Annotated in this window: 210 protein-coding genes, 1 other RNA gene and 2 riboswitches (1 of these 213 running past the window's edge); of the genes, 93 read left to right on the forward strand and 118 right to left on the reverse strand. The window is 66.2% G+C overall.

Going from position 1 to position 225,412, the window contains the following annotated elements; all coding sequences use genetic code 11:
* The 5 genes in view from ACSFB7_RS07370 to mtgA are tightly spaced (at most 49 nt apart) and all read left to right on the forward strand, a layout consistent with a single transcriptional unit that may run on beyond the window.
* On the forward strand, positions 1–475 hold the 3' portion of the coding sequence (locus tag ACSFB7_RS07370; RefSeq protein ID WP_435468562.1) for a YqiA/YcfP family alpha/beta fold hydrolase. Its footprint begins 119 nt before the window's first position; the window shows 475 of its 594 coding nt (coding positions 120–594); the start codon falls outside the window, past its left edge; the stop codon is at positions 473–475.
* A gap of 47 nt (positions 476–522) precedes the next feature.
* Entirely contained in the window at positions 523–2,583 is a 2,061-nt protein-coding gene (locus tag ACSFB7_RS07375) for a ribonuclease catalytic domain-containing protein (protein WP_435468564.1), read from the forward strand.
* 49 nt (positions 2,584–2,632) lie between these two features.
* Positions 2,633–3,484 (forward strand): energy transducer TonB, encoded by an 852-nt coding sequence (locus ACSFB7_RS07380; RefSeq protein WP_435468566.1) that lies wholly within the window; start codon positions 2,633–2,635, stop codon positions 3,482–3,484.
* A gap of 33 nt (positions 3,485–3,517) precedes the next feature.
* The gene (gene aroE, locus ACSFB7_RS07385) at positions 3,518–4,366 is read left to right on the forward strand and encodes a shikimate dehydrogenase (protein ID WP_435468568.1); all 849 of its coding nucleotides are present in this window, start codon (positions 3,518–3,520) and stop codon (positions 4,364–4,366) included.
* The gene (gene mtgA, locus ACSFB7_RS07390) at positions 4,363–5,106 is read left to right on the forward strand and encodes a monofunctional biosynthetic peptidoglycan transglycosylase (protein WP_435468570.1); all 744 of its coding nucleotides are present in this window, start codon (positions 4,363–4,365) and stop codon (positions 5,104–5,106) included. Before aroE ends, mtgA begins: the two co-directional genes overlap by 4 nt.
* On the opposite strand, the gene ACSFB7_RS07395 is transcribed toward mtgA, so the two are convergent.
* On the reverse strand, positions 5,072–5,488 hold the full coding sequence (locus tag ACSFB7_RS07395; protein ID WP_435469941.1) for a ribosomal maturation YjgA family protein: 417 nt from the start codon (positions 5,486–5,488) through the stop codon (positions 5,072–5,074). The genes mtgA and ACSFB7_RS07395 overlap by 35 nt on opposite strands.
* Positions 5,489–5,497: 9 nt before the next feature.
* Between ACSFB7_RS07395 and ACSFB7_RS07400 the strand changes: the two genes are divergently transcribed.
* The 3 genes from ACSFB7_RS07400 to ruvC are packed head-to-tail and all read left to right on the forward strand — an operon-like array spanning position 5,498 to position 7,938.
* Positions 5,498–6,397 (forward strand): 1-acyl-sn-glycerol-3-phosphate acyltransferase, encoded by a 900-nt coding sequence (locus ACSFB7_RS07400; RefSeq protein WP_435468572.1) that lies wholly within the window; start codon positions 5,498–5,500, stop codon positions 6,395–6,397.
* Position 6,398: 1 nt separating this feature from the next.
* A complete protein-coding gene (locus ACSFB7_RS07405) occupies positions 6,399–7,388 on the forward strand; it encodes a phosphatidate cytidylyltransferase (protein ID WP_435468574.1) in 990 nt (329 codons plus the stop codon).
* Between the two features lies 1 nt (position 7,389).
* On the forward strand, positions 7,390–7,938 hold the full coding sequence (gene ruvC, locus ACSFB7_RS07410) for a crossover junction endodeoxyribonuclease RuvC (RefSeq protein WP_435468576.1): 549 nt from the start codon (positions 7,390–7,392) through the stop codon (positions 7,936–7,938).
* 19 nt (positions 7,939–7,957) lie between these two features.
* Here ruvC and ACSFB7_RS07415 read toward each other — a convergent pair whose 3' ends face one another.
* From ACSFB7_RS07415 to dksA, 22 genes are all read right to left on the reverse strand, one after another.
* Positions 7,958–8,449 (reverse strand): hypothetical protein, encoded by a 492-nt coding sequence (locus ACSFB7_RS07415; RefSeq protein ID WP_435468578.1) that lies wholly within the window; start codon positions 8,447–8,449, stop codon positions 7,958–7,960.
* Between the two features lie 69 nt (positions 8,450–8,518).
* Complete coding sequence (locus ACSFB7_RS07420) at positions 8,519–8,695, reverse strand: hypothetical protein (protein WP_187113953.1); 177 nt, start codon at positions 8,693–8,695, stop codon at positions 8,519–8,521.
* Positions 8,696–8,720: 25 nt separating this feature from the next.
* On the reverse strand, positions 8,721–9,644 hold the full coding sequence (gene lpxC, locus ACSFB7_RS07425; protein ID WP_435468580.1) for a UDP-3-O-acyl-N-acetylglucosamine deacetylase: 924 nt from the start codon (positions 9,642–9,644) through the stop codon (positions 8,721–8,723).
* A 245-nt stretch (positions 9,645–9,889) separates the two neighbouring features.
* Positions 9,890–11,107, reverse strand: coding sequence for a cell division protein FtsZ (ftsZ, locus tag ACSFB7_RS07430; protein ID WP_435468582.1), 1,218 nt, complete (start codon positions 11,105–11,107; stop codon positions 9,890–9,892).
* Positions 11,108–11,277: 170 nt separating this feature from the next.
* Positions 11,278–12,507 (reverse strand): cell division protein FtsA, encoded by a 1,230-nt coding sequence (gene ftsA, locus ACSFB7_RS07435; RefSeq protein ID WP_093126106.1) that lies wholly within the window; start codon positions 12,505–12,507, stop codon positions 11,278–11,280.
* Between the two features lie 30 nt (positions 12,508–12,537).
* Complete coding sequence (locus ACSFB7_RS07440) at positions 12,538–13,326, reverse strand: cell division protein FtsQ/DivIB (RefSeq protein ID WP_435468585.1); 789 nt, start codon at positions 13,324–13,326, stop codon at positions 12,538–12,540.
* 2 nt (positions 13,327–13,328) lie between these two features.
* Positions 13,329–14,300 (reverse strand): D-alanine--D-alanine ligase, encoded by a 972-nt coding sequence (locus ACSFB7_RS07445; RefSeq protein WP_435468587.1) that lies wholly within the window; start codon positions 14,298–14,300, stop codon positions 13,329–13,331.
* Positions 14,297–15,766, reverse strand: coding sequence for a UDP-N-acetylmuramate--L-alanine ligase (gene murC / locus ACSFB7_RS07450; RefSeq protein WP_435468589.1), 1,470 nt, complete (start codon positions 15,764–15,766; stop codon positions 14,297–14,299). Before murC ends, ACSFB7_RS07445 begins: the two co-directional genes overlap by 4 nt.
* Entirely contained in the window at positions 15,763–16,824 is a 1,062-nt protein-coding gene (murG, locus tag ACSFB7_RS07455; protein ID WP_435468591.1) for an undecaprenyldiphospho-muramoylpentapeptide beta-N-acetylglucosaminyltransferase, read from the reverse strand. Before murG ends, murC begins: the two co-directional genes overlap by 4 nt.
* Entirely contained in the window at positions 16,821–18,119 is a 1,299-nt protein-coding gene (ftsW, locus tag ACSFB7_RS07460; RefSeq protein WP_435468593.1) for a putative lipid II flippase FtsW, read from the reverse strand. Before ftsW ends, murG begins: the two co-directional genes overlap by 4 nt.
* Positions 18,116–20,350, reverse strand: a complete 2,235-nt coding sequence (gene murD / locus ACSFB7_RS07465; protein WP_435468595.1) for a UDP-N-acetylmuramoyl-L-alanine--D-glutamate ligase — start codon at positions 20,348–20,350, stop codon at positions 18,116–18,118. The genes ftsW and murD overlap by 4 nt, the downstream gene beginning before the upstream one ends.
* 18 nt (positions 20,351–20,368) lie before the next feature.
* Positions 20,369–21,547, reverse strand: a complete 1,179-nt coding sequence (gene mraY, locus ACSFB7_RS07470) for a phospho-N-acetylmuramoyl-pentapeptide-transferase (protein WP_187113944.1) — start codon at positions 21,545–21,547, stop codon at positions 20,369–20,371.
* A gap of 22 nt (positions 21,548–21,569) precedes the next feature.
* Positions 21,570–23,000, reverse strand: coding sequence for a UDP-N-acetylmuramoyl-tripeptide--D-alanyl-D-alanine ligase (locus ACSFB7_RS07475; protein WP_435468597.1), 1,431 nt, complete (start codon positions 22,998–23,000; stop codon positions 21,570–21,572).
* Positions 22,997–24,556, reverse strand: a complete 1,560-nt coding sequence (locus ACSFB7_RS07480) for a UDP-N-acetylmuramoyl-L-alanyl-D-glutamate--2,6-diaminopimelate ligase (RefSeq protein ID WP_435468599.1) — start codon at positions 24,554–24,556, stop codon at positions 22,997–22,999. The genes ACSFB7_RS07475 and ACSFB7_RS07480 overlap by 4 nt, the downstream gene beginning before the upstream one ends.
* A 2-nt stretch (positions 24,557–24,558) precedes the next feature.
* On the reverse strand, positions 24,559–26,313 hold the full coding sequence (locus tag ACSFB7_RS07485) for a peptidoglycan D,D-transpeptidase FtsI family protein (protein WP_435468601.1): 1,755 nt from the start codon (positions 26,311–26,313) through the stop codon (positions 24,559–24,561).
* Entirely contained in the window at positions 26,310–26,648 is a 339-nt protein-coding gene (ftsL, locus tag ACSFB7_RS07490) for a cell division protein FtsL (RefSeq protein ID WP_435468603.1), read from the reverse strand. The genes ACSFB7_RS07485 and ftsL overlap by 4 nt, the downstream gene beginning before the upstream one ends.
* A gap of 1 nt (position 26,649) precedes the next feature.
* A complete protein-coding gene (gene rsmH / locus ACSFB7_RS07495) occupies positions 26,650–27,573 on the reverse strand; it encodes a 16S rRNA (cytosine(1402)-N(4))-methyltransferase RsmH (RefSeq protein ID WP_187113939.1) in 924 nt (307 codons plus the stop codon).
* Positions 27,574–27,581: 8 nt separating this feature from the next.
* A complete protein-coding gene (gene mraZ, locus ACSFB7_RS07500) occupies positions 27,582–28,010 on the reverse strand; it encodes a division/cell wall cluster transcriptional repressor MraZ (protein ID WP_012746060.1) in 429 nt (142 codons plus the stop codon).
* 273 nt (positions 28,011–28,283) lie between these two features.
* Entirely contained in the window at positions 28,284–29,612 is a 1,329-nt protein-coding gene (gene hslU, locus ACSFB7_RS07505) for an ATP-dependent protease ATPase subunit HslU (protein ID WP_435468606.1), read from the reverse strand.
* A 2-nt stretch (positions 29,613–29,614) separates the two neighbouring features.
* The gene (gene hslV / locus ACSFB7_RS07510) at positions 29,615–30,160 is read right to left on the reverse strand and encodes an ATP-dependent protease subunit HslV (RefSeq protein WP_435468608.1); all 546 of its coding nucleotides are present in this window, start codon (positions 30,158–30,160) and stop codon (positions 29,615–29,617) included.
* A gap of 63 nt (positions 30,161–30,223) precedes the next feature.
* Positions 30,224–31,900, reverse strand: a complete 1,677-nt coding sequence (locus ACSFB7_RS07515; RefSeq protein WP_435468610.1) for an STAS domain-containing protein — start codon at positions 31,898–31,900, stop codon at positions 30,224–30,226.
* 48 nt (positions 31,901–31,948) lie between these two features.
* The gene (gene dksA / locus ACSFB7_RS07520) at positions 31,949–32,575 is read right to left on the reverse strand and encodes an RNA polymerase-binding protein DksA (RefSeq protein ID WP_435468612.1); all 627 of its coding nucleotides are present in this window, start codon (positions 32,573–32,575) and stop codon (positions 31,949–31,951) included.
* Positions 32,576–33,289: 714 nt separating this feature from the next.
* Here dksA and ACSFB7_RS07525 point away from each other — a divergent pair.
* The gene (locus tag ACSFB7_RS07525; protein WP_435468614.1) at positions 33,290–34,786 is read left to right on the forward strand and encodes a YdgA family protein; all 1,497 of its coding nucleotides are present in this window, start codon (positions 33,290–33,292) and stop codon (positions 34,784–34,786) included.
* 150 nt (positions 34,787–34,936) lie between these two features.
* Here ACSFB7_RS07525 and ACSFB7_RS07530 read toward each other — a convergent pair whose 3' ends face one another.
* From ACSFB7_RS07530 to ACSFB7_RS07590, 13 genes are all read right to left on the reverse strand, one after another.
* Positions 34,937–35,992 carry a CobW family GTP-binding protein gene (locus ACSFB7_RS07530; RefSeq protein WP_435468616.1) on the reverse strand — a complete coding sequence of 352 codons (1,056 nt, stop codon included), beginning with the start codon at positions 35,990–35,992 and terminating at the stop codon, positions 34,937–34,939.
* A 78-nt stretch (positions 35,993–36,070) separates the two neighbouring features.
* Entirely contained in the window at positions 36,071–36,862 is a 792-nt protein-coding gene (locus tag ACSFB7_RS07535; RefSeq protein ID WP_435468618.1) for a hypothetical protein, read from the reverse strand.
* Between the two features lie 25 nt (positions 36,863–36,887).
* Positions 36,888–38,108 carry a class I SAM-dependent rRNA methyltransferase gene (locus tag ACSFB7_RS07540; protein ID WP_435468620.1) on the reverse strand — a complete coding sequence of 407 codons (1,221 nt, stop codon included), beginning with the start codon at positions 38,106–38,108 and terminating at the stop codon, positions 36,888–36,890.
* On the reverse strand, positions 38,105–39,145 hold the full coding sequence (locus tag ACSFB7_RS07545; protein WP_435468622.1) for a tyrosine recombinase XerC: 1,041 nt from the start codon (positions 39,143–39,145) through the stop codon (positions 38,105–38,107). Before ACSFB7_RS07545 ends, ACSFB7_RS07540 begins: the two co-directional genes overlap by 4 nt.
* Positions 39,129–39,764, reverse strand: coding sequence for a YdcF family protein (locus ACSFB7_RS07550; RefSeq protein ID WP_435468624.1), 636 nt, complete (start codon positions 39,762–39,764; stop codon positions 39,129–39,131). Before ACSFB7_RS07550 ends, ACSFB7_RS07545 begins: the two co-directional genes overlap by 17 nt.
* Complete coding sequence (locus ACSFB7_RS07555) at positions 39,761–40,465, reverse strand: DUF484 family protein (RefSeq protein ID WP_435468626.1); 705 nt, start codon at positions 40,463–40,465, stop codon at positions 39,761–39,763. The genes ACSFB7_RS07550 and ACSFB7_RS07555 overlap by 4 nt, the downstream gene beginning before the upstream one ends.
* Entirely contained in the window at positions 40,462–41,337 is an 876-nt protein-coding gene (dapF, locus tag ACSFB7_RS07560) for a diaminopimelate epimerase (protein WP_435468628.1), read from the reverse strand. Before dapF ends, ACSFB7_RS07555 begins: the two co-directional genes overlap by 4 nt.
* 70 nt (positions 41,338–41,407) lie before the next feature.
* Entirely contained in the window at positions 41,408–42,229 is an 822-nt protein-coding gene (locus ACSFB7_RS07565; protein ID WP_435468630.1) for an alpha/beta fold hydrolase, read from the reverse strand.
* A gap of 55 nt (positions 42,230–42,284) precedes the next feature.
* Positions 42,285–43,886, reverse strand: coding sequence for an MFS transporter (locus tag ACSFB7_RS07570; protein ID WP_435468632.1), 1,602 nt, complete (start codon positions 43,884–43,886; stop codon positions 42,285–42,287).
* Positions 43,879–44,277: a DoxX family protein gene (locus ACSFB7_RS07575; protein ID WP_435468634.1), complete on the reverse strand. Its 399-nt coding sequence runs from the start codon at positions 44,275–44,277 to the stop codon at positions 43,879–43,881. Before ACSFB7_RS07575 ends, ACSFB7_RS07570 begins: the two co-directional genes overlap by 8 nt.
* 5 nt (positions 44,278–44,282) lie before the next feature.
* Complete coding sequence (locus tag ACSFB7_RS07580; protein ID WP_435468636.1) at positions 44,283–46,175, reverse strand: amidohydrolase; 1,893 nt, start codon at positions 46,173–46,175, stop codon at positions 44,283–44,285.
* Between the two features lie 95 nt (positions 46,176–46,270).
* Complete coding sequence (locus tag ACSFB7_RS07585) at positions 46,271–46,564, reverse strand: DUF1427 family protein (protein WP_435468638.1); 294 nt, start codon at positions 46,562–46,564, stop codon at positions 46,271–46,273.
* A gap of 18 nt (positions 46,565–46,582) precedes the next feature.
* Positions 46,583–47,236, reverse strand: coding sequence for a hydrolase (locus tag ACSFB7_RS07590; protein ID WP_435468639.1), 654 nt, complete (start codon positions 47,234–47,236; stop codon positions 46,583–46,585).
* A 191-nt stretch (positions 47,237–47,427) separates the two neighbouring features.
* On the opposite strand from ACSFB7_RS07590, the gene ACSFB7_RS07595 reads away from it, so the two are divergent.
* The gene (locus ACSFB7_RS07595; protein ID WP_435468640.1) at positions 47,428–48,339 is read left to right on the forward strand and encodes a LysR family transcriptional regulator; all 912 of its coding nucleotides are present in this window, start codon (positions 47,428–47,430) and stop codon (positions 48,337–48,339) included.
* A gap of 15 nt (positions 48,340–48,354) precedes the next feature.
* On the opposite strand, the gene ACSFB7_RS07600 is transcribed toward ACSFB7_RS07595, so the two are convergent.
* Complete coding sequence (locus ACSFB7_RS07600; RefSeq protein ID WP_435468642.1) at positions 48,355–48,984, reverse strand: 2-hydroxychromene-2-carboxylate isomerase; 630 nt, start codon at positions 48,982–48,984, stop codon at positions 48,355–48,357.
* An 85-nt stretch (positions 48,985–49,069) separates the two neighbouring features.
* On the opposite strand from ACSFB7_RS07600, the gene ACSFB7_RS07605 reads away from it, so the two are divergent.
* Positions 49,070–50,272: an MFS transporter gene (locus ACSFB7_RS07605; protein WP_435468644.1), complete on the forward strand. Its 1,203-nt coding sequence runs from the start codon at positions 49,070–49,072 to the stop codon at positions 50,270–50,272.
* Here ACSFB7_RS07605 and ACSFB7_RS07610 read toward each other — a convergent pair.
* The 4 genes from ACSFB7_RS07610 to ACSFB7_RS07625 all read right to left on the reverse strand — a co-directional run bounded on the left by ACSFB7_RS07610 (position 50,259) and on the right by ACSFB7_RS07625 (position 52,872).
* Positions 50,259–51,011, reverse strand: coding sequence for an anti-sigma factor (locus tag ACSFB7_RS07610; RefSeq protein ID WP_435468646.1), 753 nt, complete (start codon positions 51,009–51,011; stop codon positions 50,259–50,261). The genes ACSFB7_RS07605 and ACSFB7_RS07610 overlap by 14 nt on opposite strands.
* Positions 51,008–51,580 carry a sigma-70 family RNA polymerase sigma factor gene (locus ACSFB7_RS07615; protein ID WP_435469943.1) on the reverse strand — a complete coding sequence of 191 codons (573 nt, stop codon included), beginning with the start codon at positions 51,578–51,580 and terminating at the stop codon, positions 51,008–51,010. The genes ACSFB7_RS07610 and ACSFB7_RS07615 overlap by 4 nt, the downstream gene beginning before the upstream one ends.
* A gap of 74 nt (positions 51,581–51,654) precedes the next feature.
* On the reverse strand, positions 51,655–52,227 hold the full coding sequence (locus tag ACSFB7_RS07620) for a DUF3455 domain-containing protein (protein WP_435469945.1): 573 nt from the start codon (positions 52,225–52,227) through the stop codon (positions 51,655–51,657).
* A 315-nt stretch (positions 52,228–52,542) separates the two neighbouring features.
* Positions 52,543–52,872 (reverse strand): hypothetical protein, encoded by a 330-nt coding sequence (locus tag ACSFB7_RS07625; RefSeq protein ID WP_435468648.1) that lies wholly within the window; start codon positions 52,870–52,872, stop codon positions 52,543–52,545.
* Between the two features lie 697 nt (positions 52,873–53,569).
* On the opposite strand from ACSFB7_RS07625, the gene ACSFB7_RS07630 reads away from it, so the two are divergent.
* The 3 genes from ACSFB7_RS07630 (at position 53,570) to dkgB (ending at position 56,807) form a co-directional block, all read left to right on the forward strand.
* Positions 53,570–54,505, forward strand: a complete 936-nt coding sequence (locus ACSFB7_RS07630; RefSeq protein ID WP_435468650.1) for a toll/interleukin-1 receptor domain-containing protein — start codon at positions 53,570–53,572, stop codon at positions 54,503–54,505.
* Between the two features lie 212 nt (positions 54,506–54,717).
* Entirely contained in the window at positions 54,718–55,920 is a 1,203-nt protein-coding gene (locus tag ACSFB7_RS07635; RefSeq protein ID WP_435468652.1) for an MFS transporter, read from the forward strand.
* Between the two features lie 53 nt (positions 55,921–55,973).
* Entirely contained in the window at positions 55,974–56,807 is an 834-nt protein-coding gene (gene dkgB, locus ACSFB7_RS07640) for a 2,5-didehydrogluconate reductase DkgB (protein WP_435468654.1), read from the forward strand.
* A gap of 142 nt (positions 56,808–56,949) precedes the next feature.
* On the opposite strand, the gene ACSFB7_RS07645 is transcribed toward dkgB, so the two are convergent.
* Positions 56,950–57,327, reverse strand: a complete 378-nt coding sequence (locus ACSFB7_RS07645; protein WP_435468656.1) for a hypothetical protein — start codon at positions 57,325–57,327, stop codon at positions 56,950–56,952.
* A 27-nt stretch (positions 57,328–57,354) separates the two neighbouring features.
* Positions 57,355–58,587: a YbfB/YjiJ family MFS transporter gene (locus ACSFB7_RS07650; RefSeq protein ID WP_435468658.1), complete on the reverse strand. Its 1,233-nt coding sequence runs from the start codon at positions 58,585–58,587 to the stop codon at positions 57,355–57,357.
* Between the two features lie 103 nt (positions 58,588–58,690).
* Here ACSFB7_RS07650 and ACSFB7_RS07655 point away from each other — a divergent pair, with 103 nt between their 5' ends.
* The 4 genes from ACSFB7_RS07655 to ACSFB7_RS07670 all read left to right on the forward strand — a co-directional run bounded on the left by ACSFB7_RS07655 (position 58,691) and on the right by ACSFB7_RS07670 (position 61,271).
* The gene (locus ACSFB7_RS07655) at positions 58,691–59,668 is read left to right on the forward strand and encodes a LysR family transcriptional regulator (protein ID WP_435468660.1); all 978 of its coding nucleotides are present in this window, start codon (positions 58,691–58,693) and stop codon (positions 59,666–59,668) included.
* A gap of 125 nt (positions 59,669–59,793) precedes the next feature.
* Entirely contained in the window at positions 59,794–60,543 is a 750-nt protein-coding gene (locus tag ACSFB7_RS07660; RefSeq protein WP_435468662.1) for an SDR family NAD(P)-dependent oxidoreductase, read from the forward strand.
* A 23-nt stretch (positions 60,544–60,566) separates the two neighbouring features.
* Complete coding sequence (locus tag ACSFB7_RS07665) at positions 60,567–60,785, forward strand: tautomerase family protein (RefSeq protein WP_435468664.1); 219 nt, start codon at positions 60,567–60,569, stop codon at positions 60,783–60,785.
* A 63-nt stretch (positions 60,786–60,848) separates the two neighbouring features.
* Positions 60,849–61,271, forward strand: coding sequence for a PaaI family thioesterase (locus ACSFB7_RS07670; RefSeq protein WP_435468666.1), 423 nt, complete (start codon positions 60,849–60,851; stop codon positions 61,269–61,271).
* Positions 61,272–61,295: 24 nt separating this feature from the next.
* On the opposite strand, the gene ACSFB7_RS07675 is transcribed toward ACSFB7_RS07670, so the two are convergent.
* Together ACSFB7_RS07675 and ACSFB7_RS07680 are read right to left on the reverse strand one after the other, a co-directional pair.
* Positions 61,296–62,225: a protein NO VEIN domain-containing protein gene (locus tag ACSFB7_RS07675; protein WP_435468668.1), complete on the reverse strand. Its 930-nt coding sequence runs from the start codon at positions 62,223–62,225 to the stop codon at positions 61,296–61,298.
* Between the two features lie 105 nt (positions 62,226–62,330).
* A complete protein-coding gene (locus ACSFB7_RS07680) occupies positions 62,331–62,588 on the reverse strand; it encodes a hypothetical protein (RefSeq protein WP_435468670.1) in 258 nt (85 codons plus the stop codon).
* 190 nt (positions 62,589–62,778) lie between these two features.
* Here ACSFB7_RS07680 and ACSFB7_RS07685 point away from each other — a divergent pair, with 190 nt between their 5' ends.
* Complete coding sequence (locus ACSFB7_RS07685; protein WP_435468672.1) at positions 62,779–64,122, forward strand: serine hydrolase domain-containing protein; 1,344 nt, start codon at positions 62,779–62,781, stop codon at positions 64,120–64,122.
* On the opposite strand, the gene ACSFB7_RS07690 is transcribed toward ACSFB7_RS07685, so the two are convergent.
* The 5 genes from ACSFB7_RS07690 to ACSFB7_RS07710 are packed head-to-tail and all read right to left on the reverse strand — an operon-like array spanning position 64,112 to position 68,863.
* Positions 64,112–64,627: a nucleoside deaminase gene (locus ACSFB7_RS07690; protein ID WP_435468674.1), complete on the reverse strand. Its 516-nt coding sequence runs from the start codon at positions 64,625–64,627 to the stop codon at positions 64,112–64,114. The genes ACSFB7_RS07685 and ACSFB7_RS07690 overlap by 11 nt on opposite strands.
* 4 nt (positions 64,628–64,631) lie before the next feature.
* A complete protein-coding gene (locus tag ACSFB7_RS07695; RefSeq protein WP_435468676.1) occupies positions 64,632–65,948 on the reverse strand; it encodes a cyanate transporter in 1,317 nt (438 codons plus the stop codon).
* Positions 65,945–67,147 carry an amidohydrolase family protein gene (locus ACSFB7_RS07700; RefSeq protein WP_435468678.1) on the reverse strand — a complete coding sequence of 401 codons (1,203 nt, stop codon included), beginning with the start codon at positions 67,145–67,147 and terminating at the stop codon, positions 65,945–65,947. Before ACSFB7_RS07700 ends, ACSFB7_RS07695 begins: the two co-directional genes overlap by 4 nt.
* 28 nt (positions 67,148–67,175) lie before the next feature.
* A complete protein-coding gene (locus ACSFB7_RS07705; protein WP_435468680.1) occupies positions 67,176–68,651 on the reverse strand; it encodes a sodium:solute symporter family protein in 1,476 nt (491 codons plus the stop codon).
* Entirely contained in the window at positions 68,648–68,863 is a 216-nt protein-coding gene (locus tag ACSFB7_RS07710; RefSeq protein ID WP_435468682.1) for a DUF3311 domain-containing protein, read from the reverse strand. Before ACSFB7_RS07710 ends, ACSFB7_RS07705 begins: the two co-directional genes overlap by 4 nt.
* 213 nt (positions 68,864–69,076) lie before the next feature.
* Here ACSFB7_RS07710 and ACSFB7_RS07715 point away from each other — a divergent pair, with 213 nt between their 5' ends.
* From ACSFB7_RS07715 to ACSFB7_RS07725, 3 genes are all read left to right on the forward strand, one after another.
* Positions 69,077–69,865, forward strand: a complete 789-nt coding sequence (locus tag ACSFB7_RS07715) for a GntR family transcriptional regulator (protein ID WP_435468684.1) — start codon at positions 69,077–69,079, stop codon at positions 69,863–69,865.
* A gap of 64 nt (positions 69,866–69,929) precedes the next feature.
* Entirely contained in the window at positions 69,930–70,868 is a 939-nt protein-coding gene (locus ACSFB7_RS07720; protein ID WP_435468686.1) for a DMT family transporter, read from the forward strand.
* Positions 70,865–71,533 (forward strand): hypothetical protein, encoded by a 669-nt coding sequence (locus ACSFB7_RS07725; protein ID WP_435468688.1) that lies wholly within the window; start codon positions 70,865–70,867, stop codon positions 71,531–71,533. Before ACSFB7_RS07720 ends, ACSFB7_RS07725 begins: the two co-directional genes overlap by 4 nt.
* Here the strand turns inward: ACSFB7_RS07725 and ACSFB7_RS07730 are convergent.
* Positions 71,513–72,973, reverse strand: coding sequence for an MFS transporter (locus ACSFB7_RS07730; RefSeq protein WP_435468690.1), 1,461 nt, complete (start codon positions 72,971–72,973; stop codon positions 71,513–71,515). The genes ACSFB7_RS07725 and ACSFB7_RS07730 overlap by 21 nt on opposite strands.
* Before the next feature lie 137 nt (positions 72,974–73,110).
* Here ACSFB7_RS07730 and ACSFB7_RS07735 point away from each other — a divergent pair, with 137 nt between their 5' ends.
* Positions 73,111–73,941 (forward strand): TorF family putative porin, encoded by an 831-nt coding sequence (locus ACSFB7_RS07735; protein ID WP_435468692.1) that lies wholly within the window; start codon positions 73,111–73,113, stop codon positions 73,939–73,941.
* A 339-nt stretch (positions 73,942–74,280) separates the two neighbouring features.
* Here the strand turns inward: ACSFB7_RS07735 and ACSFB7_RS07740 are convergent, their stop codons facing one another.
* Positions 74,281–75,282: a Bug family tripartite tricarboxylate transporter substrate binding protein gene (locus ACSFB7_RS07740; RefSeq protein ID WP_435468694.1), complete on the reverse strand. Its 1,002-nt coding sequence runs from the start codon at positions 75,280–75,282 to the stop codon at positions 74,281–74,283.
* Positions 75,283–75,401: 119 nt separating this feature from the next.
* Here ACSFB7_RS07740 and ACSFB7_RS07745 point away from each other — a divergent pair, with 119 nt between their 5' ends.
* The 3 genes from ACSFB7_RS07745 (at position 75,402) to ACSFB7_RS07755 (ending at position 78,484) form a co-directional block, all read left to right on the forward strand.
* A complete protein-coding gene (locus tag ACSFB7_RS07745) occupies positions 75,402–77,081 on the forward strand; it encodes an MBL fold metallo-hydrolase (protein ID WP_435468696.1) in 1,680 nt (559 codons plus the stop codon).
* A complete protein-coding gene (locus ACSFB7_RS07750; protein ID WP_435468698.1) occupies positions 77,078–77,809 on the forward strand; it encodes an RNA pseudouridine synthase in 732 nt (243 codons plus the stop codon). Before ACSFB7_RS07745 ends, ACSFB7_RS07750 begins: the two co-directional genes overlap by 4 nt.
* 120 nt (positions 77,810–77,929) lie before the next feature.
* Positions 77,930–78,484 carry a hypothetical protein gene (locus tag ACSFB7_RS07755; RefSeq protein WP_435468700.1) on the forward strand — a complete coding sequence of 185 codons (555 nt, stop codon included), beginning with the start codon at positions 77,930–77,932 and terminating at the stop codon, positions 78,482–78,484.
* Here the strand turns inward: ACSFB7_RS07755 and ACSFB7_RS07760 are convergent.
* From ACSFB7_RS07760 to ACSFB7_RS07795, 8 genes are all read right to left on the reverse strand, one after another.
* A complete protein-coding gene (locus ACSFB7_RS07760) occupies positions 78,474–79,694 on the reverse strand; it encodes a multidrug effflux MFS transporter (protein WP_435468702.1) in 1,221 nt (406 codons plus the stop codon). The genes ACSFB7_RS07755 and ACSFB7_RS07760 overlap by 11 nt on opposite strands.
* Positions 79,691–81,172, reverse strand: coding sequence for an efflux transporter outer membrane subunit (locus ACSFB7_RS07765; protein ID WP_435468704.1), 1,482 nt, complete (start codon positions 81,170–81,172; stop codon positions 79,691–79,693). The genes ACSFB7_RS07760 and ACSFB7_RS07765 overlap by 4 nt, the downstream gene beginning before the upstream one ends.
* Entirely contained in the window at positions 81,169–82,116 is a 948-nt protein-coding gene (locus ACSFB7_RS07770; RefSeq protein ID WP_435468706.1) for an efflux RND transporter periplasmic adaptor subunit, read from the reverse strand. The genes ACSFB7_RS07765 and ACSFB7_RS07770 overlap by 4 nt, the downstream gene beginning before the upstream one ends.
* Positions 82,117–82,126: 10 nt before the next feature.
* Positions 82,127–82,333 carry a DUF1656 domain-containing protein gene (locus tag ACSFB7_RS07775; RefSeq protein WP_435468708.1) on the reverse strand — a complete coding sequence of 69 codons (207 nt, stop codon included), beginning with the start codon at positions 82,331–82,333 and terminating at the stop codon, positions 82,127–82,129.
* Positions 82,330–84,453, reverse strand: coding sequence for an FUSC family protein (locus tag ACSFB7_RS07780; RefSeq protein WP_435468710.1), 2,124 nt, complete (start codon positions 84,451–84,453; stop codon positions 82,330–82,332). Before ACSFB7_RS07780 ends, ACSFB7_RS07775 begins: the two co-directional genes overlap by 4 nt.
* Positions 84,454–84,951 (reverse strand): MarR family winged helix-turn-helix transcriptional regulator, encoded by a 498-nt coding sequence (locus ACSFB7_RS07785; protein ID WP_435468712.1) that lies wholly within the window; start codon positions 84,949–84,951, stop codon positions 84,454–84,456.
* 117 nt (positions 84,952–85,068) lie between these two features.
* Positions 85,069–85,397: RNase P RNA component class A (gene rnpB / locus ACSFB7_RS07790), an RNA gene on the reverse strand.
* Between the two features lie 38 nt (positions 85,398–85,435).
* The gene (locus ACSFB7_RS07795) at positions 85,436–86,233 is read right to left on the reverse strand and encodes an AraC family transcriptional regulator (protein ID WP_435468714.1); all 798 of its coding nucleotides are present in this window, start codon (positions 86,231–86,233) and stop codon (positions 85,436–85,438) included.
* A 118-nt stretch (positions 86,234–86,351) separates the two neighbouring features.
* Here ACSFB7_RS07795 and ACSFB7_RS07800 point away from each other — a divergent pair, with 118 nt between their 5' ends.
* Entirely contained in the window at positions 86,352–87,251 is a 900-nt protein-coding gene (locus ACSFB7_RS07800) for a DMT family transporter (RefSeq protein ID WP_435468716.1), read from the forward strand.
* A gap of 1 nt (position 87,252) precedes the next feature.
* Here ACSFB7_RS07800 and ACSFB7_RS07805 read toward each other — a convergent pair whose 3' ends face one another.
* Positions 87,253–88,290, reverse strand: a complete 1,038-nt coding sequence (locus tag ACSFB7_RS07805; RefSeq protein WP_435468718.1) for a molybdopterin-binding oxidoreductase — start codon at positions 88,288–88,290, stop codon at positions 87,253–87,255.
* A gap of 213 nt (positions 88,291–88,503) precedes the next feature.
* Between ACSFB7_RS07805 and msrB the strand changes: the two genes are divergently transcribed.
* Positions 88,504–89,016 carry a peptide-methionine (R)-S-oxide reductase MsrB gene (msrB, locus tag ACSFB7_RS07810; RefSeq protein ID WP_435468720.1) on the forward strand — a complete coding sequence of 171 codons (513 nt, stop codon included), beginning with the start codon at positions 88,504–88,506 and terminating at the stop codon, positions 89,014–89,016.
* Here the strand turns inward: msrB and ACSFB7_RS07815 are convergent, their stop codons facing one another.
* A complete protein-coding gene (locus ACSFB7_RS07815) occupies positions 89,017–89,958 on the reverse strand; it encodes an AraC family transcriptional regulator (RefSeq protein WP_435468722.1) in 942 nt (313 codons plus the stop codon).
* 119 nt (positions 89,959–90,077) lie between these two features.
* On the opposite strand from ACSFB7_RS07815, the gene tehA reads away from it, so the two are divergent.
* The 7 genes from tehA (at position 90,078) to ACSFB7_RS07850 (ending at position 96,708) form a co-directional block, all read left to right on the forward strand.
* Positions 90,078–91,043, forward strand: a complete 966-nt coding sequence (gene tehA, locus ACSFB7_RS07820; protein WP_435468724.1) for a dicarboxylate transporter/tellurite-resistance protein TehA — start codon at positions 90,078–90,080, stop codon at positions 91,041–91,043.
* Between the two features lie 123 nt (positions 91,044–91,166).
* Positions 91,167–92,087, forward strand: coding sequence for a cysteine synthase A (gene cysK / locus ACSFB7_RS07825; protein ID WP_435468726.1), 921 nt, complete (start codon positions 91,167–91,169; stop codon positions 92,085–92,087).
* 83 nt (positions 92,088–92,170) lie between these two features.
* Entirely contained in the window at positions 92,171–93,811 is a 1,641-nt protein-coding gene (locus tag ACSFB7_RS07830; RefSeq protein WP_435468727.1) for an NAD(P)/FAD-dependent oxidoreductase, read from the forward strand.
* 77 nt (positions 93,812–93,888) lie between these two features.
* The gene (locus ACSFB7_RS07835) at positions 93,889–94,389 is read left to right on the forward strand and encodes a VUT family protein (protein ID WP_435469947.1); all 501 of its coding nucleotides are present in this window, start codon (positions 93,889–93,891) and stop codon (positions 94,387–94,389) included.
* Positions 94,386–95,075 carry an FG-GAP repeat protein gene (locus ACSFB7_RS07840; protein ID WP_435468729.1) on the forward strand — a complete coding sequence of 230 codons (690 nt, stop codon included), beginning with the start codon at positions 94,386–94,388 and terminating at the stop codon, positions 95,073–95,075. The genes ACSFB7_RS07835 and ACSFB7_RS07840 overlap by 4 nt, the downstream gene beginning before the upstream one ends.
* 26 nt (positions 95,076–95,101) lie before the next feature.
* Positions 95,102–95,734, forward strand: a complete 633-nt coding sequence (locus ACSFB7_RS07845; RefSeq protein WP_435468731.1) for a flavin reductase family protein — start codon at positions 95,102–95,104, stop codon at positions 95,732–95,734.
* A 53-nt stretch (positions 95,735–95,787) separates the two neighbouring features.
* Complete coding sequence (locus tag ACSFB7_RS07850) at positions 95,788–96,708, forward strand: ProQ/FINO family protein (RefSeq protein ID WP_435468733.1); 921 nt, start codon at positions 95,788–95,790, stop codon at positions 96,706–96,708.
* Between the two features lie 82 nt (positions 96,709–96,790).
* Here ACSFB7_RS07850 and htpX read toward each other — a convergent pair whose 3' ends face one another.
* The 8 genes from htpX to ACSFB7_RS07890 form a co-directional block, all read right to left on the reverse strand.
* The gene (gene htpX, locus ACSFB7_RS07855) at positions 96,791–97,666 is read right to left on the reverse strand and encodes a protease HtpX (protein WP_435468735.1); all 876 of its coding nucleotides are present in this window, start codon (positions 97,664–97,666) and stop codon (positions 96,791–96,793) included.
* 179 nt (positions 97,667–97,845) lie between these two features.
* Positions 97,846–100,161, reverse strand: a complete 2,316-nt coding sequence (locus ACSFB7_RS07860) for an IgaA/UmoB family intracellular growth attenuator (protein WP_435468737.1) — start codon at positions 100,159–100,161, stop codon at positions 97,846–97,848.
* A gap of 399 nt (positions 100,162–100,560) precedes the next feature.
* Positions 100,561–101,298 (reverse strand): DUF3025 domain-containing protein, encoded by a 738-nt coding sequence (locus ACSFB7_RS07865; RefSeq protein ID WP_435468739.1) that lies wholly within the window; start codon positions 101,296–101,298, stop codon positions 100,561–100,563.
* Entirely contained in the window at positions 101,295–102,143 is an 849-nt protein-coding gene (locus ACSFB7_RS07870) for an NYN domain-containing protein (protein ID WP_435468741.1), read from the reverse strand. Before ACSFB7_RS07870 ends, ACSFB7_RS07865 begins: the two co-directional genes overlap by 4 nt.
* Complete coding sequence (pyrC, locus tag ACSFB7_RS07875; RefSeq protein WP_435468743.1) at positions 102,140–103,171, reverse strand: dihydroorotase; 1,032 nt, start codon at positions 103,169–103,171, stop codon at positions 102,140–102,142. Before pyrC ends, ACSFB7_RS07870 begins: the two co-directional genes overlap by 4 nt.
* Positions 103,168–103,713, reverse strand: coding sequence for an RNA polymerase sigma factor (locus ACSFB7_RS07880; protein WP_435468744.1), 546 nt, complete (start codon positions 103,711–103,713; stop codon positions 103,168–103,170). The genes pyrC and ACSFB7_RS07880 overlap by 4 nt, the downstream gene beginning before the upstream one ends.
* A 3-nt stretch (positions 103,714–103,716) precedes the next feature.
* A complete protein-coding gene (locus ACSFB7_RS07885; protein WP_435468745.1) occupies positions 103,717–103,926 on the reverse strand; it encodes a YgaP family membrane protein in 210 nt (69 codons plus the stop codon).
* Positions 103,927–104,024: 98 nt separating this feature from the next.
* The gene (locus tag ACSFB7_RS07890; protein ID WP_435468747.1) at positions 104,025–104,753 is read right to left on the reverse strand and encodes a papain-like cysteine protease family protein; all 729 of its coding nucleotides are present in this window, start codon (positions 104,751–104,753) and stop codon (positions 104,025–104,027) included.
* Positions 104,754–104,971: 218 nt separating this feature from the next.
* On the opposite strand from ACSFB7_RS07890, the gene ACSFB7_RS07895 reads away from it, so the two are divergent.
* From ACSFB7_RS07895 to ACSFB7_RS07935, 9 genes are all read left to right on the forward strand, one after another.
* Entirely contained in the window at positions 104,972–105,919 is a 948-nt protein-coding gene (locus ACSFB7_RS07895) for a LysR family transcriptional regulator (RefSeq protein ID WP_435468749.1), read from the forward strand.
* A gap of 55 nt (positions 105,920–105,974) precedes the next feature.
* A complete protein-coding gene (gene cnbZ, locus ACSFB7_RS07900; protein ID WP_435468751.1) occupies positions 105,975–106,754 on the forward strand; it encodes a 2-amino-5-chloromuconate deaminase CnbZ in 780 nt (259 codons plus the stop codon).
* 88 nt (positions 106,755–106,842) lie between these two features.
* A complete protein-coding gene (locus ACSFB7_RS07905) occupies positions 106,843–108,504 on the forward strand; it encodes an ABC transporter substrate-binding protein (protein WP_435468753.1) in 1,662 nt (553 codons plus the stop codon).
* 34 nt (positions 108,505–108,538) lie between these two features.
* Positions 108,539–109,492, forward strand: a complete 954-nt coding sequence (locus ACSFB7_RS07910) for an ABC transporter permease (RefSeq protein WP_435468755.1) — start codon at positions 108,539–108,541, stop codon at positions 109,490–109,492.
* Between the two features lie 6 nt (positions 109,493–109,498).
* Positions 109,499–110,416, forward strand: coding sequence for an ABC transporter permease (locus ACSFB7_RS07915; protein ID WP_435468757.1), 918 nt, complete (start codon positions 109,499–109,501; stop codon positions 110,414–110,416).
* A gap of 319 nt (positions 110,417–110,735) precedes the next feature.
* Entirely contained in the window at positions 110,736–111,776 is a 1,041-nt protein-coding gene (locus tag ACSFB7_RS07920) for an ABC transporter ATP-binding protein (protein WP_435468759.1), read from the forward strand.
* Positions 111,773–112,804 (forward strand): ABC transporter ATP-binding protein, encoded by a 1,032-nt coding sequence (locus tag ACSFB7_RS07925; RefSeq protein WP_435468761.1) that lies wholly within the window; start codon positions 111,773–111,775, stop codon positions 112,802–112,804. The genes ACSFB7_RS07920 and ACSFB7_RS07925 overlap by 4 nt, the downstream gene beginning before the upstream one ends.
* A 32-nt stretch (positions 112,805–112,836) precedes the next feature.
* Positions 112,837–114,024, forward strand: coding sequence for an amidase (locus tag ACSFB7_RS07930; RefSeq protein WP_435468763.1), 1,188 nt, complete (start codon positions 112,837–112,839; stop codon positions 114,022–114,024).
* Positions 114,025–114,092: 68 nt separating this feature from the next.
* Positions 114,093–114,839, forward strand: a complete 747-nt coding sequence (locus ACSFB7_RS07935) for a DUF7003 family protein (RefSeq protein WP_435468765.1) — start codon at positions 114,093–114,095, stop codon at positions 114,837–114,839.
* 19 nt (positions 114,840–114,858) lie between these two features.
* On the opposite strand, the gene ACSFB7_RS07940 is transcribed toward ACSFB7_RS07935, so the two are convergent.
* Positions 114,859–115,392 carry an ureidoglycolate lyase gene (locus ACSFB7_RS07940; protein WP_435468767.1) on the reverse strand — a complete coding sequence of 178 codons (534 nt, stop codon included), beginning with the start codon at positions 115,390–115,392 and terminating at the stop codon, positions 114,859–114,861.
* 103 nt (positions 115,393–115,495) lie between these two features.
* Between ACSFB7_RS07940 and ACSFB7_RS07945 the strand changes: the two genes are divergently transcribed.
* From ACSFB7_RS07945 to ACSFB7_RS07960, 4 genes are all read left to right on the forward strand, one after another.
* Positions 115,496–115,837, forward strand: coding sequence for a Rieske (2Fe-2S) protein (locus tag ACSFB7_RS07945; protein WP_435468769.1), 342 nt, complete (start codon positions 115,496–115,498; stop codon positions 115,835–115,837).
* 29 nt (positions 115,838–115,866) lie between these two features.
* Positions 115,867–116,460, forward strand: coding sequence for a YbhB/YbcL family Raf kinase inhibitor-like protein (locus ACSFB7_RS07950; RefSeq protein WP_435468771.1), 594 nt, complete (start codon positions 115,867–115,869; stop codon positions 116,458–116,460).
* Between the two features lie 107 nt (positions 116,461–116,567).
* Positions 116,568–118,055 carry a sensor domain-containing diguanylate cyclase gene (locus tag ACSFB7_RS07955; protein WP_435468773.1) on the forward strand — a complete coding sequence of 496 codons (1,488 nt, stop codon included), beginning with the start codon at positions 116,568–116,570 and terminating at the stop codon, positions 118,053–118,055.
* Positions 118,056–118,306: 251 nt separating this feature from the next.
* A complete protein-coding gene (locus ACSFB7_RS07960) occupies positions 118,307–119,659 on the forward strand; it encodes a DUF6242 domain-containing protein (RefSeq protein WP_435468775.1) in 1,353 nt (450 codons plus the stop codon).
* A 22-nt stretch (positions 119,660–119,681) separates the two neighbouring features.
* Here ACSFB7_RS07960 and ACSFB7_RS07965 read toward each other — a convergent pair whose 3' ends face one another.
* A complete protein-coding gene (locus ACSFB7_RS07965; protein ID WP_435468777.1) occupies positions 119,682–120,575 on the reverse strand; it encodes a LysR family transcriptional regulator in 894 nt (297 codons plus the stop codon).
* A gap of 158 nt (positions 120,576–120,733) precedes the next feature.
* Here ACSFB7_RS07965 and ACSFB7_RS07970 point away from each other — a divergent pair, with 158 nt between their 5' ends.
* The 14 genes from ACSFB7_RS07970 to ACSFB7_RS08035 all read left to right on the forward strand — a co-directional run bounded on the left by ACSFB7_RS07970 (position 120,734) and on the right by ACSFB7_RS08035 (position 137,236).
* Complete coding sequence (locus ACSFB7_RS07970; RefSeq protein ID WP_435468779.1) at positions 120,734–122,869, forward strand: 3-hydroxyacyl-CoA dehydrogenase NAD-binding domain-containing protein; 2,136 nt, start codon at positions 120,734–120,736, stop codon at positions 122,867–122,869.
* A gap of 51 nt (positions 122,870–122,920) precedes the next feature.
* The gene (locus ACSFB7_RS07975) at positions 122,921–124,111 is read left to right on the forward strand and encodes an acetyl-CoA C-acyltransferase (RefSeq protein WP_435468781.1); all 1,191 of its coding nucleotides are present in this window, start codon (positions 122,921–122,923) and stop codon (positions 124,109–124,111) included.
* A 9-nt stretch (positions 124,112–124,120) separates the two neighbouring features.
* Complete coding sequence (locus ACSFB7_RS07980; protein WP_435468783.1) at positions 124,121–125,329, forward strand: acyl-CoA dehydrogenase family protein; 1,209 nt, start codon at positions 124,121–124,123, stop codon at positions 125,327–125,329.
* An 11-nt stretch (positions 125,330–125,340) separates the two neighbouring features.
* Entirely contained in the window at positions 125,341–126,495 is a 1,155-nt protein-coding gene (locus ACSFB7_RS07985; RefSeq protein ID WP_435468785.1) for an acyl-CoA dehydrogenase family protein, read from the forward strand.
* Positions 126,492–127,307, forward strand: a complete 816-nt coding sequence (locus ACSFB7_RS07990) for an oxepin-CoA hydrolase, alternative type (RefSeq protein WP_435468787.1) — start codon at positions 126,492–126,494, stop codon at positions 127,305–127,307. The genes ACSFB7_RS07985 and ACSFB7_RS07990 overlap by 4 nt, the downstream gene beginning before the upstream one ends.
* A 73-nt stretch (positions 127,308–127,380) precedes the next feature.
* Entirely contained in the window at positions 127,381–128,589 is a 1,209-nt protein-coding gene (locus ACSFB7_RS07995) for a CaiB/BaiF CoA transferase family protein (RefSeq protein WP_435468789.1), read from the forward strand.
* Between the two features lie 61 nt (positions 128,590–128,650).
* On the forward strand, positions 128,651–129,649 hold the full coding sequence (locus ACSFB7_RS08000; protein ID WP_435468791.1) for a Bug family tripartite tricarboxylate transporter substrate binding protein: 999 nt from the start codon (positions 128,651–128,653) through the stop codon (positions 129,647–129,649).
* Between the two features lie 43 nt (positions 129,650–129,692).
* A complete protein-coding gene (locus tag ACSFB7_RS08005) occupies positions 129,693–131,648 on the forward strand; it encodes an acyl-CoA synthetase (protein WP_435468793.1) in 1,956 nt (651 codons plus the stop codon).
* 41 nt (positions 131,649–131,689) lie between these two features.
* Positions 131,690–132,694, forward strand: coding sequence for a Bug family tripartite tricarboxylate transporter substrate binding protein (locus ACSFB7_RS08010; protein WP_435468795.1), 1,005 nt, complete (start codon positions 131,690–131,692; stop codon positions 132,692–132,694).
* A 30-nt stretch (positions 132,695–132,724) separates the two neighbouring features.
* Positions 132,725–133,474: an electron transfer flavoprotein subunit beta/FixA family protein gene (locus ACSFB7_RS08015; RefSeq protein ID WP_435468797.1), complete on the forward strand. Its 750-nt coding sequence runs from the start codon at positions 132,725–132,727 to the stop codon at positions 133,472–133,474.
* A 2-nt stretch (positions 133,475–133,476) separates the two neighbouring features.
* Positions 133,477–134,409: an electron transfer flavoprotein subunit alpha/FixB family protein gene (locus tag ACSFB7_RS08020; protein ID WP_435468799.1), complete on the forward strand. Its 933-nt coding sequence runs from the start codon at positions 133,477–133,479 to the stop codon at positions 134,407–134,409.
* A gap of 15 nt (positions 134,410–134,424) precedes the next feature.
* Complete coding sequence (locus tag ACSFB7_RS08025; RefSeq protein ID WP_435468801.1) at positions 134,425–135,396, forward strand: NAD(P)H-dependent flavin oxidoreductase; 972 nt, start codon at positions 134,425–134,427, stop codon at positions 135,394–135,396.
* A 352-nt stretch (positions 135,397–135,748) separates the two neighbouring features.
* Positions 135,749–136,018 (forward strand): hypothetical protein, encoded by a 270-nt coding sequence (locus ACSFB7_RS08030; RefSeq protein ID WP_435468803.1) that lies wholly within the window; start codon positions 135,749–135,751, stop codon positions 136,016–136,018.
* 330 nt (positions 136,019–136,348) lie between these two features.
* On the forward strand, positions 136,349–137,236 hold the full coding sequence (locus ACSFB7_RS08035; RefSeq protein WP_435468805.1) for a hypothetical protein: 888 nt from the start codon (positions 136,349–136,351) through the stop codon (positions 137,234–137,236).
* A gap of 387 nt (positions 137,237–137,623) precedes the next feature.
* Here ACSFB7_RS08035 and ACSFB7_RS08040 read toward each other — a convergent pair whose 3' ends face one another.
* Complete coding sequence (locus ACSFB7_RS08040; protein ID WP_435468807.1) at positions 137,624–138,031, reverse strand: hypothetical protein; 408 nt, start codon at positions 138,029–138,031, stop codon at positions 137,624–137,626.
* 926 nt (positions 138,032–138,957) lie between these two features.
* Here ACSFB7_RS08040 and ACSFB7_RS08045 point away from each other — a divergent pair.
* From ACSFB7_RS08045 to ACSFB7_RS08055, 3 genes are all read left to right on the forward strand, one after another.
* The gene (locus ACSFB7_RS08045; RefSeq protein WP_435468808.1) at positions 138,958–139,581 is read left to right on the forward strand and encodes a TRAP transporter small permease; all 624 of its coding nucleotides are present in this window, start codon (positions 138,958–138,960) and stop codon (positions 139,579–139,581) included.
* Positions 139,578–140,876, forward strand: coding sequence for a TRAP transporter large permease (locus ACSFB7_RS08050; RefSeq protein ID WP_435468810.1), 1,299 nt, complete (start codon positions 139,578–139,580; stop codon positions 140,874–140,876). Before ACSFB7_RS08045 ends, ACSFB7_RS08050 begins: the two co-directional genes overlap by 4 nt.
* Before the next feature lie 94 nt (positions 140,877–140,970).
* Positions 140,971–142,008: a DctP family TRAP transporter solute-binding subunit gene (locus ACSFB7_RS08055; RefSeq protein WP_435468812.1), complete on the forward strand. Its 1,038-nt coding sequence runs from the start codon at positions 140,971–140,973 to the stop codon at positions 142,006–142,008.
* A 20-nt stretch (positions 142,009–142,028) separates the two neighbouring features.
* Here ACSFB7_RS08055 and ACSFB7_RS08060 read toward each other — a convergent pair whose 3' ends face one another.
* Positions 142,029–142,994 (reverse strand): GlxA family transcriptional regulator, encoded by a 966-nt coding sequence (locus tag ACSFB7_RS08060; protein ID WP_435468814.1) that lies wholly within the window; start codon positions 142,992–142,994, stop codon positions 142,029–142,031.
* A 90-nt stretch (positions 142,995–143,084) separates the two neighbouring features.
* Between ACSFB7_RS08060 and ACSFB7_RS08065 the strand changes: the two genes are divergently transcribed.
* The 3 genes from ACSFB7_RS08065 to ACSFB7_RS08075 all read left to right on the forward strand — a co-directional run bounded on the left by ACSFB7_RS08065 (position 143,085) and on the right by ACSFB7_RS08075 (position 145,650).
* The gene (locus ACSFB7_RS08065; RefSeq protein WP_435468815.1) at positions 143,085–143,546 is read left to right on the forward strand and encodes a tautomerase; all 462 of its coding nucleotides are present in this window, start codon (positions 143,085–143,087) and stop codon (positions 143,544–143,546) included.
* Complete coding sequence (locus ACSFB7_RS08070) at positions 143,543–144,361, forward strand: dienelactone hydrolase family protein (RefSeq protein WP_435468816.1); 819 nt, start codon at positions 143,543–143,545, stop codon at positions 144,359–144,361. Before ACSFB7_RS08065 ends, ACSFB7_RS08070 begins: the two co-directional genes overlap by 4 nt.
* Positions 144,362–144,552: 191 nt before the next feature.
* Positions 144,553–145,650 (forward strand): nucleoside hydrolase, encoded by a 1,098-nt coding sequence (locus tag ACSFB7_RS08075; protein ID WP_435468817.1) that lies wholly within the window; start codon positions 144,553–144,555, stop codon positions 145,648–145,650.
* An 80-nt stretch (positions 145,651–145,730) separates the two neighbouring features.
* Here the strand turns inward: ACSFB7_RS08075 and ACSFB7_RS08080 are convergent, their stop codons facing one another.
* The 6 genes from ACSFB7_RS08080 to ACSFB7_RS08105 all read right to left on the reverse strand — a co-directional run bounded on the left by ACSFB7_RS08080 (position 145,731) and on the right by ACSFB7_RS08105 (position 151,720).
* Positions 145,731–146,468 (reverse strand): amino acid ABC transporter ATP-binding protein, encoded by a 738-nt coding sequence (locus ACSFB7_RS08080; protein ID WP_435469949.1) that lies wholly within the window; start codon positions 146,466–146,468, stop codon positions 145,731–145,733.
* A gap of 39 nt (positions 146,469–146,507) precedes the next feature.
* On the reverse strand, positions 146,508–147,197 hold the full coding sequence (locus ACSFB7_RS08085; RefSeq protein ID WP_435468819.1) for an amino acid ABC transporter permease: 690 nt from the start codon (positions 147,195–147,197) through the stop codon (positions 146,508–146,510).
* A 1-nt stretch (position 147,198) separates the two neighbouring features.
* The gene (locus tag ACSFB7_RS08090) at positions 147,199–147,930 is read right to left on the reverse strand and encodes an amino acid ABC transporter permease (protein ID WP_187113833.1); all 732 of its coding nucleotides are present in this window, start codon (positions 147,928–147,930) and stop codon (positions 147,199–147,201) included.
* 92 nt (positions 147,931–148,022) lie between these two features.
* Entirely contained in the window at positions 148,023–148,922 is a 900-nt protein-coding gene (locus ACSFB7_RS08095) for an amino acid ABC transporter substrate-binding protein (RefSeq protein ID WP_435468821.1), read from the reverse strand.
* Positions 148,923–149,090: 168 nt separating this feature from the next.
* Complete coding sequence (locus tag ACSFB7_RS08100; protein WP_435468823.1) at positions 149,091–150,545, reverse strand: aspartate ammonia-lyase; 1,455 nt, start codon at positions 150,543–150,545, stop codon at positions 149,091–149,093.
* Positions 150,546–150,733: 188 nt separating this feature from the next.
* Entirely contained in the window at positions 150,734–151,720 is a 987-nt protein-coding gene (locus ACSFB7_RS08105) for a LysR substrate-binding domain-containing protein (protein ID WP_435468825.1), read from the reverse strand.
* 61 nt (positions 151,721–151,781) lie between these two features.
* On the opposite strand from ACSFB7_RS08105, the gene ACSFB7_RS08110 reads away from it, so the two are divergent.
* Positions 151,782–153,224, forward strand: coding sequence for an amidase (locus ACSFB7_RS08110; protein ID WP_435468826.1), 1,443 nt, complete (start codon positions 151,782–151,784; stop codon positions 153,222–153,224).
* 406 nt (positions 153,225–153,630) lie between these two features.
* On the opposite strand, the gene ACSFB7_RS08115 is transcribed toward ACSFB7_RS08110, so the two are convergent.
* Positions 153,631–154,569 carry a 2-hydroxyacid dehydrogenase gene (locus ACSFB7_RS08115; protein ID WP_435468828.1) on the reverse strand — a complete coding sequence of 313 codons (939 nt, stop codon included), beginning with the start codon at positions 154,567–154,569 and terminating at the stop codon, positions 153,631–153,633.
* 45 nt (positions 154,570–154,614) lie between these two features.
* Entirely contained in the window at positions 154,615–156,447 is a 1,833-nt protein-coding gene (locus ACSFB7_RS08120) for an ABCB family ABC transporter ATP-binding protein/permease (RefSeq protein ID WP_435469951.1), read from the reverse strand.
* 40 nt (positions 156,448–156,487) lie between these two features.
* Between ACSFB7_RS08120 and ACSFB7_RS08125 the strand changes: the two genes are divergently transcribed.
* Entirely contained in the window at positions 156,488–156,913 is a 426-nt protein-coding gene (locus tag ACSFB7_RS08125; RefSeq protein ID WP_007834091.1) for an acyl-CoA thioesterase, read from the forward strand.
* 15 nt (positions 156,914–156,928) lie between these two features.
* Here ACSFB7_RS08125 and ACSFB7_RS08130 read toward each other — a convergent pair whose 3' ends face one another.
* The 13 genes from ACSFB7_RS08130 to ACSFB7_RS08190 form a co-directional block, all read right to left on the reverse strand.
* Entirely contained in the window at positions 156,929–158,086 is a 1,158-nt protein-coding gene (locus ACSFB7_RS08130) for an ABC transporter substrate-binding protein (protein ID WP_435468830.1), read from the reverse strand.
* Between the two features lie 135 nt (positions 158,087–158,221).
* Positions 158,222–158,986, reverse strand: coding sequence for an enoyl-CoA hydratase (locus tag ACSFB7_RS08135; RefSeq protein WP_435468832.1), 765 nt, complete (start codon positions 158,984–158,986; stop codon positions 158,222–158,224).
* 35 nt (positions 158,987–159,021) lie between these two features.
* Positions 159,022–159,621, reverse strand: coding sequence for a 2-hydroxychromene-2-carboxylate isomerase (locus tag ACSFB7_RS08140; RefSeq protein ID WP_435468834.1), 600 nt, complete (start codon positions 159,619–159,621; stop codon positions 159,022–159,024).
* Between the two features lie 356 nt (positions 159,622–159,977).
* A complete protein-coding gene (locus ACSFB7_RS08145) occupies positions 159,978–160,724 on the reverse strand; it encodes an SDR family oxidoreductase (protein WP_435468836.1) in 747 nt (248 codons plus the stop codon).
* A gap of 4 nt (positions 160,725–160,728) precedes the next feature.
* Positions 160,729–161,565, reverse strand: a complete 837-nt coding sequence (locus ACSFB7_RS08150; protein WP_435468838.1) for an acyl-CoA thioesterase — start codon at positions 161,563–161,565, stop codon at positions 160,729–160,731.
* A gap of 32 nt (positions 161,566–161,597) precedes the next feature.
* Positions 161,598–162,497, reverse strand: coding sequence for an alpha/beta hydrolase family protein (locus ACSFB7_RS08155; RefSeq protein ID WP_435468840.1), 900 nt, complete (start codon positions 162,495–162,497; stop codon positions 161,598–161,600).
* 158 nt (positions 162,498–162,655) lie between these two features.
* The gene (locus ACSFB7_RS08160; RefSeq protein ID WP_435468842.1) at positions 162,656–163,852 is read right to left on the reverse strand and encodes an acetyl-CoA C-acyltransferase; all 1,197 of its coding nucleotides are present in this window, start codon (positions 163,850–163,852) and stop codon (positions 162,656–162,658) included.
* A complete protein-coding gene (locus ACSFB7_RS08165; protein WP_435468844.1) occupies positions 163,849–164,298 on the reverse strand; it encodes an endonuclease domain-containing protein in 450 nt (149 codons plus the stop codon). The genes ACSFB7_RS08160 and ACSFB7_RS08165 overlap by 4 nt, the downstream gene beginning before the upstream one ends.
* A 13-nt stretch (positions 164,299–164,311) precedes the next feature.
* Positions 164,312–166,735 carry a 3-hydroxyacyl-CoA dehydrogenase/enoyl-CoA hydratase family protein gene (locus tag ACSFB7_RS08170; RefSeq protein ID WP_435468846.1) on the reverse strand — a complete coding sequence of 808 codons (2,424 nt, stop codon included), beginning with the start codon at positions 166,733–166,735 and terminating at the stop codon, positions 164,312–164,314.
* A gap of 40 nt (positions 166,736–166,775) precedes the next feature.
* A complete protein-coding gene (locus tag ACSFB7_RS08175; protein WP_093244104.1) occupies positions 166,776–167,222 on the reverse strand; it encodes a DUF2147 domain-containing protein in 447 nt (148 codons plus the stop codon).
* A gap of 42 nt (positions 167,223–167,264) precedes the next feature.
* Positions 167,265–169,061 carry an acyl-CoA dehydrogenase C-terminal domain-containing protein gene (locus tag ACSFB7_RS08180; protein WP_435468848.1) on the reverse strand — a complete coding sequence of 599 codons (1,797 nt, stop codon included), beginning with the start codon at positions 169,059–169,061 and terminating at the stop codon, positions 167,265–167,267.
* Positions 169,062–169,130: 69 nt separating this feature from the next.
* Complete coding sequence (locus ACSFB7_RS08185; protein ID WP_435468850.1) at positions 169,131–169,817, reverse strand: TetR/AcrR family transcriptional regulator; 687 nt, start codon at positions 169,815–169,817, stop codon at positions 169,131–169,133.
* Positions 169,818–169,990: 173 nt separating this feature from the next.
* Positions 169,991–170,749 (reverse strand): SDR family oxidoreductase, encoded by a 759-nt coding sequence (locus tag ACSFB7_RS08190; protein WP_435468852.1) that lies wholly within the window; start codon positions 170,747–170,749, stop codon positions 169,991–169,993.
* Positions 170,750–170,881: 132 nt separating this feature from the next.
* Here ACSFB7_RS08190 and ACSFB7_RS08195 point away from each other — a divergent pair, with 132 nt between their 5' ends.
* Complete coding sequence (locus tag ACSFB7_RS08195) at positions 170,882–171,769, forward strand: LysR family transcriptional regulator (RefSeq protein ID WP_435468853.1); 888 nt, start codon at positions 170,882–170,884, stop codon at positions 171,767–171,769.
* Between the two features lie 14 nt (positions 171,770–171,783).
* Here the strand turns inward: ACSFB7_RS08195 and ACSFB7_RS08200 are convergent, their stop codons facing one another.
* From ACSFB7_RS08200 to ACSFB7_RS08215, 4 genes are read right to left on the reverse strand one after another with little or no spacing between them, the layout of a single operon-like run.
* Positions 171,784–172,620, reverse strand: a complete 837-nt coding sequence (locus ACSFB7_RS08200) for a helix-turn-helix domain-containing protein (RefSeq protein ID WP_435468855.1) — start codon at positions 172,618–172,620, stop codon at positions 171,784–171,786.
* Between the two features lie 58 nt (positions 172,621–172,678).
* Entirely contained in the window at positions 172,679–173,527 is an 849-nt protein-coding gene (locus ACSFB7_RS08205; protein WP_435468857.1) for a fumarylacetoacetate hydrolase family protein, read from the reverse strand.
* Positions 173,528–173,553: 26 nt separating this feature from the next.
* Entirely contained in the window at positions 173,554–174,300 is a 747-nt protein-coding gene (locus ACSFB7_RS08210; protein WP_435468859.1) for an SDR family NAD(P)-dependent oxidoreductase, read from the reverse strand.
* Positions 174,297–175,031: an SDR family oxidoreductase gene (locus ACSFB7_RS08215; RefSeq protein WP_435468861.1), complete on the reverse strand. Its 735-nt coding sequence runs from the start codon at positions 175,029–175,031 to the stop codon at positions 174,297–174,299. The genes ACSFB7_RS08210 and ACSFB7_RS08215 overlap by 4 nt, the downstream gene beginning before the upstream one ends.
* Positions 175,032–175,169: 138 nt before the next feature.
* Here ACSFB7_RS08215 and ACSFB7_RS08220 point away from each other — a divergent pair, with 138 nt between their 5' ends.
* Genes ACSFB7_RS08220 through ACSFB7_RS08235 form a run of 4 tightly spaced genes read left to right on the forward strand, consistent with a single transcriptional unit; the run spans position 175,170 to position 179,471 of the window.
* On the forward strand, positions 175,170–175,877 hold the full coding sequence (locus ACSFB7_RS08220) for a FadR/GntR family transcriptional regulator (RefSeq protein ID WP_435468863.1): 708 nt from the start codon (positions 175,170–175,172) through the stop codon (positions 175,875–175,877).
* Between the two features lie 36 nt (positions 175,878–175,913).
* Positions 175,914–177,440: a UxaA family hydrolase gene (locus tag ACSFB7_RS08225; RefSeq protein WP_435468865.1), complete on the forward strand. Its 1,527-nt coding sequence runs from the start codon at positions 175,914–175,916 to the stop codon at positions 177,438–177,440.
* 33 nt (positions 177,441–177,473) lie between these two features.
* Positions 177,474–178,406 carry an SMP-30/gluconolactonase/LRE family protein gene (locus tag ACSFB7_RS08230; protein WP_435468867.1) on the forward strand — a complete coding sequence of 311 codons (933 nt, stop codon included), beginning with the start codon at positions 177,474–177,476 and terminating at the stop codon, positions 178,404–178,406.
* A gap of 3 nt (positions 178,407–178,409) precedes the next feature.
* On the forward strand, positions 178,410–179,471 hold the full coding sequence (locus tag ACSFB7_RS08235) for a malate/lactate/ureidoglycolate dehydrogenase (protein WP_435468869.1): 1,062 nt from the start codon (positions 178,410–178,412) through the stop codon (positions 179,469–179,471).
* Between the two features lie 347 nt (positions 179,472–179,818).
* Here the strand turns inward: ACSFB7_RS08235 and ACSFB7_RS08240 are convergent, their stop codons facing one another.
* The 4 genes from ACSFB7_RS08240 to ACSFB7_RS08255 form a co-directional block, all read right to left on the reverse strand.
* Positions 179,819–181,342, reverse strand: a complete 1,524-nt coding sequence (locus ACSFB7_RS08240; protein ID WP_435468871.1) for a catalase — start codon at positions 181,340–181,342, stop codon at positions 179,819–179,821.
* 98 nt (positions 181,343–181,440) lie between these two features.
* Positions 181,441–182,088, reverse strand: a complete 648-nt coding sequence (gene slmA, locus ACSFB7_RS08245; protein WP_435468873.1) for a nucleoid occlusion factor SlmA — start codon at positions 182,086–182,088, stop codon at positions 181,441–181,443.
* 65 nt (positions 182,089–182,153) lie between these two features.
* Positions 182,154–183,047: an acetylglutamate kinase gene (gene argB / locus ACSFB7_RS08250; protein WP_093244075.1), complete on the reverse strand. Its 894-nt coding sequence runs from the start codon at positions 183,045–183,047 to the stop codon at positions 182,154–182,156.
* 58 nt (positions 183,048–183,105) lie between these two features.
* Positions 183,106–184,203: an MraY family glycosyltransferase gene (locus ACSFB7_RS08255; RefSeq protein WP_435468875.1), complete on the reverse strand. Its 1,098-nt coding sequence runs from the start codon at positions 184,201–184,203 to the stop codon at positions 183,106–183,108.
* Positions 184,204–184,248: 45 nt separating this feature from the next.
* Here ACSFB7_RS08255 and ACSFB7_RS08260 point away from each other — a divergent pair, with 45 nt between their 5' ends.
* Both ACSFB7_RS08260 and ACSFB7_RS08265 read left to right on the forward strand, forming a co-directional pair.
* Entirely contained in the window at positions 184,249–184,995 is a 747-nt protein-coding gene (locus ACSFB7_RS08260; protein ID WP_435468877.1) for a glycosyltransferase family 2 protein, read from the forward strand.
* Positions 184,992–187,037: an acyltransferase family protein gene (locus ACSFB7_RS08265; protein WP_435468879.1), complete on the forward strand. Its 2,046-nt coding sequence runs from the start codon at positions 184,992–184,994 to the stop codon at positions 187,035–187,037. Before ACSFB7_RS08260 ends, ACSFB7_RS08265 begins: the two co-directional genes overlap by 4 nt.
* Positions 187,038–187,039: 2 nt before the next feature.
* Here the strand turns inward: ACSFB7_RS08265 and ACSFB7_RS08270 are convergent, their stop codons facing one another.
* The 4 genes from ACSFB7_RS08270 to ACSFB7_RS08285 are packed head-to-tail and all read right to left on the reverse strand — an operon-like array spanning position 187,040 to position 192,982.
* Positions 187,040–188,071: a glycosyltransferase family 2 protein gene (locus ACSFB7_RS08270; protein WP_435468881.1), complete on the reverse strand. Its 1,032-nt coding sequence runs from the start codon at positions 188,069–188,071 to the stop codon at positions 187,040–187,042.
* 41 nt (positions 188,072–188,112) lie between these two features.
* The gene (locus ACSFB7_RS08275; protein ID WP_435468883.1) at positions 188,113–189,108 is read right to left on the reverse strand and encodes a glycosyltransferase family 2 protein; all 996 of its coding nucleotides are present in this window, start codon (positions 189,106–189,108) and stop codon (positions 188,113–188,115) included.
* The gene (locus ACSFB7_RS08280) at positions 189,105–191,021 is read right to left on the reverse strand and encodes a glycosyltransferase family 2 protein (RefSeq protein WP_435468885.1); all 1,917 of its coding nucleotides are present in this window, start codon (positions 191,019–191,021) and stop codon (positions 189,105–189,107) included. Before ACSFB7_RS08280 ends, ACSFB7_RS08275 begins: the two co-directional genes overlap by 4 nt.
* Positions 191,018–192,982 (reverse strand): glycosyltransferase family 2 protein, encoded by a 1,965-nt coding sequence (locus ACSFB7_RS08285; protein WP_435468887.1) that lies wholly within the window; start codon positions 192,980–192,982, stop codon positions 191,018–191,020. Before ACSFB7_RS08285 ends, ACSFB7_RS08280 begins: the two co-directional genes overlap by 4 nt.
* Positions 192,983–193,145: 163 nt before the next feature.
* Between ACSFB7_RS08285 and ACSFB7_RS08290 the strand changes: the two genes are divergently transcribed.
* The 3 genes from ACSFB7_RS08290 to ACSFB7_RS08300 are packed head-to-tail and all read left to right on the forward strand — an operon-like array spanning position 193,146 to position 196,072.
* Positions 193,146–194,564, forward strand: coding sequence for a mannose-1-phosphate guanylyltransferase/mannose-6-phosphate isomerase (locus ACSFB7_RS08290; protein ID WP_435468889.1), 1,419 nt, complete (start codon positions 193,146–193,148; stop codon positions 194,562–194,564).
* Positions 194,561–195,364, forward strand: coding sequence for an ABC transporter permease (locus ACSFB7_RS08295; protein WP_435468891.1), 804 nt, complete (start codon positions 194,561–194,563; stop codon positions 195,362–195,364). The genes ACSFB7_RS08290 and ACSFB7_RS08295 overlap by 4 nt, the downstream gene beginning before the upstream one ends.
* Before the next feature lie 3 nt (positions 195,365–195,367).
* Complete coding sequence (locus tag ACSFB7_RS08300) at positions 195,368–196,072, forward strand: ABC transporter ATP-binding protein (protein ID WP_435468893.1); 705 nt, start codon at positions 195,368–195,370, stop codon at positions 196,070–196,072.
* On the opposite strand, the gene ACSFB7_RS08305 is transcribed toward ACSFB7_RS08300, so the two are convergent.
* The 3 genes from ACSFB7_RS08305 to gmd all read right to left on the reverse strand — a co-directional run bounded on the left by ACSFB7_RS08305 (position 196,073) and on the right by gmd (position 203,761).
* A complete protein-coding gene (locus ACSFB7_RS08305) occupies positions 196,073–200,071 on the reverse strand; it encodes a glycosyltransferase (protein ID WP_435468895.1) in 3,999 nt (1,332 codons plus the stop codon).
* 38 nt (positions 200,072–200,109) lie between these two features.
* Positions 200,110–202,647, reverse strand: a complete 2,538-nt coding sequence (locus ACSFB7_RS08310) for a glycosyltransferase (RefSeq protein WP_435468897.1) — start codon at positions 202,645–202,647, stop codon at positions 200,110–200,112.
* 76 nt (positions 202,648–202,723) lie between these two features.
* On the reverse strand, positions 202,724–203,761 hold the full coding sequence (gmd, locus tag ACSFB7_RS08315) for a GDP-mannose 4,6-dehydratase (protein ID WP_435468898.1): 1,038 nt from the start codon (positions 203,759–203,761) through the stop codon (positions 202,724–202,726).
* A 428-nt stretch (positions 203,762–204,189) separates the two neighbouring features.
* Here gmd and ACSFB7_RS08320 point away from each other — a divergent pair, with 428 nt between their 5' ends.
* The 6 genes from ACSFB7_RS08320 (at position 204,190) to ACSFB7_RS08345 (ending at position 210,543) form a co-directional block, all read left to right on the forward strand.
* Positions 204,190–205,188: an NAD-dependent 4,6-dehydratase LegB gene (locus ACSFB7_RS08320; protein WP_435468900.1), complete on the forward strand. Its 999-nt coding sequence runs from the start codon at positions 204,190–204,192 to the stop codon at positions 205,186–205,188.
* Between the two features lie 11 nt (positions 205,189–205,199).
* A complete protein-coding gene (locus ACSFB7_RS08325) occupies positions 205,200–205,913 on the forward strand; it encodes a sugar phosphate nucleotidyltransferase (protein WP_435468902.1) in 714 nt (237 codons plus the stop codon).
* Complete coding sequence (locus ACSFB7_RS08330) at positions 205,910–206,764, forward strand: NAD-dependent epimerase/dehydratase family protein (protein ID WP_435468904.1); 855 nt, start codon at positions 205,910–205,912, stop codon at positions 206,762–206,764. The genes ACSFB7_RS08325 and ACSFB7_RS08330 overlap by 4 nt, the downstream gene beginning before the upstream one ends.
* On the forward strand, positions 206,761–207,714 hold the full coding sequence (locus ACSFB7_RS08335) for a glycosyltransferase family 2 protein (protein ID WP_435468906.1): 954 nt from the start codon (positions 206,761–206,763) through the stop codon (positions 207,712–207,714). The genes ACSFB7_RS08330 and ACSFB7_RS08335 overlap by 4 nt, the downstream gene beginning before the upstream one ends.
* 71 nt (positions 207,715–207,785) lie before the next feature.
* Positions 207,786–208,229: a GtrA family protein gene (locus tag ACSFB7_RS08340; protein WP_435468908.1), complete on the forward strand. Its 444-nt coding sequence runs from the start codon at positions 207,786–207,788 to the stop codon at positions 208,227–208,229.
* Positions 208,195–210,543, forward strand: a complete 2,349-nt coding sequence (locus ACSFB7_RS08345) for a YfhO family protein (protein ID WP_435468909.1) — start codon at positions 208,195–208,197, stop codon at positions 210,541–210,543. The genes ACSFB7_RS08340 and ACSFB7_RS08345 overlap by 35 nt, the downstream gene beginning before the upstream one ends.
* Here the strand turns inward: ACSFB7_RS08345 and ACSFB7_RS08350 are convergent, their stop codons facing one another.
* Genes ACSFB7_RS08350 through rfbB form a run of 5 tightly spaced genes read right to left on the reverse strand, consistent with a single transcriptional unit; the run spans position 210,544 to position 215,023 of the window.
* Positions 210,544–211,575 carry a class I SAM-dependent methyltransferase gene (locus ACSFB7_RS08350; RefSeq protein ID WP_435468911.1) on the reverse strand — a complete coding sequence of 344 codons (1,032 nt, stop codon included), beginning with the start codon at positions 211,573–211,575 and terminating at the stop codon, positions 210,544–210,546.
* Between the two features lie 30 nt (positions 211,576–211,605).
* Positions 211,606–212,154 carry a dTDP-4-dehydrorhamnose 3,5-epimerase gene (gene rfbC, locus ACSFB7_RS08355; RefSeq protein WP_435468913.1) on the reverse strand — a complete coding sequence of 183 codons (549 nt, stop codon included), beginning with the start codon at positions 212,152–212,154 and terminating at the stop codon, positions 211,606–211,608.
* The gene (gene rfbA / locus ACSFB7_RS08360; RefSeq protein ID WP_435468915.1) at positions 212,151–213,044 is read right to left on the reverse strand and encodes a glucose-1-phosphate thymidylyltransferase RfbA; all 894 of its coding nucleotides are present in this window, start codon (positions 213,042–213,044) and stop codon (positions 212,151–212,153) included. Before rfbA ends, rfbC begins: the two co-directional genes overlap by 4 nt.
* 21 nt (positions 213,045–213,065) lie before the next feature.
* Positions 213,066–213,956 (reverse strand): dTDP-4-dehydrorhamnose reductase, encoded by an 891-nt coding sequence (rfbD, locus tag ACSFB7_RS08365; RefSeq protein WP_435468917.1) that lies wholly within the window; start codon positions 213,954–213,956, stop codon positions 213,066–213,068.
* Positions 213,953–215,023, reverse strand: a complete 1,071-nt coding sequence (rfbB, locus tag ACSFB7_RS08370) for a dTDP-glucose 4,6-dehydratase (RefSeq protein WP_435468919.1) — start codon at positions 215,021–215,023, stop codon at positions 213,953–213,955. The genes rfbD and rfbB overlap by 4 nt, the downstream gene beginning before the upstream one ends.
* A gap of 117 nt (positions 215,024–215,140) precedes the next feature.
* A riboswitch (glycine riboswitch) is annotated at positions 215,141–215,241 on the forward strand.
* 4 nt (positions 215,242–215,245) lie between these two features.
* Positions 215,246–215,363, forward strand: a riboswitch (glycine riboswitch).
* A 91-nt stretch (positions 215,364–215,454) separates the two neighbouring features.
* On the opposite strand from rfbB, the gene ACSFB7_RS08375 reads away from it, so the two are divergent.
* Positions 215,455–216,756, forward strand: coding sequence for a D-amino acid dehydrogenase (locus ACSFB7_RS08375; RefSeq protein ID WP_435468921.1), 1,302 nt, complete (start codon positions 215,455–215,457; stop codon positions 216,754–216,756).
* 17 nt (positions 216,757–216,773) lie between these two features.
* On the opposite strand, the gene ACSFB7_RS08380 is transcribed toward ACSFB7_RS08375, so the two are convergent.
* The 3 genes from ACSFB7_RS08380 to ACSFB7_RS08390 form a co-directional block, all read right to left on the reverse strand.
* Positions 216,774–218,054: an FIST signal transduction protein gene (locus tag ACSFB7_RS08380; RefSeq protein ID WP_435468923.1), complete on the reverse strand. Its 1,281-nt coding sequence runs from the start codon at positions 218,052–218,054 to the stop codon at positions 216,774–216,776.
* Positions 218,055–218,099: 45 nt separating this feature from the next.
* Complete coding sequence (locus ACSFB7_RS08385) at positions 218,100–218,852, reverse strand: PhaM family polyhydroxyalkanoate granule multifunctional regulatory protein (protein ID WP_435468925.1); 753 nt, start codon at positions 218,850–218,852, stop codon at positions 218,100–218,102.
* Positions 218,853–218,951: 99 nt separating this feature from the next.
* Positions 218,952–220,370, reverse strand: a complete 1,419-nt coding sequence (locus ACSFB7_RS08390) for an aminotransferase-like domain-containing protein (RefSeq protein WP_435468927.1) — start codon at positions 220,368–220,370, stop codon at positions 218,952–218,954.
* A 110-nt stretch (positions 220,371–220,480) separates the two neighbouring features.
* Between ACSFB7_RS08390 and ACSFB7_RS08395 the strand changes: the two genes are divergently transcribed.
* From ACSFB7_RS08395 to ACSFB7_RS08420, 6 genes are all read left to right on the forward strand, one after another.
* The gene (locus ACSFB7_RS08395) at positions 220,481–221,080 is read left to right on the forward strand and encodes a LysE family translocator (protein WP_435468929.1); all 600 of its coding nucleotides are present in this window, start codon (positions 220,481–220,483) and stop codon (positions 221,078–221,080) included.
* Between the two features lie 61 nt (positions 221,081–221,141).
* On the forward strand, positions 221,142–222,119 hold the full coding sequence (locus ACSFB7_RS08400; RefSeq protein ID WP_435468931.1) for a DMT family transporter: 978 nt from the start codon (positions 221,142–221,144) through the stop codon (positions 222,117–222,119).
* On the forward strand, positions 222,119–222,526 hold the full coding sequence (locus ACSFB7_RS08405) for a VOC family protein (RefSeq protein WP_435468933.1): 408 nt from the start codon (positions 222,119–222,121) through the stop codon (positions 222,524–222,526). Before ACSFB7_RS08400 ends, ACSFB7_RS08405 begins: the two co-directional genes overlap by 1 nt.
* A 76-nt stretch (positions 222,527–222,602) precedes the next feature.
* Positions 222,603–223,805: an aminotransferase-like domain-containing protein gene (locus ACSFB7_RS08410; protein ID WP_435468935.1), complete on the forward strand. Its 1,203-nt coding sequence runs from the start codon at positions 222,603–222,605 to the stop codon at positions 223,803–223,805.
* Between the two features lie 69 nt (positions 223,806–223,874).
* Positions 223,875–224,513 carry a LysE family translocator gene (locus ACSFB7_RS08415; protein ID WP_435468937.1) on the forward strand — a complete coding sequence of 213 codons (639 nt, stop codon included), beginning with the start codon at positions 223,875–223,877 and terminating at the stop codon, positions 224,511–224,513.
* Positions 224,514–224,526: 13 nt separating this feature from the next.
* Entirely contained in the window at positions 224,527–225,360 is an 834-nt protein-coding gene (locus tag ACSFB7_RS08420; protein WP_435468939.1) for a PhzF family phenazine biosynthesis protein, read from the forward strand.
* The last annotated feature ends 52 nt before the right edge of the window (positions 225,361–225,412 follow it).

The following is a 225,412-nucleotide window of genomic DNA, read 5'->3' on the forward strand; positions in this document are numbered from 1 at the left end:
GTGCCCGCAACTGCCGCCTTCGCCGCACGATGCCATCGACATGGTGATGAAGGGCATCGCGGACTGGCCGCGCAAATCGATGGCCGTGGTCGGCTCGTCGCTGGGCGGTTTCTACGCCACCTACGTGGCCGGCATGACGCGCTGCCGCGCCGTGCTGCTCAACCCGGCCGTGCACCCGGCACGCGACCTCACCCGCTACATCGGCGACCAGACCGTGTGGCACGACCCGGCCGAGCATTTCTACTTTCGCCCCGAATACATCCACGAGCTGCGCGCCATGGAAGTGGGCCAGCTCACGCGCCCCGAGCGGGTATTCGCCATCATCGCCAAGGGCGACGAAGCCCTGGACTGGCATGAAATGTCGGCGCGCTACCCCGACAGCAACATCAAGCTGCTCGAAGGCAGCGACCACGCGCTGTCCGACTTCGAAAAAGCCCATCTCGACGACGTGATGGCGTTCATCAACCCGGTCTGAGCACCGCCGGGCCGGACGGCCCCAGCCTGCGTGGGACAATCCGCGCCATGTTTGTATTGTTTGAAGAAGCCGGCAAGTACCTCGGCGGCCGCGTGCTGTCGGAGGCTGAAGCATCGGCACAAGTCGAGCTCGAAACCGGCAAGCGCGTCAAGGTCAAGGGCGCCAACATTGTTCTGCGTTTCGAGAAACCGTCACCCGCCGAGTTGATCGCCGAGGCGCGCACGCTCGCCGCCGCGATGGACCTGGACCTGGCCTGGGAATTTGCGGCCGAGGGCGAGTTCGGTTTTGCCGATCTCGCGGCCGACTATTACAGCGACAAGCCATCGCTCGCGCAGCAAGCGGCCGCGCTGTTCGCGCTGTTCGAGGCACCGCACTACTTCCGCCGCGCGGGCAAGGGGCGCTTCAAGAAGGCGCCGGCCGAAATCGTGCAGCAGGCGCTGGCCGCCATCGAGAAGAAGAAAGCCGTCCAGGCGCAGATCGTCGAATGGGCCGGGCAACTGGCCGAGGGCGTGTGCCCGCCGCCGATCCGCGAACAGCTCTACAAGATCCTGTTCAAGCCCGACAAGAACGCGCCGGAATACAAGGCCGTGGTCGACGCCGCGCGCGCTACGCAGCGCCCGCCGCTCGACCTGCTGGAGCGCGCCGGTGCCATCGATTCGCCCTACCAGTTCCACTGGCGGCGCTTCCTGTTCGAGAACTTCCCCAAGGGCACCGGCTTTCCGGCGCTCGCGGCACCGGCCATCGTGGACGACCTGCCCGTGGCCGTTGGCGTTGCGGCCTTCTCGATCGACGATTCGCAGACCACCGAAATCGACGATGCGCTGTCGGTGCAAGGCCTGGGCAGCGGCACCGTCACGGTCGGTATCCACATCGCCGCGCCCGCCCTGGCGCTGACGCCGGGCAGCCCCATCGACAACGTGGCGCGTGCGCGCATGTCGACGGTCTACATGCCGGGCTACAAGATCACGATGCTGCCGGACGAGGTGGTCAACACCTACACGCTGCTCGAAGGCGGCGACCGCCCGGCGGTGTCGCTCTACGCGCGCTTCGACGAAGCCACGCTCGAGCTGCAAGGCACCGAGACCAAACTCGAACGCGTGCCCATCGTCGCCAACCTGCGGCACGACCAGCTCGATGCCGTCGTCACGCAGCCCTGGCTCGAAGACGCTGCATTCACGAGCGAGAACACGCCCGAAGCCGCGGCCAACCTGCGCGCCCCGCTCTCCTTCCTGTTCCGCCTCGCGAAACAGTTGAAGGCGCAGCGCGAAGTGGTGCGCGGCAAGCCGGAGAACTTCAACCGGCCCGACTACAACTTCCGCCTCGTCGGCAACGACGGCAACGAACCCACCGGCAACGAGCAGGTGCAGATCACAACGCGCCAGCGCGGCGCACCGCTCGACCTGATCGTGTCCGAAGCGATGATCCTGGCCAATAGCACCTGGGGCAGCTGGCTCGGCGAACTGGGCGTGCCCGGGCTCTACCGCAGCCAGGCCAGCCTGGCGCCCGGCATCAAGGTGCGCATGGGCACGCGCGCGTTGCCGCATGCCGGCCTGGGCGTGAAGAGCTATGCGTGGAGCACCTCGCCGCTGCGCCGCTACACCGACCTCGTGAACCAGTGGCAGATCATCGCGGCCGCGCGCCACGGCAAGACCGCCGCGTTGGCCGCGCCGTTCAAGCCGAAGGACGCCGACCTGTTCTCGATCCTCTCGGGCTTCGACGCCGCCTACGCAACGTACAACGGCTACCAGGGCGGCATGGAACGCTTCTGGACGCTCAAGTACCTGCAGCAGCAGGGCATCACCGAGCTGGAAGCCACGGTCATCAAGGACATTCCCAACGGCGCGCTGGTGCGTGCCGAGGCGCTGCCGCTGGTGTTCCCGGTAGCCGGCCAGCAGGAGCGCGGTGCGCGCCTGCGCGTGAAGCTCGGCGAGATCGACGAGATCGCGCTCGACGTGAGCGGCACCGTGCTGGAGCGCCTCGATGCGCCGAAGGCCGATGCCTCGGCGGAAGACGAGAGCGGTGAGGACGAAGAAGAAGTCGCCGGCCCGATCGCCATTGCCGTCGACCTGACCGACAGCGAGGCCGCGCCGGAAAACACACCTGCATGAACTTCGGCGAATCGTCCGAAGAAATGCGGCCCCTGGAGGAGTTTCGAGAATGAACTTCAAGGACCTCAGCACGCTGCAGATTGCTCTGGGCGTGTCGGTCATTGCGCATGCTGCGTTGCTCGCGGTGCGCTTCGTCGACCCCGAGTCGTTCAACCGCGTCTTCAGCGAAACCCCGCTCGAAGTGATCCTGGTCAACAGCAAGACCAACGACAAGCCGGACCCGGGCGCCAAGGTGATGGCGCAGACCTCGCTCGCGGGCGGCGGCGATCTTGAAAAAGGCCGCGCCACCAGCCCGCTGCCGCCATCGAGCTTCACCTCCGTCGGCGACTCGTTCGAGGATTCGCGGCGCCAGGTCGAGGCCATGCAGGCCCAGCAGATGCAGATGCTCGCGCAGCTCAAGCGCGACCTGGCCGCGATGCCCGTGCCCGACCCGCGCGCGGCGGGCGACCCGACCGAAGCCGTCGCGCGCGAGGAAAAGCGCCGCCAGATGGTCGAGCTGCTGGCCGAGATCGAGCGCCGCGTGAACGAGGAAAACGCGCGCCCCAAGAAGCGCTACCTGAGCCCGTCGACGCGCGAGGCCGCCTACGCGATCTACGTCGACACGCTGCGCCGCCGCATCGAGGTGCGCGGCACCGAGAACTTTCCCACCGCGGCCGGCAAGAAGCTCTATGGCGAGCTGAAGATGACCGTCACCATCAACAACGACGGCAAGGTGCTCGACACCGTCGTCGACGAAAGCTCGGGCGACCTGACGCTCGACCGCCGCGCCCAGGCCATCGTCCGCAGCGTCGGCAGCTTCGGCAAGTTCACCGACGCGATGCGCAAGCAGACCGACCAGATCGTGCTGCAGTCGCGCTTCAAGTTCACGCGCGACGAGACCATCGAACTCTCGTCGCAGTAAGTAGCCAGCCAGCCCTCAAGAAAGCAAGGCGCCATGGACCTGTACTGTGTAATGGGCAACCCCGTCGAGCACAGCCGCTCGCCTCGCATCCACGCCCGTTTTGCCGAACTCTGCAGCCAGCAGATGGACTACGGCCGGCGCCTGATTCCACTCGGCGCCTTTGGCGAAGGCATTGCCGCTTTCCGCCGCGAAGCCGCCGAACGCGGCGACAGCGCGCGCGGCTGCAACATCACCGTGCCCTTCAAGTTCGAAGCCGCCGCACTGGCGCAACACACCAGCGAACGTGCATTGCTCGCGCAGGCGGTCAACACGCTGCGCTTCGATGCCGATGGCGGCATTCACGCCGACAACACCGACGGCATCGGCCTGGTCAACGACATCGTGCGCAACGCGGGCGTACCGCTGGCCGGCAAGGAACTGCTGCTGATCGGCGCGGGTGGCGCCGCCGCCGGCGTGCTGGGCCCACTGCTCGATGCCGGCGCCTCGCGCGTGGTGGTGGCCAACCGCACCGTCGACAAGGCCGTGGCCGTGGTCCGCCGCCATGCCGCAATTGCACTGCGCCACGGCGCCACGCTCGAAGCCTGGGCGCTCGATGAAGTGTCGGGCGCCTTCGACGTGGTGGTCAACGCCACCGCCTCCAGCCTCACGGGCGACGCGGTACCGGTGAACGCATCCGTGCTGCGCGCCGGCGGGCTCGCGGTCGACATGATGTACGGCCCCGCCGCCGCCGGCTTCATGGCCTGGGCCGAGGCGCACGGCGCCGTCGCACGCGACGGGCTCGGCATGCTGGTCGAGCAGGCAGCCGAGTCCTTCGAGATCTGGCGCGGCGTGCGTCCGCCGTCCGCGCAGGTGCTGGCCGAACTGCGCGCCGAACTGAAATGAAAGCCGTGCTGCGCCTGATCGCCTGCCTCGTGGTGGCGGGCGTGGCACTCGAACTGTTCTTCGTGGTCCGCATCGCGACCATGGCGGTGGTCGATCCGACCAGCACGGCCTTCCAGCGCTCCGAGGCCTGGCAGATCGCAGTTCACCAAGGCACGGGCGGTGGTTGGCGGCAGCAGTGGGTGCCGTACGGGCAGATCAACGACACGCTCAAGCGCGCCGTCATTGCGAGCGAGGATGCCGGCTTCGTCGACCACAACGGCGTGGAGTGGGAAGCCATTGAACGCGCGCGCCAGCGCAACGCCAAGGCCGAAGAGTTGGCGGCCAAGCGCACAGCACGCGCCGTGGCGCGTGGCAAGCCGGTGCAGCCAGTGCGGCTGCGCGGCGGCTCGACCATCACGCAGCAACTGGCCAAGAACCTGCTGCTGTCCGGCGAGCGCACCATGCTGCGCAAGGGCCAGGAGCTGGTGCTCGCCACGCTGCTCGAAGTGCTGCTCGACAAGCGGCGCATCCTCGAGCTGTACCTCAACAATGTCGAATGGGGCGAAGGCGTGTTCGGCGCTGAAGCGGCATCGCAGTACTACTTCAAGAAGCCGGCATCGCGCCTGAGCACCAACGAGGCCGCGCGCCTCGCGGTGATGCTGCCGAGCCCCAAGTTCTTCGAGCGCCGGCCCGGCTCGCCCTACCTCAGCGGGCGGGCGTCGACGGTCATGGCGCGGATGTCTGCGGCCGAGCTGCCCTGAAGCTGCCGCGCAGGCCTTCGATGACCAGCACGCCGGCGAAGCCGATCACATAGGCCAGCACGTCCCACCAATCGGCCGTGCTGCCGAGCACGATGCGCAAGGCGCGGTTGGGAATATGCAAGTGCCACGCCGATGCCAGGTACTGCCCCAGCTCGACCGCAAGGCCCACGCCCAGCGCGGCCAGCGCCAGCGGCAACACGCGCGTGCCGATGACCGTCTTGAAGACGAAGTACACCCACACCACGGCCAGCACGTCGCCGAAGAAGCTGCGCACCCAGCCCCAGCGTGCGCCGACGGTGGCCAGCAGCACGAGCACCAGAAACAGGGCCACCGCCCACACCAGAGAAAGAGGATCGAAACGCCATCGCATGGCCCGTATCATCGCGCCCATATGCTGGCAAAGCTCACAGGTTGGTTGTTGTTGGGAATCGTCCGGTTGCTGACAGGCGCCCAGGCGCGCTGGTACGGTTGTCCGCCGAAGGCCGAGCAGCGCATCTATTTCGCCAATCACCAGAGCCACGCCGACCTCGTGATGATCTGGGCGGCCTTGCCCGAGGAGCTGCGCAGCATCACACGGCCGATCGCGGCGCGCGACTACTGGGCCAACACGCCGTTCAAGCGCTGGATCACGACCGAGGTGTTCAACGCGGTGTATGTGGAGCGTGCGGCGGCTGCGCCAGCAACGCCAGCGGCACCTGTCGCACCGGTCGAGGCCGAAGTCCCTCCGCCACCGATCGCACCGCCCGCACCGCGCGCTGCCGTGGCACCGCCAGCCGAGCGCATCGAGCCTTCGATGGAGCCGCTGCTGCCGATGTCGCTGCCCTTCGCCGATACGTCTGCCGAAGTCATGAACGAGGTGCAGAGGCAGCTCGACCTTCCTGCGCCGCCGCCTCCACCGCCACCCGCGCCTGAGCCGCCGCCCGTGGCAGCCGAGCCCGCGCCGCCGGTAGCCGACGCACCGCCCGTCGCCGACCCATTGGCTCCGCTCATCGAAGCCCTGCGCAGCGGCGACTCGATCATCATCTTTCCCGAAGGCACGCGCGGCCACACCGGCGAGCCGCAGAAGTTCAAGTCGGGCCTGTACGCGCTGGCGACGATGTTCCCCGATGTCGTGCTGGTGCCGGCGTGGATCGACAACGTGCAGCGCGTCATGCCCAAGGGCGAGATCGTGCCTGTGCCCATCCTTTGCTCGGTGACCTTCGGCGCGCCTGTTCGCGTCGAAGAAGGCGAAGAACGCCGCCCCTTCCTAGACCGTGCGCGTGCCGCCGTAATCGCCCTGCGCGACGTCTGACATGAACCAGTTCCTGCGCAGCCTCACCCCGACCCAGCAGGTCGCAGCCCTCTTCCTCATCGTCTTCGGCCTGCTCGTGATCGTGAGCACCACCGCTTTCTTCCTGACCTTCAGGGAAAAGCGCAACCCCGTGCACGACGCCGCCTGGCAGGCCGAACTGGCGCATTTCCGCGCGCTGCTCGGCACCACCTGGTTCATGGTGATCATCTTCTGGATCGGCTGGGCACTCGGCGAGACAGTCGCCACCGTGCTGTTCGCGCTGATCTCCTTCTTCGCACTGCGCGAGTTCATCACGCTCTCGCCCACACGGCGCGGCGACCACCGCAGCCTGATCCTCGCCTTCTTCGTGGTGCTGCCGATCCAGTTCTGGCTCGTGGCCACGGCGCGCTTCGACCTGTTCACCGTGTTCATTCCGGTCTACGTGTTCCTTGCGATGCCGGTGGCGAGTGCGCTGGCCAACGATCCGAGCCAGTTCCTGGAACGCAACGCCAAGCTGCAGTGGGGGATCATGGTCTGCGTCTACGGCATGAGCCACGTGCCGGCGCTGCTGTTGCTGAGCTTCCCGGGCTACGAAGGCAAGAGCGCCTTCCTCGTGTTCTTCCTGGTGTTCGTGGTGCAGACCTCGGTGCTGGTGCAGCACATCATCTCGCGCCGCACGCAGCGCCCGCCCTTTGCGCCCAACGTGAGCCGCAGCTTCAACTGGACCAGCTGGGGCATCGGCATCGTGGTGGCCAGCCTGGTGGGCGCGCTGTTCTCGTTCATCACGCCCTTCAAGTTCGGGCAGGCGCTCGCGGTGTCGGTCATCGCCTGCATCGCGGGCTCGATGGGCCACCTGGTGATGAAAGCGCTCAAGCGCGACCGCGGCATTCCCAACTGGGGCAAGAAGGGCGTGGGCGTGACGGGGGCCAATGGCCTGCTCGATCGCGTCGATGCGCTGTGCTTCGCCGCGCCCATCTTCTTCCATTCGATCCGTTGGTACTTCAACGCCTGACATGCGCATTCTCGGCATCGACCCCGGCTTGACGACCACCGGCTTCGGCGTGGTCGACGCGGACGGCCACGCGCTGCGCTACGTCGCCAGCGGCACCATCAGCACGCGGCACCTGGGCACCGGCAACCTGCCGGCGCGGCTGAAGGTGCTGTTCGACGGCATCGCGGAAGTCAATGCGCGCTACCAGCCGGATGCGTCGGCGGTCGAAATCATCTTCGTCAACGTCAATCCGCAATCAACGCTGCTGCTGGGGCAGGCACGCGGCGCCTGCGTGACCTCGCTGGTGAACTGCAATCTCTCGGTCGCCGAGTACACCGCGCTGCAGATGAAAAAAGCGGTGGCGGGCCACGGCCAGGCCGCCAAGGCGCAGGTGCAGGAGATGGTCAAGCGCCTGCTCGATTTGCCTGGCCTGCCGGGTGCCGACGCGGCGGACGCGCTGGGCATTGCCATCACGCACGCGCAGGTCGGCCGTTCGATGGCCCGGCTGGCGGAAGCGGCCGAGCTGTCGAAGTCGCATGCCGGCACCTACCGGCAGGGTCGTTCGCGCTGACCTGACAGAAGACAGCGGCCTATCGCCTGAAGTCCAGCCGCCCGCGGGTCCAGCGGCCATCGATCCGGTGGTTGTCGACGATCAGCCCCACCCACGGCTGCGTGATGGCCGGGTTGCCCAGGTTGATGTAGCGGCCCACGAGCTGGTGAAGGCCGACCTGGCGCACATCGAGCAGGGCCCGGCGCATGCCGTCGCTCCAGTCGAACAGGATGTAGATGCGGCCGATGGCCATCTTCACGCGGGCCTCGCCTTCCTTCCAGGCTGCGGCGGTGTCGCCGAGCACGGCCGGGTCCGCGCCACCGTTCCAGCGGCTCGACCAGTGGCCGCCGATCGATGAAACCTGTGCCCGGGAAGCCTGAGAAATGTGAGGGCCCCAGGCCTCGGCGTTCGCGTCGCTGGCCGCGCCATCGAGGCGCACGCTGGCGGCAAACAGGTCGATGTCTTCACCGTTCGGATCGGGTGCGTCCTGCACGCCGAACGGATTGCGGGGGACTTGAATGAAGGTGTTCATGGCGCCATCGTGCGCCGCTCGATCTCGCCCGGCATGCCGTTTCCGGACATGCGAACGAGAGCCGGAAAGCTACGCCACGCGCTCGGCGATCAGCACCGCGAAGAAGCCGAAGGCGGCCAGCAGCGTCCACTTGAGCACGATCCAGCCGAAGCGCCGGAACTTGACCTGCCCGGTGCCGGCATAGAACGCGAAAGACACGCCGGCCACCAGCAGAAGCAACAGGATGGCCCAGCGAAAAAGAAGCATGAGGTCGTGGGGTGGAAGCGGCGGCCTACCAGGCCCGCGCCACTTCGCTGAAACCGCGCGGTGCGCGCTTTTCGTCTTCGAAGGTCACGACTTCGTAGGCATCGCTGTTCGACAGCAGCTCGCGCAGCAGCTTGTTGTTGAGCGCATGGCCCGAGCGGAACGCGGTGTAGGCAGCCAGCAGCGGCTTGCCGATGATGTACAGGTCGCCCATGGCGTCGAGGATCTTGTGCTTCACGAACTCGTCGTCGTAGCGCAGCCCGCCCGCGTTGAGCACCTTGGTGTCGTCCATCACGATGGCGTTGTCCAGGCCACCACCGAGCGCCAGGCCCCTGCTGCGCATGTACTCGACCTCTTTGGTGAAGCCGAAGGTGCGCGCGCGTGCGATGTCGCGGCTGTATGAATCGGCGCCCAGGTCGAACTCCACGCGCTGGCCGGTGGAGTTGACGACGCGGTGATCGAAGTCGATCTCGAAGCTCAGCTTGAAGCCGTGGTACGGCTCCAGGCTCGCCCACTTCTCGTTGGCACCCTCGCCTTCGCGCACCTCGACCTTGCGCAGCACGCGGATGAAACGGCGCGGTGCCTTCTGCAGTTCGATGCCCGCGCTTTGCAGCAGGAACACGAAGGACGAGGCCGATCCGTCGAGGATCGGCACTTCGTCGGCCGTGATGTCGATGTAGAGGTTGTCGATGCCCAGGCCCGCGCAGGCGGACATGATGTGTTCGACAGTCTGCACCTTGGCACCGCCGGTGGAGACCGTGGACGCCAGGCGCGTGTCGGTGACCGCCTCGGCGGTCATGCGGATCTCGACCGGCTCGGGCAGGTCGACGCGGCGGAACACGATGCCCGTGTCGGCCGGGGCCGGCCGCAGGGTCAGTTCCACGCGTTGCCCGCTGTGAAGCCCCACGCCCACGGCGCGGCTGATCGACTTGAGGGTTCGTTGTTGCAGCACGCCGGGGATTTTAGGCGCGTGACGGGCGTGACGCCCCATTCCCCTCGCTATGGCACCGATAGACATGAATTCAATGGAGGCGCCCGACGATGGACGCAAGGGGCACGAAGCGTTCGCAGTGCGTAGAGCCGGCGCCAGTCCCTTTCAGGTCTTTGCCGAACCCCTTGCGAACCTTCGTGCCCTCTGCGTCCGGTCGAGTCCGCGGCCGGCGGCTTCCGAAGAAACCACCGGCAGCGTCCCTTTGATCAGTCAGCCTGGCGGCGCAGGAAAGCGGGAATCTCGAAGTCGTCCATGCCACCCGACGACAGCGCATCCACCTTGGCCGCAGCCATCGTGCGGTTGGTGCGCCACACGCTGGGAACCGCCATGCCGTCGTAGTTCGGCTGGCTGCCGCCACCGCTGCTGTGCGCATGGCCGGTGCCGCCGAGCGTGGGCACGGTGAAGCCGATGTTGTCGGTGCCGGTGCGGATCACTTCCAGCGTCGGGGCCTGGCGGCGGGCATCGGCACGCGACAGGCCCGTGGCCACCACGGTCACGCGCATTTCGTCGCCCAGGGCTTCGTCATAGGCCGCGCCGTAGATCACGTGGGCATCGGGCGAGGCGTAGGCGCGGATGGTGTTCATCGCGAGCTTCGACTCGTTCAGCTTCAGCGAACCCTTCGATGCCGTCACCAGCACCAGCACGCCCTTGGCGCCCGACAGGTCGATGCCTTCGAGCAGCGGGCAGGCCACGGCCTGTTCGGCTGCGATGCGCGCGCGGTCCGGACCCGCTGCGGCAGCGGTGCCCATCATGGCCTTGCCGGGCTCGCCCATCACGGTGCGCACGTCTTCGAAGTCGACGTTCACGCCGCCGTACTCGTTGATGATTTCCGAGATGCCGCCCACGGCGTTCTTCAGCACGTCGTTGGCGTGCGCGAAGGCTTCGTCCTGGGTGATGTCGTCGCCCAGCACGTCCAGCAGCTTCTCGTTGAGCACCACGATCAGCGAATCGACATTGGCTTCGAGCTCGGCCAGGCCGTCGTCCGCGTTCTTCATGCGGCGGCCGCCCTCCCAGTCGAAGGGCTTGGTCACCACACCCACGGTGAGGATGCCCATTTCCTTGGCGATGCGCGCGATCACCGGTGCGGCACCGGTGCCCGTGCCGCCGCCCATGCCGGCCGTGATGAACAGCATGTGCGCGCCGTCGATGGCCGCGCGGATTTCATCCACCGCGGCTTCGGCCGCGTCGCGGCCCTTGTCGGGCTTGCTGCCCGCGCCCAGTCCGCTGGTGCCCAGCTGGATGATCTTGTTCGCATTGCTGCGCGTGAGCGCTTGTGCGTCGGTGTTCGCGCAGACGAATTGAACGCCCTGCACACCGCGCTCCATCATGTGGGCGACCGCATTGCCGCCGCCACCGCCCACACCGATCACCTTGATCTGCGTGCCCTGATTGAACTCTTCGACTTCGATCATTTCGATGGTCATTTTTAACTCCTTGAATCTTGCAGTTGCCGTTATGTATCTATGAATATTTCTTGTGCTGTGACGAGATCAACGATGTGGTCGTCGTCGCGGTGGACCTGTTCGTCGCCATCGCTCATTGAAATGCAAAGGGGGACTGCTGCGCGCAAGCCAGAGTGGGGACTGGGTCATGGTCAGAAATTCCCCACGATGAAGTCCTTGAAGCGTCCGAACGCGGTCTTCACCGACCCGTTCTTCTGCGCGACCTTGAAGCCGCGCATGCGTGCGAAGCGGGCCTCTTCGAGCAGGCCCATGACTGTAGCGGCGCGCGGCTGCGCAACCATGTCGGACAGCGCGCTCGAATACTTCGGAATGCCACGGCGCACGGGCTTCAAAAAGATGTCTTCGCCCAGCTCGACCATGCCCGGCATCACCGCGCTGCCGCCCGTGAGCACCACGCCCGAAGACAGCACTTCTTCGTAGCCCGACTCGCGCACCACCTGCTGCACCAGCGAGAAGATTTCCTCGATGCGCGGCTCGATCACGCCGGCCAGTGCCTGCTTGCTCAGCATGCGCGGACCGCGATCGCCCAGCCCCGGCACTTCGACTTGCGATTCAGGGTCGGCCAGCAGTTGCTTGGCATAGCCATGCTCGACCTTGATGTCTTCCGCGTCCTTGGTGGGCGTGCGCAGCGCCATCGCGATGTCGCTGGTGATCAGGTCGCCCGCGATCGGAATCACGGCCGTGTGGCGGATCGCGCCGTTGGTGAAGATCGCCACGTCGGTGGTGCCCGCGCCGATGTCGACCAGCACCACGCCCAGTTCGCGTTCGTCTTCCGTCAGCACTGCCTGGCTCGATGCCAGCGGGTTCAGCATCAGCTGATCGACTTCGAGGCCGCAGCGGCGCACGCACTTGATGATGTTCTCGGCCGCGCTCTGCGCGCCGGTCACGATGTGCACCTTGGCTTCGAGCCGCATGCCGCTCATGCCGATCGGCTCCTTCACGTCCTGCCCGTCGATCACGAACTCCTGCGGCTCGACCAGCAGCAGACGCTGGTCGCTGGAGATGTTGATGGCGCGCGCCGTCTCGACCACGCGGGCCACGTCGGCGGGCGTGACTTCCTTGTCCTTCACCGCCACCATGCCGCTGGAATTGATGCCGCGGATGTGGCTGCCGGTGATGCCGGTGTAGACGCGGCTGATCTTGCAGTCGGCCATCAGCTCGGCCTCTTTCAGGGCCTGCTGGATGCTCTGCACCGTGGCGTCGATGTTCACCACCACGCCGCGCTTGAGCCCGTTGCTCGGCGCAATCCCGAGGCCGGCCAGCTTGAGTTCGCCGCCGGGCAGCACTTCGGCCACGACCACCATCACCTTGGCGGTGCCGATGTCGAGTCCTACGACCAGGTCTTTGTATTCTTTAGGCATTGAGATATGTCCTCGATTTCTCGATGAGCGCTACTTGATTCTTCTTGGGGCCTCGGATGAGACCGTGGTGACGCCGCGCAGCCGCAGTGCATACGCGTCGTTGTGGCGCAGATCGGCGCCTTCGACGTCGGCCACCGTTCGGTGGTACTGGCCCGCGACCTGGGTCACGGTCTTCAGGAAGCGCTGCAGGCGGGCCGTCACCTCCTCGCTCTGGCCCCGGCCCAGCTCGATCTCGGCACCGCTGTCCAGCACCACCTTCCAGCTTCCCCGGCTCGACAGCGAAAGCTCGTCGATGCTGAAGTCGTAGGGCTGGAACTGCGGCTGCAGCACGCGGTACATGCCGAGCACCTGCCCGGCCTGCTCGATCGGCCCGTCCAGGCGCGGCAGGTTGTCGTCCACCTCGGCCACGTTGGCCTCGAACACGTCGCCGAAGCCATTGATCAGCTTGGAGCCCGCTTCGTCGCCCCAGTTGGCCACCGGCACCTGCTCGGTCAGCGTCACGCGCAGCTTGTTCGGGAACTCGCGCCGCACCACCGCGCTGCGCACCCACGGCACCGACTCGAAGGCGGTGCGCGCACGCGCCAGGTCGATGGTGAAGAAGTTGCCGTTGAGCTGCGGCGCCACGTTGGCACGCAGCGTGACCGCGTTGTTGTGCGTGACCTCGCCGTCCACCTTGATGCCGCCGATGGGAAAGAAAGGCTGGCGCAGCACCCACCATGCGCCCGCCGCCAGCAGCATGAACGCCACCGCCGCGAATGCAAGATTCGCGACGATGTTCATGAGCTTGACGTCGAAGGGCGCGGGGATGCTGTCGGCCATGGCTATTGCGAACCTCCGGTGGCGTCGAGCGTGGCCGAAGCCAGCACCCGCAGGCACAGCTCTTCGTAGGCGATGCCCGCGGCGCGCGCCGACATCGGCACCAGCGAATGGCTGGTCATGCCGGGCGAGGTGTTCATCTCGAGCAGGAAGGGCTTGCGGTCGCTGGCGCGGATCATCACGTCGGCGCGGCCCCAGCCACGGCAGCCGAGCGTGCGGTAGGCGGCCAGCGTGATGTGCTGGATCTCGCGTTCCTCGGCTTCGGGCAGGCCGCTCGGGCAGTGGTACTTCACGTCGTCGGTGAAGTACTTGTTCTGGTAGTCGTAGGCGCCTTCGGGCGCGGCGATGCGCACCACCGGCAGCGCGCGCGCATCGAGCCCGTGGCCGAGCACGGCACAGGTCACTTCCTCGCCTTCGATGAACTCCTCGCACAGCACGTCGGCGTCGTACTTCGCCGACAGCGTGACGGCGTCCTGCATCTGCGAGTAGCCCTCGACCTTGGTCACGCCGATGGACGAGCCCTCGCGCGGCGGCTTCACGATCACGGGCAGGCCGAGCACGTCGGGCACGGCCATGATCTGTTCGCGGCTTTGCTGGTCGAAGGCCAGGCGCACGTACTTGGGCGTCGGCAGGCCGTCGGCCTGCCAGATGCGCTTGGTCATGACCTTGTCCATCGCCACGCTCGAAGCCATCACGCCCGAGCCGGTGTACGGAATGCCCAGCAGTTCGAGCGCGCCCTGCACGGTGCCGTCTTCGCCATGGCGGCCATGCAGCGCGACGAAGCAGCGCGCGAAGCCTTCGCGCTTGAGTTCGAACAGCTCGCGCTCGGACGGATCGAACGCATGCGCATCGACGCCGCGCGAACGCAGGGCTTCGAGCACGCCGTTGCCGGACATCAATGAAATCTCGCGTTCGGCGGAGCTTCCGCCGAACAGCACGGCCACCTTGCCGAAGAGTTTTGGATCCTGAAGGCTCATGCAGCCCTCCCCTTGCGCGCACTGCGCTCCGATGTTGATGAGGACGGCGCCGCAACGGCGGCCGTGCCGAGTTCGACCACCTTGGCCGGCACCGCGCCGATGGACCCGGCGCCCATGCAGAGCACCACGTCGCCGGCACGGGCGTTGTCGAGAATGGCTTGGGGCATGGCGCCGATGTCGTCGACGAACACCGGCTCCACCTTGCCGGCCACGCGCAGTGCACGCGCCAGCGTGCGGCCGTCCGCGGCCACGATGGGCGCTTCGCCGGCGGCATAGACCTCGCCCAGCAACACCGAATCGGCCGTGCCGATGACCTTGACGAAATCCTCGAAGCAGTCGCGCGTGCGGGTGTAGCGGTGCGGCTGGAAGGCCAGCACCAGCCGGCGGCCCGGGAACGCGCCACGTGCCGCAGCGATGGTGGCCGCCATCTCGACCGGGTGATGGCCGTAGTCGTCGATCACGGTGAAGTGGCCTGCGGCAGCATCGCCCGGCACGCTCACTTCGCCATAGCTCTGGAAGCGGCGGCCCACGCCCTTGAACCCTTCGAGGCCGCGCTGCACGGCTTCGTCCGGAATGCCAAGCTCGACCGCCACGGCGATCACCGACAGCGCATTGCGCACGTTGTGCTCGCCCGGCAGGTTCAGCACGATGGGCAGGTCGGGCAGCGTCACGCCGTTGCGGCGCTGCGCCGTGAAATGCATCTGGCCGCCGACGGCGCGCACGTTGATGGCGCGCACCTGGGCGTCTTCGCCGAAGCCGTAGCTGGTGACCGGGCAGGTGACGTCGGCCACGATGTCGCGCACGGCCGGATCGTCGGTGCAAAGAATGGCCACGCCATAGAACGGCATGCGGTGCAGGAAGTCGACAAAAGCCTTCTTGAGCTTCGCGAAGTCGTGCCCGTAGGTCTCCATGTGGTCGGCATCGATGTTCGTGACCACCGCCATCACCGGCAGCAGGTTCAGGAACGAGGCGTCGGACTCGTCGGCTTCGACCACGATGTAGTCGCCGCTGCCCAGTTGCGCATTGGCGCCGGCGCTGTTCAGGCGGCCACCGATCACAAAGGTCGGATCGAGCCCGGCGGCGTCGAGCACGCTCGCCACCAGGCTGGTGGTGGTGGTCTTGCCGTGCGTGCCGGCAATCGCAATGCCTTGCTTCAGGCGCATCAGCTCGGCCAGCATCAGCGCGCGCGGCACGACCGGAATGCGCTTCTCGCGCGCGGCCAGCACTTCGGGGTTGTCCGACTGCACGGCGGTGGACGTGACAACCGCATCCGCGCCGACGATGTGCGCTGCCGCGTGGCCGACGAAGGTGCCGATGCCCAGGCCCGCGAGCCGGCGCAGCGTGGCGCTGTCGGACAGGTCGGAGCCGGTGATTTTGTAGCCCAGGTTCAGCAGCACTTCGGCGATGCCGCTCATGCCGGAACCGCCGACGCCTACGAAGTGAATGTGGTGGATCGCGTGCTTCATTTGGCAAGCTCCTCGCAGGCGCGGACGACGGCCTCGACGGCCTCTGTCTTCTGCATGGTCTTGGCCTTGGTGGCCTTGTCGATCAGCGCGGTGCGCTCTGTGTTCTGTAGCAAATCAGCCAGCAATTCAGGAGTGAGGTCGGCCTGCTGCACCAGCCAGCCGCCGCCCGCATCCACGAGGAAGCGCGCGTTGGTGGTCTGGTGGTCGTCGACCGCCGAAGGGAAAGGCACGAACAGCGCTGCTGCGCCGACGGCCGCGATTTCTGTGACGGTGCTGGCACCGGCGCGCGCGACGACGACGTCGGCGTCCGCATAGGCCTGCGCCGTGTCTTCGATGAAGGGCGTGAGTTCGCCCTCGACACCGGCGGCCGTGTAGTTGGCGCGCAGTTCGTCGATCTGCTTGGCGCCGCTCTGGTGCAGCACCTGCGGGCGAATGGCCGCATCGATGCGCGCCAGTGCTTGCGGCACCACGGTGTTGAGGCCGCGCGCGCCAAGGCTGCCGCCGACCACCAGCAACTTGAGCGGACCCGAGCGGCCCGCGAAGCGCGTGGCCGGATCGGGCTGCGAGGTGAATGCGGCGCGCAACGGGTTACCGACCCACTGCGCCTTCTTGATCACGTTCGGGAAAGCCGTGAACACACGGTCGGCCACGCCCGCCAGCACCTTGTTGGCCAGACCCGCGACCGAGTTCTGCTCATGCAGCACCAGCGGCTTGTTGAGCAGCACGCCCATCATTCCGCCTGGAAAGGTGATGTAGCCGCCCAGGCCCACCAGCACGTCGGGCTTGACGCGGCGCACCACGCGAAAGCTCTGCCAGAAGGCGCGCAGCAGCTTCAGCGGCAGCAGCACCAGCGTGAGCGGGCCCTTGCCGCGCACGCCACCGAACTGCACGGGCTCGAAGGCAAAGCCGCGCGGGGGCACGAGTTTTTCTTCCATGCTGCCGGGCGCGCCCAGCCAGTGCACGCGCCAGCCGCGCTCGCGCAGCGCTTCAGCCACGGCGAGGCCCGGGAAGATGTGGCCGCCGGTTCCGCCAGCCATGACGAGTGCGGTGCGCGTCATACGCGACCTCCCCGCATGAGCACGCGGTTTTCATAATCGATGCGCAGCACAATGGCCAGCGCCACCATGTTCATCAGAATGGCCGAGCCGCCGAAGCTCATCAGCGGCAAGGTCAGGCCCTTGGTCGGCAATGCGCCCAGGTTCACACCCATGTTGATGAAAGTCTGGAAGCCGATCCACACGCCGACGCCCTGCGCGACGAGGCCCGAGAACACGCGGTCCAGCGCGATCGCCTGACGGCCGATGTGCATGATGCGGCGCGTGAGCCAGAGAAACAGGCCGATGATCAGCAGCACGCCGATCAGGCCGAATTCTTCGCCGATCACGGCCAGCAAGAAGTCGGTGTGCGCCTCGGGCAACCAGTGCAGCTTCTCGACGCTGCCGCCCAGGCCCACGCCGAAGATCTCGCCGCGCCCGATGGCGATCAGCGAGTGCGACAGCTGGTAGCCCTTGCCCAGCGCGTGTTCTTCGCTCCACGGATCGAGGTAGGCAAAGATCCGCTCGCGGCGCCACGGGCTGCTCGCGACGATGCTGCCGAAGGCCACCACCACCAGCGCGGCAATCACGAAGAACATGCGCGCGTTCACGCCGCCCAGGAACAGGATGCCCATGGCGATCACGGCGATCACCATGAACGCGCCCATGTCGGGCTCGGCCATCACCAGCATGCCGACCACCACCACCGCGATGCCCATCGGCAGCACGGCGCGGAAAAAGCGCTCCTTGATCTCCATCTTGCGCACCATGTAGCTGGCGGCGTAGAGCACCATCGCGAGCTTGGCAAGCTCGGACGGCTGGAAGCGCATGAAACCCATCGGCAACCAGCGGCGCGCGCCGTTGACGTTGATGCCGATGTGCGGAATGAGCACGGCCACCAGCAACAGCAGCGATGCCACGAAGAGCCAGGGCGCGGCGCGCTCCCAGGTCTTCATCGGAATCTGGAAGGCCAGCAGCGCGGCGATGAAGGCGATCACCACCGAGGCCGCATGCCGCGTGAGGAAGAACGAGGCGCCGTAGCCGGCGCGCGCAAAGCGTGGGTTGTCGGGCAGCGCGATCGAGGCCGAATACACCATGATCAGGCCCCAGGTCAGCAGCGCGACCGTGACCCAGACCAGCGCCTGGTCGAAGCCCAGCACGCGCATCGGCGTGGCCTTGGTCTGCGAGATGCCGGCGCCGCCCAGCCGCACCGGCAGGTGCATCGGCAAGGCGTCGATGCCGCTGCGGGCACGCCTGAACCAGCCACCGAAGCGGCTGGTGCGGGTCTCCGGCGTGGCGCCTGCGGCAGCGGGGTTCAAACCTGGTCCTCCATCGATCCCGAAGCGGAAGACGACGGTGCGTCTTCCTCGGGGGCGTCTTGCTCAAGAAGGCCGCGCGGGCTGTCCGCATAGGCCTGCACGACCTCGCGGAACACTTCGGCGCGGTGCTCGTAGTCCTTGAACATGTCGAAGCTCGCACAGGCCGGTGACAGCAGCACGGCATCGCCGGGGTTGGCACGGGCGGCGCAGAGCTTGACGGCCTCTTCCATCGAGCCGGCATGCATCAGCGAAACGCCGGTCGTGGCCAGCGCGGCTTCGATGATCGGCGCGTCGCGGCCGATGAGCACCACGGCGCGCGCGTACTTGCGCACGGGTTCCGCGAGCGGCTCGAAGTCCTGCCCCTTGCCTTCGCCGCCGAGGATCACGACCACGCGGCGCTCTTCGCCAAGGCCGATCAGCGCGGCGACCGTCGCGCCGACATTGGTGCCCTTGCTGTCGTCGAAGTACTCGACCTCGTCCACGATCGCGATCGGCTCCACGCGGTGCGGCTCGCCGCGGTACTCGCGCAGGCCATAGAGCATCGGGCCCAGCGCGCAATCGGCTGCGCTGGCGAGCGCGAGCGCGGCCAGTGCGTTCATGGCGTTGTGGCGGCCGCGAATGCGCAACGCATCGGCGGGCATCAGGCGCTGGAAGAAGATTTCTTCTTCCACCACCGCACCGCGCTTGCGCTTCTGTGTTTCGTCGGCCTCCAGCGCGCGCACCAGCCAGGCGATGCCGTTGATGCGCTCGATGCCGTAGTCGCCGGGGCGCAGCGGCATCCCGGCGCCGAAGGTGACGTGGGCGCGAATCTGCGGGCGCTGCAGCTTCGCGCGCAGGGGCGGCGGCAGCATGGCCATCACGCCCGCGTCGTCGCGGTTCAGCACCAGCAGGCCGCGCGCGCCGAAGATGCGCGCCTTGGCCGCCGCGTAGGCCGGCATGTCGCCGTGCCAGTCGAGGTGGTCCTGCGTGAGGTTGAGCACGGTGGCGGCCGTCGGCTCGAAGCCCTGCACGCCGTCGAGCTGGAAGCTGGAGAGTTCGAGCACCCAGACGTCGGGCAGCGTGTCGGCATCGATGTGCGCGGACAGGGTGTCGAGCAGCGTCGGGCCGATGTTGCCGGCCACGGCCACGGTCTTGCCCGCGCGTTCGACCAGTTGGCCGGTGAGCGCGGTCACGGTGGTCTTGCCGTTGGTGCCGGTGATGGCGAGCACCGACGGCGTGTAGCCCTTGGGCGCCTCGGGCTCGACCGGTGGCGCCAGTTCGAGCTGGGGCGATTCTTCTTCGGCGGCGGCAGAGGCCGGATTGGTTGCGGCGAACTCGGCGATCTTGGCGACGAACTCGGCGGCTTCCTTGGCGGCCGTGGGAACGTAGGGCTTGCCGGTGGTCGGCAGGCGGGAGCCGGTGTTGGAGGCCGGTGTGGCAGCAATCGGCGCGTCTGGTGCGGCTTCCGCAACTTCCACCGTGGCGTCAGCGGTTTGCGATGCGGCTTCAGGCGCTTCGGCATTCGAGGCTTCTGGCGGCGTCGGGACGGCAACGCTCATCGACGGATCGCGCGGCATGGCTTCGGCCATGGCGGGGATGACCGGCTCGGGGCTGGCTTCGGTGACTTCGGGTGTTTCGACGGCCTGTGCTGGTTCGGCCGGCTCGCTCTCGCTCGGTTCGGTCGGCGCAACCGGTTCAGCCACGGGTTCGACCGCCTCGACCGGCACTGCCTCTTGAACAGCTTCCGGCGTTTCGACGACGGGCAGCGCTTCTTCCAACGGCAGTTGCGCCTGGGCTTCCGCTTCCACGGTCTCGACGGGCACTTCTTCAGCCACCGGCTCTGCCAGCACTTCAGGCTCGGCCGCGACCTCAGGCACAGGCTCGGCTTCCACCACCGGCACTTCGACCGTCCGTAGATCCAGAAGTGCACGCGCGAACAGATCCAGTTCGCCACCGACCGGCAACCCGACCGCGCGCGCCGCATCGGCCACCGGCGCGATGGTCGCGGGCGAAAGGCCCGGCGAGCGGTACACCGCGCGAATCGGCGTGCCATCGATCAGCGCGGCCGAGAACGGCCCGCCGACAAAAACGACATCGGGCCATTCCGCCTTCAGCGTCGCGAGCAGCGCGGGCGCCTCGCGCGTGTCGGCCACGGTCACGACCGCACCGTGGCGCGCGCACCAGCGCGCCATCGCCAGCCCGGACGCACCGAGGCCGAGGACGAGAACGGGGAGGTCTTTCAGATGCCGCATGTGCTTTTTCTTTTCAGCTCAGCGCAGCTTCAGCGTTGAAAGGCCCACGAGGCACAGCAGCATCGTGATGATCCAGAAGCGCACCACGACCTGCGTCTCGCGCCAGCCGCTCTTTTCGAAGTGGTGGTGCAGCGGCGCCATCTTGAGCACGCGGCGGCCTTCGCCGTAGCGCTTCTTCGTGTACTTGAAGTACATGACCTGCGCCATCACCGAGAGCGCCTCGACCACGAAGATGCCGCCCATGATGAAGAACACGATTTCCTGGCGCACGATGACCGCGATGGTGCCCAGCGCGCCGCCCAGCGCGAGCGCGCCCACGTCGCCCATGAAGACCTGCGCCGGATGGGTGTTGAACCACAGGAAGGCCAGGCCTGCGCCGGCCATGGCCGAGCAGAACACCAGCAACTCGCCCGAGCCCGGGATGTTGGGAAACAGCAGGTACTTGGAATACACAGCGCTGCCCGTGACGTACGCGAACACGCCCAGTGCCGAGCCCACCATCACCACCGGCATGATCGCCAGGCCATCGAGCCCGTCGGTCAGGTTGACCGCGTTGCTCGCGCCGACGATCACGAGGTACGTGAGGATCACGAAGCCGATGCCGCCGAGCGGATAGCTCACTTCCTTGAAGAAGGGCACCAGCAGGTTGATCTTGGGCGGAAAGTCGAGATCGAAGCCCGACTGCACCCAGGCGAAGAACAACTGCAGCACGCGCCAGTTGGAGCTTTCGGAAATGCTGAAGAGCAGATAGAAACCGGCCATGAGGCCGACCACCGACTGCCAGAAGTACTTCTCGCGCGAGCGCATGCCTTCGGGGTCCTTGCTCACCACCTTGCGCCAGTCGTCCACCCAGCCGATGGCGCCGAAGCCCATCGTGACCCACAGCACGATCCACACGAACCGGTTCGAGATGTCGAACCACAGCAGCGTGGCGAAGGCGATCGAGAACAGCACCAGCACGCCGCCCATGGTGGGCGTGCCGCTCTTGGTCAGGTGCGTTTCCATGCCGTAGCCGCGGATCGGCTGGCCGATCTTCAGGGCGGTCAGGCGGCGGATGACGTACGGGCCGGCCACGAGGCCGACCACGAGCGCCGTCAGCGCGGCCATCAGCGCGCGGAACGTGAGGTACTGGAAAACGCGCAAAAACCCGAACTCGGGCGACAGCGTTTGCAGCCATTGGGCCAGGCTCATCAGCATGTTGTGTTGCGCGGCTCATGCGTCATGACCGGCCTCCTTTTTGTTGTGGTTCTGCGTAGGCAGCAATCGCCTGCACCAGCCGCTCCATCTTCATGAAGCGCGATCCCTTGACGAGCACGCTGCCGACCTGCGGCAAGCGCGCGAGCACGGCCGCGGCCAGCGCGTCGTAGTCGTCGAAATGGCGTCCGTCCGCGCCGCCCTGAAACGCCGTGACAGCGTGGGCCGCAACGGTGCCGAGCGTGTAGACGGCGCCGATGCCGCGCTGGCGTGCCCAGTCGCCGACTTCGGCGTGGAACTCTGGCGAGCGGTCGCCCACCTCGCCCATTTCGCCGAGCACCAGCAGGCGCGGGCCCGGCAGGCCGACGAGCACGTCGATGGCAGCGATCACGGAATCGGGGTTGGCGTTGTAGCTGTCGTCGACCAGCGTGAGCGCATGGCCGTTCGGCAGCACGATCTCGCTGGCCTTGGAGCGGCCCTTGACCGGCTCGAAGGCTGACAGGCCCGCCGCGATGGTCTCGATGGCAATGCCGGCCGCGAGCGCGCAGGCGGTGGCGGCCAGCGCGTTGCCCACGTTGTGGCGGCCCGCGATGTGCAGGCGCGCGTCGAAGGCGCCCTGCGGCGTGCGCACGCGCACGGCCCAGGCGCCTTTCGTCCATTCAGCGCTGTCGAGCGAAATGTCGGCGGCCCCGTCTTCGCCGAAGGTCACGCAGCGACGGTTGCCGCCTTCGCGGGCCATGTCGGTCCACAGCGAAGTGAAGGTGTCGCCATACGGAAACACGGCCGTGCCGTCGTCGGGCAGCACCGCGAACACGGCTGCGTTCTCGATGGCCACTGCTTCGACGGTGGCCATGAATTCCTGATGCTCGCGCTGGGCGTTGTTGACCAGTGCGATGGTCGGGCGCGAGATGGCGGCCAGCCGCGCGATCTCGCCCGGATGGTTCATGCCGAGTTCGAGCACGGCGCGCTGGTGCGATGCGCGCAGGCGCAGCAGCGTGAGCGGCACGCCGATCTCGTTGTTGAAGTTGCCGGCTGTCGCCAGCGCGCGTTGGGCGTGGCTGGCAAACAGGATCGCCGCGATCATCTGCGTGACGGTGGTCTTGCCGTTGCTGCCGGTGACGGCGATCAGCGGCAGCTCGAACTGCGCACGCCAGCCCGCGCCGAGCGCGCCAAGCGCGGCCAGCGAGTCGGGCACTTCCAGGCCGGCAAGGCCGGCGGCTTCGAGGCCGTGGTGGGCAATCGCGGCAATGGCGCCCTGCTTCTTCGCATCGGCCAGGAAGTCGTTGGCGTCGAAGCGCTCGCCCTTGAGCGCGACGAACAGGTCGCCCGCGGCCAGCGTGCGGGTGTCGGTGTGGACACGGGCGATGACCGTCGACGGGTCGCCCACCAGGCGCGAACCCGGAATCCATTGCTGCGCCTGCGCGAGCGTCATGTTCAGCGGCGTCGTATCGCTCATGCGGCACCTCGCTGGGTCAACGCCTGCAGTGCATGCGCCTTGTCGGAAAACTCGATGCGCTGGCCGGCAATTTCCTGCCAGGCCTCGTGGCCCTTGCCGGCGATCAGCACCACGTCTTGCGGCGCGGCCTGCGCGAGCACGTCGGCAATGGCGGCGGCGCGGTCGGGCTGCACCTGGGCCGCCTCGGGGCGCGAGAGGCCGCGCAGCACCTGGGCAATGATCGCGTCGGGCTTTTCGCTGCGCGGGTTGTCGCTGGTCACGACCACGCGGTCGGCCTGGCGCTCGGCGACGGCGGCCATCATCGGGCGCTTGATCGGGTCGCGATCGCCGCCGCAGCCGAACAGGCACCAGAGCGCGCCGCCCCGCTGTCTGGCGAGCGGGCGCAGGCCGATCAGGGCCTTGTCGAGCGCATCGGGCGTGTGGGCGTAGTCGACCACGGCGAGCGGTGCGCTGGCGCCGTCGCCCAGCGCCACGCGCTCCATGCGGCCAGGCACGCTGGTCAGGTTGGCGCAGGCGGCCACGGATTGTGCGAGCGTCAGCCCCAGTGCGCGCAGCGTGCCGAGCACGCCCAGCAGGTTGGCGACGTTGTACTGGCCGATCAGGCCGGTCGACAGCCGCTCGACTGTTGCAGTGCCATGCTCGGCCACCGAGAACTGCAGGCCCTGCGCGTCATAGCCGACGTCGCGTGCCATCAGCCGCGCCGGATGGCCTTCGGCCGACACGGTCCAGACGTCGAGCGCGCCAATGCCGGCATCGACCAGGTTCGCGCACAGGCTGGCGCCGTGCACGTCGTCGATGTTGATGACCGCCGCGCGCAGGCCGGGCCAGCGGAACAGCTCGGCCTTGGCCTGCCAGTAGGCGTCCATGCTGCCGTGGTAGTCGAGGTGGTCCTGCGTGAAATTGGTGAACACGGCCACGGCGATGCGCGTGCCGTCGAGCCGGCGTTCGGCAATGCCGATCGACGAAGCCTCGATGGCGCAGGCACCGAAGCCGCCCGTGACCAGCGCGCGCAGTTCGCGCTGCATCATCACGGGGTCTGGCGTGGTCAGGCCGGTGTAGGTCAGCGCGGGCGGCACGCCGATGCCCAGCGTGCCCATCACGGCGCAGGGCGACGGCGCGCCGCGCTCCACGGTGCCGTCGGGCCGCATGGCGCGAACGCCGCCAGCCGCGCGCAGCGTGCCAAGCGATTCGGCCAGCCACCATGCGGTGGAGGTCTTGCCGTTGGTGCCGGTCACGGCCAGCACATCGAGCAGGACCGAGGGGTTGTCGTAGAAGGCCGAGGCGATCGGGCCGGTGCAGGCCTTGAGGCCGGGGTAGCTCACGATGCGCTCATCGCCATCGAAGCCGAAGGCCTCGATGCCTTCGTGCTCGACCAGGCAAGCCACGGCACCCTGCGCCAGCGCGGCGGCCACATGCTTGCGCCCGTCGGTCGCGGCGCCGGGCCAGGCGATGAAGGCATCGCCCGCGCCCACGGCACGGCTGTCGGCATGCAGCGCACCCTTCACGCGTTCCTTGAGCCAGAACGCCGCCAGTTGGGGAGAAGTGAATGTCAGCATGGTCAGAAGCTCTCGTCGACGCCCTGCGTCATCACAAGCGGTTTGACAGCCAGATCGGGCGCAACGTTCATCATGCGCAGGGTCTGCTGCACGACTTCGCTGAACACGGGCGCAGCGGCAAGGCCACCGAAATACTGACCGTCGGTGGGCTCGTCGATCATCACGGCGACGATGATTCGCGTCTTCTCGATGGGCGCCATGCCGGTGAACCAGGCGCGGTACTTGTTGCTGGCGTAGCCCTTGCCGACCTGCTTGTGGGCCGTACCCGACTTGCCGCCGACCGAGTAGCCGACCGTCTGGGCGCGCGTGCCGGTACCGCCGGGGCCGGCGGCCATCTGCAGCATCTTGCGCACCGCCAGCGCGTTGGACGGCGAGAACACCCGCACGCCGACCGGCGTTTCAGTGCTCTTGAGAATGGTGACCGGAATGATCGAGCCGTCGTGCGCGAACGAGGTGTACGAATGCGCCATCTGGAACAGCGACGCCGACAGGCCGTAGCCGTAGGCCATGGTGGCCTGCTCGACCGGCTTCCAGGTCTTCCACGGACGCAGGCGCCCGGTGACCGCGCCGGGAAACTGGATCTGCGGCTTCTGGCCGTAGCCGAGCGCCGTGTAGGTGTCCCACATCTCGTGCGGGGTCATCTTCTGGGCGATCTTGAGCGCGCCGACGTTGCTCGACTTCTGGATCACGCCCTCGACCGTCAGCGTGCCGTAGTTGTGGGTGTCGCTGATGGTGAAGCCGCCGATCTGGAAACGGCCGGGGCCGGTTTCGATCAGCGTCGAAGGCTTCACGCGGCCGGCTTCGAGCGCCATGCCGACGGTGATGGGCTTCATGGTCGAGCCGGGCTCGAAGGTGTCGGTGAGCGCGCGATTGCGCAGTTGCTCGCCCGTCAGGTTCTGGCGCTTGTCGGGCACGTAGCTGGGGTAGTTGGCCAGCGCCAGCACTTCGCCGGTGACGGCATCGAGCACCACCACGCTGCCGGCCTTGGCCTTGCGCGCGGTGACCGCGTCGCGCAGCTTCTGGTAGGCGAAGAACTGCACCTTGCTGTCGACGCTGAGCTGGATGTCCTTGCCGTCGAGCGGTGGCACGGTCTCGCCCACGCCTTCGACCACGCGGCCCAGGCGGTCCTTGATGACGCGGCGCGAACCGGCCTTGCCGGCCAGGTCCTTGTTGAAGGCCAGCTCGATGCCTTCCTGGCCGTTGTCTTCCACGTTGGTGAAGCCCACCACGTGCGCGGCCGCCTCGCCCTCGGGGTACTGGCGCTTGTATTCCTTGCGCTGGTAGATGCCCTTGAGGTTGAGCGCGGCGATCTGCTTGGCGATGGGTTCGTCGACCTGGCGCTTGATCCAGACGAAGGTCTTGTCTTCGTCTTCGAGCTTCTTGTCGAAATCCTTCTGCGACATCTCCAGCAGCTTGGCCACCTGCTTGAGCTTGGCGCGCACTTCGGGGTCGTCGCGCTCGATGTCTTCGGGAATGGCCCAGATACTGGGCGCCACCACGCTGGACGCGAGGATGAGCCCGTTGCGGTCGAGGATGCGGCCGCGGTTGGCCGGCAGCTCCAGCGTGCGGGCAAAGCGCACTTCGCCCTGCCGCTGGAAGAAGCTGTTGTTGAAGACCTGCACGTACGCGGCCCGGCCCGCCAGCATGACGAAGCCCAGCGCGATGCCGGCCACGATGAACTTGCTGCGCCAGACCGGCGTCTTGCTCGCGAGCAAGGGGCTGGTGGTGTAGCGCACGCTGCGGTTGCCGCGGCTCATCGTGCGGCCCTCCCCGTGGCGGGCTTGGGCGGCGTCACCGGCGGCAGCGGCGCCACGGCCGGAATCACCGAGCCGTCAGGGCGTACGTACTGCGTGATGGCCGGCGTGGTCGTGCGCATCTGCAGTTGCTCCTTGGCGAGCTTCTCGACGCGCAGCGGCGTGGCCTGGGCGCGCTTTTCAACCTGCAAGCGGTCGCGGTCGGTTTCGAGCCGGCGCGCTTCCTGCTGCACGCGGTCCAGCTCGGTGTAGAGCTGGCGCGACTGGTACTGCGTGTGCACAAGGTACAGCGCCGTCGCAATGACGGCCAGCAGCAGGAGCAGGTTGATGCGGGCCATGTCAATTGGCCTCGGTGCGCTCGGCAACGCGCAGGATGGCGCTGCGCGAGCGCGGGTTGCCGCTGACCTCGGCTTGCGACGGCTTGATGCGTTCGAGCGCGTTCAGCTTCATCACCTTCGGCGCGGCAAAGGGCGCACGGCGGTCGTAGACCTCCTTCGAGTGCTTGGCAATGAATTGCTTGACGATGCGGTCTTCCAGCGAATGGAAGCTGATCACCGCGAGCCGTCCGCCGGGCTGCAGCACGGAAAGACTCGCCTCTAGCGCCTGTTGCAGCTCTTCAAGCTCGGCGTTGATGAAAATCCGAAAAGCCTGAAATGTGCGCGTTGCAGGGTTCTGGCCCTGCTCGCGGGTTTTGACCGTGCCAGCCACGAGCTCGGCCAGTTCGGTGGTGGTTGAAATTGGGCCCCGTTCTTGTCGGCGAGCAACAATCGCCTTTGCAACCTGAACAGCAAACCGTTCTTCGCCATAGTCACGGATCACCTCTGCAATCTGCTGAAGTTCGGCCGTTGCCAGCCATTCGGCCACGCTCTCGCCGCGCGTGGTGTCCATGCGCATGTCGAGCGGGCCGTCGAATCGAAAACTGAAACCGCGCACCGGGTTGTCGATCTGCGGCGAACTCACGCCCAGGTCCAGCAGCACGCCCGCCACACTCGCGTCGGGCAGTTCGCCCAGCGAGCGGAATCCCTGGTGGCGGATAGAAAAACGCGCATCCGAGATGCGCGCTGCTTCGGCCACTGCTTCCGCATCCTTGTCGAATGCGATCAGCCTGCCTTCCGGCGCCAGCCGCGCGAGGATTGCGCGCGCATGACCTCCCCGGCCGAAAGTTGCATCGACATAGGTGCCGGTTGCCGCCGCGCTGCCGGAAAGAAGGGCTTCCACCGCTTCGTTCAGCAAGACGGTCGTATGGGTCCATGGGGTGTTCACGTGGATCCTCAGAACGCGAAGTCCTGAAACACATCGGGCATCTCGCCCTGGGTGGCCTCGGCCTCCTTGGCCTCGTAGGTGGCCTTGTCCCAGAGTTCGAAGTGATTGCCCATGCCCAGCAGCAGCGTGTCGCGCACGATGCCCGTGGCGGCGCGCAGTTCGGGCGACACCAGGATGCGGCCGGTGCCGTCCATCTCCACGTCCATGGCGTTGCCAAGGAACACGCGCTTCCACCACTGCGCCGACATCGGCAGCGCGGCGATGCGCTCGCGGAATTTTTCCCATTCGGGACGAGGGAACACCATCAGGCATCCGTGCGGATGCTTGGTGATCGTGAGCTGGCCGCCTGCCGTGGCGCTCAGGACGTCGCGGTGCCGGGTCGGCACGGAGAGCCGCCCCTTGGCATCCAGACTGAGCGATGAAGCGCCTTGAAACACGACCACGAAACCCCTGTGTTGGGAGGTGCTGCAGCACCCGAAGGGGGCACTACCCGCACTATTTCCCACTTAACTGCACTTTTTTGCACTGTAGCAGGAAACACTTCGGACGCAACTGGCCGTTGGTGGTATTTTTTGTAATGGAATCAACGACTTAGCGCCGATTCCCAAACCTGGGAATCAGCGAATTTCGTTGAAAATGAAGCACTTAGCTCACGCAGTGAATGTGATGCGTGAAGGATTCCCCCGTTACAGGGGGAAGAAGAAGCGGCTTCAGAGAATGAAGCGCGAAAGGTCTTCGTCGTGACTTAGTGCCGCAAGGCGCTGGTCGACATAGGCGGCATCGATGCGGATCGATTGGCCTTCAAGGCGTGTCGCGTCGAAGCTTACCTCATCCAGCAAACGCTCCATCACGGTCGACAAACGGCGTGCGCCGATGTTCTCGGTGCGCTCGTTGACCTCGAAGGCAATGCTGGCCAACCGGGTCACGCCGTCGGGCTGGAAATCGAGCGTCACGCCTTCGGTGGCCAGCAGCGCCTGGTACTGCTTCACGAGCGAAGCGCGCGTTTGCGTGAGGATGCTTTCGAAGTCCGACACCGAGAGCGATTGCAGCTCGACGCGAATCGGAAAGCGCCCTTGCAGCTCGGGAATCAGGTCGCTCGGCTTGCTCAGGTGAAAGGCGCCGCTCGCGATGAACAGCATGTGGTCGGTGCGCACCACGCCGTACTTGGTGGTCACGGCCGTGCCCTCCACCAGCGGCAGCAGGTCGCGCTGCACGCCCTGGCGCGACACGTCGGAGCCCTGCGCTTCGCTGCGCGTGGCGACCTTGTCGATCTCGTCGATGAAGACGATGCCGTTCTGCTCGGCATTGGTGATGGCCTGCGCGCGGATCTCGTCCTCGTTGACCAGCTTGGCAGCCTCTTCGTCGATCAGCAGGCGCAGCGCCTCGGCGATCTTGAGCTTGCGGGTCTTGCGCTTGCCCTGCCCCATCTGGCCGAACATGCCGCGCAGTTGCTCGGTCATTTCTTCCATGCCGGCCGGGCCCATGATTTCGAGCGGTGTGCGGGTCTCGGCGAGGTCGAGTTCGATTTCCTTGTCGTCGAGCTGATGCTCGCGCAGCTTCTTGCGGAAGGCCTGGCGCGTGGGGTTCGGGCCTTCCAGCGCGGCGGCGCTGCCATCGGCACCGCGCGCGGGTGGCAGGAGCACATCGAGGATGCGGTCTTCGGCCGCGTCTTCGGCACGCGCGCGCACCTTGATGCTCTCGGCTTCGCGGGTCTGCTTGACAGCGATTTCCGCGAGGTCGCGAATGATCGAATCGACGTCCTTGCCGACATAGCCGACCTCGGTGAACTTGGTCGCCTCGACCTTGATGAACGGCGCATCCGCCAGGCGCGCGAGGCGGCGGGCGATCTCGGTCTTGCCCACGCCCGTGGGGCCGATCATGAGGATGTTCTTGGGCGTGATCTCGCCGCGCAGCTTGTCCTCGACCTGCTGGCGACGCCAGCGGTTGCGCAGGGCGATGGCCACGGCGCGCTTGGCGGCCGGCTGGCCGACGATGTGGTTGTCGAGCTCGGAGACGATTTCCTGGGGAGTCATGGACATGGTCAGAGCGCTTCCACCGTGTGGTTCATGTTCGTGTAAATGCAGATTTCGCCCGCGATCGCCAGCGATTTCCGGACAATCTGCTCGGCTGAAAGGTCGGTGTTCTCGATCAGCGCCTTGGCCGCCGACTGTGCATAGGCACCGCCCGAACCGATGGCGATGACGCCGTCTTCCGGCTCCAGCACGTCGCCGTTGCCGGTGATGATGAGCGAGGTGGTGGCGTCGGCCACGGCCAGCATGGCTTCGAGCTTGCGCAGCACGCGGTCGGTGCGCCAGTCTTTCGTGAGTTCGACAGCGGCGCGGGTCAGGTGCCCCTGGTGCTTTTCGAGCTTGGCCTCGAAACGCTCGAAGAGCGTGAAGGCATCGGCCGTGGCGCCGGCAAAGCCAGCGAGCACCTTGCCGTGATAGAGCCGTCGCACCTTGCGTGCCGTGCCCTTGATGATGATGGTGCCGAGAGTGACCTGCCCGTCCCCGCCAATGGCGACCTGATCGCCTTGGGGGGTCTTGCGGCGCACGCTCACGATGGTGGTGCCGTGAAACTGTTCCATCGAAGCCATCTGGGGATGCGCCGTGGCAATGCAACCCCCGGCAAAGCCGGGTTCCAGCCGGTTTCAGTTCTTGCGAATGGCTACGGTTGCGTGGTCTGCAATGCCGGTGAGATTGAACAGCGCGGCCATCAGGCGGTGTGCATCGACGAACTGCACGCGCTCGCCGTTGGCGTCGCGCGCACGCACCCAGCTCAGCAGTGTTCCGGCGGCGGTGAGGTCCATGCGCACCAGCGCCGCGCAGGAAATGACGGGCGCCGTGGTGTGGCGCAGGTCGTTGTCCAGCCGCTGCCAGCAGGAGAGCGAATCGCCCCGCAGGTCGCCCGCCAGCGCGGCGAAAGCGCTGTCGGTGGACGGAAAACTGTCGGAGTCGCCGCCAACGGACAGCAGCGACCACACCGAGCTGTGCCGGCTTGCCGGCGGCGCGGCCAGCGAGGTGTATTCGCCCTTGGGGTCCTGCCAGGAGGGCGGCGACACCTCGTAGGTGATGCAGTAATTGAGCGCCACCAGCTCGAAGTCGTCGGGCAGATGCATCATGCGCAGCGCTGCCAAGTGCAGTTGCCACCAGATGTCGCTGGTGCCACGGTCGTTGTTGGGCGCCGCCTCGGACAGCACCGCCAGCAACTGCGCGGTGCCCATGAAGCGCAGTTGCACCGGCGAGTCGGCCCAGTGGGCGAACAAGGCGCGCAGCGGCGCGGCGGCATCGGGCTCGATGGCGCTCAGGCCGCGCCAGTCGAGCGTCCAGACCGAACCCGCCTGCGAGAGTGCACGCGTGAGGCCCATGAGACCTTCGCGCGCCAGGCGTGCGGAGCTGGTCCAGTCGGCGCTGCCGCCTTCGGTCGTTGCACCGGCCTCTTCGCTGGCGGTGACCGCCTTCACGCTGCGGGCCAGCTCTTCGAGCGACACCCAGTCGGGCCCCATGCGCTTCATGCGCTGCGCATAGCGCATGCGGGCGGCCGCGAACTTGGCGGCATCGCCGGTTGCGCGGTACAGGTCGAACAGGGCACGCCAGCGGTTGTCGTCACGCTCGGCTGCGGGGTGGTCGCTCTCGCCATCCGCAGACGTGACGCTCTCAGAGGCCAGGGCCTGCAGCAGGATGGCTTCGGCGCCGGCATCGTCGCCATGCGCAAAGCGGATCACCGCCTCTTCGAGCGCGCCATCGTGCGCGAGCCGGGACGACATCAGCGGCCCGCTGCTGGCAGCGGGCGGAGCGGCGGCGGCCGTTACCGGCGCAACAGCGGCAGCGGCCGTCGGGGCAGGCACGCGCTCGGCCTGCTGCTGCTCTTCGAGCGGGGCATCGCCGGTCCGCACGGGCGGCAGCGTCTCGGCACCGGCATCGGGCGGCGGGTTGACCAGCGTCTCGCCGTTCGGCCCCCGCCCCTTCCACCACTGCTGCGACATCTGCTGCTCGATCTCGTCGATCTTCTTGAGCGTGAGCGCGCGGCCCTCCGGCTTTTCGGAAGAGCTGTTGAGATTGAACGAAGACGGCGTGACCGTCGCCTCGAAGGCATGGGCGGCGGCTTCGCGCTGGCGCAGCTTGCGAAGCATGTCGAACTCGCGCCGGCGCACGAAATCGTTGCGCTGGCGCCGCTCGATCATTTCCTTGAGCATTTCCCGGCTGTAGGCCTGGTCGGGCAGCGAGGAGTCCGAAGATGGCGTATCCAGCTCCGACCAATCCTTCAGAGGATTGCGGACAAACTTGGCCACCTTGGAAAAAAGGCGGCCCGACTCTTCCTTTGCCATGCGGTGAAAGACTGTCGAACGAGCAGGTTTCTCTCTACCTTCTCGTGATCAATCCCCAAACATCTTCTGCTTGAGTTCGCGGCGCTGTTGCGCTTCGAGCGACAGCGTGGCGGTCGGGCGGGCCAGCAGGCGGCCGACACCGATGGGTTCACCGGTTTCGTCGCAGTAGCCGTAGTCGCCAGCGTCGATGCGCTGGATCGATTGCTCGATCTTCTTGAGCAGCTTGCGCTCGCGGTCGCGCGTGCGCAGTTCGAGCGCGTGCTCTTCCTCGATGGTCGCGCGGTCAGCCGGATCAGGCACGACCACGGTGTCTTCACGCAGATGCTCGGTGGTTTCGCCGGCGTTTTCCAGGATGCCGCGCTTGAGTTCCACGAGCTTCAGGCGGAAGAACGCCATCTGCTTTTCGTTCATGTACTCGTCGTCGGGCATGGCGATGACTTCGGCATCGCTCAGCTCGGCGGCGGTCTTGGCCTTCCAGTTGTTGGCCAGCTTCGGGTCTTTCTTGACGGCCAGCGGCGGCGGCGGCACCAGCGCGTTGGACGGTGCTTGCGAGAAGCTGGACTTGGCGGCGGTCGATGCCACCGATTGCGGCATCGAAGGGACGGTCAGTTGCGACAGCCGGGACACACGGCCACCACGTGCAGCGGGTGCGGGCGTGATGGTTTGAACGGGCATCGAGGGTGTCGCCGGGGCGGAAGAGGAGGCGGCAGCCGTTTTTTTCATGGGGATCGGGGGGACAGAAGGAACGGCAGCAGGGCGGCCGACAGGTTTGGATGACGATGGACCCGCGCCTGCCGCGGTCTTGACCGCAGGCTTGACGGGCTTCTTTGCAGCGGTCGCGGCCTTGGCCGGTGGTGCTGCGGGCTTTTTGGATGGCGCGCTTTTCTCCTTCGCGGCAGGACCATGTGCGGTGGCGGAAACCTTTTTCGCCGCGGGTACAGCCTTCGCAGCCGGCGCCTTCTTTGCGGCGGGCTTGGTTGCTGGCGTGGCCTTTGCGGCGGGTTTCTTCACGGTGACTGGCTCCTTGAACGAACTGGAACGCGCTTTCACTGGGTGTCTCCTCCCATGGGAACCACTGCGGCTTTCAGACCGCGCGGGCTCCACGTTGTCGGGGTGCTCGCGGTTGGCGAACCCCGGGGTTATACCCCCGAAAGCCCATCAAAAACGTGCGGCGCCCCGTGCCGGAAGTCACATCTTGTCCATCGGGACGGACATGGCTGCCGGAACAGGCGCGCGATTGTATAGAGAACTCGAACGCGCGGGCGCGCCGTGGCGGTGCCGACCGACTCCGTTAGCATCGCGCGGCGTTGTCGGAGGAGGCAACGCAGGCCCGCCGATGCCCATATGCGGCGCGGGTCCATCCGATCATTCGACAAAAGAAAGCAAGCCTTGAGCAAGAAAGCAGTATTGGGAGTTCTGGCGGCCGCCATCGCCGTCGCCTATGGCGGCAGCACCTGGTGGGCGGGTTCGCAAGTCAAGTCGCGTTACGACACCGCCTTCGACGAGCTGCCGAAGCAGACGGCGATGGTGCGCGTGATCGAGCGCAGCTACGACCGCAGCTTCCTGGGTGCCGTCAGCACCGTGACACTGGAAATCGGCTGTGCCCCCGAGGCCGTCGCCTCCGCGCCGACGCCCGCCGCCAAGCCGGCGGAAGGCGAAGAAGCCGAAGCAGCCGACGAGGACAAGGACGCCGAAGCCGATGCCACGCCGTCCAAGCCTTTGCGCATCACCCTGCGCGACACCATCCACCACGGCCCGCTGGCCGGCGGATCGCTGGCCGCCGCCACCATCGACAGCGAACTGGTGCTCGACGCCAAGACGCAGGCCGAAGTCGAGAAGCTGTTCGGCAAGGCCAAGCCCCTGACGGCGCACACCAAGGTCGGCTTCAGCGGCGCCTTCACGACCGACGTGACGGTCGCACCCATCAAGCTCGTCGAAGACGGCAAGGGCCAGTTCAACTGGCAAGGCGCACAGGCCCGCGCGGAAGTGAACGCAGCGCGCACCCAGGTGCGTTACGACCTGACGATGCCGGGCATGGACCTCAACTCCATTCGCACTGGCGTGACCATGAAGATGGGCAAGCTCAGCCTCAAGGCCGACATGGACAGCAGCGCCGGCTGGATCCTGGCCACCGGCAAGACCGAAGGCCGGCTCGACACCCTGGAGTTCGCGGCCCCCAAGGGCCTGAGCAACGCCCCGGGCGGCGAGCACAAGGCGCTGCCGACCGTGCTGCTGCAAGGCCTCGACCTGCTCGGCGAAGCCACCATCAAGGACGGCCTGTATGCATCCGGCGGCACCCTCAAGGGCAGCGGCAAGATCGGCGAGACCAAGATCGACAAGTTCGAGATGAGCAGCAGCGCCCGCAACATCCACGCCGCCGGCTACAAGAAGCTGGCCGACGCCTGGATGCAGTCCAGCGCAGCCAACGGTTGCGGCAAGGGCGGCAGCAAGGCCTCGCAGGACGCCATCAAGGCGCTGACCGACCAGTTGGCACCCGACCTGAAGGCCATGGCCAAGTACAGCCCCGAATTCGGCGTCGACAAGGCCCTGGTCGAAATCGACGGCAAGCGCGGCGAGATCAGCTACACCGCCGGCCTGACCGGCGTGACCGATGAAGATCTGCAAGCGCCCGGCACCACCCTGCTGATGAAGCGCGGCGTGCTCAAGGCCAACGCGCGGCTGCCGATGAAGTGGCTCGAAAAGCTGGCCGAGACCGGCGCCGAAAGCGGCCAGACGCCGCCGCCCGAAATGGTGGCGGGCCTGGTCGAGCAAGGCGAGGAAAAGGGCTTCGTCAAGCGCAACGGCGACGACGTCACCGCGCAGGTGGAATACAGCGAAGGAAAGCTGAAGCTCAACGGCAAGCCGCTGGGCGCAGCGGGCAACTGAGCAAGCCCGGCGCTTCTTTTCTTTCTCCCTCCCCCTCTGGGGGAGGGCCGGGGTGGGGGCACGTCGGCCTACGAAAAGAGCATTGCGCCTGATCGGACGCCTGCCCCCATCCCAACCTTCCCCCAGCGGGGGAAGGAGTGAATCAGAGACTCAGACCAGGCACTGCTCCAGCCCCTGCACCAGGATCTCGCGCGGCAGCTCGATGCCGATGAACACCATGCGGCTCTGGCGCGCCTCGTCCTTGCCCCACTCCGGGCCCAGGTCGCTGCCCATCAACTGGTGCACGCCCTGGAAGATCACCTTGCGCTCGGTGCCCTTCATGTTCAGCACGCCCTTGTAGCGCAGCATGCGCGGGCCGTAGATATTGACGATCGCGCCCAGGAAGTCTTCGAGCTTGGCCGGATCGAAAGGCCGGTCGGCCTTGTAGACGAAGCTCTTCACGTCGTCGTCCGTGTGGTGATGGTGGCCGTGGCCTTCGTGCTTGTGCGAGGGATGGTCGCAATGCTCGCCATGCGCGTGGTCATGGTCGTGGTGGTCGTGCGCTTCTTCTTCCTTCAGGAAGTCGGGGTCGATGTCCAGCTTGGCGTTCAGGTTGAAGCCGCGCAGGTCGAAGATGTCCTTGAGCGGCACGTCGCCGAAATGCGCCTTCTGCTGCGGCGCGCGCGGGTTCATGTGCTTGAGGCGATGAATCAGCGCCTCGGTTTCCTCAGCCGACACCAGCTCGCTCTTGCTGATGAAGATCTGGTCGGCAAAGCCCACCTGGCGGCGCGCTTCCTGGCGGTCGTTGAGTTGCTGCGGCGCATGCTTGGCATCGACCAGCGTGAGGATCGAGTCGAGCAGGTAGCTCTCGGCGATCTCGTCGTCCATGAAGAAGGTCTGCGCCACCGGGCCCGGGTCGGCAAGGCCGGTGGTCTCGATCACCACGCGGTCAAAGTCCAGCAGGCCCTGGCGCTTCTTGGCAGCCAGCATCTGCAGCGCTTCGCGCAGGTCTTCGCGGATGGTGCAGCAGACGCAGCCGTTGCTCATCTGCACGATCTGCTCTTTCGACTCGGTGACCAGGATGTCGCTGTCGATGTTTTCCTCGCCGAACTCGTTCTCGATGACCGCGATCTTCTGGCCGTGGGCCTCGGTCAGGATGCGCTTGAGCAAGGTGGTCTTGCCCGAGCCTAGAAAGCCGGTGAGGATGGTCGCGGGGATGAGAGCCATGGCAGGGGTGTCCGGAAGAGCGAAGGCGGGGAGTTTACCGGGCAGGGCCTCCCGCCGCCGAGAAGGCGGCGGGAGGCCCTACGGTGGACATGTGGCGGGCTCGCAGGGGCGCACGTTGGCGATCCATGCCCGGCCCAGCAGGCCCGCGTGCTCGTCCACCAGCACCACGTCGCCCCGGTGGATCGCGCCCATGGCGTGTGTGTGGTTCACCCCTTGCCCGCTAAGGGTGATGGTTTCGCCGGGCCTGCGCCACGAAGCCAGCACCACGGTGTAGACGGGGTAACTGCCAGTGACCCGCTTCCCGCCCCGCGAATAGATGTTCTGCCACCGGTCGCTGCGATCCACGACCCGGGCCACATGAACCACGGTTACCGAGGGATGCCAGCGATTGATGACATCGCTCAAGGTGCCCTCCGACGTCCAGGCACCCAGCCGGTACGAGCCCCAGCTGCACACGGTGACGGCGACCGGCACGATGAGCGCCCCCCTCCAATTGACGCCCTCGATCAGGCGGAACAAGCAGGCGAGGACCACGATGTTCAGCAGCGGCCACGCCTCCACCGCCTTCTGGGCAGTGCTGAGATCCGGGTCGATGTAGTTTTTCGGACCCCACTCACCCCAGGTGAACAGCGCGATCGACGGCCAGCCCGGGACCAGCATCGCACCGACCACCAACACACCGAGGACCACGACGACCGAAAGAAGATGCGCCACCGGCATCGAAACGCCCCATCGCTTCGCGAGTGCTACGGCCAGACTTTTTCCGTCCGGTTCGGCGTTGCCGGCGGCGGACGTGTTGCGTGCGCCAACCCTCGCCTCGCGCTGCGCAGGCGCGCCCTCGCCACGACGCCTGTACTTGCCGCGGCTCATCCCTCGGCCCGGCCCATCGCCACGCTCAAGCCGGCTTCCTCACCACCACCAGCCCCTTCAGGTACTCCCCTTCGGGGAATTCGATGGTCATGGGATGGTCGGGCGCGGCGCCCAGGCGCTCGGCGATGTAGCCGTCCACGTTCGCGTCCAGCCCGGCCGAAGCCACGATCTTGTGGAACAGGTCGGCGCTGATGCCGCCCGAACACGAAAAAGTCAGCAGCACGCCGCCCGGCTCCAGCAGCTTGAGCGCCAGGCGGTTGATGTCCTTGTAGGCCCGCGCGGCGCGTTCCGCATGCGCCGCCGTGGGCGCGAACTTGGGCGGATCGAGCACGATGGCGTCGAAGGTGCGGCCTTGGTCGATGAACTCGCGCAGCACGGTGTTGACGTTGGCATCGAGAAACTCCGCCTTGATGCCCGAGCCCTCGCCGCCGAAACCATTGAGGGCAAGGTGCCCGCGCGCGCGGTCCAGCGCCGGCTGAGACGAATCGACCGACACCAGCTCCGCCCCTTCTAGCGCGCCCGCGGCCTTCAGGCCCGACAGCGCCGCCACCGTGAAGCCGCCCGTGTAGCAAAAGCAATTGAGCACGCGGCGGAAGCGCCGGTGCTTCGCCAGCTCGGCAAAGCGCTGGCGGCTGTCGCGCTGGTCGAGATAGAAGCCGGTCTTGTGGCCGGTCGCGATGTCGAGCGACAGCTTCCAGTCGTGTTCGCGGATCGTGATTTCGGTGGGGCCTTCGCCGCGCAGCCAGCCCGTGACGGGCTTCAGGCCTTCGCGCTCGCGGCCGCTGGCGTCGGAGCGCTCGTAGAGCTTGGTCAGGCCCGTGGCCTTGAGCAGCGCATCGGCCAGCACGTCTTTCCAGCGCTCGACGCCGGCCGACAGGAACTGCGCCACCAACGTGTCGCCGTAACGGTCGACGATCAGTCCCGGCAGGCCGTCGGCCTCGCCGTGCACCAGGCGCACGCCGTCGCTCTGCAGGTCGAACAAGCCCCGTGCCGCCACGGCACGGGCGCACACCGCTGCGAAAAACGCCGCATCGATGCGCTGCGTTTCCACGAAGCTCCAGGCCCGCGCGCGGATCTTGGAGACCGGGCTGAAGGCAGCCCATGCCAGGAAGGCGCCGTCGTGGGATTCCACGCGCACCGTCTCGCCCGAGTCGGCGGCACCGCGCGCGATGGCGGATTCGAAGACCCAGGAGTGGCGGCGCTGCATCGAGCGTTCTTTGCCCGGTTTGAGTCGAAGGGTTTTCATTCTTTGCTTGTGGTGTTCTTGCTTGTGGTTTTCGGGCCGGGCCTGGGCGCGCTCGCGGTTTCGGGGCGCGCCTGCGCGCGCGGATGCGCCGCGTCGTAGGCCTTGGCCAGATGCTGGAAGTCCAGCCGTGTGTAGACCTGCGTGGTCGCGATGTTGGCGTGGCCCAGCAGTTCCTGCACCGCGCGCAGGTCGCTGCTCGACTGCAGCACGTGGCTGGCGAAGGAATGGCGCAGCATGTGCGGATGCACCGGCGCGGTCAGGCCGGCCTTGAGGCTGCGCTCGCGCAGCAGCTTCCACACCGCCTGCGAAGACATGCGCAGGCCCTTGGCACTGATGAAGAGCGCGGCCGCCGCGTTCGCGTCATGCAGCCGGGCGGTCGCGAGCCCGGCGCAATCGCCGCGCACCGCGAGCCAGTCGCGTACCGCCTCGGCCGCCTTGCCGCCCATCGGCACGATGCGGCGCTTGCTGCCCTTGCCCAGTACGTTGGCTTCGAGCGCATCCAGGTCGACCCAGCCGCGCGCGGTGTTGCTCGCCTGCGCATCGAGGCCGGTGAGTTCGCTCACGCGCAGGCCGCAGCCATACAGCACTTCGACGATGGCGCTGTCGCGCGCCTCGGTCCAGGGGTCGGCTTCGGGGTCGTACAGCTCGGCCAGGCGCACCGCGTCGTCCACGCCCAGCGCCTTCGGCAGCGGCCGGCCGGCCTTGGGCGCGTGCACGTCCTGCACCGGGTTGAAGCCGATCAGCCCTTCGTTGCCGAGCCAGCGGTAGAAGCTGCGCCAGCAGGACAGCACCAGCGCAATGCCGCGCGGCTCGCGGCCGGCGCTGTGCAGTTGCGCCATCCAGCGGCGGATGTGGGCGGTCTGCACGCGGTCGAGCGGCAGGTTGGCGTCGGCCGCATGCGCGGTCAGCGATTGCAGGTGAAAGGCATACAGCTCGACCGTGCGCGCCGCGAGTCGGCGCTCGACACGCACGTGCTCAAGGTACTTTTCGATCCAGCCCGATGAAGCCGGCGCGGCAGGCTCAGAAGAGATAGCCATGGCCGGCATTGTTCACGATGGCGGCCGGCTCGCGCAATGCGCCCTTGAACAGCATGCCCCAGGTGCGCCAGCATGACGTGGACGCGGCGGCGTACTGCACGTCGAAGGTCTTGTCAAAACCGCTCATGCGCACCAGCCGCTCGATGCGCCACTGGTGAAAAGGCTCCGACACCACGATCACGCTGTGCACGCCGGCCGCCTGCAGGATCGGCGTCGACAGCGCCAGGTTCAGCCGCGTGGACGACGACACCGGCTCCAGCAACGTCGACCCGGTGTAGCCCACGGCATTCGCATGCTGCTGCATCACCTCGGCCTCGATGCGGCCGTCTTCGGTATCGACACCGCCCGAGAAAGCGAGCTGCCTGACCAGCCCGGCCTTCGCCAGCGCGATGCCCGTGTCGACACGCCCGGTCAGGCAGGGGTTCGGCTTGCCGTCGAGGTACGCACGGTTGCCCAGAATCAGCGCCGCATCGGCCGGCCGCTGCGGCGGGTTGTCCAGCACCGCTTCGGCCCGTTGCCAGACCACGGCCGCAATGGCCGCGTACGCCACCACCCCGGCCGCCAGCCCGCCGAACAGCACGCGCTGCCAGGGCCGGCGCAACCAGCGCGGGCGGCTCAAGGACGCAGCCGCGAGAGTCCGCCCGAGGCCAGCTCGGCGATGCGCTCGAGAAAGTCGGTGCCCATCTCGGCGTTGAAGCGCTGCGCATCGGGCGATGCCAGCACCAGCAGGCCGAAGGCCGGCGATTCGGCGTCAGGGCGCAGCGGAATCAGCGCGATCGACATTGCGGCTTGCGGCTCGGGCAGCCATTTGGCCGCCTCGAAGCCCGAATTGAGCCCACAGTAAGGCGAGGTCAGCGAAGTGGCCAGCGCCTTCACGTCGTCGCTCACCCACTGGGCATAGGCTTCGTTGAGGTACTCGCTGCTGCAATCCCACACCTTGATGGCGGTCTGCGGCACGAGGAACAGCGACTGCAGGTCGACCGCGATGCGGTACGGCAGGCTGCGCGGGTCGCGCGTGGTCAAGAGGCCGCTGGTCCAGCGCTGCAGGCGGTCGGCAATGACGACGTTTTCGGTGCCGTGGCGCACCATGTCCATCAGGCGATGTTCCAGCGCCTTGATCTTTTCGCGCAGCATCTCGGCCTGGCGCTCCTGCAGGCTCACGGCACGGTTGCCGTGCGGGCTGGTGAGCTGCACCTGTGCCAGCAGTTGCGCATGGCGCTCGAAGAAGTCGGGCGTGTTCGCCAGGTAGTCGGCGATGTCGTCTTCGGTGATCGGGTTCATGGCGTTGTTGGCGTCGTTGTTGTTCGTGAAGGAAGTCATGGCAGTTCTGGCACCTCGATGTCGCCTTCGAAGACCGTGGTGGCCGGGCCCGTCATCAGCACAGGCTGGCCTTCGCCCTGCCATTCGATCGTGAGGATGCCGCCGTGCGTCTGCACGTCGACCCGGCGCTCCAGCAGGCCGAGCCGGATGCCCGCCACCACCGCCGCGCAGGCGCCGGTGCCGCAGGCCAGCGTTTCGCCGGCGCCGCGCTCGAACACCCGCAGCCTGACGTGCGTGCGGTCGACCACCTGCATGAAGCCGGCGTTCACCCGCTGCGGAAAGCGCGGGTGGTGCTCGATCTGCGGGCCCTGCTCGGCCACCGGCGCGGTGTCGACGTTGTCCACCACCTGCACCGCATGCGGATTGCCCATCGACAGCACCGCTACCGAAACAATAGCGGTGCCCGCACGGGTGCCAAGGGCAAGATGCCACTTTTGCCACGCGCCATCGGGTTGCGGATCGAGCCCGGCGGTGTCGAAGGGCACGCGCTCCGTCTCGAAGATTGGCGCGCCCATGTCGACCGTCACGCGGCCGTCGGCGCCCATGCGCGGCGCGATCACGCCGGCCAGCGTCTGCACGCGCACTTCGGTCTTGTCGGTCAGCTTGTGTTCGCTCACGAAGCGCATGAAGCAGCGCGCGCCGTTGCCGCACTGCTCCACCTCGCCGCCGTCGGCGTTGTGGATCACGTATTGAAAGTCGATGCCTTCCGCGGGCGATGGCCGCACGGTGAGGATCTGGTCGGCGCCGACGCCGAAATGGCGGTCGGCCAGAAAGCGGTATTGCGCGGCGGTCAGGCCGAGCGTGCCGCGTGTTTCGTCCAGCACGACGAAATCGTTGCCGGCCCCCTGCATTTTGGTAAAGCGAATTCGCATCGCAGGATTATCGCCACCGGCACTGTCCCTGACGACCACGGGCCCAAGCCCGCCCGTGGCCAACCGTCGATCAGCCCTGAATGAAGGCCAGCAGGTCGGCGTTCACCTGGTCCTTGTGGGTGGTGCAGGTGGCGTGCGGCGCACCGGCGTAGACCTTGAGCTGGCTGCCCTTGATCATCTCGGCCGCCAGCTTGCCGGTGGCCTCGAAGGGCACGACCTGGTCGTCGTCGCCGTGGATCACGAGCGTGGGCACGTCGATCTTGGCCATGTCGGGGCGGAAGTCGGTTTCCGAGAACGCGGTCACGCAGTCGATGGTGGCCTTGATCGACGCCTGCAGCGCGATCTGCAGCGTCTGCTTGAAGACGCCCTGCGACACCTTGGCGCCGGGGCGGTTGGTGCCGTAGAAGATCGTGCTGAAGTCGTCGAGGAACTGCGGGCGATCGGCCGCCAGCCCGGCGCGGATGCCAGCGAACACCGAGGCGTCGGGGCCCACCGGGTGGTCGGCCGTTTTCATGAACAGCGGCGTCACGGCGCTGATGAGCGCCAGCTTGGCCACCCGCGCACTGCCCTTGCGCGCGATGTAGCGCGTCACGTCGCCGCCGCCCATCGAGAAGCCCGCAAGGATCACGTTCTTCAGGTCGAGCTTTTCGATCAGCTCGGCGATGTCGTCGGCGAAGGTGTCGTAGTCATAGCCCGTCCACGGCTGGCTCGAACGGCCGAAGCCGCGGCGGTCGAATGCGATCACGCGGTAGCCGCGCTCCGCGAAGAACAGCATCTGGGCGTCCCACATGTCGGCGCTGAGCGGCCAACCGTGGCTGAAGAGGATCGGCTGGCCCGATCCCCAGTCCTTGTAGTAGAGCTCAGTGCCGTCGCGCAGTGTGAGTGTGGTCATGGTTTTCCAGTGGTGTGAAGGAAGCAAGCTAAGGAAGAAGAGAGACAAGAGAAAGTCAGAGCGCCAGGAAGTGATGCACCTCGGGCTTGTCCGGCCCGATGTGAAAGCGCAGCGCCTCGCCCTGCAGGTCGGCATCGGCCTGCGACACGCGGTGGTGCTGGCGCAGATGCTCCGCCCACGATTCGACGAGGAACCACTCCATCACGCGCTCTCCGTCGGCCGTGTGTTCGTGCACGCCCCAGGCATAGGCGCCGTCGCGGCGGCGCTCCAGCGACAGGCGCTTCATCGCCTGCAGGAAGGCCGGGCGGTCGTCCTTGCGGATGCGGTACTCGATCTGGATCATCACCGGCCCGCGATCGTGCGCCACGGGTTCGGCGAGCAAAGGTTCGGGCCAGTGGTTCGACGCCTGCAGGTCGGCCTCGCCGGCCGGCAGCCGCACGCGATGAAAGACCAGTCCGGCCACCACGAGCCCCACCGCCCCCGCCACCAGCGTGGCCGGCACGCCGATCTGCTGCGCCACCAGGCCCCAGCCCAGGCTGCCAGCCGCCATCGCGCCGTTGAACACCGTGAGGTACACGGCCAACCCGCGCCCGCGCACCCAGTTCGGCAGGATCGACTGCGCCACGCCATTGAGCGTGGTCAGCGCCACGATCCAGCCCAGGCCCAGCAGCAACAGCAGCAGCACCGCCAGCCATTGCGGCGGCGCAAAGACCAGGCTGCCCATCACGCCGGCCGTGAGCAACGCGGCCAGCAGCAGCATGCCGTCCGCGCCGAGCCGGGCGCGCAGGCGCGGCATCACCAGCGCGCCGCCGATGGCGCCCGCGCCCACGGCGCCGAGCAGCACGCCATAGAAGCCCGCGCTGCCGCCGAGCATCTGGCGCGCCACCAGCGGCAGCAGCGCCCACACCGAACTGGCGAACAGGAAGAACACCGCCGCGCGCAGCAGCACCACGTGCAGCTCCTTGCTGGCCCGCGTGTAGCGCAGGCCGGCACGGAAGGCGCTGAAGAAGTTCTCCGACAGGCCGCTGTCCACCGGCGCCGGGCGCTTCCACCACAGCAGCGCCGCGATCACGAACACATAGCTCAGCACGTCGACGCCATAGGTGGCGGCCGCGCCGAAGCTCGCGAGGATCAGCCCGCCCGCCGCCGGCCCGATGGAACGCGCGATGTTGATGCCCAGCGAATTCAGCGCCACCGCGCTCTTGAGGTCCGTGCGCGGCACCAACTCGGGCACGATCGCCTGCCAGGTCGGCCCCATCAGCGCCGCACCGATGCCGCCCACGAAAGTCAGCGCGATCAGATATTCGACCGTGAGCGCACCGGTGTGCGAGAGCAGCAGCAGCGCGCCGCTCACCGCCGCCAGCACCAGTTGCACGAAGATCAGAAAGCGCCGCCGGTCGAGGATGTCCGACAGCACCCCAGCCGGAATCGCCAGCAGGAACACCGGCAGCGTGGCGGCCGTCTGGATCAGCGCCACCGCCGTCGGGTTGGCGGACAGGTCCGTCACCAGCCACGAGCTGGCCACGTCGCGCATGAAGCTGCCGATGTTGCCGAGCACGGTGGCGGCCCAGAGCACTGCGAAGACCGGCTGGCGCAGCGGCGCGAAGGCGCCGGGCTGCGGTGCCGGCGCGACCGCGCTGTGTGTTGACTCAGTCATGGGCGCGCTCCTTCAGGTCGTGCCATGCGACGAGCAGGAAGCCGCCGACCAGCCCGAGATGCTCGAAGAAGGAGTTGGCCGCCATGAAGCGCTCGGGCCCGACCGGCATCTGCCAGAAGCGCAGCGCCACGAAGGTCGCCATCAGCGTGAAGCCGGCCAGCGCCAGCGCGCCGAGCCAGCGCAGGCGGCCGGTGAGGATCAGCGCCGAAGCGCCCAGCTCCAGCACGATGACCGCCACGGCCAGCGGGCCGGCGGGCGACATGCCGAAGTGGTTCATTTCGGCCAGGGCCGCATCGAAGTCCATCGCCTTGTTCAGCCCGCCTTGCAGGTAGGCAGCGCACAGCAGCAGCAAGGCGACCCAGCGCACTGCGGAGGAAGTGGTCCAGCGCATCGTCATCACACCGCCCAGCAGGCGCAACCGAGCGCGCCCCAGAAGCTCTTCAGGTCGGCAATCGGCAGCTTGCTGCTCCAGGCCGTCGCGTGGCTGTGGCCGTGCACGTTGCAGTTGTTGGCACAGGCGCAAGCCGCGGCGGCATTGCGCAAGACCTTCTGCATCGGCGCGCCTTCGGCGGTGTCGGCCCAGCCGGCATAGCCGCCGAAGGTGCGCGCGGGCGACCAGTCGGGCATGGCCGGCGGCGGTGCGCCTTCGTCGTGCGTGGCGAACGGGCCTGCGCCGTAGACCACCTTGCCGCCCACCATCGTGAGCAGCGCCGTGGTGTCGGCAATTTCCGATTCGGCGCAGGCGAAGAAGTCGCGGTCGGGCACCACGAGGTCGGCGAGCTGGCCGGCCTGGATGCGGCCCTTCTTGCCCTCTTCGTTCGAGAACCAGGTGACGTTCTCGGTCCACATGCGCAACGCCTGTTCGCGGTCGATCAGGTTGCGCTGCGGCGTGAGCTGCATGCCACCCACCGTCTTGCCCGTGACCAGCCACGACAGCGACACCCACGGGTTGTACGAGGCGACGCGCGTCGCGTCGGTACCGGCCGAGACCTTCACGCCTTTTTCGAGCATGCGCTTCACGGGCGGCGTTGCCTCGGCCGCGCCATAGCCGTAGCGCTCGACGAAGTACTCGCCCTGGTAGGCCATGCGGTGCTGCACCGCGATACCACCGCCCAGCGCCGCGATGCGGTCGATCGACTGGTCGGAAATCGTTTCGGCATGGTCGAAGAACCAGTTGAGCCCGGCCAGCGGCGTGTCCTGGTTGACGCGCTCGAACACGTCGAGCGATCGGCTGATGGTCTCGTCGTAGGTGGCGTGCATGCGCCAAGGCCAGCGGTTCTGCACCAGCACGCGCACCACTTCTTCCAGCTCGCCTTCCATCTCGGGCGCCATGTCGGGGCGCGGCTGGCGGAAGTCTTCGAAGTCGGCGGCGGAGAACACCAGCATCTCGCCCGCGCCGTTGTGGCGGAAGTAGTCGTCGCCCTGCTTGTACTTCGACGAAGCGGTCCAGTTCAGGAAGTCCTGCTTCTCCTGCTTGGGCTTCTGCGTGAACAGGTTGTAGGCCAGGCGAATCGTCAGTTGGCCGTCGTCGGCCAGCTTCTGGATCACCTGGTAGTCGTCGGGGTAGTTCTGGAAGCCGCCGCCCGCGTCGATGGCGCCGGTCACGCCCAGGCGGTTGAGTTCGCGCATGAAGTGGCGCGTGGAATTGAGCTGGTAGTCGAAGGGCAGCTTCGGCCCCTTGGCCAGCGTGGCGTAGAGGATGGACGCGTTCGGCTTGGCCAGCAGCAGGCCCGTCGGGTTGCCGGCGCTGTCGCGCACGATCTCGCCGCCGGGCGGCGCGGGTGTGTCTTTCGTGTAGCCCACCGCGCGCAGCGCAGCGCCGTTGAGCAGTGCGCGGTCGTACAGGTGCAGGATGAAGACCGGCGTGTCGGGCGCGACGGCGTTCAGCTCTTCGATGGTCGGCAGGCGCTTTTCCACGAACTGGTGTTCGGTGAAGCCGCCCACCACGCGCACCCATTGCGGCGCCGGCGTGTTGGCCACCTGCCGCCGGAGCATGCCCATGGCGTCAGCCAGGCTGCGCACACCGTCCCAGCGCAGCTCCAGGTTGAAGTTGAGGCCACCGCGAATGATGTGCAGGTGGTTGTCGATCAGCCCCGGCAGCACGCGCTTGCCGTGCAGGTCGATCACGCGGGTGCCGCTGCCGGCCAGCGGCAGGATGTCGTGCGAGCGGCCGACGTGGGTGAAGCGGCCGTCCTTGATCGCCACGGCGTCGGCCGTGGGGTTGGAGCGATCGAGGGTGGTGAACAGCCCGCGATGCAGGATCAGGTCGGGGGTTTCGGTGTGGGTCATGGTGTCGGAGAAAGAAGCGACCGCGAGGCCGGGGGCTGCGAGGGTGGCGCCGAGCGCTCCGAGGAGACGGCGGCGGCTGGGGTCTGCGAACGGTTTCACGCGTCGCGCCTGACAGAGGCGGCGGCCTCGGCGGTGTGGGCCACCGGGGGCTGCGCGCACTTCGGCAGCTCGCCGAACACATGCGGCTTGACCTGGTGCTGCAGCCACGAGGTGGCCACGGCATCGGGCTTGATCACGCTCTTGATGAGCGGCGGGATCTGCTCGCCGAGCAGGATGCCCAGAAGCCCCACCAGGGCGATGACCGGTGGTGCCGGCGAGCGCACCTGGAACAGTGCGTAGATCACGCCGACCAGAAGGCCGAGCGCAAGCGACAGGACATAGGGCTTCATCTTGTTCACCTTGGGCGATCAGCCTTCGTGTGCGCCGAACATGGTCTGGGCGTAGGTCACGCCCAGGCCGTAGGCGCCGCCGACCTTCTTCGCGATGCCGGTGGTCAGCGCGTAGGTGTCGCCACGGGCCCAATCGCGCTGCAGCTCCAGCAGGTATTGCAGCGAAGTCATCGGCTGCGCGCCGGCCTGCACCATGCGCTCCATCGCGCGGTTGTGCGCCTCGGCCGACACGTCGCCGCAAGCGTCGGCAATCACGTACACCTCGAAGCCCTGGTCCAGCGCCGACAGCGCCGGGCCCACGATGCACACACTGGTCCACAGGCCCGCCAGCACGATGCGCGGCTTGCCGATCTGGTTCACGCGCTCGATCACGGCGGCGTCTTCCCAGGTATTCATCGACGTGCGGTCCAGCATCTTCTGGCCCGCAAAGGCGTCGGTGATCTCGCTGAACATCGGGCCCGAAAAACTCTTCTCGGCCACCGTCGTGAGGATGGTCGACACGCCGAAGCCGGCCGCCGCCTGCGCCACCAGCGCGGCGTTGTTGCGCAGGTTCACGGCGTCGATGGAGTGCGTGGCAAAGGCCATCTGCGACTGGAAGTCGATCATCACCAGCGTGTGGTCGGTGGGGGTGAGCAGCTTGGCGCCGGCGGTGGGGGTGGCTTTGATGGACATATGAAAAGCTCCTGGCGGTTGATTGGATATTCGATTGGATTCACAATTGCTTTCGGAGGGAATCTCCTTGGCACGGGATGAATCATCGGGTTCCTTCAAGCGGTCATCGACGAAACTTTTCACCATCAATCATCGAAGTTTTCGATCATTCCCTTTCCTCTCAAATCCTTTCGTTTTCAAGGAACCGCAGCGTGCTCAAACTCAGCCTGGAAGCCATCGAGGTCGTCGACGCCATCGCCCGCCACGGCTCCTTCGCAGGGGCCGCCGCGCGCCTGAACAAGGTGCCCTCCACCATCTCCTACGCCGTGGGCAAGCTGGAAGAACAACTGGGCATGCTGCTGTTCGAGCGCAACGGCCCGCGCGTCACGCTCACCGCAGCGGGCGAAGAAATGCTCAAGGAAGGCCGCTGGCTGCTCAGCGCCGCGAACGACCTCGAATCGCGCATGCGGCAGATCGCCACCGGCTTCGAGTCGGAACTGCGCCTCGTGCACGACTCGCTGATTCCCACGCAGGCGCTCATCGACGACATCCGCGCTTTTGAAGACCTGCGCTGCGGCACGCGGCTGCGCATCGGCTGCGAGGCGCTCACCGGCAGTTGGGAGGCGCTGCGCGAAGGCCGCGCCGACATCGTCATCGCCGCCGGCGAAGGCCCGGCCGGCGGCGGCTACCAGGCCGTGAACGTGGGCAGCCTCGACTTCGCGTTCTGCGTCGCGCCCACGCACCCGCTCACGCGCCTGGGCCGACCGCTGCAGCGCGGCGACCTGCTGGAGTGCAACGCCATCGTGGTGGGCGACAGCGCCCGCACGCTGTCGGACCGCACCGTCGGCCTGCTGGCCGGGCAGCCGCGCATCACCGTGCCGTCGATGCCCGCGAAGATCGCCTGCCAGGTGGCGGGCCTGGGCCACGGCTTCCTGCCGCGCGCGTGCATCGTGAACGAACTCAAGCGCGGCACGCTGGTGGAGTTGCCGACCGAGGAACCGCGCCCGCCCGAGGCCTTCTGGCTGGCATGGAAGACCGGCGCGCAAGGGCAGGCGCTGCGCTGGTGGCGCGAGCGGATGAACCGCACGCTGGTGCCGGCGCTGCTGCCGCGCTCGGCTGTTTGACGGCCGGCGGGCGCGTCAGCCCGCCGCGCGCAGCTTGTCCAGTGCCCGGTCGAGAAACGCCAACCGGTCCTGCCCCCAGAAGCGCTCGCCATTCAAGATGAAAGTCGGCGCACCGAACACGCCCGCTTCCACCGCCTCGGCGCTGTTGGCGCGATACACAGCCAGCGTCTCGGCGCCCTGCTCCAGCGCCTGCAGCGAAGCGCCGTCGTAGCCGTTTTCATCGGCGACCGCGATGCGCACCGCTGCCTGCGAGGTGTCGCGCTCCTCGGCCCACAGCGCACGCAGCAGCGCATGCGACAGCGGCTGCGCATCCAGCCCCTGCAGTTGCGCGGCAATCACCATCCAGCCCGGGTACTTGTTCCAGTTCGGGTCGCTGGCCGCGCCCTTGGGGTAGTGCGCGGGCTCCAGGTTCATCGGCATGCCGAGGTAATCGCTCCAGCGCGCCAGCTCGAGCGCGTGATACGTGCGTCGCGGCTCGGGCCGCGTCTTCAGCGGAATGCCGCCGGTCTGCGGCACCACCGCCTGAAAGTCGTAAGGCTTGAGCGTGAGCCGCACATGGTGGCGGCGCACGATGTCCTGCAGTTGCGGGCCACCGAGGTAGGCCCAGGGGGAAGAGAGGCTGTAGTAGCAGTCGAGCGCGATCATGTTTCGATTATCTTCAGCGCATGCCTGTCGCCACCGCGCCGCTCACCCTTCTCCCCTCGGGGTTTGCGCAGGCGCTTGCGGGCCGATGAAGTTTCCGGCCTTTCTTTTCTCGCTGCTCGTCTCCAAGCTGGCCGACCAGATCCTGCTGTTCCTGGTGCCGCTCGTGGTGTTCCAGGTGACACAAGACGTGGCGTGGTCCGGCTACGCCTTCGCGGCGGAAACCCTTCCGCGCTTTCTGTCGTTCCCCATCTGCGGCGCGCTGTGCGACCGGATCTCGCCGATCAAGCTGCTGCGCGGCAGCCAGATTTTTCGCGCGCTGGTCTGCGTGCTCGGCGTGCTGGGCAACGAGGCGTTGGGCGGCATCGGCTGGCTGGTGGGCCTGTCGGCCGTGTGCGGCGTGCTGACCACGCAGGGCGTGATGGCGCGCGAAGTGATGCTGCCGCAGATTGCCGCCAACGGCCACGGCTTCGACAAGGTGCTGGCCTATGCGCAGACGGCCGAGCAGACCGGCATGGTGCTCGGCCCGCTCATTGCGGCGGCGCTCTTCGCGTTCTGGCCCTGGCAGGCGGTGGTGGGCGCGGCGGCGGCCCTCTTCCTGCTGGCGGATGTGGCCACCGCGTACTGGCGGCGCGGCAACCCGATGCAGTTGCACGAGCCGCAGGCTGCGACCGGCCACTTCCTGCAGCCGATCAAAACCGCGCTCGGCCACGTGCTGCACCTGCCCGGCCTGCTGCGGCTGACCGGGCTCACGGCCGGCGTGAACCTGATGCTCGGCACCACGCTCGCGTCTTCCGCCGCGATGGTCACCGGGCTGCACCACCGCTCGGCCACCTACTACGCGGGGCTGCAGACGCTGGGCGCGGTTGCCACCATCGTGATCTTGCTGAGCATCATCCGGGGATCGTTCGCGCTGAAGAAGATGGGGCTGACCGCCTACGTGTTGATCTTCGGCGGTGGCCTGCTCACCGCCGTAAGCACCAGCCACTGGGGCTATGCGGCCGGCTTTCTGCTGGTGGTCGGGTTCGACAAGATGTTCAGCATCTACATCCGCATCCACCGCCAGCGCATCATTCCGGCGCACGACTACGGCAAGACCACCGGCGTGATCGTGCTGCTGAACAACCTGACGCAGCCGCTGGCGGGCCTGCTGGTCGGCGCTTTCGCCGATGCCGCCGATGCGACGCAAACCCGCATGGTGATCTTCGGGCTGTGCATGCTGGTGGGCGCCATCGGCATCGCGGCCGCCATCGCCAGCCGGGCCAGCCGCAACGGCGCTACAGCACCTTGACCGCGCGGCCGATGTAGAGAATCGGCCCCGTCGGCCGGTCGATCGGCGAGCCGTTCTCGGGCTCCAGCGTCAGCTCGAACAACTGGTTGGGCTCCAGCGGCGGCAGCTTGTCGATGGGAATGCGCAGCGACTGCCCCTGCTTGACCAGCCCCAGCGACACCGGCCCACGCCACTGGTCGGCCTTGGTCCAGAACTGCAGCGACTTCTGCGGCGGCACCACCGTCGTGCCCAGCGGCACCAGGTTGAGCTGGCGCGCCGAGTTGGTCTGGATCACCCAGCCGGGCGCCTTGTCTTGCGGTGCGACCAGCACCACCATGTACTGCGTGACGGGCGGCGTTGCGTCGCGCGTGACCACCACGGCCAGCAGCAGCGCCGCCGTGGCAAAGCCGCCCGCGGCCAGCCCGCGCCAGAGCTGCAGGTTGTTCCACCAACCCGCGACGCCAGACGCCTGTGCCCTCGCCTTCGCTTGCGCTTTCGACGACGCCTTGCCCAGCCCGTCCACACTGCGCTCGATGCGCGACCAGAGCGACGGCGACGGATCGACCGGCGCCGCCAGCGCGGTCAACGGCTGCAGCCGTGCCTCCCAGGCCCGCACGGCTTCGCGCAGGGCCGGCTCGTTCGGCATGCGGGCATCGACCGCCGCACGCGCGCCGGCCGACAGCGTGCCCAGCACGTACTCGCCCGCCAGTGCGTCGATGTTGTCGTTGATGTCTTCGTTATCTGGTTCAGCAGTGCTCATGCCATGCACTCCCGCAGCGCGCGCATGCCGCGCTGGATCCAGGCCTTCACCGTGCCCAGCGGCGTCTTCAGCCGCTCGGCGATCTCGCCATGCGAACAGCCTTCGACATACGCATAGAGGATGCAATCGCGCCGCGCCGGCTCCAGCCCCGAAAGGCAACCGTGCAGCCGGCCCAGGTCGGCGCGCAACTCGAACGGGTCACCAGCGGCGGCATACGCCGCGAGCGAGGCCTGGTCATCGACCGCTTCGGCCGCGTCCTCGTCCATGCTCACCTGCCGCGCGCCGCTGCGCACCATGTTCAGCGCCGCGTTGCGCACCACGCTGTACACCCAGCCGCGGCCTTCGCCCAGCGCCGGATTGAAGCTTGCCGCGCGCTGCCAGATGCTGATGAAGGCATCGTGCAGCACGTCTTCGGCCTGCTGGCGCTGGCGCACGATGCGCAGCGCCACGCCCATCAGGTAGCGGCTTTCACGCTGGTAGAGCTGCTGCAACGCCAGACGGTCGCCACGGGCGCAGGCCATGAGGGCGGCGTCGTAGTCGAAGGGGTCGGTGGCGGGTGCAGCGGGCAACAAGGTCGGCGGCGGGTTGTGATCGGCGTCGATGGTAGTGGAGCCGGCGCGCCCGCCGCGTATTCACCCCCGGGTCAGGAAGCCTTCCAGAAGATGTAGTCGGCCTGGTACTGCACCACCTGCTTCTGGCCCTTGGTGGCCGGCGTGCACGGCGAGGCAGCCGGTGCCACGCCGCCTTGCAGCGCCACGCGCTGGATGTAGGTCACGCCCGTCATCGCGCCGCTGCCCGTGGCCGGGTTGGCCTTGACGAGCTGGAACGGCAGGCTGGTCGGACCCGAGGGCGCGACGGCCAGTTGCGTGGCCGTGAGCTTGGAGCCGTCGTTCGACTCCCACGTGGCCGGCGGGCCGTAGTACTTGCCGACCTGCTTGCCGCTGCGGTCCCACAGCTTGGCGTCGGGGCCGACGAACACCCACTCGGTCTGACCGGCGGCATTGGCCTTGTCGCGGCATTCATAAGTGATGTCGCCCTTGCCCACGGTTTCCATCGCGACCTTGTGGCCGGCCGGTACCTGGATGGTGGGCGGCAGGCTGGACTGGTTGAAGGCGGGCGTCATCGACATCGATCCGCAGGCGGTGAGCACGGCGGCAGCGGCGCTGGTGGCGCCGAGGACGGCGAGCGAACGGGGGAAGCGGGAGGTGGTGTGCATCATCGAAATACTCCTGGGTTGTAGAGGGACAGCAGTTCCTCGCTGCTGAAGGGTCTACACGGCAGGTGGGCATTTGGATGCAGGGGGTGCGAAAGAAATTTGCTGTCGCTGCCGCTGCTGCTGCGACGGGGTGGCGCTGTCGTTTGAAGCGGCCGGCGCTTGTTGTTCAGGGCGCGTGCGAAGAACACCGGGCGTCCCCCTCCGCGAATGTCCCCCGCTTCGCTCCTCCTTTATTTCGCTGCGAGGGACGCCCGGTGCTCTTCGCACAAGGGCACGCTGTGGGTGTGCGGCCGGGTCAACCTCTGCGCTGAACGGTCACGCGGCCGAGGACAGGCTGCCTTGCATCAGCGCCCGGTGCAGGTCGCCAGCCGCAGCATTGACGGCGTCGATGCGCGCCATGAGTGCTTCGTTGAGCAGGCGCAGCAAGGCGCTCAGTTCGCTGCGGGTGGGGGTGAGCGCTTCGCTGTCGTTCAAGGCGCCGGGTTCGATGAGCTTTTCGAACGCGGTGTAGGCGCGTAGCACTTCGTTGAGGCTGTCGGCGTCGTCGCAGGTTTGGAGAGCGAGGTCGTCGAGGGTGAGCGGCGGTGAGCTGACCGGGACGAAATGAGGATGAGCTTGCGCGGGCGCGCTATCGGATGCAGCCATGAAGGCCTCCCAAGAATTTCGGTTTGCAACAACCGACGCCCTCGCTTCCAAACGATGGCGGCAGCTCGAACGGGTTGGAAGACCGGGAAACTCTTGCAAGAAACCGGCAGGACTCGCGCCCTCCCGTCCGAGCCGCCAAAAACTGGCGCGCGAACGAAAAAGCCGCAGACCTTGTGCGGTGACTGCGGCTTTCGTCGCAGAGTTTCGACGGGCTTCCAAACCCGATCGCGCCTTCTCAGCGCGACGCGACGGAGTATATCGACGCAGGCACTGTTACCGCCCAATGAAGCGAATCTCGGGATTCACTGCGCGGTCCCATTGCCCCAATATGGGGCCGGACGGCCTCAGATGCAGGAGCAGGTCGCAGTCGGCGACGTGAACCCATCGGCGTGAGCGGCACATGCATCGAAACGCGCCTGCTTATCGGGGGAACAACCGTCTGATATCCATTTGCGAGCCTCCTCACCTGGAGTCGTCCCCGTTCGGTGCCAGTACTCTCGCTCAAGCTGTTGCCTGAAAATTAAACCTATCACCCCTCGTGCTTCCTTGCCGCGACGTTTCGCTTGCAAGCAAACACTAGCGCGCCCTTTCGAGACACCAACGCCACTGCTGGTTTTATGTTCCCACAGGAAAGATTGGCGCTCAGGTCAAACGTTACAACATAATGCATATCACGACCAATCCTTCTCACAGTTCCATGGCCATCGTATCTCCTGCTCCTACCGTCTTCATTTCTTATTCTTGGGATGATGAAAAGCATATGGAATGGGTGAAAAATCTCAGCGAGCAATTGCGCATCAATGGAGTGGATGTTCGGCTAGACCGATGGAATGTCGTCCCTGGTCAAAGTTTGACTCAATTTATGGAAGCAGAGGTTCAGCGCTGTGATTTTGTACTAGTAATTTGCACCCGAGCCTATGCTCGAAAATCCTTAGAGCGATCTGGCGGGGTTGGTTACGAGCAGCAGATAATTTCTGGAAATCTTGTTGGGGGTGTATCAAGAGAACGTTTCATTCCTGTTGTGCGTGACGGCGAATTTGAACCAGGTCCGAATTGCGCAATACCGATGCAGTTTCTTGGTATTTATGCGATAGACATGCGAGCAGATGAGAAGCGCGAGAAATCGATGGAAGCATTGCTTCGAGCGGTTTATAAACAGCCCGCACTTGTACCTCCTCCCCTTGGTTCACGCCCACATTGGGCTATTGGTTTCACCGAAGACATTACGTCTGAGGAGGAAATGATTCGACTTCCAAGTATGGAACTTGATGGTTGGCAACTCGAAAGCGGGGTTGTACGTCATCAATCTAATCCAGATACATTTGAGATTCCCGACGAAGCACTAAGGCGCAACTTAAAGCCAGGCAACATAGTCAAGCTCATGTTCGATATCGAGGTGCTCGATGGAGATTTGAAAGAAATCTCGATTGAGCGAATGTGGGTAATAGTGCAGGAGCGATCGGGCCCGTACTATATTGGATTGTTAGACAACGATCCAATTTCGTGTGATGAAGATGTTTTAAGCGCTGGTGATCGAGTGGTGTTTTTGCCCGAACACGTCATCTCAATAATTGACGAGAAAGGGGAAGAAGTTCAAGTCGCAAAAAGTACAGCCCCCGAAAATTCGGCGTAACCAAAATTAATTCTTCGAAGTAAATTTCGATTTGCCCATCCATTAAAAAAACCTCTCCCTCATCGCTTATTTTTTATTCCTACTTTGCATTTTCGCGCTTGCCTAAGCAGTAGAAATAATTGACTCTTACGCAACTATCTTCTGCCCCAACCCCCATTTATCCGCAAAGGTATCCGCAAGACACTCCTCTACATCCAAGAAGGAGTGCTCTCATGCCAATCGCCTTACTCGCGCTGACCCTCAGCGCCTTCGCCATCGGGACGACCGAGTTCGTCATCGTTGGCCTCATCCCCACGGTCGCTGCTGACCTGAGCATCGGCCTGCCCTCTGCCGGCCTGCTCGTCAGCCTCTACGCACTGGGCGTCGCCATCGGCGCGCCGGTGCTCACCGCCCTCACGGGCAAGCTGCCGCGCAAGGCGCTGCTGCTCGGGCTCATGGCCCTCTTCACGGTCGGCAATCTGCTGGCGTGGCAAGCGCCGAGCTATGAATCGCTGGTAGCGGCGCGCATCCTCACGGGGCTGGCGCACGGCGTGTTCTTCTCGATCGGCTCGACCATCGCCACGGGTCTGGTGCCAAAGGAAAAGGCCGCGAGCGCCATCGCGATCATGTTCACCGGGCTCACGGTGGCGCTGGTCACGGGTGTGCCGCTGGGCACGTTCATCGGGCAGCACTTCGGCTGGCGCGAGACTTTCCTGGCCGTGTCCGCGTTGGGCGTCGTCGCCTTCATCGGTAGCTGGATTTTTGTGCCGAACAACATCCGCCACACGCCGCCGGCCTCGCTCGCGCAGCAGGCAAAAGTGCTGGCCGAGCCGCGCCTGTTGCTGGTGTATGCCAAGACGGCGATTGGCTACGGCGGCACGTTCATTCCGTTCACGTTTCTTGCGCCGATCCTTACCGACGTGTCGGGCTTCAGCGCGGGCTCGGTGGGTTGGGTGATGCTGGTGTACGGCGTGTCGGTGGCGGCGGGCAACATCTGGGGCGGCAAGCTGGCCGACCGCATGGGGCCGATTCCGGCGCTCAAGATCATCTTTGCGCTGCTGGCCGCTGTCTTGTTGGTCTTCAACTTCGCGGCGCCGCACAAGTGGCTGGCACTGGTGGCGGTGCTGATGTGGGGCGCAGTCGCCTTCGGCAACGTGCCGGGCCTGCAGGTGTATGTGGTCAAGCAGGCCGAACGCTTCACGCCGCAGGCGGTGGACGTGGCCTCGGGCCTGAACATCGCGGCCTTCAACCTGGGCATTGCCCTCGCAGCCTGGGCCGGCGGCCTGATCGTGACGCACCTGGGCCTGATGCACACGCCATGGATCGGCGCACTGGTGGTGCTGGTGTCGCTGGCGCTCACGCACTGGAGCGGCGTGCTGGACCGCCGGGCCGGCATTCCGGTTCGCGCTTCGGGGCCGGTGCCTGTCGGCCACTGATCTGATTTCTCTTTTCTTTTCTTCTTCTTTTTTCAACGCACAAGGACAACACCATGACAACGAACAACAACAGCAACAACAACCCGGCCATTCCCGCCTTCGGCCTCGGCACCTTCCGCCTGAAGGGCCAGGTGGTGATCGACTCGGTAAAGAACGGCCTGGACGTGGGCTACCGCGTGATCGACACGGCGCAGATCTACGGCAATGAAGCCGAAGTGGGCCAGGCCATCGCCGAAAGCGGCGTGGCGCGCAAAGACCTGTTCATCACGACCAAGATCTGGACGGACAACTACGCCAAAGACAAGCTGCTGCCCAGCCTGAAAGACAGCCTCGCGAAGCTGCGCACAACCGAAGTGGACCTGACGCTGATCCACTGGCCTTCGCCGGGCAACGCCGTTTCTGTGGCCGAGTTCATGGGCGCGCTGGCCGAGGCCAAGGCGCTGGGGCTCACCAAGCGCATCGGCGTGTCGAACTTCAACATCGCGCTGATGAAGGAAGCGATTGCGGCGGTGGGCGCAGAGAACATCGCCACCAACCAGATCGAGCTGCACCCGTACCTGCAGAACCGCAAGGTGGCCGAATTCGCAAAGAGCCAGGGCATCCACATCACCTCGTACATGACGCTGGCCTACGGCAAGGTGATTGCCGATCCGGTGATCGAGGCGATTGCCAAGGCGCACAACGCAACGACCGCGCAGGTCACGCTGGCCTGGGCGATGCAGTTGGGCTATGCGGTGATTCCGTCGTCGACGAAGCGCGCGAACCTTGAAGGCAATCTGAAGGCGCAGCAACTGGAGCTGACGGATGCGGAGATGGCGCAGATGGCGGCGCTCGAGCGCAATGAGCGGCTGACCGATCCGGCCGGTCTGTCGCCGGCCTGGGACTGATCGATTGGCGGTGCGAGTCGCCTTGCTTCCTCTCCCCTCGGGGAGAGGGTTGGGGTGAGGGCCGGCGGCGATAGCGAGGGCGGTGCGCGTGTTGGTGCCGCTGCCCTCACCCTAGCCCTCTCCCCGAGGGGAGAGGGGACAGTTACCTGGCGCTTGTTTCCTGTTCGGCGGCTGTTGTGATTACGGCAGGCTTCAGCAGCGCATTCAGCGCATCGCGCTCCAACGTCAACTCGGCCGCGACTTTCTCCGGCGCCTCGCGCAACTCGACAAGGTCGCGCTCGCCGACGCAGTGGCCATCAAGGCGCACGTAGATGCGTTTGAAGTCACCACCGAGCGCCTTCGCCACATCGCTCAGGCAGACGGCGAGCGTGGCAAAGCCGCGGTCCTGGTAAGAGCTGGGCGGTATCACGCCCTTCGAGCGTGGCGCGCGAACGGAGTAAGCGAACGACACGCCGCCTTCTTGCCGAAGCTCCACGACGGGCTGCAGACGGCGTTGGGCTTCTTCCCCTGTGCTTTTCATGGCCGCAGTTTAAATGCGGCCCCCGAATCACCCAACGCGGCGGACCCCGCTGGCCACAAGGTCTGTGAGCAGCGCGAGCACGATGGCGCCGCAGCCCAGGGCAAACAGCAAGGCGTAGTCGCCGCCCGAATGCCCGAGCAGCCACGACATGCCGTAGGCCGCGCTGGCCTGCAGCACCGCGAAGCCGGTGGTCGCCCGGCTCCAGGCGGCCTTCTGCAGTGCCGGGTGGTGCGCAAGCAGTTCCTGCACGCGGCCCAGCACGAGCGGCACGATGCCCGGCGTGAAGGCGCCGACCACCGCGCTGGACACGATGAGCCCGCCGTGCCCGATGAGGCCGGCGGCGGGCAGCGCGAGTGCCACCGCCTGCACGGCGAAGGCAATGCGCAGCGCGGGGCCGAAGCCGACGCGGTCGGCCAGGTAGCCACTGAGCACCGGGCCGACGATGGCGCCCAGGCCGAACACCACCCAGTACTGCGCGCCCACCGCAAGGCCCTGCCCGAGCCCGCGCGCGACGAAGTCGACAAGAAAGATCATGTGCGGCACAAGGCCGGCGGCATTCAGCGCATACGACATGGTCAGCGCGCGCAGTGCGCGCTTGGCAACGGGTGGCCGTGCGGCAGCGGCATGCGCCGCGTGGGCCGCATGTGCCGGCGCCGCGGCGGGCCAGCCGTGCCACGCGACGATGGTGAGCAGCAGCGCGAGCACGGCAAGCCCGATCCATGTCGTCGCGAGGCCCTGGCGCAGCAGCAAGGGCACGAGCGTGCCCGACGCCGCAATGCCAAGGCCGATGCCCGCGAAGATCATTCCGCTTGCAAGCCCCCGCTGCCGGGGCGGCATCTGCGCGAGCACGGTGGGCGCGGCCAGCACCATCAACGCACCGCCGGAAATGCCGGAGACGATGCGCCAGCCGAAGAACCATGCAAAGTCGATCGGCCATGCGCAGGCGATCAGCGAAGCGGCCGTGGCCAGCATCATCGCGCGCAGCACGGCACGCGCCGGCCAGCGCGCCGACATCGGCCCGCCGAGCAGTGCGCCGATCAAGTAGCCCACGAGATTGGCCGCGCCGAGATACGTGGCGGCGGAGGCGCTGAACCAGTGCGCGTCGATGATGGCCGGCAACAGCGGCGTGTAGGCGAAGCGGGCCAGCCCGAGGCCAACGAGCGTGGCGCAGAAGCCCGCGAGGATGGCCCGCCAGGGCGGCGCGGCATGTGGGTGGGAAGCAGCCACCCTGTCGGCGGCGATGCGTGGGGCGGCGGACATCAGAGAAGGTCTCCGGCGAATCGATGCTCCGATGCTATGGATTGCCGCCGCGCGAGTGAATCCCTATGCTTGGGCATTCAGTATTTCGGAACAAGGAAGAATCGTGGACCGCATCGACGCCATGAAGGTCTTCGTCGCGGCGCTGGACGAAGGCAGCCTTGCCGGGGCGGGCCGCAAGCTGGGCAAGTCGCCCGCCGCAGTAAGCCGCGCGATCGCGTTCCTCGAAACGCACGTGGGCACGGAGCTGCTGCACCGCACGACGCGCTCCATCCGGCTGAGCGAAGCGGGCGAGCGCTATGCGGTCGCGTGCCGGCGCATCCTCACCGATCTTGAAGAAGCCGACATGGCGGCCGCAGGCGAGCGCTCGGCACCGCGCGGGCGGCTGACGGTGACAGCGGCGGTCGCAGTCGGCGAGAGCCTGCTGCGGCCGATCCTCGATGAGTTCATGAACGCGCACCCGACGGTGTCGGTGCGCCTGCACCTGCTCGACCGGCCGGCCAACCTGATCGACGAAGGCATCGACGTGGCACTGCGCATTGCCCACCTGGCCGATTCCACGCTGGTGGCGCTGCCCGTGGGCGAGGTGCGCCGCGTTCTCACCGCGTCGCCGCGCTACCTGGCGCGGCATCCGCGCATCGAGCAGCCGGCGGACATTGCGCAGCACCAGGTGGTGGCCATGACGCACTTCGGCATCGACTCGTGGAGCTTCCCGCAGCAGGCCGGCGCTGGCGGCTCGGCGATGCCGCGCACGGTGCAGTTTGCGCCGCGCTTCATCGTCAACAGCCTGCGCGCGGCGGTGGCGTCCGCAGTGGAAGGGCGCGGCGTGCTGCGCTCGTTTTCGTATCACGTGGCCAACGAGGTGGCCGACGGGCGGTTGCGCATCATCCTGGCCGGGGACGAGATCGCGCCGCTGCCGGTGCACCTGGTGTCGCCGCACGGGCGGCTGTCGGTGCCGAAGGTGCGGGCGTTTGTCGACTTTGCGCTGCCGAGGTTGCGCGCGGGTTTTGCGCAATGGGCCGAGGCCTGCGCGCCCAGGAGCAAGCCCGCTGCCAAAGCGGCTGCCAAGCCAAAGCGCGGCTGATTCGTTCGGCTTGGGGAAGAGTGTTCGCCCAATTGCGGCTATTCACTCTTTGGGCGAGCGAATCCAAACTTCCTTCCACGACGGCGCCGCATGTTGCGGCCCGCTGAACCGGAAGGAAATTGATCATGACTGTGCAGAACCCCATCGGCGGCAAGACCGCCATCGTCACCGGCGCCAGCAGCGGCATCGGTTTCGGCATCGCCCGCCGCCTGCTGGCCGAAGGCTGGAACGTGGTCGGCAATGCGCGCAACGATGCGCGACTGCTCGAAGCCGCGCGCCAGCTCGGCGCCGGCGACCGCTTCAGCGGCGTGGCGGGCGACATTGCCGAGCCGCGCACTGCGCAGGCGCTGGTCGATCATGCGGTGGCGCGCTTCGGCGCGGTCGATGCGCTGGTCAACAACGCGGGCGTGTTCCTGCCCAAGCCCTTCATCGACTTCACGCCCGAAGAGATCGAGGAGCAGATCGCGATCAACGTGAAGGGAACGATCTTCGCGTCGCAGGCTGCGGCGCGGCAGATGATCGCGCGCGGCTCGGGCGCCATCGTGAACATCACGGCGTCGATTGCGCTGCAGCCGCGCAGCAATGTGCCGGCCTTCATGGCTGTGCTGCTCAAGGGCGGGCTGAATGCGGCCACGCGTGCGCTGGCGCTCGAACTCGCGCCGCACGGTGTGCGCGTGAACGCGGTCGCGCCCGGCATCATCGACAGCCCGATGCACCCGGTGGAGTCGCATGCGTTCCTGAAGACGCTGCAACCCACCGGCCGCCTGGGCACGGTCGACGAGATTGCCGATGCGGTGCTCTACCTGGTCAACGCGGGCTTCACCAGCGGCGCGGTGCTGCCGGTGGACGGTGCCGCGGCGGCCGGCAACATCTGAGCCCGGGACGCAAGGAGACGACCATGCCTTACGTCAACGTACGCATCACACGCGACGGCGCCACGCGCGAGCAGAAGGCCACCGTGATCGCGGAGATCACCGACACGCTGCAGCGTGTGCTCGGCAAGAAGCCCGGGCTCACGCACGTGGTGATCGACGAGATCAACACCGACGACTGGGGCGTCGGCGGGGAAACGACCACGGTGATCCGCGCGCGCGACGGCGCTGGTGGGTCGCGCTGACGGGGTTTTTTTCGCTCGGTGGTAGAACCCTGTTCGTCTTGAGCCTCGAACAGAAAACCATCCATGAGCGACATCCACGCAAGAATCTCCGCCAGCTTCAACTCACAGGGACTGATGGCAACGCTGGGCGCCCGACTGGTGCTGGTGGCCGATGGCGAGGTTCACATCGAGCTGCCGTTCTCGGCCGGTCTTTCGCAGCAGAACGGGTTTGTGCATGCGGGCGCGGTCACGAGCGTGGTGGACAGCGCCTGCGGCTACGCCGCGCTGACGAAGGCGCCGGCGGAATTCGATGTGGTCACAGCGGAGTTCAAGATCAACTTCATGCGACCCGCCCTCGGCGAGCGCTTTCTGGCCGTCGGGCGGGTGCAGAGTTCGGGCAAGCTGCTCACGGTCTGCACGGGTGAAGTGCGGGCGTTTTCCGCAAGCGGCGCGGACTACAAGGTGGTCGCAATGATGCAGGCCACCATCGTGAACGTGCGGCACTAACCGGCCGCTCGCCGACTGCCTTTACTAAGACTGGAACCCAGGCGCCTGGGGCATCTCGGAAGGCTTGTAGATCTTGTGCTGCGCCGTGGGGCCGCCTGCGTCGGAAACCACCAGCAGGCGCCACAGCGGCTCGCGTACCGAGCTCGCGCTTTGCTCGCCCGTGAGCTGAAAGCTCGGCGTGCCTGCGGAGGTGCCCTTCACCGCGATCTTGAGAAGCGTTGCGCCCTTGGCGTTCGACACCTCGATGTCGTAGCCGATGTCCTGGCCCGTCAGGTCTTCGGCCTTGTAGCCGTAGCCCCGGAAGTGACGCAGCACGTAGTCCATGGCGGCGGCCTGCACTTGTTCCGGCGAGGACGGCGCTGCGGCCACGGGGGCTGCTGTTGCGGCGGCTACTTCTTCTTCCGGCTGCGCAACGCCGGCCCGCGCCTTGGCGGCCTGCACTTCGGCCTCGTCGGGAACCCAGCCGCGCGGGCCGCGAACCAGCACCGCGAGTTTCTGCTCCAGCTCCCAGGTGGCGACGTGCCATTCGGCGTCATCGCGCACGCGCGTGGACACCTTGGCGCCCTTGTTGATTTCCAGCTCGGCAATGGCGACCCGGTTGGTCTGCAGGACCGTGCGGAAGCCCTGGCCTGCGTCGAAGGTGCGCTTGAGCAATGCAAGGCGGTCCTTGGCGCGCTGAACCTGGTTGGGGGCGCGCGTGCCGCCGCCTGCGCGATGCTGCGTGTCCAGCGACTCGAGCAAGAACCAGCGTCCGCCGGCGCCGACGCTCACATGCTCGGCCCAGATGGTGGCGATGACGTTGTCGCCGGTGGCCAGCCAGGCATGGTCGAATGGCTTGTCGCGCGCGTCGAACACACCCATCTTGGCGACGATTTCGACTGGCGTGAGCCGTGGTCCTGACAGTCGCATCTCATCGATCACAGCGAGTACGTGGGGGTCGACTTCCTTGTCCATTCAGTGGGGTCTCTGGCGAGTGTTTTGGGGGGTGGAAGTATGCCGCATCGGCCCTTTTGCGGGCTTACGCAAGGGCAACGCGGTGCCACTCCCCCGCAGGCTCGCTCAGCCTACGTCCTTCAACGCCTGCTTGGCCTTGTTGGCCGAGTTCTTCGCCCGGTTCTTGTGATAGCCCGACTTGACGTTGTTCACGGCCTTGCCGACGGGGCCGCTCTTCTTGGCCTTGCTGTCGGCCTGCTTCTCGTCGATCTTGTGCTGCGCGGCGTCGGTCGCCTCGGATGCGGCCTTGCCGATCTGCGCGCTGGCGGTGCCGGCCGCGAGCAGGGTGAGCGAGGTGGCGAGTGCGATCAGGGCCTTGTTCATCGGGTGTTCCTCCAAGTATTGAAACAAGGCTTGATGGTTGCATCGCTTGTGACAGCGTCGTGTCAGCGGCGACCGCACGTGACTTTGAGATAAACCCGACAGATGCGATCATCCGCGCCGGCAAGCCGGAGGAGATGAACGGGGGCATGCCCCACGGCTCGCGAACGTCAATACCAACAAGGAGATTCGCGTGGATCCAAGTGTTCTGAAGGCATTCGCACCATCGCGCCCCGTGCGCATGGCCGTGTCGGTTCCTGTGCTTGCCCTCGCATTGCTGCTCGCCGCTTGCGGCGGTGGTGGAGGGGGCGGCGGTGGTGGCGGAGGGGTCGTTCTTCCTCCGGTCGTCGCGGCTCCGCCCGCTGGCGGTGACACCGGCAATGCAAACGGATATCCGCATGCGTCGGAGCCGATCGGCACGGTTCGCCAGATCTATGACGGCGCCCTCTCCCCGGACCTGGCCGTCAACACCTACCGCAACACCGACCGGCTGTTTCCGACACGCACGATCGAGCCCGGCGGCACACCCTATCCACTGCCCGCGGCCGCCACGCAACTGACCAAGGTGGACTTCACGGTCAATGGCACGCCGTACGGCCTTGCCGATTTTCTTGCGACCAACCGCGTGTCCGGATTGCTGATCCTGAAAGACGGCAACGTGGTCAACGAGACCTACCAGTACGGCAACACGCAAAAGACCCGCTGGATGTCGATGTCGGTGGCCAAGTCGATCACCTCGACCCTGATCGGCGCCGCCGTGAAGGACGGCTACATCGCCAGCCTCGACGACCAGGTGATCAAGTACGTTCCCCGATTGGCGGGAAGCGCCTACGACGGCGTCACGGTGCGCAATGTGCTGATGATGGCCTCGGGGGTGAAATGGGACGAGACCTACACCGACCCCAAGTCCGATCGACGTCAACTGCTGGAGGTGCAGATCGGCCAGCAGCCAGGCGCGGCCATGGACCTCATGAGCAAGCTGCCTCGCGCGGCCGCGCCGGGCTCGGTGTTCAACTACAGCACAGGTGAAGCGCAGGTGGCCAGCGAGGTCCTGTACAACGCGGCCAAGAAGCCGCTGGCGCAGTACCTGTCCGAGAAGATCTGGTCGAAGTTCGGCATGCAGGCACAGGCCAACTGGTGGCTGAACTCACCCAACGGGGTCGAGTTCGGGGCCGGCGGCATCAGCGCGACATTGCGTGACTATGGGCGGTTCGGCCTGTTCGTCATGAACGATGGCGTTGCCGCCGGCACGCAGGTGCTGCCCGCGGGATGGGTCTCGGAGGCGGGCTCCCCCAAGGTGCTGAGCACGGGCACCGCGTCGGACTACGGCTATCTGTGGTGGCTCCCCACCAACAAGAGCAGCCAGTCCGTGGCGGACGGCGCGTTCTTCGCGAACGGGATCATGGGCCAGCAGATCTACATCAACCGCAAGGAAAAGGTCGTGGTCGTCGTCTGGGGCGCGCAGACCAATCCAATGGTCATCGGCATTCCGGCGATTCCGTTTTTCGACGCGGTCGTGAAGGCGCTCAAGACCTAGGCGCTTCAGTCGGCCCGGCGCGTCGCGTCGCCGCCCAGTCGGAAAGAATCTGCAGGGCCTCGCGGTCCAGTTTCTGTTCCGACGCCTGCGTGCGCCGCTCGATGGTGGCGCCGGCTTCGGCGCGCAGCGTCTCGACATCGATCGGGTGCCGCGCCGCCACCGTGAGTCCTTCAAAGGCCTCGCCCGATTGCGCGAGCGTCGCCGCGTAGTAAAGCTTGCCGATGCCCGCGATGTGCATGGCGGCCACGCACATGGCACAGGGCTCGCACGAGGTGTACAGCTCGCAGCCCGACAGGTCGACGGTGCCGAGCTTGCGGCAGGCATCGCGGATGGCTTCGACCTCGCCATGCGAGGTCGGGTCGTGGTGCGCCACCGAATGGTTGAAGCCTTCGCCGACGATCACGCCGTCTTTCACGACGACGGCGCCGAAGGGCTCGGTGCCGTGCGCCTGCAGCGCCTGCGCGGACAGCGCGAGCGCGCGCTGCATGAATTCCTGTTGGTACATGGGGTCAGACCTTTCTTGCGTTGTCGAGCACAGGGCGGATGGCAGCAGCGGCAGCAGCAGCAGCAGCACCGGGCGAGCCGCGCTGCGCGTCGAACAGGCCGGCGGTGGCCACTGCATAGCGGCGCGGATCGAAGCGCAGCATCAGCGGCAGCAGCACGACGACCACGGCGGCCAGGTAGGCCCATGCGTAGGTGAAGCCACCGGTCTGCTCGCGCACCCAACCGGTGACGAAGGGCGCGAGCGCCGCGATCATGAAACCCACGCCCTGCATGAAGCCCGCCAGCGCGCCGGCCTGCGCCGGGTCGGGCAGATGGTCGAGCGCCAGCACCATGCACAGCGCGAAGGCGCCGCCAAGGCCGAAGCCGAGCGTGACGGCCACGCCGGCTGCGGGCACGGGCAAGTCGAACATGAGCGCCGCGAAGCCCGCGAGCTGCGCGACCAGCGTGAGTGCAAGCCAGGGCCGCAGGTCGCGCCCACGGCTGCGCGCCAGCGCGGGCATGGCGAGCGCGGCGACGACCTGCGCCGCCGTCATCAGCGCGAGCACCGAGCCGCCCTCTTGCGCGGTCCATCCCTGCTGGGCGTAGAAGTGCGGCAGCCATGCGACGAGGCTGGTGTAGCCGCCGTTGATGAGACCAAAACACACGGCCAGCAGCCATGCGCGCGGGCTGCGAAAGCAGCGCAGCCATGAGAGGTTCTGGCGCGGTGCAGTCGCCGCCGTGTTCGTCGCCGTGTCCGGTGTCGCGCGGCGCAGGCCGAGCCACGACAGCAGCGCCACCGTGGCCAGCACGGCCCACATCGCCAGGCCCGCATGCCAGTCGGCCTGCGCGCCGCCCAGTGCATGCGCCACCCATGGGCTGGCCATGGCACCGAGCCCGCCGCCACCCATGATGGCGGCCGAATACAGCCCCGTCATCACGCCGATGCGCGACGGGTAGGCCTGCTTGACCACGCCCGGCATCAGCGCCTGCACCAGCCCGACACCGGCGCCCGCGAGCGCGGCGCTCCACAGCAAGGCCGCCGCGCCGCCCGCCACGTAGCGGCTCGCGCAGGCCAGCGCAATGGCGCCCAGACCGAGCGCGATGCCGCCGCGCGCGCCGATGCGCTGCCCCACGGCCGAGCCGAACAAGGACATCGCGCCCATCGCGAACATCGGCAGCACGGTGAGCAGCGCCACCGCATGAAAGCCGATGCCCGTCGCCAGGCGGATGGGTTCGAGCAACGGACTGCTCGACGTGAGAAAGGCGCGCAGGTTCAGCGCGACCAGCACGATTACGAAGGCGAAGGCGGCGCCGCCCTGATGGCGGCTGCGCGTTGTCGTCACAAGGCGGCCACGTCGGCCTGCAGCACGCCGTTGCGCGCCACGATGCGCCCGCCCGCCACCACCAGTTGGCGCACGGGCCGCGAGACCACGGCCTGCGCGGGCGTCTGCGCATCGACCAGCACGAGGTCTGCACGGCAACCAACTTCGAGCCCGTAGGCCTCGAAGCCGCAGCCGCGCGCACCGGCGTGCGTGACGGTGTCGAGCGCCACTTCGATCTCGTCATCGCGGCGCAGGTTGTAGCGCATGCCGATGATCATGGCGCGCTCCAGCATGTCGGGGTTGCCATATGGCGACCAGGTGTCGCGGATGCCGTCGTTGCCGCCGAGCACGGTCACGCCAGCCTGCCGGCAGGCCATGAGCGGCGGCACCATGCGTGAAGGCGGCGCGCTGGTGATGAGCACCACACCAAGCTTCGCCATGCGCGCGAGCAGCACTTCGCGCTCGCGTTCGCTCACGTCGCCCAGGCAGAAGCCGTGGCTGATGGCGACCTGGCCATGCATGCCCAGCGCTTCGGTGCGCTGCAGGATCAGGTCGAGCGAAAACGCGCCCATGGCGCCGGGCTCGTGCAGGTGAATGTCGACGGGGCAGCGGTGCTTGCCGGCAATGGCGAACAGCATGTCGAGCGAGCGCACCGGGTCGCCGTCGATGGCGCAGGGGTCGAGCCCGCCCAGCACGTCTGCGCCTTGCGCCATGGCCTGGTCGAGCAGCTCGAAGGTGCCCGGCCGCGTGAGCAGGCCCGACTGCGGGAACGCGACGATCTGGATCTGCTGCAGCGCGCGCAGCGTCTCGCGCGTGCGCATGGTGCCTTCGAGGTGGCGCAGGCCGGCCTGCGTGTCGACATCGACATGCGTGCGCAGCCGCGTGGTGCCGAGCGCGAGAAAGGCCTTGGCCAGCACCAGCGATTGCGCGGCGGCGTCGTGCCCGCTCGCATGGCGAAAGGCGCGTTCGTTCTCGATCTTGTCGATGAGGTTCACGCCGACTTCGTTGCGGTACCAGTCCATGCCCCACATCGTCTTGTCGAGGTGGGTGTGGCCTTCGACCAGGCCGGGCAGCAGCAAGGCGCCGGCGCCGTCTTCCACGGCGGCATCGGCGGGCGCGGGCAGCGCGGTGCCGACGGCGGCGATGCGCCCCTCCTGCACCAGCACGTCGACCGGGGAAGCGCCCATGGGGCGCACGTTGCGAATCAGGAGCGAAGGCATGATGAGAAGGTCCGTTCGTTGAAGTGCATCAGGCCGGCTGGGCGGCGGTGGCGTGCGACACGGTGCGCCGCGTGAACAGCGCCACGATCACGAACACCAGCGCATTGGTCGCCAGCGCCACGAGCCCGATGTTGAGCGACTTGAAGACCACCGGCGCGGCCGGGAACAGCGTACCCAGGTTGGCGCTGGTGGTCATCATGAAGGCCAGCACCGCGCCGCCCGCCAGGATGCCCGCGAAGGCCGAATGCTTGTTGCCGAAAGGCTTCTTCATGAGGCTGAACAGCAGCGAAGGCAGCAGTTGCGTGAGCAGGCTGGACGCGAAGATGGCGACCGACACGATGGTCGCGCCGCCGCGCAGCACGAAGTACACCGCCACCAGCGCAAACACCGGCAGCACGCCGCGCGCCACGCGCGACACCTGCTTGTCGGTCGCGTTGTGGGCAAAGCCTTCCTTGTAGACGTTCTTGCCGATCACCGTCGAAGCGGTCAGCAGGATCATCGAGCCCGGCACCAGCGCGGTGAGCACGCCCGTGCCGCCGATCACGCCGACGAACCACGGATCGAAGGTGTGCTTGACGAGGCCGAACAGCGCGAGGTCGACCTCGGCGCCCTTGAGGCCCGGCACCTGCAGGATGGCCGCGAAGCCGACCAGGAACAGGAAGGCGATGACCACCTGGTACAGCGGCATCAGGATGGTGTTGCGCCTCACCGCGCTGGCGCTCTTGGCCGCATACACCGACGTCAGGTTGAACGGGTACAGGTAGTAGCCCAGCGCCGTGAGCAGGATGGTCGAGTTGTACCAGGTGAGGTTGAGCCCTTCCTTCGGAAACTCGAAGAAGGTGGGGTTGGCCGCGTGGATGGCCGTGAACATCGGCGTGACGCCGCCGTAGTAGTGCCAGGGCAGGTAGATGCCCAGGAACACCGCGAGCACGAGGATCAGCACGTCCTTCACGATGGCGATGCTGGCCGAGCCGTGGATGCCCGAGAACAGGATGTACGACACCATGACGACGGTGCCGATCCAGATGGCGACCTGCGGCGCGATGGAGCCGTACGAGGCCTCCGACACGATGATGCCGAGCCCGCGCAACTGGATGGTGAGCAGCGCCACCATGCCCATGAGCGCGACGATGGACACCAGCACGCCAAGCGGGCGGCTGTTGTACTTGTGGGCGAAGAAGTCCGAGAACGACACCAGCTTGTGCGCGGTGGCGTAGCGCCAGATGGCCGGCAGCATCCAGAAGGCCATCAGGTAGGCCAGCCCGCCGTAGGCCAGGATGTAGAAGGCCGGCGAGCCCTTGCTGTACGACCAGCCGCTCGCGCCCAGAAAGGTGAAGGTGGAGAACGATTCGCCCGCCATCAGCAGGAACACCATGATGGCGCCCAGCCCGCGCCCGCCCAGCGCCCATTGCTCCAGGCTCATGGTGCGGCCACGGCGCGCGAGCACCGCCAGGCCCAGCGCGCCGACGACGAAGAGCGCGATCACACCCAATGCGGCGTTCATCGTGCGTCTCCGGTGGCGGTGGTGGGGGCGTCGAGGTCGCCTTCGGCGCGGTCGATGACCACCATGATCAGCGAGGTCAGCACCAGCCAGCTGACGTTCCACACCATCAGGAAAGGCATGCCGAACACGAAGGTGGGCGCGATGGCCGAGAGCCACCCGCCGCTGAAGAAAGCAGCGACCGGCAGCACGGCCAGCCATTTGACGGATTTCATCGGGAGCCTCGATTCCAGTTTGGGTTGAAATTATGTCTATTTTGGTTAACCATACATATTTAATTTGGTTAACCAAACGGCGCGAATGGTACGGAGCCGGGCGGGCCGCGTCAATCCGGGGGCTTTCCCGTAGGCGTCGGGCCGCAGGCAATAATCCGGACGCCCCACGGACCGAAAGCGCCCCAACGCCCCGCTCGCTTGCCCTGCCCGCCCATGCCCTCCGCCACCCGCCGCTCCCCAGCCACCGCCCCCACCGCCAAGCCCGATGCCACCGTCGAAGCAGAAGACGACGATGCCAACGTGGACGAGCGTGTCTATGCGGCCGTGTCGAAGGCGCTGCTGAGCGGCAAGCTGCGCCCCGGCAAGCCGCTGCGCGAACGCGCGCTGGCCGAGGCGCTGGGCTGCACGCGCGGCGCGGTGCGCAAGGTGCTGGCGCGACTGGGGTCTGAAAAGCGGCTGGTGCTGGAGCACAACCGCGGCGCCTTCGTGCCGAATCCGTCGATCGACGATATGCGTGGCATCTACCGCGCGCGCCGCATCGTGGAAGCCGGGCTCATCACCACGCTGTTCGGCCAGCTCGCGCGCGACCAGGTGGCCACGCTGCGCAAGCACGTGCAGGCCGAGCAGAAGGCCTTCAAGGAAGGCCGGCGCGAAGACGCGATACGGCTGGCGGGCGACTTCCACCTGCTGCTGGCGCAGATGGCGGGCAGCGACGAACTGCTGTCGTACATCCAGCGGCTGATCTCGAACACCGAGCTGTACAAGGCGCTCTACGATTCAGCCGAGGCCGCGAGCTGCGCGCCGCGCGAGCATGAACAGATCATCGAGGCGCTGATGGGCAAGTCGCTCGATGCCGCGCTGGCGGTGGCGCTGGAACACCTCGACGAACTGGAGCACCGCGTGATTTCCGGTGCGGCGGCCGAGCAGGAAGTGGACCTGGCGAGCCTGCTGAACGGCGGCGCCAACAGCCTGCGTTCGCACGATCACTCGCACGGCCACTGACGGCATCCACGCTTCGCTGCAGGCCGAAGTGTCGGTGGCCCGGTCTCGCGATGATCGGCGCACCATGCACACACCCGCACTCGCCACGCCCGGCAAAGCCCCTCCCCGCGCCGCCCTCGAATGGGCCCTGCTCGCGGTGCTCGCCACCTGCTGGGGCGCCTCGTACACCTTCATCAAGATCGGCGTTGCGACCATTCCGCCGGTCACGCTGATCGCGGCGCGCACGCTGATCGCCGGTGCGCTGCTGCTCGCGGTGCTGCGCATGCGCGGCGTGAAGCTGCCGACCGAACCTGCCATGTGGGGCCGCTTCATGCTGCAGGCCTGCCTGAACAGCGTGCTGCCGTTCACGCTCATCGCGTGGGCCGAGCGCAGCGTCGATGCGGGGCTGGCGACCATCTTGAACTCGACCTCGCCGATCTTCATCTTCCTGCTGGGCTTGGGTATGAGCGGCGCGGAAAAGCCGACGCTGCGCCGGCTGTTCGGCGTGGGCGCGGGCCTGGCGGGCATCTGCCTGATCGTCGGCGTCGAGGCGCTGAACGGGCTGGGGCATTCGCTGCTGGCGCAGCTCGGGCTGGTGGCGGCGGCCGTGTGCTACGGCTGCGCCGCGATGTTCGGGCGCGTGTTCAAGGGGCTGGACCCGATGGTGCCGGCCGCCGGCTCGATGCTGTGCGGCGCGGCGATGCTGCTGCCCGCGAGCATCGCCATCGACCGGCCGTGGATGCTGTCGCCTTCGGCCGCGTCGATGGGGGCGGTGCTGGCGCTCGCGGTGCTGTCGACCGCGCTCGCCTTCACCATCTACTTCCGGCTCATCAAGACGCTGGGGCCGATGTCGACCTCCGCGCAGGCCTACCTGCGCGTGCCCATCGGCGTGATGATCGGCGTGGTGTTTCTGGGCGAGACGCTGGCGGCCACCGCGTGGATCGGGCTGGCGTGCGTCATGGCCGGCGTGATCGCGATGACGATGCCTGCGCGCCTGCTGCGGCGACAATCGACGGCTCCTTGAACATGAACGCACCGATGCCGCACGAACAGTACCTGCTCCTTTCCCTTGTGGACCCTCGGCATGGTGGCGCGCAGGGCGACTACGTGCGCTGCCTCAATGGCGCGGGCCGATGGGCGGTGCATGGCACGGTGCAGTCGCCGCTTCTTGTGTGGCCTGCCGCGCAGGCAGATGAAGCGCAGGCTGCCGCCGAGCGGGCCTCCAAGGCGCGCGGCCTGCCGGTCGAAGTCGTGTCGCGAGCGGATGCCACCTGGGTGGAAGGGCAGCAGGTGCAGGTGTTCACCGATGCGCTCGAACCCATGCTCCTCGGGCAAGCGCCCCAAAGCGCAGCCAAGGCCCGTCGCCTGCGCACGGAAGCCGACAAGCTCGCGGCGTTCTGCTTTGTCGTTCGCGCGGCTTCGACGGCCGCCGACCAGGAGGCGTTTGCCGAGGTGAGCCGTGCAGCGTCGAAGGCGCTGCGTGCCAAGTTCGGCGGTGGCTCGATCACTTCGGCGTTTGCCTGGTTGGCGGGGCGGGCCGGACAAGAGGCGCTGCAAAGCGTGCTCACTGGTGACGTCGAGCTGACCGGCCCGCTTTCGATTCAGCAGGTCGTCGAGGCGACGGAGCTGGCGCAAAAGGCGGAACGGCTTCGCGAGAAGGCCGAGGGTTCAGGCCCCCTCCTCCACTAAGGACGGGAGGCGCAGCAGCCGCCATGCCACGAGCATGCCGACCGCTGCAAAGACGGCACTGGCGATGAACGACGCCTGATAGCCACGGTGCAGCGCCGGCACGGAGCCTCCCACCGCGAACGACACGGCCACGGTCGCCACCGCCGCGGCGCCGAACGCACCGCCCAACTGGAACGCAGCAGTGTTGATGCCCGAGGCCAGCCCCGCCTCGCTCTTGCCCACACCCGACAGCGCCGCAATCGATGCGGCCACGGCGCATGCGCCGAGCCCCGCGCCGAAGATGAACAGGCCGAAAAAGATGTCGCCGAAGTAGGTGCCGTTCAAGCGGATGCTGCTCAGCAGCAGGCTCGCCACGCAGAGCAGCAGCATCGCGGCCATCGCCACGCGGCGAAAGCCCACGCGCGTGACGAAACCCTGCCCGAAGGTCGAGCCGACCACCGCCATCACCGTGAGCACCGCCGTGCCCAGGCCGAACTGCAGCGCCGAATAGCCCAGCACCTTCTGCGCATAGAGCGAGACCGTCGTGCCCACGCCCCAGCCGGCCATGCCGAGCACGAGCATCAGCAGGTTGCCGCCGACCAGCGTGCGCGACCTGAAGATCGACAGCGGCACCAGCGGCGCGGCGGAGCGCGCCTCGATCAGCACGAACAGCGCGAGCAACGCCACGGCAACGGCGAACACGCCCAGGGTCTGGCCGCTGAACCAACCGGCCACGGGCGCCTCGACCAGCGCATACACCAGCAGCATCAGGCCGGCCGTGATGGTGAACGCACCGGCCGGGTCGTAGCGGCGCGGATGGGTGCGCTCGTCGGCGCGGCTTTCGCGCAGCAGCATCGGGCACAGCACCATCACCGCTGCCGCCACCGGCGCGTTGATGTAGAAGATCCACGGCCAGCCCAGCAGGTCGGCCAGCGGCCCGCCGATCAGCAATGCCGACGTGGCGCCCACGCCGCCCATGCCCGACCAGATGCCCAGCGCCTTGTTGCGCTCCGCGCCTTCGGTGAAGGTGGTCATGAGGATGGACAGCGCCGAAGGCGACATCACCGCGGCCGCCGCGCCCTGCAGCACGCGCGCCACGATCAGCACGCGCGGCGAAGTGGCGAACCCGCAACCCAACGAGGCGACGAGAAACAGGCCGGTGCCGAGCATGAACATGCGCCGCCGCCCCAGCAGGTCGGCCATGCGGCCACCGAGCAGCAGCAGGCCGCCGAAGCTCAGCAGGTACGCGCTCATGACCCACTGCACATGGCCCGGCGAGAAACCCAGCGCCCGTTCGATGGACGGCAGCGCCAGGATGACGATCTGCGAATCGAGGATCACCATGAAGTAGGCCGTGCACAGCACGGCCAGCGCTTTCCAGCGGCGTGGATCGGGCGCGCTCAGGGCCGTGGCAGCGGCTGAACGGGCGGCTTGAAGTGAGGCGATGGAGGTGTTGTTCATGCCCAGTAGTCGAACGGCGCAGGCCCGGATCGACAGCGCCGGTCAGAAATTTTGCGCCCGCACCCCGTTTTTTTACGCGGCTTTTAGACCCGCCCTTCTACGCTGCCGGCTCCTCTATTCGATAGCGTTTTCTTTCAATGAAACATCTTCTTCGCGTCGCCCTGCCGGTGCTCGTTCTCCCCACCCTTGCCGCCCTGCCGATGCTCGCGAGCGCGCAGCTCACGGGCAACGTGGCGCTGACCACCGACTACAAGTTCCGTGGCCAGGACCAGGACATGCTGGGCAAGAACGACCTAGCCAAGACCCGGAGCATCAAGCCCGCGATTCAGGGCGGCTTCGACTACGCCTTTGGCGAGAGCGGCTTCTATGTGGGCAACTGGAATTCGAGCGTCAACTGGCTCAAGGGCAACAGCATCGAGAGCGACATCTACGGCGGCTACAAGTTCAAGGCCGGCCCCTTCGACATGGACGTGGGTGCGCTCACGTACCTCTATCCGGGCAACTCGTCGGGCAACACGACGGAGCTGTACGGCAGCGCGGGCTACACCGACGAGACGATCGGCTCGTTCACGCTGAAGTATTCGCACACGGTGTCGAAGGACTACTTCAACTACGCGGGCAACAAGGCCGGTTCGGGCCTGAAGGGCACCAACACCGGTTATCTGAACCTGGCCTACAGCAAGGAGATTTTTCCGAAGCTCACGCTGAAGGCGGCCATCGGCTACACGAACATGTCGAGCGACATCCGCAGCCTGGGCTACAAGAGCTATGTGGACTACAACGTGGGTGCTTCGTACGACTTCGGCAATGGCCTGTCGCTGGCCGGCTCGGTGCAGGGTGCCAACAAGCAGAGCTCTTACCTTTCGGTGAGCAACGCTGGTTACGACCTGGGCTTTGGCACCTTTGGCAAGCAGACCTATTCGGCGAACAAGGCGCGCTTCATTCTTACGCTGACGAAGACGCTGTAACGCTTGCTTGTTGTCGGGGGCGTGGGGGCGTTGTTTTTAGTGCTGTCGTTCAGGGCGACACTCCCGCCGACACGGTGCTCTTTTTCGCGAATGTCCCCCGCTTCGCTCCTCCTTTATTTCGCGAAAAAGAGCCCCGTATCGACGTGAGCGTTGGACACAGCGGTTGTTGATCGGCTGCACACCAGCAGCGCGTCCATGTGCGAATGGCACCAGGTGCTCCCCGCAGCGAAATAAAGGAGGAGCGAAGCGGGGGACATTCGCGGAGGGGAGCTCCTGGTGTCATTCGCACTCGCCCTGAAAAAACAGCGGCGCCCAAAAAAGCGCAGCCAGCCCATCACATCAATCAATGCTGATGTTCGCCGCCTTCACCACCTCAGCCCACTTCACGCGATTGGCGTGAACGGTCTTCTTGAACTGCGCAGGCGACTCGATGCGCACACTGTTCCCCTGGCTCTCGAAACGCTCGCGAATCTCCGGCTGCTCCAGCACCGCCTTCACAGCAGCATTGAGCTTGTCGACGATCTGCGGGTCCGTGCCCTTGGGGGCGAAGATGCCGAACCAGATCGAGCTGTCGAAACCCTTGGTGCCCGGCAGTCCGCTGGAGGCGATGGTGGGCACCTCCTTCACCGCCGGCACCGCCGTGGCGGTCGTCACCCCCAGCAGCCGCACCTTGCCGGCCTTGTAGTGCGGCAACACCGTTTGCACCTGGTTCATGATGCAGCAGGTCTCGCCACGAATCACCGAGGTGATCGCCTCCGGGCCGCCCTTGTAGGGCACGTGGACCATGTCCAGCCCCAGGCGCGAATTGAACTCGGCAAAGGCCATGTGCGTGCCCGCGCCATTGCCCGTCGACGCATAGTTGTACTTGCCCGGATGGGCCTTGACCAGCTCCACGAACTCCTTCAAGGTCTTGACGTTGATCACGTCCGGATTGATGGTGAGCACGTTCGACACATCGAGCACCGGCGCCACGGGCACGAAGTCGGCTTCGACGTCGAACGACAACTTCTTGTAGAGCGCCGCATTGCTGCCATGCGTGGCGGCGGTGCCGAAAGACAGCGTGTAGCCATCAGGCTTGGCGTGCGCCACGTACTCGCTGGCAATGTTGCCGGCGGCGCCCGACTTGTAGTCGATGATGACCGGGCGCCCCAACTGCTTGGCCAGCGGCTCCTGGATGGTGCGGGCGACCACGTCGACGCCCGAACCGGCGGGAAAACCCATGATCAATGTGACGGGTTGTTGCGGCCACTCGGGCTGGGCAAAGGCCAGCGGCGATGCGGCGGCGCAGAGCGCGGCGCCTGCCAGCAGCAATGCGCGGCGCGAGAAGGGAGAATGGGCCATGACTGTCTTTCTTCGAGGCAAACGATGCAGCCGCGCATTGTGGCGCGCGGCTCATGCCCGAATCCCTCTGAGCTTATGCGCGACACACGCGCATGGCCACCGCTCTCCATAATCACCCCATGGTCCGTTCCACCCAACAACTCCACCCCGCACGCGAGCCCGCACCCGTGCGCGCGGCAGCCACCGTGCTGCTGCTGCGCGACACCCCGGCCGGCCTCGAAGTGCTGATGACGCGCCGCTCGGCCACCGCCAGCTTTGCGCCGGGCGCCTACGTATTCCCCGGCGGCCACATCGACGAAGCCGACGAGGCCGCCAAGCGCATCGCCACGCGCCGCCCCACCCAGAGCCGCGTGCAGCGCACGCAGGCCATTGCCGCCATCCGCGAAGCGTTCGAAGAACTCGGCATCCTGCTGGCGCACCATGCCGACGGCCGCCCGGTGAGCGCCGGCGACATCGCATCGATGGACCGCAACGACACCGCCGGCACCGCCTTCGCCGACCAGTGCGCGGCACGCGGCCTGGTGCTGGACTCCGACAAGGTGTTCACCTTCGCGCACTGGATCACCGACCGCGACCTGCCCAAGCGCTTCGACGTGCCCTTCCTGGTCGCGCGCATGCCGGAAGGCCAGGAACCCAAGGCCGACGAAAGCGAGCAGTTCGAGCCCTGTTGGGTGCGCCCGGCCGATGCGCTCGCGCGCCACGACGCGGGCACCTTCTTCATGATCTTCCCGACCGTGCGCACGCTGCAGCGCATGGCCGCCTACGCCACGGTCGATGCGGTGCTCGCGGCCTGCGCACCCGGCGGTGCCGGCGAGGCGCCGCTGTGGACCAGTTGCCCGCGCGGCGGCCTGCTGAAAGGCCAGGACGTGCGCTACATGGAACACGAGCAGCCCTTCGGCGAGCTGGCCCTGGTGTGCCCCGAAGGCCAGATGCTGCACGCGCTCGACTGGCAGAGCGAGCACCCCGTGCCGCTGCTCAGGAACGTGATGCGCCTGACCGCGCCCAACCCGAGCGCCATGACCGGCCCGGGCACCAACAGCTACATCGTCGGCGACGCGGCCACGGGCTACATCGTCATTGATCCGGGTCCGAACGACTTCGACCACATCGGCCGCCTGTGGCGCGCCACGCATGGCGACATCCGCATGATCGTGTGCACGCATTCGCATGCCGACCACTCGCCGGGCGCCGCGCCGCTGCAGGCGCTGTGCAAGGACGCGAAACCGCCGATCCTGGGGCTGTCGTCCGCGCCGACCGCGCGCTCGTCCGCACGCTTCACCGCCGAGCGCGAACTGAAGGACGGCGAGCGCCTCGTGCTGTCGGGCAGCACAACCGCCGAAGGCGACGCCGTCACGCACACCCTGCGCGTGATCCACACGCCCGGCCATGCGGCCAACCACCTGTGCCTGGTGCTGGAGGAAGACGGCTTGCTGTTCTCCGGCGACCACATCCTGAACGGCAGCACCACGGTGGTCGATCCGCCGGACGGCGACATGAGCGCGTACCTGGGCTCGCTCGATGCGCTCGATGTGGCCTGCGAAGCGGGTGGCGTCGAATTCATCCTGCCTGCGCACGGCTACGTGATCGGCTTTGCCCGCACCGCCATTGCGATGCTGAAGGCGCACCGCCTCAAGCGCGAAGCCAAGATCGCCGCCGCCATGCAGAAACTGCCCGAGGGCACACCCGAAGAGTGGTTGCCGCTCGCCTACGACGATGTGCCCGAGCGCATGTGGCCGGTGGCGGCCCGCTCGCTGGCCGCGCACGTGGCGCGCATCCGGCAACTGACTGCGCCCCGATGAACAACAGAAACAACACCAACAACTCTCCTGAAGACGAAGGCATCCGCCTCGCCAAGCGCGTGGCCGCAATGGCCGGCGTGTCGCGGCGCGAAGCCGAACTGCTGATCGAGAACGGCGCCGTGCGCGTGGACGGCGTGCCGGCCACGCTGCCGCAATCGCGCGTGCAGCCGCACCAGAAGGTCGAGATCGAAGCCGGTGCCAAGCCCGAGCCGATCGTGCCCGTCACGCTGCTGCTGTACAAGCCGGCGGGCATGGCAACCGATGTGGCACACCGCCTGCTGGTGGCCGCCAACCACCATGAGCCCGAGCGCGCGGGCCTGCGTTTTTTGCCGGTGCACGCCAAGGGGCAGCACTGCATGACGCCGCTGGAAACCGGTGCGAGCGGGCTGGTTGTCTACACGCAGGAGTTCCGCATCGAGCGCAAGCTGCAGGAAGACGCGGGCGTCATCGAGCACGAAGTGATGGTCGATGTGGCCGGCACCGTCAGCCCCGAGGTGCTGGTGCGGCTGGAGCGTTCGCCCGCACGCGTGAGCATCGGCCGCCAGGCCGACGAGCAGACCGGCCTGCGCTTCGCGCTCAAGGGCGCGCGGCCCGGGCAGATCGCCAATATCTGCGACAGCGTGGAACTGCGCATCCTTGCGATGCGGCGCATCCGCATCGGCCGCGTGCCGCTGGCGGGGTTGCAGCCGGGCCAGTGGCGCTACCTGGCGCCGCACGAACGCTTCTGAAAAAAAGACGCCGCACGACGACGAGACAACGGCAGGAAGAAGAAAAGGACCATGCGCCGCATGTTCGCGGCAGCAATTTTCAGCCAGCGGCCCCCGTGCCGCCGACAGGGAGACTGAGCCATGAAGTTCGGACCACCGGGCACCGCCCTTGCCTGCACCGTGCCCCTGGCACTGGTGGCCGGCTGCGCCTACTTTTCGCCCGCGCCGCCACAACCACCGGCCGCGCCACCCGCCGCAGTGCCAACGGCAGTGGTCTCGAAGGACGGGCTCGCGCCCATCACCGATGCGCAGGTGGAACGCATCCGCGAGGCCATCGGTGGCAAGGCGCCCAACCCGGCCGTGGGCAAGGTGGTGCGCAGCGCCTCACCGACCATCGAGTCCTTCGTGCGTGCCGAGGGTTGCATCACCGCACGCAACGGCGCGGTGCTCAACCCCTTCGCATCGCCCGGCCGCCTGTTCGACGGCACGGGCTTCCAGGGCGCGCCGATGTCGGAGATGCAGTACCACGACAAGACGGCCTGCGTGACCGTCAAGCGCATGCAGAACTGGCAGCTGGCTTCGCCGAAGCTGCTGCGCTTCGAGGTGGTCTATGTGGGCGACGACGGCGAAGAACGCTCCATCAAGCGCCATGAGCTGATGCGCCAGCCCAAGGGCGGCTGGCTCTTCACGCGCTGAGCTTGGGCGCAGCTTCGCGCCGCTGCGTGCGCAGCGCCACGGCAAACGACAACTGCGCCACGATGCCCGCCCCCGCCAGCACAATGGCCGAGGCCAGCGCGGGGTTGCGGTGCCCCATGCCGGCGAGCGCCGTGCAGAGCGCGCCCACGGCCATCTGCGTGAAGCCGTAGAGGCCCGAGGCCGAGCCGATGACCTTCGGGTTGACGCTGATCGCCTGCGTCAGCGCAGCCGGCGAAGCCATGCCCGCGCCGACGGTGAACAGGAACATGCTGGCCACGATCAGCGGCACTGAAAGATGGTCCGTCAGCGCCGCGCCGAGCAGCACGAAGGCGGCGATCACGCTCAGCGCGTTCGAGCGGATCATGAGGCGGTCGACCCGCACGCGCGAGATCAGATGGCTCGTGAGAAAGCTGCCGAGCCACACGCCCGACACCAGAATCGCGAGGTAGATGCCGGCCTCGTGCGCGGGCCGGTGCAACTGGTCCACGAAGATGAAGGGCGCGGAGGCGATGAAGGCGTACATCGACGTGGTCGCACAGCCGCCGCCTATCGAAAAACCCAGGAAGGCCGGCGAGGCCAGCAGCCCCTTGTAGTTGCGCGCAAGGGCCGAGGCGCTGACGGCCGTGCCCGGCGCACCGGTCTCGGGCAACAGGCGCCACGTGAAAAGAAAACCGATCGCGCCGAGCATGAACAGCGCACAGAAGATCGAACGCCATCCGAGCGCGGTGGCGAGTGCGCCGCCGATCAGTGGCGCGAGGCTCGGGCCGATGGTCACCATCAGGTTCATCAGCGCAAGGCGCCGCGTGGCCTCTTGCGGCTCGGCCGTGTCGCGCACGATGCTGCGGCCCAGCACAAGGCCGGCGCAACCGCCCATCGCCTGGAACAGCCGCGCCGCGATGAGCGCATGCACGTCGGGCGCGACGGCGGCGGCAAGCCCCGCGACGCAGTACAGCCCCAGCCCGAACAGCAGCACGGGCCGCCGCCCGAAGCGGTCGGCCAGCGGCCCGTACACCAGTTGCCCCACCGCGAGGCCGAAGATGTACAGGCTCACCGTCATCTGCATGGCGCCCATGCCGGCGCCCAGGTTCTTCGCGGCGATCGGCAGGGCCGGCACGAAGACGTGCATGGCCAGCGTGCCGCTGAAGGTGACCAGCGCGAGCAGCCACAGCGGCGCGTGCGGCCGGCGTGCGGGCGCGGCGGTCCCGCTCATTGCTTCGTGGTCGTCGATCCGGCGTCCTGCGCGAGGTGGGCATTGCCCTCCTCGGGCTCCCAGCCGCCGCCGAGCGCCATGAACAGCACGACCTGGTCGTCGGCCAGTTGCGCTTCGCTGGCCGCGAGGGCGGCGTCGCTGGCGGCCAGCGAACGCTCGGCATCGAGCGCGTCGAGGTAGGCGGTGCGGCCGTTCCTGTAGAGCTGGCGGGCCTGTGCGGCGACCCTGGCGCTTTCGTCGCGCGAAGCCTGCAGCGCGGCGCGGCGATCGAGTTCGCGGGCGTAGGTGCCGAGCGCGGTTTCGGTTTCGCGCAACGCGGTCAGCACGGTGCCGTCGAACTTGGCAAGCGCGGCGCGCGTGCCGGCCTCGGCCTGCGCGATGTGCGACTGGACAACACCGGTGTTCGGAATGGTCCAGGAGATCAGCGGGCCCAGGCTCCAGGCGAAGGCGTCCTTGCCACCGAAGTCGTTGGCATGGCCGACGGAAGAGCCCGAGAGCCCCAGCGTCACCTTCGGATAGAGGTCGGCCGTGGCCACGCCGATGCGTGCGGTGGAGGCGGCAAGGCTGCGCTCGGCCTGGCGGATGTCGGGGCGGCGACGCAGCAGCGCCGCGCCATCGCCCACCGGCAGCGTGCCGGCCACGCGCGGCGGCACGGTGCAGTCGGCCACCTCGCGCGGAAAGTCTTGCGGCAGCGCGCCGGTCAGCGTGGCAAGGCGGTAGAGCGCGCCCTGCCGCTGGGCCTGCAGCGGCGGCAACGCGGCGCTCAGTTGCTGCAGTTGCGCACGCGCGCGGCCGCCGTCGATGGCGCCGGCGCGGCCCGCGCGCTGCAGGCGGTCGGTGACGTTCACCGCGTCCTGTTGCAACGCGAGGGACTTCTGTGCGATCTGCAGGCGAAGGCCGGTCGAGCAGGCTTCGGCGTAAGCGCGTGCGGTGCCGGCCGCCACGTTCACGCGCACGAGGTCGAGCGCGGCTTCGGCGGCCTCGGTGCTGGCGGCCGACGCCTCGATGGCACGGCGGATCTGGCCGAACAGATCGACCTGGTACGACAGCGAGGCCGCAACGCCGTAGTTGAAGGTGTTGGGAGGCTCATAGCCCGGCTTGACCAGCGACAGGCCCGACACGTGGCCATAGGACGGACCGCCGTTCACGCCCAGCGTGGGGTACTTGGCGCCGGCCACTTCGTCTTCGATGGCGCGTTCGCGCTCGAGGTTCGCGACGGCCTGCCGCAGGTCGGTGTTGTGCGCGAGGGCCTGCGTCACCAACCGGTCGAGCAGCGGGTCGTGGTACAGGCGCCACCAGTGCGCGGGCAGCGGCGCGGCGTTTGCGGGCCCTTCGGCAAAAGGCCGTGCGGCGGCGCTCTGGCTGGCCAGCGCCTCGGGCGGCTGGCGATAGTCGGGGCCGACCGCCGCGCAGGCCGCGAGGCCGGCCGCGACGGCCAGCGACGCGATTCGGAAAGCGAAGCGGGGCATGGCGTTCATCCCTTCTGCGGTTCGGCTGCCGGTGCGGGCGTGGAGGCGGCGGCGCTGCGTGCTGCCTTGTTCTCCAGCACCTGCACGGTCACGGTCTGGCCCGCGACCAGCCGCGCGCCTTGCGGCAGCGGATCGAGCTTGATGCGCACCGGAATGCGCTGCGCGAGCCGCACCCAGTTGAAGGTCGGGTTCACGCTGGGCAGCAGGTTGGCGCTGGTGGAGCGGTCGCGGTCGGCAATGCCGGCGGCCACGCTGTCGACCGCGCCTTCGATGACCGCGCCGCCGCCCATCGGCGTCACGCGCACGCGGTCGCCGAGGTGGATGCGCGGCAGCTTGGTTTCTTCGAAATAGCCTTCGACATAGAACGATTTGGCATCGACCAGCGCGAGCACCGGATGCCCGGCCGCGGCGTAACTGCCCTGGCGCAGGTCGAGGTTGGTGACAAGGCCGTCGGCCGGTGCGCGCACCTGGGCGCGCTGCAGGTTGAGGCGGGCCGAATCGAGCGCCACCTCGGCCTGCGCGACGGCGGCCTGCATCTGCTCGACGCGCGAGCGGGTTTGCTCGCGCGACTCTTTGGAGACCAGATCGTCCAGGCCGGCGTTGCGGGCGTTCTCGCGCTGCACCTGCGCGCTCATGGCGCGCTGGGCGGCCAGCGCGGCCTGGGCCTGCCGCACGGCGAGGTCGTAGCGTGCGCGGTCGACCTCGAACAGCAGCGTGCCGGCCGCAACCGACTGGTTGTCCTGGATCGGCACGGCGGTGACGAGGCCCGAGACATCGGGCGCGATCTGGACCACGTTGGCGCGCACGCGGCCGTCGCGCGTCCACGGCGCGAGTTCGTAGTGGTCCCAGAGCCTGAAGCCGGCCCAGACGGCCGCGCCCACCACGAGCACGGTGAGAGCGACCCGCCCGATGCGCTGTGCCCAGGGGTTGTCGGCGGAAGGACTGGTTTTCATGGGAATCTCGTCATTGCAGGTAAGAGGTGGCGCGGCTCAGCGCGTAAAGCAGCAGCAGGTAGAGCGCCATGTCGAACAGCGCCGGATGCCACACCCAGCGGTAGACGCCGGTGGCGGCGAGCAGCCGGCGAACGCCCCACAGGGCCAGCAGTGCGGCAAGGGCCAGCACCATGATCCAGGGCACGTAGAGGCCGTAGAAACTGGCTTCGCCGATCATGCGGAAGCTCCTGGGTTGGGCGCGGCCCGCATGGGCGGCGCTTCGGGAAAAAGATTGCGGCGCAGGCCGACCAGTGCGGTGACAGCCGCGCGCGATGCGGTGGAAGACGATGCATCGCGCGTGGCGAGCACGGCACCGAGTGCCTCGTCGATCTGCGGCAGCAGGTCCGCCGGACGCGGGTTCATGCGGCCTTCGCCGCGCTGGCGGAAAAAGCGCGAGATGCCGCCCAGCAGCGCGGCCGACGTGGCCAGCGGAAGTTGCCCACGCACACGCTGCAGCACGGCGATGTCGGCGCCCATGCGCAGGTCGCGCAGCGCGTCGTTGGCAACCACGCCCTCGACCGTGCCGCCGGCTTGCGCGATGCGCGGCGCGAGCAGGCCGATGCGGTCGAGCATGCGCACGGCGTAGGCATCGCTCTGCGCGTACTGCGGCTGCGACGACGCGGCCATTTCGCCCAGCTCACGCCAGGTGGCACGCTGGATGCGGCGTGCGCTCCAGTCGGCACCGACCGAACGCACGAGCCGCGTGACGCGTGCCGCGACCACCACGCCGACGATCTGCCCGACCATGCCGTTGATGAAGCTCACGAGGTCGGAACTGGCGGTATCGTGCAGCGCGAGCGTGCCGGCCACGCCGAAGACCAGCGCCATCGCGGGCATGAAGTGGGTCGGCCGAGCCAGGTAGACGCCGAGCAGCAGGAACAGCGGCGCGCAGATCACGACGAGCATGCCGAAGTCCTGCACCATGGGCATGAGCACCAGCACGTAGAGGGCCGAGATCGGAATCGAGATCAGCGTCCATTTCAGGAAGCCGTGGATCGCCGGCACCGGGTCGTCCATGGTGGCGAAGAAGCAGCAGAAGACGGCGGCCATCATGGTGGCGGCCGAGCCCATGGGCCAGCCGGTGAGGATCCAGAAGGCACCGCACAGGCAGATGGCGATGACGGCCGCGAGCGCCGACAGCAGCGCCATGCCGTAGTCGCGGTGCAGCGCGCGGCTGCCGAGGGCGGCCGTGCGGCGCAGGGGCGCGGCGCCCTTGAGGCCTTCGTCGATGTCCAGGCGCAACTGGGCGCAGGCGGTCCAGCCATCGACCAGTTCTTCGAGACGGCCGGCGAGGCCGATGCGCAGGGCGCGGCCCCAAGGTGTCTGCTGCGTCGCACTGCCGGAAGAAGGCGCGGTGCTCAGTGCGTTGATGGCGCGGCGCAGGGCTTGCAGGCGTTCGGCGCGGGCGGGGTCGCCGCTCGCGGGCTCTGCTTCTTCGCGCAGCCACTGCGCGGCTTGCGCGAGCACCGCAGCCACATCGGGTGCCAACGTGCCTTCGGCCTGTTCGAGCGCCTGCAGGCGGTCTTCGACGGCCGAGAGCGCGGGCGTGAGCGCGGCCACGCGGTCCTGCATCGCGCGGATCGCACCGGCGGTCCAGCGCAGGTGCGTGGTGTCGAAGGGCACGTGGGTCGAGAGCAGCCGCAGTTGGGTGATGTCACCGGCAAGGCGGCGGCGGTCGTCGTCCAGGCGCTTGGGGTCGGCGTCCTTGCCGCCACTGCGATGGGCGGGCTGGAGCAGGTCGCCGAGCCACTTGCGCGCGTCCTGCAGCGTGCGGTCGAGCAGGCCCAGCACGGTGGGCGCGAGCCCGGTGGGAAGCACGAGGCTGTGGATCAATGTGGCGCAGAAGATGCCCAGGCCGATTTCCTCGACGCGCGCGACGGCGGTGTCGAACAGCACCAGCGGCGTCTGCACCGATGGAAAGCCGATCAGCGCGGCGGTGTAGCCCGCGAGCATGAAGACGTACGAGCGCGGCGTGCGGTCAAACAGCGAGATGCACAGGCACAGGCCGACCCACAGCGCGAGCACCAGGGTCAGCAGCTCGGGCGCGTTGGAGAGAGCGGGCACCATCAGCACGGTCGCCATGCAGCCGATCAGCGTGCCGCAGAAGCGGTACACGGCCTTGGAGCGCACCGCGCCGGCCAGCGGGTGGGCGACGATGTAGGTGGTCATGAGCGCCCAGAACGGGCGCGGCAGGCCGGCGCGGCTGGCCAGGTACATCGCCAGCATGGCGGCGGCGAAGCTCTTGCCGGAAAAGAGAAGCTCCGCGCGGCTGAAGCGCGGCAAACGGAGCGCGGTCATTTACTTGCGCCCTTCCTGCGAGGCCGGAGCGGCGCGGCCGAGCCGCTCCTCGAGCATGGCGAAGACGCGCTGGCAGGCGGCGATGTCGTCGTCGGACGCGCCGTCGAACAGCGTGGCGCGCATCAGGCTCAGGGCAGCTTCGAGGGGCGCGCGGGCAGCCACGCCGGCGGGCGTGAGGTACAGGGTCTTGGCGCGGCGGTCGGCCGGGTCTTCGCGGCGCTCGACAAAGCCGGCTTCCACCAACTGGTCGAGCGAACGCACCAGCGAAGGCCCTTCGATGCCCAGCGCCTCGGCCAGCACGCCCTGGCGCACGCCGTCGTCCATGCGGCCGATCATCACGATCGGCCAGGCCAGCGTCTGCGACACACCGACGTGCGCCACCGCCTTGTCGGCCGCGGCGCGGTAGCCACGCTGCAGCGTCGACAGCGACATGCCGAACGCCATCAGCGCGGATTCGCGCCTTTCTGCCGCCGTGGCGGAGGGTGTGGTGTCGGACATGGAACTTCCAATTAGTTAGCTTGCTATCTATTCTACGGGTAAACCCGGAATGCGCGCAAGCACGCCGCAGCGCCATGCCGCGGGCGAACCCATGGGAAATCGGAAAGAAAAGGAAAAGTGTGAAGCCCGCCGATAAGCCGGATTCTGTGCACCGAAAGCCTCTTGCGAAACCTTCGGCGTGACCGCCATTACTCTGGGCCGTTTGTCGCCAAACGGCTCGATGCCACCTACCCGCCAGCTCAGCGGAACCACCTCAATACTGGCCTACTTGGTGTTGCTGCGCGCAGAGATTGCCCGTTTCACCCGAACTTAATCGGCTCGTCTCTGTTGCTCTGATCCTCACCTCACGGTGGAGAGTCGTTAACTCCTGCGCTGTCCTATGCAGTCCGGACGTTCCTCCAGTGCGCTCTTTCGAGACTTGCACCAGCGGCGGTCTGGCGGGCTTCACGGGGCGGATTATCGCCTCACGCGCGAAAGCGGCTTTTCAGGCGATGCCGCAGAACTCGCGCCGGTACTGCTCGGGCGTGGTCCCAGCCTCGCGCTGGAACATCGCGATGAAGGCCGACGCGGTGCTGTAGCCCAGGTCGAAGGCAATCTCCTGCACCGTGCGGCCGGCCTCCAGCGCATCGATGGCGCGCAGGAAGCGCAGCCGCTGGCGCCAGTCGCCGAAGGACATGCCCAGTTCACGCTGGCACTGGCGCGCCAGCGTGCGCTCGGTCATGTGCACGCTGTCGGCCCATTCGGCCAGCGAGCGGTGGTCGCCGGGGTCGGCCTGCAGCGCTTCGAGCACGGTCACCAGCGCCGAAGATGCAGCGGCCGGCAGGTAGCAGCGCTGCACCTCGGCCACTTCGAGCTGGTCGACCACCACGTGCGCCAGGCGCAGGTCGGCCGGCGTGGTCGGCTCGTGCACGTCGCGCGCGGCGAAGTCGGCCAGCACGCTCTTGATGATCGGGCTGATGCGCACGGTGCAAGGCTCGGCCGGCAGGCGCTCGCACAGGTCGCGCGTGATGTAGATCGAGCGGTAGACGACCGCGTGCCGCAGCGTGCAGCTGTGCACCACCTTCGGCGGAATCCACACCGCGTACTGCGGCGGCGACAGGAAGCGCAGGCCCTCGGTTTCCATCTGCATCGTGCCGTGCGCGGCGTAGTTCAGGTGGCCCCAGGTGTGGCTGTGCGGCGCGGCCCGCACGTCGGCGCCGAACTCGTCGTAGCGGAAATAGAAGGGCCCCGCCTTCCCCTCGACGTTCTGGATCGGTACGAAGCGCGGTGCGGGCGTGGCCATTCGAAACCCCGGGCGAAGAAAAAGAAGGTCCGTAATTCCGGACCATATGTCCTGATTTAGCTATATGCCTCAGGACGGACGCGTCGATGATAGCCCCCACTCCCAAGAAAGCTCCCTCATGTGGCCATACGCCTTCCCTCTGCTCGCCGTCGTCATCTGGTCGGGCAACACCGTCGTCAGCAAGATGGCGGCCGGCACCATCGCGCCGGCCGAGATCAGCTTCTACCGCTGGCTGCTGGCCGCCCTGCTCTTCACGCCGCTGGCGCTGCGACCGGTGCTGCGCAACTGGACGGCCATTCGCCCGCAGATGGGCCGCATCGCGGTGCTCGGCCTGCTGGGCATGGTGGTCTACCAGAGCCTGGCCTACTACGCGGCCTACCTGACCACGGCCACGCACATGGGCATCATCGGCTCGCTCACGCCGATGATGGTGCTGGCGCTGTCGATCCTGCTGCTGGGCCAGCGGCTCACGGCCGGTGCGGTGGCGGGCTCGCTGGTGTCGATCGTGGGCGTGCTGGTGGTGGTGTCGTCGGGCGACCTCGGCACGCTGCTCAAGAGCGGCGCCAACATGGGCGACGGCCTGATGCTGCTGGCCATGCTGGCCTATGCCATCTACGTGATCCTGCTCAAGCGCTGGGGCATGAAGAACGTGCCGGCGCTGCAGTTGCTCTACCTGCAGATCGTGGTGGCCGTGGTGGCGCTGCTGCCGCTGTACCTGCTCACGCCGAGAGTTGGCCTGTCGGCCGCCAACCTGCCGCTGATCGCCTTCGCCGGCCTGGGCGCCTCGATGCTCGCGCCGCTGGTGTGGATGCACACGGTGGCGCACATCGGCCCGAGCCGCGCGAGCATGTTCTTCAACCTGATTCCGCTGTTCACCGCGCTGATCGCCGCCTTCGTGATCGGTGAGTCGCTCGCGGCGTACCACGCGGTCGGCGGCGTGCTGACGGTGGTCGGCGTGCTGCTGGCCGAGCTGTGGAAGGCGCCGCTGCGTAGCCGGCGCGCAATGGCCGGCTCCTGAACTACGGCGTGCCCGCCGCGAACACCTCGATCGCGATGAGATTCGACACCGAGCGGCCCTGCTTCACCTCGTCCGGCACCACGAGGCGTGCAAAGCCGTTGGTGGTCAGGTCCACGCCGTTCATCTGGTAGGCGACCAGCGCGCCCTTGGCGCCGAAGTTCGGATCGATCTCGCCCAGTGACAGCGTGGCCCGGTAGCCGTCGCTGCCGGTCGCCACGGCGTACATGCCGAGCGTGGCGTTCTTGGGCGTCGCGGGCAGGCCCCGGCTGTTGAGCAGCGTCCAGAGATTCACGCCCGTGTAGACGTTGCCGCCGATGGTCAGGGTGGACACCGGCGTCAGGGCCTTCAACGCATTCAGGTCGAAGCTCAACGGCGTGGTGACCTTGCCCGAGATGGCGAACGAGGTCGATACGCCGCCGCCGATACCGGCTGCCGTCGCCGGTGCCGCCACCACGTCGAGCCGCGTCAGGTTCGACACATAGCGCCCGCCCTTCACGTCGCCCGGCGCCGTCACGCGGAACGGCCCGTCGGTCGCACCCAGCGGCGCGGACACGCCCGCCGTGGTCTCGGCGTAGGCGATCGCGCTCTGCTTGTTGCCGAAGTCGGGGCTCAGCTCGCCCAGCGCGAAGACCACCTTGTAGCCATCGGCGCCCGTCGCCAGCAGGTAACGGCTCAACACGTCGTTCTTGCGCGTGCTGTCGACCTGGAGGCCGGCATCGCTCAGCAGCGACCAGAGGTTGGTGCCGGTGTAGGTGTGCGTCTGCGGTCCGCTGCCGCTGGAAAAACTGACGTTCTGGGTGACGGCGGTGCGCACCGCAAGGTCGGCCGCGGTCAGCGCCCCCGGAAGGTCGACGGCACCGCCCAACTGCACGGCCGGAGCCGGCGCAGGCGGCGGGGGAAGAGGCGCTGGCGGTGGCGCCGAGGGCGGCGGAGGCGGTGGAACGATGGGCAGGAAAACTCCGCCGCCATCGCCTCCGCCGCCACACCCCGCGAGCACGAGCGCAGCCACGCCCGACACAAGTCCTTTGGACCAACGCATATCTCAAGTCTCCGTCTTCGATGTATTTTTTCCGACACAGCGAATGTCGCGCTGTCCGCTGTAACCCGGCACCTCGTTCGTCCGAATTAAGGGAAGCAACGTCGCCGTCGGCCCTTGAATGCCCTCTTGCAATCAACGGGCGAATGTACATCGTTGTATTCAATTGAACATATCGAAAGCGATATTCCGCCCCACGCCAGCCGGAGAACCACCATGAAGCACAACACTGGACGCCGCCTTGCCATCGCAGCCGGAACCTCGACCCTGGGGCTGGCCATCGCCCATGCCTTCGGCTGGGGCGTGCGGCCGGCGCAAGCCGCGGAAAGCGCGAAATTCGAGGTCATGCACACCGAAGCGGAGTGGCGCAAGCTGCTCGACGCCAACCAGTTCGCGGTGCTGCGCCAGGAAGGCACCGAGCGGCCCTACACGAGCCCGCTGAACGACGAGCACCGGGCAGGCCGATTCACTTGCGCGGGCTGCGCGCTCGACCTGTTCTCGTCGAAGACCAAGTTCGACAGCAAGACCGGCTGGCCCAGCTTCTGGCAGCCGCTGGACAACGCCGTGGGCGAGCACCAGGACAAGACCTTCGGCATGACCCGCACCGAAGTGCACTGCCGCCGCTGCGGCGGCCACCTGGGCCATGTGTTCGACGACGGCCCCAAGCCCACCGGGCTGCGCTACTGCATGAACGGCGTGGCGATGAAGTTCTCGCCGGGCGCGGCCTGATCAGGCGGCCGCCGCGTCGCTGGCCGAAGCACGCCGGAACCGCCCCGGCGTGATCCCCGCGTGCCGCGTGAACGCGCGGTTGAACGCGGCCTCCGACCGGTATCCGACCGCCTCTCCGATGCTGGCCGTGTCCTGCCCGCCCCGCCCACCCTGCACGAGCAGGCGCGAGGCCAGCTCCATGCGCAGCGTCGTCAGGAATTCGAGCGGCCCCGTCCCCACCCGCCGCGTGAATTCGCGTGCGAAGGTGGCGCGCGAGAGGTGGCAGCGCGCGGCCAGCGATGCCACGGTCCAGGGCGCCTCTGGCTGCCCCAGCATCGCCTGCAGGCCGGGGGCCAGACGCGGGCTGGCCATGAGGCCGAGCACCCCGGTCAGCTCGGGCCGCGTCTCCAGGTGCCCGCGCACCGCCAGCGTGAACAGCGTGCCCGACAACTGCGCCACGATGGCCGCGGCGCCCGCGCGCTGCTGCGCGATCTCCTCAGCCATGAGCCGCACCAGCCCTTCGAGCCAGGCGAACTCGGGGTGGTCGGCGAAGGCGATCACCATGGGTTCGGGCAGCGCCTCGAGCAGCACGCTGCGCTGGCGGCCGGGGAATTCGAACTCGCCGCAGAGGATGTCGGTGTCCGCTTTCTCGGGCCGCCGGAGGTTGGTCTTGAGATCGAACAGCTCGCCCGTGCGCCGCCGGATCGCACGGCCCTCGCCTTGCAGGCCCACAGTGCGCAGCACATGCGCCGGCCCGCGCGGCAGGATCACGAAGCTGCCCGCCTCCAGCGGCACCAGCGTACGGCTTGCGGGCAGCCAGAGTTCGCAGCGCCCGCGCAGCACGATGTGAAAGGGCGCGCGCCACGGGCCGATGGCCTCGTGCGGAGCGGCCCAGTCCTCGCCGAACAGGCAGCGCAGGTCCATGCGCCCGCGCAGGCCGAGCCAGTCGACGAGTTCGCTCAAGGGATCGGGGTGCGAATTCATTTGAGACGGTGGAGCAAATTTCAGAATGCTTTGAGCATTCAAAATCTTACCCCTGGCGCCCAGAATTCATCCACCGATCCTTCTTAGAGGTGAACAGAATGACTTCCGAGCGCGCCCCCATTCCCGTTTCCTATTTCAGCATTGCCGTCGGTGTGCTGGCGCTGGGCAATGCCTGGCGCGTCGCGGTGCCGCTCTGGCATTTGCCGCAGGACATCGCAACTTTCGTGACCTGGAGCGGCATCGCAGTGTGGCTCGCGCTGCTGGCGCTCTACGCCCACAAGTGGCTGCGCCACGGCGACGCGGCGCGCGCCGAGATGAACCACCCGGTGCAGTCGTCGTTCGCGTCGCTGGTGCCGCTGTCCAGCATGCTCGCGGCGATGGCGCTGCTGCCCTACGCACGGGCCGTGGCGCTGGCCGTGTTCGCGGTGTCGATTGCCGCGTCGCTCGTGCTTGGCCTCTGGCTCTACGGGCGCACATGGCAGGGCGGGCTCGCACCCGAACTCGTCACGCCGGCTTTCTACCTGCCGGCGGTCGGGCAGAACTTCGTGGCTGGCACGGCCGCGGCGGCCTTCGGCTGGCCGCAACTGGGCATGTGGTTTTTCGGCGCGGGGCTCTTCTCCTGGCTGGCCATCGAATCGCTGATCCTCGGGCGCGCAGCGACGCGCGAGCCGCTGCCCGAAGCGCTGCGCCCCCTGCTGGGCATCCAGCTCGCACCGCCGGTGGTGGGCGGCATCACGTACCTGAGCCTGAACCACGGCGTGCCCGACCTCTTCGCGCAGGTGCTGCTCGGCTACGGCCTGTTCCAGGCGCTGCTGCTCCTGCGCCTCTTGCCGTGGATCGCAAGGCAGCCTTTCGCGCCGTCGTACTGGGCCTTCACCTTCGGCGTGGCGGCGCTGCCGACCCTGGCCATGCGCCTGGTCGCGGCCGGCGCCACCGGGCCCGTCGAATGGGTCGCGCCGGTGGCCTTCGCGGCGGCCAACGCGATCATCGGGTTCCTGGCGCTCAGGACGATCGCGCTGCTGCTGAACGGCCGGCTTTTTCCTGTGGCGACACCCTCGCGCTGAGGCGGTCGCGGGCTGGGCTCTCAAGCCGATGTGGCTTTGCCGCTTGGCTTGACTTGCCCCCGCCCCGGGGGCGCCACAATGCGCGCTGTCCGTCCGACAAACGCATTGATCCAAGGAGATTCCATGAAGGCCCAGAACATCCTCCAGACCATCGGCAACACGCCACACATCCGCATCAACCGGCTGTTCGGCAATGCGAAGCAGCAGGTCTGGGTCAAGTCCGAGCGCGCCAACCCGGGCGGCTCGATCAAGGACCGCATCGCGCTGTCGATGGTGGAAGACGCCGAAAAAAGCGGCGCGCTCAAGCCCGGCGGCACCATCGTCGAGCCCACATCGGGCAACACCGGCATCGGCCTGGCCATGGTGGCCGCCGTCAAGGGCTACAAGCTGATCCTGGTGATGCCCGACAGCATGTCCGTCGAGCGCCGCCGCCTGATGCTGGCCTACGGCGCCACCTTCGACCTCACGCCGCGCGCCGGCGGCATGAAGGCCTCCATTGCCCGTGCCGAGGAAATCGTGGCCGGCACGCCCGGCGCGTGGATGCCGCAGCAGTTCAACAACCCCGCCAACATCGACGTGCACGTGCGCACCACGGCCGAGGAAATCGCGGCCGACTTCCCCGACGGCATCGACGTGATCATCACCGGCGTGGGCACCGGCGGCCACATCACGGGCGTGGCGCGTGTGCTCAAGAAGAAGTGGCCCAAGCTGCAAGTGTTCGCGGTCGAACCCGTCGCTTCGCCGGTGATCTCGGGCGGCGCGCCGGCACCGCACCCGATCCAGGGCATCGGCGCGGGCTTCATTCCGAAGAACCTCGACACCTCGCTGCTCGACGGCGTGCTGCAGGTCGATGCCGAACCGGCCCGCGAAATGGCCCGCCGCTGCGCGCGCGAAGAAGGCCTGCTGGTCGGCATTTCGTCGGGCGCCACGCTCGCGGCCATCGCGCAGAAGCTGCCCTCGCTGGCACCTGATGCGGTGGTGCTGGGCTTCAACTACGACACCGGCGAGCGCTATCTCTCGGTCGAAGGCTTTCTGCCCGCCTGATCGGGCCATCGGCCAGCTATCGCTTTCATAGCGCCCCCGGCGCTTAAAATGCGCGGTCTGCTTGATAACCACAAGCCACCGACATGCTGCGAATATCCGAACTCAAACTCCCGCTCGACCACGCGCCCGAGGCGCTGGCCACACTGATCGCCAGGACGCTCGACGTCCCACCCGAGGCGATCGCCTCCCACACCGTCTACAAACGCAGCTTCGACGCGCGCAAGGTCGAGCTGCTCACGGTCTACATCTGCGACGTGCAGTTGGCCGATGCCAAGCTCGAAGCGTCTCTGCTCGCAAAGCACGCCGGCCATCCGCACATCCAGCCCGCGCCCAACATGGTCTACACGCCGCCGGCCAACGCGGCCGAAGGCACGGCACGGCCGGTGGTGATCGGCTTCGGCCCCTGCGGCATCTTCGCGGCGCTGATGCTCGCGAAGATGGGCTTCAGGCCCATCGTGCTCGAACGCGGCAAGACCGTGCGCCAGCGCACCCGCGACACCTGGGGCCTGTGGCGCAAGAGCGTGCTCAACCCCGAGTCGAACGTGCAGTTCGGCGAAGGCGGTGCTGGCACTTTTTCGGACGGCAAGCTCTACAGCCAGATCAAGGACCCGCGCTTCCTCGGCCGCAAGGTGATGGAAGAGTTCGTCAAGGCCGGTGCGCCGCCTGAAATCCTGTACGTCGCGCATCCGCACATCGGCACTTTCAAGCTGGTGAAGGTGGTCGAGAACATCCGCGAGCAGATCGTCGCGCTCGGCGGCGAGATCCGCTTCGAGCAGCGCGTGACCGACGTGCAGATCGAGAACGGTCATTTGCGCGGCCTCACAGTGCTCGACCAGACCACCGGCACCAGCAGCGAGCTGCGCGCCGACCATGTCGTGATGGCGCTGGGCCACAGCTCGCGTGACACCTTCGAGATGCTGCATGCGCGCGGCGTGCACATCGAGGCCAAGCCTTTCTCCATCGGCTTTCGCGTCGAGCATCCGCAGGGCCTCATCGACCGGGCACGCTGGGGCCGCCATGCGGGCCACCCGCTGCTCGGCGCGGCCGACTACAAGCTGGTGCACCACGCCAGCAACGGCCGCTCGGTCTACAGCTTCTGCATGTGCCCCGGCGGCACCGTGGTCGCGGCCACCAGCGAGCCGGGCCGCGTGGTCACCAACGGCATGAGCCAGTATTCGCGCAACGAGCGCAATGCCAATGCGGGCATCGTGGTGGGGATCGATCCGAAAGACTTCCCCGGCGATGCGCTCGCCGGCATCGCCCTTCAGCGCCAGCTCGAATCCAACGCCTATGTGCTCGGCGGCAGCAACTACCACGCGCCCGGCCAGCTCGTCGGCGACTTCATCGCCGGCAAGCCATCGACCGCGCTCGGCAGCGTGACGCCGTCGTACAAGCCCGGCGTGACGCCAACCGATCTGCACCAGGCCCTGCCCGCCTATGCCATCGAGGCCATGCGCGAAGCCTTCCCCGCCTTCGGCCGCAAGATCAAGGGCTTCGATACGCACGACGCGGTGCTCACAGGCGTTGAAACGCGTACCTCGTCGCCCATCCGCATCACGCGCGGCGACGACTTCCAGAGCCTGAACGTGCGGGGCCTCTACCCCGCCGGCGAAGGCGCGAGCTACGCGGGCGGCATCCTCTCGGCCGGCGTCGATGGCATCAAGGTCGCCGAAGCCGTGGCGCACGGCGTGCTGGCCGAAGCCGAACAGGCACGCACCGCCTGATGCAGACCATGACGAGTTCTTCGCCCCTGCATTTCGCGCGCCCCACCGCTGGCCAGCTCACCGTCGCCACGCTGGCGATGGCGGCCGTGGTGCTGGCCTCCAACATCCTCGTGCAGTTCGCCATCAACGACTGGCTGACCTGGGGTGCCTTCACCTATCCGGTGGCCTACCTCGTGAGCGATCTCGTCAACCGGCGCTTCGGTCCCGGCATGGCGCGGCGTGTGGCGTGGGTGGGCTTCGCGGTGGCGGTGGTGGTGTCGCTGCTGCTCGCGCCGGCGCGCATCGCGGCCGCTTCGGGGCTGGCCTTCATCGCCTCGCAACTGCTCGACATCGGCATCTTCAACCGCTTGCGCCAGGGCCTCTGGTGGCGCGCGCCGCTGGTCGCCACCGTGATCGCGGCCGTGCTCGACAGCATCGTGTTCTGGGGCATCGCCTTCGCCGGCACCGACGGCCCATGGCTCACCTGGGCGCTGGGCGACCTCGGCGTGAAGCTGGGCGTCGGCGTGCTGATGCTGCTGCCGTTCCGCCTGCTGATCGGACGGCAGCAGGCCACGCGCACCGCCGCCAACGCCGGATGAAGACGTGCCACGCGCTCCTGCTCGCGGCGCTGCTCGGTCCGGGCCTTGCCACGGCCGCCGAGTTCGTCATTCCGAAGCTGTCGGCGGCGTATGCCGCGCGCATCGTCGTCGCCCACTGCGACGACACCCAGTGTTCGGGCCCGGCCACCATCGAGCTGATCGACGCGAAGACGCATGCCACGGTCCAGCGCTTCGAGAGCGATGACATGAGCATCCTGCTGGACAAGAAGCGCCGGCCCGCCGTCAACACCACGCAGCTCTACAGCGACCAGAGCGCACTGATCGTCGACGACTTCAACTTCGACGGGCAGGACGACCTGGCGATTCGCAACGGCAACAACAGCAGCTACGGCGGTCCGTCGTACGACGTGTACGTCTACAACCGCACGCGCAAGGCCTTCGTGCCGAGCGCGGACCTGACCGGGCTGGCCACGTCGACACTGGGCATGTTCCAGGTCGACCACCAGCGCAAGCGGCTCGAAACCCTCGAGAAGTCGGGCTGCTGCTGGCACCTGAGCACCCAGTACGCGGTGGTTCCCAAGGTCGGCCTGCAGAAGGTCTACACCCGCGAAGAAGCGATGGCGACCGACGGCGAGCACCTGGACATCACCGAAGGCCGGCTCGTGAACGGCCGCTGGAAAACCAGCACCCATCGCGAAGCGGTGAAACAGGACGACAAGCACTGACGCGAAGGCGCATGCTCACCACCCCCATGTCCCACAACGACACCACCGACTTCCACTTCTACGAGCCCGCCAAGGGCCACGGCCTGCCGCACGACCCGTTCAACGCGATGGTCGGGCCGCGGCCAATCGGCTGGATCTCGTCGCAGGACGAACACGGCGTGCTCAACCTCGCGCCCTACAGTTTCTTCAACGCCTTCAACTACACGCCGCCGATCGTCGGCTTCGCCAGCATCGGCGCAAAGGACAGCCTGCACAACATCCGCCAGACGCGGGAGTTCGGCTGGAACCTGGCCACGCGCCCGCTGGCCGAGCAGATGAACCGGTCGTGCGCGGCCGTGCCGCCCGAGGTGAACGAGTTCGAGCTTGCGGGCCTCACGCCCGCGGCCTCGCAACGCATCGCGGTGCCGCGCGTAGCCCAGAGCCCGGTGTCCTTCGAATGCCGGCTGACGCAGCTCATTCAGCTCGAAGGCCTCGACGGCGCGCCCGTGCAAACCTGGCTGATCCTCGGTGAAGTGGTGGGCGTGCACATCGCGCGCCACCTGCTGAAAGACGGCATCTACGACACTGCCGCTGCGCAACCCATCCTGCGCGGCGGTGGTCCGGCCGACTACTTCGAGATCAGCCCCGACAATATGTTCAAGATGTTCCGCCCGCGCTGAGCGCCGGAACCCTTTCTTTTTTTGCTTGCCGCCAACCTGACACACCCCGATCGATGACCGATACCGCCACGCCCCAAGAAACCCAGGAAGTCCGCGAAGTCACGGAAGACACGGGCAGCTCCGCACCGCAGCAGCAAGAGCAGCAACAACAGCAACAGCCGCGCGGCGGCAAGGGCCGCGAGGGCCGCGAAGGCCGTGCACCGCGCAACGGCCAGCAACGCCAGCAGCAGAAGGCCAAGCAGCCGCAGGGACAACAGCAGCAACAACAGCAACAACGCCCGTCGCGCAAGGTCCACCCTGCGCTCGAGAAGCTGTTCGCGCTGTACCCGAAGATGTTCGGCGCGCACTTCCTTCCGCTCAAGCTCGGCGTGTACCAGGACCTGCTGGCCCAGCACCCCGACGACTTCAAGAAGGAAGACCTGAAGGTCGCGCTGGGCCTGCACGCCCGCTCCACCCGCTACCTCGAAGCAGTGGCCGCCGGCCACCAGCGCCACGACCTGCAGGGCGTGCCCGTGGAGCCAGTGGCACCCGAGCATGTGCACCACGCCATCCTCGAAGTGTTCAAGCGCCGCCAGGCCCGCTCGAACGAAGACCTGCGCCCCCATGTGGTGACGCGCATCATCGCGGCCATCGAAGCCTCGGGCCTGGGCCGCGACGCCTATGCCGAACGCGTGCGCACGCAGGACGAAACCAACAACGCCCTGCTCGACGAAGCCGTGGCCGAACTGGGCCGCCAGGCCGCCAAGCGCGAGGCGCTGTTCCGCGCCTTCACGGCCAGCGGACGCAGCGAAGCCGAGTTCGCCGAGATGTACGGCATGGACCCGGTGGAAGTGGCGCACACGCTGGAGCGCGTGCGACGTGACCAGGCGGCGGCCGATGCGGCGGCGGTTGCTGCTGCAGCAGCGGTGGCTGCAGCCAGCACCACCAGCGCCACCGAAGAAGCAGACACCAACAGCGACACGGCCGCGTCCTGACGGACACCGGGCGAATCAATCGCCCATGAAAAAGCCGGCGCATGCGCCGGCTTTTTCATGTCCGCCTGAGCGGGATCGCTGCTCAGCGTTGCGCGTTCTGCAGCGCCGCAATGCGCTCTTCGATCGGCGGGTGCGTGGCAAACAGCTTGCCGATGCTGCCCGTGATGCCCATGGCTTCCACGGCCTTCGGCAGTTCACCGGCCGGCAGGCCACCCAGGCGCGCGAGCGCGTTGATCATCGGCTGCTTCTGGCCCATCAGCGCGGCCGCACCGGCGTCGGCGCGGAACTCGCGGTGGCGCGAGAACCAGGCCACCACCATCGCCGCGGCAAAGCCCAGCACGATGTCGAGCACGATGGTGCTCACGTAGTAGCCGATGCCGGGGCCCGACGAGCGGTCGTCGCCGCGGCGCAGGAAGCTGTCGACCGCATAGCCGATCACGCGCGAGAGGAACACGACGAAGGTGTTCATCACACCCTGGATGAGCGTCATCGTGACCATGTCGCCGTTGGCGATGTGGGCCACCTCGTGGCCGATCACGGCCTCGACTTCTTCGCGCGTCATGCCTTGCAGCAGGCCGGTGGACACGGCCACCAGCGACGAGTTCTTGAAGGCACCGGTGGCGAATGCATTGGGCTCGCCCTCGAAGATCGCGACCTCGGGCATGCCGATGCCGGCCTTGTCCGCGAACTTGCGCACGGTGGCGACGATCCAGGCCTCATCGGGCGACTGGGGGTTGTCGATCATGCGCAGGCCGGCCGTCCACTTGGCCATGGGCTTGCTGATGAGCAGCGAGATGAAGGCACCGCCGAAGCCCATGATCAGCGCGAAGCCGAGCAGCGCCGACAGGTTGAGCCCGTTGCTCGTGAGGAAGCGGTTGACGCCCAGCAGGCTGGCGACGATGCCGAGCACAGCGACGACCATCACGTTGGTCAGGACGAACAGAAGGATACGTTTCAAGTTGAATTCTCCGTGGGGAACACTGCAGCCCAGATGAGGGCCCGCGGGCCCACTTCAAGCGATGCACCGCCTGCAGGCCCTGAGTGTGTGTTGTTATGCGTTCTGGGGCGCTACCGAATGGCGGCATCCGGTAGAGCCATGATAGGAGCAAAAGTTCTAGCGCCGCCGTAATCCCCGCTTCAGAACAGGCCTGTCGTGCCCGGTGCCGGACGGCTCTGGATGTCGGCCTGCAGCCGGGTGCCGCGGCCCAGGCTCTGCGTCAGGCGCAGCACGAACAGCACGCCGTTCACCAGCAGCAGGCCCACCGCGAACAGCCACCACAGCGCATACGCGCCGGCGGAAGCGGCCTGCGCCGGCTCGAGGCCGGGGTCGATGCGCAGGATCGGCGCACCCGATTCGTCGCTGCCGCGTGCCGTGACAAGGCCCGCGAGCACGAAGGGCTTCACGCCTTCGGGCGCGGCGTTGCGCTGCAGGCTGGCCCAGCGGCCGAGCATGGAAGTGTCCCCGTCGTCATCGGCAACGGCCACGGCCGCATCGACGTCCGCGGCTCCGGCGACATCGGTGCTGTCACCGTCGCCCGCTTTGCGCTGCACGGCGCCGATCGGCGCGGTGGACGCCAGCACCACACCGCCCTTGGCCGGAACAATGGAAGGAATGGCGGCCTCGATCCGCGTCGCGACGAAGCTGTCGACCGCCTGGCGAGCGGCGTGCTGCATCGAGGCGAGCTGCCGGCGCGACACCACGAGGTCGGCGTTTTCCTTGCCGGGCTGCGCGCTGGCGGCCAGCTCCTTCCAGTTGTGAATCGACGTGTCGGTGCCGTCCTTTTCCACGGTCGCTTCGGCCGCGTTGACCACGGCGCGCTGCAGGGCGGCGCAATCGCCGGGCGCAAGGCCCTCGCCCTCCTTGCAGGCAGCTTCGATGAAGGCGACGGAGCGGTCGAAGTGCCGCACGACCATCGGCGTGTTTTCGCGCGCGCGGTAAGCCGCCAGCGGATCGGGCGCCTGCCCCATCTGCATGCGCAGCATCTCGATCAGGCTGGCGGCCATGCCGTTCTCCGACGCGCGGATGAAGTCGCGGCTGGCCAGCGCCTGGATGCTCTCGGGAATCTTCAGTTCGGGAACGACAGGAGCGCTGCCGTTCCAACGCACGCTCGTGCAGTCGATCATGGGCAGCACGCGGTTGTCGTCGCCCTTGTGGCTCAGGTCGATCTCGCAGCGGCCTTCGCCCTTCACGCTCGCGTAGCTGGCCCACTTCGGCGGGTTGTCGGCCAGTTGCCGCGCGTCGGTGTACTCGGGGTTCCTGTCGTGCGAGAACCATTGCACGACCAGCGCCATCTGGCCGCGCAGATCGGGCGACGACAGAGCCAGCGCACCCGCGGCCAGCAGCCCGATCAGCAGATGCAGCAGGTGGCGCCCCCAGAACACGGGCCGAAAGCGCCGCCATTCTTCAGCCACCGACCACTTGTCGCCGAAGCTCACCGCGCTGTAGTCGCTGGTGCGCAGCTCGGCCTCGATCACCTCTCCATAGGGCATGTCCTTCGCGTTGCTCCATGCCGAAGGCAGCACGAAGCTGAGCTTGTCGCCGATGAACAGCCCCACCCGCTTGATCGACGCATTGCTGGCGTTGACCACCGCGATCTGGTTGAGCATGCCGCGCACGCGGTTGACCGGCTGCGGCTGGCGCACGGGCGCGGTGTCCGAGGGCTTGCGCAAGAAGAGCCACGCCGCACAGAGGCCAGCGATCAGCCCCGCGCCCAACAGATAGACATGCACGTCACGGGTGGCGTCCCAGGTGGCGAGCCACAGCAGGATGAAAGCGACGAGCCAGACAAGGGCCGACGTCCAGCCTTGTCCACGGCCCACGCGGCTTGCAACTTCATCCGGCGTTTCGGTGCGCTGGCTCAGGATGTCGACCTCGCCGCGCTGGAAACGCGCGTTCGGGTCCGTCGCAACGAATGCGGCTTCGGGCACAGCACCGGCCGCGAGCGGATCGGCGCCTTCCACCGGCTCTTCGATGTTCGGCAGCGCACCAACCTCGCCGCGCTTCCATTGCTGGTCTTGCGCCTGCTGGCGCTGCGCGCGCTGGCGGCCTTCGAGCAGATCGAATCTGTTGAGGCGAATCACCACCGCGCATTTCTTGCTGAGCACCACCAGCGCTTCGTTGTGCGCCTCGATGTAGTCGATGGCGTCGTAGGGCAGCAGCACATCGACGGCGCCGATGGTGTCGTGTTCGGTCGAGGAGCCCTGCGACTGCAGGCCATGGCGCACGAACCCACCGGTGAGTTCACGCACGTCGTCATCGGCGGTGAGGCCCTGGCCGATCAGGAAGGGCTGGAGCGCGGATTTTTCTTCGTCGGTGATGCGACGCAGCACGGGCGCTGAATGAAAGTCCTTGAAGGCGCTGCGGTTGCCGGAGCGGCGTGCCGCATAGACGATGACGCTGTAGATCGCGTAGAGGATCAGCCCGACCTTGAGAACGATGATGACGGTGTCCATGTTGTTATTTCATTTCCTCTGTGATTGATCTTTTTTTGAACCGGTGAATTGTGCTTTGCGTGATTCGGGGGTGCTGTCTGTTTGGGGCGCTGATGCTGTTGTTGTTCGGGGCGACGCTCACGCCGACACGGTGCTCTTTTTCGCGAATGTCCCCCGCTTCGCTCCTCCTTTATTTCGCGAAAAAGAGCCCCGTATCGGCGCGAGCGCTCAGAGCGGTCGTTGATCCGCCGCAAATGCAGAGCGTGTCCTGTGCGAATGGCACCAGGTGCTCCCCGCAGCGAAATAAAGGAGGAGCGAAGCGGGGGACATTCGCGGAGGGGAGCTCCTGGTGTCATTCGCACGTACCCCGAATGAACCCGAACCCGCCCCCAGACAAAGACACAACAACACCAGCAAGAGCTAGCGCGCCAAGCCTCTAAAAACATACGAATCCGCGTAAAAAGACGCCGAAGTATTTTCAACGCACCACCCAGGCACGCCAAGCACCGGAAGAGGAACGAAAGGCTTCATCTCAAGCCGCTTCGCATCGAAATTCCGTGCAATCGATGCATCGTCGAACGCCATCGACCCCGTTGCGTCGTACGTCAACAGCACATGCGCGGTGATCGGTTTACGCGGCGTCACGAGTTTTTCGAGCAGCGCGTGACCAAACAGCAGCAATCGGGCTTCGGCCCACAGTTCGCGCTGCGTCACGAACAGCGTGTGCCAGTCGCGCGCCACCAATGCACGCCACAGCGCGGGTGGCGCATCGAGCACGGCGCCGTTCTCGTCGAACAACGTGAGCGCATCACGCAACGGCCCGCGCACAGCCGCGACACCCATGCGCGCAATCTCGGCGGCCTGCAGTTCGTTCAGGCGACGCTTGGACTGCGGAAAGGCCAGCCACACGAGTCCGTTGAAGAAGTCGTGCAGGTTGTCGCGCGTCGGTACCGTGCGGGTCTGGAAGATGTGTGCCTCATACGCCTGCCCTGCAGGCAGCGCGTCCTGGTGCACGAAGTCGGGCACCGGCGCGGGCTTGATGGCCTGCAGCGCGGCGGCCACCGATGTGTGTTGCGCAGCGGCCTGCGCCACCGCTTCGCCATGCGCGCGATAGGGTGCAAGCCAGGGCTGCGCCCAATCGACCGCCGGCAGGGTCAAGGCGCGGACGCCCCTGTCCAGCGGATGCGGTCCGGGTGCTGCTGCACCGCGAATTCGGCCGTGAGCTTGTCGAACAGCTTGAGCGAGCTGCCGTGCTTGCCGAGCAGGCCGGCTGCGCGCAGGGCCTGCGCCACGTCGTTGAGCGGCACATCGTTGCCGCTGCGCAAGGCGGGAACCGCCTGCAGGATGAACTCGGCCGCCTCGGAGACCTGGGGCTTCGCAGGTTGCTGCGCCACAGGCTTAGCGGCCTTCGTGGTCTTCCTGGCAGCGGTCTTGGTCGCGGCCTTCTTTGCAGCAGGCGCAGGTGCAGCCGCTGCAGGCGCGGACGCCGCGGCGCTGCTTCTTGCGCGCGTGGTCTTCGCGGGTGCCGACTTGGCCGCCACCTTCTTCGCCGCCGCAGTGCGCGCGGCAGGCTTCACGCCGTGATGCGCCAGGTCCATGAACGCGTCGTAAACACCGATGGTTTCCTCGCCCGTCTTGCCCTGCTGGCCGATGCCGCAGACGCGGCAGCCTTTTTCGCGCAGCCGCACCACAAGCGGCGCGAAGTCAGAGTCGGACGACACCAGCACCACCACGTCGGGCCGTTCGGCGATCACGAGGTCGATCGCATCGACCGCGAGCGCGATGTCGGTGCTGTTCTTGCCCGCCGAGAGATTCACCATCGGCCGCACCGACAGCCGCTTGAACAGCGCCTGCCGGTTGACCGCCATCTCGGCATTGCAGTACGCGCGGCGCACGTGGATGGCGCCGTAGTCCTCCATCGTGCGCTGCACGGCCTGCTCGATCACGTCGGCCGAGACGTTGTCGGCATCGATCAGCAGCATCACGCGCAGCGTCGGGGTCATGCGAGTTTCCAGTTCATGGTTTCGCCGCCGCGCAGGGGCTTGAGCGTGGCCTCGCCATAAGGCACGGTCTCGGGCACGGTCCAGCTTTCGCGCTTGAGCGTGACGGTGTCGGTGTGGCGCGGCAGGTCGTAGAAGTCGGGGCCGTGGAAGCTCGCGAAGCCTTCGAGCTTGTCGAGTGCGTTCACGCTGTCGAAGGCCTCGGCGTACAGCTCGATGGCGGTCAGTGCGGTGTAGCAGCCGGCGCAGCCGAGGGCATGTTCCTTCAGGTGCGCGGGGTGCGGTGCGCTGTCGGTGCCCAGAAAGAAGCGGTCGCTGCCGCTGGTGGCGGCCTCGACCAGCGCCACACGGTGCGTCTCGCGCTTGAGCACCGGCAGGCAGTAGTAGTGCGGGCGGATGCCACCGGTGAAGATCGCGTTGCGGTTGTACAGCAGGTGGTGCGCGGTGATGGTGGCTGCCGTGAAGCGGTCGGCATCGCGCACGTAATGCGCGCCCTCTTTGGTGGTCAGGTGCTCGAACACCACCTTCAGCTCGGGGAAGTCGCGGCGCAGCGGAATCATCACGCGGTCGACGAACACGGCTTCGCGGTCGAACAGGTCGATGGCCGGGTCGGTCACCTCGCCATGCACCAGCAGCAGCAGGCCGTGCTTTTGCATGGCTTCGAGCGTCTTGTAGGTGTGGCGGATGTCGGTCACGCCGGCATCGCTGTTGGTGGTGGCGCCGGCCGGGTAGAGCTTGAGCGCGCGCACGCCGGCTTCGGCGGCCAGCGCGATCTCTTCGGGCGGCAGCTTGTCGGTCAGGTAGAGCGACATCACCGGCTCGAAGGCAACGCCTTCGGGCACGGCGGCGCGGATGCGGTCGCGATAAGCGATGGCCTGCGCGGCCGTGGTCACGGGGGGGCGCAGGTTCGGCATGATCAGCGCGCGGCCAAACTGGCGCGCGCTGTGGGGTACGACGGCTTCGAGCGCGGCGCCATCGCGCACATGCAAATGCCAGTCGTCGGGGCGGGTGATCGTGAGGGTGTCTGTCATGGCGGGGCAATTGTCGCATCGGGCCCCAGCAAGTATTCGCGCACCAGCGTGCGTGCGCGGTGCAGCCGGCTCTTGACGGCACCGGTCGGCTCGCCCAGCCGTTCGGCAATCTCGGCGATGGTGAGTTCCTCGAAATCGCGCAGCAGCACCACCTCCAGGTAGTGCGCGGGCAGCGACTCCAGCGCATGGGTCAGGTCCAGCCGCAATGCGTCGTCGGTGCGGCTGGCCAGTTGCCGCTCGGCCACGTCGTCGTCCAGCGGGTCGTGCCTGAACATCGCACGCTGCAGCTTCAGGCATTCGCGCCGGATGACGGTGAACAGCCACGACGAAAAGGCGGCGGCCGCCTTCAGGCCGCGCACCTTGCGCACGATCACCATCAACGATTCCTGCACGGCGTCGTCGATGTCGCTGGCCTGGCAGTGCCGCCGGGCATAGCGGCGCGCGTCGGCCTGGCATACCGCCAGCAGCCCCGCGATGGCCGCGGGGTCGCCGGTCTGCGCGGCGTGGATCAGGTCGGTACGGTCGATGATCCCGGCGGCCACGGCTCAGCGCCCCTTGCCGGGTTTGCGCCCGACCATCGCGCACATCGGGCAGAAGCCGAACAGGCCCGTGACGGCCAGCATGGCGCCCGCGAGCCCGACACCGACCGCGAGGCCGGCCGTGCCCCAGTTCATGGCCGCGAACACAAGGCCGGCCAGGCCCATGACGATGCGCAGCGCGCGCTCCCAGCCCGGGACATTCTTGACGTAGAACATTGCGATTCCTTCGATCCGTTGGTGTGCGAGGAAGACCCTCGGACACCAAGAGGCGGCGAACCCGCCGAACGGTTCGCGGGAATCGGCGAATTCTCTGGTTATTTCTGAAACACCCGGCAGGTGCGCGCGTTGGCGACCTGCTCCCACTTGCAGAAGTTGACCGAAGAACGCGCGCCCTTGTTCGGCGGCCACGGGTCCAGGATGCGCAGCGTGGTGCCGCGCCCGCTCGGGTCGTTGTCGCCGCGAATGCCCGCGATGACGACCATGTGGCCCGGCCGGCCGGCGCCGTCCGCATAGCCCTTGGCGTCCCAGCGCATGTCGAACATCAACGGGCCGTTGTGCAGCGCGGCGCGCAGCGCCTTCAGCGACCACGGCGCCGGCGGGCGCACCGCCAGGCCGTGCGCGGCCGCGAAGCGCTGGTCGACCTTCATGCCCGCGTCCTGCGTGTCGACGAAATCCTGCAACCCGCCATCGGCCGCGACCAGTTCGGCCGGCGTGCGCGCCACCACGGCCTGCACGTTGGAGCGCGTCATCATCGCGACGCCGGCGGCCCAGCACAGCACGGCGGCGGGCGGCGGAATCAGCGCGACCGGGTGCAGGATGGGTGCATCGCCTTCGCCGTCGAACGCCACGTTCTGCGTGCAAGGGCCGGCCTCGCCGTCTTCCACCAGCCAGTGCGCGGCCTGCAGGCGCAGCACGGCAGCGCGGGTCAGCGGACCGTAATCGCCATCGGTGGCAAGCGCGGGGCTGGGCAGCAGCTTGCGGTTCAATGCCTCCTGCAACCGGCGGACATCGGCACCGCGCCATCCCTGTTTCAGCGTGATCATCAGCGGGCTCCCTTTCGGCGCCTGGAAGCGCGAGCTCTTCTGGAATGCGAGCGGCTGAATTGTGAAAAGCAGGCGCTGCCGCGTCCATCCGCCGGATGGCGTAGCCAGGATGGCGACCCCGCATGCGACGGGGTACGCCTGTTGCTTGACGCGCTGCACCAATCGGCCGAAGGTTCGGCCCGCCCGGCCCACGCCGAAAACAAGAACAGGAAACCGCCATGCTGTCCACGGCCATGCTTTACTTTCGCGAGACCGCGCGGGCCGGCTCGCTGCGCCGAGCCGCCGAACAACTGGGCGTGGCGCCGAGCGCCATCAGCCGCCAGATCGCCAAGCTCGAAGGCGAGCTGCAGACCGCCCTGCTCGACCGCCGCGCCAACCGCACCACCCTCACGCCGGCCGGCGAGCTGGTGCTGGCACATGCCGAGCAGGCCGTGCAGAACAGCCAGGCGCTGCGCGGCACGCTGCAGGAGCTGATCGGCCAGCCCGGCGGCACGGTGCGCATCGGCAGCATCGAGGGCATGGTCAGCCACTTCCTTGCGAACACCCTCGCGCGCTTCCAGAAGCGGCATCCGCAGGTGAAGCTGCAGGCTTCGGTGGTGGGCTCGCGCGCGGTGCTCGAAGCGCTGCAGGAAGGCCGCATCGACATCGCGCTGGCCTTCAACCTGCCCGAGGGCCACGCCTTTCGCGAACATGCGCGGCTGGAGCAGCCGCTGTGCGCCATCGTCGCGCCCACGCATGCGCTGGCACGGCGGCGCGGCGTGTCGTTCCGCGAACTCGAAGGCCATCGCGTGGCACTGCCCGACCGCTCGTTCCAGATCCGCCACCTGGTCGACCGCATCGCGTCGAAGACGCAGGTGTCGCTCGAGCTGGTGATCGAGACCAGCACGCTCGACATGGCCAAAGGCGTGGTGCGCAACAGCGATCTCATCACCTTCCTGCCGCGCTATGCGGCGCTGCACGAGGTGTCGAACGGCGACCTGTGCGCCGTGCCGCTGCAGGAGCGCGACTTTGCCGCCACCGCGACCAGCCTGCTCACCATGCCGGGGCAGCGCCAGTCGCCGGCCTCGCGCGCGCTGCTCGAAATGCTGGCCACCGGCATGGCGCGCTATGGTGGCGCCGGCGCGGTGCCGCGTTCTGATTCCGGCAACACGCGCGTGCAGAAATGAGCCTTCCCGTCGGCCTCGTCGCTCCCTACATTCGGGGCCGACCAGGAAAGACGGCATGACCACCACCCACACCGAAACCATTGCGTTCCCCGAAGGCGGCTACCGCTACGCCAAGGGCGTGTTCCAGTATTCCGCCGGCGTGGCCGCGCTGCCCGGCTTTGCCATCGAGCGGGTGCGCTTGCAGCAGGCCGTGCCGCTGGCCGACGGCTTCGACATCATCGCGGCGCACCTGGGTGCCATCGGCCGACCGCTCACCGCGCTGTGCGCCTGCGAACTGCGCTCGCGCGCGCCGTTCTCGGAGCGCGGCTTTCACGACTTCAACCGCGTCTATGCCGGCACGCTGGAGCGCTGGCAGCTGCTGCACGGCGACCGCAACCCGGTGGCGCGCACCAACGTGTGCCCGCGCGTCGGTGCACCGGCCACGCCGGCCTTGCAGGCCTTCTCGTACACCGTGCCGGCCGACGACGACGACGGCGCGCCGCCGAGCTTCGTGGTCTCGGGCGGCGGCGAAGCGCCCGACGGCCATGCCAGCTACCGCGAGGTGATGGTCCGCCTGGGCGACACCAGCCCCGACGGCCTGCGCGCCAAGCTCGGCTACGTGATGACGGAAATGGAGCGCCGCCTCGCCGTGCTCGGCTTCGGCTGGCGCGATGCTGCGGCCGTGCAGGCCTACACGGTGCACGACATCGGCGCGCTGGTGTTCGACGAGATCGTGCAGCGCGGCGCGCTCACCACCGGCCTGACCTGGCACCTGGCGCGGCCGCCGATCGTGGACATGGAATTCGAGATGGACCTGCGCTGCGCAAGGCGCGAGATCGCGCTGTCATGGCCCTAGTTCGACAAGGGACTGCACGCCGGCTGGCACATGTCGTGCTTGAGCGCTTTCTTCGACCTTTTCGCCATTCCACCCAACGGAGTTCCATGTGAAGCGTGCTGCCCCTGCCCTGTTCCTGAAACCCCTGGCCGCCTGCGCGGCGCTCGCCACCCTGGTGCTCGCAACGCCTCACGCGATGGCGCAGGAGAAAACGCTGCGCATCGCCATGACGGCGGCAGACATTCCGCGCACGCTCGGCCAGCCCGACCAGGGCTTCGAGGGCAACCGCTTCACCGGCATCCCGATCTACGACTCGCTCACGCAGTGGGACCTGTCCAAGGCCGATGCGCCGAGCGTGCTGATCCCCGGCCTGGCCACCTCGTGGGCGGTCGATGCCAAGGACAAGACCAAGTGGGTCTTCAAGCTGCGCCCCGGCGTCAAGTTCCATGACGGCTCTGCCTTCACCGCCGACGCCGTGGTGTGGAACGTGCAGAAGGTGCTGGACAAGGACGCCCTGCAGTTCGACCCCAGCCAGGTCGGCGTGACCGCCTCGCGCATGCCCACGCTCAAGTCCGCACGCAAGATCGACGATCTGACGATCGAACTCACCACCAGCGAGCCCGACGCCTTCCTGCCGATCAACCTGTCGAACCTGTTCATGGCCTCGCCCGCGCAGTGGCACAAGAAGCTGGACGCGGCCACCGGCGCCACGCCCGCCGACAAGGCCAAGGCCGCCTGGACCGCCTTCGCCGCCGACCCGTCGGGCTCGGGCCCGTTCAAGGTCACGCGCTTCGTGGCGCGCGAGCGCCTGGAGCTGGCCGCCAACAAGGGCTACTGGGATGCCAGGCGCGTGCCGAAGATCGACAAGGTCGTGATGCTGCCGATGCCCGAGGCCAACGCGCGCACCGCCGCGCTGCTGGGCGGCCAGGTCGACTGGATCGAGGCGCCCGCGCCCGACGCCATGGCGCAGATCACGCAGCGCGGCTTCAAGGTCTATTCGAACGCGCAGCCGCATGTGTGGCCGTGGCAGCTCTCGTTCGCCGAAGGCTCGCCCTGGCTCGACAAGCGCGTGCGCCAGGCCGCCAACCTGTGCATCGACCGCGGCGGCATGAAGCAGTTGCTGGGCGGCATGATGGCCGAGCCCAAGGGCACCGTGCCGCCGGGCCATCCGTGGTTCGGCAAGCCCACCTTCGACATCCGCTACGACGTGAAGGCCGCGCAGGCGCTGATGACGCAGGCCGGCTACTCGGCCGCCAAGCCGATCAAGGTGAAGGTGCAGATCTCGGCCTCGGGCTCGGGCCAGATGCAGCCGCTGCCGATGAACGAATTCGCGCAGCAGTCGCTCAAGCAGTGCTTCTTCGACGTGCAGTTCGACGTGATCGAATGGAACACGCTGTTCACCAACTGGCGCAAGGGCGCGAAGGACCCTTCCGCCAACGGCGCCAACGCGGTCAACATCAGCTTCGCGGCGATGGACCCGTTCTTCGCGATGGTGCGCTTCGTGAGCACCAAGGCCTTTCCGCCGGTGTCGAACAACTGGGGCTACTACGGCAACGCCGAGGTCGACAAGCTGGTGGCCGATGCGCGCACCAGCTTCGACGACAAGGCGCGCGACGCCGCGCTCGCGAAGCTGCACACGCACATCGTGGACGACGCGCCCTTCGTGTGGATCGCGCACGACGTCGGCCCACGCGCCATGTCGGCCAAGGTCAAGAACGTGGTGCAGCCCAAGAGCTGGTTCATCGACATCGCCACGATGACGATGGACTGAGCGCTTCACGCCAGCCAGCCACAAGCCAGCCGCCATGCTCGCCTACCTCTTGCGCCGCGTGATCTACGCCGTGCCGATCATGATCGGCGTGGCCCTCGTGTGCTTCCTGCTCGTGCATCTCGCACCCGGCGATCCGCTGGTGTCGATCCTGCCGCCCGATGCGTCCGCCGAGCTGCAGGCGCAGCTGCGCGAGCTGTACGGCTTCAACCGCTCGCTGCCCGAGCAGTTCGCCATGTGGCTGTGGCGCGCGATGCACGGCGACCTGGGCGTGTCCATCGCCAGCAACCGCGCGGTGGCCGGCGAGGTGTTCACCGCCGTGGGCAACACGCTGCGGCTGGCGGTGGTGGCCACCTTCATCGGCTTCGTTCTGGGCTGCCTCTTCGGCTTCGTGGCCGGCTACTTCCGCGGCTCGTGGATCGACCGCCTGGCCTCGATGTTCTCGGTGCTGGGCGTGAGCGTGCCGCACTACTGGCTGGGCATGGTGATGGTGATCGTGTTCTCGTCGCAGCTCATGTGGCTGCCGGCCACCGGCGCGGGCCCCAGCGGTTCGGACGACTGGGCCTGGGACTGGGCGCACCTGCAGTTCCTGCTGCTGCCGGCGCTCACCATGTCGGTGATTCCGATGGGCATCATCGCGCGCACGGTGCGCGCGCTGGTGGCCGACATCCTCGACCAGGAGTTCATCGTCGGGCTGCGCGCCAAGGGGCTCACGCACCTGGGCGTGTTCCGCCACATGGTGAAAAACGCGGCGCCCACGGCGCTGGCGGTGATGGGGCTGCAGCTGGGCTATCTGCTCGGCGGCTCGATCCTCATCGAGACCGTGTTCTCGTGGCCGGGCACCGGCTTCCTGCTCAACTCCGCCATCTTCCAGCGCGACCTGCCGCTGCTGCAGGGCACGATCCTGGTGCTGGCGATGTTCTTCGTCGTGCTGAACCTGCTGGTCGACGTGCTGCAGACCCTGCTCGATCCACGCATTGCCCGGGCCTGAAAGACCATGTCCTCCGTGCTCGCCCCCTCCTCCATTGCCCCCTCCTCCATCGCCGCGGCCGTCGAGCCGCTGCCCGCCCAGCGCTCGCGCGGCTACTGGGCCTCGGTCTGGTTGCGCTTCCGGCGCGATCCGGTCGCCGTCGGCGCGGCCATCGTCGTGCTGCTGCTGATCGCGCTCGCGGTCTTCGGCCCCTGGCTTGCGCCGTCCGACCCGTACCAGTCGTCGATGCTCAAGCGCCTGAAGCCCATCGGCACCGAGGGCCTGCCCTTCGGCAGCGACGAGCTGGGCCGCGACATGCTCTCGCGCCTCATCGTCGGCGCGCGGCTGTCGCTGTTCATCGGCATCACGCCGGTGCTGTGCGCCTTCGTTCTGGGCACTGTCATCGGCATCGTCGCGGGCTATGCGGGCGGGCTGACCAACACGCTGATCATGCGCACCATCGACGTGTTCTACGCCTTCCCCTCGGTGCTGCTGGCCATCGCGCTGTCGGGCACGCTGGGCGCGGGGGTGGTCAATTCGCTGATCTCGCTGACCATCGTGTTCATTCCGCAGATCGCGCGGGTGGCCGAGAGCGTGACCACGCAGGTGCGCACCCGCGACTACGTGGAAGCGGCGCGCGCGTCGGGCGCGAGCCCCTTCACCATCGTGCGCGTGCATGTGCTGGGCAACGTGCTCGGGCCGATCTTCGTGTACGCCACCAGCCTGATCGCGGTGTCGATGATCCTGGCCTCGGGCCTGTCGTTCCTCGGCCTCGGCGTGAAGCCGCCGGAGCCGGAGTGGGGCCTGATGCTCAACACGCTGCGCACCGCCATCTATGCGCAGCCCTGGGTCGCGGCGCTGCCGGGCGTGATGATCTTCATCACTTCGATCTCTTTCAACATTCTGTCCGACGGGCTGCGGTCGGCGATGGACAACAAGGGGTGAGCATGGGGTCGTGTCTTCTTTATTGCAGCGATTCGGGGTGCGCTCGCGCCGACGGTGTGCTCTGCTCCGCGAATGTCCTCCGGGGGCTGCGCCCCCTCCCCCTTTATTTCGCTGCGCAGAGCACACCGCCAGCGCGAGCGTTATCAGAGCACTGGTTGATCGGCCGCAAACGCACGGCGTGTCCTGTGCGAATGACGCCAGGTGCTCCCCGCAGCGAAATAAAGGAGGAGCGAAGCGGGGGACATTCGCGGAGGGGAGCTCCTGGTGTCATTCGCACCCGCCCCGAACAAGCACACCTCACAACACGCAGAGGTAAAAAATGGATGCGCTAGAAGACATCGGCGGCCCCGCCCAACCGCTGCTGACCATCAAAGGTTTGGTCAAGCACTTCCCCCTGAAGAAAGACCCGTTGGGCCGAGGCGGCGGCGTGGTGCGCGCCGTCGACGGCGTGGACTTCGAAGTGCTCAAGGGCGAGACGCTGGGCGTGGTCGGCGAATCCGGCTGCGGCAAGTCGACCACCGCGCGCCTGCTGATGCAGCTCATCGAACCCACGCGCGGCGAGGTCGTCTTCGACGGCCGCCAGGTCGGCAGCCGCGACCTGCCGCTGAAGGAGTTCCGCCGCCAGGTGCAGATGGTGTTCCAGGACAGCTACGCCTCGCTCAACCCGCGCCTGACCATCGAAGACTCGATCGCCTTCGGCCCACAGGTGCACGGCGTGCCACGGCGCGAATCGGTGGCGCGTGCGCGCGACCTGCTCGCCCGCGTGGGCCTGTCGCCGCAGCGCTTTGCCGAACGCTACCCGCACGAGCTTTCAGGCGGCCAGCGGCAGCGCGTGAACATCGCGCGGGCACTCGCCCTGCAGCCGCGCATGGTGATCCTCGACGAAGCCGTCTCGGCGCTCGACAAGTCGGTGGAAGCGCAGGTCATCAACCTGCTGCTCGACCTGAAGACCGAGTTCGGCCTGACCTACGTGTTCATCAGCCACGACCTCAACGTGGTGCGCTACGTGAGCGACCGCGTCATGGTGATGTACCTGGGCCAGGTGGCCGAGATCGGCCCGGCCGATGCGCTGTACGAGGCGCCCGCGCACCCCTATACCCGCGCGCTGCTGTCCTCCATGCCGTCGATGGACCCCGACCATCGCACCGAAGAAGCGGCGCTCGCGGGCGATCCGCCGAACCCCATCAACCCGCCATCGGGCTGCCGCTTTCATCCGCGCTGCGCGCAGGCCGCGCCGGTGTGCGGCAAGGTCGTGCCCGAACGCATCGCCACCGGTTCGCAGCATGCGGTGAGCTGCCTGATCCACGAGCCGGGCAGCGGGCATCCGATGGCCGCCGAAGCACGGAGGCAAGCAGCATGACGATGACGACGAACAGCAGCAACGACGCAGAAGAACCCATGGTCCGCCTGCGCGACCTCAGCGTCACCTTCAGCGGCGGCCGCAAGCCGGTGCATGCGGTCAGCGGCGTGAGCCTCGACGTGCAGCGCGGCGAGGTCGTCGCGCTGATCGGCGAATCGGGCTCGGGCAAGAGCGTGACCATGCGCACCCTGCTGCGCCTGCACTCCGAACGCCGCACCCGCATGGGCGGCACGGTGCAGGTGGCGGGCCGCGACGTGCTCGCGATGTCGCAGCGCGAGCTGGCCGACTTCCGGGGCAAGGTCGCGTCGATGATCTTCCAGGAGCCGCTGCTGGCGCTCGACCCGGTGTACTCGGTGGGCGCGCAGATCGTCGAATCGATCCGCCGGCACGAGTCGGTGACGCAGGCCGAGGCGCAACAGCGCGCGCTGGCGCTGTTCGAGCGCGTGCGCATCCCGAGCCCCGAGCGGCGCCTGCAGGCCTACCCGCACGAGATGTCGGGCGGCATGCGCCAGCGCGCCATGATCGCGCTCGCACTCGCCTGCAAGCCCCAACTGCTGCTGGCCGACGAGCCCACCACCGCGCTCGACGCCACGGTGCAAATCCAGATCCTGCTGCTGCTGCGCGAGCTGCAGCGCGACCTGGGGCTGTCGGTGATCTTCGTCACGCACGACATCGGCGCCGCCGTCGAGGTGGCCGACCGCATCGCCGTGATGTATGCGGGCCGCATCGTCGAGGAAGGCACGGCGCGCGAGCTGATCCGCTCGCCGCGCCATCCGTACACGATCGCGCTGCTCAAGAGCCGCGCGCACGGTGCGCTGGCGCGCGGCACGCGGCTCGAAACCATCGGCGGCGCACCGCCCGACCTGTCGGCGCTGCCGCCCGGCTGCGCCTTTGCCGAGCGCTGCGCGCTCGCGAGCGACGCCTGCCGCGCCGCGCAACCACCGGTGGCCGAGCTTGCGAAGAACCACCGTGTGCGCTGCATCCACACCGACGCCGCCGCAGCCCTTGCGCCAGTGCTCGTCGCCTGACCGACAACCACCACGATCCATCGTCCATCGCCATGCCCCTTCACGACCCCGCCCACGCCTTCGTTCCATACCCCGACGCACCGGTCTCGCGCGCCACGACCGGCCCGCTGGCCGACCTGAGCTTTGCCGCGAAGGACCTGTTCGACGTGGCCGGCTACCCCACCGGCGGCGGCAACCCCATCGTGCTGGCGATGTCGGGCATCAAGACGCGCACCGCATCGACCGTGCAGAAGCTGCTCGATGCCGGCGCGCGCTTTGCCGGCAAGACCGTGACCGACGAACTCGCGTTCTCGATGAACGGCAACAACGCGCACTTCGGCGCGCCGGTCAACGGCGGCGCGCCGCTGCGCATCACGGGCGGCTCGTCGTCGGGTTCGGCCTCGGCCGTGTCGTCGCACCTGTGCGACTTCGCGCTGGGCACCGACACCGGCGGCTCGGTGCGCGCGCCGGCCAACCACTGCGGCCTGTACGGCCTGCGCCCCACGCACGGCCGCGTGAGCCTCGAAGGCGCGCTCGACCTCGCGCCCAGCTTCGACACCTGCGGCTGGTTCGCGCGCGACATCGGCACCTTCGCGCGCGTGGCCGACGTGCTGCTGGGCACTACTGCCGACGCCACGCCACTGCCCGAGCGCGTGCGGCTGCTGCGGCCCGACGATGTCTGGGCGCTGGCCGTGCCTGCCGCGGCCGACGCATTGATGAAGGGCGCGGCCGACCGCGTGCAGAGCCTGCTCGGCGCCGCCAGGGGCACCACAGCGGCGCTGGAGTCCTTCGACACGATGTACTGGAGCTTTCGCTACCTGCAGTCGCGCGAAGCCTGGCTCACCGATGGCCCGCTGATCGAGCGCTACGCCCCGCCGCTGGGCCCGGGCGTGGCCGAACGCTTTGCATGGTCGCGCGAAGTGACCGACGCGCAGGTGGCCACCGCGCGCGTCTTTCGCACCGCGTTCCGCGCACACCTGGGCGCACTGCTCGGCACCGACGGCGTGCTGCTGATGCCCACCATGCCCGACATCGCGCCGCTGCGCAGCGACAGCGAGGCCGTACTGGAGGACTACCGCAACCGTGCGATCCGCATGCTGTGCATCGCGGGTCTCGCGGGCTTCCCGCAGTTGTCGATGCCACTGGCCACGCGCGACGGCGCGCCGCTGGGCATTTCGCTGCTCGGGCCGGCGGGGTCGGACCGGTCGCTGGTTGCGCTGGCCCAGCGCATCGCGGACTGAGGCTGTCGCGGCGTCTGTCGGCTGCCGCTACAGTCGCCCCGAAGCCCACCCCGGGTTCGGGAACATCCATGCTGAACTGGCAAGAAGCCGACATCCTTTCCATCCTCGACCAGTGCTGCGAGCGCTATGTGTTCCCGATGCTGGACAACGGCTATGTCTACCTCGCGGCCACGCGCATGTCGCTGTACCGGTCACCGCAGGACTGGGCCATGGTCATCGAAGTGTTCGGCTTCTCGCCGAGGTCGGGCCTTCCCGATACCCAGGTGCACACTTTCGCCAGCCGCCTGCACGAGCGCGACCCGGAAACGAACTACGTCAGCCGGGAGGCGCACGACAACTATCTCGCGCGCAACCCGCACAACGAATCGCGCTTCATCCATCCCATCGAGGAAGGCGGATGGCAGGATGCCGAGAACCTCGAATGGGTTGCGAGTGGTCGGCACGAATTGACCCTGCGGGGCCGGACGATTCCTGCGCCGTCCCTCGCAGACTGCAGCGCCCATCGGATCGACCCGCTGGACGAAGGCCGGCTCCACGCCTTCGAGCTGTGCCGCATCCTCGCAGCCACCCATCGCGACGACGTGCTGGCCACCACGGCGGAGCGCCGCGCCAGCGTGCGGCCGGAGATGGCGCAGATCCTGCAACTCGAAGAATGGCATCACCCCGATGTCGTCGATGAACAGTCCCGGCCCGGCAACTCGGCTACCTTCCAGCAGTTGGCCAGGGTGCTGGCGACCGGGGACACCGCGCACTACACGCCCACGCTCAATCCGAACACCCATTGGATCAACTGGCCGGAAGGCGGCACCCTCTAGCCAACCTCTGCGTCGTCGGCTAGCTGGGCTGGCTCGCCAGTTGCACGCTGCCGGCCTGCCGCAGAAGGCAGACGTCGCAATCGACGACACCAATCCCCGCGCGTTCGATCACCACGAAGTCGCCCGCATCCACCGCCAGCAACGCGTGATGCCAGGTGCCGGGCGCGAGCACCACGCCCTGGCGCCCGTCGGTGACGAAGGCCGCGAGCTGCCGTGCCGACACAGGCGCCGCGCCTGCGGGGGCGACCACGATCACGAAGCGCCTGTCGCCCAGCGGCACGAAGGTCTGGCTGCCCAGCGCATGGCGCTCCATTTCCGACACCTCGTGCGGAAAGCGCCGCGCCTGCGCGCGGAACAGCGCGAGCATCGGCCGGCCGCCTTCGGCGTCGAGCCGCAGGTCGTCGAGCAGGTCGAAGCGGCGCGCATTGCCGCCGTTGATGGGCCGGCCCTCGCCGGCGGGCGCCTCGATCACGCTGCCATAGGGCGCAAAGGCCCGGGAGGTCAGCGGCTGCGCCACGAGCGCCGCGGCGCCTGTCAGGGGAACATCGTTCATGCGGCGATTGCAGCAGAAAGCGTGCCGCCCGCCTTGCGGGGATACTGCCTGCTTCGCGCAAGGCCATGACCGTGCGCCCCCCTCGACAAATGCAGCCAGAAGAATGATGAGCACCACAGAGCCTCAGTCGATCGCCCCGGCGCTCGCCGACGGCGGCCTCGCCGCCCTCTTCACCGCGCCCGGCGGCGCCCAGGCTTTTGCCGTGCGCTGGCAGGGCGGCGTGCACGGCTACATCAACGAGTGCCCCCATGCGGGCGGCCCGCTTGATTTCGAGGGCCAGGTGCTGGAGAGTTCAGGCCGCTTCCTGATGTGCGCGCGGCACGGCGCCATCTTCGAGCCCGACACCGGCAAGTGCGTCGGCGGCCCCTGCCGCGGCGCGCGACTGACGCCGCTGGCGGTGCACGAAAAAGCGGACGGCAGCGTGTGGCTCGGCCAGCCCGAATGAAGACGAAGACACCCTTCCAGGAGAGCGATATGCGCAACAACAGACTTCCTCCCTTTGTCCTGCCGGTCGCGGCCCTCGCCTTCGCCGGCCTCATGGCCGGCTGCACCGCCATGCAACCCGCCACCAGCACCAGCAGCGGCAAGGCCCCCACGGGCCTGAAGGTCACGTCCAGCGCCTTCGCCGACAACGGCGTCATTCCACCCGACCATGCCGGCGTGGGCGATTGCGGCGGCAAGAACGTCTCGATGCCGGTGGCCTGGAGCAACCTGCCAGCCAAGGCGAAGTCGGTGGCCGTGCTGCTGTCCGACCCCGACGGCGCGGCCGGCCTGGGCGTGTCGCACTGGGTGGCCTACAACATCGCGGCCGAGCGCGGCCAGCTCAAGGCCGGCGAAGCGCAGCCGGGCGCCGACTTCACGATGGGCCCGAACGTCGCCGGCGCCACCGCGTACCGCGGCATGTGTCCGCCGGTGGGCGACCAGCCGCACCACTACACGCTGACGGTGGTCGCGTCCGACCTCGCACCCGGCGCGCTGCCGGCCGGCCTGTCGCGCGACGCGCTGCTGGCCGCGCTCAAGGGCCATGCGCTGGGCGGGCAGAGCGTGGTGGGCCTTTACAGCCGCTGATGGAGCGCATCCGCACGGCATCGTCATGCTTGCGGTTAATAATTAAGACTTCAGTTTTCCGGCGTCCGTCCGCAGTGGCTGCCGCCGCTTTTCCGAAAGCCCTCTCGATGGTCCTGTCCGCCGCCGCGTCCGACGTTTCCCCGTCCACCGACCTTGACGCCATGTTCGACCTGGCGCCCGTCTCCCTCTGGCTGGAGGACTACAGCGAACTGCGGCGCATGCTCGACGGCTGGCGCGCGCAGGGCGTGACCGACCTGGTCGCCTACCTGGCCGAAGACCCGCAGCGCGTGCGCGACTGCATGGCCCTGCTCAAGGTGCTGCGCGTGAACCAGCACACGCTGCATCTCTTTGCCGCCGACAGCCAGGAAACGCTGCTGGGTGCGCTGGGCAGCGTGTTCCGCGACGACATGTCGGCCACCGTGGTCCACGAACTCGACCAGCTCTGGCGCGGGCAGCTCAGCTTCGAGAGCGAAACCGTCAACTACGCGCTCGACGGACGGCGGCTCAACGTGCGCGTGCGCGCCCGCGTGCTGCCCGGCCACGAAGCCACCTGGAACCGCGTGCTGGTGTCGCTCGACGACGTCACCGAGCGCGTGGCCGCGCAGCGCCGGCGCGACGAGAGCGAGCAGTACGCACGCAGCCTGTTCGACCGCTCGCCGGTCTCGCTGTGGGTGGAAGACTTCAGCGCCGTGCGCAACCTGCTCGAAAGCATCCGCGCGCGCGGCATCACCGACTTCGCCACCTTTATCAAGGTGCACCCGGAGTTCGTCACGCGCTGCATGCAGGAGATTCGCGTCATCGACGTGAACCACGAAACCCTGCGCATGTTCGGCGCGCCCGACCTGACGACGCTGCTGGGGAACATCTCGCGCATCTTCCGCGGCGAGATGCGTGAGTCCTTCGCCGAGCAGCTGCAGGACCTGTGGAACGGCAAGACCGTGCAGCAGCGCGAGGTGCTCAACTACGCACTGTCGGGCGAGGTGCTCAACATCCACATGCAGTTCGCGGTGCAACAGGACCGCCTCGACACCTGGGACCTGGTGCTGGTGTCGCTGGTCGACATCACCGCGCGCAAGAAGGCCGAGGCGTACCTCGAATACCTCGGCAAGCACGACGTGCTCACGCAGTTGTGCAACCGCACCTACTACACCGAAGAACTCAACCGGCTGTCGCGCAAGGGGCCGTGGCCGGTGTCGATCGTGGTGATCGACCTCAACGGCCTGAAGCAACTCAACGACCAGGAAGGCCACGCCGCCGGCGACTCCTTGCTGCGCCGCATGGGCGAGGTGCTCGACAAGGCCGTCGCCCCGCCGTCCTGGCCCGCGCGCATCGGCGGCGACGAGTTCGCGGTGCTGCTGCCCATGACCGACGAGCGCGGCGCCGAAGCCATGCGCGAGCGCATCCTGACGCTGCTGGAAATGAACAACCAGTTCCACGCGGGCCAGAGCGGCCATGCCCTGAGCCTGGCCATCGGCCTGGCGACCTGCCACGCGGGCGAACCGCTGGAGGCGGCGATGCAGCGGGCGGACCGGGCGATGTACGTGGACAAGGCGAACCACTACGAGGCCACGACGCAGGAGCGCCGGCTCGCATAGGCCGGGCACCACGCGGCTGTTCGTTCGCCAAGGGCTTCGGCCCTTGTCTTTCCCCTACCGGCTGGATAGGATTCCGCCGCTGTATCCACATGTAGCGCGGCCAGTGGCCGTCGATTCCACGCATCTGAGGGGATGCACGGCATCTGCTGTTTCCCGCACGACCATCCACGTGCGGGCATGTTTCTGCAGCACGGGGGGAGGTTGGTCAGTGGCCGGCTTCCGGAACTGATCATCTTGCAAAGGTAGAAAAAATGAAGCGCTGTGTCGCCTCTTTGGGCGTGCTCGTTCTGTCCTCTTTGATCGCTTCGTGCGGTGGTGGTGGAGGCGGCGGAGGCGGGGGAGGTTTTCCGGGGCTGCTGCCCCCACCCAACACGCCACCGGTCGCGAATCCGGCCGGCGCGTGGCTGACGTTCAATCCGTCGCCGGTCGAACTCACGCTGTTCCCCAACACGCCCCAGACTTTTTACGTCACCGCAACGTCGACCAAGGTCATCACGGTCCCGGTGAGCGTCGGCATCATCGACACCAAGGGCGTGATCACCACCAACGTCAAGATTTCAAGCAGCGGGCAGCAATACACCGCCACCCTGAACACCAATGCGTCGCTGGCCGCCGGCACCTACACCGGCAACTTCGAGGTGCGGGCCTGCTACGACACCAACCCGCTGACCTGCGCCCAGCCCGTCGAAGGCTCGCCCTGGCAGCTGCCCTACAAGATCACGGTGATCGACCCCGCCACCCTGCACTACTCGGCCTGGGAAGCGGCGCAGACGACGCCGGGCTTCACCGACAACTTCGCGCTCAGCTATCGCGATGGCAAGCCCATCGTGGTGTCGGCCAACTTCTATGACGGCAACATGGACACGTGGACCTCTGCCGACATCGGCAGCAGCTGGACCAAGGTGCCGACAACGACCGCGCTGACACCATCGACCAAGAGTTTCGCCCTGGCCAGCGACGGCGTTGCGGTCTACCTCAGTGGCGGCCAAACGGTCGGCACGTACGGCAAGCCCCTGGGCGGCTACAAGAGCCACGTCTGGAAATTCGATGGCAACGACTGGCAGCCACAGGCAACGGCCGCCCTGTTCCCCGGCCGCGAAGCGCATGTGATGGCCAAGGTCGGCACCACGCTGTACGTGGCGGGTGGACGCAACGGCGCCGGCGCCATGCGCGACGTATGGAAGTCCACCGACGACGGCATCAATTGGACGAAGGCGGCAGACGCCCTGCCCGCGGCCCTCGGCAACCCCACCTGCGCGCTGAACTGGCAGGGCTCTCTGCTGCTGGTGGGCGACCAGGTGGCCACGTCCGCCGACGGCACCAACTGGACCCTGGCCAGCGGTTTCCCGGCGAACTTCCCCAAGGGCAGCACGCAGTGCGCGGTGCTCAACGGGCGGCTGTTCATCAGCCCGACCTCCGACGCCACTTTCGGCAAACCGAACCAGAACGCCATGTCGACCACCGACCTGGTCAACTGGCAACTTGAACGCCCACGCGTCGGCAGCTCCGGCGATGCATCGGGCATGGCGGTCATCCAAGGGCGCCTGCTCGTGACCACGGGCCAGGGCACGTCGCAACGCACCACCTACCGCACGGTGCCCTGAGCACGATGCGGGCGCCGCGGCTTCACTCCGGCGCCCGCACCTGCTCCAGGATGAAATCGATGAAGGTCCGCAGCGCCCGCGTGTGCTGCCGGTTCGGCATGTAGAGCATGAACATCTGCGTGCCGAAGATCGACAGGCGCCAGTCGTCGAGCGTGGTCACCACGTCGCCGCGGCGCACGTCTTCCTGCACCACGTAGTCGGGCACGAGGCCGATGCCCAGGCCGGCCAGGATGGCCTGGCGCAGGAACAAGAAGTTTTCCGAGATCAGGGTCGGCTCCAGGATCACCTCGCGCCGCGTTTCCCCCTGGTAGGCCGACACGCGCAGTTGCCGCCCGATCACCGCAGCCGTGACCACCGGCGCGCCCTGCAGCTCGTCGAGCTGCACGGGCAGCGGGTTCTTCTTTGCGTAGTCGGTTGAAGCGCACGCCACGTAGCGCACCGGCCCCAGGTCGCGCGCAACCAGGTTCTGCGGCGGCTCGGGCACCACGCGGATGGCGATGTCGACCTCGTCGCGCAGCAGGTCTTCGATGCGGTTCTCGAACACCACGTCGAGCACGATGCCGGGGTACTGGCGCTTGAAGTCGATCAGCCAGTCGGCCATGACCAGTTGCCCGTAGCCGCTGGGCACGCTCAGGCGCACGCGGCCCTGCAGGCCCTGCCCCAACGTGGTGACCGACTCGCGCGCGGCCAGCAGCTCGGTCTGGATGGCCACGCCGTGCTGGTACAGGCGCAGGCCGATTTCAGTGGGCTCGGCGCGCCGGGTGGTGCGCCGCACCAGTTGCGCGCCCACCGAGCGTTCGAGCTGGTTCAGGTGATAGCTGACGTTGGCGCGGCTCATCTTGAGCCGGCGCGCCGCCGCGCTCAGGTTGCCGGCGTCGAGGATTTCGACCAGCAGGGTCAGCGATTGCAGGTCCATGCACCCATTGTGTCAAAAATCCTTTGACAGTCTGTCAACCGTCTATGCAATTGTCAAAGCCGCGATGCGGACCAAGAATGCGGGGTTCACCCCCAGAGCCTCGGGCCCCTCGCCTTGCATCCGCATCGGCAGGGCCCGCCAACGCAAGAGACAAGCACATGGCCACCACAACTCCCAGCCTTCCCACGTCTTCCGGTCCCGTCACCTTCGAGCGTCTTGGCGACGTGTTCGTGGTGACCATCGACAACCCGCCCGTCAACGCCCTGGGCGTGGATGTGCGCCGCGGCCTCGTGGCCGCCATCGAGGCGGCCGAAGCCGACAGCGGCGCCAACGCGGTGCTGATCGTCGGCGCGGGCCGCAACTTCATCGCCGGCGCCGACATCCGCGAATTCGGCAAGACGCCGCAGCCGCCCTCGCTGCCCGAGGTGTGCCTGAAGATCGAGAACTGCGCCAAGCCGGTCGTCGCCGCGATCCACGGCGCCGCGCTCGGCGGTGGCCTCGAAGTAGCGCTGTCGGCGCACTACCGACTGGCCGTGCCCTCCGCCAAGCTGGGCCTGCCCGAAGTGGCGCTGGGCCTCTTGCCCGGCTCGGGCGGCACGCAGCGCGCACCGCGCCTGATCGGCGTGAAGGCCGCACTGGAGCTGATGCTCAGCGGCCGCCACGCAGGCGCCAAGGAAGCGCTGTCGCTCGGCCTCATCGACCGCCTGGGCACCGGCGCCGACGCGCGGGCCGAAGGCATCGCCTACGCGCAGGAACTGGCCGCCGCCAAGGCGCCGGTGCGCCGCACGCGCGAAGCCGGCGCACTGGCCGACAAGGAAGCCAGCCGCGCCGCGCTCGAAGCCGCGCGCGCCGACACCGCCAAGAAGAGCCGCGGACTGTTCTCGCCGATGAAGATCATCGAAGCCGTCGAAGGCGCGCTCACGCTGCCCTTCGACGAAGGCATGGCGCTGGAGCGCAAGCTGTTCCTGCAGTGCATCGACAGCCCGCAGCGCGCCGGCCTCATCCACGCCTTCTTCGCCGAGCGCGAAGTGCTGAAGGCGCCTGAAACCCGGTCCGCCAGCCCGCGTCCGCTCGAAGCGGCCGGCATCATCGGCGGCGGCACCATGGGCGCGGGCATCGCGGTGGCCATGCTCGACGCGGGCATGCCCGTGACCATGATCGAGCGCGACGACACGCAACTCGCGCGCGGCCGCGCCAATGTCGAGAAGGTGTACGACGGCCTCATCAAGAAGGGCCGCATGACGCCCGAGGCCAAGGCCGCCGTCATGGCGCGCTTCTCGGGCTCCACCAGCTACGACGCGCTGGCGCAGGCCGACATCGTGGTCGAGGCCGTGTTCGAAGACATGGCGGTCAAGAAGGCCGTGTTCGCCGAACTCGACCGCGTGTGCAAGAAGGGCGCGGTGCTCGCCACCAACACCTCGTACCTGGACATCGACGAGATCGCCGCCAGCATCTCGCGTGCGCAGGACGTGGTGGGCCTGCACTTCTTCTCGCCGGCCAACATCATGAAGCTGCTGGAGATCGTGGTGCCCGCCAAGGTCAGCGCCGACGTGGTCGCCACTGGCTTCGAGCTGGCCAAGAAGCTCAAGAAGGTGCCCGTGCGCGCCGGCGTGTGCGACGGCTTCATCGGCAACCGCATCCTGGCCGTGTACCGCCAGGCCGCCGACCACATGATGGAAGACGGCGCCTCGCCCTACGACATCGACGCGGCCGTGCGCAACTTCGGCTACCCGATGGGCCCGTTCCAGGTGTCCGACTTGGCCGGCGGCGACATCGGCTGGGCCACGCGCAAGCGCAAGGCCGCCACGCGCGACCCGCAGGCGCGCTATGTGCAGGTGGCCGACCGCATCTGCGAACGCGGCTGGTTCGGCCAGAAGACGCAGCGCGGCTACTACCTGTACCCCGAAGGCGCGCGCACCGGCGTGCCCGACCCCGAGGTGCTGGCGATCATCGACGCCGAGCGCGTGCGCGCCGGCATCACGCCGCGCAGCTTCACCGAAGAAGAAATCATGCGCCGCTACATGGCCGCGATGGTCAACGAAGGCGCCAACGTCGTGCTGCAGCGCATCGCACTGCGCCCGCTCGACGTGGACGTGACCTTTCTCTACGGCTACGGCTTTCCGCGCCATCGCGGCGGCCCGATGAAGTACGCCGACACCGTGGGCCTGCCGAAGGTGCTGGCCGACATCCGCGAGTTCGCCAAGCAGGACCCGATCTTCTGGAAGCCTTCGCCGCTGCTGGTCGAGCTGGTCGAGCGCGGTGCCGATTTCGCCAGCCTCAATCAATCCGAGTAATTCCAGAGTCCCTCCGGGTCCGACCGGGCCCGTCCATCAAGGAGTCATCCCATGCGTGAAGCCGTCATCGTTTCCACCGCCCGCACCCCGCTCACCAAGGCGCATCGCGGCGAATTCAACATCACCCCCGGCGCCACGCTGGCGTCCTTCGCGGTCAAGGCCGCGGTCGAACGCTCGGGCCTCGACGCGGCACTGATCGAGGACGCGATCCTCGGCTGCGGCTACCCCGAAGGCACCACCGGCCGCAACATCGCGCGCCAGGCCATCATCCGTTCGGGCCTGCCGATCAGCATTGCCGGCACCACCGTCAACCGCTTCTGCGCCTCGGGCCTGCAGGCGATTGCCATGGCCGCAGGCCGCATCGTGGTGGACGGCGCGCCGGCCATGATCGCGGGCGGCGTCGAAAGCATCTCGCAGATCCGTGGCCGCAGCCCCGGTGACGGCGGCGACCTCAGCCTGGACCCGTGGATCGTCGAGCACAAGCCCGAGCTGTACATGGCGATGATCGACACGGCCGACGTCGTGGCCAAGCGCTACGGCATCAGCCGCGAGGCGCAGGACCGCTTCTCCGCCGAGAGCCAGCGCAAGACCGAAGAAGCGCAGATCGCCGGCCGCTACAAGGACGAGATCGTCGCCTGCACCACCACGATGGCCGTGACCGACAAGGAAACGAAGGAAGTCACCCACCGCGAAGTCACCGCCACCGAAGACAACTGCAACCGCCGCGGCACCACCTACGAGGCGCTGGCCAAGCTCAAGCCCGTGATGGGCGACGACAAGTTCGTGACCGCCGGCAACGCCTCGCAACTGTCGGACGGCGCATCGGCCTGCGTGCTGATGGAAGCCAAGGACGCCGAGCGCGCCAACATCCAGCCGCTGGGCGCATTCCGCGGCCTCGCGCTGGCCGGCTGCGAACCCGACGAAATGGGCATCGGCCCTGTCTTCGCCGTGCCCAAGCTGCTCGCGCGCCATGGCCTGAAGGTGCAGGACATCGACCTGTGGGAACTCAACGAAGCCTTCGCCTCGCAGTCGATCTACTGCCAGGAAAAGCTGGGCATTCCGTCCGAACGCCTGAACGTGAACGGCGGCGCCATCTCCATCGGCCACCCCTTCGGCATGACCGGCGCGCGCCTGACGGGCCACGTGCTCATCGAAGGCAAGCGCCGTGGCGCGAAGTACGCGGTGGTGACGATGTGCATTGCCGGCGGCATGGGCGCGGCCGGTCTGTTCGAAATCTATTGAGGAACTGCGATGGACTTGAACTTCACCTCCGAAGAAGAAGCCTTCCGCGCCGAAGTGCGCGCCTTCCTCGCCGACAAGCTGCCCGCGCGCCTCTCGGCCAAGGTCAGCGGCGGCCAGATCCTCAGCAAGGCCGACATGCAGGAATGGCACGCCATCCTGAACGCGCGCGGCTGGCTGGCCAACCACTGGCCCGAGCAGTACGGCGGCCCGGGCTGGACGGCGGTGGAGAAGTTCATCTTCGAGCACGAATGCGCCCTGGCCTTCGCGCCGCGCATCGTGCCCTTCGGCGTGAACATGCTGGGCCCGGTGCTCATCAAGTACGGCAACGAGGCGCAGAAGCAGCGCTGGCTGCCGCGCATCCTCGACGGCGCCGACTGGTGGTGCCAGGGCTATTCGGAACCCGGCGCGGGCTCCGACCTCGCAGCGGTGAAGACCTCGGCCGTGCGCGGCATCGACGCGCAGGGCGACCACTACATCGTGAACGGCCAGAAGACCTGGACCACGCTGGGCCAGCACGCCAACATGATCTTCTGCCTGGTGCGCACCAACCGCGAGGCCAAGAAGCAGGAAGGCATCAGCTTCCTGCTGATCGACATGACCTCGCCCGGCGTGGAAGTGCGCCCGATCATCACGCTCGACGGCGAGCATGAAGTCAACGAGGTGTTCTTCTCCGACGTGCGCGTGCCCGCCGAGAACCTCGTGGGCGAAGAGAACAAGGGCTGGACCTGCGCCAAGTACCTGCTGACCTACGAACGCACCAACATCGCGGGCGTGGGCTTCTCGGTGGCCGCGCTCGAACAGCTCAAGGGCATCGCCGCAAAGCAGGTGAAGAACGGCAAGCCGCTCGCCGAAGACCCGTCGTTCGCCGCACGCATGGCGCGCGTCGAGATCGACCTGGAGAACATGAAGACCACCAACCTGCGCGTGATCGCCGCAGTGGCCGGTGGCGGTGTGCCCGGCGCGGAAAGCTCGATGCTGAAGATTCGCGGCACGGAAATCCGGCAAGAGATTTCTTCGCTGGCCCGCCGCGCAATGGGCGTCTACGGCCGCCCCTTCGTCGCCGAAGCACTGCAGGACGGCTTCGCAGGCGAGACCTTCGGCCCGGCCTACGCGAAGGCCGCCGCCGCGCGCTACTTCAACAACCGCAAGCTGTCGATCTTCGGCGGCTCCAATGAAATCCAGAAGAACATCATCAGCAAGATGATCCTGGGCCTGTAAGGAGACATGCAATGAACTTCGAACACACCGAAGACCGGCGCATGCTCGCCGACAGCCTGAACCGCTTCATCGCCGAGCGGTACGCCTTCGATGCGCGCGACCGCATCGCGAAGTCGGCGCACGGTTTCAGCAAGGAAATCTTCCAGAACTTCGCCGAACTGGGCGTGATCGGCGCGCTGTTCAGCGAGGCCGATGGCGGCTTCGGCGGCGGCGGCTTCGACATCGCCGTGGTCTTCGAGGCACTGGGCCGTGGCCTCGTGGTCGAGCCGCTGCTGGGCGCCGTGATGGTCGGCGAAGCGATCAGCGTTGCCGGCAATGCCGCGCAGAAGGAAAAGATCGGCGACATCATCAACGGCGCCACCGTCGCGGCCTTTGCGCACGACGAAGCCGACACGCACTACGAACGCACGCGCGTGGCAACCCGCGCCGAACGCAACGGCGATGGCTGGGTGCTGAAGGGCGCCAAGGCCGTCGTGCCGCAAGGCGAACAAGCCGACCTGTTCCTGGTCTCCGCCCGCACCTCGGGCAACGTGGACGACGAAGCCGGCATCTCGCTGTTTCTCGTGCCCGCGAAGACCGCAGGCCTTTCGGTGCGCGGCTGCCCCGCCATCGACGGTGGCCGTGTCGCCGAACTCACGCTCGATGGCGTGAAGCTCGGCGCCGATGCATTGCTCGGTGCAGAAGGCCAGGGCCACGCCACGCTGGAGCGCGCCATCGGCCGCGGCGTGCTCGCGCTGTGCGCCGAAGCCCTCGGCGCGATGGAAGCCGCCAAGACCGCGACGCTGGAATACCTGCGCACGCGCAAGCAGTTCGGCATCCTCATCGGCAGCTTCCAGGCACTGCAGCACCGCATGGCCGACCTGCTGCTCGAAATCGAACAAGCCCGCTCGGCCGTCATCAACGCCGCAGCCGCCATCGACGGCAACGACCGCGTGACGCGCGAGCGTGCACTGTCGGCCGCCAAGTTCAGCATCGGCCGCATCGGCGCGCTGGTGGCGGAAGAAAGCATCCAGATGCACGGCGGCATCGGCATGACGTGGGAGCTGCCGCTGCCCCACTACGCCAAGCGCCTCGTGATGATCGACCACCAGTTTGGCGACGAAGACCATCATCTGCAGCGCTACATCGCCCTGGGCAAAGAGTCTGGCAAGGAGCTGGCAGCATGAGCGACAACAAGACCGTGTTGATCTCGCAAGAGGGCGCCGTGCGCATCCTCACCAACAGCAACCCGGCCGCGCGCAACGCGATCACGCCGACGCTGTACGCCGAACTATCGGCCGCCCTCGCCGACGCGCAGAACGACCCCGAAGTGGGCGCCATCGTCTTCACCGGCGCGGGCGATTTCTTCTGCTCCGGCGGCGACCTGAACCTGCTGGCCAAGCGCCGCGAGCTGCCCGCATCGGAGCGCCGAGAAAAGCTCGAAGGCCTGAACAACCTGATCCGCGCGATCCGCGATTGCGGCAAGCCGGTCATCGCGGCGGTCGAAGGCGGTGCTGCTGGCGCGGGCCTGTCGATGGCGCTGGCCTGCGACATGCTCGTGTCGGCACGCGATGCCTTCTACACCGTGGCCTACATCAAGGTCGGGCTCACGCCGGACGGCGGCGCGACGGCCTTCCTGTCGGAGTTCGTCTCGCGCCAGGTGCTGACCGAGATGTGCCTGACCGGCGACCGCATGCCGGCCGAACGCCTGCATGCACTGGGCGCGGTCAATCGCCTGACCGACAAGGGCGCGGCACTGGCCGAAGCCATCGCGCTCGCGGCCAAGGTCGCGAACGGCCCGCTGCGTGCGAGCGCGCGCATCAAGACGCTGTGCCGCCAAGCGCACCACGCATCGCTCGAAGAACAGCTCGAGGCCGAAGCCGTGTTCATGGTCGAGTCGCAGGCCGATGCCGAAGCGGCCGAAGGCATTGGCGCGTTTCTCGGCAAGCGCAAGGCCGACTTTGTCGCGCTGCGCCACCAGAAGCAGGCTGCGTCCTGACACGCGCCGCGCTCATCCCTCCAACCTCCTGCACATGGGTGCGGAGGTTTTTCGTCTTTCCGGAGTTGCCGTCATGTCCTCACTGAATTCCTCGCTGCCGCTCGCCGGCGTGCGCGTCCTCGATCTGTCCCGCATCCTTGCGGGCCCCTGGTGCGGCATGGTGCTGGCCGACATGGGCGCCGAGGTCATCAAGGTCGAGCACCCGGGCCGCGGCGACGACACGCGCGACTGGGGCCTGCGCGTCGGCAAGACCGAGACCGCCTACTTCAACAGCGTGAACCGCAACAAGCGCTCGGTCACGCTCGACCTGCAGACGCCCGAAGGCCAGCAGATCGCGCGCGACCTCGCCAAGCAGTGCGACGTCGTGATCCAGAACTTCAAGTTCGGCGGCATCGACAAGCTGGGCCTGGGCTACGAGCAACTGAGCAAGGAACAGCCGGGCCTCATCTACTGCTCAATCTCGGGCTATGACCGCACCGGCCCCGAGGCCGCGCGCCCCGGCTACGACCTCGTGGTGCAGGGCGAGGCGGGCCTGATGGCGCTCAACGGCGAAGCCAACCAGCCGCCGCTGAAGTTCGGCGTGGCCGCTGTCGACCTGTTCACCGGCATGTACTCGGCGCAGGCCATCCTGGCCGCGCTCTACCAGCGCGAGAAGACCGGCAAGGGCCGGCATGTGGAGATGGCGCTGTTCGACTGCGGCCTGATGATCACCGCCTACTACGGCCTCGAAGCGCTGCTGATGGGCGAAGACCCGCCGCGTTATGGCAACTCGCATCCGTCGATCGTTCCCTACGGCGTGTTCGATGCCGAAGACGGCCCGCTGGTCATCACCGTGGGCAACAACAGCCAGTTCGCGCGCTTTTGCACCGACGTGATCGAGCGGCCCGACCTCGCGGCCGACGAGCGCTTCAAGACCAACATCCTGCGCTCGGCCAACCGCGAAGCACTGCTGCCCGAGCTGCACGCCGAGCTGGCCAAACGCAAGCGCGTCGACCTGCTCGCCAAGCTCACAGCCTCGGGCATTCCGTGCGGTGAAGTGCTGGGCCTGCTCGAAGCGCTGCAATCGAAGCGCGCGACCGATGCCGGCCTCGTGACCACGCAGCCGCATCCGGTGGCCGGCACCGTCAACGTGCTGGCGCCGCCCTACCGTTTCGATGGCGAGCGCCTGCCCGTGCGCAGCGCGCCGCCCACCCTGGGCGAAGGCACGCACGACGTGCTGAAGTCCCTGCTCGGCCTGTCGGATGAAAAGCTGGCCGCGCTCAAAACGAGCGGCGTCGTCTGAAGAAGACGCCCGCATTCCCGACTCCCTGCATCCGTGCTCCCTTGAATTGAAGAAGAAGTCCATGGCCTCCCTCGCTTTCCGTTCCCTCCGCAGCCCCCTTCGCCGTGCACTCATTGCCCTGGCCCTTCCGCTCGTGGCCGGCGCCGCCTTCGCGCAAGCCTGGCCCACCAAGCCCATCACGCTGATCGTGCCCTTCCCGCCCGGCGGCCCGACCGACGTGGCCTCGCGCATCGTGGCGCAGAAGATGTCGCTCGCGCTCAAGCAGAGCATCGTGATCGACAACCGCAGTGGCGCCTCGGGCACCGTGGGCGCCGCCGCCGCGGCCCGCGCCACGCCCGATGGCTACACCTTCGTGATGCTGGCCACGCCGACGCTGCTGGCCTCGCACCTGTACGGCCCGACCGGCTACGACATCTTCAAGAACTTCACGCCCGTGGGTTCGGTGTACGACCTGCCGATCGTGCTGGTGGTCAACCCCAAGTCGCTGCCCGACGTGAACGGCGTGCAGGACCTGATCGCCAAGGCCAAGGCCGAAGGCGGCAAGCTCAACTACACGACGGCCGGCGCCGGCAGCTTCGGCCACCTGACGACCGAGCAGCTCAAGACCATCGGCAAGTTCGACATGCAGCACGTGCCTTACCGTGGCAGCGCGCCGGCCGTGACCGACCTGATCGGCGGCCAGGTGCCCGCCATGTTCTCCGACCTCGTGGGCGTGCTGCCGCACATCAAGGCCGGCAAGCTGCGCGCCATCGCCGTGGGCTCGGGCCAGCGCGTGAGCCTGCTGCCCGACGTGAAGACGGTGGCCGAGCAAGGCTTCCCCGGCTTCGACGCCACCTCGTGGGGCGGCCTGCTGGCACCGGCCGGCACGCCGAAGGACGTGATCGACCGCATGAGCGCCGCGCTGAAGAACGCGCTGGCCGACAAGGAAGTGCAGGACAAGCTGCAGAGCGTGGGCTCCTTCGCGGCCTACCGCACGCCCGAGCAGACCGGCGTGCGCATGAAGCAGGACTTCGAGCGCTGGGGCAAGGTCATTCGCGACAACCACATCACGAACCAGTAAAACAACCCGCGGCCGACAGGGCGACACCATCAAGGAGACAGACATGACAGACAGCGACAAGAACAACAACTACAACACCCCGGTCGGCGCGCCGTTCCGCCCCGCTTTTCCCGTTCGCAGCCTCGCGGACATCCACAAGCTCGAAGAGACGCCGCTGGCGCAGGCGCTCACGGTGCGCAGCACCTACGAGATCTTTCGCAATGCCGGCGCGGCCTTCGGCCACAAGACCGCGCTGACCTTCCTGCGCACCGGCAACCCGGCGGACGAACCGATCCGCTGGTCTTACGCCGAGCTGCTCGCGCGCATCCACCAGACCGCCAACCTGCTGCACACGCTGGGCGTGGGGCCGGACGATGCGGTGGCGGTACTGCTGCCCGGTTGCCTCGAATACCACCTCGCGCTCTGGGGCGGCGAAGCGGCCGGCATCGTGCAGCCGCTCAACCCGCTGCTGAGCGACGAGAAGCTGGTCGCGCTGATGACCGCCGGCCGTGCCAAGGTGCTGATCGCCTATGGCTCGGACAGCGAATCGGGCATGTGGTCGAAGGCCATGCGGCTGCGCGGGCAGGTGCCCACGCTGACCACCGTTCTGCGCGTGGCGCCGCACGACGAAGCGCCCGGTGCGGCCGGTGCGTTGCCGGACGGCGTGGCCGAGTTCGACGTGCTGCGCGCCGCGCAACCCAACGACCGTCTCGTGAGCGGCCGCGACATCGCGCCGACCGACATCGCCGCCTACTTCCACACCGGCGGCACCACCGGCGCGCCGAAGCTCGCGCGCCACAGCCACGGCGCGCAGGTGTTCACCGCCTGGGCCAGCGTGCAGGTCGCGGGCATGAACGAGAACGGCATCTCGATCAACGGCTACCCGCTGTTCCATGTGGCGGGCGTGCTGCCGGCTTCGCTGTCGTCGCTCTCGGCGGGCGTGGAAGTGATCATTCCCACCACCTCGCTGCTGCGCAACAAGGAGGTGCTGGCCAACTACTGGAAGCTGGTGGCGAAGTACCGCCCGACCTCGCTGTCGGCCGTGCCCACCGTGCTCGCGGCACTGGCCAACGTGCCGCTCGACGGCGCGGACATTTCCTCCATCACCTACTGCCGCACCGGTGCCGCCGTGCTCGCGCCCGAGCTGGCTGCGCGCTTCGAGCGCCTGTTCGGCCTGCATGTGCACGAGAGCCTGGGCATGACCGAGATGGCCGGCATCTCGACCATCACGCCGCCGGGCGTGGACGGGCCCGCGGGCTGCGTCGGCTTTCGCCTGCCCTACATGCAGATGCGCGTGGTGGCGCTCGACGAGAACGGCAACGCGAGCGACCGCGAAATGCCGCAAGGCGAGCAGGGCATGGTGCTGTTCAAGTCGCCCAATGTGTTCTCGGGTTTCGTCGACCCTGCGGACAATGCCAAGGCCTTCACGGCCGACGGCTGGCTCGCCACCGGCGACCTGGGCTGGATCGACAGCGAACAGCGCCTGAACCTCACGGGCCGCTCGAAGGACCTGATCATCCGCAGCGGCCACAACATCGACCCCAAGACCATCGAGGACGCACTGGGCGCGCACCCCGCCGTGCAGCTGTGCGCGGCGGTCGGCGCACCCGATGCCTATGCGGGCGAGCTGCCGGTGATCTTCGCGACGCTGGTGCCCGGTGCATCGGCCACCGAAGAAGAGCTGCTGGCCTTCACCGCCGCGCGCGTGGACGAGGCACCCGCGCGGCCCAAGTGGGTGTCGGTGATCGCGACCATGCCGATGACCAACGTCGGAAAAATCTACAAGCCCGAGCTGCGCGCCATGGCCGCGCAGCAGGTGGTGGCCGCCACGGTCGCCGAGGTGTGCGCGGCACTCGGCGTGGCCGCCGCCGCGAGCCCCGAAGTGACGACCGAAGGCGAAAGCCTCGTGCGCGTGCGGATCGATGCGAAGGCCGTGGGCGCGCTGGCCGCACCGTTGCACGAACGCCTACAGAAGGCGCTGGAGCCGCTGCCCTTCAAGACACGCATCGCGCTGCAGTGACCGCAAGCATTTTTGAAACCGAGAGAAGACAGAGACAAGCCATGAACTTCCGCATCACTCCGAACCGCCGCGCCCTGCTGTGCGCAACCGCCGCCGTCACCACGCTGCTGTGCGCGCTGGCACCGGCCCACGCCCAGGCGCCGTACCCGAACAAGCCGGTGCGCATGGTCGTGCCCTTCGCGGCCGGTGGCGCCACCGACGTGCTCGCGCGCGTGCTGGGCCAGAAGATATCGGCCGGCCTGGGCCAGCCCGTCATCATCGACAACAGGCCCGGCGCGGCCGGCATCATCGGCACCGACGCGGTCGCCAAGGCTGCACCCGATGGCTACACCATCGTGCTGGGCCTGAGCAACTCGCTGATGACCAACGAGTTCCTCTACGAGAAGCTGCCCTACGACACGGCACGCGACCTCACGCTGGTCTACCAGATCGCGATGGCGCCGCTGGTGCTGGTGGTGCACCCCAGCGTGCCCGTGAAGACCGCCCCCGAACTGCTGAAGTACGTCAGCGCCAACAAGGGCAAGCTGGCTTACGGCTCATATGGCGTGGGCGCCTACCCGCACCTGGCCGGCGCGCACATGAGCCTCACGCAGCAGGCCGACATGAACCACGTCGCCTACAAGGGCGAGGCGCCGATGCTGCAGGACCTGATCGGCGGCCAGATCCAGATGGCCTATGCCAGCGCGCTGGTGGCCAAGCCGCACATCGATTCCGGAAAGATCCGCGCCATCGGCGTGAGCGGCGAGCGCCGCATGAGCACCCTGCCCGACGTGCCCACGCTGGCCGAGCAGGGCCTGAAGGACGAGGCCTACCGCGTGACCGGCTGGCTCGCCATCGCAGTGCCCGCCAAGACGCCCAAGCCCATCGTCGACCGCATCGCGCAAGAGGTGCGCAAGGCCACGCAGCAGCCCGACGTGCGCGAGCGCGTGGCGGCCATGGGCTTCGAGATCAAGGACAGCTCGCCCGAACTTTTTGCCACCGCATGGAAGGCCGAGCGCCCGGTGTGGGAGCGCCTGATCAAGCAGTCGGGCGCCCGGCTCGAGTAATTCATTCTTCAGTCATTCAAAGGAACAGCCATGAAGGTTCTGGTACCTGTCAAACGGGTCGTCGATTACAACGTGAAGGTGCGCGTCAAGAGCGACGGCACCGGGGTGGACATTGCCAACGTCAAGATGAGCATGAACCCCTTCGACGAGATCGCTGTCGAAGAAGCGGTTCGCCTGAAGGAAAAGGGCGTGGTCACCGAAGTCATCGCTGTCTCCTGCGGAGATGCCAAGTGCCAGGAAACCCTGCGCACGGCCATGGCCATCGGCGCCGATCGCGGCATCCTCGTTGAAACCACCGAAGAGCTGCAGCCGCTGGCTGTGGCCAAGCTGCTGAAGGCGCTGGTGGACAAGGAGCAGCCCCAACTCATCATCCTGGGCAAGCAAGCCATCGACGACGATGCCAACCAGACCGGCCAGATGCTGGCTGCGCTGGCCGACCTGCCGCAAGCCACCTTCGCCTCCAAGGTCGAAGTCGCAGGCGACAAGGCCACGGTAACGCGTGAAGTCGACGGCGGCCTGGAGACCATCTCCCTCACGCTGCCGGCCGTCATCACGACCGACCTGCGACTGAACGAGCCGCGCTACGTCACGCTGCCCAACATCATGAAGGCCAAGAAGAAGACGCTCGACGTCTTCAAGCCCGAAGACCTGGGCGTGGACGTCAAGCCGCGCCTGAAGACCCTGAAGGTCAGCGAGCCGCCCAAGCGTGGTGCCGGCATCAAGGTGCCTGATGTTGCAACGCTGGTGGACAAACTGAAGAACGAAGCGAAGGTGATCTGAACATGACCGCACTTGTTATTGCCGAACACGACCACGCCAGCATCAAGCCGGCCACTCTCAATACCGTGACTGCAGCCTTGGCTTGCGGCGGTGACGTCCACGTGCTCGTGGCTGGTGCCAATGCAGCGGAAGCAGCGAAGGCGGCCGCGCAGATCGTTGGCGTGTCCAAGGTCATCGCTGCTGACAGCCCGAGCCTTGCTGAAAACCTCGCAGAGAACGTCGCAGCCCAAGTGCTGGCCATCGCCGGCAACTACAGCCACATCCTGTTCCCCTCGACTGCCAACGGCAAGAACGTCGCACCGCGCGTTGCTGCCAAGCTCGACGTGGCCCAGATCAGCGACATCACCAAGGTGGACAGCCCCGACACCTTCGAGCGTCCGATCTACGCCGGCAACGCGATTGCCACGGTGCAGAGCAGCGACGCCACCAAGGTGATCACGGTTCGCACGACCGGCTTCGACGCAGCAGCAGCAACGGGCGGCAACGCCACTGTCGAAACCGCCGAAGGCGTCGCAGACAGTGGCAAGAGCAGCTTCGTCGGCCGTGAAGTCACCAAGAGCGAACGTCCCGAACTGACCGCAGCAAAGATCATCGTCTCCGGTGGCCGTGCCTTGGGCAGCGCCGAGAAGTTCACCGAAGTGATGGCGCCGCTGGCCGACAAGCTGAACGCGGGCCTGGGCGCCAGCCGCGCTGCAGTCGACGCAGGCTACGCCCCCAACGACTGGCAAGTGGGCCAGACCGGCAAGATCGTCGCGCCGCAGCTGTACATCGCAGCGGGCATCTCGGGCGCGATCCAGCATTTGGCCGGCATGAAGGACTCCAAGGTGATCGTGGCGATCAACAAGGACGAAGAAGCACCGATCTTCTCGGTGGCCGACTACGGCCTCGTGGCCGACCTGTTCGTGGCCGTGCCCGAACTGGGCAACGCGCTGTAAGAGGACGCGCGACAAATGAAGACCCGCATCACCGAACTGCTCGGCATTCGCTACCCCATCATCCAGGGCGGCATGCAATGGGTGGGCCGCGCCGAGCTGGCAGCGGCCGTGTCGAACGCCGGCGGCCTGGGCATCGTGACCGCGCTCACGCAGCCCACGCCCGACGACCTGCGCAATGAAATCGCACGCACCCGCGCACTCACCGACAAGCCCTTCGGCGTGAACCTCACCATCCTGCCGGCGGTGAAGCCGCCGCCGTATGCCGAGTACGTGCAGGCCATCATCGACAGCGGCATCAAGATCGTGGAGACGGCGGGCAACAGCCCGAAGGACTTCATCGAGGCGCTGAAGCGGCATGACGTGAAGATCGTGCACAAGTGCACCTCGGTGCGCCATGCGCTGTCGGCGGAACGCAATGGCGTCGATGCGGTGTCGGTCGACGGCTTCGAGTGCGCGGGCCATCCGGGCGAAGACGACGTGCCCGGCCTCGTGCTGCTGCCCATCGCCGCGCGCAAGCTGCGCATTCCGATCATCGCGTCGGGCGGCATCGCCGACGGGCGCGGCATGGCTGCGGCGCTTGCGCTGGGCGCAGAGGGCATCAACATGGGCACGCGCTTTTGCGTGACGAAGGAAGCGCCGATCCACGACAACATCAAGCAGGCGCTGGTCGATGCGACCGAGCGCGACACCAAGCTGATGTTTCGCACCATGCGCAACACCGCACGCGTGTTCCGCAACGCCGTCTCCGAAGAAGTCGTGGCCACCGAGAACCGCCCCGGTGGTTGCGAGTTCGAAGAGGTGCGCCCGCTGGTCGCCGGTGCGCGCGGCCGTGCGGCGCTGGAGTCGGGCGAGGTGAACAACGGCGTGGTTTCGGCCGGCCAGTGCATCGGTTTGATCGACGACATTCCGACCTGCGCCGAACTGCTCGAACGCATGGTGCGCGAGTGCCGCGAGCACCTGGACCGGGCGCGGTCCTGGATGGACTGAATCTTTCTTCTGCTCGCATCGGGGGCCCGCTCACGAGGTCCCCGCGCAGCGCATTGCGGAAGCTGCATTTGTTGGCGGTCGCCGAGACTTCGTGCCGCATGAACCGGCTACTTCGCCGGGTTCTTCTCTAGAGTGGATGCCCCTGTCACTCGATACCCCAACAAGGGGAGAAGAAAGGCGCAACACACCCAACCACCACCGAGATGTTTGAAGGCTGCTTGCCTCGCGGCAGGTTGTCGGTGCGAAAGCAGCGATGCAGATGCGAGGTATCAAAAGGCGACGGCCAGGGTGTTACGAGCACCCCGACCGTCTAACCAAGTTCGTGCACTTACCTCTAAAGGAACGCACAAAAATGGCTACCAAGACTATAGCCCGGCCTCGCACGCCGGTAGCTTCCGAAGAAAACGCCCAAGACCCGGCGGATCTTCTCGAAAACACCCTCTCTCAACTCGAAGCCCTCCTGTGGGTCTGCCACGGGGAAGACATCGACTGGTGCAGCGGCGAAGGGCCTCGACAACTGGACAACCTGCTTTGGCTTGCGGCTGAACTTGCGCGCAAGGCGAGGGAACTGTTTCAGATGAGCGAGAAGGCGCGGCGTGGGGCGCTTGAGACCGGCGGTTAGGGGCTGGTCTGTGCGGGCTGCGGTTTCGCGGCCCGCTCTGGTGAACGGGTTCTTTGGGGTACGACGGCTGAAGCCCTTGTGATGGAGGGACTCGGCTCGGTTGAGGTTTGCGAGGCAGGCCTCGGTGGCAGCTATGTGCTCCGTGCTGATCGTCGACAGACAATGGGGGCATCCGCTTTGCAGCGGAAGCAGACATGCGTTGCAACTGTCCCGCCGTGTCTTCGGTCGTTGAAACGTAGACGCCGCGCGACCTCCTCGCTCGTGGGCGCGCATCATGGCGCTGGATGCCCAAGAAGTTATAAAGTGACTAATTAATAGCCAAGGATCACTATGCCGCGTACCAAGGGCGCAAAGAACATCGTCGCGTTTGAGGATCGACCAGCCATCTCCACTTCGCCGAATTCGGATATCAAGCACTTGGCCCGAACGGCAACTCGAACTGAGCTGGAGTCTTTCCTTGCCTTGTTGAGGCACCAAACGAATTTCACAAATTGGATCATCTCGCGCCACGAGGAGCTCCAGAAGTTGAGGATCAAGAAGGGGCCGAAGGACGCCACTTACAACAAGTACAAGTGGTACGCGGAGCACCTTCTCTTGCTGGAAGCGATCAATGCTTTCGAGGTCTTTTACAAGCGCTCTATCGTCGCAGTTGGCACTGCGCTAGCACCGCATGTCCCTGCTGACAGGGTCAAGGGAAACATCGATACGCGAATCTTATGGACCGCTCCCCCCGGCACCCCTGCCCCAGATCTCATATTCGAAAGCAAGCTCTATCACGACCTCGACGAAGTCGACAAAGCGACTGACGCACTGGTCCAAGCAAAGCGCTACAACAAGAACTCCCCTTCTGCGGCACTTCGGCAGCGGGTGAGAACGCTGCAAGCGGTCTTTCAACTCCGGCATACCCTGTCGCACAACCACGGGCTGGTAACTGCAAGTGATGCTGGAAAGCTGCAACTACTCGGGTACTCTGCAAAGGTCGGTGAAGTCATCGATCCGACCAAGGACTATCTGGCCACGGCAGTGCGACGCACCCTAGAGAGCGAGGCTAAGGATTTCTCGAAATGGCTCCTGAGCGCGACCGCGAACTACCTTCAGAATGTTCATACGAGTACGGGTGCAGTACTATTTAAAAATGCTCTCAATATCCTAGAGGCCCGGTTAGGAAAACACGCCTCACTTTCCGCGCTGCCTTGGATTCCATCGGCGGTGCTTTGACTGCTTTAAGCCATAGCTGTTCTTGACACTTCTGGGGTCAGCGTCCGCTTCTAGCTGGGGCTTTGTGAAATGTCGGAGACCAACTTAGGGGAATGCTTCAACCCTTGGCAGCATCAACATCATTCGTCATGGGCCGATCGGAAAACTCAATGTTGTGAGGGTTCACAAATCAGGTGTGTGACTGCGTTTTCAAACAGCCGCAGCCTACGACGACCGCCAGAAGTGGCGTTGGAAAACGCTCAAATCATACGGGTGTGATATGCATCAGCGGGCGGCAATCACGGTGCTTACAGTCTCTCTACAGATAGCTTTCCATCGTGAAAATGAGTCAATTAAAGTGATGCATGTGGTTCGAAATAATTCCGAAATTTCCGTTGCGCAAAACAGTCAGTGAAAAAGTGTGGCAAAAAACCCAATGACCAGCCCAATCATGGCGCTCAACGCTATCCACCAGTTGCTTATTAAGCCCGTGTGCCAAACTTTTATTGCTAGAGCTCCAAAACTGGCAATCCCTGCTACCCACTTGAAACGTGTGGCAACAGCAGAGATGCGATAAAAATACAAATAGCTGGCAATCAATCCGGACTGAATAAATGCCGGAGCCTTGTAAAAAATATTGCCAACCCGTGTCGCCTCATAATGAGTTGAATGGAAATTTTTTCCAGCTATGTTCACTAGAGTAAGTGCGGGCCTAAACAATCCCATTTTAAGACCAAGTCCCACCGAACGTTCACGACGCCATCTCCATGCCATCGAAATTTTTTGCTGTTGAATAGGCGCCGTCATATCTTGCATTGGCGAGTCGCAATCAAGCAAAACCTCGCACCCCATTATGTAAGCTGCCTCGCTGTCTAGTCGTGAGTGATGGTGTTTTGTAAATCCTTCTTTTGAACCTATTAGTTCCAGAGAGCGATTTATCAAATGCCGCCCCATCCAAATTGAAAATTTCGGATTCAGCCTTGACATAAAATCGTTATTGACAGCAAAATTAAAAATATATAACCATCCAAACTATTGGGCAATCATTACGAGTATAAGACGTTGTCGCATCGCCATAGTTGAGTGCCGAAAATCTGGTCCAGATGCTGGCGAAGCGAGCTGAGTGGCCTATCAATCCGCGTGTCGCGAGTGGTTGCTCCCGGGCGGCAGCCCGCGATCAAACCTGTTGCAAGGTCTGGGCCCTCGGTAAAAAAAGAGTTTTACTAATGGCCGCAGCCAAGTGACCGGCAACTGGGACAACTGACGTTTTACGCAACTGCTGTGAATGGCGCATTTCAGCCTGAAGCGAACATTGAACGCGGTCATACCAAAGTCGACCGCAGCCGCCCCCAGCCCTTCAGACTTCTGCTTGTCCACCACCCGCCTCTCACAAGAGCTCAGTGGTACGCCCTCGCTCGTCCATCTGCAATCCGCCGCAGCGGTCGAACCGCCAGCACCACAGCCGCGCTCATCGTGCGCAGGGCGCCGGGCGCCGGGTGCTCCCCGCAGCGAAATAAAGGAGGAGCCCGAAGGCCCGGGGGACATTCGCGCAGGGGAGCACCCGGTGCCCTGTGCACACGCCCCGAAAGCCGCTCAGCAGCCCCCGCAGCTAAGGAAACCCCCGATACATGAGTGGTCATTGACCACCTAGCATGGAAGGCTGTTTCCCTGTCGAGGTGTACGGATCGCATCCCGGCGTCCGCCCGGTGACATGGCGTTCGTGCCTCACTGACCTTCCTGCGATGACAACTCCACCCGAGTCCGGCCCCACGCTGGACGCCGCCAGCCCCCTCCCCCCCGACATCGAAGCCGCCGACGAACCGACCAAGGTTCCCCTTGCCATCGAGGACTGGCTCACCGTTCTCATCATGGGCGCGCTGGCGCTCATCACTTTTGCCAACGTGCTGGTGCGCTACTTCACCGATTCGTCCTTCGCGTGGACCGAAGAGTTCTCGGTGTTCCTCATGATCATGCTGGCGCTGGTGGCCGGCTCGGCCGCCGTGGCGCGCGACCGGCACATCCGCATCGAGTACTTTTCCGAAAGCGGTTCGATGGCGCGGCGCAAGCGGCTCGCGCAGTTCGGCGCGCTGACCATCGCGATCCTGTTCACCCTGATCGGCGCGCTCAGCATCCGCATGGTGTGGGACGACTACCACTTCGAAGAAACCACGCCGGGCATCGGCCTGCCGGCCTGGTGGTATTCGATCTGGCTGCCGATCGTGTCGTTCGCCATCGCGCTTCGCGCGGTGGGCCTGATGATCCGCCGCGGCCGCAAGACGAACTACAAGTCCGACGCGCCCGCCGACAAGAAGACCGCAAGCAGCAACAGCAGCAGCAATAACAGCAACAAGGGCGACGCCAAGTGATCGCCACGCTTCTCTTTGTCGCCTTCGTCGTGATGATGCTGGTGGGCGTGCCCATCGGCGCGGCGCTGGGCCTGGCCGGCGCCGCCTGCATCGCGCTGGCCAACGGCGACGCGCAATGGTTCGGCCTGCTGGCCGTGCCGCAGAACTTCTATGCCGGCCTGGGCAAGTACCCGTTGCTGGCGATTCCGATGTTCGTGCTGGTCGGCTCGATCTTCGACCGCTCGGGCGTGGCGTTGCGCCTTGTCAACTTCGCGATTGCCATCGTGGGCCGTGGCCCCGGCATGCTGCCGCTGGTGGCGATTGCGGTGGCGATGTTTCTCGGCGGCATCTCGGGCTCGGGCCCGGCCAATGCGGCGGCCGTGGGCGCGGTGATGATCGCGGCGATGTCGCGCGCCGGTTATCCGCCGGCCTTCTCGGCCAGCGTGGTGGGCGCGGCGGCGGCCACCGACATTTTGATTCCCCCCTCGGTCGCGTTCATCGTCTACTCGGTGCTGGTGCCGGGCGCCTCGGTGCCGGCGCTGTTCGCGGCCGGCATGATCCCGGGCGTGATGGCCGGCCTGGCGTTGATGATTCCGGCCGTGTGGCTGGCCCGCAAGCACAAGATGGGCGCGCTCGAATCGACGCTGCCGCGTCCGCCATTCTGGAAGAGCTTTCGCGAAGCGACCTGGGGCCTGGCGGCGCCGGTGCTGATCCTCGGCGGCATGCGCGCGGGCTGGTTCACACCGACCGAAGCGGCGGTGGTGGCGGTGTTCTACGGCCTGTTCGTGGGCATGTGCATCCACCGGACGATCAAGGTGCGCGACCTGTTCGTGATCTTGCGCGAGTCGGGCGAGTTGTCGGCGGTGATCCTGCTGGTGGTGTCGCTGGCGGGCATCTTTGCGTATTCGCTGTCGACGCTGGGCGTGATCGATCCGGTGACGCGCGCGATCGTGAATTCGGGGCTGGGCGAATACGGCATCCTGTCGTTGCTGATCCTGCTGCTGATCACGGTGGGCATGTTCCTGGATGGCGTGTCGATCTTCCTGATCTTCGTGCCGCTGTTGTTGCCTATCGTGCAGCACTACAAGTGGGACCCGGTGTGGTTCGGCGTGATCCTCACGCTGAAGGTGGCGCTGGGCCAGTTCACGCCACCGCTCGCGGTGAACCTGATGGTGTCGTGCCGCATCGCCAAGGTACGGATGGAGGAGACCGTGCGGTGGGTGGGCTGGATGCTGTTCTCGATGTTCGTGGTGATGGTGCTGGTCATCATCTTTCCGGAACTCGCGCTTTGGCTGCCGCGCAAGCTGGGGTACTAGGCGGTGTCCTGTGCACGCGCCCCGAGCGCGCCCTCTGCATTCCATTGAAAAGTTTTCAGTGCCAGTTCGTGTTCAAAAAATAAGGAGACGTCTCATGAAATTCCGCCGCACTCTGCTGGGCCTTGCCATGGCCGCGACTGCATTCGGCTTTGCCAGTACCGCCGCCATGGCGCAAGGCAACTACAAGCCCGAATACAAGATGTCCCTCGTGCTCGGCCCGCCGACACCCTGGGGCCAGGCCGGGAAGATCTGGGCCGACATGGTGAAGGAGCGCACCCAGGGCCGCATCAACATCAAGCTGTACCCCGGCGTGTCGCTGATCCAGGGCGACCAGACGCGCGAGTTCAGCGCGCTGCGCCAGGGCGTCATCGACATGGCCGTGGGCTCGACCATCAACTGGTCGCCGCAGGTCAAGCAGCTCAACCTGTTCTCCATGCCCTTCCTCATGCCCGACTACGCGGCCATCGACGCGCTCACGCAGGGCGAGGTCGGCAAGGACATGTTCAAGACGCTCGAGAAGGCCGGCGTGGTGCCGCTGGCCTGGGGCGAGAACGGCTACCGCGAGATCACCAACTCGAAGAAGCCGATCAAGTCGCCCGCGGATATGAAGGGCATGAAGATCCGCGTGGTCGGCTCGCCGATCTATTCGGACATGTTCACCGCGCTCGGCGCCAACCCCACGCAGATGAGCTGGGCCGATGCACAGCCCGCGCTCGCGAGCGGCGCGGTCGATGGGCAAGAGAACCCGCTGTTCCTCTTCACCGTGCTCAAGATGCAGACCGTGGGCCAGAAGTTCGTGACCACCTGGGGCTATGTGGCCGACCCGCTGGTGTTCGTGGTCAACAAGGAAATCTGGGCCTCGTGGACACCGGCCGATCAGGCCATCGTGCGCCAGGCCGCCATCGATGCCGGCAAGGAAGAAATCGCCATCGCGCGCAAGGGCCTGGTGGAAGCCGACAAGCCCGTGCTGAAGGACATCGCGGCCATGGGCGTGACGGTGACCAGCCTCACACCCGCCGAGCGCGAAGCCTTCGTGAAGGCGACGCGGCCGGTGTACGACAAGTGGAAGTCGACCGTGGGCGTGGAACTGGTGGCGAATGCCGAGAAGGCGATTGCGGCGCGCAAGAAGTAATCGGAAGCAGCGCGCTTCAATCAGCAACGGTACCGGCTCGGGTTCGCGCCGGTCACCTTCTTCATCAGGCGCCGCAATGCGGTGGCGTCCTGGTAGCCCACGGCGCCGGCCACCTGCTCGACCGTCATGCGGCTGGTTTCCAGCAGCGCCCGCGCGCGGCGCAGCCTGACGCCCAGCACCAGCGCCTGCGTGCTCTTGCCGGTGGCTTTCTGGATGTGGCGCGACAGCGTGCGCTCGGACATGCAGAACTCGCGCGCCAGGGCGCTCACGGTCGGTGGAGCGGGCAATGCGGACTCGATGCGCGCGGCGACCTTGGCCACGAGGTCGTTGCCGCTGGCCATCGCCTCGGGGATGATGAACGGAGCCTGGGCCTGGCGTCCGTCGATCAACAGCATGCGCGCGACCAGATCGGCGAGTGCGTTGCCGAAGCGCTCGCGCAGCAGGTGCAGCATGAGGTCGGTCTGGGCAAAGGCCGCACCGGCCGTGACCACGGGGCCGTCTGAACACACCATGCGGTCGGCATCGACAGTGCAGCCCGATGCCATTCTTTGAAGCAGCGGTGCGTGCCACCATGAGGTGGTGGCGCGTCGGCCTTCGAGCAGTCCTGCGGCGTGCAGCAGGAACACGGCCGAACACGAAGCGGCGACAGGGCCACCCGTGCGCGCATGTCGTGCGAGGCCGGCGATGGCCTTGGCCGTGTCGACGTCTTCGAGGCGTTGCCGGACCTCCGCCGACGTGTTCAACCCAAGCCCCGGCAGCACCCATGTCGAACGGTCGTCCCTGGGCCTTGCCGGCAACTTCACGGTGTCCACCGTCATGCCGCCCTGCAGCCGGACCTGGCCACCCTCGACCGAGCACAAGCGCCATCGCGGCGCCGCCACACCCACCTTGCCTGCCAGCGCACCTGCTGCGGCGAGGATGTCATGCGTGACCGCCACGCTGCTGGCGTACGCGCCCTCCAGAACCAGGACGGTGAAATCATGCATGTCGGATAGCGCCTTAAAGCAGTCAAAACAGACACTGTCATTCTGGCCACCGGATCGCTCCAATACAAGCTCCACATCACAGGTTGCGACATGCCCCACATCGTCCTCAAGATTCCCCAAGACTCCTTTCCCGGCGACAGCCGGGCAACGCTGGTGCAGAAGATCAGGGAAGCCGCATCGGCGGCCGAGCAGATTCCAGCCGACCCGGCGAAGCAGTTCCTCTGCTGGGTACTGATCGAAGAAATCAGCGCCGGCAACTGGACATGCGGCGGGGCCGACGTCACGGCGAAGTTCCTGCCTTGCGCGGCCACCGTGCAGTTGCCTGCCGGTGTGCTGGACGAGGCATCGCGCGCGCAGTTCATCCAGTTGACGCATGCGGCATTCAAGGCCGCGATGCCCGCGAATGACAAGCGCCAGTTGCTGAGTTCGGTCATCCTGCACGATGTGCCCAACGGCACCTGGGGCGTGGGCGGCGCGGTCTGGAAGCTTCCCGATTTCGCACGCGCTGCAGGCTACGCGCACCTGCAGCATCTGGTGGAGGCCACGGCATGAACCACGACGATCCGCTGGACGACTTCGAGCCCCGTTCGATCACGCTCGACGGCATCACCAAGGTGGTCCACGTGACGGGCACCGGGCCCGCGGTGATCGTGATGACCGAGATGCCCGGCATCAGCCCGCATGTCGCGCGCTTCAGCCGCTGGGTGCGCGACGCGGGCTTCACGGTCTACATGCCGTCGCTGTTCGGCCGCGACGGTGCGGTGCCGGGTGTCGAGGAAGGCATTGCCACCTTCAAGCGGGCCTGCGTCAGCGCGGAGTTTCGGGCGTTCGCCTCCAACGAATCGAGCCCGGTGACGCAGTGGCTGCGCGCACTCGCACGGCATGCGCACGAAGAGTGCGGCGGCCCCGGCGTGGGCGCGATCGGCATGTGCTTCACGGGCAACTTCGCGCTCTCGATGATGTTGGAGCCTTCGATGCTGGCACCGGTGGTGTGCCAGCCTTCACTGCCCATGGACAACCCCGCCGGCATGAACATGGCGCCCGAAGAACTGGCCGCCGTGCGCGCGCGCCTGGAGCGCGAAGACCTGACGGTGATGGCCTACCGGTTCGATGGCGACAAGCATTGCAGGGCCGAGCGCTTCGCGGCCTTTGCAGAAGCGCTGGGGCCGCGCTTCGTCGCGCGCGTGCTGCCCGACAGCGCGGCCAATCCGCAGACGCCGCCCTTCTTCAACAAGGTGGTGGCCAGCCCGCACAGCGTGGTGACGGCGCACCTGATCGACGAGGCGGGCCAGCCCACCGTGGCGGCGCGCGACGAGATCCTGTCGTTCTTCGCGCAGCGGCTTGGTGAGGGGCGCGCGCAACAGTGAGGCGCGCGTCGCCGTCCTTCGTCTGCACACTTTTCACTGTGGGCGAATTCGTGCGCTAACCCCTTGGTTTGCACGGTGTCGCGCGCCCGTGCGCGATGGCCGAAAATGCAGCCGCCATCGCGTGTTGCGGCGCGCGATGCTCTGGCAGACTGACTTGCGGCGCACTCCCGCGCCCGCAAGGAATCGCTCCCATGCCTCTGAAATCCACCGCATCGGCCGTTGCATCCACGACAACGGCACGCCGCCTGTTTTTTCTTCTGGCCCTTCCTGTTCTTGGACTCGTCATCTTGACCCTCAGCCTCGCCGCCTCGAATGCCCATGCCGCCGATGCCACGCCCGGCAAGCCCGCGGTGCGCACCTTGATCATCGACACCGACCCCGGTGCCGACGACGTGATCGCGCTGCTGTTCGCCATGGCTTCGCCCGACGAACTGAAGATCCAGGCGCTGACCACGGTGGCGGGCAACGTGCCGCTGGCCAAGACCTCGCGCAATGCGCGGCTTGCACGCGAATGGGCGAAGCGGCCCGACATTCCCGTCTATGCCGGCGCGCCGCGCCCGCTGGTGCGAACGCCCATCTATGCGGCCGACATCCACGGCAGCGAAGGCATCACGGGTGTGAAGGTGCACGAGCCGAGCCAGCCGCTGGCCGAAGGCAATGCGGTCGACTACCTGATCCGCACGCTGCGCGCAGCGCCCGAGAAGAGCGTGACGCTCGCGATGCTCGGGCCTGAAACGAATCTTGCGCTGGCACTGACGCAGGCCCCCGACATCACGCGCGGCCTGCGCGAGCTGGTGCTGATGGGCGGCGCGCATTTCAACGGCGGCAACATCACGCCGACGGCCGAGTTCAACGTCTTCGCCGATCCGCATGCGGCCGAGATCGTGCTCAAGAGCGGCGTGCCGATCACCATGCTTCCGCTGGACGTGACGCACAAGGTGCTGACCAGCCCCGAGCGCATCGCGAAGCTGCGCGGCATCGGCAACCAGGCCGGCAAGACCGTCGCCGACGTCCTCGATGCCTACGTGCAGCACGACATGAAGTACTACGGCCTGACCGGCGGCCCGGTGCATGACGCGACGGTGATCGGCTACCTGCTGCAGCCTTCGCTGTTCAAGGGCAGGCAGGTGAACGTGGAAGTCGACAGCCGCGAAGGCATCGGCTTCGGCCAGACGGCGGTCGACTGGTACGGCGGGCTGAAGAAGCCGGCCAACGTGAACTGGATTGCGGAGGGCGATGCGCAGGGGTTCTTCGATCTGCTGACGCAGCGCATCTCGCGGCTGCCCTGAGCCTACGGGCCTGAGTCGGCCCATGAAAAAAGCCACGCTGCAAAACAGCGTGGCTTTTGTCTTTGCGCCGCAGCAGCGAATCAGTGCTGCAGGATCTTGTTCAGGAAATCCTTGGTGCGCGGCTGACGGTTTTCAGGGTGGTTGAAGAACTCGTCCTTCGGGCAGTCTTCCAGAATCTTGCCGCCCACGTCGATGAAGATCACGCGGCTCGCGACCTTGCGGGCGAAAGCCATTTCGTGCGTGACCACCATCATGGTCATGCCTTCCTTGGCCAGGCTCACCATCACGTCGAGCACTTCGCCGACCATTTCGGGGTCGAGCGCCGAAGTGGGTTCGTCGAACAGCATCACGATCGGGTCCATCGACAGCGCACGGGCAATCGCCACGCGCTGCTGCTGGCCGCCCGACAGTTGGCCCGGGAACTTGTCCTTGTGCGCCATCAGGCCCACGCGGTCGAGCATCTTCAGGCCGCGGGTCTTGGCTTCTTCCGCGCTGCGGCCCAGCACCTTGATCTGCGCGATCGTGAGGTTCTCGGTCACCGACAGGTGGGGGAACAGCTCGAAGTGCTGGAACACCATGCCGACCTTGGAGCGCAGCTTGGGCAGGTTGGTCTTGGGGTCGTGCAGCGGAATGCCGTTGACGGTGATCTCGCCCTTCTGGAAGGGCTCGAGCGCGTTCACGGTCTTGATGAGGGTGGACTTGCCCGAGCCCGAAGGCCCGCACACCACCACCACGTCACCCTTGGAAATGTTCACCGAGCAGTCGTTGAGCACCTGTACCGGGCCATACCACTTGGAGACGTTCTTGATTTCAATCATTTTTTCGGACATTTCTTTCTCTCCGGTTCAGCCACTCAATCAGCGAATGATGGCGATCTTCTTGTGCAGGCGCTTGACCAGCCAAGAAAGGGCGTAGCACATGACGAAGTACACGACAGCCGCGAGCAGGTAGGCCTCGATCGGGCGGCCGAAGTTCTTGCCGGCGGTCTCAAAGCCCTTGAGCATGTCGTAGGCACCGATGGCGTAGACCAGCGACGTATCCTGGAACAGGATGATGGTCTGCGTGAGCAGCACCGGCAGCATGTTGCGGAAGGCCTGCGGCAGCACCACCAGGCGCATGTTCTGGCCGTAGGTCATGCCGACCGCTTGGCCCGCATTCACCTGGCCGCGCGGGATCGACTGGATGCCCGCGCGCATGATCTCGCTGAAGTAGGCGGCCTCGAACGCGACGAAGGTGATCACGGCCGAGATTTCGGAGCGGTAGTTGGCGCCCCACGAACCGAACAGCGAGTAGAACGACGCCGGCACCAGCAGGAAGAACCACAGGATCACCATCACCAGCGGAATGCTGCGCATGCCGTTGACGTAGATGGCGGCGGGCGTGTCGAGCCACTTCTTGCCCGACAGCCGCATGAGCGCCAGGATGGTGCCGAAGATCACGCCGCCAATGGTGGCCACCACCGTCAGCATGATGCTGAAGTAGAAGCCCTTGACGACGAAGTTGCTGATGACGTCCCAGTTGTAGAACGACAGGTCGAGATTCATCATGTCAGTGGCCTCCGCCGCCGGCGCTGGCCGAGACGATGAAGCCCGGCACGCGGGTCTTCTTCTCGATGAATGCCATGAGCCGGTTGATGGCCAGGGCCGACACCACGTAGCACGCGGTCACCGCAAGGTAGACCTCGATGCCGCGCGAGGTTTCTTCCTGCGCCTGCATGGCGAACATGGTGAGTTCGGTGACCGACACGGCGAACGCGACGGACGAATTCTTGAAGATGTTCATCGTCTCGCTGGTGAGCGGCGGGATGATGATGCGGTAGGCCATCGGCAGGATCACGTAGCGGTAGTACTGCGTGGTGGTGAAGCCCACCGCCATGCCCGCATAGCGCTGGCCCTTGGGCAACGCCTGGATGCCCGAGCGCACCTGCTCGGCGATACGCGCCGAGGTGAAGAAGCCCAGTGCCAGCACCACGAGGATGAAGCTGGGAACGCCCTTCATGATGGGGATCATGGCCGGGATCACGTGATACCAGAGGAAGATCTGCACCAGCAGCGGGATGTTGCGAAACAGCTCGACCCACGCATTGCCCAGCCGCACCAGCCACGGGCTGTCGGGCAGCGTGCGGATGATGCCGACCAGCGAGCCCAGCACCAATGCGACGATCAACGCCAGCAGTGCCACCGACACCGTCCAGCCCCAGGCCGACAGCATCCATTGCAGGTAGGTCGGATAGTCCCCCCCGGGGTCTTGCAGGAAGACCTGCCAATCCCAGTTGCCCATTTTCTTACTCCTTCACCGTCTTCGAAAAACCAGTCCCTGAAAAGAAACGCCCACCGCGAAAGGTGGGCGTCATTCGCGCAGCGACGCGCCGCTTATTCCTTGGTGACGTAGTCTTCCGCAGGCTTGTCGTTCGGGTTGGCCCAGGCGTTCTTGGTGGCTTCGCCCAGCGGCAGGTTGATGGTCACGTTGGCCGGGGGAATCGGCTTGAGGAACCACTTGTCATACAGCTTGTTCAGCTCGCCCGACTTGGCCTGTGCCTTGATGCTGTCGTCCACGACCTTCTTGAAGGCCGGGTCGTCCTTGCGGATCATGATGCCGATGGGTTCGACGGCCAGCACGTCGTTCAGGATCTTGTAGTCCTTGGGCGACTTCGACTTGGCGGCCAGGGCAGCCAGGATCGAGCCGTCCATCACGAAGGCGTCGGCACGGCCGGTCTCGACCAGCAGGAAGCTGTCGGAGTGGTCCTTGCCGTAGACCTCCTTGAAGGTCAGGTTCTCGGCGCGCTTTTGCTTGCGCACGGTCTGCAGCGGCGTGGTGCCGGTGGTGGTGGCAACCGTCTTGTCCTTCAGGTCGGCCAGCGAGTTGATGCCCGAGTTGGCCTTGACCAGGATCTTGGTTTCTTCGACGTAGGTGGTGGCGCCGAAAGCCACGTCCTTCTGGCGGGTGGCGTTGTTGGTGGTCGAGCCGCACTCGATGTCCACGGTTCCGTTCTGCACGAGCGGAATGCGGTTCTGCGAGGTCACGGGCTGGAACTTGACTTCGAGCTTCTTGCCGGCGAGCTTCTCGATGTCCTTGATGATGTTGGCGCAGACGTCGAAGTGGAAGCCGGTGTACTGGCCATTGCCCAGCGTGTACGACAGGCCCGAGGATTCACGCACGCCTTCGGTGATGACACCGGAAGCCTTGATCTTGGCCAGCGTGTCATTGGCTTGCGCCATCGCGCCGCCGGCGGCCAGCGCCGCGATTGCCAATGCCAATACTTGTTTTTTCATTCGGAAAACTCCTGAGGGTGACTGAAACAGATACAACTAAATTCTAGACATTCGCATTTTGCGTGATACCCGGACCAACCCGGTGCACCGCGCCTCTGGCTGCACCGCCCGGGCGCATAGGGGCGCCGGCGTGGTGCGATCCTGCCTCCTGGCATTGTCTGACTTTCACTAAGCAGCCTTTGTGCCCGAAGGCTCGGCGGCGGGCGGAACCGGTGCCGCCGTCAGGCGCACGGGCTGGGTCAGATTCTCGGGCACGAGCAGCGCCTCCATTTCGGCGCGGGTCATGATGCCCAGCGATTCGGCCACCAGGTCGATGGGGCCGCCGGTGGCCAGCGCGGTCTTGGCAATGAGCGCGGCCTTCTCGTAGCCGATCAGCGGATTGAGCGCGGTGACCAGCGTGACCGACTCGCGCACCCGCTTGGCCAGGAATTCGCGGTTGGCCTCGATGCCGTCGACGCAGTTGGTGCGCAGCGTCTGGCAGGCGTTGCCCAGGTGCTGGATGCTCTTGAACAGGCTCCAGCCCATGATCGGCTCGAAGGCGTTGAGCTGCAGTTGCCCGGCTTCCGAGGCCATGGTGACGGTGATGTCGTTGCCGATGACCTCGAAGGCCACCTGGTTCATGACTTCCGGAATCACCGGATTGACCTTGCCCGGCATGATCGACGAGCCGGCCTGCCGCGCCGGCAGCCGGATCTCGCCGAAGCCGGCCTGCGGGCCGCTGGACAGCAGGCGCAAGTCGTTGCAGGTCTTGCTGAGCTTGGTGGCTACGCGCTTGAGCACGCCCGACAGTTGCACGAAGGCGCCGGTGTCCTGCGTGGCTTCGATCAGATTGGCGGCCTGCTTGAGCGGCACGCCGGTCTGCTCGGCCAGATACTGGCAGGCCAGGTTGGCATAGCCGAGCGGTGCGTTGATGCCGGTGCCGATGGCGGTGGCGCCGAGGTTGATTTCTTCGATGAGCGCGCGGGCCTCGCCAAGGCGGGCCTCGTCCTCGCCGATCATGATGGCGTAGGTCAGGAACTCCTGGCCCAGCGTCATGGGCACCGCGTCCTGCAGTTGCGTGCGGCCGATCTTCAGGATGTCCTTGAACTCCAGCGCCTTGGCCTCGAAGCTGCGGCGCAGCGCGGCCATGGCTTCGAGCAGCCGGCCGATGGCGAACCACAGCGCCAGCCGCACCGCCGTGGGGTACACGTCGTTGGTGCTCTGGGAGGCGTTGACGTGGTCGTTGGGGTGCAGCACGTCGTAGCGCCCCTTTTCATGGCCCAGCTTTTCGAGCGCGAGGTTGCAGATGACCTCGTTGGCGTTCATGTTGGTCGAGGTGCCGGCGCCGCCCTGGATCACGTCGACCACGAATTCGCCGAGCAGCTTGCCGTCGACGATGTCTTCGCAGGCCAGGATGATCGCGGCGGCGCGGTCGCGGTCGATGGCGCCCAGGTCGGCATTGGCCCGGGTGGCGGCCTTCTTCACGTAAGCCAGTGCACGCACGAGGTCGGGCATGGCCGAGATGCGGGTGCCGGAGATCGCGAAGTTCTCGACGGCACGCGCCGTGTGCACGCCCCAGTAGGCGATGGCAGGAATCTGCTTTTCACCGAGGAAGTCGTGTTCTGTCCTGAAATTGGGGCTCATACAGGTTCCTCGGCTAAAAAAAAGCACGCGTGAGACGCGTGCCGGTGGGGGTGCTTGTGACAGCGGCAAAAAACTGCCGCGACTGTAGAGGCGCCGGACTCATGGCGCCAATGCCGTTTGCGGGGAGGCTCATGCGCGGCATTTATAGATTGTGCGGTGCACAAATCCGTATCGGTGGGTCGATCAGGTTACTGCGGCGGCTGCGTGCCGACAAGATACGACCACAACGCATCGGCCGTGCGCTTGGGCTGCAGGCTCTCGGAGGCCGCCACCTTGGCGGCGCGTCCGCTGCCGGTCTTCACCGGGGCGGGCGCGGTGGGCCGCTCGCGGTAGGCGCGGATCTCCATCGTGGCTTCGAGGCTGTCGATTTCGGGCGGCAGCGCGCTCACCAGCTTGCGCGCCTTGATCTCCTTGCGCACCGCGCTCTGCGGCAGGAAGGCAATGCCGTGGCCTTCGAGCGCCATCACCTTCAGGCCTTCGGCCATGTCGGTTTCATAGACGCGGTCGAGGTGGATGGCGGTGCCCGACTCCTTCAGCAACTGGTCGACCACGCGGCCGAGGTAGGCGCCGGGCGCATAGCCCAGGTAGGGCAGCGGCTGGCCGGGACGGCCGGGCAGCCGGTAGCGCGGCGCGCCGTCGGCATCGGCCTTGACCCAGGGCGCCACGGTTTCCTCGCCCAGGCTGACCATCTCGTACTTGTTGGCGTCGAGCTGCAGCGGCTGCGAGGGGTGGTGGTAGGCGATCAGCAGGTCGCAGCTGCCTTCGACCAGCCGCAGCACCGCGTCGTGCACGTTGAGCGCGATGAGCCGGCTCTTGATCGGCCCGAAATGCTCGCGCAGGCTGGTCACCCACGAGGGGAAGAAGGTGAAGGCCAGCGTGTGCGGCACGGCAATCTCGATCACGTCCTGCCCGGCGGCCGAGTGGCCGCGCAGCATGGCCCGGGTGCTCTGCAGCGACTGCAGCATCTCGATGGCCTGGCTGTAGAGCGTCTGGCCCGCGGGCGTGAGGCGCGTGGGGTAGGAGCTGCGGTCGACCAGGTCGGTGCCGGCCCAGCCTTCGAGCGCCTGGATGCGGCGCGAGAACGCCGGCTGGGTTACGTGCCTCAATTGAGCCGAACGGCTGAAGCTGCGGGTCTCAGCCAGGCTGATGAAGTCTTCTAGCCACTTTGTTTCCATACGCGGCGATTATGCGAGCGCCGCGCCATACTGGGCGCCCCCTCCTTTTCCCGCACTTGCCATGCCCTCAGCCGACTTGCTCGAACTCAGCGCCACCGAACTTTCGCGCCGCATCGCCGCGCGCGACGTGTCCTGCCATGAACTCATGCAGGCCTCGCTGGCCCGCATCGAGGCGCTGAACCCGCGCTTCAATGCCATCGTGTCCCTGCGCGAGCCGGCACAGCTGCTGGCCGAGGCCGGCGAGCGCGACGCCGAGCTGGCGCGCGGCGAACGGCGCGGCTGGATGCACGGCTTTCCGCTGGCGGTGAAGGACCTGAGCCACGCCGCCGGCCTGCCGACCTCGATGGGCTCGCCGCTGTCGCCCCGCTCGCCGGCGCGCACCGACAGCCTGCACGTGGCGCGCATGCGCGCGGCCGGTGCCATCGTCATCGGCAAGACCAATACGCCCGAGTTCGGTCTCGGCTCGCACACCTACAACACGGTCTTCGGCACCACCCGCAATGCCTATGCGCACGACCGCAGCGCGGGCGGCAGCAGCGGCGGCGCGGCCGTGGCGCTGGCCCTGGGCATGCTGCCGGTGGCCGACGGCAGCGACATGATGGGATCGCTGCGCAACCCCGCCGCCTTCAACAACGTGATCGGCATGCGGCCTTCACGCGGGCGCGTGCCCGGCGACCCCGAGCAGGAGCTGTTCTTCCAGCAACTGGGCTGCGAAGGCCCGATGGCCCGCACGGTGGAAGACACGGCACGGCTGCTGGCGGTGCAGGCGGGCTTCGACGGCCGCGTGCCGCTGTCATCGCCCCACGCCCTGCCCTCGCCCGATGCGCTGCAACTCGATGGTGATGGCAAGGGCCTGCGCATCGGCTGGCTCGGCAGCGTCTGGCCCGATCTGCCGCTCGCACCCGGTGTGCGCGAACTCGGCGAGAAGGCGCTCGACACCTTCCGCGCCATCGGCTGCGAGGTCGAGCCCTGCACGCTCGACGTGCCGCGCGAGCACAACTGGAGCGCCTGGCTGCGTCTGCGGCAACTGCTGGTGGGCGGCAAGCTCGGCGCCTACCTGAGCGATCCGAAGCTGTTCGCGCAGCTCAAGCCCGAGGCGCAATGGGAGATCGAGCAGAGCCGGCACCTGGATGCGGCCTCGCTGTACCAGGCCTCGCACTATCGATCGAACGTGTACCGCGCATTTCTTGCGCTGTTCGAGCGCTTCGACTTCGTCGTGGCGCCGACCGCGCAGGTGTTTCCGTTCGACGCGGAACTGCACTGGCCGGCGGAAGTGGCTGGTGTGCGGAGCGATACGTACCACCGGTGGATGGAGATCGTCACGCCGTTCACGCTGGCAGGGCTGCCGACGCTGAATGTGCGTGCCGGATTCGGGGAAGGCGGCTTGCCGATGGGCATTCAGCTCGCGGGGCCGATCCATTCGGATCTTGATGTGCTGCGGCTGGGGCATGCGTATGACCAAGCCTGCGGCTGGGCATCCCACCGCCCTTCGGTATTGGCTTGACTCCCTCCCCCGCTGGGGGAGGGCAGGGGTGGGGGCAAGCGGCGCTCATTTCGGGCGCCCTGCCCGCCCCCATCCCAACCTTCCCCCAGCGGGGGAAGGAGCAAGACATCAGACCGGCATGACGACGCCGCACCCCGGTATTGGCTTGACTCCCTCCCCTTCCGGGGGAGGGCAGGGGTGGGGGCAAGCGGCGCTCATTTCGAGCGCCCTGCCCGCCCCCATCCCAACCTTCCCCCAGAGGGGGAAGGAGCAAGACATCAGACCAGGGTAATGGCGCCGCGGCCCAGTGTTGGTTTGACTCCCTCCCCTTCCGGGGGAGGGCAGGGGTGGGGGCAAGCGGCGCTCATTTCGTGCGCTCTGCCCGCCCCCATCCCAACCTTCCCCCAAAGGGGGAAGGAGCAAGACATCAGACCGGCGTGACGACGCCGCGCCCCGCGAAGTGCCCTTCGACATTCGCAAGGAAGTGATCCACCGACCGCTGCGTCGCCTCGGGCGACCAACCCGCCATGTGCGGCGTCAGCAGCACGTTGTCCAGCCCGACCAGCGGCTCCGGTCGCTTGGGCTCGCTCTCGTACACATCGAGGCCGGCGCCCGCGATGCGGTTCTCGCGCAGCGCCGCGGCCAGCGCTTCGGTGTCGACCACGCTGCCGCGTCCGATGCTGACCAGATAGCCCGTCGGCCCCAGCGCATCGAGCACTTGCGCATTGACCAGGTGACGCGTCGCGGGCCCACCCGGCGCGGCCAGTACCAGAAAATCCGCCCAGTCCGCCAGCGACGTCAGGTCGTCGAAGTAGCGATGCGTCGCGCCTTCACGCGGCTTGCGGTTGTGATAGCCGATCTCCATGTCGAACGCCGCGCCGCGCTTGGCGATCTTCTGCCCGATGGTGCCCAGCCCGAGGATGCCCAGCTTCTTGCCCGACACGTTGGCCGGCTGTGGAATGGCTTCGCGCCACACGCCTTCGCGGCACAGGCGGTCGAGCTTGCGGAACTCGCGCACGATGCTGATGAGCAGGCCGAAGGCATGGTCGGCCACGCAGTCGTCGTTGGTGCCGGCGCCGTTGGCCGTGACGATGCCGCGCGCACGCGTCACGTCGAGCGGCACGCCTTCATAACCCGCGCCCAGGCAGCAGATCAGCTCGACCGCTGGCAGGGCCGCGATTTCCTCGGGCGTGATGCCGATGACGCCGATGGTCAGCACCGCGCGGAATTTCTTGCCGTGCTCGGCAATCGCCGCCGCGCGCTGCGCCGCGCCGAAGGCGTAGGTCATGTCGTAGACCTCGGCAATCTGTGCCTGGTGGGCGCTCGACAGGCTGTTGAGCACCAGCAGGGGAATCTTGGTCGACACGTCTGAACTCCTGAATCGATGAAAAAGAAGGGATGGATGATCGCGCTACATCAGCGGCGTCGCTTCGCTCTTCTGCAAAGCCCACATCTGCGCGTAGCGGCCTTGCGCCGCGAGCAGTTCGGCATGCGTGCCGCGCTCGACGATCACGCCCGACTCCAGCACCAGGATCTCGTGCGCATCGACCACGGTCGACAGGCGGTGCGCGATGACCAGCGTGGTCTTGTCCTGCGCGGCGCTCTTGAGTTCGGACTGGATCGCGCGCTCGTTGGCCGAGTCGAGCGCCGAGGTGGCCTCGTCGAAGATCACGATGGGCGGGTTCTTGAGCAGCGTGCGCGCGATGGCCACGCGCTGCTTCTCGCCGCCCGAGAGCTTCAGGCCGCGCTCGCCCACCGTCGTTTCGTAGCCGCCGGGCGTGGCCGAGATGAAGTCGTGGATGCGCGCGGCGCGTGCGGCGCCTTCCACCTCTTCGCGGCTCGCACCGGGGCGGCCGTAGGCGATGTTGTATTCGACCGTGTCGTTGAACAGCACCGTGTCCTGCGGCACGATGCCGATGGCGCGGCGCACGCTCGATTGCGTGACCTCGCGGATGTCTTCGCCGCCGATGGTGATGCGGCCCTGCTGCACGTCGTAGAAGCGGTACAGCAGCCGCGCAAGCGTGGACTTGCCCGAGCCTGAAGGGCCGACCACGGCCACTGTCTTGCCGGCGGGAATCTCGAAGCTCACGTGCTTGAGGATGGGGCGCGCGGGTTCGTAGGCAAAGCTGACGTCTTCAAAGCGGACGGTGGAATCAGCGCCAGCCAGAGGCTGTGCATCCGGCGCATCGCGCACCTCGCGCTCTTTTTCCATCAGCACGAACATCTTGTCCAGGTCGGTCAGGCTCTGCTTGATCTCGCGGTAGATCACGCCCAGGAAGTTCAGCGGAATGTAGAGCTGGATCATGAAGGCGTTGACCATCACCAGGTCGCCCAGCGTCATGCGCCCTTCCACCACGCCCGAGGTGGCGCGCCACAGCATCAGCACCAGGCTGATCGCAATCAGCAACTGCTGGCCCACGTTGAGCATGCTCAGCGTGCGCTGGCTCTTGATGGCCGCCTTGCGGTAGCGGTCGAGGCTGGCGTCGTAGCGCTTGGCCTCGAACTCCTCGTTGTTGAAGTACTTGACGGTTTCGTAGTTCAGCAGCGAATCGACCGCGCGGCTTTGCGCCATCGAGTCGAGTTCGTTCATGGTCTTGCGGAACTTCGTGCGCCACTCGGTCACGGTCACCGTGAAGCCGATGTAGAGCACCAGCGCCGCGAGCGTGATCCAGACGAACAGCGAATCGAACTTCACGCCCAGGATCGAGAGCACCAGCACCAGCTCGATGATGGTCGGCACGATGCTGTAGAGCGACATCGAGATGAGCGAGTGCACGCCGCGCGTGCCGCGCTCGATGTCGCGCGTCATGCCGCCGGTCTGGCGCTCCAGGTGAAAGCGCAGGCTCAGCGCATGCAGGTGGCCGAACACCTCCAGCGCGATCTGCCGCGCCGTGCCCTCGGTGGCCTTGGCGAAGATCAGCTCGCGCAGTTCGCCGAACAGCGCGGTCGAAAAACGCAGCAGCCCGTAGGCCAGCAGCAGCCCGATCGGCACGATCAGCAGCGCCTGCGCCATGTCGGGCTTGGGCGTCATCGTGTCGATGAGGTTCTTCAGCAGCACCGGCACGCCCACGTTGGCCACCTTGGCGCCCACCATGAACGTGAGCGCGGCAATCACCCGCCACTTGTACTGCCACAGGTAGGGAAAGAGGCGGCGCAGCGTCGCCCAGTCGGAACGGTCGCTGGCCGCCGGCGGGTGGCCGGAGACGGTGTGGGAGTGGGGAATGGCTTCGCCGCTGCGGCGCATGGAGGACAATCGTGGTTGTTGTTTGTTGCAGATTGTGCCCATGTCCGATACTTCCAGTGCTGCTGCCGCAGCCACCCTCAAGAGCCTGCCCACCGACATGGAGCTGGTGCTCAAGGTCATTCCGATGCCCGCCGACTGCAATGCCAACGGCGACATCTTCGGCGGCTGGGTCATGGCGCAATGCGACCTGGCCGGCTCGGTGATCCCGGCGCGCTACGCCAAGGGCCGCCAGGCCACGGTGGCGGTGAACGAGTTCATCTTCAAGCAGCCGGTGCGGCTGGGCGACATCCTCTCGTTCTATTCGAAGCTGGTGCGCATCGGGCGCACCTCGGTCACGGTCACGGTCGAGGTGTTTGCCGAGCGCTTTCGCGCACAGGGCGAGTACATCAAGGTGACGCAGGCCACCTTCACCTATGTGGCCATCGACGACAACGGCCGCCCCCGGGTCATCGAACAACAGCCCTGAGCAGGGAAAGCGGGCTCAGACGCCCGGATCGCGCACCCGCTCGAAGTGCTCGAACTCGCGGTTGATCCAGCGCCCTTCCTGCCGCTCGACGCGGCGGATGTACACGGTCTGCACGATGTCGCGCGTGTGGGCGTCGATCTCGATCGGCCCGCGCGGGCTGTCCAGCTTCAGGCCCCGGAAGGCATCGACCAGCCGCTCCCCGCTCACGCCGCCGCGCGCGGTGGGTGAACTCATCGCGGCATCGATGGCCGCGAGCGCGTCGTGTGCCGCCACCGCGAAATAGCCCGGCCGCAGGTGGCTGCCGTACTCCGTCTCGAAGACGCCCGTGAAGCGGCGGTTGGCCGGTGACGCGTGCGCAAACGAATAGTGATGGCTGGTCACGAGGCCATCGGCCAGCTCGCCGATGCCCTGCAGGTAGTGGTCGTCGGTGGCGTCGCCGGTCGCCAGCAGGCGGATGCCGGTGTCGGCCATGCCGCGGTCGCGCCAGAACTTCAGGAAGCTCGCCGGCATCTGCCCCGAAGGCAAAAAGAAGAACACCGCCTGCGGCTTGAGTTCGCGCAGCCGCAGCATGTAGGCCGAGTAGTCGAGCGTGGCCAGCGGCACCCGCAGCATCGCGCCGACACGGCCACCACCCGCGGTGATGCCCGAGACGAAAGCGCTTTCGGCATCGACGCCCGAGGCGTAGTCGGCCACCACCGTGCACACGTCGCGCAGGCCCTGCTGCAGTGCCCAGCGCGCCAGCGGCAAGGTGACCTGGGCGATGGTGAACGAGGTGCGCACCGCGAAAGGACAGCGCGCCGTGATGCCCGACGACGCTGCGTTCATCACCACCATGGGAATCTTCGCCTGCGTGGCGACGGTGCCGACGGCATAGGCGTTGGAGCTGAAGTCGAGCCCGGTCAGCAGGTCGACGCGCTCGTTTTCGACAAGCTCTTGCGCCTGGCGCCGCGCCGGCTCGGGCGCACTGCCCGGCACGTCGCGCCGCAGCAGTTCGACCGGCCGACCCGCGATGTGCTGGTTGTGCGCCGCCAGCCAGACCGCCATGCCGGCATCGAACTGCCGGCCACCGCCCGCATAAGGACCGGACCACGAACCGATGACGCCGATGCGCAAGGGCCGCACGCGCGCCAGGGCCAGTGAAGGGGCGGCCAGCGCGCTCGCAAGCAGGCCCAAAGTACGCCTGCGCGTCGGTCTTATTGCTACTTTTTCAGTAGCATCATTCGCCCACTGGACGGGCGTTGCAGCCGTATTGATCTCTTCATCTTGCACGGCGGACAGTGTACGCGTGCAAGCAGAAAAGCCGGGCGCTCAGACCTTCGAAAAGTCCGGCTTGCGCTTCTCCATGAAGGCGCCGAACGCCTCGCGGGCCGCAGGTTCGCGCAGCATGCGGCCGAAGCTCGCGCCCTCTTCGTCCATGCGTTCGAGCACGGCGGGCATCTGCGATTTTTTCAGCAGGCGCTTGGTTTCGATCAGCGCACTCAGCGGCTTGGCCGCGAGTTTGCGGGCCTGCGTCTGAGCAATGGCGTTCGCTTCGGTCGGCGGCACCACGCGGTTGACCAGGCCCACTTCGAGCGCGGCCTCGGCCATGAAGGGTTCGCCCAGCAGCAGCGCTTCGGCCGCGCGGTGGTAGCCCAGCATCTGCGGCACAAGCAGGCTCGATGCGGCTTCGGGGCACAGGCCCAGGTTGACGAAAGGCAGCGAGAAGGCCGCGTTGTCGCCCGCATAGACCAGGTCGCAATGGAACAGCATCGTGGTGCCGATGCCCACGGCCGGGCCGCAGACAGCCGCAACGATCGGCTTGGGAAAGGTCGCGATGCCGCGCAGGAAGCGGAACACCGGCGACTCCTGGTTGGCGGGCGGCGCGTTCAGGAAGTCGCCGATGTCGTTGCCCGCGCTGAAGATCGTCGGGTCGCCCTGGATCAGCACGCAGCGCACGGCCGTGTCGCTGACGGCTTGCGCCAGCGCGTCGGCCAGCTCGGCATACATGCTGCTGGTGATCGAGTTCTTCTTGTCCAGACGGTTGAAGGTCAGGGTCATCACACCGGCTTCGGTGTGGACGAGGATGTCGCTCATGGAAATGGTCCTTGGATAAAAACGGGTCGCCGGTGTCAGGCGGCCACCAGTAGTGCTTCACGCACGAAATCGAGCCGGTCCTGGCCCCAGAACATCTGGTCGCCGACGAACATGGTGGGAGCGCCGAACACGCCGCGTTCCACTGCCTCTTGCGTGACGGCCTTGAGGCGGTCTTTCACCTCCTGCGCGCCGGCCAGCGCGAGCAAGGCAGTGGCGTCGAAGCCCGCATTCTGAAGCACCGCGCCGACCGTCGCCGGGTCGTTGAGGTTCTTAGGTTCGACCCACATCGCGTGGTAGATCGCATCGACGTATTTGCCGAAGCGCGCCGGCTCCTTCATCTGGATGCCGGTGGCGCCGCGCATCAGCAGCAGCGTGTTGATGGGGAAGTACGGGTTGTGCTCATAGGCCACGCCGTAGCGCTTGGCGAAGCGCTTCAGGTCGGTGGTCATGTACGGGCCCTTGGGCTTGATCTCGGCCGGCGAATGGTTGCCGGTGGCCTGGAAAACGCCGCCGAGCAGCATGGGCTTCCACACCAGCTCGGCGCCGGTGTCTGCGCACACGTGTGGCAGTTGCGTCGCGGCCAGGTAGGCGGCGGGGCTGCCGAAGTCGAAATAGAAGTCGACGGACTTTGTCATTGGTGTCTCCTTGGGTCTCTTCAGTTTGTGTTCGGGGTGCGGGTTCGTTCGCATATCGGGTTCATTCGGGGCGAGTGCGAATGACACCAGGTGCTCCCCTCCGCGAATGTCCCCCGCTTCGCTCCTCCTTTATTTCGCTGCGGGGAACACCTGGTGTCATTCGCACATGGGCACACTGCTGGTGATCCTGCGATCAACCACCGCTCTGTCCAACGCTCGCGCCGATACGGGGCTCTTTTTCGCGAAATAAAGGAGGAGCGAAGCGGGGGACATTCGCGAAAAAGAGCACCGTGTCGGCGTGAGCGTCGCCCTGAACAGCAGCAGCGCCCAAACGAACAGAACAGCACCTCGTCATCTCAGAATTTCTCGGACCACGGACGCAGGTCAAGCTCATGCGTCCACGCATCGCGCGGCTGCGAGTGCAGCATCCAGTAGGCATCAGCAATGTGGTCGGGATTGAGAATGCCGTCGTCCTCCTTCAACGCATAACGCTCGGGGAAATTGCTGCGGATGAACTCGGTGTCGATGGCGCCGTCGACGACAACGTGCGCGACGTGAATGCCCTGCGACCCCAACTCGCGCGCCATCGACTGGGCCAACGCACGCAGCGCCATCTTTGCGCCCGAGAAGGCACCGAAGTTGGCCGCACCGCGCAACGAAGCCGTCGCACCCGTGAAGATGATCGTGCCGCGATGCCCGCCCTTAGGCAGATCACGCGCCACCATCCGCTTGGCCACTTCACGCCCGTTGAGAAAGCCCGAGAAGCAAGCCATCTCCCACACCTTGAAGTACTTGCGCGCGGTCTCGGCCAGGATGCTCTCGGGCACGTTCGCGCCGATGTTGAACACCATCACCTCGATCGGGCCGATGGTCGATTCGATCTGCTCGATCAATGCGACCACTTCCTCTTCCTTGCGTGCATCGCAGGCAAACGCGTGGGCACGGCCGCCATCCGCCTCGATCTGCGCAACCAGCGGTTGCAGCTTGTCGAGGCTGCGCCGCGTGACGCAGGTGGCATAACCCTCGCGTGCGAAGCGGCGCGCAATGGCGCCGCCGGTGGCATCGCCTGCGCCGACGATGAGAGCGGCTTTGGTAAGCGCCATGGTGCTATTCCTTGTAGTACACGATCTGGTTCGAGGTGGCGAGCAACACGCCCTTCTCGCTCCACAGATGCGCCGTCTGGTCGAAGAAGCCGTTGAAGAACTGCTGCCCCGCCGCGCGGCCCAGCAGGTAGCCCGTGCCGACCTCGGCCAGTTGGGCCGCATCGGCATGGAAGTAGGTGGTGATCGACACCGTGCCCGCCGGCACGTGCTTGGCGCGGCGCAACCAGATGCGCGGGTAGAACATGTCGCTCATCGCGGCCAGCGAGGCGAAATCGAGCGGGCGTTCTTGCGCGTCGCGCAGCCAGATGCGGGTTTCGCTGTGGTGCAGGCTGTCGTCCCACTTCGAGGGAATGCCGCCGCTGGCCGGGCGCATCTCGTACTGGTTGATCCAGGCCACGCCGGAAGGGCCGATGCTCATGCGTTCGACCGTCTCGGGCCGGGGCACCTCGGGCATCGGCATGTCGCTCTGGCCCCAGGTGTCGCGGCGCGCGGCCGTCACCACGGTGGCGGTGGTCGTCATGTTCGTCGTGCCGCCGGCGCCGGGCTGCGTGATCTGCACGGTCCAGTGTTGTGTCGAACGGTTGGTGCGCACGGCCGTGGTCTGCACGTCGAAGGCGCCGGCTTCGAGCGCCGCCGCGTAGTTGACGGTCAGCGCGATCGGCGTGCCGAGCAGGTCGGGATGCTGCAGCACCGACTGCAGCGCCGTCGCCGCGGTGGTGCCGCCGAAGGGACCGACCATGTTCCAGTAGTCGGGGCTGGTGGTGCCTGTGAAGTGCCCCACGCGGATGTCGCTGTGGTGCAGTGCCAGGGCTTTGTCGAAGGGGTGGTGCGTCATGCTCATGGTGATCGGCAGTGTGCCTCCGGTGGCCCGCGTCACGCAGTCGTGTGCGGGACGTTGGCGTGCTGCACCGCGGTAAGCGATGCGAGCCGATGCAGCTTGTCGACCGTGCTCGGCCACAGGCTCTGGCTGAACTGTTCGCGGAAGAAACCGAAGTGGCCGATGCGCCGCGCCTGCACGTCGGCCGGCGCGATGCGCTCCACCGCGCTAGGCGCGCCCGCATAGAAGCTCACCAGGCTTTCGGTGCCGGCGAGCGTCATGAGTTCGTCGTCGGTCATCGACAGCGCGAGCACCGGGAAGCGCACGCGGCCGTAGCTCTGCAAGGCCAGCGCGCCTTCGGCGCCGACGCTGTAGCGCGGGTTGAGGCACCAGCGCCGCCACTGCAGGATCACGCCGCGCGGCAAGTCGCCGATCTTCTTGAGCTTGCGGCCGGGGAAGTAGCCCCAGAGCTTCGTTGCGAGCGGCACGACCACGAACCAGAAGTAAAGGATGCTGCGCTTGAGCTTCGGCGCGTTCTCGCGCCAGTAGCCGCTGCCGGCCGCGATGCTGACGAGGCCCGCGACCTGTTCGGGGCGCTGCAGAAAACCCGGCAACTGCGCGCCAAGGCTGTGGCCCAGCAGGTACAGCGGCTCATCGGGCAACGCGGCCTTGGCGGTGTCGATCACCGCTTCGTAGTCGCGTGCCCAATCGAACAGGTCGGCCTCGAAGCCGCGCAACGGCGCGTTGCCGCGCGAGTCGCCCGAGCCCCGGTAGTCGAAGGTCCAGACGCGCAAGCCCTGCTGTGCGAGCCATTGCGCGAAGGGTTCGTAGAACGACTGGCGCACGCCCATCGCGCCACCGATGACGATGCTGGCGCGCGGCGCGGTGGTGGGCTCGTAGCGGCGCACCGCCAGTTGCTGTGCGCCGCCGTCGATGGGGAGCTGTTGCGCTTGCATGGGTTTGCCTCTTTCTTCGTTGACCGACCACCGCCTCGCGGCGTAGCGAGCGGGATGAGATGCAAGGCGCGGGTGGCGGGAAAACGGAGCGACCTGAAGGGGTCGTGAGAATTTCCCGATGGGCCCCGCAACGCCGCAGATCGCCCGCGCAGTAGCCGCTAGACGCGTTCGAAGATGCCTGCAGCGCCTTGGCCCATGCCCACGCACATCGTGACCATGCCGTACTTCAGCTTCTCGCGGCGCAGCGCGTGCACCACGGTAGCCGCGCGGATAGCACCCGTCGCGCCGAGCGGATGGCCCAGCGCGATCGCGCCGCCCATCGGATTGACCTTCGACGGATCGAGCCCCAGCGTGTTGATGACCGCCAGCGATTGCGCGGCGAAGGCTTCGTTGAGCTCGAACCAGTCGATGTCTTCGTGCTTGAGGCCCGCATAGCGCAGTGCGGCCGGAATCGCTTCGATGGGGCCGATGCCCATGATGTGCGGCGGCACGCCCTTGCTGGCGAAGCTCACGAAGCGCGCGAGCGGCGTGAGGCCGTATTGCTTGACCGCCTTCTCGCTGGCCAGGATCAGCGCGCCCGCGCCGTCGGAGGTCTGCGAGCTGTTGCCGGCCGTGACGGTGCCGCGCGCGGCGAACACGGTGCGCAGCTTGGCCAGGCCTTCGATGCTGGTGTCGGGGCGCGCGCCTTCGTCGAGATTGACGGTGCGGGTCTTGGCAATCGACTCGCCGGTCTCAAGGTCCGGCGTGCGGTCGGTCACTTCGATGGGCGTGATCTCGTCGGCGAACTTGCCGGCCTTCTGCGCGGCCAGTGCCTTCTGGTGCGAGGCGAGCGCGAATTCATCCTGCGCTTGGCGGCTCACCTTCCACTGCTGCGCGACCTTCTCGGCCGTGAGGCCCATGCCGTAGGCAATGCCCACGTCGCCTTCGCGCTCGAAGATCGAAGGCGACAGCGACGGCGAGTTGCCCATCATCGGCACCATGCTCATGCTCTCGACACCGGCCGCGATCATCACGTCGGCCTCGCCGACGCGGATGCGGTCTGCGGCCATCTGCACGGCGGACAGGCCCGATGCGCAGAAGCGGTTGACGGTGATGCCGCCGATGCTGGTGGGCAGGCCGGCCAGCACGGCGCCGATGCGGGCGACGTTCAGGCCCTGCTGCGATTCGGGAATCGCGCAGCCGCAGATGATGTCTTCGATGGCCTTGGGGTCGAGGCCTGGGACTGCGGCGAGTGCTGCTTTCAGCGTGGTCGCGAGGAGGTCATCGGGGCGGTAGTTGCGGAAGTAGCCGCGGTGGGATTTTCCGATGGGGGTGCGAGTGGCGGAGACGATGTAGGCGTCTTGAATCTGTTTCATGGCTTTTCGGTCCTTGTATCTTGTCTTGCCCCCTCTCCCGCTTGCGGGAGAGGGTTGGGGTGAGGGTTGTCTTCCTGCAGCGCCTGCAGGATTCGTTCGCGTACGGCATCCGTCTGCGTCAGCACTTCGTTGTTCCAGAACCGGAGCACGCGGTAGCCCTGGGCTTCGAGGAAACGGGTGCGGTTTTCGTCGCAGAGGGCCGCGTCCACATGCTGACCACCGTCCAGTTCAACGATCAACTTCGCTTCGAGGCACGCGAAGTCTGCGAAGTAAGGGCCGATCGGACGCTGGCGACGGAACTTGTGGTCGGCCATGCGGCGATCACGCAGGTGATACCAGAGCAGAGCCTCGGCGTCGGTCGGGGTTGTGCGAAGGCTGCGTGCCCTCACCCTAGCCCTCTCCCGCAAGCGGGAGAGGGGACCGGCCGTGTCGAGGTCTTCGCTCATGGTCCTTGCCGGATCAGTTCCGCACCGGCTTCCCCGTACTCAACATCCCCATGATCCGTTCCTGCGTCTTCGGATGCACGATCAGCGAGCAGAACGCCTTGCGTTCCAGCGTCATCAGGTATTCCTCGGTCACGAGCGAACCCGCATCCACATCGCCGCCGGTCACCACATTCGCGATCAGGCTCGCGATGTGGAAGTCGTGCGCGCTGATGAAGCCGCCGTCGCGCATGTTCACGAGCTGCCCCTTGATCGTCGCGGCGCCGCTGCGGCCGGCCACGCGGAAGGTGCGGCGCAGCGGTGCGCGGTAGCCGGCGTCGGCCATGGCCTTCGCCTGCTGCAGCGCCACGTACAGCAGCTCGTCCTTGTTCGGCACGATCACGTCGCTGTCGAGCAAAAAGCCCAGCTTCTTCGAATCGAGCGCGCCGGTGCCGACCTTCGCCATCGCCGCAGCGGTGAAGCCTTCGGTGAGGAACGGCAGCAGGTCGGTGCCCGTCGAGGCCGATGCGTTCTCGGCCGCGCGACGCGCGATGTACGTCAGGCCACCCGCGCCGGGGATCAGGCCCACGCCCACTTCGACCAGGCCGATGTAGCTTTCCATCGCCGCCACGCGCTTGGCCGAGTACACGGCCAGTTCGCAACCGCCGCCCAGTGCCAGGCCGCGCACGGCCGACACTACCGGCACGCTGGCGTAGCGGATCTTGAGCATCACGTTCTGCAGCTCTTCTTCCGCGCCTTCGACCGCGCCGATGCCCGCGACCACGAAGGCCGGCAGCATCGCCTGCAGGTCGGCGCCGACCGAGAACATCTCGTCGGGCGACCAGATCACCAGGCCCTTGTATTCGGCTTCGGCCAGATCGACCGCCGCACCGAGTGCCTCGGCCACGTCAGGGCTGATGGCGTGCATCTTCGAGTGGATGCTCGCGATGAGCACTTCGCCGTCGAGCGTCCACACGCGCACATCGCCTTCGTCGCTGATCGTGGTGCCGGCCTTGTTGGCATCGGCTGCATTCGCGCCGAGCACGCTTTCGGGGAACAACTGGCGGTCATGCACCGGCAGCTTGCGTTGCGGAATGAACTGGCCTTGCAACGCGCTCCACGAGCCTTCCGGCGTGTGCACGCCACCGGCCTTGACCACTGCGCCTTCGAACACCCACTTGGGCAGCGGCACCGTGCTCAGCGCCTTGCCCGCGTCGATGTCTTCCTGAATCCACTTGGCGACCTGTGCCCAGCCGGCCTCTTGCCACAGCTCGAACGGGCCCTGCTTCATGCCGAAGCCCCATCGCATCGCGAAGTCGATGTCGCGCGCGCTCTCGGCAATGTCGGCCAGGTGCACGGCGGCGTAGTGGAAGCCGTCGCGCAGGATGGCCCAGAGGAACTGGCCCTGCGGTCCTTCGCTCTCGCGCAGCAGCTTCAGGCGCTCGCCAGCGGGCTTCTTCAGCATGCGGCCGTACACCTCGTCGGCCTTGGCGCCGGCGGGCACGTAGTCGCCGCTCTTCAGGTCGAAGCGCAGGATGTCGCGGCCGACCTTCTTGAAGAAACCGGCCTTGGTCTTCTGGCCCAGGTTGCCCAGCTCCAGCAGCTTGGCGAGCACCGGCGGCGTCGCGAAGTTGGCGTAGAACGGATCGGTCTCGGCGTTCAGGTTGTCCTGCAGCGTCTTCACGACGTGGGCCATGGTGTCCAGGCCCACCACGTCGGCGGTGCGGAAGGTGCCCGAGCTCGCGCGGCCCAGCTTCTTGCCCGTGAGGTCGTCCACCACGTCGGGCGTCAAGCCGAACTTCTCGACTTCCTTCAGCGTGGCCAGCATGCCGGCGATGCCGACGCGGTTGGCGATGAAGTTGGGTGTGTCGTGCGCGCGCACCACGCCCTTGCCGAGCATGCTGGTGACGAAGGCCTCGAGGTCGTCGAGCACCTGCGGCTGCGTGGTGGGCGTGTTGATCAGCTCCACCAGGAACATGTAGCGCGGCGGGTTGAAGAAGTGAATGCCGCAAAAGCGCGGCTTCAGCGCTTCGGGCAGCGCTTCGCTGAGCTTGGTGATCGACAGGCCCGAGGTGTTCGAGGCCAGGATCGAATGCTTGGCCACGTGGGGCGCGATCTTCTTGTACAGATCGAGCTTCCAGTCCATGCGCTCGGCAATGGCTTCGATGATGAGGTCGCACTCGCCGAGCTTGGCGAGGTCGTCTTCATAGTTGGCCTGCTCGATCAGCACGGCGTCGGCCACGTCGCCGAGCGGCGCAGGCTTGAGCTTCTTGAGGTTGTCGATGGCGCGCGTGACGATGCCGTTCTTCGCTGCACCTTGAGCGACAGCTCCGGTCGCGTCCTTCGCGGCCAGGTCGAACAGCACGACGGGCACGCGCACGTTGACGAGGTGGGCCGCAATCTGCGCGCCCATCACGCCGGCGCCGAGCACGGCGACCTTCTTCACTTGAAATCGGGACATGTTGCTTGGTATTTCTTGGATTGGTTGCGCGCAGGCTTGCTTACTGCACACGGTTCCAGGTTTGCGTACGCCAGAACGGGCCGAGGTAGCCGCGCACTTCGAGCTTCTTGCCGCCGTCGATGGGCGTGAAGCTCGCGCGGTATTCCTTGCCGTTCTCGGGGTCGAGGATCTTTCCGCCTTCCCAGACGTCCTTGCCTTCGGCCTTCTTGCCGCCGCGGATGATGTCCAGGCCCAGCATGGGCTTGCCCTTGCGGTCGTCGCTGCATTCATCGCAGACCGCGTCGGGCTTGGCGTCCTTCTTCAACGACTTCTCGATGCGCCCGAGCAGCGCGCCGTTGGTCTCGCCGATGCGGATCTCGGCCTTGACCTCGCCGGTCTTGTCGTCGACGTTGCGCCACAACCCCACCGGGGTGCTCTGGGCCATGGCCGAAACGGCGACGACGGAGGTGGCGGCGAAAACGATGGCTGCAACGAAGGTGGCTTTCATGTTCGGCTCCGGAAGAAGATGGAAAGAAGGACGTTAGGGGCTTCAGGCCAGTGCTGCGTCGGTGTCCATCAACACCTTGCTGCCCGCGCGGGCGGTGCGCATCAGCGTCAGGGTCTCGGGGAACAGCTTGGCGAAGTAGAAGCGCGCGGTCTGCAGCTTGGCGACGTAGAACGGGTCGGTGTTGCCGGCCGCGATCTCGCGCAGCGCCACTTGCGCCATGCGTGCGAACAGGTAGCCGAACACGAAGTGGCCAGCCACGCGCAGGTAGTCGACAGCGGCGGCGCCCACTTCGTCGGGGTTCTGGAAGCCCTTGAAGCCGATCTCGGTGGTGAACTTGGTGAGCTGGTCGCCCAGCATCGCGATCGGGTTGATGAACTCGGCCATCTTCTCGTTCACGCCTTCTTCTTCCACCAGCTTGCCCACGAGCTTGCCGAACTTCTTGAGCGAGGCGCCGTTGTTGCCCAGGATCTTGCGGCCCAGCAGGTCCAGCGACTGGATGGTGTTGGTGCCTTCATAGATCATGTTGATGCGGTTGTCGCGCACGAACTGCTCCATGCCCCATTCCTTGATGAAGCCGTGGCCGCCGAACACCTGCATGCACGAATTGGTCGCGATGTGGCCGTTGTCGGTGATGAAGGCCTTGACGATGGGCGTGAGCAGCGCGACCAGCTCGCCGCTGTCCTTGCGCACCTTTTCGTCGGGGTGGTTGTGTTCCTTGTCGAGCAGCAGCGTGCAGAAGATCTGCAGCGCGCGGCCGCCTTCGGCAAAGGCCTTGGCGGTGAGCAGCATCTTGCGCACGTCGGGGTGCACGATGATCGGGTCGGCTTCCTTGTCCTTGGCCTTCACGCCTGAGAGCGAACGCATCTGCAGGCGGTCCTTGGCATAGGCCAGTGCATTTTGATAAGCCACTTCGGTCAGGCCCAGCGACTGGTTGCCCACGCCCAGGCGCGCGGCGTTCATCATCACGAACATCGCGGCCAGGCCCTTGTTGGGCTCGCCCACCAGCGTGCCGGTGGCGCCTTCGATCACGATCTGCGCGGTGGCGTTGCCGTGGATGCCCATCTTGTGCTCCAGGCCGGCGCAGAAGATCGGGTTGCGGCCGCCGAGCGAGCCGTCGGCCTTCACATGGAACTTGGGCACCACGAACAGGCTGATGCCTTTGCTGCCCTTGGGCGCATCGGGCAGGCGGGCCAGCACCAGGTGAATGATGTTGTCCGTCATGTCGTGCTCGCCGGCCGAGATGAAGATCTTGCTGCCGGTGATGCGGTAGGTGCCGTCGGCCTGCGGTTCGGCCTTGGTGCGCAGCAGGCCCAGGTCGGTGCCGCAATGGGGTTCGGTCAGGCACATGGTGCCGGTCCATTCGCCGCTGGTGAGCTTGGGCAGGTAGGTCTTCTTCTGTTCTTCGGTGCCGTGGGCCTTGAGCGCTTCGTACGCGCCGTGCGAGAGGCCGGGGTACATGGTCCAGGCCTGGTTGGCGCTGTTGAGCATTTCGAACAGGCACTGGTTGACCACGAAAGGCAGGCCCTGGCCGCCGAAGGCCGGGTCGCACGACAGCGCCGGCCAGCCGCCTTCGACGTACTTGGCGTAGGCGTCCTTGAAGCCCTTGGGCGTCTTGACTTCGTGCGTGGCCTTGTCGAGCACGCAGCCTTCTTCGTCGCCGCTGATGTTCAGCGGAAAGGTCACTTCGGCGGCGAACTTTCCGGCCTCTTCGATCACCGCATTGATGGTGTCGGCATCGGTCTCGGCATGGGCCGGCAGCGCCTTGAGTTCCTCGGTGACGTTGAGCACTTCGTGCAGCACGAACTGCATGTCACGCACGGGTGGGTTGTAGGTAGGCATCCGGAACTCTCCTGGTCGAAGCTAGATAAAGGGAAGAAAGGAAAAAACGAAAGGGGGCGGCCCGCCCGCTCAGCGCACGGGCTTGAGGCGGCGGGCGGCAGGTGCGGCGGCCTCGGCCTTCGGGGCGTCGGGCGTGGCGCTGCGCGCGAGGATGTTGTCGAAGCCGATATTGGCGCGGCCGATGGAGCCGGGCACCTGCAGGAAGCGGGCTTCGTAGTGCAGCGCGAGGATCAGGCCGTGGATCTCGAACGCGACCTGGCGCTCGTCGGCATCGGCGCGCAGATGGCCTTCGGTCTGCGACTGCACGATGGCGCGCAGCACGGCCGCCTGCCAGATGCTGACCGACTCGACCAGCGCATCGCGCACGGGGCCCGGGCGGTCATCGAATTCGGAAGCGCCGCTGATGTAGATGCAGCCCGAGTCGATTTCGGTCGAGGTGCGCTTCATCCAGTTGGCGAACATGGCGCGCAGGCGCGGCAGGCCGCGCGGCGCCTTGAGCGCGGGAAAGAACACCTCTTGCTCGAAGCGTGCGTGATACTCGCGCACCACCGAGATCTGCAGTTCCTCGCGCGAGCCGAAGTGGGCGAAGACGCCCGACTTGCTCATCTTGGTGATTTCGGCCACCGCGCCGATCGAGAGGCCCTCGAGCCCGATCTGCGCGGCCAACGCCAGTGCGGCGTCGACGATCACGGCCTTGGTCTGCTGGCCCTTCTGGGCAGCCCGGGCTGGCTTGGCGGAAACGGCTGTGGCGGTCATCGTGGAATTCCCAGACAAAAACGAACGGTCGTTCTATTTTGCAGGGGCTTTGCACTTTTGGCTGCCAAAGTCCTTCAGTTATAGAAGGTTAATTTGAAGCAGATGTGAAGCGAGCGCCGTGCACGCGAGGTGCAGGCGCTCTTGCTTCCGGGCCGTCGCCGGCCCTCTTTCGATCAGAACTCCTGCGACACCGGCCGCAGCACCACTTCGTTGATGTCCACGTTCGCCGGCTGTTCGACCGCGTAGACGATGGCGCGCGCCACCGAATCGGCCGGGATCTGGTTCGCGTCGTAGAAGGCCTTCACGCCCGCCGCGCTCTCGGCATCGCTGCTGCCGAACTTCAGTTCCGAGTCGACCGCGCCGGGCGACACGATGGTCACGCGCACGCCGCTGTTGCCCACTTCCACGCGCAACCCTTCGGAGATGGCGCGCACCGCGTGCTTGGTCGCGCTGTAGACCGTGCCGATGGGCGTGAACACCTTCAGCCCGGCAATCGACGCCACGTTGACGATGTGCCCGCTGCCCTGCGCCTGCATGCGCGGCAGCACCGCGGCGATGCCGTAGAGCACGCCCTTGATGTTGACGTCGATGGTGCGGTCCCACTCGTCGACCTTGAGCTTGTCAATGGGCGACAGCGGCATCACGCCCGCGTTGTTGACCAGCACGTCGATGCGGCCGAAAGCCTCGACGGTGGCTGTTGCGAGCTTTTCGAGGTCGGCGCGCTTCGCGACGTCGGTGGCCACGGCGATGGCTTCGCCGCCGGCTTCGCGGATCTCGGCGACGACCTTGTCGAGCCGGTCGGTGCGGCGCGCTGCAAGCACCACCTTCGCACCGCGTGCGGCCAGGTGGCGCGCGGTCGATTCGCCGAGCCCGCTGCTCGCGCCGGTGACGATGGCGACCTTGCCCTTGATGTTGTCTTGAACGGATGTCATGGGGATTTCCTTTGGCGGTGTGTTGAAGAAGTGCATGCAGTGTGGAAAATCCACGCGTTCCCGTAAATGAAACTCTGACGACTTCAGAATTCGCAATTCAGGAACACTCACCCTCTTGAGAAAGTCGCCACCATGTCCAACCGCCTCGAAGCCCTGCGCGTGTTCTGCGCCGCCGCCGATGCCGCCAACTTCCGCGAAGCGGCCGCCAGGCTGTCGGTGTCACCCCAGGTCGTGACGCGCGCGGTGCGCGAGCTGGAAGAAGAGCTGGGCGAGCCGCTGTTTCACCGAAGCACGCGCGGCGTGCAGCTCACGGACTTCGGGCTGCAACTGGCGGAACGCGCGCGGGTGGCGGTGGTCGGCGTCGACGATCTCTTTCACCGCACCGACCGGCGCGCCCTCTCGCAGCATGCGGGCACGGTGCGGGTCACGGCCCCGGGCATCTTCGGGCGGCGCTTCATTCCGCAGGCGCTGGCGCCGATGCTGGCCGCGCATCCCGGCCTCACGCTGGACCTGCGCGTGGCCGAAGAACACACCGACGTGGTCGGCCAGCAGATCGACATCGGCGTGCGCGTGGGCCCGCTGCGCGATTCGCGCTTCGTGGCGCGGCCGGTGGGCAAGATGGCGCTGCACGTGGTGGGCGCGCCGGAACTCATCGCGCGCACGGGCGTGCCGAAGAACCTCGATGCACTGGCGGCGATGCCGCTCACTTCGTTGATCAACCGCAAGTCGCGGCGGCCCTGGCCCTGGGTCTTCAGCAAATCGCGGCAGGTGCAGGTGCCCTCGCCCGCCTTCGTCACCGACGACTACGACGCCGAATGTGCCGCCGTGCTCGCCGGGCTGGGCTTCGGCCAGCTCATCGCGCCGCTGGTCGAGCCCTGGTTGCCGTCGGGTGCGCTGGTGCCGGTGCTGGAAGCCGATTCGCCGGAGCCGTGGCCGATCTACGTCTATCGCGCGCAGCGCGCACCGGTGCCGGCGCGTGTGCGGCTGGTGTACGACGAGCTGGTCCGCGTGCTGGGCTGAACGGCCTGTTGCGGCTATTGCGGGCGTTGCGCCCGCTGCCACGCGCCGGGCGTGAAGCCGAACTGGCGCGCGAAGATGCGCGTCATGTGGCTCTGGTCGGCAAAGCCGCTGTCGGTGGCGGCATGCGCAAGGCTCGTGCCCTGGCGGATCAGCTTGCGTGCGCGCTCGGCGCGCTGCAGCACGAGCCATGCGTGAGGCGGCACGCCATAGCTTTTCTCGAAGCGGCGCAGCAACTGGTACTTGCTCAGGCCGGTCATCGCCGCCATGTCGGCCAGCGTGGGTGGGTTGAGCAGATCGTCGGCCAGCCGTTCGCGCACCTGCCGCATATCGGCCGCCGCTTCGCTGCCGGGTGAGGCGGTGGCGTGGCCATCGAGCAGCAGGCCGCAGACCTCGACCAACGACTCTTCGCAGGCCAGCGATTCCACGCTGTTCAGCACAGGTGCGGCGTGCCAGTCGTCGAGACGCACGAACAGGCGCCGCAGCGTGTCGCCAAGCCGCGCATCGCTGATCACGGGCCGCGTCAGTTCCACGTCGATGCCATCGTCCACATCGCCCTTCATGCCGGCGATGACGACCGGGTCCAGGTACACCATGCGCCAGCGGCGCGAGGGGCCGCCCAGCGGCTGGCCGTCATGCACCTCGCCCGGGTTGGTGGTGATCAGGTCACCGGCATAGGCGTCGACCTTGCCGCGTCCGCTGGCCGAGCGCTGGGCGCCGTGCTCCAGCAGGCCGAGTCCGTAGGTCGCGTGCCAGTGCCGGCCATAGTGGCGGGCACTGTCGATCAGGGTGCCGTGCACCCCCTCCCAGGGGGTTGCGAACACCAGGCTGCGATGGTCCGGGGACGCCTTCATCCGCCGGATGATCGCAGACACCGGGCGCGGGCGCGTTGCACGCCCGCAGCCAGGGTCTTCAGAGCTTGAAGGGAACCACTTCCTGGCGCTGCTCGCCCAGGCCTTCGATGCCCAGCGTCATCACGTCGCCCTTCTTCAGGAACAGCGGCGGCTTCATGCCCATGCCGACGCCCGGAGGCGTGCCGGTGGTGATGACGTCGCCCGGCATCAGCGTCATGAACTGGCTCACGTAGCTGACGATCTTGGCCACGCTGAAGATCATGGTCTTGGTGCTGCCGGTCTGCACGCGCTTGCCGTTCAGGTCGAGCCACATCGCGAGCTTCTGCGGGTTCTCGATCTCGTCGCGCGTCACCAGCCAGGGGCCGAGCGGGCCGAAGGTGTCGCAACCCTTGCCCTTGTCCCATGTGCCGCCGCGCTCGATCTGGTATTCACGCTCGCTGATGTCGTTGATGGTGCAGTAGCCGGCCACGTAGTCGAGCGCGCTCTTTTGCGACACGTAGCGTGCGCGCGTGCCGATGACCACGCCGAGCTCGACTTCCCAGTCGGTCTTGACCGAGCCTTTGGGCAGCATCACCGGATCGTTCGGGCCCTGGATGCAGCTCGTGGCCTTGGTGAACACCACGGGCTCTTTGGGCACCGGCAGGCCGGACTCGGCTGCATGGTCCGCGTAGTTCAGGCCGATGGCGATGAACTTGCCGACGTTGACCACGGGGCTGCCCAGACGCGGCTTGCCCTTGACCAGCGGCAGCTTGTCGATCTTCTGCTTGCGCAGCTTGGCAATGGCGGCGTCGCCGAGCTGGTCGGGACCGATGTCCTTGACGATCTCGCTCAGGTCGCGCAGCTTGCCGTCGCTGTCGATGAGGCCGGGTTTTTCCTTGCCGGGGTTGCCATAGCGGACGAGTTTCATGCTTTCCTTTCAGTGCATTGAATTGACTAATACGTGGAGCGGCCACCGGAGAGGTCAAAGACCGCGCCGGTGGAAAAAGAGCAGTCTTCGGTGCAGAGCCAGCCGACCATCGCGGCCACCTCTTCCACCGTGCCGAAGCGGCCCATCGGGATCTTCGAGAGCATGAAGGCGATGTGCTCGGGCGTCATCTGGTCGAAGATGGCCGTCTTCACCGCAGCGGGCGTCACGCAGTTCACGCGGATGCCGGTGTCGGCCAGCTCCTTGCCGAGCGACTTGGTGATGCCGATGACGGCCGCCTTGCTGGCGCTGTAGGCGCTGGCGTTGGGGTTGCCGTCCTTGCCTGCAACGGAGGCGATGTTGACGATGCGGCCGTAGCCTTGCTTGCGCATCTGGCCGATCACCTCGCGGCAGCAGAGAAACACGCCGTTGATGTTGACGTCCATCACCTGGCGCCAGTCGTCCACCGGGTAGTCCCACAGCTTGACGTTCGGGCCGGTGATGCCGGCGCTGTTGACCAGCGCATCGATGCGCGAGGCATGCGCCAGCGTGGCGGCCACGGCCTTGGCAACCGACGGCTGCTGCGACACGTCGACCTTCAGCGCGAAGGCTCTGTCGCCGAGCGATTGCGCGGCCTGATTCGCGGCGGCTTCATCGCGGTCCCACAGCGTGACGCTGCCGCCCGAGTCCACCAGCCGCTGCGCGATGCCGAAGCCCAGGCCCGTGGCGCCACCGGTGACGACCGCATGCCGACCCGCGAAGTCGAGCTGATTCATATGGTGATCCCGCCATCGACGGCGAAGTACTGGCCTGTCGCGAAGATCGACTCGTCGCTGGCGAGGAACACCACGACCGGTGCGATCTCTTCGGCCTGTGCAAGCCGGCCCATGGGCTGGCGCGCGATGAAGGCCTTGCGGGCCTCCTCGGGGTCGGCGTTCGCGTTGATGCGCTCACCCAGCGAGGGCGTGTCGACCGTGCCCGGGCACACCGCATTGCAGCGGATGCCCTTCGTCACGTAGTCGGCCGCCACGCTCTTGGTGAGCCCGAGCACCGCCGCCTTGGTGGTGCCGTAGACAAAGCGGTTGGGCAGCCCCTTCATGCTGGAGCACACGCTCGCCATGTTGATGATGCTGCCGCGCCCGGCCGCCAGCATGCCGGGCAGCACGGCCTGGATGGTCCACATCTGGGCACGCACGTTGAGGCTGAAGGCGAACATCAGGTCGTCGTCGCTGGCCTGCTCGATGGTGCCGTTGTGCACCACGCCCGCGCAGTTGAAGAGCACGTCGAGCGTGGGCAGCTGCGCCACCAGCGCGCCGATGGCGGCCTTGTCGAGCACGTCGAGCTTGAGCGCGGTGACGTTGGCCACGCCCGCATAGCGTTCGAGCAGCTTCTCGTTGACGTCGGTGGCCCAGACGCGCGCGCCTTCGGCCGCGAGCGCCAGCACGCTGGCATGGCCGATGCCCTGGCCGGCGGCGGTGACCAGCGCGGTTTTTCCCTTCAGTCTCATCGTGTCTCCTGCATGCGAACGGGCCTGGCGGCCGGCGGATTCGGGTTTGGCCCAATGGGTGGCGCGGAGGGTGTATCGTATTCTGAATTGGCCTTACCACTTGTCCAATTCAGGACAACCCTTAACCCCTTCGACCTCGTGCCGCTCCAGACCGTAGAACCCCAGCGCCTTTATCGCCAGATCGCCGACCAGCTCCGGGGCCTCATCGGCAAGGGCGAGTTCGATGTCGGCGCGCGCATTCCCGCCGAGCGCGACCTCGCCAAGCAGTTGGGCGTGAGCCGGCCATCGGTGCGCGAGGCGCTGATTGCGCTGGAGGTGGAAGGCTGGGTCGAGATCCGCACCGGCTCGGGCGTGTACGTGCTCGACCGCTCGCACCGCACCAGCACGCCCGCGAGCGGCGCCGAGTGGGGCCCGCTCGAAATCATCCGGGCACGCCGCATGGTGGAGGGCGAGACCGCCGCCACCGCCGCGCAGCACGGCAAGCGCAAGGACGTGGACGCCATGCGCCGCGCGATCCAGATGATGCGGGAGCTGGCCGCGCGCAACGAGGTGCCGCACGAGGGCGACCGCGCTTTCCACCTGGCCATCGTCAACGCCTGCGGCAACGTGGTGCTGACCGAAACCGTGCAGGCCTTCTGGGAGTCGCGGCAGGGCCCGATCTTCGCCCGGATGATCGATTACTTCGAGACCATGGACTCGTGGCAGGCCGCCATCGGCGAGCACGAAGCGATCCTCGCCGCCATTGCCGCGCGCGACCCTGTGGCGGCGCGCGAGGCCATGCACCAGCACATGGACAAGTTCCACCAGCGATTCAGCGCAAGCTGGCGCCGCACCAAGGCCTCCTGAAAAACACGCCAGCCCTACAGCCAGCAGATTCCCACCATGACTCCCTACATCAGACTCCACCCCGCCGATGACGTCGTCATCGCGCGCGCCCAGCTGCTCGGCGGCACCACTGTCGAGAACGTCGCTGTGCGCGGCCTGATCCCGCCAGGCCACAAGGTCGCGATGCGCGCCATCTCGCAAGGCGAGCCGGTGCGCCGCTACAACCAGATCATCGGTTTCGCGAGCAAGCCCATCGCCGCCGGCGAGCATGTGCACACGCAGAACCTGAACATGGGCCCCGACAAGGGCGACTTCGAACGCGACTACGCCTTCGGCGCCGATGTGAAGCCCGCGCCCGCCAAACGCGAAGCCACCTTCATGGGCATCAGGCGCGCCGATGGCCGCGTGGCCACGCGCAACTACATCGGCGTGCTGACCAGCGTGAACTGCTCGGCCACGGCCGCCCGCGCGATTGCCGACCACTTCTCGCGCAAGACCAACCCGCAGGCGCTCGCAGCGTTTCCGAACGTCGATGGCGTGATCGCGCTCACGCACGGCACCGGCTGCGGCATGGACACGCAGGGCATGGGCATGCAGATCCTGGAGCGCACACTCACGGGCTATGCCACGCATCCAAACTTCGCGGGCGTGCTGGTGGTGGGCCTGGGGTGCGAAGCCAACCAGATCAACGCCTGGCTCGCGACCGGCCACCTGGCCGAGGGCGAGAACTTCCGCACCTTCAACATCCAGGACACGGGCGGCACTCGCAAGACGGTCGAGAAGGGCGTGGCGCTCATCAACGAGATGCTGCCGCGCGCCAACGCGGTCAAGCGCGAGCCCTGCAGCGCGGCGCACATCACCATCGGGCTGCAATGCGGCGGCTCCGATGGCTACTCGGGCATCAGCGCGAACCCGGCGCTGGGCGCGGCGGTCGACCTGCTGGTGGCGCATGGCGGCACGGCGATCCTGAGCGAAACGCCCGAGGTGTACGGCGCCGAGCATCTGCTGACGCGCCGTGCAGTGAAGCGCGAGGTCGGCCAGAAGCTGGTGGACCGCATCAAGTGGTGGGAGCACTACACCGCCATCAACGAAGGCGAGATGAACAACAACCCCTCGCCCGGCAACAAGGCGGGCGGGCTCACCACCATCCTCGAAAAGTCGCTGGGCGCGGTCGCCAAGGGCGGCACCAGCAACCTCGAAGCGGTGTACGAATACGCCGAGCCCGTGACGGCGCACGGCTTCGTCTACATGGACACGCCGGGCTACGACCCGGTGAGCGCCACGGGCCAGGTGGCCGGCGGCGCCAATCTCATCTGCTTCACCACCGGGCGCGGCTCGGCTTATGGCTGCGCGCCTTCGCCTTCGCTCAAGCTCGCGACCAACTCGGCGCTGTGGCAGCGGCAGGAAGAAGACATGGACATCAACTGCGGCGAGATCGTCGACGGCACGGCCTCCATCCAGGAGATGGGACAGCGCATCTTCGAGATGGTGCTCGCCACGGCGTCCGGCGCGCACTCCAAGAGCGAGCAGCACGGCTACGGGCAGAACGAGTTCGTGCCGTGGCAGGTCGGCGCGGTGATGTGAACTGACGCGAACCCATCGACGACAAGGAACGGCATGGCCACCCTCCCCTTCGGCTTTCTGGACGGCACAGGCTTCGAGCACCTGGACCCTCGCTTCAAGCCCTGCATTCCCGGCCCCGAGCGCGTGCAGCGCCTGTGGACCGGTGCGCGCTGGTGCGAAGGCCCGGCGTGGTTTGCCGCGCACCGCACGCTGGTGTGGTCGGACATTCCGAACAACCGCATGCTGCGCTATGACGAGGTCAACGGCACGGTCGGCATCTTCCGCGAGCCATCGAACAACACGAACGGCCACACGATCGACCGCCAAGGCCGGCTCGTGAGCTGCGAGCACCTGACGCGCCGCGTGACGCGCACCGAGCACGACGGCACGATCACCGTGCTGGCCTCGCACTGGCAGGGCAAGCGCCTGAACTCGCCCAACGACGTGGTGGTGCATTCGGACGGCGGCGTGTGGTTCACCGACCCGAGCTACGGCATCCTCTCGGACTATGAAGGCTTGCGCGCCGACAGCGAGATCGGTGCCTGCCACGTCTATCGCATCGACCCGGCCAGCGGCGAGGTCGCGCGCATGGCCGACGACTTCGTCAAGCCCAACGGGTTGGCGTTCTCGCCCGACGAATCGCTGCTCTACATCGCCGACACGGGCGCGAGCCATGCGGTGGACGGGCCGCGGCACATCCGCCGCTTCAAGGTTGGCGCCGATGGCCGCAGCCTGAGCGGCGGCGAGGTGTTTGCCGAATGCACCAACGGCCTGTTCGACGGCTTTCGCCTGGACACTGAAGGCCGCATCTGGACCAGCGCCGCCGACGGCGTGCACGCCTATCACCCCGGCGGCACGCTGCTCGGCAAGATCCTGCTGCCCGAGCGCGTGGCCAATGTCTGCTTCGGCGGGCCCAAGCGCAACCGGCTTTTCATCTGCGCGACGACGTCGCTGTATGCCATCACACTGAACGCAAAGGGAGTCTGACTCATGCCTCACACACTGCCGGCCGACGGCTTGCAAGCCACCGTCACCCGCATCCTCGAAGCCGCGGGCAGCCAGCCCGCGGAGGCGCAGCAAGTCGCCGCCAACCTGGTGCTGGCCAACCTGAGCGGCCATGACTCGCACGGCGTGGGCATGCTGCCGCGCTATGTCGATGCGGTGGCCGAGGGCGGGCTGAAGCCGAACACCGGCGTGCGGGTCAACCTCGACATCGGCACGATGATGGGCCTCGACGGCCAGCACGGCTACGGGCAGGTTGTCGGCGCGCAAGCGATGGAACTCGGCATTGCACGGGCGAAGCAGCACGGCAGTTGCATCTTCACGCTCGCGAATGCGCACCACCTGGGGCGCATCGGGCACTTCGCCGAGATGGCGACGGCGCAGGGGCTGGTGTCGATGCACTTCGTGAATGTGCTGTCGCGACCGGTGGTGGCGCCTTGGGGCGGTGGTGATGGGCGCTTCGGCACCAACCCGTGCTGCATCGGCATCCCGCTGGCGGGCGCCGAGCCCTTCGTGCTCGACTACGCCACCAGCCGTGTGGCGCAGGGCAAGATGCGCGTGGCCCACAACAAGGGCGAAAGCGTGCCCGATGGCTACCTGATCGACGCGCAAGGCGCGCCTACCAACGATCCCGGCGTGGTGGTCGTACCGCAGAGCAACGGCCTCTTCGGCGCGCTCATGACCTTCGGTGAGCACAAGGGCTATGGCATGGCGGTGGTGTGCGAATTGCTCGGTGGCGCACTCACTGGCGGCGGCACATGGCACCGGCCGGCGGATACCTCGCGCACGATCCTCAACGGCATGCTGACGGTGCTGATCGATCCGCAGCGGCTGGGCACGCAAGCCAGCTTCGACAGCGAGGCGCACGCCTTCATCGACTGGCTGCGCCAGAGCCCCAAGGGACAGGGCTTCGACGAAGTGCAGATTGCCGGCGAGCCCGAGCGCAAGGCACGCGCCGCGCGTCAGCGTGACGGCATCTGGGTCGACGATGCGACGTGGGGGGAGATCGTCGCGGCCGGGGCCAAGGTGGGCGTTTTAGTCACCGATTGATTTTGGCGCTGCTGTTCAGGGCGGCACTCACGCCGACACGGTGCTCTTTTTCGCGAATGTCCCCCGCTTCGCTCCTCCTTTATTTCGCGAAAAAGAGCCCCGTATCGGCGCGAGCGTTGGACAGAGCGGTGGTTGATCGCGAGATCACCAGCAGCGCGTCCATGTGCGAATGACACCAGGTGCTCCCCGCAGCGAAATAAAGGAGGAGCGAAGCGGGGGACATTCGCGGAGGGGAGCTCCTGGTGTCATTCGCACCCGCCCTGAATGAATCCGAGCCCGGACAAGAGCACAAAAAAACCGCCGGCCCGCAAAGGACCGGCGGTTTTCTCAGTCCCGAGAAAAGCGAATCAGCTCTCGCTGCTCTTGTGTGCCGGCTTGCCGACCTGCACGCTCACGTCGTCGCCCTTGATCTTGGCCTGCACGGCCTTGATCGCCTTGTCGAGCCGCGCACCGTAGTCGGCATCGGCCTGGCGGAAGTAGCTCACCGAACGGTCGATGATGTCCTGCCGCGTGACCGCACCGAGACCGCCCGCGATGCTTTGCACCAGACGCTCTTTCGCGGCTTCGTCCATCAGACGGTAGAGATCGCCGGCCTGCACGAAGTCGGTGTCCTCCGGGTGCTTTTGCCACTGGTGGCTGCCGGTCCATCCATGGATTTCGAGCGGTGCGTACAACGGCTCGTTGGTCTGCTTGGGCGCATCGCTGAAGCTGTTGGGCTCGTAGTTCGGGCCGCGGCCACCGTTGTTGTCGCCACGCATCGAGCCATCGCGACCGTAGTTCTGGGCCGTGGTGGCGTGCGGGCGGTTCACCGGCAGTTGCGTGTGGTTGATGCCCAGGCGATAGCGCTGCGTGTCGCCGTAGCTGAACAGGCGGCCCTGCAGCATCTTGTCGGGCGAAGGGCCGATGCCGGGCACGAAGTTGGCCGGGTTGAAGGCAGCCTGTTCGATCTCGGCGAAGTAGTTGTCGGGGTTGCGGTTGAGCGTGAGGATGCCGATGTCGGTCTTCGGGTAGTCCTTGTGCGACCAGACCTTCGTGAGGTCGAAGGGGTTGAAGCGATAGGTCTGCGCATCGGCCACCGGCATCACCTGCACCTGCACCTTCCACGACGGGAACTCACCGCGCTCGATGGAATGCAGCAGGTCCAGGTGGTGGTGGTTCGGGTTCTCGCCGCCCACGCGCTGCGCTTCTTCAGCCACGAAGGTTTCGATGCCCTGGTTGGTCTTGAAGTGGTACTTGACCCAGAAGGCCTCGCCCTTGGCATTCACCCACTGGAAGGTGTGCGAGCCGAAGCCGTCCATGTGGCGGTAGCTCTTGGGAATGCCGCGGTCACCGAACAGCCAGGTGAACTGGTGCGTGGCTTCGGGCGAGTGCGAGAAGAAATCCCAGGCGTTGTTGGGCTCCTGCACGTGGCTGTAGGGGTCGCGCTTTTGCGAGTGGATGAAGTCGGGAAACTTCAGCGGATCGCGGATGAAGAAGATCGGCGTGTTGTTGCCGACGAGGTCGTAGTTGCCGTCTTCGGTATAGAACTTGAGCGCAAAGCCGCGCGGGTCGCGCACGGTGTCGGCCGAGCCGAGTTCGAGCGCCACGGTCGAGAAACGGGCCAGCACTTCGGTCTTCTTGCCGACCTGGGTGAGGAACTTGGCCTTGGTCCATTTGGACACGTCGGCGGTGAGCTCGAAGGTGCCGAAGGCGCCCGAACCACGGGCGTGCACCACGCGTTCGGGAATGCGCTCGCGGTCGAAGCGCGCGAGTTTCTCGATAAGGTTGTGGTCCTGCATCAGCACGGGGCCGTTGACGCCGGCAGTCTGCGACTGCTGGTTGTTTTCAACGGGCGCGCCGCTTTCGGTGGTGAGTTTGCGGGTATCGGTCATGGGCATTTCCTCGTGAGGGAGTTGTCGGTGCCCATGCATTCTGTCAATGAATGCAGCGTTGCTGCATCAGATTGACCTATCGCCCCGATAGGGTCGAATCAAACGATCAATGCGATCGTGGCGTCCAGATGTTCGGACGGCGCCCGACGGAAACCCGAGCGTGCAAAGCGCTGGAGCTGCCCGACCACGAAGGCCGTGAGCGCCGCGGCGCGCACCTGCGCATCGACAGACGGCGTGGCCGAGCCGTCGGCGGCAGCAGCCCCGCGCAGCACCTGGCGCAGCGTGGCTTCGATCTTGTCGAAGAACTGGTTCATGCGCTGCTGCAGGCGTTCGTTTTCATACACGAGCGCATCGCCGACCATGACGCGCGTCATGCCCGGGTTGCGTTCGGCGAACTGGACCAGCAAGGTGAGGATCTTGGCCGCCTGCTGCGCGCCGGTGGCGCCTTCGCGCTCGAGGATCTGGTTGACCAGGGTGAAGACGCTCTGCTCGATGAAATCGATCAGGCCCTCGAACATCTGGGCCTTGCTGGCGAAGTGGCGGTAAAGCGCAGCCTCGCTCACTTCGAGCCGTGCGGCCAGGGCGGCGGTGGTGACCCGCTCGGCGCCGGGTTGCTCCAGCATGGCGGCCAGCGCCTGCAGGATCTGCACGCGCCGCTCGCCCGGCTTCGGACGCTTGCGCGTCGGAGTGCTGGGCGTTTCCGCCTGGGTGTCTACGCCGGGAGCCGCTGTCTCTTCGTTCTGCATGGGAGCGCGTGCAAAGATGTAATCAATTGATTCTCGCACAGCGCAGTAAGCACGCGCCTCGCGGCTCAGCGGGCGCGGATCATCGTGCCGTAAGCCTGGTCTGTCAGGATCTCGAGCAGCATCGCGTGCGGCACCCGGCCGTCGATGATGTGCACCGCGTTGACGCCGCTCTTGGCGGCATCGAGCGCGCCTTCGATCTTGGGCAGCATGCCGCCCGAGATCGTGCCGTCGGCGAACAGGTCGTCGATTTCGCGCGCGCTCAGGTTGGTGAGCAGGTTGCCGTTCTTGTCGAGCACGCCGGGCGTGTTGGTCAACAGCATGAGCTTCTCGGCCTTAAGCACGGTGGCGAGCTTGCCGGCGACGACGTCGGCGTTGATGTTGTAGCTCTCGTTGTCCTCGCCGAAGCCGATCGGGCTGACCACGGGGATGAAAGCGTCGTCCTGCAGCGCCTTGACCACGCTGGGGTCGATGGAAACGATGTCGCCCACCTGACCCACGTCGTGCTGCACGTTGGGATCGGTGCGGTCGGCCAGCTTGAGCTTTTGCGCGCGGATCAGGCCGCCATCGCGCCCGGTCAGGCCCACGGCCTTGCCGCCGGCCTGGTTGATCAGGCCCACGATGTCCTGCTGCACCTCGCCGGCCAGCACCCATTCGACGACCTCCATGGTCTCGGCGTCGGTCACGCGCATGCCCTGGATGAAGCTGCCCTTCTTGCCCAGCTTGTTGAGCGCAGCCTCGATCTGCGGGCCGCCGCCATGCACCACCACCGGGTTCATGCCGACCAGCTTGAGCAGCACCACGTCTTCGGCGAAGTCGGCCTGCAGGGCAGGGTCGGTCATGGCGTTGCCGCCGTACTTGATGACGATGGTCTTGCCGTGGAACTTGCGGATGTACGGCAGCGCCTGGGCCAGGATCTCGGCCTTGTCGCGCGGGGGGATGTTGAGGACGGGATCGGTCATGGGCGGTCAGGCTCCAAAGCGGTGGACGAAAGGAGGGGAAATTCTCGCAAAGATGCGGTCACGGCCGCAGCCAGCGCGGCACCTTGAAGCGCACGATCATGAGGTACGCCCCCACATAGGTCGTGACAAACAGCAGGCAGAAGAACATCAGCACCAGGGTGTTGTTCCAGAACAGCACGGCCGGCACCACCGACAGGGCGGCGAACATCCAGAGATAGGGCGAGGTGCGGTTGTTGCGGGCGAGCAGCTGGCGCGCCTCGTCGTCCGCGAAGGCCACGCGCACGATGCGGCGGAAGATCAGCTGGTGGAAATGCAGCGCATCGGCCGTGCCGGGCGACTGGCCGCGCGCCAGCTTGCGGTAGATGGAGAACAGCGTCTCCCACACCGGGTAGATCAGCAGCAGCATCGGGAACCAGGGCGAGACCACGCGGTGCCGCTGCACCAGCGTCACGCAGGCCACGGCGATCACCATGCCCCAGACGTAGGCGCCACCGTCGCCGGCAAAGATCTTGCCGCGCGGATAGTTCCAGACCAGAAAGCCGAAGGTGGCGCCCACCAGGCAGACCACCATGGCCGCCAGTTGCCGGTCGCCCACCTGCAGCGCCACGTGCGAGATCGCCAGGCAGACCAGCACGGCGACCGTGCCGGCCAGGCCGTTGTAGCCGTCGATGATGTTGAAGGCGTGCGGCAGGCCGCCAATGGCGAGCGCCGCGAACAGCACCGTGGCATACGGCAGCATGGCCAGCCAGCCGTCGACCGTCTCGAAGCCGGTGCGGGCCACGCCCAGCCCCAGCAGCCAGCACACCAGCAGCGCCGAGCCGATGGTGAGGCCGAGCCGGTAGCGCACCTTCACGCGCTGCGTCACGTCTTCAAGGATGCCGCCCAGCACCGCCGGTGCAATGCACAGCAGCGTGAGCATCGAGGTCTTGACCGGCCACGACACGTTGAACGGGTCGGTGCCGGTGATGCCGGCCGCCAGCCAGGCCGCGCCCATGCCCAGCAGGATGCCCGCACCGCCCAGGCGCGGCACATGGCCCTTGTGGAAGCGTTGGGGCATGTCAGCGCCATAGCGTCGCGCATGCCTGCGCGCGCGGCGCATGAACAGCTGAACCGCGAAGGCGGCGACGAAGAAACTGATGACGATCAGAGCAATCATGTGTGGGGGTTCGGGAACCCTAGAATTCCCGAGCGAAATTAGACCATGCCCACGCCCCCCTCCCCCCGCCCCCTCATCACCATTTCAATCGTGAGCCACGGTCAGCTAGCGCTGGTCCAGCCGCTGCTCGAGCAACTGGACCGCCACAGCCGTGCGTCGATCGCCAAGGTCGTGCTCACATTGAACATCCCGGAGCCCGATGTGCTCGCGGGCCAGGCCTGGGGTTTCGAGGTCGAGCGGATCGAGAACGCGAGCCCCAAGGGCTTCGGCGCCAATCACAACCAGGCTTTCGAGCGCTGCGGCTCGCCGTGGTTCCTGGTGCTCAACCCCGACATCCGCTTCGATGGCGACGTGCTGTTGCCGCTGCTCGCCCTGGCCGCACCCGACGCAGGGCTGCTGACGCCGCGCATCCTGGAGCCCGGCAAGAACGCGCCGGAGCCGCATCGGGCGCTGCTCACCCCTTTCGAGATCGTCGGCCGCAAGAAGCCCGGCTACGTGCGGCCCAAGGTGCCGGCGTGGATTCCGGGGCTGTTCATGCTGTTTCGCAGCGAGGCCTATCGCCAGGTCGGGGGCTTCGACGAGCGCTTCTTCATGTACGGCGAAGACTTCGACATCTGCGCCCGCACCCGGCTCGCGGGCTGGAAGCTACAGGTGGGTGAAGACCTCGTCGCCCGGCACGACGCGCAGCGCGAGAGCCATCGCAGCAAGAAGTACCTGTACTGGCATGTGACCAGCCTGCTGAAGGTGTGGGTGTCGGGGTCGTTCTGGCGTTATTGGCTCCAACAACGATGACGACAACGACAGCGAGCAGCCCGACGCTTCCCCACGAGCCTGCCCACCTTCTCCACCCGAAATACCGCCCGGACATCGACGGCTTGCGCGCCGTGGCGGTGCTATCGGTCCTCGGGTATCACGCCTTCCCGGAATGGATGCCGGGTGGCTTCACCGGCGTCGACATCTTCTTCGTCATCTCCGGCTTCCTGATCACGACGATCATCCTGGGCAGCTTCGAGGGCGAGGGCTTCAGCTACCGCGAGTTCTATGCCCGGCGCGTGAAGCGGATCTTTCCGGCGCTGGCGCTGGTGCTGCTGGCGAGCTTCGCCTTCGGCTGGTACACCCTGCTACCGCACGAATGGGAGCAGCTGGGCAAGCACGTGGCGGCCGGCGCGGGCTTTGTCTCGAACTTCGCCTTCTGGAGCGAGGCCGGCTACTTCGACAACGCGGCCGAAACCAAGCCGCTGCTGCACCTGTGGTCGCTGGCGATCGAAGAGCAGTTCTACATCTTCTGGCCCCTGCTGCTGGGCCTGGCCTGGAAGCGCAAATGGCGCGTGCTCGCGGTGCTGGGCGCTGTGGCGGCGGCGTCGTTCCTGGTCAACGTCACGACCATCCACGCCCACCGCACGGCCGCGTTCTATTCGCCGCTGTCGCGCTTCTGGGAGCTGATGATCGGCGGCATGCTCGCGTACATGCGGCTGCACCGGCCACCGCCGATGCCCGGCTGGCGCCGGCATGCGCAGTCGGTCGCAGGGCTCGCGCTGATCGTTTTGGGCCTGTGCCTCATCCGTGGCGGCAAGGCCTTTCCGGGGTGGTGGGCGCTCCTGCCCACGCTGGGGGCCTTCTTCTGCATCGCGGCGGGTCCGACCGGTGTGCTGAACCGCACCGTGCTCGCCTCCCGGCCGATGGTGTGGGTCGGCCTGATCAGCTATCCGCTGTACCTCTGGCACTGGCCCCTGCTGGCCTATGCGCGCATCCTGGCGGGGCAAACGCCTTCCGAGGGCGTTCGCCTGCTGGCGCTGATCGCCTCCTTCCTGCTCGCATGGCTGACCTACCGCTTCGTGGAGCGCCGCACGCGCCGAAGCGAGAACCCGGCGGTCACGTCGGCGCTCGTGATGGTGATGGTCGGCTTCGTGCTGCTCGGCCTGCTCGCGGCCAGCCGGTACTACGTGGGCCGGCACAGCGACCCCTACTTCAACAAGATCACCGCGGCATCGCGCGACTGGACCTACCCCGACGGCCTGAACCCGGTCGAGGTCGGCGGCGAGGGCCTGTTCCAGATCGGGCATGGCCAGCGCAAGGTGATGCTCTTCGGCGACAGCCACATCGAGCAGTACGGCCCGCGCGCCGTGGAACTGGCGAAGCTCGCACCCGACACGCTCGACGCGCTGTCCTTCGCGACCTGGGGCGGCTGCCCGCCGATTCCCAACGTCTACGATGAGAAACCCAACCTCTGCGCGGAACGCCGCGAGGGCGCGATGCGGATCGCCGTCAGTGACAAGGTCAATGCCGTGGTCTTCGGGGCCTGCTGGAACTGCTACTTTGCCCATCCCCCGAAGTCCGACCCTGGCGACGGCGTGGAAGACAGTTATTACTACTTCGATGGGAAGAACAGGTATCCCCTGAAAGACCCCATGGGCGTGGAACTGTCACTGCGCATGCTGGAGGTTGTGATGGCAAACCTTGCCAAGCACAAGCAGGTCTACCTGGTGCTGGACAACCCGATCGGCAACGACTTCGGCCCCGAGAAGCTGGTCAAGGGCGGGCGTCTTGGCGACATGAGCGTGGGGCGCATGTCGCCCACGGCCCCCTGGCCGCCCGAGCAGAAGGCGCTGCACGAGCGCATGCGCCAGATCGCCATCCGCGCGGGCGCCACGGTCATCGACCCGATCCCGACGCTGTGCAAGAACGACCAATGCACGCGCGCGGATGCCGACGGAACCCCGATCTACAAGGACGCGGGCCACCTGCGTTCGGAATACGTCCGCAAGCTCGCCACCTTCATCGATCCGGCGCTGACGGGGGGCCAGCAGCAGCCGGCCCCGCAACCCTCGCGCTAGGCCTAGCCGAGCAGGCGTCGCAGCGAACGCACGCCCGGCAGGCGCGTGAGGGCGCCGATGGCGCGGATCACCGCCGGCGGGCTGTGCTCGACCATGAAGATGGTCGCGCGCAATTCCAGCTTCTTGCGCCCGCCCACAGCAGGATTCGCGTAGACGATGGCCGCGTACTCGGCCAGCACCGCGCTCATCTCGACCCGGTTCGGGTCTTCGGCCTTCACCGCCTCGATCACATGGTCCATGAAGTAGCGGCCGAAGCGCGGCATGAGGTAGTCGCGCAGGAAGTAGCGGTTGCGCCTAGGCTCGTCCGGGAACATGCCGACCAGCTTCTTGAAGTACTTGAAGCGGCTGCGGATCATGCGCATGTCGAACGAGGTGCTGCCCGTGTGGATGCACCAGACCGTGACCACCTTGTCGATGAAGTGATTCGTGTAGCCCTTGCGGAAGATGCGCAGGAACAGGTCGTCGTCCTCGAAGCCCATGAACTGGGTGTCGAAGCCGCCGATGGCGTCGAAAGCCTTGCGGCTCACCAGCGCAGCCGAGGGCAGCACGAAGATGTCATTGCGCAGCATCTCGAAGATGCTCGTCTTGGGATGGTGCGTGGTGTGGTCCTTCACCATCGCCGCACGGATGATGTTGCCTTCGCCGTCGGCCTCGGCCAGGTCCGCGTAGATGAAGCCGATGCGCGGCTCGTCGGCGGGGATGCCCTTGACGAGGATCTCGATGTGGTTCGACAGATAAAAATCGTCCTGGTCGAGAAAGCTGATGTACTCGGCCGTCGACGCCGCCACACCCGCATTGCGCGCCGAGCCTTGCCCGCCGTTTTCCTTGTCGATGATGCGGAACGGAAAGCGCTGCGCCAGCGCGTCGAGCGCAGCGCGCTCTTCGGGCCGCGAGCCGTCGTTCACCACGATCACTTCGGTGGCCGGCATCGACTGTTCGAACACGCTGCGCACCGATCGCTCGATGAAGTGCGCGCCGTTGTAGAACGGAATCACGACGACGACAGTGGGCGCTTGGGGTGTGGAGGTCTGCAAGGTGTCACTCACGGTCGGTTGTGGCGCCGCGGAATCGGCGCTCATACGGATTCAAAGAGGTCACGCACGACACCGCGCACGCCGCGGCCGAACTTGTCGTAGCGACCTGTCATGGCTTCGCGGAAAACCGGCACGCAGCGCGCGATGCGCGACGCAGGCAGGCGCGCTCGGAAATTCTGGTGCTCGAGCTTGCCGCGTACTTTCTCGACCGTGGCGGGGTCCACGGCGCTGCCCAGTCCTTCGAGTTGCGCGAGCAGCAGTTCGGCCTTGTAGGCGCGCTCGGCATGCGTGGTGCCGCGCGAAGCCAGCGCCTTGCGCACCTTGCCCATGAAGCTGTCGCGGCGTGCGCCGATCTGGTTGGACTCGTGCTGGCGGTAGTCGATGAGTGAATCTTCGACGGTGTCGACGCCTCCCACCGCCGAAGCAATGATCGCGAGCCACTCGTCATGCACCCATTCGACCGGAAACGGCAGCGCGGATTCAAGCAGCGTGCGGCGAAACACGGTGGTCGCGCCGGTCACGACGTTGCGGCGCAGCAGCACGTCGAAGGCCTGGCCGCCATGCATGCGTTGCAGCTCGTGCGGTGTGACCTCGATCGCATGGAACAGCGTGCCGCCGAGCGATGCACCTTGCGCGTCGACGAGCTGCGCATCGGAGTGCAGCAGCAGCAAATCGGGGCGGCGGTCGAACTCGGCCACCAGCCGTTCGAGGCGGTCGGGATACCAGATGTCGTCCTGGTCGGACAGCGCGATCAGCGTGCCCGTGCAGGCACGCACGGCCTGCTCGAAGTTCTTGACCACGCGCAGCGCCACCGGATTGGCCAGCACGCGCAGTTCGATGGAAAGGCCCGGCCTTTCGCGCAGGCATTCGTCGAGCGTGGCGCGTGCCACGGCCAGCGTGTCGTCTCGCGAGGCATCGTCGGACAGCACGATCTCCATCGGCGGGCGCGTCTGCAGGCAGATGCTGCGGACCTGCTCGCGCACGAAGCGCGCGCCGTTGTAGGTGCACAGCGCGACGGAAACGGTGGTGTCGCTCATGCGGATATCGTTGTCGATGACGGCTTTGCCGCACGTGGCGGCCAGGCGTAGCTGAAGTCCTCGATCTCGAGGCTCAGGTTCGGGTTGTAGGCCGGGTCGTTGAACAGCAGGTCGCCCCAACGGTTCTTCATGTAGCGCTCTTCGCCCAGGAAGCGTTCGATCTGCGCTTCGGACAGGTCCGACGGCCGCGTGGCGGACTCGTGGTGAAACAGCTCGGCATACGGTGTCCAGACATTGCGGTAGCCGGCTTCGCGCAGGCGCAGGCAGAAATCGACGTCGTTGTAGGCCACCTTGAGGTGCTGGGCATCGAGCCCCCCCACTTCTTCGTAGAGCGCGCGGCGCACCACGAGGCAGGCCGCTGTGACCACGGAAAATGTCTGCAACAACGCGGCACGCCCGAAGTACCCCGCGTCGCCTTCCGCCAGCCTCCGGTGCGCATGGTCGGCCACGCCGCCGCGATAGCCCAGCACCACGCCGGCGTGCTGCAGCGTCTTCTCGGGATACCAGAGACGCGCGCCGACCGCCCCCACGCCGGGCTGCAAGGCGATGCTCACGAGCTCGCCGAGCCAGTCAGGCGAGATCACTTCGATGTCGTTGTTGATGAGGCCGAAGACCTCGCCCTTGGCGATGGCCGCGGCGCCGTTGTTGAGTGCCGAGTAGTTGAAGGGACTGTCGTCGCGCAGCACCCGCACGCCGGATCGCGCGGCGATTTCCTCGAAGTACCGCAGCGCCTCGGGGTCATCGGAGCCGTTGTCCACGAGGATGATTTCGTAGCGGGGATAGAGCGTCTTCTCGAGGATGCTCTCGATGCACTGGCGCACGAGCTTCAGGCCGTTGCGCGTGGGGATGAAGAGCGAGACCAGCGGCAGCTCTGCCGGCAAGCCGTAGCGCACGCGAAAACCGTGCGCCTCGCGCTCGGCGGTGGCAGCGATGCCCGTGCGTACCAGATGCGCCTGCAGTGCCCGTTCGCCGCCTTCGGGGGCGTACTCGGCAGGGTCCATCGCGTGGACGTTGTCGGGCGATGCCACGTGGCGGTGGTACAGCACCTTGGGGATGTGCACGATGCGCTCGGGCGACAGGTGCTCGGCGCAGCGCAAGGCAAGGTCGTAGGAAGCCGCTTCGCCGAAGCCGGGATCGAAACCACCGAGTTCGCCCGCAAGGCTTGCGGAGAAGAACGCGAGCCTCGATACGTAGTCCTGCGACCTCAAGAGGTCGACGTTCCAGTCGGGCTTGAAGTAAGGCGCCGAGCGCTGGCCGTCGTCGGCGATGCGATCTTCATCGGTGTAGATCAGCGCCGCCTGGGGATTGCGCACCGCTGCATCGGCGGCGCGCCACAAGGCATCGGGAGCGAGTGCGTCACGCGCATCGCAACAGGCCAACCAATCGGCCGCGAGGGCCTCCGGCAGTTGCTCCACCAGTTCGATGCGAGCGTCGACGCTTGCCTGGCTCTCCAGCCACGCCCGGGTCTGCGTTGGCAGCGCCGCATGAACGATCAAAGACAGATGCCAGTGCGGATAGACCTGTGCACGCACGGAGGCTATCGCGCGCTCCAGCGCCTGCAGCGACGGGTCTGCCACGGCCATCACCAATGCAAAGGTGGGCGTACGCGGCCAGTGTCCGGCCTGCGCCTCGAGCTCCTGGCGCGCCTCCGATGTCAGCGGAGATTCGTAGCGCTTGAGCCATTCGCGGTACTGAAAGCGGTCAGCGCGCGAGGCATCCGCCATCAATGGCGGACCGTCACCACGCAGCAGCACACGCACCGAACGCGCAACGCCGCGCACACCCGATTGCCGAAAGATCTGCAGGGCCCGGCGAGCTGCGCCGCCGAGGCCGCCGCCCTTGTAGACGGCATTGGGAATGAAGGCCAGCGCCCGCCAGAGGCGGTTGCGCGGGGGTGGGGTGGAGGCGTTCATGGCCGCGCTCCGGTTGCGATGCCATCGCCCGACACATGCCGTGGTGGCCATGCGAGGCGGAAGTCCTCGGTGTCGAGATCCAGGTTGGGGTTGTAGGCGGGGTCGTTGCCCAGCAGGCCTGCCCAGCGGGTCTTCATGTAGCCCTCTTCTCGCGCGGCGCGCTCCCGCTGTGCAGGATCGAGATCGCGGGGGCGCGTGGCCGACTCATGGTGGTAGAGCTCGGCATAGGGAGTCCAGACATTGCGATAGCCGGCTTCGCGCAGGCGCAGACAGAAATCGACGTCGTTGTACGAAATCTTGAGATTGCCGGCGTCGAGGCCACCAACCTCCTCATAGAGAGACTTGCGCACCACGAGACAGGCGGCAGTCACTGCGCTGAAGGCCTGCGTGAGCTGCGCGCGGTTGAAGTAGCCGCCATCGGCACGTGCGAGGTGCTTGTGGGCATGCCCCGCAATGCCGCCGACGCCCAGCAGCACGCCCGCATGCTGGACCGTGTCGTCCGGGTACAGCAGCTTCGCGCCGACCGCGCCGACACCCGGCTGAAGCGCGATGGCCACCATCTCTTCGAGCCAGTCGCTGGTGATGACTTCAATGTCGTTGTTGATCAACGCGACGATCTCGCCACCGGCCTGTTCGACCGCAGCGTTGTTGAGCGCCGCGTAGTTGAACTCGCCGTCGTCGCGAATCACCTTGAAGCCTGGCAGGCCGCGCAGTTCGTCGAAGTAGCGCAAGGCTTCCGGATCGGTGGAGCCGTTGTCGACCAGCACGATCTCGTAGTCGGGATAGGTCGAGCGCATGACGATGCTTTCGATGCACTGCCGCACGAGACCGACTGCATCGCGCGTTGGAATGACCAATGACACGCGGGGCCAATGCGCGGGCGCGGACAGGCGCGTGCGATAGCCGTAGGGCGTGCTCTCGCTGCGGGCCGCGACGCCGGTGCGCTCGAAGTGCTCGTTCAGCGCCTGCTCGCCGGCGATCTCGGCATAGGGCTTGGCGCCGGCCGACTGTGCCGTGCTTTCCGCGTGGGCCCGCCAGTGATAGAGGACATGCGGGATGTGCCGAATCTGTTGTGGCTCGACACGCTCGACGCAGCGCAGGGCGAGGTCGTAGTCCTGCGCGCCCTCGAAACCCTTGCGAAAGCCGCCGACCTCGAGCACCAGCGCGCGCTGATAGGCGCCGAGGTGCGAGTACATGTTCTGGGAGAGGAACAGGTCGAGGTTCCAGTCAGGCTTGAAGTACGGGTTGTAGCGATGGCCGGTGGCGTCGATCTTGTCCTCGTCCGAATAGATCATCCGAGCGTCGACATGGGTACGGAACTCATGTGCGACGCGAAGCAGCGCCTCGGGCGCCAGGAGGTCATCGTGGTCCATCAGGACGACCCACTCGCCGCTGGCGAGCGCGAGCGCGCTGTTGGATGCTTCGGAAATATGGCCATTGACCGGCCTGCGAACCCAGCGGATCCGGGCGTCCGCGCGCGCGCAGGCATCGAGGATTTCGGCCACCTGAGGATCGGTCGAGGCGTCGTCCGCGATGCAGAGCTCCCAGTGGGCATAGGTCTGCGCCCGCACCGAGGCGATGGCTTCGCGCAGCCAGGCGGGGTGCGGGTTGTAGGTGGGCATGAGGACCGAGATCAGGGGCGGCGCGCTCCAGCGCGAAGCCTCCTCGGCCAAGACACGTAAAGCGCCCTCTTCCCGCGTTGCGGACTGCGCGATCCATTCGATGTAGTTACCGCCCGCGATGCCTGCGGCGGCAGGCTGCGCACCACGCAACCGCTGCACGGCGCGGCTGGCCCAGCGAACGGGGGCCGTCAGGCGCCAACTGGTCGAACGCTCCATGGCCTGCACCTGGTGCTCCAGGGCGCGCACGCGCGCCTGCAGCTGCGCCTTGGTCAGTTCGGCGGGACGTGAGGAGGAAGAAGGCCTTCTCCCTTGTTGTGCGACAGGCAGCGTGGGCCTCATAAAATAAGGTCGATCATCCCGAAAACTCGCGGTGAGGCCATGGCCGTGCGATGGAAAGGCCGTTGCGCGCAGTAGCGCGGTGCGTTGTACAAACGCTTGGTCACGGCTCGGCCCAAGAGGGGCCGGTAAAATTATCGCTCCAATAAAGACAGGGTATAAAAAAATGCGGGTGCTTTCAGTGGTGCTCTCGGGAGGCTCCGGTTCCAGACTCTGGCCTGCTTCCCGGCAAGCTTTTCCAAAGCCGTTCATGAAGCTGGGAGGCTCAACCCTGCTGCAGCAAGCGATTGAGCGCGGACAGGCATGCGGTACTGGCGACCTGATGGTCGTCACCAACAAGGACCACCTGTTTCTCACAAAGGACGTGCTCCGGCAGATGTCCGATCCGCCCGAAACCACGCTGCTGCTCGAGCCCAAGGGACGCAACACCGGCCCGGCGATCGCCCTGGCTGCGCTGCAGTGCATCAAGCAATTCAGCGGCGATACGGTGATGCTCGTGCTTTCCGCCGACCACTTGGTGCCAGACGTCGAAGCATTCGTGGCAAGCGCGAGCCAGGCATTCCGGCTTGCAACCCAGGGCGCGCTGGTGGTGTTCGGCATCAGCCCGACCAGCCCCGACACAGGGTTCGGCTACATCGAGGTCGACCATGTTTCGAGAGAGAGCCAGCCAGCCAAGCGCTTTGTCGAGAAGCCAGATCTCCAGACCGCGCAGGAATACCTCGCAACCGGGCGCTACTACTGGAACAGTGGCATGTTCTGCTTCACTGCGGACGCCATCGTGGCCGCGTTTGAAAGGCATGCACCAGAGTTGCTGACTGCTGCTCGGCGTGCGCTCGAGTCGTCACGCACAGTTGGCGAGACGGTCCAGTTCGACCTGCACACCTTCGGCCTCCAGCCGGACATCAGCATCGACTACGCGGTAATGGAACCTGCCGACAATGTGCACGTGGTGCCAGCCAAGTTCGGTTGGAGCGACGTGGGTTCCTGGCCAGCCCTGGCCAAGGCGCTCATCCCCGATGCAAGCGGCAATACGATGCCCTCCAACGTCGTTGCCATCGACACCACCGGCACTCACGTACAGGTCGACAGCCACTCCCCGAAGGTCGTCGCTACGCTGGGCGTGCATGACCTGATCATCGTCGACACGCCTGATGCGCTTCTGGTTGCACATAAAAGCAGTGCCCAGCAGGTCAAGAATATCGTCGACACACTGAAAGCTCGCCAACACGAAACGGTCCAATCGCCTGCCGTGGTCAATCGCCCGTGGGGGACTTACGCAGCACTAAAGGAAGAAGAGGGCTACAAGGTGAAGCGCATCACGGTCATGCCGGGCGAATCACTCTCGTTGCAATATCACTACCATCGCGCGGAACACTGGGTCGTCGTCCAAGGGCGAGGCATCGTCCAGATCGGCGAAACCGAGTATGAGACCCTGCCCGGTCAATACCGCTACATCCCATTGAAAGAGAAACATCGCTTGACCAACATCGGCGACGAAGAACTGGTGCTCATCGAAGTCCAGTGTGGCAGTTACCTGGGTGAGGACGACATCGTCCGCCTGGCGGACACTTATGGACGGGTATGAGTCAAGTTCAATCCAATCTGCATCGAAGCGCCCTGTCTGACTGGTGGGAAGGCACGCGCCGCACGGACATCTGGTGGACGCTGGCATGGTTCGACATCGTTCTGCGCTATCGGCGCTCGATGCTCGGACCCGTGTGGCTCACCCTGAGCATGGGCGTCATGATCGCCGGCATGGGGCCGCTGTACAGCTCGCTGTTTGGCAGCGAGCTTTCCAGGTTCTTTCCTCACCTGGCACTCGGAATCATCTTCTGGGGCTTTTTCTCCAGTGTAGTGACGGATGCCTGCAATGCCTTTGTCGGCTCATCCAACTACCTGAAGCAGGGCTATTTCCCGATCAGTCTTTTTGTCTGGAGAGGCCTTGCACGCAACCTGATCCAGTTCGCGCATCAGATCGTGTTGTACATCCCCGTGGCGATCTGGGCGGGCATCTCGCTTTCCTGGTCGGTGCTGCTGATACTGCCGGCCTTTGCCATTCTGATCATCAACGCTCACGCGCTTGGCCTGCTGCTGGGCCTGATTTGCACGCGCTATCGCGACGTCACCCAGATCGTGACCAGCGTGATGCAGATGCTGATGTTTCTGACACCCGTGTTCTGGCTGCCCGAGAACCTGCCAGGGCGTGCCAAGTACGTTCTCTGGAACCCCTTCGCACAAATGCTCGACCTGTTGCGGACACCTCTGATGGGCGGCACGGCACACATCCACAGCTGGCTGGGTATCCTGGTATGGACGGTACTGTGCCTTGCAGCAGCGATCTTGCTGTTCGCCAAGTACCGTCGCCGCGTTGTCTACTGGCTCTGATCCATGGCATTCATTTCACTTAAAAACGTCTCGGTCAACTTCCCGATCTATGGTGCCGGCGCAGCATCGCTCAAGAAGACACTTGCAGCCTCGGTCACCGGTGGACGCTTCGGCAAGGAAACCGGGGTCACCGTGGTGCAAGCGCTCAGCGGCATCAACCTCGAGCTCAAGAGCGGAGATCGGCTGGGCCTCGTGGGCCACAACGGCGCGGGTAAATCGACGCTACTGCGCACGCTGGCAGGCGTCTACGAGCCCTCCGCGGGAGAGTTCACCCGGCAGGGCTCGGTGGCGAGCCTGATCGACCCTTCGCTCGGTATCGAGATGGATGCAACCGGCGTCGAAAACATCATGCTGCGCGGACTCGTGATGGGCATGAGCAAGAAAGACATCGACCGGCTTACGCCCGACATCTGCGAATTCAGCGGCCTTGGCGAGTACGTCAACATGCCCGTTCGCACCTACTCCACCGGCATGATGATGCGGCTGGCGTTCGCCATTTCGACCAGCGTCGAAGCCGACATCCTGCTCATGGACGAATGGCTGTCGGTCGGCGACGCAGAGTTCACCGAGAAGGCCGAGAAGCGCATGCGGGACGTGGTGTCCAAGTCGGGCATCCTGGTGCTGGCCTCGCACTCACCGGAATTGATTGCCAAGGAATGCAACCGCGTGATCCACCTCGAACACGGGCGGATCGTCGAGGTTTCCTGATCAGCGCGCTCGATCCGTACCGGATCGCAGCGCCCGGATTTCCGCCAGCCGGGCCGAAACCTTCCTCCCGGCAACGTCCAGGGACATGTTCGCATCCGCGCTGGCCTTGGCCCTGGCGCCCAGATCGCGAGCCCACGCCTGATTCTCGAAAACCCGCCGCATGAGTTCCGCTGCATGCGTTTCCGAAGGCTCTGCCCATTCCAGATGGGCGTCGTAGGGCGGAATGGCCTTGCCGAGTTTCACGAGCTTGTAGTCGACAAGCAGGCTGTTGCCCTCGTCCATGAAGTCGACGTTGCCCGAGAAGTTGGTCGCAATGACTGGCTTGCCCATCAGCATCGCCTCTGCCATCGTCAGGCCCAATCCTTCGCTGCGATGCAACGACACATAGGCATCGCAGGCATCCATCAACGAAAGCACATCCTCGGGGCTATAGACCTCGTTGATGACCGTGATGTTGGCTGCCGTTGCCGCCGCCAGCAGCTCCTGGAACTGCACCGGATGGCGATCGCCAAACGATGTCTTGAGCACCAGGTGCACTGACGGATCAGCGCCGAACGCCTGGGTAAAGGCGCGGATCAGTCCGATCGGATTCTTCCTCTCCATGACGCTCATCATGTGGAAGGTGAAAAGGAAGGTGTAGGGGGCTTCCTTGAGGCCGAAATACGCACCCGGACGCTGCTCATAGGGTCCGAGCTTTACGCCCGGGAACAAGGTGCGTACCGGCACCTTCAGGCGATTACGCAAGCCGCGCGCCACGAATTCCGTGGCCGCCCAGACTTCGTCAACACTTTCGGCATGCGCCACCCATGCGTCGGGTATGGAGTCGAACTCCCAGTACCAATAGGCAATGCGATAGGTGCGCGGTGAACGCTGGTACAGATCGCTGCGGGCAAACGCCTGGTCGAAGAAAGGCTCAGGCTGCACGTGGATGAGGGTCGTCTCGAAATCTTCGAAGCCCCTGAAGTTCACGTGAGTCGGATCGTCCTTGCGGTCTGTCCGAAGGTCGCGCAGGGAGGTACGCACGCCCACACGCTCCAGGCCTTCGATCAACGCCTCGACAGACACGCGAAGGCCCGAGGGATACGAGAAATGCCCGATGACATTCACACCTTGCGCAGCCACTTCGGCAGCGACCTGCGCAGCATCCAGCGAGGCGCACCACTGCGCCACCTCTTGCGGTTGCGCTGCATCGGGTGTTGCAAGCCACTCGATCAGCTCCCGTGCGTGCGATGCGTCGTCGAGAGCCTGGGGATGCTGCGAGCGCCATTGCGCACGAGCCAAATAAGCCATGCGTATCTGGCGTGCAGACTCGATGTCGACAGCCCAGCCCGCCGGATCGACCCAAGCGCTCGTCACACGATAGAACGCACTGAACCACGCCGCAAAGGCCCGGCGACCGAAGATTGTCAAGCCGTCGGGGTACAGCTCTTGCCAAGCCGGCGTGAATGCATACGCGAGCACCAGTTCGCGCGCAGGTTGCTCCGACGCCTCCCGGAACAACCACCACACCTCCTCGAGTCTCAATCCGGCCGCACGCCGCCCGTGCTGCATGAACCAATGAAACAGTTTGAACTGGCCGATCGGCAACAGCCCCTGAGGCAGTGAATTTCTGATGTCGTCATGAAACAGAAATGCCTGACGCGCACGCGCGCCCAAATCCATCGACAGGCTATCAACGACGATGGCCCTGACCGCCTCTGACAGGCCGAGCGCCGCACCACCCTCCTGCGCGATCCAGCGGCCGAACTCGCCGCCTGAACCTGCCGACAGCGCGACTGGAAAACGCTGTGCAATATCTGGCCGGGTCCGCAAGAGATCGAGGCACCAGCGCGCCGCAGACCATTGGTCGCAGATGCGGTTCGCCGCCTGAGGCATCCACACCACGTCTTCTCTTGGAAGCCCTGCGGACTCCAAGTAAGTGCGGTCGATGAAAAGGTCGAGGGCAGAAGCCGGCAGGATGAGAGACCCGAGAGCCCGCGTGTCCGCCATCAGGCTCTCGCGAACAGTCGACGCTGTCGCGTCGCGGAGCGCAGGAATCGGAAGCCTCGCATCCAGCTCGGGATGCAGGTAAGGGTCTTCGTCGATGCCCAGCAGGCGCACGTCGTCCGCAAAGCGCTCCAGATCCGGCGTGGGATTCACCGTGCCGCGCGTTGCGCCTTCATGGTGCAACAGATGCGCATAGGGCGTGTAGGCAATGCGATAGCCGGCGCGCCAGATGTGCATGCATAGCGCCACGTCGCTGACGGCCACCAGGTAGGACTCGTCGAACCCGCCGACCAGATCGAAGACGCTGCGGCGAACCATCTGGCACGCGCCCATGATGGCGAGCCAGTTGCGCGGATGCTCGGCAGAACCAAAGACCCCCCACCCGCGCTCTTCCGCGGCTCGGTACATGAGCCCGCACAGATTGATCCCGATCCCGACCCCTCCGTGCTGCAGTTGCCCGTCGGGATAGAGCAGCTTCGTGCCGACGACGCCAACGCCCGGGCGCAACGCAAATCGCACCAGTTCCTGCAGCCAGTCACGGGACACCGCCTCGATGTCGTTGTTCAGGAACAGCAACAATTCGCCGTGCGCGAAGGACGCACCGTGATTGCATGCGGCCGAATAGTTGAATTTCTTGCTGAAATGGACGACCGAGATCTCGGGGTACTGCTTGAGCTCGTCGTAATACGCCCAAGTCTGCGATTCGATGGAACCGGTATCCACAAGGATGATTTCCTTGTGGTCGTAGTCCGTGCCGGTTAGAAGTCCGTCGATACATACGCGAAGCAGTTCGACCTTGTCCTTGGTCGGGATGATGATCGAGACCAGCGGCGCAGCGACAAGCGGCCATGTCGCGCGCTGAGTGCCGTCGGGCTGCGTTTCAACGACGGCATCGATGCCCGACCTCGCCCAGTGTCGACGCAAGGCGTCACGGTGCGAAGCCGCCGCCGGCGTATCCGGCGCGGGCCGCTCGCATGGTCCGCCCTTCGCGCGATGGCAGAGCACTTTCGGAATGCGCGTGATGACGCCGGCATGATCGCTCGCTCGCAGGTTGAGGTCCCATTCGACCCCTTCCCCTGCGGCAGCATCGATGCCTCCGGCGCTTACGACCACCTCCCGTCGCAGCACCGTCAAACGTCCAAAATAATTGAACGCGTAAAGCAGATCAGGCGACCAGCTTGGCTTGAAATATGGGTTCTGACGGAAGCCCTGCTCCGACAGCTCGTCTTCATCCCCGTAGAGTATGTCGCTGTGGACCGCTCGACCCAATGCGTGGGCGATCTCGCTCAATGCACCTGCGGCGAGCACGTCGCCTGCATCGAGTATGGCGATGAACTCTCCAATTGCCAGCGGCGCACAAGCAGCCAAGCCGCTCGCGCGTGAGCTGCCCTCGACCACGACACGCACAATGCGCGAGTCCTTGACCAAGGTGTCGAGCGCGGCAACGACCGAAGAAGCTGTGTCGGCTCGCACCGCGACCAGGACTTGCCACCGCTTGCTCGCCTGCGAGCGCAGCGATTCGATGGTGCACAACAACGCATCCGGCTCCGTGCCGGCCACCATGAGAAAGGACACGCTTGGACCGCCGCCCGAATCATCGATCGGCGACGAGCGGCGCTCAGCGGTCGCAATCCAGGTGCCATAGGCATCGGTGGGATCTGCAGACCCACCCAGCGACACTTCGACAGGCCGCCTTACGCGGAGCACACGGAGCCGCTCCGGCATGCGCCATGGCGTGAGGGCCCACCAGGCCGCCTTGGCGACACGCCGCAAGTTCGCGCGAACCGGCGCGGGCACGGATGTCGACATCTTCCTGAGTGGTGCGGTCACCCGCCACGAGATGGAGTCCCGCATGGCGCGCTGCTGGTTCAGCGCCGCTTCGGCACGGCGATTGGCCTCCTCAAGCAATGCCTCGAAAACAGATGCACTCCCTATTTCAGGACTCCCCATCCCGTCGGAGTCCGCTTCACCTGCGGACGCTCCCCGATCCTCTTTGGATCTGTTCTTGTTCATTTGACTCACACGGCAGGTCAGAAAAAACTAAGGCACCTTCAGCTGATCTTCGCCGGCTCAAACTCGCCGTTCTGTGCCATGATTTTTTCGAGTGAGCGTCGGCACTCCAACTCTTGGCGGACCGACCAGGTCTGATCGGCCACGGCCAGTGCGTGCAAGCAGATCTTCGATGTCGCAACGCGTGAATAGTTGTCTTCGACGTATTTCAATCCCGCCTCGCGCATCCGGCTCCATGCGGCCTCGTCGCCATAGAGGCGCAATGCCTCGGCCGCAAACTGCGCCGGGTCATCCGTGATCGACAGGTGGTCGTCGCCGATGGCGGCGATGCCTTCGGCGGCGATGCGGGTTGCCACGCTTGGAACGCCATGCGCAAGCGCCGTCACCAGCTTGCCCTTGATGCCTGCGCCGTAGCGCAGAGGCGCCACGAAAACGCGCGACTTCTCGAAGTAAGGCGCCAGATCTTCGACGAAGCCCGTGACCACCACGCGATCGGAGGCCATGGCCAACACTTCGGGCGGCGGCTTGTTTCCGACGATGAGAAGCTTTGCTTCTGGCGGCAGGCCTTGCTGCAACGCAGGCCAGATCGATTTCACGAAAAACAGAATGGAGTCAACGTTGGGAACGTGCGGAAAATTGCCCAAAAACATGATGTCCGAGCGAGTCGAAAAACCGGGCGTGTCGCGGCACACCTCGGAGATCCATGGCAGCACGACCAAATTGTGGAGCGGTGCCGGTAAAGACTTCTGGATCACGTCCTCTTCAATCTGCGTATGGATGAACGAGGCGTCCGCCCGCACAAACATTTCAAGCTCTTTCTTTTTTGTAATCTTTGCAGCAAAGAGTGCGTGCGGCGTGTTGGCTATTTCGGCCGCACGCGCCTCCCGCAAAAAGTGCAGATCAACATTGGCAAAGAGCACACGCGTCGCCGGTGCCTTCTCGCGCAAGCCCTGATAGATCGAGTGCGCAACGTTGTAGCGATACAGCAGTGCATAGTCGAACGAATTGTCGAGCGCGAGCAATTCCGAAACATCGCTCGCGAACGGCTTGTAGTAGCAGCAAACTCCACGACGCTGCAAAGCGCTCGTGTACTTCCCCCACCAGTGGGGCGAGTGCAGCGGCAGAAAGCTCTCAGCAAAGCCTGACTCTCGGTACGCACTCATGACTTCATTCGTCACAATGGAGCCGGAATCTTGGTCGGGCGTTGGGGTCAGAGCGTCAACGACCAGAATGCTCCGCTTAGCTCGCCAACTAGCCGCACGCATGGAACTCGTGCCCGGCTGCGGATGCTCGCTAAGCTCGGCACTGAAACGCTTGGCGAGCTTCTGGAGATTCGCCACCTGGTAGGCCTTGATGCCCTTCGAGGTGTCGCGCCCGTGCGTGATGCCCTCGTAATGGATGGCACGCGATGTTGGCACGAACCACACCTCGTAACCCGCGCGACGCAGCCGAAATGCAAGATCTGCGTCTTCGCAATAAGCCGGCTTGTATTCGGGATCGAAGCCACCCAGTTCGTCCCAAACAGTTTTGCGAAGCGCGATGGAAGCGCCGGAAATAAAATCGGCTTGGCGAGCGAAGCAGTATTGCGGCCGATTCGGGTCTTCATTGCGCCCATAGTTATGGGCAGATCCATCACTCCAGAAAATACCCCCCGCTTCCTGGAGCGTCCCGTTGTCGTTGAAGAGCTTGGAGCCGACCATACCCGCTTTGGGAAACAGATCGAAGGCCTCGACGAGTTCGTCGAGCCAGCCTTCGACCACCCGGGTGTCGCTGTTCAGCAGAATGACGATCTCGCCCTTTACCTTCTGCACCGCGGAGTTGCAGCATTCGAGGAAGCCACCGTTTTCCGCGCGACGCTCGTATCGAACCCAGGGAATCGCCTTCAAAACATCTGTACGCGCAGCGGCGGGCGATGCGTCGTCCGCAATCATCACTTCAACCGAATAACGGGAGCGGAGCCTCGCAAGCGAATCAAGACAATTCAGCACGAAGTGCGTTTGTCCATACACCGGAATGATGATCGAAACCTTGGGTGATACTGCATCGATGGAAAGCAGGGGCGTCCGCGCCGCCATCGCCTTCGCCGCATCGGCGACCGTGTTGCCAGCCTCCCGTTGCTCGAAATCAAAGCCCGCCCCCCTGAAGTACGCTTGGCCGGCAAGCAGCTCGTACTGAACCACGTCGTCTGGCAGAGAGTAGGGGCGATCCTTGAAGACCCATGGGCTGTCGAACCGAACCTCCTTCGGAAGAATCCGGCGCTCCATGGAACCAAATCGCACCCAATGAACCAGCGGATTCAGCTTTGCATCGCGAACGTCGGCGTTCGCGCCGAGGTAAGCACGAGTCGAGAAATTAGGGGACGGCTCCAAGCCGTCCTTCCAGCCTTGCACAAGATAGTGCTTGAGCAGGTCCGTGCTACCAGCAGCCACTGCTGGGTACTCCCTGCGATAGAAGTCGGCATCGAACAGCTCACCCTCCTTGATCGCCCGGACATCCGCCGCAGTGTGACTAGGGCTCACGCCCAGAATGCGCAGCGCTTTTTTGGAAAGCCGAGCAGCTTGCTTGAGTTCGTTGATCAAATCTTCTCCACTTTGGGCGTCTTGGCGCGCTTATTCCATCTTGCAAAAACTCGGCGAGGGCACGATCAAAGTGCCGTCAGAAAGAATAGCCTTGCTTGTTGCGGCGCAGGTCTGCTTCGACCATCATCGCGCACAATTCCTCGAGCGTCGTTTTAGGCTCCCAGCCGAGCTTCTGCTTGGCACGCGTTGGATCACCGATCAGCAGTTCAACCTCCGCAGGCCGGTAGAACTTGGGGTTCACACGCACCAGTGTCTTGCCGGTGGCAATGTCGATGCCAACTTCGCTCTGCTCTTCGCCCTCGAAGCGCAGTTCGTAGCCCGCAGCCTTGAACGCCATGTCGACGAAGCGGCGCACGGTTTCGGTACGGTTTGTGGCAAGAATGAAGGTGTCAGCCTCATCGGCCTGCAGCATGCGCCACATGCCCTCGACGTATTCCTGAGCGAAGCCCCAGTCGCGCTTGGCGCCAAGATTGCCAAGCTCGAGCACATCGAGCTTGCCGAGCTTGATCTTGGCCACCGCGTCAGTGATCTTGCGCGTCACAAACTCACGTCCACGCAGCGGGCTTTCGTGGTTGAACAGGATACCGCTGGCACCGAAGATGTCGTAGCTCTCACGATAGTTGATCGTCATCCAGTGCGCGAACAGCTTGGCAACACCATAGGGACTGCGCGGATAGAACGGCGTGTCTTCAACCTGCGGGATCGCTTGCACCTTGCCGAACATTTCGGAGGTCGATGCTTGGTAGAAACGGATGCCCCGGTCGGTCAGGCGGATGGCTTCCAACAGGTGGAGCGCGCCCATGCCAGTGATTTGTGCTGTGGCGTCGGGCTGATTGAAACTCACGCCGACAAAGCTCTGGGCGGCGAGGTTGTAAACCTCGTGCGGCTTGGCTTCCTTGATGAGGGTGAGCGAACTGCCGAGGTCGGTAAGGTCATGCTCGACCAGCTTCAGGTCAGGATGGTCCTGGATCCCCAACTCCTCCATCCGCCAAAAGTTGACCGAACTGGTGCGGCGGAACGTGCCATGCACGACATAGCCCTTGCTCAACAGGAGCTGGGCCAGATAGGCGCCATCCTGACCAGTGATACCGGTGACTACTGCGTGCTTCTTCATTTGTTGGCGGTCAATGTCTTATGTATGCGGAGAACCGCGGGCGAGCGTAATTGTGCCGCAATGAATGTGCACTCAAGCCATCCTCGCTACCGGATGCATCCAACGGCCTCTTTCCCAGGCATCCACGCCCCTTGACGCGTCCCGCATCTGTGAATGCAGGGAATGCGTTGACAAGTGAGGCCCCATGGTGCTTTCGCGGGGTCGTAGCAAGAGTTGCATCTCGACACAGATATGTTACCAAGCGCCCTTTCGGCCATGTTCGATCCGTCTGGGATAAACGGCTGCTCTAGAATGTGTGTGCCGGCCAGACTGGGGACGCTACGCGTCTTCTTCATGCGCTGCTGCCTCACCCCCGATTCACAGGCACGGCACTTTGCGAGTGTGCCGAGTGACGGCGCGGATATAACTTTCGAGAAAAGATTTGAATCATGCACCTCAAGGGCAAAAAGGTACTGGTAACAGGTGCTGACGGATTTATCGGCAGCCACCTAGTAGAGGCATTGATTGCACATGGATGCGATGTTCGCGCTTTCGTTTACTACAACTCATTCAGCAGCTGGGGGTGGCTAGACTCGCTGCCCCAGGACGTCGTGCGCAACCTCGACGTATTCTCAGGCGACATTCGGGACCCGAACGGCGTCTTCGAGGCGATGAAGGGGTGCGATGTCGTCTTCCATTTGGCAGCATTGATCGCCATCCCGTTCTCGTATCACTCTCCCGATTCGTATGTAGATACGAACATCAAGGGGACCCTGAATGTGCTTCAAGCGGCAAAGCGGCTCAGTATCGAGCGTTGCCTCGTCACGTCGACTTCCGAGGTGTACGGCACCGCCCAGTACGCGCCGATCGACGAGAAGCACCCGTTCCAAGGTCAGTCGCCCTACAGTGCGTCCAAAATCGGGGCAGACAGACTAGCGGAGTCGTTCCACAAGTCGTTTGAAACGCCGGTCGTCATCGTGAGGCCGTTCAACACTTACGGGCCTCGCCAGTCGGCTCGGGCAGTGATTCCAACCATCATCACGCAGTTGATGCTGGGCGAAAAGGAGTTGCGCCTCGGAAGCCTCTCACCCACTCGCGACTTCAACTACGTCAAGGATACGGCGCAGGGGTTCATTGCCCTGGCCGAGTCAGACGAGACGATCGGCAAAGAAATCAACATTGCAACTGGCAAGGAGTACTCCATTGGCAAAGTGGCGGAAATCTTGGTTGCCGAACTCAATCCTGACGCTCGCATCGTCACTGACGAGCAACGCCTTCGACCGGATGCATCGGAAGTCTTTCGTTTGATGGGCGACAACACATTGATCACCTCCCTCACGCCGTGGCGGCCTCGCTTCGATTTGGCGGATGGCCTTCGCGACACTATCGAGTGGTTCAAGAACCCGGAAAACCTGTCTCGCTACAAGGCTTGGCTTTATAACGTCTGAGGAGTTTCACGATGCGAGCAGTCATTTTGGCCGGCGGCAAGGGCACCCGGCTGCGCCCTTACACCACATTGATCCCCAAGCCGCTGGTCCCGCTTGGCGGCAAATACTCGATCCTCGAGATCATCATCATGCAGCTGAAGCAGGCTGGCTTCACGCGGATCACGCTTGCGGTAAACCACCTGTCGCAACTGATCATGGCCTACTTCGGCGATGGTTCGCGACTGGGCGTGCAACTCGACTATTCCTTGGAGGAGGGCGAACTCAGCACCATCGGACCGCTGACGCTTATCCCTGATCTGCCCGAAAACTTCCTGGTCATGAACGGTGACATCCTTTGCGATCTCGACTACAGGCACTTCTTCCAGTCGCATGTGGAGTCGAAGGAGATGGTCTCGGTCTCCGCTTATCGCCGCCAAGTCAGGATCGACTTCGGGGTGTTGCGCTACGATGACACCAGTCGTCTCAACGAGTTCCAGGAAAAGCCCACCTACGATTTTGACGTCAGCATGGGCATCTACTGCATCCATCGATCGGTAATCGAAGGCCTGCCGAAGGGTGAGAAGTATGGCTTCGACAACCTCATGATCGACGGGCTAAAAAATGATCGGCGCATCGCTATTCGGTCATTTGATGGCTATTGGCTAGACATTGGGCGTCCCGATGACTATCAGTATGCCGACGACAACTTCGACGAGCTTGCAACGAAGCTCGGAATCGGCCCTTGAAGACGGCGTTGATCACAGGTTCGACGGGGGCACTGGCGCAAGCCATAGTCGCTCGGCTCCGTCAAACCGAGATGTTCAATGTCGTGGCGACCAGCCGAAGCGACAGCGCGCTGCAGCTCGACGTGCGCGATGGCGAACGCTTGGAAGCGCTGCTCCAGAAAACGCGCCCGGATCTGATCTTTCATCTGGCGGCCACTTTCTCGGGAGACTACGACGAGGCCTATGCAGTCAACGTCGATGCAACGCGCCGGCTGCTGGAACTCGTTGAGCGGGCACATGCCCGGGCCCGGGTATTGCTGGTAGGTTCCGCTGCGGAGTACGGGGCAGTTGGTGTCGAAGAGAACCCCATCCGGGAAGACCACCTGCTGCATCCGCAATCCGTGTATGGTCTGACCAAATCGTGGCAAACCCAGCTCGCCGACTTCCATGCCCTGCGTGGCGTCCAAGTAGTGGTAGCGCGGCTGTTCAACCTCGAAGGCCCCCACCTTTCAAACAGACTCTTCATCGGCCGGGTGCAAGCGCAGATCGAAGAAGTTCGCAAAGGGGCGAGATCGGCCTTCGAATTCGGCCCCCTCGGCGCGACGCGTGACTACGTGGATGCAGACGAGGCCGCAAGGCAGATGTTGGCCGTGGCAGTCGATGGCAAACCGGGGCAGGTGTATCACATTGGCAGCGGCAAGCCCATCACCATGCGCGCGCTTCTGGCGCGGCTGCTGGCGTCTGAGGGAATGAGCGGAATCCCGGTGCACGAGTCACCCGCCCTCACCAATCGCGCCGGCTACGACGTTCCGGCAATCTACGCAGACATGACAAAGACATTCCAGTTGCTAGGAGAGGGTAAGTCATCGTGACGAAGTTGAAGCTGACCGTTGTCACACCCGTCTTTAACGAAGAACATGTCATCGCGCACTTTCACGAACGCGCCAAGAAAGTGCTGGAGTCTATCGAAGAGGTCGAATGGTCCATCCTGTATGTGGTGGATCAGTGCACGGACCACACGGTGGATGTTCTACGAACGGTTGTCGCCGGCGACCCCGCCGCAAAGGTACTGGTGCTGTCGTCTCGCTTTGGACACCAGATGTCGCTGCTCGCGGGTATCGAGCATTCACTCGATTCAGACGCCATTGTCATGATGGACAGCGATCTCCAGCATCCGCCTGAGCTCATTCCCACACTGCTGGAAGAATTCAAGCGCGGCAACGAGGTGGTCTACACGCTGCGCCAGGATACGGAGGATGTTGGCTTCCTGCGAAAGCAGGCTGGCAACCTGTTCTACAAGCTGCTTGGCAGCATTTCGCAGGTGCCCATCAATCCCAACGCAGCAGACTTTCGCCTCATCTCCAGGCGGGTAGCTCGAACCCTGTCCCAAGGCTTTCAGGAGCGCAACATGTTCCTGAGGGGACTCTTTTCCTGGATCGGATTTAGGCAAACGGGGGTCGAATTCGTTGCCGAAAAGCGCTTCGCTGGTCAGTCGAAATATTCCTTGTCGAGAATGATTCAGCTCGCCATGGCGGGCATCCTCTCATTCAGCACCAAGCCGCTCCAACTCAGCATCTTTGTAGGCGGGCTGTTTGCGCTGCTCGCCTTTATGCTGATTGTGGTGTTGATCATCAAGTACTTCTTCGTGCAGTCCATTCCCAATGGCTGGACAACGATGGTGGTCCTGTTGCTGCTGTTCAGCGGTATCCAGCTCATAGTCCTGGGCATCATGGGCGCATACGTAGGAGGCATCTACGACGAGGTAAAGGGCCGCCCACGCTACATCGTCGAAGAAGAAATCTCACACCCCCCCACGCTGTGACGGAGAAGTGCTGGCTGGCCAAGCCCGCACTGCGCCTACAAACGCGAAGGCAGTCCGCAAATTCAAACATCATGCCGAGACCAGGCTCCTTCACTCAATCCGTTCTCGATCGCTGCCGTTCGGCAGAAGTTCGGCAGCTTTTCCGCTTCCTCGTCGTTGGCGTCGCCAACACGGCGTTCGGCTACTCCATCATTTTTGCCTGCATGTACCTGCTGGGCCTCTCTGCGGAGCTGAGCAATGCCATCGGCTATGGCATCGGCCTGCTGGTGTCATATGTGATGCACAAGGTGTTCACATTCAACAGCGACAGGCCGCACCGCGAAGCCTTCATCCGTTTTCTCGTTGTATTTGCAGCGGCGTACACGGCGAACCTGCTTGTGCTGGTCGTTCTGGTTCGAGGCATCGGTGCGCATGAGGCCATCAGCCAGATCATGGCAAGTGCAGTCTATGTGATCACTTCTTTCATCATGAACAAACTGTATGTCTTCAGGCAATCTCGTGGCGATGCGAAGTAACTCCGGACGCCAAAGCAGCGCCGTCGTGTTGGCAGCGCTTTTCTTCCTCTGGTGCATCTTCCTCTGGCCCGCCTTCGACAAGGCCCACTCGTTCGCCCTATGGATGGACAACGAGTTTTTCATTGGCACCGTGCTGTCATCGATGTCTTCCAGCCTCGCACACGGCGAATGGCCGCTCAGGATGAACACGATTCTGGGTGGTGTTCCGCTGCACAACTTCGCACAGCTGTCGGCCTTCTACCCATTTTATCTAACGCCCCTGCCTCTCTTCGAGAGCCCGATCGAAGTCGTTCACTCGATGCACTGGTTGACGCTTGTCCATCTGTTGATCCTCGAAATCAACATGTATGTCTTGCTACGAGCCATGCAAGCATCGCGCGTTGGGGCCGTGACGGGCGCCGCACTCTTTGCCTTTGGCGCGAACAGCCTCTCTTACGCGGCGTGGCTCAACATCGTCGCACCCTATGCTTGGTTACCACTCTACTTGGCTGGCTTGCTGGGCCTGCTGTCGCTCGAAAGCTCTCGGCGCCATTTCGTCATGGCGCTGGCAGGGATCGTCCTGCTGACGCTCGCCTCCCCGGCCCAGCCCCTCATTCACGCCATTCTCCTGAGCGCCATTTTTTGCATTGCCCATGCAATGGGGACTGGACGGATCAACGGATGGAAGAGTATCGGGAATTCAGCAGCAAAGATTGGCATCGTGGCAGTGATCGCAGTCCTCCTGGTCGCACCCGTCATTCTCCCGACTGCCTTGGAATTCAAGAACATGATCCGATGGATCGGGAATTTCCCGCCCGTCTTCGGCAACGGCCGCATTCCATTCGAGGCATTCCAAGTCGATCAACTTGCACCGAGGGACCTCGGCGGCGTCTTATTCAAATTCAAGGGCAATGCGGTGGGCAGCCAGTTCATCGGACTGGTCTCGGTGGCACTGGCATGCGTGGCAGTCGTTTCTCGGCCTCGCTCCTGGATGGTGTGGGCACTCGTGTTCATTGCCGCTTACTCACTGATCTCATCGACCGGTAGCAACCTGGGCCTTGCGCATCTCAACTACGTCGTTCCAGTTCTGAACAAAATCCGTGAGCCGAGCCGCTTTCTCGTCCTGTTCCAGTTGGCGATGACGGTGCTCGCTGCCATCGGCATCGACGAGCTTCGCAACGAACTATCGTCCAGCGAACCCGGCCGTCGCAGCCTAGCTACCAAGCTGCTTGCGATGGCGATGACCCTGCTGGTTGCCGTTCTTGTTTCCCTGTCCTCAAAGGATCACATCGCTTCCATCGTGCCCCCATGGATCCCACTTGCCACGCTGGCCGCGCTTGTTCTCATCACCATGCTTATGGCGCGCTCCCGCTCAGGCGTTCGGGGTGTGCAGGCAGCAGCGCTGTGGAGTGCCGCCGCGCTGATCCTGGTTCTGGTGGATGTCCCGTGGCGACCACCGAGCATCTCCACCAGCTTCTACAACACCAGTCATGCACGTCAGCTTGATGAAGTGCTGGATAAGGTGAAGGCACTGGACCCGAATCATGATTATCGTGTCGTGTTCGATGGAAAGATCGACAAGCAACTCGGTGCCATGCTTGCCTCCTATAAGGGAATTCGCAGCTTCAATGCTTACTTCAATCCAGCCCCAAAACGGCAGTTCGACGAGCTCTATTACCACGCGCCCCGCAACGACAACTACTTCCGCTTGCTCGGAGCCAAGTACCTTGTCTGCGACGATTGCCCACAGGAATCACTGCGGGGCTACACACACAAGGAGGACATCGCAGGACTGAAACTGTACGAAGCAGATGGTTCGCTTCCTCATGTCTACGCTGCCACAACGCTGGACGGCGTCTATGACTCCTTGGGCGATTTCACGGCGAAGGCTGCGTCCACCGATCTCACCGGCAGCGTGCTGTTCATGGATATGGACACTGGCGTCCTACCTCGCTCGACAAGCGAAAAGGATCCAGCACGCTGCGATGTAAAGGAAGACCTGCCGCGTGGCACCAACCACGTACGGGTGCACATCGCATGTCAGACGCCCGCCATGTTGATACTGAATGAATTCTTCGATGAGGCTTGGAAAGTCTCCATTGACGGTCAACACTCAAAAATAGGCCGAATGAACGGCAATCAGATTGGGACCTTAGTTCCACCAGGATCCCACACCGTCGAATTCAAGTATCGTCCCGGCACGTTCATGTGGTCGCTGCCCCTGCTTGTTAGCGGGTTGGCTCTCCTCCTCGTGCTGCTGATTGCCGAACAAAAGTGGCTGCCTCGTCTCAATCAGCGGCAGACCATGGCACCGCGCGGCAACACCCCTACGTAATCAGCTGCGCGTCAACACTCGCCGGACCCATCGAAGGGGTGCCAGAAGCCGCCAAGAGCGCGAATTCAGGATTGCTTCGCTCTTGGCCGTCTGACAAGCAAGAGAAGCCTCCAGCCGTCTGCACTCAGCATCCGATTTCGCACGCGCTTCATCCCAGGCAGCGCGCTCGGCGCTCATCGACAAGGCCCACGCACTGCGTTCTTCGAACTCCTTCTGAAGGGCCACATACCGGGCTTCAAGTTGGGAATGCTCCTTGTGCAATCCGGAAGCCCAGTTCATGACCTTCTGTTGTTCTCCATACAGATCATTTCCGGCCTCCGCAAACAGGTTGGCACCCAATAGCGGCAGCAGGTCTTCACTCGCAGCACAAATGGCGACGAAATACATTGCGCGATCGGCGCTTTGGGTCTGCGCCTTCAACTCGCCGCCCGCCAGGAGCAACGCCTCGTAGCCCTCAGCGGGAATCCCTTCAAGGGGAAATAACGCCGACGCAGTCAGGAAGCGCTGGGCAAAGTACCGGTTGGCGGGGAAGAAACGATGGAGCAGTGCATCGAGTTCGTCGAAGTACAGCTCCTTAACGTGAAACTCGTTCACATAGTTGCGCTCGTCCGAATAGACCTTCTTGTTAGGCGACGAGATGATCAGAATTCCCGAAGGCTTCAAGACGCGCCGCAGCTCCCCGAGCATTTCTTCCTGTTCCGCGAGGTGTTCGAGCGTCTCGAAAGACACGGCGACGTCGACACTCGCATCCTCCAGAGGAATGGCAGTCGCACTGCCCTGCATGAAGCGCAGATTGGTTTGTGCAGCGTAGCGCTGTCGGGCATGTGCGACCGCTTCGTTCGAAATGTCCACACCGACAACCGAACTTGCGACGTGCGCAAGCAACGCAGAGCCATAGCCCTCGCCACAGGCAATGTCTAGCACATGCCGCCCCGCACAAAGCGATTGCGCCCACCCATACCGGTGCATATGTTCGTAACGGATCTCGCCCGTTTCGGTGGGAATGAACCGTTCACCGGTGAAATTCAACATGCGAGGTTTAGCCTTCTTGGAATACAAAAATCATTCAAACAGCTCGGCTGAACGCAGAGTCGCCGCGCGAGCATCCTTCGTCGACAACTGGGGGAGGGAGTCGACATTTGGCCACTCGATCGCCAGGTCGCTATCGGCCCAGATGATTGCGCGCTCATGTGACGGGGCGTAGTAGTCTGTGGTCTTGTAAAGAAACTCCGCCATCTCGCTCAGCACAAAAAAACCGTGTGCGAATCCTTCCGGAACCCACAGTTGCTTGTGGTTTTCCTCACTCAACTCAACGCCCACCCACTTGCCAAAAGTTGGTGACGACTTGCGGATGTCCACAGCCACGTCGAACACGGCCCCTTTCACCACGCGTACCAGCTTGCCCTGCGGTTGTTGAATCTGATAATGCAGGCCACGCAGCACCCCTTTCGCCGAGCGGGAGTGATTGTCCTGAACGAAGTCGATGTGCTCGCCCACCGCTTCGTCGAAAGCCTTTTGATTGAAGCTCTCGAAAAAGAAGCCTCGTGCGTCACCGAACACCTTTGGCTCGATCACCAGCACATCAGGGATAGCAGTCCGCGTTACTTTCACGATCGAACCTCGTCACTTAGCAGATGCTTGAGGTACTTGCCGTAGCCGCTTTTTTCCAGCGGGGCAGCAAGTTTCTCGAGCTGCTCCGTGGTGATAAAGCCATTGCGCCAAGAAATCTCTTCCGGGCAGGCGATTTTCAACCCCTGCCGATGTTCCAACGTCGCGATGAATTGACCCGCTTCAAGCAAACTGTCGTGCGTGCCCGTATCGAGCCACGCATAGCCGCGCTGCATGATCTGCACGTTCAGTTGATCGCGATCAAGATACTCCTGGTTGACTGCCGTGATTTCCAGCTCGCCACGCGCACTGGGCTTCACTGCCTTGGCGATATCGACAACCTGGTTGTCGTAGAAGTACAGCCCCGTCACCGCATAGCTGCTCTTCGGCTTCAGCGGCTTTTCTTCGATGCTGCTGGCCTTGCCCTTGGCATCGAACGCGACCACGCCATAGCGCTCCGGGTCCTGCACATGATAGGCAAACACGGTCGCGCCCGATGGCTTTGCATCTGCATCGGCAAGCAGGTGAACGAAGTCATGGCCGTAGAAAATGTTGTCACCCAGCACCAGCGCACTGGGGTCGTTCCCCACGAACTTGTCCCCGATGATGAACGCCTGTGCCAGTCCATCAGGGCTCGGCTGTATCGCGTACTGCAGGTTGATGCCCCACTGACTCCCATCCCCCAGCAACTGCTGAAACCGCGGCGTGTCCTGCGGCGTGCTGATGATCAGGATGTCGCGCATGCCGCCCAGCATCAGCGTGCTGAGCGGGTAGTAGATCATCGGCTTGTCGTACACCGGCAGCAGTTGCTTGCTGAGCGCCAATGTCGCGGGGTGCAGGCGAGTGCCCGAGCCACCGGCCAGGATGATGCCTTTGCGTTGCGTTGTGGTCATGCGTTTCTTCTCGTGTGAATCTCAGAGCGTCTCGCGCAGCATGCGCGCGACGCCTTCCTGCCAGGGTGGCAGGCGCAGTCCGAAGGTCGTCTGCAGCTTGGTGGTGTCAAGGCGCGAGTTGTGCGGCCGCGTGGCGGGCGTCGGGAACGCGCTGGTGGGTACGGCTTCGACAGCCTGCGGCCCGGCCTTGAGTTCGACGCCGGCCTGCTGCGCCATCTCGAGCACGAATCTCGCGTAGCCGTACCACGATGTCTCGCCGCCCGCGATCACGTGATAGAGACCCGCCTTGGCCGGATCCTGCAACGTCGCGCGAATGGCGTGCGCCGTCACGTCGGCCAGCAACTCGGCACCGGTCGGCGCGCCGAACTGGTCGTCGATGACGGTCAGTCGATCGCGTTCCTTGGCGAGCCGCAGCATCGTCTTGGCAAAGTTGCCGCCGCGCGCGGCATAAACCCAGCTCGTGCGAAAGATCAGGTGCTTCGCGCAGTGCGCAGCCACCAGTTGCTCGCCTTCGAGCTTGGTCTGCCCATACACGCTGAGCGGCCCGGTTGCGTCGTCTTCCCTCCAGGGCTTGCTGCCACTGCCGTCGAAGACGTAGTCGGTGGAGTAGTGAACCATCAGCGCACCGATCTGCTGCGCGGCCTCGGCCACCACGCCCGGCGACGTGGCATTCAGCTTGCGCGCAAAGTCGGGCTCGCTCTCGGCCTTGTCGACAGCGGTATGCGCCGCTGCATTAACGACCACGTCAGGACGCACGTTGAGCACCGTTTCGGCCAGTTCCTCGGGACGGCTGAAGTCGGCATTGAAATCCGTGCTGTCGAAATCGAGCGCGACCAATTCACCCAACGGCGCCAGGCTGCGCTGCAGTTCCCAGCCGACCTGCCCACCCTTGCCCAGCAGCAGCAACTTCATGCCGCAGCCTTCGCGTCGTACTGCTTCTCCACCCATTCACGGTACGCGCCGCTTTGCACATTGCGCACCCACTCGCTGTTCGCGAGGTACCACTCGACGGTCTTGCGAATGCCGGTGTCGAAGGTGTCTGCTGGCTTCCAGCCGAGTTCGCGCTCGATCTTGCGCGCATCGATGGCATAGCGACGGTCGTGGCCCGGGCGGTCGGTGACGTAGGTGATCTGTTCCTTGTACGGCTTGCCGTCGGCCTTGGGGCGCAACTCGTCGAGCAGTGCGCACACGGTGTTGACGATCTCGATGTTGGGCTTCTCGTTCCAGCCGCCCACGTTGTAGGTCTCGCCGAGCTTGCCGGCCTCGAGCACGCGGCGGATGGCGCTGCAGTGGTCCTTCACGTAGAGCCAATCGCGCACCTGCATGCCGTCGCCATACACGGGCAGCGGCTTGCCGGCCAGTGCGTTGACGATCATCAGCGGGATCAGCTTCTCGGGGAAGTGGAACGGGCCGTAGTTGTTCGAGCAGTTGGTGGTCAGCACCGGCAGGCCGTAGGTGTGGTGCCAGGCGCGCACGAGGTGGTCGCTGGCGGCCTTGCTGGCCGAGTACGGGCTGTTGGGCTCGTACTTGTTCTCTTCGGTGAAGGCCGGGTCGGTCTTGGAGAGCGAGCCGTAGACCTCGTCGGTCGACACGTGCAGGAAGCGGAAGGCGGCCTTCTGGTCGGCCGGCAGCGCGCTCCAGAAACCACGCACGGATTCGAGCAGGCGGAAGGTGCCGAGCACGTTGGTCTGGACGAAGTCTTCCGGACCATGGATCGAGCGGTCGACATGCGACTCGGCGGCGAAGTTCACCACGGCGCGCGGCTTGTGCTCTGCCAGCAGGCGGTCGAGCAGCGCGCTATCGCCGATGTCGCCCTGCACGAAGATGTGATTCGGGTTGCCCTTGAGCGACGCGAGCGTCTCGAGATTGCCCGCGTAGGTCAGTTTGTCGAGGTTCACGACCGGCTCGTCGCTGTTCGCGATCCAGTCGAGTACGAAATTGGCGCCAATGAAGCCAGCGCCGCCGGTAACCAGAATCATGGGGTCCCCTGTTGTTGTGGAACGATTTGCCCCGTGACAAATCAACGGGCGATTATCCCATCGGCCAGACAGGCTGAAATCGCGGAGTTGGCGTCCGTGTAAGCCCCGCCTACAATCGCCCCCACTGCAGGAGAGCGGGCCACCCCGGTGGCCCTACCGAAGGCGCAAACTCCCATAAACGCTCAGGTCGGTCCGAACAAGGGATCTGTACTGCACCAACTGATACAGCCGTCTGGAGAGCCACCACCCCACTGAACATGGCGGTGGTGCACCGAAGGAGCAAACCCGCTGCGGGTGCAGCAGGGTGAATCTCTCAGGTACCGAGGACAGGGGGAGCGGCAACTTGGACGGCGGTCGTCCGGTTGCTTGCTATTGATTCAATAGCACACCACGCCCGCCATTCAAGCGCTGCAACCTCAAAGGTACTTGAAATGCGCGTGATCGTTCTTGGCGCCGGCCTGCTCGGCGTGACCTCGGCTTACTACCTCCAGCAACTCGGCCACGAAGTGACCGTCATCGACCGGCAGGCCACGCCCGCCGCCGAAACCAGCTTCGCCAACGGCGGGCAGATCTCGGTCAGCCACGCCGAACCCTGGGCCAACCCGAGCGCGCCGCTCAAGGTGCTGCAATGGTTGGGCAAGGAAGACGCCCCGCTGCTGTTCCGCATCCGCGCCGACATGCGCCAGTGGCTCTGGGGCCTGCAGTTCCTGCGCGAATGCACGCCGGCGCGCACCCGGCACAACATCGAACAGATCGTTCGCCTGGGCACCTACAGCCGCGACACGTTGCAGCAGTTACGCCGCGACACCGGCCTGAACTACGACCAGCGCACCCAGGGCATCCTGCATTTCTATACGACGCAAAAAGAATTCGACGGCGCCCTCAAGCCCGCCGAGCAAATGCGCGCCCTGGGCTGCGAACGTCTCGTGATCTCCGCCGACGAAGCCGTGAAGCTCGAGCCCGCCCTCGCCCACATCCGTCCGAAGCTGGCCGGCGCCACCTACACGGCCGAAGACGAATCGGGTGACGCCAACCGCTTCGCGCGCGAACTCGTGGGCCTGGCCGCCGCAGCCGGCGTCAAGTTCCTGATGAGCCACACAGTGACCGCCCTGCGCGAGGCCGGCGGCACCATCGACCACGTCGAAGCCACCGACGCAGAAGGCCGCTTCCAGCGCATCCGCGGCGACGCCTTCGTGCTCGCGATGGGTTCGCTCAGCCCACTCTACGCCGCGCCGCTGGGCATCCGCCTGCCGATCTACCCGGCCAAGGGCTATTCGGTGACGCTGCCGGTGAAGGACGCCTCCAAGGCCCACCAGGTCTCGCTGACCGACGACGAATTCAAGCTCGTGTTCTCGCGCTACACCTCCGAATCGGGCGACCGCCTGCGCATCGCCGGCACGGCCGAACTCAACGGCTACGACCGCGACCTGAACCGCGTGCGCTGCGAAGCCATCGTGCGGCGCGTCGAAGAACTGTTCCCCGGCGCCGGTGACACCACGCAGGCGCAGTTCTGGACCGGCCTGCGCCCCGCCACGCCGAGCAACGTGCCGTTGATCGGCAAGACCAAACTGCCGAACCTGTACCTGAACACCGGCCACGGCACGCTCGGCTGGACGCACGCCTGCGGCTCGGGCAAGTCGATCGCGCGGATCGTGAGCGGGCTGGTGCCCGAGGTCGATTTCGCGTTCACCGGCATGCCCGCGCCTCAGCCGCGCACACTGCAGCCGGCCTGAGCGCCTTCTTCGCCGGCTCAGTCGTTGCCGGTGAACACCGTCAGCACACCCGTATACCCATACAGATGGTGCCGGGCGATCTCGCCCGCCGCGAAGAACCCGACCAGTGGCACGTCGCCCAGCGCGTGGCGCACGATCTGCAGTTCGGCGCCGGGAGCGCCGAAGTGCGGCCCGCCGCGCCCTGAACAGCTCACATACACCGCCCCCGCGATGCGCCGCGCCGGGTGCGGTGCCGCTTCGGCTTCACCCGCCGCGACCGCGCGCGCGGTGGCCAGCGTCTGCTCTTCCGGCTCCAGCTCTTCACGGATTTCCGCGCAGATGCGCATCAGGTCCGCACGCGCGGCCTGCGCGTTGCGGCGGCAGAAGGTCAGCCGCATGCCCGCTTCAGCGTTGTCCGCAATCGCAATGCCGCGCCGCGTCGGGTCCAGGCCGATGATGTGGCGCACCAGCACATCGGCGCCCAGGTCGCCGGTGCGACGGATGCCGTCGCTGCCCGCATCGGCCAGGCCAACCAGCGTGCTGCGCACCGCGTCGATAGCTTCCTGCGGCCGATCGAGCGATACCTGCAGATCGGCCAGCAGCACGTCAAGCGCGGGCTCCCCGTCGAGCTTGAGCAGCAGGTTGCCGTCGGCCTCGGTGATCTCGCGCTCGCGCACGGCGCCCGAACGCAGCGGCTGGCAGCCCTGCGTGACGCGCGACACCAGCCGCACGCCCTCGCCGAACACCACGCCCGACAGGCCGCCCGAAAACACGCCACCCGCCGCGCCGTGGCCGCGGATGTTGCCGTTGCCGCCCACCGCGAACTGCAGCGCGCTGCCCCGGCCCGAAGAGAGTCCGCCGAACAGGTAGCTGGTGTCGGTGCGGCCCGCCATCTCGGCGATCAGCTCCGGCAGGTCGGGCGTGGCCGGGTCGGCGTGCACGAGCGCGGTGTGCGCCTCGAAGCCGCTCATTTCGGAGTTGCCCAGCGGCGCCACGCCCGAGAACACCCGGTACTGGTCGCTCGGCAAGGCGCAGAGCATCAGGCTCATGCCGGGCTCGTCGAAGTACTCGGCGTTGTTGGCCGACACGCCGATGCCGACGGTGCCCGACCAGTCGGTCACCTCGGGCAGCTCGGCGCTCAGGTGGTCGAGGATTTCCTGCGCCTCGCTCGCATAGTGGTCGGTGATGTAGAGCAGCCCGAGCGTCGGCGACGACGCGTAGTCGGGCAGCGCCATCTGCGCGCGCAACTGGGCCAGCACGAGGCCGGCCGCCATGCGCCATTGCGGATGGGTGGCATGACCAGAGGGAAACAACTTCATGATGCGTGCCGACCCGTTCTCTTCAAAAAATATAGGTGTATGACGTCAGCGCCGGCTGGTGGTTCGCTTGCGCGCGGCGGTCGACGTCTTCTTTTTGGCGGCGGGTGCCGCCGTCTTCTTCGCGGCAGCGGCAGGCTTGCGGGCTGCCGCTGGCGGCTTGCCCATCACCTTGCCGACCACGTCGGCCAGCGGCTGGGCCATGGCTGGCACCTTGAGCTGGGCCGCGTCCTGCAGTGCCGAGCTGGCGATCTGCTGGAACTGTTCGGTGAGCGAGCCCCACCACTGCATCGGATCGACCACACCCGCGCCATCGGCGGCGGCGCCGGCCTTGGCCGAGGCCGGCTTGCTGCGCGGCTTTTTCGGCGACGGTGCCTCTTCAGGCTCGGCGTCGTCCTCGACTTCGGCCGGTTCGGGCTCGGGTGTTGCCGCGGCAGCAGCCGCCGCAGGTGCCGGCGCCATGGCAGCCGCCTGCTTGGTGAACGCGCTGGCGATGTCTTCCATCCGCACGTTCATGCCGCGCAGGGTCGACAGCGTCATCTTCTGCACTTCGAGCGCCTGGATCGTTGCCTTGAGCGCATGGCCGTTCTGTTCGAGCCAGTACTGGACGGTCTTGAGTTCCTGGATGCGCTTGTCGACCTCTTCCACGCTCAGCGTGGGTGCGACCCAGCTCGCAAGGCTCGGAATCCCGGGCACCGCGCCGGCGCCGGCACCCGCAGCGGCGCCCCCGGCGAGGTTCTTCAAGAAGTCGAATCCGGGAACGAATTGACTGAAGGCAAAGGGTTGGCTGGCGTTGCTCATGCAGGATGTCTCCGGGTGGGTTTTCTTGTGTTGCCAGCTTACTCCAAGCCTTCGGCCTTGGGTCCGGCCTGAACCGAACCCCTACCCACCCACAACCCCTCAAAGCTCGCTGCGAACCTTGCTGAAAACTTTCCAGAACGTGGCGTCCTGCGAGGTCGCGAAGTTGATCCGCATCATGGTGCTGGGCGGACGCCGCGCATGGAACAGCGAGCCCGGCGCCAGCAGGTAGCCCTGGTCAAGCATGCGCTGGGTCAGCGCGTCCGTGTCGACGCCCGTGTCGACCCAGCCGAACAGCCCCGCCGGCTCCGACGCGAAGGTGCAGCCGTGCGACATCGCCAGCTTCACCGTGCGCACCCGCGCCCCGTCGAGCCGGATGCGCACCCGCTCCGAATGCCGGCGCAACTGCCCCTGGTCGATGCACCACGACAAGGCCCGCTCGAACAGCGTGGGCGATGTCAGCGTGGCCAGCAGCTTGGTTTCGAGCAGCCGCTCTTTCAGCGCGGGCGGTGCGGCAAGGAAGCCGATGCGCCAGTTGGGCGCCAGGATCTTCGCGAAGCCGCTGACGTAGATGGTGCGCTGCAGCCCGTCGAGCGCGCTCAGCCGCGTGGCGTGCTCGGGCGCGAGGTGGCTGTAGGTGTCGTCCTCGACGATGTGGAAGTCGTGCTCGTTCGCCAGCTTCAGCACGCGGTGCGCGCTGCCCGGCGTCAGGCTGTAGCCGGTCGGGTTGTGCAGCACGCTCACGCTCACGAACAGCTTGGGGCTGTGCAGCTTGCAGTACTGCGCCATCACCTCCAGGTCGGGCCCGTCGGCGCGGCGCGGCACCGGCAATATGCGCATGCCCAGCGCTTCGAGCCGCGCGAATTCGAGCGCCCAGCCCGGCTCCTCGACCATCACCGGATCGCCCGCGCGCAGCAGCGCGCGACTCACCACGTCCAGCGCATGCGTGGCGCCGATGGTGGTGATGATCTGGTCGGGCGAGGCCGGCACGTTGATGCCCACCAACTTCTGCGACAGGCTGCGGCGCAAGCCCATGTCGCCGGCCGGCTCGCCGTACTGCAGCGACAGCTCCTGCAGCGCGGCTGTACTGGTCATGCGCCGCACGGCCGTGGGCATGAAGGTCGACGTCATCCAGTCCGGCGGAAACAGGCCCATGCCCGGCTGCGGCTTGTCGCTCGGACGGTGGAACATGCTGCGGATCAGCGAACTCGCATCGGCCGGCACGCGCGAGGCCATCATCGGCGTGGCCATGGGCGCGGCGTTCATCGGGGCGCGCTGGTCCTGGGCAGAGGCCGAGTCCCGCACATAGAAGCCGCGCTGCCGGCGGGCCTCGACCAGCCCCTGCGCCAGCAACTGGTCATACGCCGCGACCACCGTGTAGGGGCTCACGCCCTGCTGCCGCGCGCACTCGCGCACCGACGGCAGGCGGGCACCGGGCGGCAGCAGGCGGGTGCGGATGCGCTCGGCCAGCCGGTCGGCCAACTGCCCCGTGAGCGACTGTGTGGAGGTGCGTGTCAGCATGCTGTCGGGTGAAAAAAGTCGCTGTGCCGAAAGAATGACCAATACAGAGACCTTGATTGTTCGATCATCTGTATCGGAACTGTAATGGTCTCAAGTTTAGAGTGTGTGTCATGAACTGGCAAGAATTCACCGCGCTGCTGGTGCTGGCCACGGCGATGAGTTTTTCGCCCGGTCCCAACACCACGCTCTCCACCGCCCTCGCGGCCAACGGCGGCCTGCCGCGCGCCATGCGCTTCGTGGTCGCGGTACCGATCGGCTGGACGCTGCTGCTGGCAATCTGCGCGGCCGGCCTCGGCGCGCTGGTGGTGGCGGTGCCGCCGCTGCGCCTGGCGATCAAGGCGCTGGGCATCGGCTACCTGCTGTGGCTGGCGTACAAGCTCAGTGGCAGCGGCACGCTCGGCAAGGCCGACAGCGCCAGGCTCACCGTCGGCTTCGGGCAGGGCGTGATGCTGCAGTTCGTCAACATCAAGGCGTGGCTGCTCGCGCTGACGCTGGTGGCCGGATGGATTGCCGGCCAGCCCGACGCGCTCTCGCGCTTCGCCATCGTCGCGCCGGTGATGCTCTTCTATGCCTTCACCAGCAACTTCGCCTATGCGCTGGTCGGGGCGCTGCTGCGCGACTGGCTGGCCAAGGGTGCTCGGCTGCTCTGGTTCAACCGCGCGATGGCTGCCGTGCTGGTGCTCACGGCCTGGTGGATGCTGAGCGTATGAGCGCCGCGCCGGGCCGCCCCAAGCAAGCTCGCACCGCAGTGCGAAGCACGAAGGTACGCCAATGAGCAACAAACTCAACATCAAGGACGAAACGCTGGGCATGTGGCTCGGCGTTCTCGGGGTGGCCATGTTCGCCATCACGCTGCCGATGACGCGGCTGGCCACCGGCACGCACGACGCGCCGCAACTCTCGCCATGGTTCGTCACGCTCGGGCGCGCGGCGCTGGCGGGCGTGCTGTCGGCCATCTTCCTGATCGTCACGCGCTCGCCGCGGCCGGCGGCGCACCAGTGGAAGCCGCTGGGCATCGCGGTGCTGGGCAACTGCGTCGGCTTTCCGCTGCTGCTGGCCTATGCGCTGCGCGTGGTCACGGCCAGCCATGCGGCGGTGGTGACTGCGCTGCTGCCGCTGGTCACGGCCGCCGTTGCGGCCTGGGTGCTGCACCAGCGCGCACGGTTGGGCTTCTGGCTCTGCGCCATCGCGGGCAGCCTGCTGGTCGTGGTGTTCTCGGTGCTGCGCGCCAGCCAGAGCGGCCATGGCTTCGGCTTCGAGTGGGCCGACCTGCTGCTGGTCGGCGCGGTCATCGCCGCGTCCTTCGGCTACATCTACGGCGCGCAGGTCACGCCGTCGCTGGGCGCCGAGCGCGTGATCTGCTGGGTCTGCGTGATGGCGCTGCCCTTCACGCTGCCGGCCACGCTGGCGCTGTGGCCGCAGCAGCCGATCGCGCCCTCGGCCTGGGTCGGCTTCGTCTACGTCGGCATGTTCTCGATGTGGATCGGCTTCTTCGCCTGGTACCGCGGCCTGGCGCTCGGCGGCGCGCTGCGCGTAAGCCAGACGCAACTGCTGCAACCTTTTCTCTCGATCCTCGCGTCGATCCCGATCCTGGGCGAACCGCTCGACGTGGTCACGCTGGGCTTTGCGATTGCCGTGGTGGGCACGGTGCTCATCGGCAAGAAGCTGTCGCAGCCGCAGGCCGCGCCTGCGTCCAGCGCATCCGCCGCCGCGCCGCGCACCGGTGCGGTCGGACAAGGACGAAGCTGATGTTCAGCCACATCACCGTCGGCTGCACCGACCTTCCCCGCGCCGCCGCTTTCTACGACGCGCTGCTCACCCCGCTCGGCTTGAAGCGCCGCGCCGTCACGCCCGACGGCGGCCCCGAGTCCGCCTGCTGGGTCATGCCGGCGCAGACGCTGCCGCGCTTTTATGTGTACATCCCGCTGGACGGCGAACCCGCCAGCGTCGGCAACGGCAGCATGGTCGCGTTCAGCGCGCCGGCGCCGCATGCCGTTGACGCCGCCCACGAGGCGGCCCTGCGCCACGGCGGACGCGACGAAGGCGCGCCCGGCCCACGCCCACGCTACGGCCAGGGCTATTACGGCGCCTACCTGCGCGACCCGGACGGCAACAAAATCCATGTTGTGTACCGTGGCGACCTCCGGCCGGACTGACTGATTGACTGAAACTGTCCGGCTTGCCCCGATCCGAATTCCTGCATCTCACCTCACCGCCTGAAAGAAGAAAGCCATGAACTGGAAACTCGCCGCCCGCGCCGCCAAGATGAATCCCTCGGTGCTGCGTGAAATCCTCAAGGTCACCGAGCGCCCCGGCATCATCAGCCTGGCCGGCGGCCTGCCCTCGCCCAAGACCTTCCCGATCCAGGCCTTTGCCGATGCCTGCGCCGAAGTGCTGCACAACGACGGCCAGGCCGCGCTGCAGTACGCCGCCAGCGAAGGCTACGCACCGCTGCGCCAGGCCGTGGCCGACATGCTGCCGTGGGACGTCGACGCATCGCAGGTACTCATCACCACCGGCTCGCAGCAGGGCCTGGACCTCGTGGCCAAGGTGCTCATCGATCCGGGCAGCAAGGTGCTGGTCGAAACGCCCACCTACCTGGGCGCGCTGCAGGCCTTCGGCCCGATGGAGCCGAACCCTGTCGGCGTGGCGAGCGATGACGAAGGCGTGATCGTCGAAGACCTCGTGGCCAAGGCCAAGGACGCGCGCTTCGTCTATCTGCTGCCGAACTTCCAGAACCCCACCGGCCGCACCATGACCGAGGAGCGCCGCGCCGCCGTGTCGGCCGCCGCAGCCGCCGCCAACCTGCCGATCGTCGAAGACAACCCGTATGGCGAACTGTGGTTCGACGAAGCCCCGCCGCTGCCGCTGGCCGCGCGCAACCCCGAAGGCGTGATCTACCTGGGTTCGTTCTCGAAGGTGCTGGCACCCGGCCTGCGCCTGGGCTTCCTGGTGGCGCCGAAGTCGATCTACCCCAAGCTGCTGCAAGCCAAGCAGGCTGTGGACCTGCACACGCCGATCTTCACGCAGCGCATGGTGTCGGCCGTGATGAAGGACAACTTCCTCGATCGCCACGTGCCCACCATTCGTGCCCTGTACAAGCGCCAGCGCGACGCGATGATCGCCGCGCTCAAGCGCGAGATGGCCGGCCTGGACGTGAAGTTCAACGCGCCCAAGGGCGGCATGTTCCTGTGGGCACGCCTGCCTGAGGGCATCGACACCGTGACGCTGCTGCCCAAGGCGGTCGAGCGCAATGTGGCCTTCGTGCCCGGCGCGCCGTTCTACGCCGGCCAGGGCGATCCGCGCACGCTGCGCCTGTCCTTCGTGACGGCCAGCGTCGAAGAGATCGACATCGCCATCGCCGCGCTGGCGGTGACGTTGCGCGAAGAGCTCGCGCTGCTGGGCGGCAAGCAACTCGCGACCGCACAGACCTGAGCACTCCCGCCGTCCCGGCCATCACGGCCGGGACGGGCCGACAACAGACCCGGACCAGGACCCACCCTCATGATCGGACTCGCAACCCTCTCGCTCTTCCTGCTCGCGGTGCTGGCGCTGTTCCTCTCGCCGGGCCCGAACATGGCCTTCGTGATGTCGCACGGCGTGGCCCACGGCCCGCGCGGCGGTTTCGCGGCGGCCGTCGGCATCACGGCCGCCGACCTGGTGCACACGCTGTTCGCCGCCACCGGCGTGACCGCGCTGATCGCCGCCTGGCCGCCCTCGTTCGATGTGTTGCGCTATGCGGGCGCGCTGTACCTGGTCTGGCTCGCGGTGCAGGCGCTGCGCAGCGGCAATGTCCTTCGCCCTGGGGCGCAGGCACAGTCCGCCGGTTTCGGCCGCATCGTGCGCATGGCGCTGCTGAACAACCTCGTCAATCCGAAGGCGCTGCTGTTCTTCATGGTCTTCCTGCCGCAGTTCGTCGATCCGGCGCGCGGCAGCGTGCCGCTGCAACTGGTGCAGCTCGGCGTGGTGCTGTCGATGGCCGCGTTGGCTTTCAACACGTTGCTCGGCGCCTGCAGCGGCCAGGTCGGCCGCTGGCTGGAACGCCGGCCCGGCGCGGCCAAACTCCAGAGCAATCTGCTCGCCGCCGTGATGCTCGGGCTGGCCGTGCGCTTGCTCTTCCTCGACCGACCCACGCCCCGCTGAAGGCGAACACCCCATGAACGTTCTGAAGATCGCAGCCTTCTCGGATGGAGAGACGGGCGGTAACCCCGCCGGCGTCGTCATTGGCGATGCACTGCCGCCCGAGGCCCAGATGCAGCGCATCGCGGCAGAGGTCGGCTTCTCGGAAACGGCCTTCGCCGCCCGCACCGACACCGGCTGGCGCGTGCGCTATTTCTCGCCGCAATCCGAAGTGCCGTTCTGCGGCCACGCGACCATCGCCCTCGGTGCCGCGCTCGCGCTGCAGCAGGGCGACGGCGTGTTCGCACTGACGCTCAACCAGGCACAGATCACGGTGGAAGGCCGGCGCGATGGCCACGTGATCGCGGCCGCGCTGCAGTCACCGCCCACGCACAGCGCGCCCGCAACACCTGAACTGGTCTCCGACGCGCTGGCCCTGTTCGGCTATGCGCCGGGCGATCTCGACCCCCGCATTCCACCGGCTGTGGCCCATGCCGGCGCAAACCACCTGGTGCTGGCGCTCCAAAGCCGCAAGGCGCTGTCCGCCATGCACTACGCACTGGAAGCCGGCCGCGCGCTGATGCAGCGCGCGGAGCTGACGACCATCGTGCTGGTCCACGCCGAGAGTGCGCAGCGCTTTCACACGCGCAACCCCTTCGCCTCCGGCGGCGTCTACGAAGACCCGGCCACCGGCGCCGCGACGGCCGCGCTCGCCGGCTACCTGCGCGACATCGCATGGCCCCACGGCGGCGCCATCGACGTGGTGCAGGGCGAAGACATGGGCATGCTGTCGCGCCTGCACGCCGACATTCAGCCAACGCCGGGCAGCTCGATCCGCGTGTCCGGCACGGCGCGCGTCATGGCCGCCTGAGCCCCGTCGAACAGAACGAACAAACAAACAGATCAACAAAGAAAGAAAGAAC

The sequence above is a fragment of the Variovorax raffinosi genome (genome assembly GCF_051216615.1).
Taxonomy (GTDB): Bacteria; Pseudomonadota; Gammaproteobacteria; order Burkholderiales; family Burkholderiaceae_C; genus Variovorax.

Bases quoted from the DNA above. Each gene is read 5' to 3' on its own strand.
- ACSFB7_RS08320 (WP_435468900.1), top strand. From the start codon at position 204,190: ATGCACCTCAAGGGCAAAAAGGTACTGGTAACAGGTGCTGACGGATTT.
- ftsL (WP_435468603.1), bottom strand. From the start codon at position 26,648: ATGGCCCGCATCAACCTGCTCCTGCTGCTGGCCGTCATTGCGACGGCG.
- ftsA (WP_093126106.1), bottom strand. From the start codon at position 12,507: ATGCCTAAAGAATACAAAGACCTGGTCGTAGGACTCGACATCGGCACC.
- ACSFB7_RS08265 (WP_435468879.1), top strand. From the start codon at position 184,992: ATGACGACAACGACAGCGAGCAGCCCGACGCTTCCCCACGAGCCTGCC.
- ACSFB7_RS07545 (WP_435468622.1), bottom strand. From the start codon at position 39,145: ATGGCTATCTCTTCTGAGCCTGCCGCGCCGGCTTCATCGGGCTGGATC.
- ACSFB7_RS07935 (WP_435468765.1), top strand. From the start codon at position 114,093: ATGCTGAACTGGCAAGAAGCCGACATCCTTTCCATCCTCGACCAGTGC.
- ACSFB7_RS07670 (WP_435468666.1), top strand. From the start codon at position 60,849: ATGAGCGACATCCACGCAAGAATCTCCGCCAGCTTCAACTCACAGGGA.
- ACSFB7_RS08120 (WP_435469951.1), bottom strand. From the start codon at position 156,447: ATGCGCCGCAGCGGCGAAGCCATTCCCCACTCCCACACCGTCTCCGGC.
- cysK (WP_435468726.1), top strand. From the start codon at position 91,167: ATGAAGGCCCAGAACATCCTCCAGACCATCGGCAACACGCCACACATC.
- ACSFB7_RS07690 (WP_435468674.1), bottom strand. From the start codon at position 64,627: ATGTACCAACAGGAATTCATGCAGCGCGCGCTCGCGCTGTCCGCGCAG.
- ACSFB7_RS08035 (WP_435468805.1), top strand. From the start codon at position 136,349: ATGCCGCGTACCAAGGGCGCAAAGAACATCGTCGCGTTTGAGGATCGA.
- ACSFB7_RS08020 (WP_435468799.1), top strand. From the start codon at position 133,477: ATGACCGCACTTGTTATTGCCGAACACGACCACGCCAGCATCAAGCCG.
- ACSFB7_RS07785 (WP_435468712.1), bottom strand. From the start codon at position 84,951: ATGTCCGACACCACACCCTCCGCCACGGCGGCAGAAAGGCGCGAATCC.
- ACSFB7_RS08055 (WP_435468812.1), top strand. From the start codon at position 140,971: ATGAAATTCCGCCGCACTCTGCTGGGCCTTGCCATGGCCGCGACTGCA.
- ACSFB7_RS08010 (WP_435468795.1), top strand. From the start codon at position 131,690: ATGAACTTCCGCATCACTCCGAACCGCCGCGCCCTGCTGTGCGCAACC.
- ACSFB7_RS07420 (WP_187113953.1), bottom strand. From the start codon at position 8,695: ATGCTTCTTTTTCGCTGGGCCATCCTGTTGCTTCTGCTGGTGGCCGGC.
- ACSFB7_RS07445 (WP_435468587.1), bottom strand. From the start codon at position 14,300: ATGAGCCTTCAGGATCCAAAACTCTTCGGCAAGGTGGCCGTGCTGTTC.
- ACSFB7_RS07720 (WP_435468686.1), top strand. From the start codon at position 69,930: ATGCACACACCCGCACTCGCCACGCCCGGCAAAGCCCCTCCCCGCGCC.
- ACSFB7_RS07950 (WP_435468771.1), top strand. From the start codon at position 115,867: ATGCGCAACAACAGACTTCCTCCCTTTGTCCTGCCGGTCGCGGCCCTC.
- ACSFB7_RS07945 (WP_435468769.1), top strand. From the start codon at position 115,496: ATGATGAGCACCACAGAGCCTCAGTCGATCGCCCCGGCGCTCGCCGAC.
- ACSFB7_RS08075 (WP_435468817.1), top strand. From the start codon at position 144,553: ATGCCTCTGAAATCCACCGCATCGGCCGTTGCATCCACGACAACGGCA.
- ACSFB7_RS08300 (WP_435468893.1), top strand. From the start codon at position 195,368: ATGGCATTCATTTCACTTAAAAACGTCTCGGTCAACTTCCCGATCTAT.
- ACSFB7_RS08295 (WP_435468891.1), top strand. From the start codon at position 194,561: ATGAGTCAAGTTCAATCCAATCTGCATCGAAGCGCCCTGTCTGACTGG.
- ACSFB7_RS08030 (WP_435468803.1), top strand. From the start codon at position 135,749: ATGGCTACCAAGACTATAGCCCGGCCTCGCACGCCGGTAGCTTCCGAA.
- ACSFB7_RS07835 (WP_435469947.1), top strand. From the start codon at position 93,889: ATGGCGGCCGTGGTGCTGGCCTCCAACATCCTCGTGCAGTTCGCCATC.
- ACSFB7_RS08260 (WP_435468877.1), top strand. From the start codon at position 184,249: ATGCCCACGCCCCCCTCCCCCCGCCCCCTCATCACCATTTCAATCGTG.
- ACSFB7_RS08290 (WP_435468889.1), top strand. From the start codon at position 193,146: ATGCGGGTGCTTTCAGTGGTGCTCTCGGGAGGCTCCGGTTCCAGACTC.
- ACSFB7_RS08205 (WP_435468857.1), bottom strand. From the start codon at position 173,527: ATGAAACTCGTCCGCTATGGCAACCCCGGCAAGGAAAAACCCGGCCTC.
- ACSFB7_RS07830 (WP_435468727.1), top strand. From the start codon at position 92,171: ATGCTGCGAATATCCGAACTCAAACTCCCGCTCGACCACGCGCCCGAG.
- ACSFB7_RS07840 (WP_435468729.1), top strand. From the start codon at position 94,386: ATGAAGACGTGCCACGCGCTCCTGCTCGCGGCGCTGCTCGGTCCGGGC.
- ACSFB7_RS07915 (WP_435468757.1), top strand. From the start codon at position 109,499: ATGTCCTCCGTGCTCGCCCCCTCCTCCATTGCCCCCTCCTCCATCGCC.
- ACSFB7_RS08065 (WP_435468815.1), top strand. From the start codon at position 143,085: ATGCCCCACATCGTCCTCAAGATTCCCCAAGACTCCTTTCCCGGCGAC.
- ACSFB7_RS07740 (WP_435468694.1), bottom strand. From the start codon at position 75,282: ATGGCCCATTCTCCCTTCTCGCGCCGCGCATTGCTGCTGGCAGGCGCC.
- ACSFB7_RS08200 (WP_435468855.1), bottom strand. From the start codon at position 172,620: ATGAAGGCGTCCCCGGACCATCGCAGCCTGGTGTTCGCAACCCCCTGG.
- ACSFB7_RS07755 (WP_435468700.1), top strand. From the start codon at position 77,930: ATGAAGTTCGGACCACCGGGCACCGCCCTTGCCTGCACCGTGCCCCTG.
- ACSFB7_RS08135 (WP_435468832.1), bottom strand. From the start codon at position 158,986: ATGAGCGACATCCTCGTCCACACCGAAGCCGGTGTGATGACCCTGACC.
- ACSFB7_RS08185 (WP_435468850.1), bottom strand. From the start codon at position 169,817: ATGACCGCCACAGCCGTTTCCGCCAAGCCAGCCCGGGCTGCCCAGAAG.
- ACSFB7_RS07585 (WP_435468638.1), bottom strand. From the start codon at position 46,564: ATGAAGCCCTATGTCCTGTCGCTTGCGCTCGGCCTTCTGGTCGGCGTG.
- ACSFB7_RS07625 (WP_435468648.1), bottom strand. From the start codon at position 52,872: ATGGCTGCATCCGATAGCGCGCCCGCGCAAGCTCATCCTCATTTCGTC.
- ACSFB7_RS07735 (WP_435468692.1), top strand. From the start codon at position 73,111: ATGAAACATCTTCTTCGCGTCGCCCTGCCGGTGCTCGTTCTCCCCACC.
- ACSFB7_RS08225 (WP_435468865.1), top strand. From the start codon at position 175,914: ATGACTCCCTACATCAGACTCCACCCCGCCGATGACGTCGTCATCGCG.
- ACSFB7_RS08040 (WP_435468807.1), bottom strand. From the start codon at position 138,031: ATGCAAGATATGACGGCGCCTATTCAACAGCAAAAAATTTCGATGGCA.
- ACSFB7_RS07620 (WP_435469945.1), bottom strand. From the start codon at position 52,227: ATGCACACCACCTCCCGCTTCCCCCGTTCGCTCGCCGTCCTCGGCGCC.
- ACSFB7_RS08165 (WP_435468844.1), bottom strand. From the start codon at position 164,298: ATGAGCGAAGACCTCGACACGGCCGGTCCCCTCTCCCGCTTGCGGGAG.
- slmA (WP_435468873.1), bottom strand. From the start codon at position 182,088: ATGCAGAACGAAGAGACAGCGGCTCCCGGCGTAGACACCCAGGCGGAA.
- ACSFB7_RS07680 (WP_435468670.1), bottom strand. From the start codon at position 62,588: ATGAACAAGGCCCTGATCGCACTCGCCACCTCGCTCACCCTGCTCGCG.
- ACSFB7_RS08410 (WP_435468935.1), top strand. From the start codon at position 222,603: ATGAACTGGAAACTCGCCGCCCGCGCCGCCAAGATGAATCCCTCGGTG.
- ACSFB7_RS08255 (WP_435468875.1), bottom strand. From the start codon at position 184,203: ATGATTGCTCTGATCGTCATCAGTTTCTTCGTCGCCGCCTTCGCGGTT.
- dksA (WP_435468612.1), bottom strand. From the start codon at position 32,575: ATGCCCGTTCAAACCATCACGCCCGCACCCGCTGCACGTGGTGGCCGT.
- ACSFB7_RS07400 (WP_435468572.1), top strand. From the start codon at position 5,498: ATGCTGGCAAAGCTCACAGGTTGGTTGTTGTTGGGAATCGTCCGGTTG.
- ACSFB7_RS07380 (WP_435468566.1), top strand. From the start codon at position 2,633: ATGAACTTCAAGGACCTCAGCACGCTGCAGATTGCTCTGGGCGTGTCG.
- ACSFB7_RS07530 (WP_435468616.1), bottom strand. From the start codon at position 35,992: ATGGCTCTCATCCCCGCGACCATCCTCACCGGCTTTCTAGGCTCGGGC.
- ACSFB7_RS08415 (WP_435468937.1), top strand. From the start codon at position 223,875: ATGATCGGACTCGCAACCCTCTCGCTCTTCCTGCTCGCGGTGCTGGCG.
- ACSFB7_RS07765 (WP_435468704.1), bottom strand. From the start codon at position 81,172: ATGAACGCCATGCCCCGCTTCGCTTTCCGAATCGCGTCGCTGGCCGTC.
- ACSFB7_RS08215 (WP_435468861.1), bottom strand. From the start codon at position 175,031: ATGAGACTGAAGGGAAAAACCGCGCTGGTCACCGCCGCCGGCCAGGGC.
- ACSFB7_RS08400 (WP_435468931.1), top strand. From the start codon at position 221,142: ATGAGCAACAAACTCAACATCAAGGACGAAACGCTGGGCATGTGGCTC.
- ACSFB7_RS08105 (WP_435468825.1), bottom strand. From the start codon at position 151,720: ATGGAAACAAAGTGGCTAGAAGACTTCATCAGCCTGGCTGAGACCCGC.
- ACSFB7_RS07475 (WP_435468597.1), bottom strand. From the start codon at position 23,000: ATGAGCGATACGACGCCGCTGAACATGACGCTCGCGCAGGCGCAGCAA.
- ACSFB7_RS07970 (WP_435468779.1), top strand. From the start codon at position 120,734: ATGGCCACCACAACTCCCAGCCTTCCCACGTCTTCCGGTCCCGTCACC.
- ACSFB7_RS08395 (WP_435468929.1), top strand. From the start codon at position 220,481: ATGAACTGGCAAGAATTCACCGCGCTGCTGGTGCTGGCCACGGCGATG.
- ACSFB7_RS07730 (WP_435468690.1), bottom strand. From the start codon at position 72,973: ATGAACAACACCTCCATCGCCTCACTTCAAGCCGCCCGTTCAGCCGCT.
- dkgB (WP_435468654.1), top strand. From the start codon at position 55,974: ATGACAACGAACAACAACAGCAACAACAACCCGGCCATTCCCGCCTTC.
- ACSFB7_RS08385 (WP_435468925.1), bottom strand. From the start codon at position 218,852: ATGAGCAACGCCAGCCAACCCTTTGCCTTCAGTCAATTCGTTCCCGGA.
- ACSFB7_RS08140 (WP_435468834.1), bottom strand. From the start codon at position 159,621: ATGACAAAGTCCGTCGACTTCTATTTCGACTTCGGCAGCCCCGCCGCC.
- ACSFB7_RS08240 (WP_435468871.1), bottom strand. From the start codon at position 181,342: ATGACCGATACCCGCAAACTCACCACCGAAAGCGGCGCGCCCGTTGAA.
- ACSFB7_RS07580 (WP_435468636.1), bottom strand. From the start codon at position 46,175: ATGACCCACACCGAAACCCCCGACCTGATCCTGCATCGCGGGCTGTTC.
- ACSFB7_RS07540 (WP_435468620.1), bottom strand. From the start codon at position 38,108: ATGAAAACCCTTCGACTCAAACCGGGCAAAGAACGCTCGATGCAGCGC.
- ACSFB7_RS07535 (WP_435468618.1), bottom strand. From the start codon at position 36,862: ATGAGCCGCGGCAAGTACAGGCGTCGTGGCGAGGGCGCGCCTGCGCAG.
- ACSFB7_RS07395 (WP_435469941.1), bottom strand. From the start codon at position 5,488: ATGATACGGGCCATGCGATGGCGTTTCGATCCTCTTTCTCTGGTGTGG.
- ACSFB7_RS07570 (WP_435468632.1), bottom strand. From the start codon at position 43,886: ATGACTGAGTCAACACACAGCGCGGTCGCGCCGGCACCGCAGCCCGGC.
- ACSFB7_RS07630 (WP_435468650.1), top strand. From the start codon at position 53,570: ATGGCCATCGTATCTCCTGCTCCTACCGTCTTCATTTCTTATTCTTGG.
- ruvC (WP_435468576.1), top strand. From the start codon at position 7,390: ATGCGCATTCTCGGCATCGACCCCGGCTTGACGACCACCGGCTTCGGC.
- ACSFB7_RS07795 (WP_435468714.1), bottom strand. From the start codon at position 86,233: ATGGCCACGCCCGCACCGCGCTTCGTACCGATCCAGAACGTCGAGGGG.
- ACSFB7_RS07700 (WP_435468678.1), bottom strand. From the start codon at position 67,147: ATGCCTTCGCTCCTGATTCGCAACGTGCGCCCCATGGGCGCTTCCCCG.
- ftsZ (WP_435468582.1), bottom strand. From the start codon at position 11,107: ATGACCATCGAAATGATCGAAGTCGAAGAGTTCAATCAGGGCACGCAG.
- ACSFB7_RS08090 (WP_187113833.1), bottom strand. From the start codon at position 147,930: ATGGGCAACTGGGATTGGCAGGTCTTCCTGCAAGACCCCGGGGGGGAC.
- ACSFB7_RS07910 (WP_435468755.1), top strand. From the start codon at position 108,539: ATGCTCGCCTACCTCTTGCGCCGCGTGATCTACGCCGTGCCGATCATG.
- ACSFB7_RS07610 (WP_435468646.1), bottom strand. From the start codon at position 51,011: ATGAGCACTGCTGAACCAGATAACGAAGACATCAACGACAACATCGAC.
- pyrC (WP_435468743.1), bottom strand. From the start codon at position 103,171: ATGACAGACACCCTCACGATCACCCGCCCCGACGACTGGCATTTGCAT.
- ACSFB7_RS07890 (WP_435468747.1), bottom strand. From the start codon at position 104,753: ATGATCACGCTGAAACAGGGATGGCGCGGTGCCGATGTCCGCCGGTTG.
- ACSFB7_RS08285 (WP_435468887.1), bottom strand. From the start codon at position 192,982: ATGAGGCCCACGCTGCCTGTCGCACAACAAGGGAGAAGGCCTTCTTCC.
- rfbB (WP_435468919.1), bottom strand. From the start codon at position 215,023: ATGATTCTGGTTACCGGCGGCGCTGGCTTCATTGGCGCCAATTTCGTA.
- ACSFB7_RS07605 (WP_435468644.1), top strand. From the start codon at position 49,070: ATGAAGTTTCCGGCCTTTCTTTTCTCGCTGCTCGTCTCCAAGCTGGCC.
- hslV (WP_435468608.1), bottom strand. From the start codon at position 30,160: ATGGAACAGTTTCACGGCACCACCATCGTGAGCGTGCGCCGCAAGACC.
- rfbD (WP_435468917.1), bottom strand. From the start codon at position 213,956: ATGAAGTTGCTGCTGCTGGGCAAGGGTGGGCAGGTCGGCTGGGAACTG.
- ACSFB7_RS08350 (WP_435468911.1), bottom strand. From the start codon at position 211,575: ATGTTGAATTTCACCGGTGAACGGTTCATTCCCACCGAAACGGGCGAG.
- ACSFB7_RS08390 (WP_435468927.1), bottom strand. From the start codon at position 220,370: ATGCTGACACGCACCTCCACACAGTCGCTCACGGGGCAGTTGGCCGAC.
- ACSFB7_RS07995 (WP_435468789.1), top strand. From the start codon at position 127,381: ATGTCCTCACTGAATTCCTCGCTGCCGCTCGCCGGCGTGCGCGTCCTC.
- ACSFB7_RS08100 (WP_435468823.1), bottom strand. From the start codon at position 150,545: ATGAGCCCCAATTTCAGGACAGAACACGACTTCCTCGGTGAAAAGCAG.
- ACSFB7_RS08195 (WP_435468853.1), top strand. From the start codon at position 170,882: ATGTCCAACCGCCTCGAAGCCCTGCGCGTGTTCTGCGCCGCCGCCGAT.
- ACSFB7_RS08175 (WP_093244104.1), bottom strand. From the start codon at position 167,222: ATGAAAGCCACCTTCGTTGCAGCCATCGTTTTCGCCGCCACCTCCGTC.
- ACSFB7_RS07780 (WP_435468710.1), bottom strand. From the start codon at position 84,453: ATGACCGCGCTCCGTTTGCCGCGCTTCAGCCGCGCGGAGCTTCTCTTT.
- ACSFB7_RS07710 (WP_435468682.1), bottom strand. From the start codon at position 68,863: ATGAAATCCGTCAAATGGCTGGCCGTGCTGCCGGTCGCTGCTTTCTTC.
- ACSFB7_RS08325 (WP_435468902.1), top strand. From the start codon at position 205,200: ATGCGAGCAGTCATTTTGGCCGGCGGCAAGGGCACCCGGCTGCGCCCT.
- ACSFB7_RS08125 (WP_007834091.1), top strand. From the start codon at position 156,488: ATGTCCGATACTTCCAGTGCTGCTGCCGCAGCCACCCTCAAGAGCCTG.
- ACSFB7_RS07660 (WP_435468662.1), top strand. From the start codon at position 59,794: ATGACTGTGCAGAACCCCATCGGCGGCAAGACCGCCATCGTCACCGGC.
- cnbZ (WP_435468751.1), top strand. From the start codon at position 105,975: ATGACCACCACCCACACCGAAACCATTGCGTTCCCCGAAGGCGGCTAC.
- ACSFB7_RS08180 (WP_435468848.1), bottom strand. From the start codon at position 169,061: ATGCCTACCTACAACCCACCCGTGCGTGACATGCAGTTCGTGCTGCAC.
- murG (WP_435468591.1), bottom strand. From the start codon at position 16,824: ATGACGCGCACCGCACTCGTCATGGCTGGCGGAACCGGCGGCCACATC.
- ACSFB7_RS08340 (WP_435468908.1), top strand. From the start codon at position 207,786: ATGCCGAGACCAGGCTCCTTCACTCAATCCGTTCTCGATCGCTGCCGT.
- ACSFB7_RS07665 (WP_435468664.1), top strand. From the start codon at position 60,567: ATGCCTTACGTCAACGTACGCATCACACGCGACGGCGCCACGCGCGAG.
- ACSFB7_RS07770 (WP_435468706.1), bottom strand. From the start codon at position 82,116: ATGAAAACCAGTCCTTCCGCCGACAACCCCTGGGCACAGCGCATCGGG.
- ACSFB7_RS08210 (WP_435468859.1), bottom strand. From the start codon at position 174,300: ATGAATCAGCTCGACTTCGCGGGTCGGCATGCGGTCGTCACCGGTGGC.
- ACSFB7_RS08345 (WP_435468909.1), top strand. From the start codon at position 208,195: ATGTCTTCAGGCAATCTCGTGGCGATGCGAAGTAACTCCGGACGCCAA.
- murC (WP_435468589.1), bottom strand. From the start codon at position 15,766: ATGAAGCACGCGATCCACCACATTCACTTCGTAGGCGTCGGCGGTTCC.
- ACSFB7_RS08000 (WP_435468791.1), top strand. From the start codon at position 128,651: ATGGCCTCCCTCGCTTTCCGTTCCCTCCGCAGCCCCCTTCGCCGTGCA.
- hslU (WP_435468606.1), bottom strand. From the start codon at position 29,612: ATGTCCATGACTCCCCAGGAAATCGTCTCCGAGCTCGACAACCACATC.
- rfbA (WP_435468915.1), bottom strand. From the start codon at position 213,044: ATGACCACAACGCAACGCAAAGGCATCATCCTGGCCGGTGGCTCGGGC.
- ACSFB7_RS07575 (WP_435468634.1), bottom strand. From the start codon at position 44,277: ATGCGCTGGACCACTTCCTCCGCAGTGCGCTGGGTCGCCTTGCTGCTG.
- ACSFB7_RS07375 (WP_435468564.1), top strand. From the start codon at position 523: ATGTTTGTATTGTTTGAAGAAGCCGGCAAGTACCTCGGCGGCCGCGTG.
- tehA (WP_435468724.1), top strand. From the start codon at position 90,078: ATGACTTCCGAGCGCGCCCCCATTCCCGTTTCCTATTTCAGCATTGCC.
- ACSFB7_RS08275 (WP_435468883.1), bottom strand. From the start codon at position 189,108: ATGAGCGACACCACCGTTTCCGTCGCGCTGTGCACCTACAACGGCGCG.
- ACSFB7_RS08150 (WP_435468838.1), bottom strand. From the start codon at position 161,565: ATGAGCATGACGCACCACCCCTTCGACAAAGCCCTGGCACTGCACCAC.
- ACSFB7_RS07405 (WP_435468574.1), top strand. From the start codon at position 6,399: ATGAACCAGTTCCTGCGCAGCCTCACCCCGACCCAGCAGGTCGCAGCC.
- ACSFB7_RS07845 (WP_435468731.1), top strand. From the start codon at position 95,102: ATGTCCCACAACGACACCACCGACTTCCACTTCTACGAGCCCGCCAAG.
- ACSFB7_RS08085 (WP_435468819.1), bottom strand. From the start codon at position 147,197: ATGATGAATCTCGACCTGTCGTTCTACAACTGGGACGTCATCAGCAAC.
- ACSFB7_RS07965 (WP_435468777.1), bottom strand. From the start codon at position 120,575: ATGGACCTGCAATCGCTGACCCTGCTGGTCGAAATCCTCGACGCCGGC.
- dapF (WP_435468628.1), bottom strand. From the start codon at position 41,337: ATGCGAATTCGCTTTACCAAAATGCAGGGGGCCGGCAACGATTTCGTC.
- ACSFB7_RS07940 (WP_435468767.1), bottom strand. From the start codon at position 115,392: ATGAACGATGTTCCCCTGACAGGCGCCGCGGCGCTCGTGGCGCAGCCG.
- ACSFB7_RS08045 (WP_435468808.1), top strand. From the start codon at position 138,958: ATGACAACTCCACCCGAGTCCGGCCCCACGCTGGACGCCGCCAGCCCC.
- ACSFB7_RS07600 (WP_435468642.1), bottom strand. From the start codon at position 48,984: ATGATCGCGCTCGACTGCTACTACAGCCTCTCTTCCCCCTGGGCCTAC.
- ACSFB7_RS07675 (WP_435468668.1), bottom strand. From the start codon at position 62,225: ATGGACAAGGAAGTCGACCCCCACGTACTCGCTGTGATCGATGAGATG.
- ACSFB7_RS08015 (WP_435468797.1), top strand. From the start codon at position 132,725: ATGAAGGTTCTGGTACCTGTCAAACGGGTCGTCGATTACAACGTGAAG.
- ACSFB7_RS08095 (WP_435468821.1), bottom strand. From the start codon at position 148,922: ATGAAAAAACAAGTATTGGCATTGGCAATCGCGGCGCTGGCCGCCGGC.
- ACSFB7_RS07895 (WP_435468749.1), top strand. From the start codon at position 104,972: ATGCTGTCCACGGCCATGCTTTACTTTCGCGAGACCGCGCGGGCCGGC.
- ACSFB7_RS08110 (WP_435468826.1), top strand. From the start codon at position 151,782: ATGCCCTCAGCCGACTTGCTCGAACTCAGCGCCACCGAACTTTCGCGC.
- ACSFB7_RS07750 (WP_435468698.1), top strand. From the start codon at position 77,078: ATGAACAACAGAAACAACACCAACAACTCTCCTGAAGACGAAGGCATC.
- ACSFB7_RS08305 (WP_435468895.1), bottom strand. From the start codon at position 200,071: ATGAACAAGAACAGATCCAAAGAGGATCGGGGAGCGTCCGCAGGTGAA.
- ACSFB7_RS08080 (WP_435469949.1), bottom strand. From the start codon at position 146,468: ATGATTGAAATCAAGAACGTCTCCAAGTGGTATGGCCCGGTACAGGTG.
- ACSFB7_RS07555 (WP_435468626.1), bottom strand. From the start codon at position 40,465: ATGACTTCCTTCACGAACAACAACGACGCCAACAACGCCATGAACCCG.
- ACSFB7_RS07745 (WP_435468696.1), top strand. From the start codon at position 75,402: ATGGTCCGTTCCACCCAACAACTCCACCCCGCACGCGAGCCCGCACCC.
- ACSFB7_RS08380 (WP_435468923.1), bottom strand. From the start codon at position 218,054: ATGAAGTTGTTTCCCTCTGGTCATGCCACCCATCCGCAATGGCGCATG.
- ACSFB7_RS07440 (WP_435468585.1), bottom strand. From the start codon at position 13,326: ATGGCCGACAGCATCCCCGCGCCCTTCGACGTCAAGCTCATGAACATC.
- ACSFB7_RS07920 (WP_435468759.1), top strand. From the start codon at position 110,736: ATGGATGCGCTAGAAGACATCGGCGGCCCCGCCCAACCGCTGCTGACC.
- ACSFB7_RS08280 (WP_435468885.1), bottom strand. From the start codon at position 191,021: ATGAACGCCTCCACCCCACCCCCGCGCAACCGCCTCTGGCGGGCGCTG.
- ACSFB7_RS07715 (WP_435468684.1), top strand. From the start codon at position 69,077: ATGCCCTCCGCCACCCGCCGCTCCCCAGCCACCGCCCCCACCGCCAAG.
- gmd (WP_435468898.1), bottom strand. From the start codon at position 203,761: ATGAAGAAGCACGCAGTAGTCACCGGTATCACTGGTCAGGATGGCGCC.
- ACSFB7_RS08420 (WP_435468939.1), top strand. From the start codon at position 224,527: ATGAACGTTCTGAAGATCGCAGCCTTCTCGGATGGAGAGACGGGCGGT.
- ACSFB7_RS07415 (WP_435468578.1), bottom strand. From the start codon at position 8,449: ATGAACACCTTCATTCAAGTCCCCCGCAATCCGTTCGGCGTGCAGGAC.
- ACSFB7_RS07760 (WP_435468702.1), bottom strand. From the start codon at position 79,694: ATGAGCGGGACCGCCGCGCCCGCACGCCGGCCGCACGCGCCGCTGTGG.
- ACSFB7_RS08170 (WP_435468846.1), bottom strand. From the start codon at position 166,735: ATGTCCCGATTTCAAGTGAAGAAGGTCGCCGTGCTCGGCGCCGGCGTG.
- ACSFB7_RS08405 (WP_435468933.1), top strand. From the start codon at position 222,119: ATGTTCAGCCACATCACCGTCGGCTGCACCGACCTTCCCCGCGCCGCC.
- murD (WP_435468595.1), bottom strand. From the start codon at position 20,350: ATGCGGCATCTGAAAGACCTCCCCGTTCTCGTCCTCGGCCTCGGTGCG.
- ACSFB7_RS07990 (WP_435468787.1), top strand. From the start codon at position 126,492: ATGAGCGACAACAAGACCGTGTTGATCTCGCAAGAGGGCGCCGTGCGC.
- ACSFB7_RS08155 (WP_435468840.1), bottom strand. From the start codon at position 162,497: ATGCAAGCGCAACAGCTCCCCATCGACGGCGGCGCACAGCAACTGGCG.
- ACSFB7_RS08060 (WP_435468814.1), bottom strand. From the start codon at position 142,994: ATGCATGATTTCACCGTCCTGGTTCTGGAGGGCGCGTACGCCAGCAGC.
- ACSFB7_RS07885 (WP_435468745.1), bottom strand. From the start codon at position 103,926: ATGTTCTACGTCAAGAATGTCCCGGGCTGGGAGCGCGCGCTGCGCATC.
- msrB (WP_435468720.1), top strand. From the start codon at position 88,504: ATGAAGCACAACACTGGACGCCGCCTTGCCATCGCAGCCGGAACCTCG.
- ACSFB7_RS07480 (WP_435468599.1), bottom strand. From the start codon at position 24,556: ATGCTGACATTCACTTCTCCCCAACTGGCGGCGTTCTGGCTCAAGGAA.
- ACSFB7_RS08235 (WP_435468869.1), top strand. From the start codon at position 178,410: ATGCCTCACACACTGCCGGCCGACGGCTTGCAAGCCACCGTCACCCGC.
- ACSFB7_RS07870 (WP_435468741.1), bottom strand. From the start codon at position 102,143: ATGACCCCGACGCTGCGCGTGATGCTGCTGATCGATGCCGACAACGTC.
- argB (WP_093244075.1), bottom strand. From the start codon at position 183,047: ATGACCGATCCCGTCCTCAACATCCCCCCGCGCGACAAGGCCGAGATC.
- ACSFB7_RS07930 (WP_435468763.1), top strand. From the start codon at position 112,837: ATGCCCCTTCACGACCCCGCCCACGCCTTCGTTCCATACCCCGACGCA.
- ACSFB7_RS07485 (WP_435468601.1), bottom strand. From the start codon at position 26,313: ATGAGCCGCGGCAACCGCAGCGTGCGCTACACCACCAGCCCCTTGCTC.
- ACSFB7_RS08005 (WP_435468793.1), top strand. From the start codon at position 129,693: ATGACAGACAGCGACAAGAACAACAACTACAACACCCCGGTCGGCGCG.
- mtgA (WP_435468570.1), top strand. From the start codon at position 4,363: ATGAAAGCCGTGCTGCGCCTGATCGCCTGCCTCGTGGTGGCGGGCGTG.
- ACSFB7_RS08190 (WP_435468852.1), bottom strand. From the start codon at position 170,749: ATGACATCCGTTCAAGACAACATCAAGGGCAAGGTCGCCATCGTCACC.
- ACSFB7_RS07650 (WP_435468658.1), bottom strand. From the start codon at position 58,587: ATGTCCGCCGCCCCACGCATCGCCGCCGACAGGGTGGCTGCTTCCCAC.
- ACSFB7_RS07515 (WP_435468610.1), bottom strand. From the start codon at position 31,900: ATGGCAAAGGAAGAGTCGGGCCGCCTTTTTTCCAAGGTGGCCAAGTTT.
- ACSFB7_RS07985 (WP_435468785.1), top strand. From the start codon at position 125,341: ATGAACTTCGAACACACCGAAGACCGGCGCATGCTCGCCGACAGCCTG.
- aroE (WP_435468568.1), top strand. From the start codon at position 3,518: ATGGACCTGTACTGTGTAATGGGCAACCCCGTCGAGCACAGCCGCTCG.
- ACSFB7_RS07565 (WP_435468630.1), bottom strand. From the start codon at position 42,229: ATGACCACACTCACACTGCGCGACGGCACTGAGCTCTACTACAAGGAC.
- ACSFB7_RS07590 (WP_435468639.1), bottom strand. From the start codon at position 47,236: ATGTCCATCAAAGCCACCCCCACCGCCGGCGCCAAGCTGCTCACCCCC.
- ACSFB7_RS07955 (WP_435468773.1), top strand. From the start codon at position 116,568: ATGGTCCTGTCCGCCGCCGCGTCCGACGTTTCCCCGTCCACCGACCTT.
- ACSFB7_RS07980 (WP_435468783.1), top strand. From the start codon at position 124,121: ATGGACTTGAACTTCACCTCCGAAGAAGAAGCCTTCCGCGCCGAAGTG.
- ACSFB7_RS08025 (WP_435468801.1), top strand. From the start codon at position 134,425: ATGAAGACCCGCATCACCGAACTGCTCGGCATTCGCTACCCCATCATC.
- ACSFB7_RS07805 (WP_435468718.1), bottom strand. From the start codon at position 88,290: ATGCGTTGGTCCAAAGGACTTGTGTCGGGCGTGGCTGCGCTCGTGCTC.
- ACSFB7_RS07925 (WP_435468761.1), top strand. From the start codon at position 111,773: ATGACGATGACGACGAACAGCAGCAACGACGCAGAAGAACCCATGGTC.
- ACSFB7_RS08230 (WP_435468867.1), top strand. From the start codon at position 177,474: ATGGCCACCCTCCCCTTCGGCTTTCTGGACGGCACAGGCTTCGAGCAC.
- ACSFB7_RS07860 (WP_435468737.1), bottom strand. From the start codon at position 100,161: ATGGACACCGTCATCATCGTTCTCAAGGTCGGGCTGATCCTCTACGCG.
- ACSFB7_RS07705 (WP_435468680.1), bottom strand. From the start codon at position 68,651: ATGAACGCCGCATTGGGTGTGATCGCGCTCTTCGTCGTCGGCGCGCTG.
- ACSFB7_RS08070 (WP_435468816.1), top strand. From the start codon at position 143,543: ATGAACCACGACGATCCGCTGGACGACTTCGAGCCCCGTTCGATCACG.
- ACSFB7_RS07635 (WP_435468652.1), top strand. From the start codon at position 54,718: ATGCCAATCGCCTTACTCGCGCTGACCCTCAGCGCCTTCGCCATCGGG.
- ACSFB7_RS08160 (WP_435468842.1), bottom strand. From the start codon at position 163,852: ATGAAACAGATTCAAGACGCCTACATCGTCTCCGCCACTCGCACCCCC.
- ACSFB7_RS07645 (WP_435468656.1), bottom strand. From the start codon at position 57,327: ATGAAAAGCACAGGGGAAGAAGCCCAACGCCGTCTGCAGCCCGTCGTG.
- ACSFB7_RS07975 (WP_435468781.1), top strand. From the start codon at position 122,921: ATGCGTGAAGCCGTCATCGTTTCCACCGCCCGCACCCCGCTCACCAAG.
- ACSFB7_RS07850 (WP_435468733.1), top strand. From the start codon at position 95,788: ATGACCGATACCGCCACGCCCCAAGAAACCCAGGAAGTCCGCGAAGTC.
- ACSFB7_RS08375 (WP_435468921.1), top strand. From the start codon at position 215,455: ATGCGCGTGATCGTTCTTGGCGCCGGCCTGCTCGGCGTGACCTCGGCT.
- ACSFB7_RS07775 (WP_435468708.1), bottom strand. From the start codon at position 82,333: ATGATCGGCGAAGCCAGTTTCTACGGCCTCTACGTGCCCTGGATCATG.
- ACSFB7_RS08145 (WP_435468836.1), bottom strand. From the start codon at position 160,724: ATGGCGCTTACCAAAGCCGCTCTCATCGTCGGCGCAGGCGATGCCACC.
- mraY (WP_187113944.1), bottom strand. From the start codon at position 21,547: ATGCTGATGAGCCTGGCCCAATGGCTGCAAACGCTGTCGCCCGAGTTC.
- ACSFB7_RS07960 (WP_435468775.1), top strand. From the start codon at position 118,307: ATGAAGCGCTGTGTCGCCTCTTTGGGCGTGCTCGTTCTGTCCTCTTTG.
- ACSFB7_RS07800 (WP_435468716.1), top strand. From the start codon at position 86,352: ATGTGGCCATACGCCTTCCCTCTGCTCGCCGTCGTCATCTGGTCGGGC.